214 protein-coding genes, 3 pseudogenes and 1 riboswitch (2 of these 218 running past the window's edge) are annotated in these 225,987 nt (G+C 61.8%); of the genes and pseudogenes, 98 read left to right on the top strand and 119 right to left on the bottom strand.

What is annotated here, in order from left to right:
- The 3 genes in view from ku (B5E41_RS08085) to ligD (B5E41_RS08075) are tightly spaced (at most 12 nt apart) and all read left to right on the top strand, a layout consistent with a single transcriptional unit that may run on beyond the window.
- Nucleotides 1-359, top strand: the 3' portion of a protein-coding gene (ku, locus tag B5E41_RS08085) for a non-homologous end joining protein Ku (protein ID WP_088392543.1). Its footprint begins 541 nt before the window's first position; 359 of the gene's 900 nt are visible here — the last part of the coding sequence; its start codon lies beyond the left edge, outside the window; its stop codon occupies nt 357-359.
- Nucleotides 360-371: 12 nt separating this feature from the next.
- Nucleotides 372-1,190, top strand: coding sequence for a non-homologous end joining protein Ku (gene ku / locus B5E41_RS08080; RefSeq protein ID WP_088392541.1), 819 nt, complete (start codon nt 372-374; stop codon nt 1,188-1,190).
- A gap of 3 nt (nt 1,191-1,193) precedes the next feature.
- Nucleotides 1,194-2,258, top strand: a complete 1,065-nt coding sequence (gene ligD, locus B5E41_RS08075) for a non-homologous end-joining DNA ligase (RefSeq protein ID WP_088392539.1) — start codon at nt 1,194-1,196, stop codon at nt 2,256-2,258.
- Nucleotides 2,259-2,293: 35 nt separating this feature from the next.
- Here the strand turns inward: ligD (B5E41_RS08075) and ligD (B5E41_RS08070) are convergent, their stop codons facing one another.
- A complete protein-coding gene (gene ligD, locus B5E41_RS08070; RefSeq protein ID WP_088392537.1) occupies nt 2,294-4,942 on the bottom strand; it encodes a DNA ligase D in 2,649 nt (882 codons plus the stop codon).
- Nucleotides 4,943-5,114: 172 nt separating this feature from the next.
- Complete coding sequence (locus B5E41_RS08065; protein ID WP_088392535.1) at nt 5,115-5,429, bottom strand: DUF982 domain-containing protein; 315 nt, start codon at nt 5,427-5,429, stop codon at nt 5,115-5,117.
- Between the two features lie 305 nt (nt 5,430-5,734).
- Here B5E41_RS08065 and pepT point away from each other — a divergent pair, with 305 nt between their 5' ends.
- Nucleotides 5,735-6,967, top strand: coding sequence for a peptidase T (pepT, locus tag B5E41_RS08060; RefSeq protein ID WP_088392533.1), 1,233 nt, complete (start codon nt 5,735-5,737; stop codon nt 6,965-6,967).
- A 29-nt stretch (nt 6,968-6,996) separates the two neighbouring features.
- On the opposite strand, the gene B5E41_RS08055 is transcribed toward pepT, so the two are convergent.
- The 5 genes from B5E41_RS08055 to B5E41_RS08035 form a co-directional block, all read right to left on the bottom strand.
- A complete protein-coding gene (locus B5E41_RS08055; RefSeq protein ID WP_088392531.1) occupies nt 6,997-7,815 on the bottom strand; it encodes a cell wall hydrolase in 819 nt (272 codons plus the stop codon).
- Between the two features lie 230 nt (nt 7,816-8,045).
- Nucleotides 8,046-9,086 (bottom strand): sulfate/molybdate ABC transporter ATP-binding protein, encoded by a 1,041-nt coding sequence (locus B5E41_RS08050; protein WP_088392529.1) that lies wholly within the window; start codon nt 9,084-9,086, stop codon nt 8,046-8,048.
- A 10-nt stretch (nt 9,087-9,096) separates the two neighbouring features.
- Complete coding sequence (cysW, locus tag B5E41_RS08045; protein ID WP_088392527.1) at nt 9,097-9,969, bottom strand: sulfate ABC transporter permease subunit CysW; 873 nt, start codon at nt 9,967-9,969, stop codon at nt 9,097-9,099.
- Nucleotides 9,959-10,816: a sulfate ABC transporter permease subunit CysT gene (gene cysT / locus B5E41_RS08040; protein ID WP_064808447.1), complete on the bottom strand. Its 858-nt coding sequence runs from the start codon at nt 10,814-10,816 to the stop codon at nt 9,959-9,961. The genes cysW and cysT overlap by 11 nt, the downstream gene beginning before the upstream one ends.
- Before the next feature lie 8 nt (nt 10,817-10,824).
- On the bottom strand, nt 10,825-11,850 hold the full coding sequence (locus B5E41_RS08035) for a sulfate ABC transporter substrate-binding protein (RefSeq protein WP_064808449.1): 1,026 nt from the start codon (nt 11,848-11,850) through the stop codon (nt 10,825-10,827).
- 360 nt (nt 11,851-12,210) lie between these two features.
- Between B5E41_RS08035 and B5E41_RS08030 the strand changes: the two genes are divergently transcribed.
- Nucleotides 12,211-13,227, top strand: a complete 1,017-nt coding sequence (locus B5E41_RS08030; RefSeq protein WP_064808453.1) for a porin — start codon at nt 12,211-12,213, stop codon at nt 13,225-13,227.
- 45 nt (nt 13,228-13,272) lie between these two features.
- Here B5E41_RS08030 and B5E41_RS08025 read toward each other — a convergent pair whose 3' ends face one another.
- The 8 genes from B5E41_RS08025 to B5E41_RS07985 form a co-directional block, all read right to left on the bottom strand.
- The gene (locus B5E41_RS08025; protein ID WP_064808455.1) at nt 13,273-13,728 is read right to left on the bottom strand and encodes a PTS sugar transporter subunit IIA; all 456 of its coding nucleotides are present in this window, start codon (nt 13,726-13,728) and stop codon (nt 13,273-13,275) included.
- A 41-nt stretch (nt 13,729-13,769) separates the two neighbouring features.
- Nucleotides 13,770-14,462, bottom strand: coding sequence for a response regulator transcription factor (locus tag B5E41_RS08020; protein WP_064808457.1), 693 nt, complete (start codon nt 14,460-14,462; stop codon nt 13,770-13,772).
- Nucleotides 14,459-17,170 carry a sensor histidine kinase gene (locus B5E41_RS08015; RefSeq protein WP_088392525.1) on the bottom strand — a complete coding sequence of 904 codons (2,712 nt, stop codon included), beginning with the start codon at nt 17,168-17,170 and terminating at the stop codon, nt 14,459-14,461. The genes B5E41_RS08020 and B5E41_RS08015 overlap by 4 nt, the downstream gene beginning before the upstream one ends.
- A 197-nt stretch (nt 17,171-17,367) precedes the next feature.
- Nucleotides 17,368-17,937: a potassium-transporting ATPase subunit KdpC gene (gene kdpC, locus B5E41_RS08010; protein ID WP_088392523.1), complete on the bottom strand. Its 570-nt coding sequence runs from the start codon at nt 17,935-17,937 to the stop codon at nt 17,368-17,370.
- Between the two features lie 21 nt (nt 17,938-17,958).
- Nucleotides 17,959-20,019, bottom strand: a complete 2,061-nt coding sequence (kdpB, locus tag B5E41_RS08005; protein WP_088392521.1) for a potassium-transporting ATPase subunit KdpB — start codon at nt 20,017-20,019, stop codon at nt 17,959-17,961.
- Nucleotides 20,020-20,084: 65 nt separating this feature from the next.
- Nucleotides 20,085-21,788, bottom strand: a complete 1,704-nt coding sequence (gene kdpA, locus B5E41_RS08000; protein ID WP_088392519.1) for a potassium-transporting ATPase subunit KdpA — start codon at nt 21,786-21,788, stop codon at nt 20,085-20,087.
- Between the two features lie 69 nt (nt 21,789-21,857).
- On the bottom strand, nt 21,858-21,947 hold the full coding sequence (locus tag B5E41_RS07995) for a K(+)-transporting ATPase subunit F (RefSeq protein ID WP_003547774.1): 90 nt from the start codon (nt 21,945-21,947) through the stop codon (nt 21,858-21,860).
- A gap of 327 nt (nt 21,948-22,274) precedes the next feature.
- The gene (locus B5E41_RS07985) at nt 22,275-22,637 is read right to left on the bottom strand and encodes a copper resistance CopC family protein (protein ID WP_064808466.1); all 363 of its coding nucleotides are present in this window, start codon (nt 22,635-22,637) and stop codon (nt 22,275-22,277) included.
- 495 nt (nt 22,638-23,132) lie between these two features.
- Between B5E41_RS07985 and B5E41_RS07975 the strand changes: the two genes are divergently transcribed.
- Nucleotides 23,133-24,176: an NAD(P)-dependent alcohol dehydrogenase gene (locus B5E41_RS07975; protein WP_088392515.1), complete on the top strand. Its 1,044-nt coding sequence runs from the start codon at nt 23,133-23,135 to the stop codon at nt 24,174-24,176.
- Nucleotides 24,177-24,190: 14 nt separating this feature from the next.
- Here the strand turns inward: B5E41_RS07975 and B5E41_RS07970 are convergent, their stop codons facing one another.
- From B5E41_RS07970 to B5E41_RS07955, 4 genes are all read right to left on the bottom strand, one after another.
- Nucleotides 24,191-24,757, bottom strand: coding sequence for a DedA family protein (locus B5E41_RS07970; protein ID WP_088392513.1), 567 nt, complete (start codon nt 24,755-24,757; stop codon nt 24,191-24,193).
- 35 nt (nt 24,758-24,792) lie between these two features.
- Entirely contained in the window at nt 24,793-26,154 is a 1,362-nt protein-coding gene (locus B5E41_RS07965) for an FAD-containing oxidoreductase (RefSeq protein WP_088392511.1), read from the bottom strand.
- A complete protein-coding gene (locus B5E41_RS07960) occupies nt 26,151-26,612 on the bottom strand; it encodes a DUF4126 family protein (protein ID WP_088392509.1) in 462 nt (153 codons plus the stop codon). The genes B5E41_RS07965 and B5E41_RS07960 overlap by 4 nt, the downstream gene beginning before the upstream one ends.
- Before the next feature lie 89 nt (nt 26,613-26,701).
- Entirely contained in the window at nt 26,702-27,889 is a 1,188-nt protein-coding gene (locus B5E41_RS07955; protein ID WP_088392507.1) for an acyl-CoA dehydrogenase, read from the bottom strand.
- 168 nt (nt 27,890-28,057) lie between these two features.
- Here B5E41_RS07955 and B5E41_RS07950 point away from each other — a divergent pair, with 168 nt between their 5' ends.
- The gene (locus B5E41_RS07950) at nt 28,058-28,396 is read left to right on the top strand and encodes a cupin domain-containing protein (RefSeq protein ID WP_088392686.1); all 339 of its coding nucleotides are present in this window, start codon (nt 28,058-28,060) and stop codon (nt 28,394-28,396) included.
- On the opposite strand, the gene B5E41_RS07945 is transcribed toward B5E41_RS07950, so the two are convergent.
- Nucleotides 28,397-29,350 (bottom strand): LysR family transcriptional regulator, encoded by a 954-nt coding sequence (locus B5E41_RS07945; protein ID WP_088392684.1) that lies wholly within the window; start codon nt 29,348-29,350, stop codon nt 28,397-28,399.
- Between the two features lie 224 nt (nt 29,351-29,574).
- Between B5E41_RS07945 and B5E41_RS07940 the strand changes: the two genes are divergently transcribed.
- The 8 genes from B5E41_RS07940 to mmsB all read left to right on the top strand — a co-directional run bounded on the left by B5E41_RS07940 (nt 29,575) and on the right by mmsB (nt 37,289).
- Nucleotides 29,575-29,814 carry a hypothetical protein gene (locus B5E41_RS07940; protein ID WP_088392505.1) on the top strand — a complete coding sequence of 80 codons (240 nt, stop codon included), beginning with the start codon at nt 29,575-29,577 and terminating at the stop codon, nt 29,812-29,814.
- A gap of 333 nt (nt 29,815-30,147) precedes the next feature.
- Nucleotides 30,148-31,353: an ABC transporter substrate-binding protein gene (locus B5E41_RS07935; protein WP_088392503.1), complete on the top strand. Its 1,206-nt coding sequence runs from the start codon at nt 30,148-30,150 to the stop codon at nt 31,351-31,353.
- Between the two features lie 5 nt (nt 31,354-31,358).
- Nucleotides 31,359-32,141, top strand: a complete 783-nt coding sequence (locus tag B5E41_RS07930) for an ABC transporter ATP-binding protein (RefSeq protein WP_088392501.1) — start codon at nt 31,359-31,361, stop codon at nt 32,139-32,141.
- Entirely contained in the window at nt 32,141-32,842 is a 702-nt protein-coding gene (locus B5E41_RS07925) for an ABC transporter ATP-binding protein (RefSeq protein ID WP_088392499.1), read from the top strand. The genes B5E41_RS07930 and B5E41_RS07925 overlap by 1 nt, the downstream gene beginning before the upstream one ends.
- Before the next feature lie 4 nt (nt 32,843-32,846).
- Nucleotides 32,847-33,734, top strand: coding sequence for a branched-chain amino acid ABC transporter permease (locus B5E41_RS07920; RefSeq protein WP_088392497.1), 888 nt, complete (start codon nt 32,847-32,849; stop codon nt 33,732-33,734).
- Between the two features lies 1 nt (nt 33,735).
- A complete protein-coding gene (locus B5E41_RS07915) occupies nt 33,736-34,725 on the top strand; it encodes a branched-chain amino acid ABC transporter permease (RefSeq protein ID WP_088392495.1) in 990 nt (329 codons plus the stop codon).
- 77 nt (nt 34,726-34,802) lie between these two features.
- Nucleotides 34,803-36,398, top strand: coding sequence for a GMC family oxidoreductase (locus tag B5E41_RS07910; protein ID WP_088392493.1), 1,596 nt, complete (start codon nt 34,803-34,805; stop codon nt 36,396-36,398).
- A 9-nt stretch (nt 36,399-36,407) separates the two neighbouring features.
- Complete coding sequence (gene mmsB, locus B5E41_RS07905) at nt 36,408-37,289, top strand: 3-hydroxyisobutyrate dehydrogenase (protein ID WP_088392491.1); 882 nt, start codon at nt 36,408-36,410, stop codon at nt 37,287-37,289.
- A 6-nt stretch (nt 37,290-37,295) separates the two neighbouring features.
- On the opposite strand, the gene B5E41_RS07900 is transcribed toward mmsB, so the two are convergent.
- The 9 genes from B5E41_RS07900 to B5E41_RS07860 all read right to left on the bottom strand — a co-directional run bounded on the left by B5E41_RS07900 (nt 37,296) and on the right by B5E41_RS07860 (nt 46,405).
- Nucleotides 37,296-38,075 carry an ABC transporter ATP-binding protein gene (locus tag B5E41_RS07900; RefSeq protein WP_088392489.1) on the bottom strand — a complete coding sequence of 260 codons (780 nt, stop codon included), beginning with the start codon at nt 38,073-38,075 and terminating at the stop codon, nt 37,296-37,298.
- Nucleotides 38,076-38,310: 235 nt separating this feature from the next.
- Nucleotides 38,311-39,063 carry a fumarylacetoacetate hydrolase family protein gene (locus tag B5E41_RS07895; protein ID WP_088392487.1) on the bottom strand — a complete coding sequence of 251 codons (753 nt, stop codon included), beginning with the start codon at nt 39,061-39,063 and terminating at the stop codon, nt 38,311-38,313.
- An 84-nt stretch (nt 39,064-39,147) separates the two neighbouring features.
- Nucleotides 39,148-40,527 (bottom strand): FGGY-family carbohydrate kinase, encoded by a 1,380-nt coding sequence (locus B5E41_RS07890; RefSeq protein ID WP_088392485.1) that lies wholly within the window; start codon nt 40,525-40,527, stop codon nt 39,148-39,150.
- Nucleotides 40,524-40,844, bottom strand: coding sequence for an L-rhamnose mutarotase (gene rhaM, locus B5E41_RS07885; protein WP_088392483.1), 321 nt, complete (start codon nt 40,842-40,844; stop codon nt 40,524-40,526). Before rhaM ends, B5E41_RS07890 begins: the two co-directional genes overlap by 4 nt.
- Nucleotides 40,841-41,851, bottom strand: a complete 1,011-nt coding sequence (locus tag B5E41_RS07880; protein ID WP_088392481.1) for an ABC transporter permease — start codon at nt 41,849-41,851, stop codon at nt 40,841-40,843. Before B5E41_RS07880 ends, rhaM begins: the two co-directional genes overlap by 4 nt.
- Entirely contained in the window at nt 41,848-42,849 is a 1,002-nt protein-coding gene (locus tag B5E41_RS07875; RefSeq protein ID WP_088392479.1) for an ABC transporter permease, read from the bottom strand. The genes B5E41_RS07880 and B5E41_RS07875 overlap by 4 nt, the downstream gene beginning before the upstream one ends.
- A 9-nt stretch (nt 42,850-42,858) precedes the next feature.
- The gene (locus B5E41_RS07870) at nt 42,859-44,391 is read right to left on the bottom strand and encodes a sugar ABC transporter ATP-binding protein (protein ID WP_088392476.1); all 1,533 of its coding nucleotides are present in this window, start codon (nt 44,389-44,391) and stop codon (nt 42,859-42,861) included.
- Between the two features lie 158 nt (nt 44,392-44,549).
- On the bottom strand, nt 44,550-45,545 hold the full coding sequence (gene rhaS / locus B5E41_RS07865; protein ID WP_088392474.1) for a rhamnose ABC transporter substrate-binding protein: 996 nt from the start codon (nt 45,543-45,545) through the stop codon (nt 44,550-44,552).
- 47 nt (nt 45,546-45,592) lie between these two features.
- Entirely contained in the window at nt 45,593-46,405 is an 813-nt protein-coding gene (locus tag B5E41_RS07860) for a DeoR/GlpR family DNA-binding transcription regulator (protein ID WP_085861619.1), read from the bottom strand.
- A 198-nt stretch (nt 46,406-46,603) separates the two neighbouring features.
- Between B5E41_RS07860 and B5E41_RS07855 the strand changes: the two genes are divergently transcribed.
- Together B5E41_RS07855 and rhaI are read left to right on the top strand one after the other, a co-directional pair.
- Nucleotides 46,604-48,700 carry a bifunctional rhamnulose-1-phosphate aldolase/short-chain dehydrogenase gene (locus tag B5E41_RS07855; RefSeq protein WP_088392472.1) on the top strand — a complete coding sequence of 699 codons (2,097 nt, stop codon included), beginning with the start codon at nt 46,604-46,606 and terminating at the stop codon, nt 48,698-48,700.
- 133 nt (nt 48,701-48,833) lie between these two features.
- Nucleotides 48,834-50,126: an L-rhamnose catabolism isomerase gene (gene rhaI / locus B5E41_RS07850; protein ID WP_088392470.1), complete on the top strand. Its 1,293-nt coding sequence runs from the start codon at nt 48,834-48,836 to the stop codon at nt 50,124-50,126.
- A 67-nt stretch (nt 50,127-50,193) separates the two neighbouring features.
- On the opposite strand, the gene B5E41_RS07845 is transcribed toward rhaI, so the two are convergent.
- Entirely contained in the window at nt 50,194-50,652 is a 459-nt protein-coding gene (locus tag B5E41_RS07845) for a carboxymuconolactone decarboxylase family protein (protein WP_064808516.1), read from the bottom strand.
- Nucleotides 50,653-50,760: 108 nt separating this feature from the next.
- On the opposite strand from B5E41_RS07845, the gene B5E41_RS07840 reads away from it, so the two are divergent.
- Nucleotides 50,761-51,630, top strand: coding sequence for a sigma-70 family RNA polymerase sigma factor (locus tag B5E41_RS07840; RefSeq protein WP_088392468.1), 870 nt, complete (start codon nt 50,761-50,763; stop codon nt 51,628-51,630).
- Nucleotides 51,631-51,800: 170 nt separating this feature from the next.
- A complete protein-coding gene (locus B5E41_RS07835) occupies nt 51,801-53,009 on the top strand; it encodes an amidohydrolase/deacetylase family metallohydrolase (protein WP_088392466.1) in 1,209 nt (402 codons plus the stop codon).
- Between the two features lie 23 nt (nt 53,010-53,032).
- Here B5E41_RS07835 and B5E41_RS07830 read toward each other — a convergent pair whose 3' ends face one another.
- The 3 genes and pseudogenes from B5E41_RS07830 to B5E41_RS07820 form a co-directional block, all read right to left on the bottom strand.
- A complete protein-coding gene (locus B5E41_RS07830) occupies nt 53,033-53,479 on the bottom strand; it encodes a type II toxin-antitoxin system VapC family toxin (RefSeq protein WP_088392464.1) in 447 nt (148 codons plus the stop codon).
- Nucleotides 53,476-53,731 (bottom strand): annotated as a pseudogene (locus B5E41_RS07825) (FitA-like ribbon-helix-helix domain-containing protein). The gene B5E41_RS07830 and the pseudogene B5E41_RS07825 overlap by 4 nt, the downstream one beginning before the upstream one ends.
- A gap of 87 nt (nt 53,732-53,818) precedes the next feature.
- On the bottom strand, nt 53,819-54,658 hold the full coding sequence (locus B5E41_RS07820) for an IclR family transcriptional regulator (RefSeq protein WP_088392462.1): 840 nt from the start codon (nt 54,656-54,658) through the stop codon (nt 53,819-53,821).
- 151 nt (nt 54,659-54,809) lie between these two features.
- On the opposite strand from B5E41_RS07820, the gene B5E41_RS07815 reads away from it, so the two are divergent.
- On the top strand, nt 54,810-55,667 hold the full coding sequence (locus B5E41_RS07815) for an SDR family oxidoreductase (RefSeq protein ID WP_088392460.1): 858 nt from the start codon (nt 54,810-54,812) through the stop codon (nt 55,665-55,667).
- Nucleotides 55,668-55,763: 96 nt separating this feature from the next.
- Here B5E41_RS07815 and B5E41_RS07810 read toward each other — a convergent pair whose 3' ends face one another.
- Complete coding sequence (locus B5E41_RS07810) at nt 55,764-59,372, bottom strand: hydantoinase B/oxoprolinase family protein (protein WP_088392458.1); 3,609 nt, start codon at nt 59,370-59,372, stop codon at nt 55,764-55,766.
- An 85-nt stretch (nt 59,373-59,457) separates the two neighbouring features.
- Between B5E41_RS07810 and B5E41_RS07805 the strand changes: the two genes are divergently transcribed.
- Nucleotides 59,458-59,985, top strand: a complete 528-nt coding sequence (locus tag B5E41_RS07805) for a winged helix DNA-binding protein (protein WP_088392456.1) — start codon at nt 59,458-59,460, stop codon at nt 59,983-59,985.
- Nucleotides 59,986-60,036: 51 nt separating this feature from the next.
- On the opposite strand, the gene B5E41_RS07800 is transcribed toward B5E41_RS07805, so the two are convergent.
- On the bottom strand, nt 60,037-60,252 hold the full coding sequence (locus tag B5E41_RS07800) for a hypothetical protein (RefSeq protein WP_088392454.1): 216 nt from the start codon (nt 60,250-60,252) through the stop codon (nt 60,037-60,039).
- A 126-nt stretch (nt 60,253-60,378) separates the two neighbouring features.
- On the opposite strand from B5E41_RS07800, the gene B5E41_RS07795 reads away from it, so the two are divergent.
- Nucleotides 60,379-61,002, top strand: a complete 624-nt coding sequence (locus B5E41_RS07795; RefSeq protein WP_088392452.1) for a TetR/AcrR family transcriptional regulator — start codon at nt 60,379-60,381, stop codon at nt 61,000-61,002.
- Between the two features lie 63 nt (nt 61,003-61,065).
- Nucleotides 61,066-61,266: a hypothetical protein gene (locus tag B5E41_RS07790; protein ID WP_088392450.1), complete on the top strand. Its 201-nt coding sequence runs from the start codon at nt 61,066-61,068 to the stop codon at nt 61,264-61,266.
- Between the two features lie 36 nt (nt 61,267-61,302).
- Here the strand turns inward: B5E41_RS07790 and B5E41_RS07785 are convergent, their stop codons facing one another.
- On the bottom strand, nt 61,303-61,833 hold the full coding sequence (locus tag B5E41_RS07785) for a prepilin peptidase (protein WP_088392448.1): 531 nt from the start codon (nt 61,831-61,833) through the stop codon (nt 61,303-61,305).
- A gap of 261 nt (nt 61,834-62,094) precedes the next feature.
- Between B5E41_RS07785 and B5E41_RS07780 the strand changes: the two genes are divergently transcribed.
- The 14 genes from B5E41_RS07780 (at nt 62,095) to B5E41_RS07715 (ending at nt 74,970) form a co-directional block, all read left to right on the top strand.
- The gene (locus B5E41_RS07780; RefSeq protein WP_088392446.1) at nt 62,095-62,289 is read left to right on the top strand and encodes a Flp family type IVb pilin; all 195 of its coding nucleotides are present in this window, start codon (nt 62,095-62,097) and stop codon (nt 62,287-62,289) included.
- 97 nt (nt 62,290-62,386) lie between these two features.
- Nucleotides 62,387-63,301 carry a Flp pilus assembly protein CpaB gene (gene cpaB, locus B5E41_RS07775; RefSeq protein WP_088392444.1) on the top strand — a complete coding sequence of 305 codons (915 nt, stop codon included), beginning with the start codon at nt 62,387-62,389 and terminating at the stop codon, nt 63,299-63,301.
- A gap of 55 nt (nt 63,302-63,356) precedes the next feature.
- Nucleotides 63,357-64,847 carry a type II and III secretion system protein family protein gene (locus B5E41_RS07770; protein WP_088392442.1) on the top strand — a complete coding sequence of 497 codons (1,491 nt, stop codon included), beginning with the start codon at nt 63,357-63,359 and terminating at the stop codon, nt 64,845-64,847.
- Nucleotides 64,831-65,136, top strand: a complete 306-nt coding sequence (locus B5E41_RS07765) for a hypothetical protein (RefSeq protein ID WP_088392440.1) — start codon at nt 64,831-64,833, stop codon at nt 65,134-65,136. The genes B5E41_RS07770 and B5E41_RS07765 overlap by 17 nt, the downstream gene beginning before the upstream one ends.
- 89 nt (nt 65,137-65,225) lie before the next feature.
- The gene (locus B5E41_RS07760) at nt 65,226-66,827 is read left to right on the top strand and encodes a TadE/TadG family type IV pilus assembly protein (RefSeq protein ID WP_088392438.1); all 1,602 of its coding nucleotides are present in this window, start codon (nt 65,226-65,228) and stop codon (nt 66,825-66,827) included.
- Nucleotides 66,824-67,303, top strand: a complete 480-nt coding sequence (locus B5E41_RS07755; RefSeq protein WP_085781105.1) for a TadE/TadG family type IV pilus assembly protein — start codon at nt 66,824-66,826, stop codon at nt 67,301-67,303. The genes B5E41_RS07760 and B5E41_RS07755 overlap by 4 nt, the downstream gene beginning before the upstream one ends.
- Entirely contained in the window at nt 67,297-67,923 is a 627-nt protein-coding gene (locus B5E41_RS07750) for a TadE/TadG family type IV pilus assembly protein (protein WP_088392436.1), read from the top strand. The genes B5E41_RS07755 and B5E41_RS07750 overlap by 7 nt, the downstream gene beginning before the upstream one ends.
- 29 nt (nt 67,924-67,952) lie before the next feature.
- The gene (locus tag B5E41_RS07745; protein ID WP_088392434.1) at nt 67,953-69,095 is read left to right on the top strand and encodes a response regulator/pilus assembly protein; all 1,143 of its coding nucleotides are present in this window, start codon (nt 67,953-67,955) and stop codon (nt 69,093-69,095) included.
- Entirely contained in the window at nt 69,092-69,655 is a 564-nt protein-coding gene (locus B5E41_RS07740) for a L,D-transpeptidase (RefSeq protein WP_088392432.1), read from the top strand. Before B5E41_RS07745 ends, B5E41_RS07740 begins: the two co-directional genes overlap by 4 nt.
- Before the next feature lie 16 nt (nt 69,656-69,671).
- Entirely contained in the window at nt 69,672-71,120 is a 1,449-nt protein-coding gene (locus B5E41_RS07735; protein ID WP_088392430.1) for a TadA family conjugal transfer-associated ATPase, read from the top strand.
- Nucleotides 71,117-72,070 carry a type II secretion system F family protein gene (locus B5E41_RS07730; RefSeq protein WP_088392428.1) on the top strand — a complete coding sequence of 318 codons (954 nt, stop codon included), beginning with the start codon at nt 71,117-71,119 and terminating at the stop codon, nt 72,068-72,070. The genes B5E41_RS07735 and B5E41_RS07730 overlap by 4 nt, the downstream gene beginning before the upstream one ends.
- 7 nt (nt 72,071-72,077) lie before the next feature.
- On the top strand, nt 72,078-73,019 hold the full coding sequence (locus tag B5E41_RS07725; protein WP_088392426.1) for a type II secretion system F family protein: 942 nt from the start codon (nt 72,078-72,080) through the stop codon (nt 73,017-73,019).
- Nucleotides 73,020-73,034: 15 nt separating this feature from the next.
- Nucleotides 73,035-74,333, top strand: coding sequence for an ATP-binding protein (locus tag B5E41_RS07720; protein ID WP_088392424.1), 1,299 nt, complete (start codon nt 73,035-73,037; stop codon nt 74,331-74,333).
- Nucleotides 74,334-74,400: 67 nt separating this feature from the next.
- A complete protein-coding gene (locus tag B5E41_RS07715; protein WP_088392422.1) occupies nt 74,401-74,970 on the top strand; it encodes a hypothetical protein in 570 nt (189 codons plus the stop codon).
- Nucleotides 74,971-75,088: 118 nt separating this feature from the next.
- Here B5E41_RS07715 and B5E41_RS07710 read toward each other — a convergent pair whose 3' ends face one another.
- The gene (locus B5E41_RS07710) at nt 75,089-75,607 is read right to left on the bottom strand and encodes a tetratricopeptide repeat protein (RefSeq protein WP_088392420.1); all 519 of its coding nucleotides are present in this window, start codon (nt 75,605-75,607) and stop codon (nt 75,089-75,091) included.
- Between the two features lie 257 nt (nt 75,608-75,864).
- Here B5E41_RS07710 and B5E41_RS07705 point away from each other — a divergent pair, with 257 nt between their 5' ends.
- Nucleotides 75,865-76,371: a hypothetical protein gene (locus B5E41_RS07705; RefSeq protein ID WP_088392418.1), complete on the top strand. Its 507-nt coding sequence runs from the start codon at nt 75,865-75,867 to the stop codon at nt 76,369-76,371.
- Nucleotides 76,372-76,407: 36 nt separating this feature from the next.
- Here B5E41_RS07705 and B5E41_RS07700 read toward each other — a convergent pair whose 3' ends face one another.
- On the bottom strand, nt 76,408-76,845 hold the full coding sequence (locus tag B5E41_RS07700; RefSeq protein WP_088392416.1) for a DUF1810 domain-containing protein: 438 nt from the start codon (nt 76,843-76,845) through the stop codon (nt 76,408-76,410).
- Between the two features lie 114 nt (nt 76,846-76,959).
- Complete coding sequence (locus B5E41_RS07695; RefSeq protein ID WP_176439355.1) at nt 76,960-77,235, bottom strand: hypothetical protein; 276 nt, start codon at nt 77,233-77,235, stop codon at nt 76,960-76,962.
- A 268-nt stretch (nt 77,236-77,503) separates the two neighbouring features.
- On the opposite strand from B5E41_RS07695, the gene B5E41_RS07690 reads away from it, so the two are divergent.
- Together B5E41_RS07690 and B5E41_RS07685 are read left to right on the top strand one after the other, a co-directional pair.
- A complete protein-coding gene (locus tag B5E41_RS07690; RefSeq protein WP_088392412.1) occupies nt 77,504-78,874 on the top strand; it encodes an amidase in 1,371 nt (456 codons plus the stop codon).
- Nucleotides 78,875-78,940: 66 nt separating this feature from the next.
- Nucleotides 78,941-79,801: a sugar phosphate isomerase/epimerase family protein gene (locus tag B5E41_RS07685; protein WP_088392410.1), complete on the top strand. Its 861-nt coding sequence runs from the start codon at nt 78,941-78,943 to the stop codon at nt 79,799-79,801.
- Nucleotides 79,802-79,805: 4 nt separating this feature from the next.
- On the opposite strand, the gene betC is transcribed toward B5E41_RS07685, so the two are convergent.
- Complete coding sequence (betC, locus tag B5E41_RS07680) at nt 79,806-81,320, bottom strand: choline-sulfatase (protein WP_088392408.1); 1,515 nt, start codon at nt 81,318-81,320, stop codon at nt 79,806-79,808.
- A gap of 95 nt (nt 81,321-81,415) precedes the next feature.
- On the opposite strand from betC, the gene B5E41_RS07675 reads away from it, so the two are divergent.
- The 3 genes from B5E41_RS07675 to B5E41_RS07665 all read left to right on the top strand — a co-directional run bounded on the left by B5E41_RS07675 (nt 81,416) and on the right by B5E41_RS07665 (nt 83,465).
- Nucleotides 81,416-82,324, top strand: a complete 909-nt coding sequence (locus B5E41_RS07675; protein ID WP_176439351.1) for a choline sulfate utilization transcriptional regulator — start codon at nt 81,416-81,418, stop codon at nt 82,322-82,324.
- A gap of 88 nt (nt 82,325-82,412) precedes the next feature.
- Entirely contained in the window at nt 82,413-82,613 is a 201-nt protein-coding gene (locus tag B5E41_RS07670; protein WP_088392404.1) for a hypothetical protein, read from the top strand.
- A gap of 57 nt (nt 82,614-82,670) precedes the next feature.
- On the top strand, nt 82,671-83,465 hold the full coding sequence (locus B5E41_RS07665) for an HpcH/HpaI aldolase family protein (RefSeq protein WP_088392403.1): 795 nt from the start codon (nt 82,671-82,673) through the stop codon (nt 83,463-83,465).
- Between the two features lie 6 nt (nt 83,466-83,471).
- Here B5E41_RS07665 and B5E41_RS07660 read toward each other — a convergent pair whose 3' ends face one another.
- The 12 genes from B5E41_RS07660 to B5E41_RS07605 all read right to left on the bottom strand — a co-directional run bounded on the left by B5E41_RS07660 (nt 83,472) and on the right by B5E41_RS07605 (nt 94,339).
- Nucleotides 83,472-84,149: a spermidine synthase gene (locus B5E41_RS07660; protein ID WP_088392401.1), complete on the bottom strand. Its 678-nt coding sequence runs from the start codon at nt 84,147-84,149 to the stop codon at nt 83,472-83,474.
- Nucleotides 84,150-84,220: 71 nt separating this feature from the next.
- Nucleotides 84,221-85,120 carry an ABC transporter ATP-binding protein gene (locus B5E41_RS07655; RefSeq protein WP_088392399.1) on the bottom strand — a complete coding sequence of 300 codons (900 nt, stop codon included), beginning with the start codon at nt 85,118-85,120 and terminating at the stop codon, nt 84,221-84,223.
- Nucleotides 85,117-85,920 (bottom strand): ABC transporter ATP-binding protein, encoded by an 804-nt coding sequence (locus tag B5E41_RS07650; RefSeq protein WP_088392397.1) that lies wholly within the window; start codon nt 85,918-85,920, stop codon nt 85,117-85,119. Before B5E41_RS07650 ends, B5E41_RS07655 begins: the two co-directional genes overlap by 4 nt.
- On the bottom strand, nt 85,917-86,795 hold the full coding sequence (locus B5E41_RS07645; protein ID WP_088392395.1) for an ABC transporter permease: 879 nt from the start codon (nt 86,793-86,795) through the stop codon (nt 85,917-85,919). The genes B5E41_RS07650 and B5E41_RS07645 overlap by 4 nt, the downstream gene beginning before the upstream one ends.
- A gap of 1 nt (nt 86,796) precedes the next feature.
- Nucleotides 86,797-87,774 carry an ABC transporter permease gene (locus B5E41_RS07640; RefSeq protein WP_088392682.1) on the bottom strand — a complete coding sequence of 326 codons (978 nt, stop codon included), beginning with the start codon at nt 87,772-87,774 and terminating at the stop codon, nt 86,797-86,799.
- Nucleotides 87,775-87,830: 56 nt separating this feature from the next.
- Nucleotides 87,831-89,477, bottom strand: a complete 1,647-nt coding sequence (locus B5E41_RS07635) for an ABC transporter substrate-binding protein (RefSeq protein WP_088392393.1) — start codon at nt 89,475-89,477, stop codon at nt 87,831-87,833.
- A 43-nt stretch (nt 89,478-89,520) separates the two neighbouring features.
- Nucleotides 89,521-90,537: a glycoside hydrolase family 3 N-terminal domain-containing protein gene (locus tag B5E41_RS07630; RefSeq protein ID WP_088392391.1), complete on the bottom strand. Its 1,017-nt coding sequence runs from the start codon at nt 90,535-90,537 to the stop codon at nt 89,521-89,523.
- 24 nt (nt 90,538-90,561) lie between these two features.
- Entirely contained in the window at nt 90,562-91,041 is a 480-nt protein-coding gene (locus B5E41_RS07625; RefSeq protein WP_088392389.1) for a GNAT family N-acetyltransferase, read from the bottom strand.
- A gap of 214 nt (nt 91,042-91,255) precedes the next feature.
- Entirely contained in the window at nt 91,256-92,089 is an 834-nt protein-coding gene (thiD, locus tag B5E41_RS07620; protein WP_088392387.1) for a bifunctional hydroxymethylpyrimidine kinase/phosphomethylpyrimidine kinase, read from the bottom strand.
- Complete coding sequence (thiE, locus tag B5E41_RS07615; protein WP_088392385.1) at nt 92,086-92,721, bottom strand: thiamine phosphate synthase; 636 nt, start codon at nt 92,719-92,721, stop codon at nt 92,086-92,088. The genes thiD and thiE overlap by 4 nt, the downstream gene beginning before the upstream one ends.
- Nucleotides 92,718-93,521 (bottom strand): hydroxyethylthiazole kinase, encoded by an 804-nt coding sequence (thiM, locus tag B5E41_RS07610; protein ID WP_088392383.1) that lies wholly within the window; start codon nt 93,519-93,521, stop codon nt 92,718-92,720. The genes thiE and thiM overlap by 4 nt, the downstream gene beginning before the upstream one ends.
- Nucleotides 93,522-93,562: 41 nt before the next feature.
- A riboswitch (TPP riboswitch) is annotated at nt 93,563-93,659 on the bottom strand.
- Between the two features lie 95 nt (nt 93,660-93,754).
- Nucleotides 93,755-94,339 carry a DUF1349 domain-containing protein gene (locus tag B5E41_RS07605; protein WP_088392381.1) on the bottom strand — a complete coding sequence of 195 codons (585 nt, stop codon included), beginning with the start codon at nt 94,337-94,339 and terminating at the stop codon, nt 93,755-93,757.
- A gap of 229 nt (nt 94,340-94,568) precedes the next feature.
- On the opposite strand from B5E41_RS07605, the gene B5E41_RS07600 reads away from it, so the two are divergent.
- From B5E41_RS07600 to B5E41_RS07570, 7 genes are all read left to right on the top strand, one after another.
- Nucleotides 94,569-96,095, top strand: a complete 1,527-nt coding sequence (locus B5E41_RS07600; protein WP_088392379.1) for an ABC transporter substrate-binding protein — start codon at nt 94,569-94,571, stop codon at nt 96,093-96,095.
- An 84-nt stretch (nt 96,096-96,179) separates the two neighbouring features.
- Nucleotides 96,180-97,121, top strand: coding sequence for an ABC transporter permease (locus tag B5E41_RS07595; RefSeq protein WP_176439350.1), 942 nt, complete (start codon nt 96,180-96,182; stop codon nt 97,119-97,121).
- Nucleotides 97,121-97,990, top strand: coding sequence for an ABC transporter permease (locus B5E41_RS07590; protein WP_088392377.1), 870 nt, complete (start codon nt 97,121-97,123; stop codon nt 97,988-97,990). Before B5E41_RS07595 ends, B5E41_RS07590 begins: the two co-directional genes overlap by 1 nt.
- A gap of 53 nt (nt 97,991-98,043) precedes the next feature.
- Nucleotides 98,044-98,556 carry a RidA family protein gene (locus B5E41_RS07585; RefSeq protein ID WP_088392375.1) on the top strand — a complete coding sequence of 171 codons (513 nt, stop codon included), beginning with the start codon at nt 98,044-98,046 and terminating at the stop codon, nt 98,554-98,556.
- Between the two features lie 133 nt (nt 98,557-98,689).
- On the top strand, nt 98,690-99,886 hold the full coding sequence (locus B5E41_RS07580) for an aminotransferase class V-fold PLP-dependent enzyme (RefSeq protein ID WP_088392373.1): 1,197 nt from the start codon (nt 98,690-98,692) through the stop codon (nt 99,884-99,886).
- Between the two features lie 34 nt (nt 99,887-99,920).
- Nucleotides 99,921-101,777, top strand: a complete 1,857-nt coding sequence (locus B5E41_RS07575; RefSeq protein WP_088392371.1) for an ABC transporter ATP-binding protein — start codon at nt 99,921-99,923, stop codon at nt 101,775-101,777.
- A gap of 55 nt (nt 101,778-101,832) precedes the next feature.
- A complete protein-coding gene (locus tag B5E41_RS07570; RefSeq protein WP_088392369.1) occupies nt 101,833-102,654 on the top strand; it encodes a bifunctional allantoicase/(S)-ureidoglycine aminohydrolase in 822 nt (273 codons plus the stop codon).
- 44 nt (nt 102,655-102,698) lie between these two features.
- Here B5E41_RS07570 and B5E41_RS07565 read toward each other — a convergent pair whose 3' ends face one another.
- Both B5E41_RS07565 and B5E41_RS32555 read right to left on the bottom strand, forming a co-directional pair.
- Nucleotides 102,699-103,007: a hypothetical protein gene (locus tag B5E41_RS07565; protein ID WP_088392367.1), complete on the bottom strand. Its 309-nt coding sequence runs from the start codon at nt 103,005-103,007 to the stop codon at nt 102,699-102,701.
- Between the two features lie 519 nt (nt 103,008-103,526).
- Nucleotides 103,527-103,649, bottom strand: coding sequence for a hypothetical protein (locus tag B5E41_RS32555; RefSeq protein ID WP_280950611.1), 123 nt, complete (start codon nt 103,647-103,649; stop codon nt 103,527-103,529).
- Nucleotides 103,650-103,931: 282 nt separating this feature from the next.
- On the opposite strand from B5E41_RS32555, the gene B5E41_RS07550 reads away from it, so the two are divergent.
- The 6 genes from B5E41_RS07550 to aspA all read left to right on the top strand — a co-directional run bounded on the left by B5E41_RS07550 (nt 103,932) and on the right by aspA (nt 110,218).
- A complete protein-coding gene (locus B5E41_RS07550) occupies nt 103,932-104,147 on the top strand; it encodes a hypothetical protein (RefSeq protein WP_088392361.1) in 216 nt (71 codons plus the stop codon).
- 231 nt (nt 104,148-104,378) lie between these two features.
- Nucleotides 104,379-105,098 (top strand): FadR/GntR family transcriptional regulator, encoded by a 720-nt coding sequence (locus B5E41_RS07545; RefSeq protein WP_088392359.1) that lies wholly within the window; start codon nt 104,379-104,381, stop codon nt 105,096-105,098.
- A 52-nt stretch (nt 105,099-105,150) separates the two neighbouring features.
- Nucleotides 105,151-105,849: a FadR/GntR family transcriptional regulator gene (locus tag B5E41_RS07540; protein WP_088392357.1), complete on the top strand. Its 699-nt coding sequence runs from the start codon at nt 105,151-105,153 to the stop codon at nt 105,847-105,849.
- A gap of 196 nt (nt 105,850-106,045) precedes the next feature.
- Nucleotides 106,046-107,518 (top strand): amino acid permease, encoded by a 1,473-nt coding sequence (locus tag B5E41_RS07535; RefSeq protein ID WP_176439349.1) that lies wholly within the window; start codon nt 106,046-106,048, stop codon nt 107,516-107,518.
- 69 nt (nt 107,519-107,587) lie between these two features.
- Nucleotides 107,588-108,691: an asparaginase gene (locus tag B5E41_RS07530; protein ID WP_088392353.1), complete on the top strand. Its 1,104-nt coding sequence runs from the start codon at nt 107,588-107,590 to the stop codon at nt 108,689-108,691.
- A 99-nt stretch (nt 108,692-108,790) separates the two neighbouring features.
- Entirely contained in the window at nt 108,791-110,218 is a 1,428-nt protein-coding gene (gene aspA / locus B5E41_RS07525) for an aspartate ammonia-lyase (RefSeq protein WP_088392351.1), read from the top strand.
- Between the two features lie 46 nt (nt 110,219-110,264).
- Here the strand turns inward: aspA and B5E41_RS07520 are convergent, their stop codons facing one another.
- Nucleotides 110,265-111,194: a TauD/TfdA dioxygenase family protein gene (locus B5E41_RS07520; RefSeq protein ID WP_088392349.1), complete on the bottom strand. Its 930-nt coding sequence runs from the start codon at nt 111,192-111,194 to the stop codon at nt 110,265-110,267.
- A 295-nt stretch (nt 111,195-111,489) separates the two neighbouring features.
- Between B5E41_RS07520 and B5E41_RS07515 the strand changes: the two genes are divergently transcribed.
- The gene (locus B5E41_RS07515; protein WP_088392347.1) at nt 111,490-111,897 is read left to right on the top strand and encodes a carboxymuconolactone decarboxylase family protein; all 408 of its coding nucleotides are present in this window, start codon (nt 111,490-111,492) and stop codon (nt 111,895-111,897) included.
- Between the two features lie 72 nt (nt 111,898-111,969).
- On the opposite strand, the gene B5E41_RS07510 is transcribed toward B5E41_RS07515, so the two are convergent.
- The 6 genes from B5E41_RS07510 to B5E41_RS07485 all read right to left on the bottom strand — a co-directional run bounded on the left by B5E41_RS07510 (nt 111,970) and on the right by B5E41_RS07485 (nt 119,344).
- Nucleotides 111,970-113,631 carry a glycoside hydrolase family protein gene (locus B5E41_RS07510; RefSeq protein WP_088392345.1) on the bottom strand — a complete coding sequence of 554 codons (1,662 nt, stop codon included), beginning with the start codon at nt 113,629-113,631 and terminating at the stop codon, nt 111,970-111,972.
- A 111-nt stretch (nt 113,632-113,742) separates the two neighbouring features.
- Nucleotides 113,743-115,104 (bottom strand): NosD domain-containing protein, encoded by a 1,362-nt coding sequence (locus B5E41_RS07505; protein WP_088392343.1) that lies wholly within the window; start codon nt 115,102-115,104, stop codon nt 113,743-113,745.
- 53 nt (nt 115,105-115,157) lie between these two features.
- Complete coding sequence (locus tag B5E41_RS07500) at nt 115,158-116,300, bottom strand: ABC transporter ATP-binding protein (protein WP_088392341.1); 1,143 nt, start codon at nt 116,298-116,300, stop codon at nt 115,158-115,160.
- A 13-nt stretch (nt 116,301-116,313) separates the two neighbouring features.
- Nucleotides 116,314-117,150, bottom strand: a complete 837-nt coding sequence (locus tag B5E41_RS07495) for a carbohydrate ABC transporter permease (protein WP_088392339.1) — start codon at nt 117,148-117,150, stop codon at nt 116,314-116,316.
- Entirely contained in the window at nt 117,143-118,024 is an 882-nt protein-coding gene (locus tag B5E41_RS07490) for a carbohydrate ABC transporter permease (RefSeq protein ID WP_003594698.1), read from the bottom strand. Before B5E41_RS07490 ends, B5E41_RS07495 begins: the two co-directional genes overlap by 8 nt.
- A gap of 60 nt (nt 118,025-118,084) precedes the next feature.
- The gene (locus tag B5E41_RS07485) at nt 118,085-119,344 is read right to left on the bottom strand and encodes an ABC transporter substrate-binding protein (RefSeq protein ID WP_088392337.1); all 1,260 of its coding nucleotides are present in this window, start codon (nt 119,342-119,344) and stop codon (nt 118,085-118,087) included.
- Between the two features lie 171 nt (nt 119,345-119,515).
- On the opposite strand from B5E41_RS07485, the gene B5E41_RS07480 reads away from it, so the two are divergent.
- Entirely contained in the window at nt 119,516-120,541 is a 1,026-nt protein-coding gene (locus B5E41_RS07480; protein ID WP_088392335.1) for a LacI family DNA-binding transcriptional regulator, read from the top strand.
- A gap of 205 nt (nt 120,542-120,746) precedes the next feature.
- Here B5E41_RS07480 and B5E41_RS07475 read toward each other — a convergent pair whose 3' ends face one another.
- Nucleotides 120,747-121,889, bottom strand: a complete 1,143-nt coding sequence (locus B5E41_RS07475; RefSeq protein ID WP_088392333.1) for a helix-turn-helix transcriptional regulator — start codon at nt 121,887-121,889, stop codon at nt 120,747-120,749.
- Between the two features lie 565 nt (nt 121,890-122,454).
- On the opposite strand from B5E41_RS07475, the gene B5E41_RS07470 reads away from it, so the two are divergent.
- The 3 genes from B5E41_RS07470 to B5E41_RS07460 all read left to right on the top strand — a co-directional run bounded on the left by B5E41_RS07470 (nt 122,455) and on the right by B5E41_RS07460 (nt 126,287).
- Nucleotides 122,455-122,655: a hypothetical protein gene (locus B5E41_RS07470; RefSeq protein ID WP_064808671.1), complete on the top strand. Its 201-nt coding sequence runs from the start codon at nt 122,455-122,457 to the stop codon at nt 122,653-122,655.
- Between the two features lie 423 nt (nt 122,656-123,078).
- Nucleotides 123,079-124,311 (top strand): HlyD family secretion protein, encoded by a 1,233-nt coding sequence (locus B5E41_RS07465; RefSeq protein WP_088392331.1) that lies wholly within the window; start codon nt 123,079-123,081, stop codon nt 124,309-124,311.
- Nucleotides 124,293-126,287, top strand: a complete 1,995-nt coding sequence (locus tag B5E41_RS07460) for a glycosyltransferase (RefSeq protein ID WP_088392329.1) — start codon at nt 124,293-124,295, stop codon at nt 126,285-126,287. Before B5E41_RS07465 ends, B5E41_RS07460 begins: the two co-directional genes overlap by 19 nt.
- 375 nt (nt 126,288-126,662) lie before the next feature.
- Here the strand turns inward: B5E41_RS07460 and B5E41_RS07455 are convergent, their stop codons facing one another.
- On the bottom strand, nt 126,663-126,887 hold the full coding sequence (locus B5E41_RS07455) for a hypothetical protein (RefSeq protein ID WP_010058730.1): 225 nt from the start codon (nt 126,885-126,887) through the stop codon (nt 126,663-126,665).
- Nucleotides 126,888-127,137: 250 nt separating this feature from the next.
- Nucleotides 127,138-127,395: pseudogene (locus B5E41_RS32095) on the bottom strand (pirin family protein); the annotation flags it as partial.
- 154 nt (nt 127,396-127,549) lie between these two features.
- Between B5E41_RS32095 and B5E41_RS07445 the strand changes: the two are divergent.
- Nucleotides 127,550-128,035, top strand: a complete 486-nt coding sequence (locus B5E41_RS07445; protein WP_088392678.1) for a DMT family transporter — start codon at nt 127,550-127,552, stop codon at nt 128,033-128,035.
- A complete protein-coding gene (locus B5E41_RS07440; RefSeq protein WP_088392326.1) occupies nt 128,032-128,472 on the top strand; it encodes a DMT family transporter in 441 nt (146 codons plus the stop codon). The genes B5E41_RS07445 and B5E41_RS07440 overlap by 4 nt, the downstream gene beginning before the upstream one ends.
- A 42-nt stretch (nt 128,473-128,514) precedes the next feature.
- On the opposite strand, the gene yghX is transcribed toward B5E41_RS07440, so the two are convergent.
- Complete coding sequence (gene yghX, locus B5E41_RS07435) at nt 128,515-129,402, bottom strand: YghX family hydrolase (protein WP_088392324.1); 888 nt, start codon at nt 129,400-129,402, stop codon at nt 128,515-128,517.
- 328 nt (nt 129,403-129,730) lie between these two features.
- On the opposite strand from yghX, the gene B5E41_RS07430 reads away from it, so the two are divergent.
- From B5E41_RS07430 to B5E41_RS07410, 5 genes are all read left to right on the top strand, one after another.
- Nucleotides 129,731-130,888: a Gfo/Idh/MocA family protein gene (locus B5E41_RS07430; protein WP_088392322.1), complete on the top strand. Its 1,158-nt coding sequence runs from the start codon at nt 129,731-129,733 to the stop codon at nt 130,886-130,888.
- A 13-nt stretch (nt 130,889-130,901) separates the two neighbouring features.
- Complete coding sequence (locus tag B5E41_RS07425; protein ID WP_037144700.1) at nt 130,902-131,786, top strand: carbohydrate ABC transporter permease; 885 nt, start codon at nt 130,902-130,904, stop codon at nt 131,784-131,786.
- On the top strand, nt 131,783-132,640 hold the full coding sequence (locus B5E41_RS07420) for a carbohydrate ABC transporter permease (RefSeq protein WP_004672438.1): 858 nt from the start codon (nt 131,783-131,785) through the stop codon (nt 132,638-132,640). The genes B5E41_RS07425 and B5E41_RS07420 overlap by 4 nt, the downstream gene beginning before the upstream one ends.
- A gap of 74 nt (nt 132,641-132,714) precedes the next feature.
- Nucleotides 132,715-133,920 carry an ABC transporter substrate-binding protein gene (locus B5E41_RS07415; RefSeq protein WP_088392320.1) on the top strand — a complete coding sequence of 402 codons (1,206 nt, stop codon included), beginning with the start codon at nt 132,715-132,717 and terminating at the stop codon, nt 133,918-133,920.
- A gap of 93 nt (nt 133,921-134,013) precedes the next feature.
- The gene (locus tag B5E41_RS07410) at nt 134,014-135,147 is read left to right on the top strand and encodes an ABC transporter ATP-binding protein (RefSeq protein ID WP_088392318.1); all 1,134 of its coding nucleotides are present in this window, start codon (nt 134,014-134,016) and stop codon (nt 135,145-135,147) included.
- Between the two features lie 1,112 nt (nt 135,148-136,259).
- Here B5E41_RS07410 and B5E41_RS07405 read toward each other — a convergent pair.
- Genes B5E41_RS07405 through B5E41_RS07395 form a run of 3 tightly spaced genes read right to left on the bottom strand, consistent with a single transcriptional unit; the run spans nt 136,260 to nt 139,349 of the window.
- Nucleotides 136,260-137,360 carry a D-TA family PLP-dependent enzyme gene (locus tag B5E41_RS07405; RefSeq protein WP_088392316.1) on the bottom strand — a complete coding sequence of 367 codons (1,101 nt, stop codon included), beginning with the start codon at nt 137,358-137,360 and terminating at the stop codon, nt 136,260-136,262.
- Nucleotides 137,361-138,836 (bottom strand): M81 family metallopeptidase, encoded by a 1,476-nt coding sequence (locus tag B5E41_RS07400; RefSeq protein WP_088392314.1) that lies wholly within the window; start codon nt 138,834-138,836, stop codon nt 137,361-137,363.
- A 30-nt stretch (nt 138,837-138,866) separates the two neighbouring features.
- Nucleotides 138,867-139,349 (bottom strand): hypothetical protein, encoded by a 483-nt coding sequence (locus tag B5E41_RS07395; protein ID WP_088392312.1) that lies wholly within the window; start codon nt 139,347-139,349, stop codon nt 138,867-138,869.
- 111 nt (nt 139,350-139,460) lie between these two features.
- Here B5E41_RS07395 and B5E41_RS07390 point away from each other — a divergent pair, with 111 nt between their 5' ends.
- From B5E41_RS07390 to B5E41_RS07370, 5 genes are all read left to right on the top strand, one after another.
- On the top strand, nt 139,461-139,850 hold the full coding sequence (locus B5E41_RS07390; RefSeq protein WP_064829382.1) for a RidA family protein: 390 nt from the start codon (nt 139,461-139,463) through the stop codon (nt 139,848-139,850).
- A 21-nt stretch (nt 139,851-139,871) separates the two neighbouring features.
- A complete protein-coding gene (locus B5E41_RS07385) occupies nt 139,872-140,735 on the top strand; it encodes a MurR/RpiR family transcriptional regulator (protein ID WP_016736730.1) in 864 nt (287 codons plus the stop codon).
- Nucleotides 140,736-140,760: 25 nt separating this feature from the next.
- Nucleotides 140,761-141,537, top strand: a complete 777-nt coding sequence (locus B5E41_RS07380) for an SDR family oxidoreductase (RefSeq protein ID WP_088392310.1) — start codon at nt 140,761-140,763, stop codon at nt 141,535-141,537.
- 100 nt (nt 141,538-141,637) lie between these two features.
- The gene (locus B5E41_RS07375; RefSeq protein ID WP_088392308.1) at nt 141,638-142,861 is read left to right on the top strand and encodes an MFS transporter; all 1,224 of its coding nucleotides are present in this window, start codon (nt 141,638-141,640) and stop codon (nt 142,859-142,861) included.
- Nucleotides 142,862-142,936: 75 nt separating this feature from the next.
- On the top strand, nt 142,937-144,139 hold the full coding sequence (locus B5E41_RS07370; RefSeq protein ID WP_088392306.1) for an ROK family transcriptional regulator: 1,203 nt from the start codon (nt 142,937-142,939) through the stop codon (nt 144,137-144,139).
- Nucleotides 144,140-144,160: 21 nt separating this feature from the next.
- Here B5E41_RS07370 and B5E41_RS07365 read toward each other — a convergent pair whose 3' ends face one another.
- The gene (locus B5E41_RS07365) at nt 144,161-144,721 is read right to left on the bottom strand and encodes a hypothetical protein (protein WP_088392304.1); all 561 of its coding nucleotides are present in this window, start codon (nt 144,719-144,721) and stop codon (nt 144,161-144,163) included.
- Between the two features lie 27 nt (nt 144,722-144,748).
- On the bottom strand, nt 144,749-145,663 hold the full coding sequence (locus tag B5E41_RS07360) for a DMT family transporter (protein WP_088392302.1): 915 nt from the start codon (nt 145,661-145,663) through the stop codon (nt 144,749-144,751).
- A 154-nt stretch (nt 145,664-145,817) separates the two neighbouring features.
- On the opposite strand from B5E41_RS07360, the gene B5E41_RS07355 reads away from it, so the two are divergent.
- Complete coding sequence (locus B5E41_RS07355; protein WP_483431145.1) at nt 145,818-146,678, top strand: helix-turn-helix domain-containing protein; 861 nt, start codon at nt 145,818-145,820, stop codon at nt 146,676-146,678.
- Between the two features lie 112 nt (nt 146,679-146,790).
- On the opposite strand, the gene B5E41_RS07350 is transcribed toward B5E41_RS07355, so the two are convergent.
- Nucleotides 146,791-148,812: a beta-N-acetylhexosaminidase gene (locus B5E41_RS07350; protein WP_088392300.1), complete on the bottom strand. Its 2,022-nt coding sequence runs from the start codon at nt 148,810-148,812 to the stop codon at nt 146,791-146,793.
- A 380-nt stretch (nt 148,813-149,192) separates the two neighbouring features.
- On the opposite strand from B5E41_RS07350, the pseudogene B5E41_RS07345 reads away from it, so the two are divergent.
- Both B5E41_RS07345 and B5E41_RS07340 read left to right on the top strand, forming a co-directional pair.
- A pseudogene (locus B5E41_RS07345) lies at nt 149,193-150,099 on the top strand (flagellin N-terminal helical domain-containing protein).
- A gap of 266 nt (nt 150,100-150,365) precedes the next feature.
- Nucleotides 150,366-151,904, top strand: coding sequence for a DHA2 family efflux MFS transporter permease subunit (locus B5E41_RS07340; protein WP_088392674.1), 1,539 nt, complete (start codon nt 150,366-150,368; stop codon nt 151,902-151,904).
- 14 nt (nt 151,905-151,918) lie between these two features.
- Here B5E41_RS07340 and B5E41_RS07335 read toward each other — a convergent pair whose 3' ends face one another.
- Complete coding sequence (locus tag B5E41_RS07335) at nt 151,919-152,329, bottom strand: hypothetical protein (RefSeq protein ID WP_088392298.1); 411 nt, start codon at nt 152,327-152,329, stop codon at nt 151,919-151,921.
- A gap of 186 nt (nt 152,330-152,515) precedes the next feature.
- On the opposite strand from B5E41_RS07335, the gene B5E41_RS07330 reads away from it, so the two are divergent.
- Together B5E41_RS07330 and B5E41_RS07325 are read left to right on the top strand one after the other, a co-directional pair.
- Nucleotides 152,516-153,004 (top strand): cupin, encoded by a 489-nt coding sequence (locus B5E41_RS07330; RefSeq protein ID WP_088392296.1) that lies wholly within the window; start codon nt 152,516-152,518, stop codon nt 153,002-153,004.
- Nucleotides 153,005-153,175: 171 nt separating this feature from the next.
- A complete protein-coding gene (locus tag B5E41_RS07325; protein WP_088392294.1) occupies nt 153,176-156,457 on the top strand; it encodes a GH36-type glycosyl hydrolase domain-containing protein in 3,282 nt (1,093 codons plus the stop codon).
- A 4-nt stretch (nt 156,458-156,461) separates the two neighbouring features.
- On the opposite strand, the gene B5E41_RS07320 is transcribed toward B5E41_RS07325, so the two are convergent.
- From B5E41_RS07320 to B5E41_RS07300, 6 genes are all read right to left on the bottom strand, one after another.
- Complete coding sequence (locus B5E41_RS07320) at nt 156,462-157,205, bottom strand: FadR/GntR family transcriptional regulator (protein ID WP_088392292.1); 744 nt, start codon at nt 157,203-157,205, stop codon at nt 156,462-156,464.
- A gap of 125 nt (nt 157,206-157,330) precedes the next feature.
- On the bottom strand, nt 157,331-158,095 hold the full coding sequence (kduD, locus tag B5E41_RS07315; RefSeq protein WP_280950609.1) for a 2-dehydro-3-deoxy-D-gluconate 5-dehydrogenase KduD: 765 nt from the start codon (nt 158,093-158,095) through the stop codon (nt 157,331-157,333).
- Nucleotides 158,092-158,928 carry a 5-dehydro-4-deoxy-D-glucuronate isomerase gene (gene kduI / locus B5E41_RS07310; RefSeq protein ID WP_088392290.1) on the bottom strand — a complete coding sequence of 279 codons (837 nt, stop codon included), beginning with the start codon at nt 158,926-158,928 and terminating at the stop codon, nt 158,092-158,094. The genes kduD and kduI overlap by 4 nt, the downstream gene beginning before the upstream one ends.
- Before the next feature lie 60 nt (nt 158,929-158,988).
- A complete protein-coding gene (locus B5E41_RS31205; protein ID WP_141098749.1) occupies nt 158,989-159,306 on the bottom strand; it encodes a hypothetical protein in 318 nt (105 codons plus the stop codon).
- Between the two features lie 162 nt (nt 159,307-159,468).
- Entirely contained in the window at nt 159,469-159,615 is a 147-nt protein-coding gene (locus tag B5E41_RS07305; protein ID WP_088392288.1) for a DUF1127 domain-containing protein, read from the bottom strand.
- A gap of 163 nt (nt 159,616-159,778) precedes the next feature.
- Nucleotides 159,779-160,759: a 3'-5' exonuclease gene (locus tag B5E41_RS07300; protein WP_088392286.1), complete on the bottom strand. Its 981-nt coding sequence runs from the start codon at nt 160,757-160,759 to the stop codon at nt 159,779-159,781.
- Nucleotides 160,760-160,877: 118 nt separating this feature from the next.
- Here B5E41_RS07300 and B5E41_RS07295 point away from each other — a divergent pair, with 118 nt between their 5' ends.
- Complete coding sequence (locus B5E41_RS07295) at nt 160,878-162,146, top strand: flavin monoamine oxidase family protein (RefSeq protein ID WP_088392284.1); 1,269 nt, start codon at nt 160,878-160,880, stop codon at nt 162,144-162,146.
- A 224-nt stretch (nt 162,147-162,370) separates the two neighbouring features.
- Nucleotides 162,371-163,402, top strand: coding sequence for an aldo/keto reductase (locus B5E41_RS07290; protein ID WP_088392282.1), 1,032 nt, complete (start codon nt 162,371-162,373; stop codon nt 163,400-163,402).
- A 255-nt stretch (nt 163,403-163,657) separates the two neighbouring features.
- On the opposite strand, the gene minE is transcribed toward B5E41_RS07290, so the two are convergent.
- The 10 genes from minE to B5E41_RS07240 all read right to left on the bottom strand — a co-directional run bounded on the left by minE (nt 163,658) and on the right by B5E41_RS07240 (nt 172,969).
- A complete protein-coding gene (gene minE / locus B5E41_RS07285; RefSeq protein ID WP_064808730.1) occupies nt 163,658-163,918 on the bottom strand; it encodes a cell division topological specificity factor MinE in 261 nt (86 codons plus the stop codon).
- On the bottom strand, nt 163,915-164,730 hold the full coding sequence (gene minD, locus B5E41_RS07280) for a septum site-determining protein MinD (protein WP_088392280.1): 816 nt from the start codon (nt 164,728-164,730) through the stop codon (nt 163,915-163,917). The genes minE and minD overlap by 4 nt, the downstream gene beginning before the upstream one ends.
- Before the next feature lie 79 nt (nt 164,731-164,809).
- Nucleotides 164,810-165,532 carry a septum site-determining protein MinC gene (gene minC, locus B5E41_RS07275; protein WP_088392670.1) on the bottom strand — a complete coding sequence of 241 codons (723 nt, stop codon included), beginning with the start codon at nt 165,530-165,532 and terminating at the stop codon, nt 164,810-164,812.
- A 255-nt stretch (nt 165,533-165,787) separates the two neighbouring features.
- Complete coding sequence (gene purU / locus B5E41_RS07270) at nt 165,788-166,672, bottom strand: formyltetrahydrofolate deformylase (RefSeq protein WP_088392278.1); 885 nt, start codon at nt 166,670-166,672, stop codon at nt 165,788-165,790.
- A gap of 101 nt (nt 166,673-166,773) precedes the next feature.
- Nucleotides 166,774-168,081, bottom strand: coding sequence for a type III glutamate--ammonia ligase (glnT, locus tag B5E41_RS07265; RefSeq protein WP_088392276.1), 1,308 nt, complete (start codon nt 168,079-168,081; stop codon nt 166,774-166,776).
- A 79-nt stretch (nt 168,082-168,160) separates the two neighbouring features.
- The gene (locus B5E41_RS07260; protein WP_088392274.1) at nt 168,161-169,489 is read right to left on the bottom strand and encodes an FMN-binding glutamate synthase family protein; all 1,329 of its coding nucleotides are present in this window, start codon (nt 169,487-169,489) and stop codon (nt 168,161-168,163) included.
- Nucleotides 169,490-169,504: 15 nt separating this feature from the next.
- Nucleotides 169,505-170,191 carry a GltB/FmdC/FwdC-like GXGXG domain-containing protein gene (locus B5E41_RS07255; RefSeq protein ID WP_088392272.1) on the bottom strand — a complete coding sequence of 229 codons (687 nt, stop codon included), beginning with the start codon at nt 170,189-170,191 and terminating at the stop codon, nt 169,505-169,507.
- Nucleotides 170,192-170,259: 68 nt separating this feature from the next.
- A complete protein-coding gene (locus B5E41_RS07250) occupies nt 170,260-171,165 on the bottom strand; it encodes a class II glutamine amidotransferase (protein ID WP_088392270.1) in 906 nt (301 codons plus the stop codon).
- Between the two features lie 90 nt (nt 171,166-171,255).
- Complete coding sequence (locus B5E41_RS07245) at nt 171,256-171,939, bottom strand: helix-turn-helix domain-containing protein (RefSeq protein ID WP_088392268.1); 684 nt, start codon at nt 171,937-171,939, stop codon at nt 171,256-171,258.
- 70 nt (nt 171,940-172,009) lie between these two features.
- Nucleotides 172,010-172,969: a GlxA family transcriptional regulator gene (locus B5E41_RS07240; protein ID WP_088392266.1), complete on the bottom strand. Its 960-nt coding sequence runs from the start codon at nt 172,967-172,969 to the stop codon at nt 172,010-172,012.
- Nucleotides 172,970-173,056: 87 nt separating this feature from the next.
- On the opposite strand from B5E41_RS07240, the gene B5E41_RS07235 reads away from it, so the two are divergent.
- The 4 genes from B5E41_RS07235 to B5E41_RS07220 are packed head-to-tail and all read left to right on the top strand — an operon-like array spanning nt 173,057 to nt 178,110.
- Nucleotides 173,057-174,307 carry a sarcosine oxidase subunit beta family protein gene (locus B5E41_RS07235; protein ID WP_088392264.1) on the top strand — a complete coding sequence of 417 codons (1,251 nt, stop codon included), beginning with the start codon at nt 173,057-173,059 and terminating at the stop codon, nt 174,305-174,307.
- Nucleotides 174,308-174,318: 11 nt separating this feature from the next.
- Nucleotides 174,319-174,600, top strand: a complete 282-nt coding sequence (locus B5E41_RS07230; RefSeq protein ID WP_088392262.1) for a sarcosine oxidase subunit delta — start codon at nt 174,319-174,321, stop codon at nt 174,598-174,600.
- Complete coding sequence (locus tag B5E41_RS07225) at nt 174,597-177,554, top strand: sarcosine oxidase subunit alpha family protein (protein WP_088392260.1); 2,958 nt, start codon at nt 174,597-174,599, stop codon at nt 177,552-177,554. The genes B5E41_RS07230 and B5E41_RS07225 overlap by 4 nt, the downstream gene beginning before the upstream one ends.
- Nucleotides 177,547-178,110, top strand: coding sequence for a sarcosine oxidase subunit gamma family protein (locus B5E41_RS07220; RefSeq protein ID WP_088392258.1), 564 nt, complete (start codon nt 177,547-177,549; stop codon nt 178,108-178,110). Before B5E41_RS07225 ends, B5E41_RS07220 begins: the two co-directional genes overlap by 8 nt.
- Before the next feature lie 62 nt (nt 178,111-178,172).
- Here B5E41_RS07220 and rtcR read toward each other — a convergent pair whose 3' ends face one another.
- Nucleotides 178,173-179,780 (bottom strand): RNA repair transcriptional activator RtcR, encoded by a 1,608-nt coding sequence (gene rtcR / locus B5E41_RS07215; protein ID WP_088392256.1) that lies wholly within the window; start codon nt 179,778-179,780, stop codon nt 178,173-178,175.
- 210 nt (nt 179,781-179,990) lie between these two features.
- On the opposite strand from rtcR, the gene B5E41_RS07210 reads away from it, so the two are divergent.
- Together B5E41_RS07210 and B5E41_RS07205 are read left to right on the top strand one after the other, a co-directional pair.
- Entirely contained in the window at nt 179,991-181,547 is a 1,557-nt protein-coding gene (locus B5E41_RS07210; protein ID WP_088392254.1) for an RNA-binding protein, read from the top strand.
- 556 nt (nt 181,548-182,103) lie between these two features.
- Nucleotides 182,104-183,510, top strand: coding sequence for an RtcB family protein (locus tag B5E41_RS07205; RefSeq protein ID WP_088392668.1), 1,407 nt, complete (start codon nt 182,104-182,106; stop codon nt 183,508-183,510).
- Between the two features lie 114 nt (nt 183,511-183,624).
- On the opposite strand, the gene B5E41_RS07200 is transcribed toward B5E41_RS07205, so the two are convergent.
- Together B5E41_RS07200 and B5E41_RS07195 are read right to left on the bottom strand one after the other, a co-directional pair.
- Nucleotides 183,625-184,488, bottom strand: coding sequence for a class I SAM-dependent methyltransferase (locus tag B5E41_RS07200; protein WP_088392252.1), 864 nt, complete (start codon nt 184,486-184,488; stop codon nt 183,625-183,627).
- A 33-nt stretch (nt 184,489-184,521) separates the two neighbouring features.
- The gene (locus B5E41_RS07195; protein WP_088392250.1) at nt 184,522-185,175 is read right to left on the bottom strand and encodes a TetR/AcrR family transcriptional regulator; all 654 of its coding nucleotides are present in this window, start codon (nt 185,173-185,175) and stop codon (nt 184,522-184,524) included.
- A gap of 197 nt (nt 185,176-185,372) precedes the next feature.
- Here B5E41_RS07195 and B5E41_RS07190 point away from each other — a divergent pair, with 197 nt between their 5' ends.
- Nucleotides 185,373-186,266: an NAD(P)/FAD-dependent oxidoreductase gene (locus tag B5E41_RS07190; RefSeq protein ID WP_088392248.1), complete on the top strand. Its 894-nt coding sequence runs from the start codon at nt 185,373-185,375 to the stop codon at nt 186,264-186,266.
- Nucleotides 186,267-186,327: 61 nt separating this feature from the next.
- Here the strand turns inward: B5E41_RS07190 and B5E41_RS07185 are convergent, their stop codons facing one another.
- Both B5E41_RS07185 and B5E41_RS07180 read right to left on the bottom strand, forming a co-directional pair.
- A complete protein-coding gene (locus B5E41_RS07185; protein WP_088392246.1) occupies nt 186,328-187,605 on the bottom strand; it encodes an L-fuconate dehydratase in 1,278 nt (425 codons plus the stop codon).
- A 78-nt stretch (nt 187,606-187,683) separates the two neighbouring features.
- Complete coding sequence (locus B5E41_RS07180; protein WP_011428284.1) at nt 187,684-188,418, bottom strand: SDR family oxidoreductase; 735 nt, start codon at nt 188,416-188,418, stop codon at nt 187,684-187,686.
- Nucleotides 188,419-188,714: 296 nt separating this feature from the next.
- On the opposite strand from B5E41_RS07180, the gene B5E41_RS07175 reads away from it, so the two are divergent.
- The 3 genes from B5E41_RS07175 (at nt 188,715) to B5E41_RS07165 (ending at nt 191,099) form a co-directional block, all read left to right on the top strand.
- Nucleotides 188,715-189,500, top strand: a complete 786-nt coding sequence (locus B5E41_RS07175) for an IclR family transcriptional regulator (RefSeq protein WP_088392244.1) — start codon at nt 188,715-188,717, stop codon at nt 189,498-189,500.
- Nucleotides 189,501-189,588: 88 nt separating this feature from the next.
- Nucleotides 189,589-190,425, top strand: a complete 837-nt coding sequence (locus B5E41_RS07170) for an amidohydrolase family protein (protein WP_088392242.1) — start codon at nt 189,589-189,591, stop codon at nt 190,423-190,425.
- A 269-nt stretch (nt 190,426-190,694) separates the two neighbouring features.
- Nucleotides 190,695-191,099 carry a helix-turn-helix domain-containing protein gene (locus B5E41_RS07165; protein ID WP_064808765.1) on the top strand — a complete coding sequence of 135 codons (405 nt, stop codon included), beginning with the start codon at nt 190,695-190,697 and terminating at the stop codon, nt 191,097-191,099.
- Between the two features lie 41 nt (nt 191,100-191,140).
- Here the strand turns inward: B5E41_RS07165 and B5E41_RS07160 are convergent, their stop codons facing one another.
- From B5E41_RS07160 to B5E41_RS07105, 13 genes are all read right to left on the bottom strand, one after another.
- Nucleotides 191,141-191,407 (bottom strand): hypothetical protein, encoded by a 267-nt coding sequence (locus B5E41_RS07160; protein ID WP_004668299.1) that lies wholly within the window; start codon nt 191,405-191,407, stop codon nt 191,141-191,143.
- A gap of 65 nt (nt 191,408-191,472) precedes the next feature.
- Nucleotides 191,473-192,216, bottom strand: a complete 744-nt coding sequence (locus B5E41_RS07155; protein ID WP_088392240.1) for a TfuA-like protein — start codon at nt 192,214-192,216, stop codon at nt 191,473-191,475.
- Nucleotides 192,213-193,475: a YcaO-like family protein gene (locus B5E41_RS07150; protein ID WP_088392238.1), complete on the bottom strand. Its 1,263-nt coding sequence runs from the start codon at nt 193,473-193,475 to the stop codon at nt 192,213-192,215. The genes B5E41_RS07155 and B5E41_RS07150 overlap by 4 nt, the downstream gene beginning before the upstream one ends.
- 15 nt (nt 193,476-193,490) lie before the next feature.
- Nucleotides 193,491-193,634, bottom strand: a complete 144-nt coding sequence (locus B5E41_RS31625; RefSeq protein WP_164517828.1) for a hypothetical protein — start codon at nt 193,632-193,634, stop codon at nt 193,491-193,493.
- 106 nt (nt 193,635-193,740) lie between these two features.
- Nucleotides 193,741-195,696, bottom strand: coding sequence for an AfsR/SARP family transcriptional regulator (locus B5E41_RS07145; RefSeq protein ID WP_088392236.1), 1,956 nt, complete (start codon nt 195,694-195,696; stop codon nt 193,741-193,743).
- Nucleotides 195,697-195,966: 270 nt separating this feature from the next.
- The gene (gene nadC / locus B5E41_RS07140; RefSeq protein ID WP_176439354.1) at nt 195,967-196,857 is read right to left on the bottom strand and encodes a carboxylating nicotinate-nucleotide diphosphorylase; all 891 of its coding nucleotides are present in this window, start codon (nt 196,855-196,857) and stop codon (nt 195,967-195,969) included.
- Nucleotides 196,835-198,376: an L-aspartate oxidase gene (locus tag B5E41_RS07135; RefSeq protein ID WP_088392232.1), complete on the bottom strand. Its 1,542-nt coding sequence runs from the start codon at nt 198,374-198,376 to the stop codon at nt 196,835-196,837. Before B5E41_RS07135 ends, nadC begins: the two co-directional genes overlap by 23 nt.
- Nucleotides 198,373-199,344 carry a quinolinate synthase NadA gene (gene nadA, locus B5E41_RS07130; protein WP_088392230.1) on the bottom strand — a complete coding sequence of 324 codons (972 nt, stop codon included), beginning with the start codon at nt 199,342-199,344 and terminating at the stop codon, nt 198,373-198,375. Before nadA ends, B5E41_RS07135 begins: the two co-directional genes overlap by 4 nt.
- Nucleotides 199,345-199,413: 69 nt before the next feature.
- Nucleotides 199,414-200,352, bottom strand: a complete 939-nt coding sequence (locus B5E41_RS07125) for an NUDIX hydrolase (RefSeq protein WP_176439348.1) — start codon at nt 200,350-200,352, stop codon at nt 199,414-199,416.
- 78 nt (nt 200,353-200,430) lie between these two features.
- Nucleotides 200,431-201,246, bottom strand: a complete 816-nt coding sequence (locus B5E41_RS07120) for a 3-methyl-2-oxobutanoate hydroxymethyltransferase (RefSeq protein WP_176439347.1) — start codon at nt 201,244-201,246, stop codon at nt 200,431-200,433.
- Nucleotides 201,247-201,270: 24 nt separating this feature from the next.
- On the bottom strand, nt 201,271-202,497 hold the full coding sequence (locus B5E41_RS07115; protein WP_088392228.1) for an NAD(P)/FAD-dependent oxidoreductase: 1,227 nt from the start codon (nt 202,495-202,497) through the stop codon (nt 201,271-201,273).
- 10 nt (nt 202,498-202,507) lie between these two features.
- Nucleotides 202,508-202,822 (bottom strand): MocE family 2Fe-2S type ferredoxin, encoded by a 315-nt coding sequence (locus B5E41_RS07110; RefSeq protein WP_088392226.1) that lies wholly within the window; start codon nt 202,820-202,822, stop codon nt 202,508-202,510.
- Between the two features lie 22 nt (nt 202,823-202,844).
- On the bottom strand, nt 202,845-203,933 hold the full coding sequence (locus B5E41_RS07105) for a fatty acid desaturase family protein (protein WP_088392224.1): 1,089 nt from the start codon (nt 203,931-203,933) through the stop codon (nt 202,845-202,847).
- A gap of 129 nt (nt 203,934-204,062) precedes the next feature.
- Between B5E41_RS07105 and B5E41_RS07100 the strand changes: the two genes are divergently transcribed.
- Both B5E41_RS07100 and B5E41_RS07095 read left to right on the top strand, forming a co-directional pair.
- Entirely contained in the window at nt 204,063-205,091 is a 1,029-nt protein-coding gene (locus B5E41_RS07100; RefSeq protein ID WP_011428300.1) for a LacI family DNA-binding transcriptional regulator, read from the top strand.
- A gap of 162 nt (nt 205,092-205,253) precedes the next feature.
- Nucleotides 205,254-206,066, top strand: a complete 813-nt coding sequence (locus B5E41_RS07095) for a TIM barrel protein (RefSeq protein ID WP_088392222.1) — start codon at nt 205,254-205,256, stop codon at nt 206,064-206,066.
- 58 nt (nt 206,067-206,124) lie between these two features.
- Here the strand turns inward: B5E41_RS07095 and cobM are convergent, their stop codons facing one another.
- Nucleotides 206,125-206,883 carry a precorrin-4 C(11)-methyltransferase gene (gene cobM, locus B5E41_RS07090; protein WP_088392220.1) on the bottom strand — a complete coding sequence of 253 codons (759 nt, stop codon included), beginning with the start codon at nt 206,881-206,883 and terminating at the stop codon, nt 206,125-206,127.
- A gap of 4 nt (nt 206,884-206,887) precedes the next feature.
- The gene (cbiE, locus tag B5E41_RS07085; RefSeq protein ID WP_088392218.1) at nt 206,888-208,120 is read right to left on the bottom strand and encodes a precorrin-6y C5,15-methyltransferase (decarboxylating) subunit CbiE; all 1,233 of its coding nucleotides are present in this window, start codon (nt 208,118-208,120) and stop codon (nt 206,888-206,890) included.
- Between cbiE and B5E41_RS07080 the strand changes: the two genes are divergently transcribed.
- On the top strand, nt 208,119-208,889 hold the full coding sequence (locus tag B5E41_RS07080) for a cobalt-precorrin-6A reductase (RefSeq protein WP_088392216.1): 771 nt from the start codon (nt 208,119-208,121) through the stop codon (nt 208,887-208,889). The two genes, cbiE and B5E41_RS07080, sit on opposite strands and share 2 nt — an antisense overlap.
- Here B5E41_RS07080 and B5E41_RS07075 read toward each other — a convergent pair.
- The 5 genes from B5E41_RS07075 to cobF form a co-directional block, all read right to left on the bottom strand.
- Complete coding sequence (locus B5E41_RS07075; protein WP_088392214.1) at nt 208,853-209,617, bottom strand: precorrin-3B C(17)-methyltransferase; 765 nt, start codon at nt 209,615-209,617, stop codon at nt 208,853-208,855. The two genes, B5E41_RS07080 and B5E41_RS07075, sit on opposite strands and share 37 nt — an antisense overlap.
- Nucleotides 209,614-210,345, bottom strand: a complete 732-nt coding sequence (locus B5E41_RS07070; protein WP_088392212.1) for a precorrin-2 C(20)-methyltransferase — start codon at nt 210,343-210,345, stop codon at nt 209,614-209,616. Before B5E41_RS07070 ends, B5E41_RS07075 begins: the two co-directional genes overlap by 4 nt.
- A complete protein-coding gene (locus tag B5E41_RS07065; protein WP_088392210.1) occupies nt 210,342-210,974 on the bottom strand; it encodes a precorrin-8X methylmutase in 633 nt (210 codons plus the stop codon). Before B5E41_RS07065 ends, B5E41_RS07070 begins: the two co-directional genes overlap by 4 nt.
- A gap of 11 nt (nt 210,975-210,985) precedes the next feature.
- Nucleotides 210,986-212,356, bottom strand: coding sequence for a precorrin-3B synthase (cobG, locus tag B5E41_RS07060; RefSeq protein WP_088392208.1), 1,371 nt, complete (start codon nt 212,354-212,356; stop codon nt 210,986-210,988).
- Between the two features lie 63 nt (nt 212,357-212,419).
- A complete protein-coding gene (gene cobF / locus B5E41_RS07055) occupies nt 212,420-213,184 on the bottom strand; it encodes a precorrin-6A synthase (deacetylating) (RefSeq protein ID WP_088392206.1) in 765 nt (254 codons plus the stop codon).
- Between the two features lie 203 nt (nt 213,185-213,387).
- Between cobF and repA the strand changes: the two genes are divergently transcribed.
- The 4 genes from repA (at nt 213,388) to B5E41_RS07035 (ending at nt 218,244) form a co-directional block, all read left to right on the top strand.
- Complete coding sequence (repA, locus tag B5E41_RS07050) at nt 213,388-214,584, top strand: plasmid partitioning protein RepA (protein ID WP_064808802.1); 1,197 nt, start codon at nt 213,388-213,390, stop codon at nt 214,582-214,584.
- Nucleotides 214,581-215,576, top strand: a complete 996-nt coding sequence (gene repB, locus B5E41_RS07045) for a plasmid partitioning protein RepB (protein WP_088392204.1) — start codon at nt 214,581-214,583, stop codon at nt 215,574-215,576. Before repA ends, repB begins: the two co-directional genes overlap by 4 nt.
- A gap of 154 nt (nt 215,577-215,730) precedes the next feature.
- Entirely contained in the window at nt 215,731-216,945 is a 1,215-nt protein-coding gene (repC, locus tag B5E41_RS07040) for a plasmid replication protein RepC (protein ID WP_088392202.1), read from the top strand.
- Between the two features lie 168 nt (nt 216,946-217,113).
- The gene (locus B5E41_RS07035; RefSeq protein WP_088392200.1) at nt 217,114-218,244 is read left to right on the top strand and encodes an RHE_PE00001 family protein; all 1,131 of its coding nucleotides are present in this window, start codon (nt 217,114-217,116) and stop codon (nt 218,242-218,244) included.
- Nucleotides 218,245-218,367: 123 nt separating this feature from the next.
- Here B5E41_RS07035 and B5E41_RS07030 read toward each other — a convergent pair whose 3' ends face one another.
- Genes B5E41_RS07030 through B5E41_RS07020 form a run of 3 tightly spaced genes read right to left on the bottom strand, consistent with a single transcriptional unit; the run spans nt 218,368 to nt 220,392 of the window.
- Nucleotides 218,368-219,078: a Bax inhibitor-1/YccA family protein gene (locus tag B5E41_RS07030; RefSeq protein WP_064808016.1), complete on the bottom strand. Its 711-nt coding sequence runs from the start codon at nt 219,076-219,078 to the stop codon at nt 218,368-218,370.
- A gap of 20 nt (nt 219,079-219,098) precedes the next feature.
- Nucleotides 219,099-219,866, bottom strand: a complete 768-nt coding sequence (locus tag B5E41_RS07025; protein WP_085861415.1) for an anti-sigma factor family protein — start codon at nt 219,864-219,866, stop codon at nt 219,099-219,101.
- Complete coding sequence (locus tag B5E41_RS07020) at nt 219,853-220,392, bottom strand: sigma-70 family RNA polymerase sigma factor (protein WP_088392198.1); 540 nt, start codon at nt 220,390-220,392, stop codon at nt 219,853-219,855. Before B5E41_RS07020 ends, B5E41_RS07025 begins: the two co-directional genes overlap by 14 nt.
- Nucleotides 220,393-220,579: 187 nt before the next feature.
- Here B5E41_RS07020 and B5E41_RS07015 point away from each other — a divergent pair, with 187 nt between their 5' ends.
- The gene (locus tag B5E41_RS07015) at nt 220,580-220,864 is read left to right on the top strand and encodes a hypothetical protein (protein ID WP_088392196.1); all 285 of its coding nucleotides are present in this window, start codon (nt 220,580-220,582) and stop codon (nt 220,862-220,864) included.
- Between the two features lie 22 nt (nt 220,865-220,886).
- On the opposite strand, the gene cueR is transcribed toward B5E41_RS07015, so the two are convergent.
- The 3 genes from cueR to treY form a co-directional block, all read right to left on the bottom strand.
- Nucleotides 220,887-221,276 (bottom strand): Cu(I)-responsive transcriptional regulator, encoded by a 390-nt coding sequence (cueR, locus tag B5E41_RS07010; RefSeq protein ID WP_064808024.1) that lies wholly within the window; start codon nt 221,274-221,276, stop codon nt 220,887-220,889.
- 9 nt (nt 221,277-221,285) lie between these two features.
- Nucleotides 221,286-223,808, bottom strand: a complete 2,523-nt coding sequence (locus B5E41_RS07005) for a heavy metal translocating P-type ATPase (protein ID WP_088392194.1) — start codon at nt 223,806-223,808, stop codon at nt 221,286-221,288.
- A 134-nt stretch (nt 223,809-223,942) separates the two neighbouring features.
- Nucleotides 223,943-225,987: the 3' portion of a malto-oligosyltrehalose synthase gene (treY, locus tag B5E41_RS07000; RefSeq protein ID WP_088392192.1), read on the bottom strand. It continues 562 nt past the right edge of the window; only the last 2,045 of its 2,607 coding nucleotides appear in the window; its start codon lies off the right edge, out of view; it ends in the stop codon at nt 223,943-223,945.

The raw sequence follows: 225,987 nt of genomic DNA, 5'->3' as shown, positions 1-225,987 counted from the left end.
AGGAGATGCCGGATCTCAAGATCGAAGGCGAGATGCTGGAGCTCGCCAAGCACATCATCAACACCAAGAAGGGTGACTTCGACCCGAAGCAGTTCGACGACCGTTATGAAGCCGCCGTCGCCGAACTGGTGAAGGCCAAGATCGAAGGCCGCACCCTTCCGAAGAAAAAGGCGCCGCCGGCTTCGAAACCGAGCGACCTGCTACAGGCCCTGCGCGAAAGCGCCGGCATGGCGGCGCCGGCAAAGGCGAAGCGCACCGCTGCAAATGCCAATGCCGGCAAGAACAGGCAGAAGGCCGCGCGCGCGTCGACGCCGAAATCGCGCAGCTCAGGCGGCGCTCACCAGCGCCGCGCCGGGTGATCGGAGGCTTCCATGGCGATCCGGCCTTACTGGAAAGGTTACCTCAAACTGTCGCTCGTCACCTGTCCGGTGCAGATGATGCCGGCCACCTCCGAAAATGAGAAGGTGCGCTTTCACACACTCAATCGCGCCACCCAAAACCGCGTCGTCAGCCACTATGTCGACGCCGTCACCGGCAAGGACGTGAAAGATGAAGACGAAGTGAAAGCCTATCAGCGCGGTGAGGACGAGTATGTCTTGCTCGAAGACGAGGAATTGGAGAACGTTGCGCTTGAAAGCACCAAGACGATCGATATCGAAGTCTTTACGCCGCGCAACAGTGTCGAATGGATCTGGCTCGACACGCCCTACTATCTCTCACCCGACGATCCGGTCGGCCAGGAAGCATTCTCGGTGATTCGCGACGCGATGGCGGCTGAGGACATGGTCGGCATCTCGCGGCTGGTGATCGCGCGCCGCGAGCGCGCCGTGATGCTGGAGCCTCGCGGCAAGGGCATCGTCCTTTGGACCCTGCGCTACGGCGACGAGGTGCGCGACGCTGAAAACTATTTCGATAGGGTGGACGATCAGCCGGCGGACAGCCAGATGATGCCGCTGGTGCAGCAGCTCATCAAGAAGCAGACGCAGCACTGGAATCCGAAGATGGCCTCCGACCCGGTGCAGGATAGGCTGCTCGACCTCATCGAGGCTAAGAAGAAACAGATGAAAAAGCCTGCTAAAGCGAAACCCAAGGGCAGGGAGAAGGCAGAGCCGGCTCCCAGCAACGTCATCAATATCATGGAGGCGCTGCGCAAATCCGTCGATGCCGAGAACCGATCCGGCAGGCATTGAGTGATGACCAGATCACGCGGCCCCTCCGCCCCCCTCCTTCGCGACTCCAATTCTTCGATACAATCGCGACCTGTCCGTCGGCGTGATCCGGACCAGCCAAACCTGCCGTTCGATGCAATGCCGTCCAGAGTGGAGCCATGCCTGGCGCTGCTGAAGCAGACGGTGCCGCAAGGGCCGGATTGGCTTTATGAGGTGAAGTGGGACGGCTACCGATCGGCGCTCCACATCGAGCCAAAGGGCATTCGCATTCTCACTCGTGGCGGCCACGACTGGACCCATCGATTTCCGAGGATCGCCGCGGGGGCAAGAGAACTCGGTGTGTCGAGCTGCATTCTCGACGGAGAAGCCGTTGTCCTCGATGAAGAGGGTCGGTCGGACTTCGGAGCGTTGCAGCGCTCGCTCGGCGGCAGGGGCGGCAAGCGGATCTCGACCGAATCCATATTTTACGCTTTCGATCTGTTGTATCTCGACGGTCACGACCTGACGCGCACGGAACTGTCGGTGCGCCGTCATTTACTGGAAGATCTGATCCCCGAGACCGACGGTGGCGCCATTCGGTTCTCGCAGGAACTGGATTTGAGTGGCGAGGAACTGCTCGAACACGCATGCCGTCTTGGCCTCGAAGGCATCATTGCCAAGCGCAGGGACAGCCCTTACCGGAGTGGCCGTCTGGGGGACTGGCAGAAGATCAAATGTGTTCAGAGCGACAGCTTCATGATCGTCGGTTACGAGGAATCGGCCAGCACCCGCGGTGGGCTCGGCAGCCTGTTGCTTGCTGGTCGAAAGGGTCACGACTGGATCTATGTCGGGTCCGTCGGCACGGGGTTCAATCGAACCGAGGCGGAATATTTGCGCAAGACGTTGAACCGCCTCCAAACGAAAAAACCCATCGTGCCGCTGAAAGGGAAGCGGCTTGTCTTTTCCCAGCCGACCCTCATCGCTGAAATCGAGTTTCGCGGCTGGACGCGTGAGGGCAGCCTACGCCACCCCTCATATAAGGGGCTCCGCGAGATCCAGGATAATGCTGCCGTCTTCGATATGGCTGATGGCCCGGCTGCGATCAGATGAAGTCGTTCAGGGCCGCGAGCTGCGCGCGCTCTTGGTCACGCGGCATGCTTGCCGGCGCGGCCGAGCCTCTTGATCGCCTGCTCCAAGGGACGCTGCCCCTCACAATAATCCTTCCAGGCGGACGACTTCGATAGCAAGGCAGGCACGGTTCGGATCGTGAACCTTTTAGGGTCGAGGTCTGATTTCACCTGCGTCCACGTCAGAGGCATTGATACCGTCGCACCGGGGCGGGCTCGAGGAGAAAGCGGCGCTACGGCCGTCGCCATGCGATCATTGCGCAGGTAATCGAGGAAAATGCGACCGCCCCTCAGGCTCTTCGTCATCTTGATAAGGTAGAGATCGGGGTTGTTCCGGGCCATCTGCTGGCAGACGTCATGCGCGAAGGCCTTTGCCTCGGGCCATGACAGCGGCTTGCGCTTATTGACTGCAAGCGGGGTCACGACATGCAGGCCCTTGCCGCCCGTCGTCTTGCAAAAGCTGACCAGTCCGAGGTCTTCCAGCCGATCGCGCATTTCGCGGGCAGCGGCAACGACCGTGGCAAAGGGAACGTCAGGCCCGGGATCGAGGTCGAATACCAGACGACCAGGAACTTCCGGTTGACCGGGTTCGCAGTTCCACGGATGGAGTTCGACCGCTGCGATCTGGGCGACCGCAGCAAGGCCTTCGATGCGATCGATCTGCAGGTATGGCTTTTTGTCCCCGAATACCTTGACCAGGTCGAGCAGGTTCGATTGTCCCGGCATCGCATGGCGCTGAAAGAACTGCTCGCCGCCAATTCCATCCGGGGCGCGGATGATAGAGCAGGGCCTGCCCTTGATGTGGTCGATCATCCAGTCGCCGACTGCCTCGTAATAGCCCGCCAATTCTTCCTTCGTGACCGATTCGCTGCCGTTGGCATCCGGCCATAGTGGTTTGTCCGGGTTTGAGATGAGCACTCCCATGACATCAGCCTTCGCACCCTTACGGCGCGCCGGTGTTTGCCTGGCCTTCGGACCCGGCTCCGCGATGTCCGCTTTGGAGGGTCTTACCGGTGGCTCCGCCTCGACTTCCCGAGCCGGCTTATCTTCGCGCAATCCTTTGAAGGCCGCTTGGCGGACGAGACCGTCCGCGGTCCACCCCTCGAATTCGATTTCGGCGACAAGCTCGGGCTTCACCCAGACGACCTCGGCCTGCTTCTTCGGAGCGCCGATACCCGTGAAGGGCGATCTCGCCGTCTCCAGCGCCTTCAGTTTCGGAAGCAACGTTTCGACTTTCTTGGCGCCGTAGCCGGTTCCGACACGGCCGACATAGACAAGATGATCGCCGCGAAAAACACCGGCGAGAAGGGAACGAAACCTGCCGTTGGTCTTGGCGTAGGCGCCGATCACCACCTCGTGCCCCGCCCGGCATTTCGACTTCGCCCAGCTTTCCGTTCGTCCGGATTGATAGGGCGCATCTGTCTGTTTTGAGATGATGCCTTCCAGCGACAGCTTGCAGGCCGATCTGAGGACGGCGTCACCACCGGTCTCGAAATGTTCGACGTAGCGGATCCGAGGATCGTTGCCGGTCTCGGTGAGGAGCTCCTGCAATCGCCTCTTTCGCTCGATCAGGGGCTTCGAGCGGAGATCCTCGCCGCCGTCATAGAGCAGATCGAAGGCGAAGTAGACGAGGCTGGCGGTCTTGCCCTCCGATAGTGCCGCCTGCAGTGCCGCGAAGTTAGGCGCACCTTGCTCGTCGAGAGCGCAAATCTCGCCATCGAGGATACAATCCGGAAGCGCAGACGCCGCCTCGGCGATTTCGGGGTACTTGGCCGTCCAGTCGAGGCCTTTCCTGGTCTTCAAGGTGACTTCGCCATCGAGCACGCGCATCTGAATGCGATATCCATCGAACTTGATCTCATGGATCCAACCGTCCCCACCAGGGGGTCGCTCGACCTTCTCGCAGAGTTGCGGCGCGATGAAATCCGGAAGATCAACCGCCGTCGCAGTACCGGCGCGCTTTCCCGCACTCGCCTCCGACTGCCGCTCCTCGGCGGCCAATCCGTGATTGCTGTCCCAGACGGCGTCCGCCTGGACCTTGCCGCCCTCCACCATGAAGGGTTTCGGCTTGCGCCCCTTGCCGGCTGCGATCATTTCCATGCTGCGGCCTGAGGCCACCGAGGTGACGTTTTCTTCGAGGATCGAGGCACCGTTCTCGTCCACGGAGAACTCGTCATGATGCTTGATCAACAGCCAGTTGGTACGCTTGCTGCGCTCGCGATCGTTGCGCATGCGCACCAGCACGAAGCTCCCGTGCAGGCGCTCGCCCTCCAGCGTGAACTTGAAATCACCCTTGGAAAGCGCCTGCTCCGGGCTCTTCCTGCCCTCCGGCTCCCAATAGCCGCGATCCCACAGCATGACCGTGCCGCCGCCATACTGGCCTTTCGGAATAGTGCCTTCGAAGTCGCCATAATCGAGGGGATGGTCCTCGACCTCGACCGCCAGCCGCTTGTCGTGCGGATCGAGCGATGGCCCTTTGGTGACGGCCCAGCTCTTGAACACGCCATCGAGCTCGAGCCGCAGGTCGTAGTGCAGGCGTGTCGCATCGTGCTTCTGGATGACAAAGCGACGGCGGTTGCTCTGTTTGAGGGACCGCTCGCCGCTGGGCTCAGCGGTCTTCTGAAAATCGCGTTTTGATCGGTAGCTTGATAGCTTGTCGCTGGCCATGGCTTTTCCCGGACATTCGGTCCTCAAACGAACTAGCGGTGATCGTTGTTCCAGCCGCAGAAGGCGAAGGAGATCGAGGTGCCTCGGGTTTCGAGCTGGCGCGGCTCCTCCCGGGGCCGCGCGACAGATATCTCGAGTCCGGATCCCGACGTGACCTCCGCACGCTTAGCCCTTAGCGGAGTGCAGCGACGCGCGTGGGCCGCACCGGGGGGCGGGTGGCCTGTACCTGCCAGGGAGCCACGACTGCCGGCATGCCGGCTTCGACGCACGCGGCCAGGAAAGCCTCCCGCGCGATCAACGGGGCAATAACCCGGTTTAGAGCGCCGCGACAGGTCTTGACCGCGCGCTGGTGGCGCTCCCCGTGGCCTAATGGCCATTCGTTTTCCAGGAAATCCAAGGCATCATAGACGCCGGTAAAAGTTCGTTCCAGGCCACACTGCAGCCGGACCGTCACTGGACGAGTCCAGAGCACATCGTTCAGCGGCATTTTCTTCCTCCTTTCGATGCCAGCTTAATCCCCATGAATATTGGAAATGGCCTCCGGCTGTTCAAGATCGCCGCGATATTCCGTTAATGGCGGTGTGTCGGATGCTGCCTACGGGACAAAATCCGCCTGCCGCTGTCGGATGCGAGAGAAAGATTGCAACAGCTCCGCGGCTGGACGCTCGGGGAGCCAGGTCATCCGGCTCCTCAGTGAAAAGCCGTCATAGCACCATCGCCGAGCGGAAAAATCTTTTGCCGCTTCGCCCGGGAGGGCTATATCCTCGGGTGATCTCACCGGACAGGATTGAAATGACCGACACCGTTCTCGACCGCTTTCTCCGTTATGTCGTTATCGACACCCAATCCGATCCCTCGTCATCGACGCAGCCGACCACCGGGAAGCAGAAGGATCTCGGGCGGCTGCTCGTCGATGAGTTGCTGCAGATTGGGCTCTCCGACGCCCATCTCGATGAACACGGCTATGTCTACGCGACCATCCCTGGCAATAGCGAAAAGGCGGTGCCGGTCATCTGCTTCTGCTCGCATATGGATACGGCGCCCGATTTCAGCGGCACTGGTGTCAAGCCGCAGGTCATCCGAAATTACCCCGGTGGAGATATTCAGCTGACCGGTGATCCGAGCCGGGTCATCCGTGTGAGCGAGCACCCGGAGCTCAAAAACCAGATCGGAAACGACATCGTCACGACCGACGGGACGACATTGCTCGGCGCCGACGACAAGGCCGGGCTGGCGGAAATCATGACCGCGGCCCAGATCCTCGTCGACAATCCGGATATCCGGCACGGGATGATCAAGATCCTGTTCACGCCCGACGAGGAGGTCGGCCGCGGCGTCAACAAGGTTGATTTGAAGAAACTTGGCGCCGACTTCGCCTATACGATGGACGGCGAGACGGCGGGTCACATCGAGGACGAAACCTTCTCGGCAGACGGCGTCGAGATCGGCATAACAGGCGTCGCGATCCATCCGGGCTTCGCCAAGGACCGCATGGAGAACGCCGTCAAGATCGCCGGCGCCATCATCGACCGGCTGCCGAAGGACGTGGCGCCGGAAACGACGGAAGGCAAGCAGGGCTTCATCCATCCTGTCGGCGTCACCGGCTCGATGGAAAAGGCGTCGCTGAGCTTCATCGTTCGCGACTTTACCGACGAGGGCCTCGTGCAAAAGGAGGCGATGCTCGAAACTATCGTCAAGCAGGTGATGTCAGCCTATCCCGGCTCGAGCTACCATTTCCAGGTGACGGAACAATATCGCAACATGAAGACGGTGCTCGACCGCCATCCCGAGATTGTCGAGAACGCGCTTGAAGCCGTGCGCCGTGCCGGCATGACGCCGGTTCGCGGCAGCATTCGCGGCGGCACGGACGGATCGCGGCTCTCCTTCATGGGGCTGCCGTGCCCGAACATTTTTGCCGGCGGCCATGCCTTCCACTCGCCGCTCGAATGGGTGAGCCGCCAGGATATGGAAAAAGCGGTCGCAACCATTGTGGAGCTTGCGAAGATCTGGGAGGAGCGCGCCTAAGGCATTCTTCTCTTTAATTAAATACAGGTTTATCCGCCATTTACCGGGATCTCGCCGCGCAGCATCACGCTGTCATAGGCGGGACGGGGCGTCGGGATCGCGATCCGCATTGCCGGCTCGGGCGCAGGCGCGGTTTCTGGTTGGGTTACCGGGGCCGTTATCTGCATCGGCGCCGTGCTCGCCGTCGGCATCGGATCGGGCGCCGGCAGAGGAACGGGAACGGCCGAGGGTATCAGCGCCTCGAATTGCGGCGGCAGCATGCTTTCGCCGGGCACATAATTCATCGCCACCTCATAGGACGGCAGCGGCGGCGGCGTTTCGAGCATGCCGTTGGAATCGCGCTTCTCGTAGAAGGCATTGCCGCCGGCGACCGTTACATAGTGCATGTTGTCATAAGGGAATTTCAGACCGTCGGTGTGGAAGAACATCGCGTCCTTCACGGCCGGATGGCGCGCACCCTTCAGCAGGATCGCATCGGCCGCGGTGGCGAGTTCTGGTTCGGCCTGCGGCTTGACTTCCCGCGTCATGACCCCAGGCGCAAACTGCTTCTCCTGGGCGACAACACCGCAGATCGACGGTGGGTAGGCGCCCGACGTCAGCCTGTTCATGACGACGGTGCCGACGGCCAGATAACCATCCTCGTCGGAATGCTGCGATTCGAAATACATCGCGCGCTTCAGGCAGTCGCGATCCTTGGCGGTATAATTGAAAGTGACTTTCGCCGCTTGAGCCTGTTTTGTTTTTCCCGGCGTCGCCGCCGGCTTTGGTGTTGTGGTGCAGCCTGCGGCCGCCAGTCCTACGAATAAAATCCCGATCAGGGATTTTCCAAAGGAAATCTCCGCCCTCAACGCCAGGTGCCTCCTATGGGATTAGTCCAGCCCTTTATGATTAACGCGGAAAAACTTTTACTCGTCATATGACTGAAACACAAACAACCAGAGATCACAAACACCAGAATCGACTCTCGCCAAAAGCGATTCAGGCGGCGAGTGTCAGACAAGCTGCTGCATAAATCTGAAAATTTAACGAATTGTGCAGCAGCGCGAGCTGTGGCAACCCTCTTTTGCGCCCGTGATCGTCAGCTGCGAAACAGCTTCCAGCGAGTCGGCTTGAAAGCCACCCGATTGCGATCGAGCCTGTCGGCCTCGCTCGGGGGCAGTTCGATTTCGATATGCGGGCGATCATTGCCGATATCGAGTTCGATATGGCGGGTGCCGGCGACGCGGCGGCTGGAGACCGGCTGGCCGGCAATGCAGTTTTCCGCCGATTCGCAGAGCCTGACGTCATGCGGGCGGAAGTAGAGCTGCGCCGGTCCATCAGGCTCACCCTCGGCATTGAGGCCGAGCGAGCGGCCCTCGAAGCGGATGTCGCCGTCTGAAATATCGACCTGCAGGCAATTCGACTGGCCGATGAAGCCGAAGACGAAGGGTGAGTTGGGATAGTCGTAAACCTCATCCGGCGTGCCGACCTGCTCGATCGCGCCCTGGCTCATGACGACGACGCGGTCGGCAAGCTCCAGCGCCTCGTCCTGGTCGTGGGTGACGAAGACGGTGGTGTGGCCGGTGCGGTCATGGATCTCGCGCAGCCATTTGCGCAGATCCTTGCGCACCTGGGCGTCGAGCGCGCCGAAGGGTTCGTCGAGCAGCAGCACGTTCGGCTCAACCGCCATGGCGCGGGCGAGCGCCACGCGCTGGCGCTGGCCGCCGGAAAGTTGGGCGGGATAGCGTTTTTCAAGGCCGGAAAGCTGCACGAGGTCGAGCAGTTCCAGCGCCCGCCGGCGGATATCGGCTTTCGCAGGACGCCGCGCGCCCTTTCTGACCCTCAGGCCGAATGAGACGTTGTCGAGCACCGTCATGTAGCGGAAGAGCGCATAGTGCTGGAAGACGAAGCCGATATTGCGCTGCTGCACCGATTTCTTCGAGGCATCTTCGTCGCCGAAGAAAATCTGCCCCTCCGTCGGGCTTTCGAGGCCGGCGATCAGCCGCAGTAATGTCGTCTTGCCGGAACCCGAAGGGCCGAGCAGTGCGATCAGTTCGCCGGAGCGGATATCGAGCGAGACGTCGTGCAGCGCCGGAAAACGCTCGAATTCCTTGCGAATGTTTTGAACGCGTACTTCCATTTCAAATCCTTCAGTGCCGCCGGCTGGCGGATATTTCGGCGCTGTAGCGCATTTCCAGCAGCGTCTTCAAAACTAGGGTCACGAGCGCCAGCAGCGCCAAAAGTGTGGCGACGGCGAAAGCGCCGGTGAAATTATATTCGTTGTAGAGAATTTCCACCTGCAGCGGCATGGTATTCGTCTGGCCGCGAATGTGGCCGGAGACAACCGACACGGCGCCGAATTCGCCCATGGCGCGGGCGTTGCAGAGCAGCACGCCGTAGAGCAGACCCCACTTGATGTTCGGCAGCGTCACGTACCAGAAGGTTTGCCAGCCGCTGGCGCCGAGCGAAAGGGCTGCCTCCTCGTCGGCCGTTCCCTGTTCCTGCATCAGCGGAATCAGTTCGCGGGCGACGAAGGGAAAGGTGACGAACATAGTCGCCAGGACAAGCCCCGGAACGGCGAACAGGATCTTGATGTCGTTGGCGCTGAGCCAATGGCCGAGCCAGGTATTGGCGCCGAACAGAAGCACGAAGACCAGGCCCGATATGACCGGCGAAACGGAAAAGGGCAGGTCGATCAGCGTCGTCAGAAATGCCTTGCCCTTGAACTCGAACTTGGCGATCGCCCAGGCAGCGGCAACCCCGAAGGCGAGATTGAGCGGCACGCTGATGCCGGCGACGATCAGCGTCAGCCGGATCGCCGAGAAGGTTTCGACATCCTGCAGCGCTTCGAGAAAGGGGCTGGCGCCCTTGCGGAAGGCCTCGACAAACACGGCGGCGAGCGGCAGCAGCAGGATCAGCAGCAGGAAGACGAGCGAAAGGATGATCAGGCTGTAGCGGGCGATCCGGTGTTCTGTTGTCACCGAGCGCAATTTGCCGGGTTGAGTGGTCGTATCAAGCGCCATAGCCGTACCTCCGCCTGCTCCAGCTCTGGATGAGGTTGATGACGAGCAGCATGCCGAAGGAGAGAATCAGCATGATTGCGGCAATGCCGGTCGCCGCAGCGTAGTTATATTCCTCGAGCTTGATGACGATCAGCAGCGGTGCGATCTCTGATTTGAACGGCAGGTTGCCGGCGATGAAGATGACCGAACCATATTCACCGACGCCGCGGGCAAAGGCGAGCGCGAAGCCGGTGAGCACGGCAGGCGCCAGCCCCGGCAGCAGCACGCGGAAAATCGTCTGCAAGCGGTTGGCGCCGAGCGTTGCCGCAGCCTCTTCCACTTCCTTGTCGATTTCCTCCATGACCGGCTGCACGGTGCGCACCACGAAGGGCAGGCCGACAAAGATCAGCGCTATGACAATGCCGGCCGGCGTGAAGGCGATCTTGATCCCGAGCGGGGTCAGGAATTGGCCGACCCAGCCGTTCGGCGCATAAAGTGTCGTCAATGCGATGCCGGCAACCGCGGTCGGCAGCGCGAAAGGCAGATCGACCATTGCATCGATGACGCGCTTGCCGGGGAAGCGATAACGCACCAGCACCCAGGCGAGAATGATGCCGAAAACAGCGTTGACGATCGCGGCGATGAAGGCGGTGCCGAAGCTGATGCGCAGTGCATTCAGCGTACGCGGATCGAGCGCGATCGACCAGAATTTCTCCCAGCCGAGCGCGCTCGACCGGACGGCAAGGCCGGAGAGCGGAATGAGGATCAGAAGGGTGAGCCAGGTCAAGGTAAGGCCGAGCGCCATTCCGAAACCCGGAATGACGCTCGGCCGCCTGAACCGCCACCGCGTGGGGCTATGTGCACTCATGAAATCTATTATTGGGCCGGCTTGTAGATTTGGTCAAATACGCCGCCGTCGCCGAAGAATTTCGGCTGCGCTTGCTTCCAGCCGCCGAAGTCTTCGATCGTGGCAAGAGTCAGCTTCGGGAAGCGGGCGACGTCGGCCGGATCGGCGGCTTCGGGCTTGATCGGCCGGTAGTAGTGCTTGGCGGCGATCTTCTGGCCCTCGTCTGAATAAAGGTAGTTGAGATAGGCTTCGGCGACCTTGCGTGTCCCCTTCTTGTCGACGTTGCCGTCGACAACGGCGACCGGCGGGTCGGCGCGGATGGAGAACGACGGCGTCACGATCTCGAACTGGTCGGGCCCGAGTTCTTCGAGCGAGAGATAGGCTTCGTTCTCCCAGGCAAGGAGCACGTCGCCGAGGCCGCGCTGGACGAAAGTCGTGGTCGCGCCACGGGCGCCGGTATCGAGCACCGGAACATGCTGCAGCAGTTTCGTCACGTAATCCTGTGCCTTGGCGTCGTCGCCGCCATTGGCCTGTTTGGCCCAAGCCCAGGCCGCCAGGAAGTTCCAGCGGGCGCCGCCCGAGGTCTTCGGGTTCGGCGTGATGACCTGCACGTCATCCTTGATCAGATCGCCCCAATCCTTGATGCCCTTCGGGTTGCCTTTGCGCACGAGGAAGACGATCGTCGAGGTGTAGGGCGTCGAATTGTTCGGGAGCTTGCTCTTCCAATCTGCCGGAATCTTCCCTGTCGCCTTGGCAATGGCGTCGATATCACCTTCGAGGGCAAGCGTCACGACGTCGGCGTCGAGACCGTCGATGACCGAGCGCGCCTGGGCGCCGGAGCCGCCGTGCGAAGCTTTGATCGTGACGGTTTCACCCGTATCCTTCTGCCACTTGGCGGCAAAGGCGGCATTGAAATCCTTGTACAATTCGCGGGTCGGATCATAGGAAACATTGAGAAGCGCCTGATCCGCGAAAACAGGAGCGACGCTTCCGATCGCAAAGCTGCCTGCCATGACCGCGGCTGCGAGGAGCCGGGTGAACCTTTGTGTCTGCATTGGGAGCCTCCTGATGACGGTCTTAACTCTATCAAGTCAGTCGTATAATGAAACGAAATGTCTTTCAGTTTCGCCGCATCTATTAGAATGTCATTCCATTTGAGGGGTGATTTTGAAATGGACCTGCCGAAGTTGGCCGCGGCCAATCGTGGGTTCGCCCCCGTCCTGCCCCAGAACCGTGTTTTTTCTGCCACAGTTCCTCCGCAAGCGACCTTGGTAAAGCTGATTTTTGCCCGGATTTTGCCGCGATGACACTTGCGGATTCCTATATGGCGGCGGTGCGGTCGTATTTGCCGGCCGCTACGTGGGGGCATCCCTTGAAATGCGCCTCGCAATCCAAACCTGTTAGGGCCATTCAAAATGAATATCAGAACTATCCTTTTTGCCTCCGTTGCCGCCCTTGTCGCGGCATCCGGAGCACGCGCAGCCGACGCCATCGTGGCGGCGGAACCCGAGCCCGTGGAATATGTTCGCGTTTGCGACGCCTACGGTACCGGCTATTTTTATATTCCGGGAACGGAAACATGCCTTTCGATCGGCGGCTACATCCGTACCGAAGTGCGCTTCGGTGACAACATTGCCGGCGATTCCGACGTAAACTTCTGGACTCGCGGTCAGGTGACCTTCCAGGCCAAGAACGACACCGAGTACGGCACGCTGACCGGCGTCATGACGCTGCGTTACAATGCCGACAACGCCTCCGATCAGGAAGCGCTGCTGGATGAAGGCTATATCGACATCGCCGGTTTCCGCGTCGGTAAGCTCTATAGCTGGTGGGACGACGACATGAGCGGCGAGACCGATACGCTCGCCAGCAACGAGACGACCCACAACTCGATCCGTTATCAGTACGAGAATGGCGCTTTCGCCGCCGGCCTCTCGGTCGATGAGCTGGAAGAAGACTACGCCACCAAGCCGGGCGAAGGCCCGAACAACTTCGGTGTCGCAGGCCAGGTTTCCTACAAGGCCGGCGCCATCAGCGCTTACCTGCTTGCCGGTTATGACACCGACACCAGCGAAGTCGCCGTCCGCGGCATCGTCTATGCCGACATCGGTCCGGGCACGCTCGGCATCGCCGGCATCTGGGCAAGCGGCGCCAACTACTACTACGAAGAGTCCGAATGGACGATCGCAGCAGAATACGCCTTGAAGATCAACGACAAGTGGACGGTCACCCCGGGGTTCCAGTACTTCGAAAACATCGCCCTAGAGGCTGACGGCAATGGCTTCACCGGCGGCAGCGCCTACACGACCGGTGTGACGATCGACTACCGGATCGTCGACGACCTCAGAACGAAGCTCAGCGTGCAGTACCACGATGAGGACGAAGGCGACGACGAAGTCTTCGGCTTCCTGCGCTTCCAGCGCGACTTCTAAGTTGGTCTGATTGCAGACAAGCGGGCGCGGCCTTCGGGCCGCGCTTTATGCCCGGGAATCAGCGATGAAATCGGAATAGAATTCGTCCGCTGTCCTTGCCTTGCGCATAGCGGCAAGCACGCCATCCGATTGCAGCCGCCGGGCGATGGCCGACAGCACGTTCAGATATTCGCCGCGATTGTTCTCCCCGAAGATGAGCACAAAGGCGATGTCGGTCGGGACATCGTCGATCGCTTCGAAATCCAGCGGCTGCGCGAAGCGGATGAGAAGGCCGCGCGGACTGGTCATGCCGTCGATCGCGGCATGCGGAATGGCAATGCCATTGCCGATCCCGGTGGAACCGAGCTTCTCACGCGCTTCGAGCGCCTTCAGAATGGTCTGGCTGTCGACGGAAAAGGCCTTGGCTGCCTTGTCCGCTATGATATGCAGCGCGCGCCATTTTGTCGGTGCCGACACGCCGATGAAGGTGTGTTCCGGCCGTATGATGTTGGGAAGATACATGTCATTCTCGATACAGTTCAGGCGGCGGGTGAGAGAGCAGGTCAGTCCGGCTCCCTGAGACGATAGCCGACTCCGGTCTCGGTGGTGATATAGTGCGGCTGGTCGGGGCTCTGCTCGATCTTCTGTCTGAGCTGCCTGATGTAGACGCGCAGATATTGCACATCGGCCGCCGGCCCCCATACCTGCTTCAAAAGGAACTGATGTGTCAGCACCTTGCCGGCATGCTGGGCGAGCACGCGCAGGATGTCATATTCCTTCGGCGACAATTTTATTTCCTCGCTGTCGACCTTGACGATGCGCTTGACGAGGTCGACCGACAGCCCGCCGGTCTGGAAGATCGCCTTTTCGCCCTGCTGCTGCAGGCGATGGCGCAGCGCCACGCGGATGCGGGCGCCAAGTTCGTTGATGCCGAAGGGCTTGGTGACGTAATCGTCGGCGCCGCTTTCCAGCGCCTTGACGATGCCGGCCTCGTCGGTGCGGCTGGAGAGGATGACGACGGGTATGGACAGGCCTTCGTCGCGCCACTCCTGAAGCAAGTCATGGCCCGGCGTGTCGGGCAGGCCGAGATCGAGCACGATGAGATCGGGCTTGTCGTCGGCGACCAACCGGCGGGCGCTGACGGCATTCGGCGCCTCCTGCACCTCGTAGCCCTGCGCGGTCAGGCCGACGCGAAGCAGCTTGCGGATCGGGGGCTCGTCGTCGACGACGAGGATCTTGACGGCTGAACCGGTCATCTGAGTTCATCCAGTTTCGGTATGTCGTTGGGCTTCGGCAGGTGAATGGCGAAGACGGCGCCCCGGCGGCCCTTTCGGTTGGTGGCGGTGATCGTGCCGCCCATCGCCTCGATGAAACCGCGGCAGATGGAAAGGCCGAGGCCGGTGCCGGCGCGCACCTGATCGCCCTTGCGGACACGATAGAAGGTGTCGAAGACGCGGGTGAGATCGGCGGGTGGAATGCCCGGACCTTCGTCCGAGACCTGCAGGACGACGTTATCGGCATCGGCCCAGCCCTCGATATGGACCACCGATCCCTCGGGCGCATATTTCGCGGCATTGTCGAGAAGGTTGAAGATAACCTGCTCGAACAGGACAGGATCGACGCGCACCATCGGCAGGTCGGCGGGAATGCTCGTCTCGGTCTTGTGGCGCTCGAGGATCTTTGCGGCGCGACGCAGCGCGCTGCCGACGATATCGCCGGCATAATGCAACGCAAAATTCGGCTCCTCCATCGCACCGGATTCGATCTTGGTCATGTCGAGGAGGTTGGCGATGAAGCGGTTGAGGCGCTCGGATTCGTCAACGACGGTCGTGAGCAGGTCGCTGCGGTCCTCCTCCGGCATGGAGGCGAAATAGTCCCGCAGCGTGCCGGCGGCGCCGAGGATGGCCGCCAGCGGTGTTTTCAGGTCATGCGAAATCGAGGTGAGCAGGGCCGACCGCAACCGGTCGGCTTCGGCCGCGAGCCTTGCCCGGTCGACATCGGCGACGAGCTGGACGCGTTCGATCGCAAGGGCCGCCTGATCGGCCAGCGCGTCGAGCAGGCGCTGCTGCTCCGGCGTCAGCAGCGGCCCGTCGCGGCGGTCGCCGTCGAGGCCGATGACGCCGACGGCGGTGCGTCCGGTTCTGAGCGGCACATAGAGCCGCTTGGCGCCGGGCAGGGTATCGGCGCCGCGGCCGGCGGCGTGATTGTGCTCCCAGGCCCAGCGGGCGGCGGCGATATCGGCATCGTCGAGTGTGTCGTCGGGCGGATAACCGGCCTTGACGGCGATGGTACCCTCTTCCGGCAAGAGCAGCACGACACGGACCTTCAGCATCGAGGCGAGCTGGAAGGCGGTCGCCCAGAGCACGTCGTCGAGCGTGCCGGTGCCGGCGAGCTTCTTGGAGAAAAGATAGAGATCTTCCGTCGTGCGGGCCCGCTGCCTGGCGGCCGCCGCCTGGCGCTGCACCGTCGCGGTCAGATTGCTGGCGATGATGGCGACGCCCAGGAAGAAGAAGAAGGCAAGCACGCTTTCCGGATCGCTGATCGTCAGCGTGTAGCGCGGCGGCAGGAAGAAGAAGTTGAAGGACAGCGCGCCGAGAATACAGCTGTAGAGCGCCGGCCGTAATCCATGCAGGACGGCGGAGGTCAGCACCGCCATCAGGAAGACGAGGGCGAGGTTGCGCACGTCGAGCACCTGATCGAGCACGATGCTGACGCCAAGCGCGATGGCGACATAGACGGTTGCCAGCAGATAGGCTCTGAAATCGAATTGGGGGACCGTGGCTGCCGCCCGGACGCCGCGCGCGGTGGTGCCGTCCTTCTCATTGCCTGAAATGACATGGACGCTGATCTCGCCGGTCTTGCGGATCAGTTCGTCAGTGATCGAACGGCTCCACCAGTCACGCCACGTGGCCGCTTTGGGGGCGCCGATGACGATGTGGGTGACATTGTTGGCGGTGGCGTGACGGACGAGCTCTTCGGCGACCTCGCGGCCAGGTATGGTGATCGCCTCGCCGCCGAGCTGTTCGGCAAGACGCAGCGTTGCGGCAACAGTGTCGCGCTCGGCTTCGGTCAGATTGACCGAACGGTTGGTCTCGACATAGACGGCGGCCCAGGGCGCGCGCAGGCGCGAGGCCATACGGGCTGCATATCGCACCAGCGAGGCGGAGCGCGGATGATGGTCGATCGAGACGAGGACACGTTCGCCCGCCGCCCAGGGGCCGGAGATCGCATGCGCCTGCATATGGGTGAGCAGCTGATCGTCGACGCGCTGCGCGGTTTTGCGCAGCGCAAGTTCTCTCAGCGCCGTCAGGTTGCCCGGGGTGAAATAGTTGGTCAGCGCCCGCTCGGCGGTGCGGGGCACATAGACCTTGCCGTCATGCAGGCGCTTGATCAGATCGTCCGGCGTCAGATCGATGATCTCGACGTCGTCGGCAAGGTCGATGATCGAATCCGGCACCGTCTCGCGCACGCGGATGCGGGTGATCTGCGAGACGACGTCGTTCAGGCTCTCGACATGCTGGATGTTGAGCGTCGTATAGACGTCGATGCCGCGATCGAGCAATTCCTTGACGTCGAGGTAGCGCTTCGGGTGCCGGCTGCCCTCGGCATTGGTATGGGCGAGTTCATCGACCAGCACGAGATCCGGCCTGCGGGCGAGGATGCCGTCGAGGTCCATTTCCTCGAGCGGACGGCCCTTATAGTCGATCTTGACGCGAGGAACGATCTCGAAACCGGCGAGCAGCGCCTCGGTCTCCTTGCGGCCGTGAGTCTCGACAACGCCGATGACGACGTCGAGGCCGTCGGCGATCTTGGCACGGCCGGAGACCAGCATTTCGTAAGTCTTGCCGACACCTGGGGCGGCGCCCAGAAAGATCTTCAGACGGCCGCGCATCTCCGCCCGGGCTTTTTCGAGCAGCGCATCGGGCGAGGGCCTGCCGGCCTGGTCGCGGTTGTCGTCTGGCATGCGTGTGGTCTTTCTGCGAATGGCTGTACTTGAGATCGGCCAGACCAACCCCTCATCCTGCTGCCGCCACCGTAAACGGCGCGAAGGGGACATGCCGCGACGTCTCCGTTCCCCGCCGAGCTCTCACCTGGCACGTCCCCTCTCCCCGTCAGAACGGGGAGAGGGTTAGGGTAAGGGGCTGCCGTTGGCGCCAACCTTCACTTAGTCATAGAAGCATCAAGGCTCTGGTTCAACGCCAGAACATTGACGGTGGGTTCGCCGAGAATGCCGAGCTCGCGGTCGTGGACGGCGCCGGCGACCAGCGCCTTGACCTTGGCTTCATCCATGCCACGCGCCTTGGCGACGCGGGCGACCTGGAAGTAGGCGGCATCGGGCGAAATATCGGGATCGAGGCCGCTACCGGACGCGGTGACGAGGTCGGCCGGCACCTCGGCGTTCGGGTTTGCCGCCTTGGCTGTTTCGTAGTCGCCCTTCACGCGGTCGATCAGTTTCTGGCTGGTCGGGCCGAGGTTCGAGCCGCCGGAGGCGGCGGCATTGTAGCCATCGCCGGCGGCCGACGGACGGCCGTGGAAATACTTGTCGCCGGTGAAGGCCTGGCCGATCAGCCTCGAGCCGATCACCTGACCGTTCTTCACGATCAGGCTGCCATTCGCCTGGGTTGGGAAGAGCGCCTGGGCGGCACCCGTCATCGCGAGCGGATAAAGCAGGCCCGTGATGGCCGTGGTGGCAATGATCATAACGACGGCCGGGCGGAATTCTCTAAACATTGTTCGTAGCTCCTGGAGATGTCAGGCGAGACCGAGGGCCGCGACGGCCATGTCGATCGCCTTGATGCCGATGAAGGGAACGACGATGCCGCCGAGGCCGTAGATCAGCAGGTTGCGCGACAGAAGCGCACCGGCGCCGATCGGCCGGTAACGGACACCCTTCAGCGACAGCGGGATCAGCGCGATGATAATGAGCGCGTTGAAGATGATTGCCGAGAGGATGGCACTCTGCGGCGTCGACAGCCCCATGATGTTGAGGATGCCGAGCTGCGGGTAGAAGGTCAGGAACATCGCCGGGATGATGGCAAAGTACTTGGCGATGTCGTTGGCGATCGAGAAGGTCGTCAGCGCGCCGCGTGTCATCAGGAGCTGCTTGCCGATCTCGACGATCTCGATGAGCTTCGTTGGATCGCTGTCGAGATCGACCATGTTGCCGGCCTCACGGGCGGCGACCGTGCCGGTGTTCATGGCGACGCCGACATCGGCCTGGGCGAGTGCGGGCGCGTCATTGGTGCCGTCGCCGCACATGGCGACGAGCTTGCCCTTGGCCTGTTCCTCGCGCATCAGCGCCAGCTTCATCTCCGGCGTCGCCTGGGCGAGGAAGTCGTCGACACCGGCTTCTGCGGCGATGGCCGCCGCCGTCAGCGGGTTGTCGCCCGTGATCATCACCGTGCGGATGCCCATGCGGCGCAGTTCCGTGAAGCGTTCGCGGATACCGCCCTTGACGATGTCCTTCAGCTGGACGATGCCGAGCAACCTGCTATCGCGGGCGACGGCGAGCGGCGTTCCGCCCGATTTGGCGACCTCATCTGATATCGACTGCAACTCGCGCATAACCTCGTTGCCGTTTTTCGGGGGGGCGTCGCCGTTGACATAGGCGAGCACGGTATCGACCGCACCTTTGCGGATCGAGGCACCTTCGAGATCGACGCCGCTCATGCGGGTCTGGGCGGTGAAAGGCACGAAGCTGGCCTTGAGGCTCGCCATGTCGCGGCCGCGGATCGCATATTTCTCCTTGGCGAGCACGACGATCGAACGGCCTTCCGGCGTTTCGTCGGCAAGCGAGGCGAGCTGGGCGGCATCGGCGAGCTCCTGCTCGGAAACGCCGCGCACCGGGTGGAAGGCCGTCGCCTGGCGGTTGCCGAGGGTGATCGTGCCTGTCTTGTCGAGCAGCAGCGTGTCGACGTCGCCGGCCGCTTCGACGGCGCGGCCGGACATGGCAAGCACGTTGAAGCGGACGAGGCGGTCCATGCCGGCAATGCCGATCGCCGACAAGAGCGCGCCGATCGTCGTCGGGATCAGGGTGACGAAGAGGGCGACGAGCACGATGATCGGGATCGAGCCGCCGGCATAGATGGCAAAGCTCGGGATCGTCGCAGTGGCGAGCACGAAGATCAGCGTCATGCCGGCGAGCAGGATGTTGAGCGCAATCTCGTTCGGCGTCTTCTGGCGCTCAGCGCCTTCGACCAGCGAGATCATCCGGTCGAGGAAGGTGGAGCCGGCCGCCGCGGTGATGCGCACGCGGATCCAGTCGGAGAGCACCTGGGTGCCGCCTGTCACCGCCGAGCGGTCGCCGCCGGATTCGCGGATGACAGGAGCGGATTCGCCTGTGATCGCCGCTTCGTTGACGGAGGCGACACCTTCGATGACTTCGCCGTCCGAGGGGATGATGTCGCCGGCTTCGACCAGCACGATATCGCCGACTTTGAGGCTGGTGCCCGGCACCACGCGGTAGTCGCTGCTATTGTTGGCGGTCAGCAGCTTGGCCTGGGTTTCGGTGCGCGCCTTGCGCAGCGAATCCGCCTGCGCCTTGCCGCGGCCTTCGGCGACGGCCTCGGCGAAATTGGCAAAGAGCACGGTGAACCAGAGCCAGAGATTGATCTGGAACGAGAAGCCGAGATTGCCGTTGCCGACCACGAGGTCGCGCAGGAAGAGCACGGTGGTCAGCACCGAGACCGTGGCCACGACGAACATGACGGGATTTCTGGCCAGCGCGCGCGGGTCGAGCTTTTTCAAGGCGGCGCCGATGGCCGGAACGAGAATGCGAGAATCGATGATGCTCGCGGATTTTGCCTGGCTCATAAGAGACTCCAGCTTTGAAACGAGGATGGCGAACGAAACCTATGACGCATGATCACGGCATCGCCTCAGAAAGTCTGGCCGGCGAGGCCGACGAGCTGTTCGACGACGGGGCCGAGCGCCAGCGCCGGGAAGAAGGTCAGGCCGCCGACGATCAGGATCGTGCCGACGAGCAGGCCGACGAAGAGCGGGCCGTCGGTCGGGAAGGTGCCAGCCGAGGCCGGAACCCTCTTCTTGGCGATCAGCGAGCCGGCGATAGCCAGCGCCGGGATGATGACCAGGAAGCGGCCGGCGAGCATGCCGATGCCGAGCGTGACGTTGTACCAGGGCGTATTCCCGGTCAGGCCGCCGAAGGCCGAGCCGTTATTGGCCGCAGCCGAGGTATAGGCATAGAGGATCTCGGAGAAGCCGTGCGGACCGGCGGTGCCGATCGAGGCGACGGCGGATGGCAGCACGGTGGCGATCGCGGTGAAGGCGAGCATGGCGAGCGGCAGGCAGAGGATGGCGAGAACGGCCATCTTCATTTCCTTCGCCTCAATCTTCTTGCCGAGATATTCCGGCGTGCGGCCGACCATCAGGCCGGCGACGAAGACGGCGACGATGATGAACAGCAGGATGCCGTAGAAGCCGGCACCCACACCGCCGACAATGATTTCGCCGAGCTGCATGTTGATCAGCGGAATAAGGCCGCCAAGCGCGGTGAAGCTGCCATGCATGGCGTTGACGGCGCCGCAGGAGGCGGCGGTGGTGATGACGGCGAAGAGCGAGGACAGGGCGACGCCGAAGCGGACTTCTTTCCCCTCCATATTGCCGCCGGTGAGGCCGAAGGCATGCATCAGCGGATTGCCGGCCGCTTCCGCCCAATAGGTGATGCCGACGCCGACGACGAACAGCGCGCCCATCGCGGCCAGAATTGCCCAGCCCTGGCGCTGATTGCCGACCATGCGGCCGAAGACGTTGGTGAGACCCGCACCGATCGCAAAGATCGAGACCATCTGGAGGAGATTGGAGATCGCATCGGGATTTTCGAACGGATGGGCGGAATTGGTGTTGAAGAAACCGCCGCCATTGGTGCCGAGCATCTTGATGGCGAGCTGCGAGGCGACCGGGCCGACCGCAATCGTCTGCCTGGCGCCTTCGAGCGTCGTCGCATCGACATAGGGGCCGAGCGTCTGCGGCACGCCGAGATAAACGAAGACGAGCGTCAGCACGATGCAGATCGGCAGCAGGATGTAGAGCGTGCCGCGGATCATATCGACCCAGAAATTGCCGATCGCCTTGCCGGACGCCCGTGCGAAGGCACGGATGAAGGCGACTGCGATGGCCATGCCGGTTGCGGCGGAAAGGAAATTCTGCACCGTCAGGCCGGCCATCTGCGTGAGATAGGACATGGTGCTTTCGCCGCCGTAGTTCTGCCAGTTGGTGTTTGTGGGAAAACTGACGGCGGTGTTGAAGGCAAGCTCCGGCGGAACGGCGGCCATGCCGGCCGGATTGTAGGGCAGAAAGCCCTGCAGGCGCATCAGCGCGTAGAGGAGGAGGACACCGAGAAGGTTGAACATCAGCATCGCGAAGGCATAGGAGGTCCAATGCTGCTCCTCGCCTTCGCCGGTGCCGGCCATGCGGTAAAGTCCGCGTTCGATAGGAACGAGGACGGGCGAGAGGAATGTTCGCTCGCCGTTATAAACGCGCGTCATGTAGCCGCCGAGCGGTTTGACGAGCAAAAGGACGATCCCGCAATAGAGCAGGATCTGAAGCCATCCGTTGAAGGTCATGGAGCTAAAACTTTCAATACCCGGCTGGTTCCCGGTCGCGCAGGCGCGGCTTCGGAAGCGTCGGTTTTTTCAGAAGCGTTCTGGGCGCAAGAGAGCATAGGTGAGGTAAACGGTGAGAAACACGGTTACTGCGCCGCTCAGGACATAGTCGAGGGTCATCGTCGTTTCTCCTTAGAGCCTGTCGCAGGCTCCGACATAGGCAAAGCACAGCGCGAAGAATAGGATCGCGGTGCCGAGCAGAATGGTATCCATCATGATCGTGACTCCTGTTGGTCTTGTTGGAGTCAGACAAGACAAAGGGCCGCCGCCGTTGGCGACTGCCTTTCATGCTTTCTGGCGTGGAGATGATCCTTGGATCTCTCGGGCACCAATATGGAGCCGGAGCGCATAAAGGTTCGAGACGGCCGAAACGGCATCAATATAAAAATCTTATAAATGCTTTCAGGCGGCTACAGCGGAAACGAGAACCTGGCGCGATCTTGAAATTCAAGGATCGACCCGGAACTGGTAGCGGCCTTCGGCGCTGCGGCCGTCCATCGAGAGGACGTGCCAGTCGAGGGTATAGAGGCCGGGCGCCATTGCGGGATCGAGCGGGATCTTGAATATGGATCCTTCGGGGCCGGAGAGGAACGGCTTGCCCAGGGGAAGCGCCCTGCCTTTAGCATCGAGCAAGATGGCGGTCGAGCGGGCAAGATCGACGGGACCGCTGAAGGTAAGCTCGACATTGGCCGGTACGAGCTCTTCTTCCTGCTGCTGCGGGGGCAGCGACGCTTGTTCCAGGGCAGCAGTCGCCTGGTTGGCAGCGAAGAGGAGGGATGCGAACAGGCAGAATGACACGACCGGCTTCATAATGGCCTTCCTGTATTGCCGAGCCACTGGCGCCGGGAGCCATCACGCTTCCGCCGCGCCATGCGGGCTGCAGCTATTAACGCTGCCGGGGGCGATTTCGATCCCAAGTCCGCAGAATGACGCGCATTGGCTGCCCCGGGTTGTCCCTCTGAAGGGCGGTGTTCCAATCGGCCACCAATCCGCGCCAGAACTTTCGGAGCCGTCTGAAGATCCTCGAGGAAAGCCAGTTCCCGCGGATATTGTCATTATCATGCTTCATCTCTTTTTCCGCCTCCCACTGTGTCGTGGCCGATGATGAAGACTGTACTCTCCGGTGCTCTCTTCCGGAATCATACGGAGGTTTATCAGCAGTTATCTTTCGGGCTACGCATATGAGCATTTCGTCACGTGATGAGCAAAAGCTTACGTCGACGGTTGAATTGAAGCGCCTTGCGGTCTTATAGTCGGGTCCACGGCACCCTCTGAATTGCCGGGCCAAAGGGAAGGAAACCGAGAATGACCAAAGTCCGTGCGCTGGTGCTGGAGCGCCAGCATGAGCTTGCGTTGCGCGATATCGATCTGCCGCTGGAGACAGGGCCGGGGCAGGTGAAGATCAGGATTCATACCGTCGGCGTCTGCGGTTCGGACGTTCATTATTACACCCACGGCAAGATCGGCCCCTTCGTCGTCAACGCGCCGATGGTGCTCGGCCACGAGGCGGCCGGCACGGTGATCGAGGTGGGGGCCGGTGTCACACATCTGAAAGTCGGCGACCGCGTCTGCATGGAGCCGGGCATCCCCGATCCGAACTCCAAGGCGAGCCGGCTCGGTATGTACAATATCGATCCTGCCGTCAGCTTCTGGGCGACGCCGCCGATCCATGGCGTGCTGACGCCCGAAGTGGTGCATCCGGCCAATTATACTTTCAAGCTGCCCGACAATGTCAGTTTCGCCGAAGGAGCGATGGTCGAGCCCTTCGCGGTCGGCATGCAGGCGGCCGCCAAGGCGAAGATCACGCCCGGCGATACCGCTATCGTGCTCGGCGCCGGGCCGATCGGCACGATGGTGGCGATTGCCGCCCTTGCCGGCGGCTGCGCCCGCGCGATCGTTGCCGATCTCGCCCAGCCGAAGCTCGACATCGCCGCGCAATATCAGGGCGTCATCCCGGTCAATATCCGCGAGAAGAACCTGATCGAAGAGGTCGGCCGGCTGACCGATGGCTGGGGTGCGGATGTGGTCTTCGAATGCTCCGGGTCGTCGAAGGCCTGGGAGACGATCATGGCGCTGCCGCGCCCGGGCGGCGTCATCGTTGCGGTCGGGCTGCCTGTGAACCCGATCGGCTTCGACGTCTCGACGGCATCCACCAAGGAAATCCGCATCGAAACCGTGTTCCGCTATGCCCACCAGTATGAGCGTTCGATTGCCCTCTTGGCATCAGGCCGTGTCGACCTGAAGCCGCTGATATCGGAGACGTTCACGTTCGCCGATTCGATCAAGGCGTTCGACCGCGCCGTCGAGGCCCGGCCGAGCGACGTGAAGCTGCAGATCGTGATGGAATAGGCGCCGCAGCGCTTTTACGGATGCCTGCCGCTTGGTTTCATCCGAAAGAGTAGAGCAGCGGCTGCGACGCCTGCGGCGGCTGCAACTGCGATCAACAGATGGCGGTGAAGGGGAAGGTGGCCCAACGTCTGCTGGATGCCGTGGCCGAACAGATAACCGAGCGCGGTGAAAAGCTGCCCCCACACCAGCGCGGCTACCGCATTCAGGACGGCGAATTTGCCGACCGCTATCCGCGTCGTGCCGATGACGATCGGGCTGATCGTCCGCAAGCCGACGAGAAAACGGAACGCCAGGATGAAGCGGGTTTGATATTTCTCCAGCAGCCGGGTCGCGCGGGCAAGCGCGGGTCTTTCCATCAGCCGTCGGACGGGCGCCCATTGCCCGGCATAGCGGCCGGCGAAGAACCAGAACTGATCGCCGGCGAAGGAGCCTGCGACGGCCGCGAGCGACGCTGACCAATAGGAGAGCAGTTCGCGATGGGCAATCACGCCGCCGAGGAAGGCGGCCGTCTCGCCTTCGAAGGCTGCACCGAGGAAAATCGCCAGCAGGCCGTAGTTTTCGATCAGCGCTTCGATAGACATGCCCGCCTCCAGCTCTTCCCGAGGTCAGGTCACGGCTAAACTGGCTTCAAATCCCCAAGCAGCGTCGGAATCAGCTCCGACACCGTCGGATGGATCGGCACCGACCATTTCAGCGCGGGATAGGTGGTTCCCGCATTCATCGCATCGATCAGGCCATGGATCACCTCGTCGCCTTCGATGCCGAGGATCGCCGCGCCGAGAATCTCCTTGGTCTCGGCATCGGCGATCACCTTCATGAAGCCCTTGGTCTCGCCGCGTTCAGTGGCCCGGCCGACGCGGCTCATCGGCCGGGTCGAGACCATGATCCTGCGGCCGGAGGCACGCGCCTGCTTCTCCGTCATGCCGACGCGGCCGAGCGGCGGGTCGATGTAGAGCGCATAGGCCGGGATGCGGCTCGAGACCTTGCGGTCGTCGCCGTCGAGCAGGTTGGCGGCGGCGATCTCGAAATCATTGTAGGAGGTATGGGTGAAGGCGCCGCGGCCATTGCAGTCGCCGAGCGCAAAGATGCCCTCGACATTGGTGGCAAGCTTGTCGTCGACGGTGATATAGCCGCGCTTGTCGGTTGCCACGCCAGCGGCCTCGAGGCCGAGGTCGTCGGTATTCGGTTTGCGGCCGGTGGCGATCAGCACATGGCTCGCATCGATCTTCGCCGCGCCGACGGTAACGCCAATTCCGCTGCCATTTCGCGCGAAAGCGATGTTGCCGGCGTCGGTGTGGACTGTGATGCCTTCGGCCCGCAGTATATCGGCGATCGCGTCCGATATATCCTCGTCCTCGCGTGATGCGAGCTTCGGGCCGTGCTCGATGACGCTGACTTCGGCGCCGAAGCGGCGATACATCTGCGCGAATTCCAGCCCGATATAGCTGCCGCCGATCACCGCCAGGTGCCGCGGCAGGGCGTCGAGATGAATGATGGAGGTGCTGGTGAGGTAAGCGATATCGTCGATGCCCGGCAGTTCGGGGATGACGGGCCGCGCCCCGACATTGAGAAAAATGCGCGGCGCCGTCAGCGTCTCGCCATTGACGCTGATGGTTTTCGCATCCTCGAAACGGGCATGACCGTAGATCACGCTCATGCCGTCCATGCTGTCAAACCAGCCGATCAGGCCGTTGCGGGCGTTCATCGTCACCGTTTCCGCCCGGGCTCTCACCACCTTCATGTCGATGGCGATTTCGCCGGGGATATTGACCCCGTAGGCGGCGCCGCTTCTTGCGACATGGGCGGCGCGGGCGCTGGCGACCAGAGTCTTGGTCGGCATGCAGCCGGCATTGACGCAGGTGCCGCCGAGGAACTTGCGCTCGACGAGCGCCACCTTCATGCCGTTTTCGACCATGCGGGCGGCGAGGAACGGGCCGGCCTGGCCGGCGCCGATTACGATGGCGTCGAAGCTCTTCATGACACGGCTCCCACGATCAATAGGGCGCCGACAACGGCAACGGCATCCTCGACGAGGGCGGCCGGCAGATCCTTGCCGAAGGCGGCGGCAAGCCTGGCGCGCAGCGCGGCGCCGCCATAGGTGCCGACGACGGCGCCGATCACGCCGGCGATCAGGCCGCCGAAAAGCAGGCTGCTGGCTGCGCCGATCGTGGCGCCGGCAAGTGCTCCCGTGACGATGCGGGCGGCGAACTGCACCGGCACCTTGCGCGACGGCGTCGACGGCAGCTGGTCGGTGACGAGTTCAACGACGGCGAGAAGGGTGAAGATCCACGGCGTCCATCGGTAGCCCATGAAGGCAAGCGGCGTCTGCGACGCATCGAACCAGCCGAGCGCCGCACCCCAGGCGACGGCAGCCGGCGCCGTCATGGCGCGGAGGCCCGAGATGACACCGATCAGCAATGCAAGAAGCAGAAACATGCGCGATCCCCATCATTGCCGGCTTTGCCGCAAGAGGAAAGGTTGCACATTGTCGGGCGCGTGGCAATTCGCCTTGCCCGCCGGGGGATCTAGTTCGCAAAGGCGGCGATGCCGGTGATCGCCCGGCCGATGATCAGCGCATGGATGTCGTGCGTGCCCTCATAGGTGTTGACCACTTCGAGGTTGACGAGGTGGCGGGCGATGCCGAATTCGTCGGAGATGCCGTTGCCGCCGAGCATGTCGCGGGCCGCGCGCGCGATCTCCAGCGCCTTGCCGCAGCTGTTGCGCTTGAGGATCGAGGTCAGCTCCACCGGCGGATGACCCTCCTCCTTCATGCGGCCGAGCCGCAGGCAACCCTGCAGCCCGAGCGAGATCTCCGCCGCCATGTCGGCAAGCTTCTTTTGAATCAGCTGGTTGGCGGCGAGCGGCCGGCCGAACTGCTTGCGCTCCAGCGTATATTGCCGGGCTCTCGCATAACAATCTTCAGCAGCACCAAGTGCGCCCCAGGCAATGCCGAAGCGGGCCGAGTTGAGACAGGTGAACGGCCCTTTGAGTCCGGTGACGCCGGGCAGCAGGTTTTCCTCGGGCACGAAGACCGCGTCCATCACCACTTCGCCTGTTATCGAGGCGCGCAGGCCCACCTTGCCATGAATGGCGGGCGCCGAAAGCCCCTTCCACCCCTTTTCGAGAATGAAGCCGCGGATGAGCCCATCCTCGGTTTTTGCCCAGACGACGAAGACATCGGCGATCGGTGCATTCGAGATCCAGGTCTTCGAGCCGGTGAGGCTGTAGCCACCGTCGACCTTCTTGGCGCGCGTCGCCATCGAGCCGGGGTCGGAGCCATGATCGGGCTCGGTCAGGCCGAAGCAGCCGATCCATTCGCCGGTCACCAGCTTCGGCAGGTATTTCAGCTTCTGCGCCTCGGAGCCGAAGGTTTCGATCGGCACCATGACCAGCGAGGACTGCACGCTCATCATTGAGCGGTAACCGCTGTCGATCCGTTCGACCTCGCGAGCGATCAGGCCGTAGGCGACATAACCGAGGCCGGCGCCGCCATAATCGGGCGAAATCGTCGGGCCGAGCAGGCCGAGTTCGCCCATTTCGCGGAAGATGGATGGGTCGGTCTTTTCATGGCGGAAGGCATCGAGAACGCGGGGCGCGAGCTTTTGCTGCGCATAGGCATGGGCGGTATCCTGCACCATGCGCTCCTCGTTGGTCAGCTGCTCCACCAGGCGGAATGGGTCGGACCAGTCGAAAACTTCGCGGGTATGCTGCATGGCAGCGTCTCCTCATTCAGGCTTGCCTCGCTCAAGGTCGCATAGACCCGCCAGCCGAGCGCGTCAACAACAAGGCGGCCCCATCGAAAAGACAGGGGCGGCCATCTTTTCAAACGGTACGCCATGATCCACTTTGCCCGCGTTCGATTCTGGAATGAGGAGGCGGAAATGTCGTCAAGCGATCTGTTCATATCGGCCGAAGGCGCCGAATGGGTCAATCCGGAACCCGGCGTCACCAGGCGCATCATGACCTATCTGCCCGAGATGATGATGGTAGAGGTGGCGTTTGAAAGCGGCGCCGTGGGCGCTGCCCATTCGCATCCGCACATCCAGGCAAGCTACGTCGCCGAAGGTAGATTCGAGGTAACGATCGATGGCCGCACCGAAGTGTTGCGGCAGGGCGGCAGCTTCATCGTGCCGCCCAATCTCGTCCATGGCGTCAAGGCACTGGAAAAGGGCCGGCTGATCGATAGCTTCACGCCGCACCGGGCCGAGTTTCTCAAGTAATCAGCTTTCGGCTTCCGACCGGCGCGGGGAACTGGCGGCGATGATATAGGGCGGCACGAAGCGCGCGTCTTCACCGCGCACGGCCTCGCGCAGGAAGTCGATGACGGCGCGCACGCGCGGCGCCTGTTTCAGGTCGCGATGGCAGGTGATCCAGTAGTGGCGCTTGAGGTCGATCTCCTCGGGCAGCACACGCACAAGCTCGGGATAACGGCTGGCGAAGAAATAGGGCAGGATGCAGAGACCGAGGCCGTTTCGGGTGGCGGTCAGCTGCGCGAAGATGCTGGAGCTCTGGAACTGCGGCTTGATGCGCGGATGCACATCACTAAGATAATCCAGCCCCGGCGCGAAGATCATTTCCTCGATATAGCTGACGAACGGATGCTCGAGCAGGTCTTCGCGGCAGGTGATGGCAGGCGCCTTTGCCAGGTAGTCGCGCGAGCCGTAGATCTGCAGGTGATAGTCGGTCAGCTTCTCGGCGAAATAGGGCCCGCCCTTCGGCTCGTCGAGCACAACGGAAATGTCGGCCTCCTTGCGCGACAGCGACATGATCTGCTGGATCGTCACCAGTTCGAGCGAGAGATGCGGATGCTGGGCGGCAAACCGCGGCAGCACGGGGGCGAAGAAGAAATTGGCAAAGCCTTCCGGCGCGCTGAGGCGCACCAGGCCGCGCTGCGCCATCGAGCCATCGGCGAGATCGGCGCGCAGCCGCTCGGTCTCCTGCTCCATCTTCTCGGCCGTCTCGACGAAGCGCGTGCCCATTGCGGTCAGCACATAACCGCGCGGATTGCGCTCGAACAGCTTGACCTTGAGGGTGAATTCCAGCCGGTCGATGCGCCGCGAAACGGTGGCGTGGCTGGAACGCAGCTGCCGGGCCGCCGTCGACAGCTGCCCGGTGCGGGCGACGGCGAGAAAAAACTGCAGATCGTCCCAGGTGAACTGCGGCGGATTGTTCATCGCCATTTCCTCCGTTCAACAAGCGCTAACGCATAGCACGATCTTCAGATGTTTAAACAATCTGTTGTTTTGATTTGCATTTTACGTCGCGAAGAACGGAGAACTCACCGCAAGGAGAAGCCGAGACCACGCTTGTTGGAAACCGGTTGATGCCCCGGAGACGGTGCTTTCAGTTGCTATTGGCGAATGCTACACGGCCACGTTTGCATTCTGAGGAAATATTGATGAAAAAATTGGTTCGCCTACTGCTGACGATCGTGCTTGCATTCGTCGTCGTCGTCGGTTTTCGCTGGTATCGGTACATCACCAACACCGACAGCCCCTATGACGAAGTCGGCATCACGCTCAACTCGTCGATGCCTGGCCCGCTGAATGCCTGGGGCTGTGCCAAACTGAAAGAGACCTTCGGCAGCGCCTTGCCTCCCTATGGCTGCGCCGCCGACAACGGGGCGCAATGGAAGTAACGGCAGGCGCAAACGCGTTAAATCTGCCGGCGACGAAGGACCGAGAGATAATTGGTCCTTCGTCTAACGCCGCTATCCCTGCACAACCGTCGGAACTGCCCTAAGTCTAGTGCTTAGCGCTTACGTCCTGCGCATCCCGAGGTTTGGCTTGACATTGTACGACTGTCTTTCTGTGCAAAAATGAACAGATACTGTTTGGAATTAGTTGTACTCCACCCGTTGCCTCAGGGAGAAATTTCCATGATCGTAAGACGAGAGCCTGTCGTTCTGAGGAGTGCGACCGGCCAAATTTGAACAGACCGGTAATCTGGCTCATCTCTGGGAGGAGAGAATATGCGAAAGAATCTCATCGCGTCCGTTGCATTTTTGCTCGCCAGCAGCACCGCTGTGCTCGCGCAAAGCGCGACCGACGGCAAGGTCAAGATCGGCATTCTGAACGACCAGTCGGGCGTCTATGCCGACTTTGGCGGCAAGTCTTCCGTCGAAGCCGCCAAGATGGCGGTCGAGGATTTCGGCGGCAAGGTGCTCGATGTGCCGGTCGAGATTGTCGATGCAGATCACCAGAACAAGCCGGACATCGCCTCCAACATCGCCCGCCAGTGGTATGACACCGAGCAGGTGGATGCGATCATGGAGCTGACGACCTCGTCGGTGGCGCTCGCCGTGCAGGCGATTGCCAAGGAAAAGAAGAAGATCGACATCGTCACCGGTGCGGCGACGACGGATCTGACCGGCAAGGCGTGTTCGCCCTACGGTTTCCATTGGGCCTACGACACGCATGCGCTCGCCGTCGGCACCGGCGGCGCGCTCGTCAAGCAGGGCGGCGACAGCTGGTTCTTCCTGACCGCCGACTATGCCTTCGGCTATTCGCTGGAGCAGCAGACCAGCGAATACGTCAAGGCGAGCGGCGGCACGGTGGTTGGCGCCGTCCGTCATCCGCTGTCGACCCAGGACTTCTCCTCCTTCCTGCTGCAGGCGCAATCGTCCGGCGCCAAGGTGATCGGCCTTGCCAATGCCGGCCTCGATACCTCGAACGCCATCAAGCAGGCGGCCGAATTCGGCATCACCCAGGGCGGCCAGCATCTGGCGGCGCTGCTCTTCACGCTCGCCGAAGTGCACGGTCTCGGCCTCGAGGCGGCACAAGGCCTGACGCTGACCGAGGGCTATTATTGGAATCGCGACGACGAAAGCCGCGCTTTCGCCAAGAAGTTCTTCGCCCGCACCGGCAAGATGCCGAACATGATTCACACCGGCACCTATTCGGCGGTGACGCAATATCTGAAGGCGGTGCAGAAGGCCGGCACCGACGAGACGGAGGCTGTCGCCAAAGAGCTGCATGAAATGCCCGTCGACGACGTCTTCGGCCGCGGCGGCACCGTCGGCGCCAACGGCCGCATGATCCACGACATGTACCTGCTGCAGGTCAAGAAGCCGGCCGAAAGCAAGGAGCCGTGGGATTACTTCAACGTTCTCGCCACCATTCCCGGCAAGGACGCCTATATCGATCCCGCCAAGAGCGGCTGCGATCTGGTGAAGTGAGCGCAATGGCGGTTTCCGCGATTGAAACTCAGGAAAAGCCGCGGGTGGTGCTCTCCGCCCGCGGTCTTCGCCGCGATTTCGGCGGCTTTACGGCCGTCAAGGATGTCGATCTCGACGTCCATGACGCGAGCGTCCATGCGCTGATCGGCCCGAACGGCGCCGGCAAGACCACGGTCTTCAACCTGCTGACTAAGTTCCTGCAGCCGACGGCGGGCAGCATCACGCTGATGGGCACCGATATAACCTACACGCCGCCCGACAAGGTGGCGCGCATGGGGCTGGTGCGCTCCTTCCAGATCTCGGCGGTTTTCCCGCATCTCACCGTTCTCGACAATGTGCGCGTGGCGCTACAGCGGCCGAACAATCTTTCCACCCAGTTCTGGCGGCCGCTTTCGGCGCTCGATCGGTTGAACGAACGGGCCGAGCAGTTGCTCGCCAGCGTCGGCCTTTCCAAGGAGCGCGATCATATCGCCGCCGATCTTTCCTATGGCCGCAAGCGGGTGCTGGAGATAGCCACGACGCTGGCGCTCGATCCGAAGGTGCTGCTGCTCGACGAGCCGATGGCCGGCATGGGACATGAGGATGTCGGCGTCGTCTCGGCGATCATCCGCGACGTCGCCCGCGACCGGGCGGTGCTGATGGTCGAGCACAATCTCTCCGTCGTCGCCAATATCTGCCAGCACGTCACCGTTTTGCAGCGCGGCGAGATCCTTGCCGAGGGGGACTATGCCACCGTCAGCCAGGACGAGCGTGTGCGCGTTGCCTATATGGGCACGGAGGAGCACTGATGGCCGCTCTGCTCGAGGTTCAGGGCCTCAACGCCTGGTACGGCGAAAGCCACATCCTGCACGGCGTCGACATGCATGTCGGCGAAGGCGAGACGATCACCATTCTCGGCCGCAACGGCGTCGGCAAGACGACGACGCTGCGCACCATCACCGGCATCGTGCGCGCCCGCAGGGGCAGGATCAGCTTTGCCGGCAGCGACATGATGCATGTGCCGCTGCACAAGACGGCGCACCGCGGCATCGGTTTCGTGCCGGAGGAGCGCGGGATCTTTTCGACGCTCACCGTCTCGGAGAACCTGCTGCTGCCGCCTGTCGTGGCGAAGGGCGGCATGACGCTCGACGAGATCTACGAGCTCTTTCCCAATCTCTATGAGCGCCGCGGCAGCCCGGGCACCAAACTATCAGGCGGCGAGCAGCAGATGCTGGCCATCGCCCGGATTCTCCGCACCGGCGTGCGGCTGCTCATTCTCGACGAACCGACAGAGGGGCTTGCTCCCGTCATCGTCCAGCGCATCGGCGAGGTACTGAAAAAACTCAAGGAGCGCGGCATGACGATCCTGCTCGTCGAGCAGAATTTCCGTTTCGCCAGCCGTATTGCCGATCGCTTCTATCTGATGGATCATGGGCAGATGGTGTCGGAATTCCCGGTAAGCGAACTGCCGCAGCGCATGGATACGCTGCACAAGGTTCTGGGAGTATGACCAGATGACGATGATCTTCGGTGTTAGCTTGCAGGGTCTATTGAGCCAGTTGCTGGTCGGTCTGATCAACGGCTCATTTTACGCGCTGCTCAGCCTCGGCCTCGCCATCATCTTTGGCCTTCTGCGGGTGATCAACTTCGCTCACGGCGCACAATACATGCTCGGCGCTTTCGTTGCCTATCTGCTGCTGACCTATGCCGGCATCGGCTACTGGCCGTCGCTGATCCTGGCGCCCGTCATCGTCGGGTTTGCCGGGGCGATCATCGAGCGGCTGTTCCTGCGCCGGCTCTACGATCTCGACCCGCTCTATGGTCTGCTCTTCACCTTCGGGCTGGCGCTCGCGGTCGAAGGCACCTTCCGCTATCTCTACGGCTCATCCGGCCAGCCCTATGCGACGCCGGCGGCCCTTGCCGGCGGCGCCAACCTCGGCTTCATGTTCCTGCCGATCTATCGTGGCTGGGTGGTGGTCGTTTCGCTTGTTGTTTGCCTCGGCACCTGGCTGCTGATCGAGAAGACCAAGCTCGGCGCCTATCTCAGGGCCGCCACGGAGAACGCCGTGCTGGTGCAAGTTTTCGGCGTCAACGTGCCGGTACTGCTGACCTTTACCTACGCGCTCGGCGCCGGCCTTGCCGCCTTTGCCGGCGTGCTGGCGGCGCCAATCTATCAGGTCTCGCCGCTGATGGGTTCGAACATGATCATCGTCGTCTTTGCCGTGGTCGTGGTTGGCGGCATGGGATCGATCATGGGTGCGATCATCACCGGTTATGTGCTCGGCATCGCCGAGGGCCTGACCAAGGTCTTCTATCCCGAGGCTTCCAACATCGTGATCTTTGTCATCATGGCGATCGTGCTTCTCATCAGGCCCGCGGGCCTCTTCGGCCGGGATGCTTGACATGGCTGACATCACCGACACCATCCGCACGGAAAAGAGCCGGACCGCCCTTTCGGTCCAAGCCGGCTTCCTGCTTGCAGGGTTGCTGCTCCTGCTGCTCGCGCCGTTCTTCTTCTATCCGATCTTCCTGATGAAGCTGCTGTGCTTCGCGCTATTTGCCTGCGCCTTCAACCTGCTACTCGGCTATACCGGCCTACTGTCCTTCGGTCACGCCACCTTCTTCGGCGGCGCGGCCTATTTCACCGCCTATACGGTGAAATCATGGGGCCTGCCACCGGAACTCGGCATCCTGATCGGCGTGGCGGGTGCGGCCTTTCTCGGCCTGGTCATGGGTTACTTCGCGATCCGCCGTCAGGGCATCTATTTCGCGATGATCACGCTGGCGCTGTCGCAGATGTTCTTCTTCTTCTGCCTGCAGGCGAAGTTTACCGAAGGCGAGGACGGCATCCAATCGGTGCCGCGCGGCCACCTCTTCGGCTTCATCGATTTGAACAGCTCGACCAACATGTATTATTTCGTGCTGGCGGTCTTCCTGATCGGCGTGCTGATCATCTGGCGTTTCATCAATTCGCCCTTCGGCATGATCCTGAAATCGATCCGCGAAAACGAGCAACGGGCGATCTCGCTCGGTTATTCCGTGGCGCGCTACAAGCTCGGTGCCTTCGTTATGTCGGCGGCGCTGGCCGGTCTGGCGGGCGCGGTGAAATCGATCGTTTTCCAGTTCGCAACGCTCACCGACGTCGCCTGGCAGATGTCGGGCGAGGTGATCCTGATGACGCTGCTCGGCGGCATCGGCACGCTGATCGGTCCGCTCTTCGGCGCGGGGCTGGTGGTGGCGCTGGAAAACTACCTCGCCACCTCGGAATTTCCGGTGACGATCATCACCGGCATCGTCTTCATGGTCTGCGTGCTGATCTTCCGCCGCGGCATCATTGGCGAGTTCTACGCTTCGCGGCTCGGGCGGAAGCTGGGCTTCGTCTATCGCCGCTAATGGGCGGCCGTCTCCCTCTTTCCGCAGCGCGGGTAGAGGCGGGTGGCCATGCATCTGGATTTTCGTGCAGGGCGCACATGGATCGTTACGACTACATCATCATCGGGGCAGGCAGCGCCGGCTGCGTACTCGCCAATCGTCTATCCGCCGACGGCAGGAGCCGGGTGCTGCTGCTCGAAGCCGGCGGCAGCGACAATTACCATTGGATTCATATTCCGGTCGGTTATCTCTATTGCATCAACAATCCACGCACCGACTGGTGCTTCACCACGGCGCCGGAAGCGGGGCTGAACGGCCGGGCGCTGAGTTATCCCCGCGGCAAGGTGCTCGGCGGCTGCTCATCGATCAACGGCATGATCTATATGCGCGGCCAGGCGCGAGACTACGACCTCTGGCGGCAGATGGGCTGCAGCGGCTGGGGCTGGGATGACATCCTGCCCTTCTTCCGCAAGTCCGAGGATTTCTATCGCGGCGCCGACGACATGCACGGGGCCGGCGGCGAATGGCGCATTGAGAAGGCGCGGGTGCGCTGGGCCGTGCTGGACGCCTTCCAGCAGGCGGCGAGGGAAGCCGGCATTCCGGAGACGGCGGATTTCAACCGCGGCAACAACGAAGGTTCCGGCTATTTCGACGTCAACCAGCGCTCTGGCATTCGCTGGAACACCTCAAAGGCCTTCCTGCGACCGGCGATGCGGCGCTCCAACCTGACGGTGCTGACCAAGGCGCAGGTCCGGCGGCTGCTGGTGGAGGAGGGAGTGGTTGCCGGCGTCGAATTCCAGCACCGGGGCGCTGTGAAGCGCGCCTATGCGGCTAAAGAAACGGTGCTTTCGGCCGGTTCGATCGGTTCGCCGCATATCCTCGAATTGTCGGGCATCGGCAGGGGCGAGGTTCTCCGGCAGGCGGGCATCGATGTCGTCAGCGAGGTGAAGGGCGTCGGCGAGAACCTGCAGGACCATCTGCAATTGCGTCTGGCTTACAAGGTAACCGGCGTTCCGACGCTGAACGAGAAGGCGACGAAGTTGATCGGCAAGGCGGCGATCGGGCTCGAATATCTCGTCCGCCGTTCCGGGCCGATGGCGATGGCACCGAGCCAGCTCGGCATCTTCACCCGCTCAGGGCCTGACCGGGAAACGCCTGATCTGCAATATCACGTGCAGCCGGTCTCGCTGGAGAAGTTCGGCGATCCGGTTCATCCTTTTCCGGCAATCACCGCCAGCGTCTGCAATCTCAGGCCCGAAAGTCGCGGTTCGGTGCATCTGTCGAGCCCGGATTTTGCCGCCCAGCCGACCATCAGCCCGAAATATCTCTCGACGCCGCGCGATCGTGACATAGCTGTCCGTTCCATACGGTTGACGCGGAGGATCGTCGCGCAGCCTTCGTTCGCGAGGTTTCGGCCGGAGGAATTCAAGCCGGGGCCGAGCTATCAGACGGAGGCCGATCTGGAGCGGGCGGCGGGCGATATCGGCACGACGATCTTTCACCCTGTCGGCACCTGCCGCATGGGCGCCGACAGGGACAGCGTCGTCGATCCCCGGCTGAAACTCCGGGCGCTCGGCAAGCTTAGGATCGCCGACGCTTCGGTGATGCCGTCGATCACCTCGGGCAACACCAATTCGCCGACGATCATGATCGCCGAAAAGGCGGCGGCGATGATCCTCGAAGATAATCGATAGGAGAAGACCATGGCAATGATCGCATTCATCGGCCTCGGCAACATGGGCGGGCCGATGGCGGCCAATCTCGTCAAAGCGGGTCACGAGGTTCTCGGCTTCGATCTTGCGGCCTCGGTGCTGAAGGCGGCCGAGGCGAGCGGCGTCAAGCCGGCCAGTCATGCCAGCCAGGCGGTCAAGGACGCCGAGATCGTCATCACGATGCTGCCGCAGGGCCGGCACGTGCTGACGGCCTGGACCGATATCCTGCAGACCGCCGCGCAGGGAACGCTTGTCATCGATTGCTCGACAATCGATGTTGAGAGCAGCCGCAAGGCGCATGAGATGGCCAAGGCCGCAGGCTGCCTGTCGCTCGACGCGCCCGTCTCCGGCGGCACGGGCGGCGCGAGCGCAGGCACGCTGACCTTCATGGCCGGCGGCTCCCCGGAAGCCTTTGCCCGAGCCAAGCCGATTCTCGAGGCCATGGGCAAGAAGATCGTTCATTGCGGCGAAGCGGGCGCCGGCCAGGCGGCGAAGATCTGCAACAATATGATCCTCGGCATCTCGATGGTCGGCGTCTGCGAGGCCTTCGTGCTCGCCGAAAAACTCGGCCTTTCGCATCAGGCGCTGTTCGACGTCGCCTCGACCTCGTCCGGCCAGTGCTGGTCGATCAATACCTATTGCCCGGTGCCTGGGCCGGTCCCGACCTCGCCCGCCAATAACGGCTACAAACCCGGTTTCGCCGCCGCCCTGATGCTGAAGGACCTGAGGCTCTCGCAGGAGGCGGCGCTGGCAAGCGGCGCCTCAACGCCGATGGGGGCGGAGGCTGCGCAGCTTTATGCGCTCTTTGAAAAGCAGGGCAATGGCGGGAGGGATTTTTCCGCCATCATCGAGATGTTCCGGGAAAAGGCGTAGGCGACACTATAAGAGATAGCTGACCGGCTCGTTTCGCACCGGATGGGGAAAGACGCCCATGCCGACGCCGAAAATTGACTGCAGCTTGTCGGCCTGCATGATCTCGGCGGGCGTGCCCTCGGCGGTGATTCGGCCGCGATTGAGCGCAATGATCGCGTCGCAATAGCGTGCGGCGAGGTTGATGTCGTGCAGGACGATGATGACGGTCAGCCCGCGTTCGTGGCTGAGCTCCTTGACCAGCGAGAGCACGCTCGCCTGGTGGGCGAGGTCGAGTGCCGATGTCGGCTCGTCGAGCAGCAGGCAGCGGGCGTTCTGGGCGAGCATCATGGCGATCCAGGCGCGCTGGCGTTCACCGCCGGACATGTTGGCGGCGAGACGATCGGCAAAGTCCTCGAGCTCGGTGCGGACGATCGCCTCCTCGACAATCCTGCGATCCGTCGCGGTGAAGCGGCCGAGCGTGCCGTGCCAGGGAAAACGGCCGAGCGCCACAAGTTCGCGCACGCTCATCCCATCGGTCGCTGGCGTAAATTGCGGCATATAGGCGACGTGCCGGGCAAATTCCCTGGCACCCCAGTCCGCCGCCGGTTTGCCGTCGAAGGCAATGGTGCCGGATTTCGGCGCGAGCTGACGGGCGATGATCTTCAGAAGCGTGCTCTTGCCGGAGCCGTTCGGCCCCACCAGACCGTAGATGCGGCCCTGCTCAAGCGTCAGATCGATGCCATGCAGGACGGTTGTTTGTCCGATGGCATGCTCGATTGCCGACAGGGCAAGGAAAGGTGAAGGCATGATCTGCTCCGGGTTCGGTGTCGCACGGGGAGGCGAGCCCTCCCTTCCCTGCAAAACTAAACCGGAATTGTCAACTTACGCTTTGCATTCAGACAGGTTGAAATCGGCCGGTGGGGACCGGCTTCTCTCAACCTAAAGCGTGTCGAGATCTTTCAGATTCGCTTATCACGCTTTAGGTCTTTGTTTTTCCGCATGTCTTTATCGCAAAACCGCTGATACTTTTCGACATCATGCTCTAGGACAGCGAGAAATTCAGCCTGGCGTCCCCGAACAGGATGTCGGTCTCGCCCGGTTCGGTCAGCACCACAGCGCCACTCAACGTGCCTGTCGTGATAAGCGCACCTGTCTTCAGCGACGTATCGGGGCGCAAGCCGTCATTGGCGTAATCGACAAGCCAGGTGAGAACGTCGCCCTTCGGATGCTGGGCCGGGCCGTCATAGATCGTGCGGCCGGCATGGGTGACCTTGAGCGGCATGCCGCCGGCGGTATCGACGACGCTTTTGTCGAGCTTCGGGCCGAGCACATAGCCGCTATTGCCGAGGCGGTCTGAGGTAAACAGCAGAAAGGAGATGCTGCCGCTTTCCCTCACGGCGCTGACCAGCAGCTCGGCCCCGAGATGGACGGCGGAGATCGCTTCGACCACTTCGGCGCGGCTGTAGGGAGCGCCGGTGCGGATCGGCAGATCCTGGCCGAGGCGCACGGCGATCTCGGTCTCGAATTTCATGCCCGGAACCCAGGGAATGTTCGCGCCCGAGGCGGCTTCGGCATAGGGATGCAGGGGACCCGTGACCGCCTGACCCTCCGGCGAGACCGTCACCTTCCAGGCGTTGCTGGAAATATTCTCCGCGGCAGCGAGGAAATTCTGCGCCTCCATCGCCTGATGCAGATCGGCCGGCAGGGTGAAATTCCCGGTTTCTTCCTGTCTTCCGGCCTGGCGCAGGCGGTGCAGTCCGGCTGCAAGGGCACGTGGATCGAATGCCTCTGTCATGTTGTCTCCTCGACTTGGTTTTGAGGGCACACTAACCGCAGGGCAGGGGCGAGCAAGCCCGTTCTTCAACCGTGGTGGAAATGCTTATTCCATCACCGCGTACCAGCGATCGCGATAAGCGGCGAGCCCCGCAATCTCGGCCGGTGGAACATGCGTTTCGGCGCCCGATACCGGCCGGATGCCGGTGAGAAGGGCGGCCCCCTGGCTGGTGCCGGTCGAGCCGGGAAGGGCCACGACCTCGCGGTCGGCAAGGGCGGCAAGCAGCTTCAGATAGGTCTTGTTGAGCGCAAAGGGCCCTTCGACGATGATGGGTCCTTTGGCGCCGATCAGTCCGAGGCAGGCGTCGGTCATCAAAGCGAGATAGAGGCAGGCGGCGGCGTGACGTTCCTCGCGGCTCGCCTCGTCGGCGTCGATCCAGCGGCTCGCTTTTCCGGGAAAAGGGCCGGAACCGGGGGCGATGTTGGGCAGCAGCATCATGCCCTTGTCGACGACCGCGCCGATCGCCGCCTGGGCCGCCTTTTCGTCGACAGGGCCGATTTCGGCCGACAGGATCTCGAATTCCCGCCCACCCATGAAACGCGAGGAGGGGACGGCCCGGCCGTAGGCATCGACATTGGCGAGCGCATCGCGTTTGGCATCGAGATGGTCGAGATCGCCGCCGACACCGAAATTGATGACCCAGGTGCCGGTGGAGACCACGGCGAAGGGGGCCGTCCGGTTGACCAGATGCGGCAGCAGCGAGGCGTTGGAATCGTGAATGCCGCAATAGACCGGCACGCGCGCGGCAAGGCCGAGCTCTGCGGCGACTTCAGGCAGAACAGGGCCGAGCGCATCGAAGGCGGAGCGGACCGGCGCCATCAGGCCGCGAATGCCGAGCCTGTCGATCAGCGAAGAATAGTTGCCGGTCTTCGGGTTCCAGAGGTCGGTATGGCAGCCGAGCGAGGTCAGCTCGTTGGCGGCGACACCCGTCAGCCGCGCCGTCCAATATTGCGCATAGGTGAGAATGGTCGCGACCTTGCCGAATTCCGCGGGAAAGGCGCTCTTCTGATAGTGCAGCTGCGCGCCGACATTGAGGCCCATCGCAAGGCGCGGCGAAAAGGTTTCGTCGAAGGAGGGGCGCAAGGCCGTATAGGCATCGCGTATTTCTTGCGGATATTCGTGTTCGTAGTCGATCACCGGCATCGCGAGCGCGCCGTCCCGATCGAGCAGTGCGGCTGCGGCGCCGTGGGTGGTGATCGAAATGGCGTCGAAACTAGGCGCCTGCGCAAGGCGTTTCAGCGCATCGAGCGCGAAGGACCAGAGAGCCTCAATGTCGTAATGCGGGTAGGGGCCGGTTTTGACCGTAACGTTCGGCCGTTTCAGGACGGCGATCTCGGCGCCTGTCCCGGCGTCGAGCACCACCACCTTGGCATTGGTCTTGCCGATGTCGAGAACGGCGATGCGGCGATAGGAAGGAGAGGTCATGGCATATGAAAGAGGGTGACGAGGTCGCTTTGAACGGGCGAATTATCCGGGTTCGTCGCCATGATGTCGGCCATATGCGCCCACCATTTCTTCATGACGGGATGCTCCGGCAGGCTTGCCATCGTATGGTCCTTCGGCCGCGTCAGCACGCCGAACAGTGTGTTGGTGTCGCGGTCGAGATGGATGGAATAGTCGCTGGCGCCCGACTGGCGCAGGAGATCGACCAGTTCCGGCCAGATCTCGTCATGGCGCTTGCGATATTCGGCTTCCATGCCGGGATTGAGCTGCATCTTGAAGGCGTGTTTTTCTGATGTCATCGGGAGCTCATGATCTTGATGCGGCGGGCGATGATCGGGATGGCGATGGTGATGATGAGGAGAAGGCCGATGAAGATCGACATGACGATGCCGGGCACGTTCAACAGGCCGAGGCCGAAGGTGACGAGGCCCATAACAAACGCGGCGATGACGACGCCGCCGATCGTGCCGGAGCCGCCGAGGATCGAGATACCGCCGAGCACGACCATGGTGACGACTTCGAGTTCCCAGCCCTGAGCGATCGAGGGCCGGGTCGAGCCGAGGCGCGAGGTCAGGCAGACGGCGGCAATGCCGCTCATGATGCCGGTCAAGAGGAAGAGAATGAATTTGACGCGTTCGACCGGAATGCCGGAGAAGCGGGCGGCGAAATCATTGTTGCCGATCGCATAGACCTGACGGCCGAAATTCGTCGCATGCAGCAGGATGGCGAAAAGGATCGCCAGCACGATGAACAGCACGAATTCGAAGGAGAACACCCAGACGACATAACCCTGGCCAAAATAGGCGAAATCGGCTGGATATTTGCCGTAAGCCTGGTCGCCGAGCACGATATAGGAAATGCCGCGGAACAGGCTCATCGTGCCGATGGTGACGACGATCGACGGCAGCTTCAGCACCGAGACCAGCACGCCGTTGAAGATGCCGCAGGTTAGGCCGGTGCCGATGCCGATCAGCACAAGGCCGGGCGTGCCGATGCCGGCTTGAGCTGCGGCTCCCATCGCCGTCGAGGCGAGCGCGATGATGGCGGCGACCGAGAGGTCGATCTCGCCTGAGATGACGAGTAGCGCCATGGCGAAGGCGATCATCGCCTTTTCGGTGAAGTTGAAGGTGGCGTCCGAGAGGTTCCAGGCATCGAGGAAGTAGGGCGACGCCAGCGAGTTGAAAATGAAGATCAGGACGGCGACGCCAAAGAGCAGCACTTCCCAGCTTGCGATGATGCGGCGGAAAGGTGTGCCGAGGCGGTCGGGGATCACCCGCTTTTCGGACGGCGTGGAAACGGCGCTCATGCTGCGGCCTCCGTTCTGGTGTCGGCTGCGGCGCGGTCGCGCAGGATGATGCGGCCGCGGTTACGCTCGCGCCGGGCGTTGAAGGCAACGGCGAGAATGATGACGGTTCCGGAGATCGCCATCTGCGTGAAGGGGGAGATGCCGATGACCGGCAGGGCGTTCTTGATAACGCCGAGGAAGAGCGCCCCGAGGACGGTGCCGGCGACCGAGCCGACGCCGCCGGCAATGGAGATGCCGCCGATGACGCAGGCTGCAACGCTATCGAGTTCGAAGCCGTTGGCGATATCGACATAGGCGACGGCGTAACGCGATACCCAGAGATAGCTGGAAAGGCCGGCGAGCGCGCCCGACAGTACGAAGGCGAGGAATTTCGTCCGGCCGGTATCGATGCCGGCATAGACGGCCGCCGTCGGATTGCCGCCGGTCGCATAGGCGGAACGGCCGAACTGGCTGTAGCGCAGCAGCACATACATCAGCGCGACGATGATGATCGCGACCCAGCTCAACACCGGCAGGCCGAGGATCAGCGTGCGGGGAACGGCGAGGAAGGTCGGCGTCATCTGGTGTGCGTTTACCCAGGCGCCGCCCGAGAGCACGAAGGCCATGCCGCGATAGATGGTGAGGGTGCCGAGGGTGACGACGATCGGCGGGATTTCGAGGCGCCAGACGAGGAAGCCGTTGATGGTGCCGAGGGCTGCGCCGATCGCGACGGCGGCAAGGATCAGCACGATCAACGGCAGGCCGGGAAAGGCGGCGTTCATCATCGCGATTGCCATGCCGGTAAAGGCGAGGTTGGCGGCAACCGAAAGATCGATCGATTTCGTCAGAATAACAGTCATCTGGGCAAGCGCCAGGATGATGAGGATCGCGGTGTCGTTGAAGATACCGGCGAGATTATCCGGTGTGGCGAAATCGGCGGCCCGCGTCGAGAAGACGACGATCATCACGACGATGATGGCAAAGAGCAGGGTTTCGCGTTTTTTGATCAGTTTGGCCATGCCGTCACCTCATGCATTTCCGGTTGCCGCGCGCACCAGCGCTTCCGGCGAAAGCTGATCGCGCTCGAAGAACCCGGCCGACAGACCTTCCTTCATGACCAGCACACGGTCCGACATGCCGATGATCTCGGGCAGTTCGGAAGAGATCATGATGATGGAAAGGCCCTCAGCGGCAAGCTCGCTGATGAAGCCGTGGACGGCAGCCTTCGAACCGATGTCAATGCCCTTGGTCGGCTCATCGAGGATGATGACCTTGGGCATGGTGGCGAGCCACTTGCCGATGACGACCTTCTGCTGGTTGCCGCCCGACAGGGTGCCGACCGGCACGGAGAGGGCGGCAGCGCGCAGATCCAGCCGCTCGGCATATTTGCGGGCGAGCGCGAATTCCTCCGCCGCCTGCAAGAAACCCTTGCGCGAGGTGCGCGTCAGCGACGGCAGCGTCATGTTCTGGTAGATCGGCATCGGCAGCGCCAGTCCGTGGCGGCCGCGCTCTTCCGGCACATAGACGATGCCGGCCTTGATCGCATCATGCGGCGAGTTGATCGAAATTTCCTGACCTTCGAGCGTCAGCCTGCCGGAGAGCGGCCGGGTGATGCCGAAGAGCGACTGTGCGAGTTCCGACCGCCCGGCGCCGATCAGGCCGTAAATGCCGAGAATCTCACCCTTGCGCAGGGTCAGCGAAATATCGCGGAATTCGGTGCGGTGGCTGTATTTTTCGACGTCGAGCACCGGTCCTCCGATGGCGACGTCGATCTTCGGAAAGACGTTTTCGACGTCGCGGCCGACCATCATGCGGACGATTTCGTCCTGCGGCGTTTCCTTGAGCCGGCCCCGGCCGACGGCGCGGCCGTCGCGGAAGACGACGAAATCGTCGGCGATCTCGTAAAGCTCGTCGAACTTGTGGCTGATGAACAGGATCGCCTTGCCTTGTTCCTTCAGGCCCTTGATGATGCGGAAGAGATCGTCGATCTCTTTGCGGGAGAGGGCGGCTGTCGGCTCGTCCATGATGACGATGCGGGCTTCGATCGACAAAGCGCGGGCGATCGCCACCAAGTGGCGCTGCGCGATGGAGAGGTCCTTCAGCCGGATTGTCGGATCGATATTGCTTTCGAGCGCCGTCAGCAGCGTCTTCGAGCGGCTGTTCATCACCTGCCAGTCGATGGTGCGGAAGCGCGTGCGCGCCGCATGGCCGAGGAAGATGTTTTCGGCAACCGTCAGTTCGTCGAACAGCACGGTTTCCTGATGGATAGCGGTGACGCCGGCATCGATCGCGGCCTGGGCGCTAGCGAAGGTCACTGTCCGGCCGTCGACCAGGATCTCGCCTTCGTTCGGCCTGTAGATGCCGGTCAGGATCTTGACGAGCGTCGACTTACCGGCGCCGTTTTCGCCGATCAGCGCGGTGACCGTGCCGGGGTGGAGCGCGATGCTGACATTGTCGAGCGCTTTCACGCCCGGAAAGATCTGGGAGATGCCGCGCATTTCCAGAATGGCCGGTGTATCGGGCATGGGGCTGACATCGTGCTTTTGCGTTGCGGCGTGCATTATTCGTTTCACCTTGAAAACCCCTCCCCAATCCCTCCCCACAAGGGGGCGGGGCTTGACCCACCGCGATGCCGAGGCTCGCGATGGGCGGGGCGTTGCTTCAGATTATCTCCCCCTTGTGGGGGAGATGGCCGCCAGGCCAGAGGGGGTCTTAACGATTAGAAGACCTTGGAGAACTGGTCGATGTTCGAAGCATTGTAGACGAAGGGATCGGCCATGGCGGCTTCGCCGTTGTCGCCGACCTTGATCTTGCCCATGCGGCCGGCATTGATCTCGCTGCCCGGCTTGCCGTCGGTCTCGCCCTTGACGAGGCGATAGGCGATCTGGGTGGCGGAGTAGCCGAGGTCGATCGGATTCCAGATGGCGAATTCCTTCGTGGCGCCCGACTTGATCGCGCCGGCCATTTCGGACGGCAGGCCGAGACCGGTGACGTAGACCTTGCCGACGAGACCCTTGTCTTCGACGACCTTGGAAGCGGCGAGAACGCCGACCGTCGTCGGAGCGACGATGACCTTGACGTTCGGGTTCGACTTCAAGAGGCCTTCGGCTTCACGATAGGACTTGTCCGAGAGGTCGTCGCCATAAACCGTGGTGACGAGGTTGAGGCCGGGGAAATCCTTGAGCTGCTTCTTCATCTGGTCGATCCAGATGTTCTGGTTGGTCGAGGTGGTCGTTGCCGACAGGATGGCGAAGTCACCCTTGCCGCCTTCCAGATGATCCTTGGCGAGCGTCAGGCACATCTTGCCGATCAGCTCGTTGGAGGAGGGGTTGAGCTGCAGGATGCGGCCTTCCTTGGCAACGCCGGAATCCCAGGAGATCACCTTGATGCCGCGCTGGGTGGCCTTCTTCAGCGCCGGAACGAGCGCGTCGGGATCGTTGGCCGAAACGGCGATGGCATCGACGCCTTGAGCGATCAGCGAGTTGATCACTTCGATCTGGCCTTCGGCCGTCGTCGACGTCGGGCCGGTGTAGATCACTTCCACGCCGCCGAGTTCCTTGGCGGCTTCCTGGGCGCCCTTGTTGGCGGCGTCGAAGAAACCATTGCCGAGCGACTTCACGACGAGGCCGATCTTGATGTCCTTGGCGCTGGCAGTGCCGGCCATCATGGCGATGGCGAGCGCTGCGCCGAGCGCCAGTGTCTTTGCGAATTTCATGTCACTTTCCTCCCATTAAGATTAGACTTCCACACCTCGGCGGCGCCTCACGCGACCGACGAGGAATCCTCCTTCGCAAGCTGCGCCACCGGGCTGGCGACGACGAGCCGGATGCCGGCATTCTCGACCATGCGAGCTGCCTCTTCCGAAATCCCGTCATCGGTGATGATCGCAGAAACACGGTCGAGCGCGCAAAGAATGAGGCTCGACCGGCGATTGAACTTGCTTGAATCGACCATGACGACGAGTTCGTCGGCCTGGTGCATCAGCTTCTGCTCGCTCTGGATGATGAGGGCGTCCGCCTCCATGATGCCGAGCGGACCGACGCCCTGCGCGCCGATGAACATGCGCCGCGCATAAAAATTGCGGATCGCATCATTGTCGAAAGGCGACAGGATGAGGCTCTGTTCGCGATAGATCGCGCCGCCCGGCACCGTCACCGTATTCTTGGAATGCTTCACCAGATGTTCGGCGATGGCAAAAGAGTTGGTCATCACCTGCATGCGGTGGCCAGCCATGTAATGCACCATCTGGAACGTCGTCGTGCCGCCATTGATGATGATGGCGTCGCCCGCCTCGCAGAGATCGACCGCCGCGCGTGCAATTGCGCGCTTTTTATCGATGTTGACTGATTCTGAAACCCGGAAGGGCCGGCCGGCAAGATTGCCGAGCTGCGGCGGATGCACTGCTTCGGCGCCGCCGCGAACACGGCGGATCTTGCCCTGCACATGAAGGGCCGCGATATCGCGCCGGATCGTCGCTTCAGAAGCTTCCGTCAACTCGGAAATGTCCTGGATTGTCACGACAGACTTTTCCTGAACGGCGCTTAAGATGATGCGATGGCGTTCGCGTTCGTGCATTGGGCTCCTCCTCTTGTCATATTTATTTCGCATCCGTTAAAGACTGTCAATCACAAACGATCATAAATTTTCATATTGCGCTGCACAATAATCGAATTTGATCGTTTTCGATTGACAAGCATACTTTTGATGCGCGATACCGTGAGCGAAAGGGCGCTGGGATTGCGGCGCCTTGCAAGCTTATTATGGGAGGATGACATGGCGGCGAACGTCCGGCTTCTGGAAAACCGGTGGGATGATGGTTACGCGGCAGGCCTCGACGAGCCCGGCAAGCTGCTCTACCGCTCCAATCTGCTCGGCGCCGACAAGCGCATCACCAATTACGGCGGCGGCAATACCTCGGCGAAGGTGATGGAAACCGATCCGCTTGATGGCAGCAAGGTCAAGGTCCTTTGGGTCAAGGGCTCGGGCGGCGATGTCGGCACCATCAAGCTCGACGGCTTCGCGACGCTTTACCAGGACAAGCTGGAATCGCTGAAGGGCATCTACAGGGGTGTCGAGGACGAAGACCGCATGGTCGGCTTCCTGCCGCACTGCACCTTCAACCTGAATGGTCGCGCTGCTTCGATCGACACGCCGCTGCACGGCTTCGTGCCGTTTACCCATGTCGATCACATGCATCCCGACGCGATCATCGCCATTGCCGCGTCGAAGAACTCCAGGGAATTGACCAAACAGATCTTCGGTGAGGAGATCGGTTGGCTGCCCTGGCGCCGTCCGGGCTTCCAGCTCGGCCTCGATCTCGAAGCCTTCGTCAAGGCGAACCCGAACGCCAAGGGCGTCGTGCTCGAAAGCCATGGTCTCTTCACCTGGGCAAACGACGCCAAGGCCTGCTATGAACTGACGCTCGACATCATCAACAAGGCCATCATCTGGTTTGCCGAAAAGACTGAAGGCGAGACGATTTTCGGCGGTGCGCTGACGCAGAGCCTGCCCGTCACCGAGCGCCGCGCCATCGCCGCCCGCCTGATGCCCGAAATTCGCGGCCGCATCGGCAAGCAGGAGCGCAAGCTCGGCCATTTCGACGATCGGGACGCGGTTCTGGAATTCGTCAACTCGAAGAACCTGCGCCCGCTCGGCGCGCTCGGCACCAGCTGCCCGGACCACTTCCTGCGCACCAAGATCCGGCCGCTGATTGTCGATTTCGACCCCGCCAAGCCCGATGTCGATGCGATCGTCGCCGGTCTCGACAAGGCGCTGGAAGATTACCGCGCCGATTACGCCCGCTATTATAACGACTGCAAGCATGACAATTCGCCCGCCATGCGCGATGCCAATCCTGTCATCTTCCTCGTTCCCGGCGTCGGAATGTTGTCCTTTGCCCGCGACAAGGCGACGGCCCGCATCGCCAGCGAATTCTACGTCAACGCCATCAACGTCATGCGCGGGGCCTCGACGGTTTCGGAATATCAGGGCCTGCCTGAGCAGGAAGCCTTCGATATCGAATACTGGCTGCTCGAAGAGGCCAAGCTGCAACGCATGCCGAAGCCGAAGAGCCTTGCCGGCAAGGTCGCCTTCGTCACCGGCGGCGCCGGCGGCATCGGCCGCGCGACGGCCGCGCGCCTCGTCGACGAGGGCGCCTGTGTGGTGCTTGCCGATATCGATCAGGCAGCACTCGAAAGCACGGAGGCCGAATTCGTCAAGAAACACGGCGCTGACGCCGTGCGCAGCGTTCGGCTCGACGTCACCAAGGAAGATGCGGTGATCGCCTCCTTCGCCGAAGCTTCGGTCGAATTCGGCGGCGTCGATATCCTCGTCTCGAATGCCGGCATTGCCTCCTCCGCGCCGATTGAAGCCACCGAGCTTTCGACCTGGAACCGCAATATCGATATCCTCGCGACCGGCTATTTCCTCGTCTCGCGGGAGGCCTTCCGCCTGTTCCGCCGCCAGGCGCTCGGCGGCAACATCGTCTTCGTCGCCTCGAAGAACGGTCTTGCCGCTTCGCCGAACGCGTCTGCCTATTGCACGGCGAAGGCCGCCGAAATTCATCTCGCCCGCTGCCTGGCGCTGGAAGGCGCCGATGCCGGCATCCGCGTCAACACGGTCAACCCGGATGCGGTGCTGCGCGGTTCGAAGATCTGGAGCGGCGAATGGCGCGAGCAGCGCGCCGCGTCCTCGAAGATCGAGGTCGATGATCTCGAGGAACATTACCGCAAGCGCTCGATGCTGAAACTCAACGTGTTTCCGGAGGACATCGCCGAGGCGATCTATTTCCTGGCATCTGACCTTTCGGCAAAATCGACCGGCAACATTATCAACGTCGATGCCGGCAACGTGCAGAGCTTTACGCGGTGATTTTTGACGGGCGGATGCGTCTGCCCCTCACCCTAACCCTCTCCCGGTTTGGACGCGGGGAGGTGCCGGCAGGCGGATGAGGGGCGGCCCAACGGCAGTTCCAATGTAGAAATTGCAGAACCGGGAGGAAAGAATGGCCGAGTTCAGGATCGCACAGGATCTCATCGCGAGCGAAAACGACAAGCGGGCAGCCGCGCTGAAAGCCGATTACGAGGCGCTGGGCGCCACACTTGCGCGCCGCGGCGTCGATATCGAAGCCATCACGCGCAAGGTCGCGGAATTCTTCGTGGCTGTTCCCTCCTGGGGTGTCGGTACCGGCGGCACGCGCTTTGCCCGCTTCCCGGGCAGCGGCGAACCGCGCGGCATTTTCGACAAGCTCGACGATTGCGCCGTCATCAATCAGCTGACGCAGGCGACGCCGAACGTCTCGCTGCATATTCCCTGGGACAAGGCGGATGCGAAGGAATTGAAGGCCAAGGGCGATGCGCTCGGCCTCGGTTTCGATGCGATGAATTCGAACACCTTTTCCGATGCCCCGGGGCAGGCTCATTCCTACAAATACGGCTCGCTCAGCCACACCGACGCAGCAACCCGCGCCCAGGCGGTCGAGCACAATCTCGAATGCATAGAGATCGGCAAGGCGATCGGCTCCAAGGCTTTGACAGTCTGGATCGGCGACGGTTCGAACTTCCCCGGCCAGAGCAATTTCACGAGGGCCTTCGAGCGTTATCTCGCCTCGATGGCCGATATCTACAAGGCGCTGCCCGACGATTGGAAGCTGTTCACCGAACACAAGATGTACGAGCCGGCCTTCTATTCGACGATCGTGCAGGATTGGGGCACCAACTACCTGATCGCCCAGACGCTCGGTTCGAAGGCCCATTGCCTCGTCGATCTCGGTCACCATGCGCCGAACACCAATATCGAGATGATCGTCGCCCGACTGATCCAGTTCGGCAAGCTCGGCGGATTCCACTTCAACGATTCGAAATATGGTGACGACGATCTCGATGCCGGCGCGATCGATCCCTACCGGCTGTTCCTGGTTTTCAACGAGCTGGTCGATGCCGAGCAGCGTGGCGTCAACGACTTCAACCCGGCCCATATGATCGACCAGTCGCACAATGTCACGGATCCGATCGAGAGCCTGATCAACAGCGCCAACGAAATCCGCCGCGCTTATGCGCAGGCGCTGATCGTCGACCGCAAGGCGCTCGAGGGCTATCAGAACGACAATGACGCGCTGATGGCGTCGGAAACGCTGAAGCGCGCCTATCGCGCCGATGTCGAGCCGATCCTCGCCGAAGCCCGGCGCAGGGCCGGCGGCGCGATCGATCCGATCGCCGCCTACCGCGCCAGCGGCTACCGCAACAAGGTGGCGGCCGAGCGTCCGGCTTCCGTTGCCGGCGGCGGCGGTATCATCTGAGCTGCCGGGCTGAATAAAAGTGTGGGTCGCCGGCAGCGCGGGGTGAAACGCTGCCGGCAATCGGCGCTCAGGGTTTCCAGGCGCCGGCGATCTGACGGGTGGCGATGTTCAGCCGGTTCCAGACATTGATATTGGCGATGGCGATGACAAGCGCCGCAAGGCTCCGGCCGTCATAATGCCGGGTTGCCTCGTCCCAGATATCGTCGGGCACTGGGTCGGCGCGGTCGCTGGTGCGGGTCACGGCCTCGGTCAAGGCGAGGGCGGCGCGTTCAGCCTCGCTGTAATACGGGGCGTCGCGCCAGCCGGCGACGGCAAAGAGCCGCTCGTCCGTTTCGCCGTGCTTGCGGGCAATGCGCCAATGACCATCGATGCAGACGCTGCAGCCGTTGATCTGGCTGGCGCGCAGATTGACGAGCTCGAGCAGCTTTGGCGAAAGGCCTGTTTCGGTCGGCACCTTGCTGAGTGCATTGAGCGCCTGCATGGCTTCTGGAAGCACGAGGGCGGGATTTCCCATTCTCTCCTGCATGATATGTCTCCTTGATGCGTTTAGGGTGCGACGATCCGCCGGCGCTGTCACACCGGCCCGGTTTCATTCGTCATTGATGTGACGGAACGCAGCGAAGGAATGTGACGGATGAACGAGAATAAGTGGCTGGCCGATCAATTCGAGGTGAACCGGGCGCATCTGAAGGCGGCCGCCTATCGTATGCTCGGCTCGCGCAGCGAGGCCGAAGACGCCGTTCAAGAGGCCTGGCTGCGGCTCACCCGCGCGGATAGGACTGACGTCGGCAATCTCGGCGGCTGGCTGACGACGGTGGTGGCGCGCATCTGCCTCGATATGCTGCGTGCCCGCAAGACCCGGCGCGAGGAGCCGCTGGAGACATCGGTCCATGCAGCGATCGCCGATCCGGCCAAGGATCCGGAACGCGACGCCGCCTTCGCCGATTCGGTGGACGTGGCGCTGCTCGTCGTGTTGCAGACGCTGGCGCCTGCCGAACGGGTTGCCTTCGTGCTGCACGACATGTTCGATCTTCCTTTCGACGAAATTGCGCCGATTATCGGCCGGTCGTCCGCCGCCGCCCGTCAGCTCGCGAGCCGTGCCCGCCGCCGGGTGCAGGGCGTGGACGAGACGCCGGATGTCGATCTCGGCCGCAAGCGAACGATTGCGGAGGCCTTTCTGACGGCTTCGCGCAACGGCGATCTGCAGGCGCTGATTGCCGTCCTCGCCCCCGATGTCGTGTTTCGGCTGGATGCGACGGCGGCGCGTTTCGGCGCCTTCGGCGAAAGGCGCGGCGCATCCGAAGTGGCAGAATTGTTCAAGGGCCGGGCGCAGGCGGCAGAAATCGCCATCGTCGATGGCGAGCTTGGCTTCGTCGTGCGCATTGCGGATCGGATCCGGGTCGTGGTGGCGTTTACTATCGCCGACGACAGGATTGCGGCGATCGACGCGATCGCCGATCCCGACCATCTCGAACGGCTTGACTACTCAATCCTGCGGGACTGAAATCGCTGGAGAAATTTGCCGCTCCTTGGCAGCGAGCGCGGTTGAGAACGAGCGCGCTGCCGCCGTTGCCGTGCGGCCGGCTGCGCTTCATTTCTCTTGACAGGAGTCCCTTCGGCTTTATTCTATTATAAAGATCTATATAACATAACTATGGAATTTGAAGTATGACCATGTCGGGCGACCAGGCGAAGAAGCCGCTTCTCCTTACCAATGTCAGGCCGATGGCTTTCGGTGCGGGTGCATCCGAGGGGGTGACCGACATTCTCGTCAATGCCGATGGCCGCATCGCCGGGATCGGTCCGTCGCTTTCGGCCTCTGAGGATGTGACACGCATCGACGGCAAGGGTGCCTTCGTTTCGCCGGGCTGGATCGATCTGCATGTACACATCTGGCATGGCGGCACCGACATCTCCATCCGCCCCTCCGAATGCGGTCTCGAGCGCGGCGTCACCACCCTAGTCGACGCCGGTTCGGCCGGCGAGGCGAATTTCCATGGCTTCCGCGAGTATATCATCGAGCCCTCACGTGAGCGCATCAAGGCCTTCCTGAACCTCGGCTCGATCGGCCTCGTCGCCTGCAACCGTGTTGCCGAACTCAGGGATATCAGGGATATCGATCTCGACCGCATTCTCGAAGTCTACGCCGCAAACAGCGAGCACATCGTCGGCATCAAGGTGCGCGCCAGCCATGTCATCACCGGCTCCTGGGGCGTCACTCCCGTCAAGCTCGGCAAGAAGATCGCCAAGATCCTGAAAGTGCCGATGATGGTCCATGTCGGCGAACCGCCAGCGCTTTACGACGAAGTGCTCGAAATCCTCGGCCCCGGCGACGTCGTCACCCATTGCTTCAACGGCAAGGCCGGTTCGAGCATCATGGAGGACGAGGATCTCTTCAATCTCGCCGAGCGCTGCGCCTCCGAAGGCATCCGCCTCGACATCGGCCATGGCGGCGCCTCCTTCTCCTTCAAGGTTGCCGAAGCGGCGATCGCGCGCGGGCTTCTGCCGTTCTCGATCTCGACCGACCTGCACGGCCATTCGATGAACTTTCCGGTCTGGGACCTGGCGACGACGATGTCGAAGCTGCTGAGCGTCGGCATGCCCTTCGACAAGGTCGTGGAAGCCGTCACCCATGCACCGGCCTCGGTCATCAAACTGCCGATGGAAGACCGGCTTTCCGTCGGCGCGTCAGCCGAATTCACCATTTTCGACCTGGTCGATTCCGAGCTCGAAGCGACAGATTCCAATGGCGATGTCTCGGTCCTGAACAGAGTGTTCGAGCCGCGCTACGCGGTGATGGGCGCCGAGGCCGTCACCGCGAGCCGGTACGTGCCGCGGGCGCGCAGGCTCGTGCGTCACAGCCACGGTTATTCCTACAGGTAGATCCGCTGCGAGGCGGGATTCGATCATGAATCCTCCTGAGAGGCCTCAGATGATCGATGGTTCCAGGGATTTATGACAATCAGTCCTGCCGCTTCAAACGGGCTCACGTCGCGCGTTGCGATCATAAAGCCCTTCGAAGCGGCAATGGCGGCGATATATCCATCGGGAGTTGGGAAGCCTTTGCCGTCCTCTCGTGCTCTGACGGCAAAGTCGGCATAATGCCGGGCCGCTCCGACGTCAAACGGCAATATCCGATCGCCAAACAGGTCGAGCGCGCCGCCGAGCGTTTCGCTCAGAGCCGCTTTGCGCCGACCGTCCGGCAACGTACCGATGCCAAACAGCAGTTCCGCCAAGGTCACACTCGATAGATACAAGGTTTCAGCGACCTGCTCGTTCAGCCACGAACGCACCGCCGGATTGGGAGCCGGTTTCATCGCCTCGGAAAGGACATTCGTATCCAGGACGATCATTCAAACTTCAACGGCTCCGCCGGCGCGCTGTCGCGTACCCGATCGAACACTGCGAAATCATCATCGGTCAGCCCCTGCTGCCGACTGAGCGCCGCCAAGGCATCCCCCATGCGAATGCGTTGCTCCGGCTTCACCGCACTTTCCAGGATTTCACGAACTTCCGCCTCGGTGCTGCGGCCGTGCAATGGCCGCCCGCACGCGCAATGCCCGATGCACTTCATCGGGCACATTTCGAACCGTCAGAACGGCCATATTCAAACCCTCGCAGTTGCTGTCAATGACAGCAGTATAGCCATCATGCAGTCATGCCGCGAGCTGCTCGGATGGTTGAGACGCGCTTCAGCGGTTGCGCCAACCCATCAGTTTTTCGATCCGCTCCGCCGAATTGCGCACATGCGCCGTATAATGGTTCTCGTCGGAAAAGGCCTTCTGCTCCGGCAGCACGATCGAAATGGTGGCGACGCACTGGCCATCGCGATCGCAGATTGGCGAGGCGATGCAGGCGACCGCATAATCGGATTCACCGGCCTGGATCGACAGGCGCGACTCGAAGGCTTTGCCGGCCGCTTCCGATAGCGTGCGCGGATCGATCTCGGCGCGGCCGGTCGGTGACGAGCGGGCGCAGCGCTTGAAAAGCTCGATGCGTTCCTCTTCGGGCAGATGGCCGACGAGCAGGCGGCCCGACGCCGTCCAGTTGAGCGGCACCCGGGTGCCGACGCGAGACGCCACCTGGAAGTGGCTCGGGCCGTCGGCCATGGCAAGCACCAGCATGTAATCGCCGTCACGGCCGCAGACCTGCACGGTTTCGCCGGCCTGGCGACAGAGATCGTGCATTTCATGGGTGGCGATGCTCATGAAATCCAGTGATCGCGCATAGGCGAGACCATAATGATAAAGCCGCGCACCGAGCCAGATCGAGCCGTCCGCCTGGCGCGTCAGCATATTCTTTTCGACGAGGTCGTCGACGATGACGTAGACGGTCGATAGCGGCGCCTTCACCGCCTTGGCGATGGCATAGACGCCGGCCGGCGATCCTGTCTCATAGAGATGATCAATCACCTGAAGAGCGCGGTCGATGCCACTGACGCGGGCGCGGCGCGCGCCCTTGCCGCCGGCTTCGGCGGCCAGGCTCTCATCTTCGGAGTAAACTGCGGGTGATGTCTTTCCGTCCAATTCCATGCACCTCGTGAACACTGCAACCATATTACATTACTATGGTACAGCGGTCGCTGTGGCAAATCGCAAGATCTTACAGGTGATCACGGGAGACGAATCTCGTGGGAACAAACCAGCCGCAGCCTGAGTTTGTCCCTCAACTCAGGAGGCTATAATGGCGAATTTTCCGACACCCCCCTTTCCATCCCAGAAGCAACCTATGCCGGGTTTCACGGCCCAGATGGACCCGGTTCCCGACCATGGCGAAAAAACCTATCGCGGATCCGAGCGGCTCAAAGGCAAGCGGGCGATCATTACCGGCGGCGATAGCGGCATCGGCCGGGCTGTGGCGATCGCCTATGCCCGGGAGGGCGCTGATATTTTGATTTCATATCTTGACGAGGATGAGGATGCCGACGAGACGAAGCGGCTCGTCGAACAGGCCGGGCGCAATGCCGTGCTCGTCAGCGGCGATATTCAGGACCCGGCCCATTGCCGGCAGATCGTCGAGACGGCGGTTAAGGAGCTTGGCGGTATCGACATTCTCGTCAACAATGCCGCGCACCAGGCAAGCTTCAAGAGCATTGACGAGATCAGCGATGAGGAGTGGGAACTGACCTTCAAGGTCAATATCCATGCGATGTTCTACCTGACCAAGGCTGCCGTCGCCCACATGAAGCCCGGCAGTTCCATCATCAATACGGCCTCGATCAATTCCGACAGTCCGAACCCGACGCTGCTGGCCTATGCCACGACCAAGGGCGCAATCCAGAATTTCACCGCCGGCTTGGCCCAGCTTCTGGCCGAGAAGGGCATTCGCGCCAATGCCGTGGCACCGGGACCGATCTGGACGCCGCTCATTCCCTCGACGCTGCCCGAAGACAGCGTCAGCAATTTCGGCAAGCAGGTGCCGATGAAACGGCCGGGCCAGCCGGCCGAACTGGCCACCGCCTATGTCATGCTGGCCGATCCCTTGTCGAGCTATGTCTCCGGCACGACAATCGCGGTTACAGGCGGCAAACCGATCCTTTGACGCATGTTGCCCGGAATTGGCGGTTTCGGATCAAGGCATGCATGAAAACACGGAGCTGAAGCGCCTAATCACGATCTGGTAGGATGCGCGCTTCAGTCACGGCTTGCCGTAGCCGCCGCCGGTCGGCGTCGTGACGATCACGGCGTCGCCGGCGGCGAGTATTGCCTGGTCGCAGCCTTCCAGCCTTTCGACCCTGCCGTCGCCGCGACGAATCTCGGTTTTTCCCAATTGCCCGTCTTCCCCGCCAAACAGGCCGAAAGGCCGGATCGTTCGGTGCGAGGAGAGAATGCTGCAATCCATCGTTTCCAGAAAGCGGATGGTGCGCTCGGTGCCGCCGCCGGAATTGTATTGTCCCTTGCCGCCGGAACCGCGGCGGATGTGGAAATCCTCGAGCACGACGGGAAAGCGGAATTCCAGCACCTCGGGGTCGGTCAGCCGTGAGTTGGTCATATGCGTGTGCACGCCGTCGGCGCCACTGAAGCCGGTGCCGTCGTTGAGCAGGCCGGCGGGGCCGCCGGAGCAGATCGTCTCGTAATATTGGTAGGTGGCGTTGCCGAAGGTCAGGTTGTTCATCGAGCCCTGGGCGGCCGCGAGCGTCCCGAGCGCCCCGAATAGCGCATTCGTCACATGCTGGCTGGTCTCGACATTGCCGGCGACGACGGCGGCCGGATAGGCCGGACGCAGCATCGAACCATCGGGCACGATGATCCGGATCGGCCGAAGGCAGCCGGCATTCATCGGGATCGGCTGCTCGACCATGACGCGGAAGACATAGAGCACGGCGGCCCGAGTCACCGGTTCCGGTGCATTGAAATTGGTCGGCTGTTGCGCGCTCGTGCCGGTGAAATCGACCGTCGCCTCGCGCGCCTTCCTATCGACGGTGATCTTCACCTTGATGACGGCGCCCTGATCGGTGGGATAGGTGAATTCGCTGTCGCTGAGGCGGGCGATCACCCGGCGAACGCTCTCCTCGGCATTGTCCTGGACGTGGCCCATATAGGCTTCGACAACGTCGAGCCCGAAATGGGCGACCATCTTGCGCAACTCCTGCACGCCCTTTTCGTTGGCGGCGATCTGCGCCTTCACGTCGGCGAGATTCTGGGCCGGGTTGCGGGCGGGATAGCGATGGTCCCGCAGCATTGCGGCAAATTCGGCTTCCCGGAAGCGGCCTTTGTCGACCAGCAGGAAATTGTCGATCAGCACGCCTTCTTCATCGACCTTGGTCGCCCGCGGCGTCATCGAACCGGGGGCCTTGCCACCGATATCGGCATGATGGCCGCGTGAGGCGACGTAAAACAGGATGGTCTCGCTGGCGTCGTCGAACACCGGCGTGACGACGGTGATGTCGGGCAGATGCGTGCCGCCGTTATAAGGCGCATTGAGCGCGAAGACGTCGCCCGGTCGGATGCGGCCTTTGTTGAGGCGGATGATCGTTTCAACGGAGCGATCCATCGATCCCAGATGCACCGGCATATGCGGCGCATTGGCGACGAGTGCGCCGGTGCGGTCGAAAACGGCGCAGGAGAAATCGAGCCGCTCCTTGATATTGACCGAGTGAGCAGTGTTCTGCAGTGTCACGCCCATCTGCTCGGCGATCGCCATGAACAGATTGTTGAAGACTTCGAGCATGACAGGGTCGGCGCTGGTGCCGATCGCCGCATTGCGGGAAAGCGCGATCTCGCGGGTGAGAACGATATGGTCGTGACCGGTGAGGCGCGCCTGCCAGCCGGCCTCGACGACGATCGTCTGATGCGCTTCGATGATGAGGGCAGCCCCCTTGACGACTGCACCAGGCTTCAACGCATCACGCCTGAAAATACCGGCCTCGTGCCAGATTCCGCCGGAATAGAAGCGGGTCGTGCGCAGCGCTTGCGGTGCGAAGCTCCCCGCCTGCACGTCCATCTCCTCGACATCGGCGCCGCCGCCGATGCCTTCGACTTCGATGGAGTCGACAACGACAGGCCGGTCTTCGAAGATGAAACCGAACTGCTTCTTGTGGGCGGCGGCAAAGGCTTGCGTCATCTCCTCCTGTGGCCCGAAAGCGACCGGCAGGGCCGTGTCGGTGCCCTTATATTGCAGATGCAGCCGGGTGATGACGTCCATGTCGCCGGCCTCGACGCCCTGCAGCATCAGTTCCCCGCGCACCTCTTTCTCCAGCTCGGCCCGGATGCCGCCGATCGTCGGCAGGGCGGCTCCGAGTTCCGTCAGCACCGCGCGCTGGCGTGTGGCGCGGATATCGGCGAGCCCCATGCCATAGGCCGAAAGAATGCCGGAGAAGGGGTGGATCAGCACCGTTTTCATGCCGAGGCTGTCGGCGACCAGGCAGGCATGCTGGCCGCCGGCGCCCCCGAAGCAGGTTAGCGCGTAATTCGAAACGTCATAACCGCGCTGGACAGAGATCTTCTTGATGGCATTGGCCATATTCTCGACAGCGATGGCGAGGAAGCCGTCGGCGACCTCTTCCGCCGTCCGGCCGCCGCCGATATCCTGCGCCATTTCGGCAAAGGCGGCGCGCACCGCCTCGGCGTCGAGCGGCTGGTCCTGCTCCGGCCCGAAGATTGTGGGGAAGAATTCCGGCAGCAGTTTGCCGGTCATGATGTTGGCGTCGGTGACGGCCAACGGCCCGCCGCGGCGATAGGATTTCGGGCCGGGCGTGGCACCCGCCGATTCCGGCCCGACGCGGAAGCGTGAGCCGTCATAGCTCAGGATGGAGCCGCCGCCGGCGGCGACGGTGTGGATCTTCATCATCGGCGCGCGCATGCGCACACCGGCGACCTCGGTCTCGAAAGCGCGTTCCAGTTCTCCGTCATAATGCGAAACGTCCGTCGAGGTGCCGCCCATGTCGAAGCCGATCATCCTGTCGAAACCGGCGATGCGCGAGACCTCGACCGCGCCGACCACCCCGCCTGCGGGGCCGGAGAGGATCGCATCCTTTCCCTGGAAGAGATGCGCGTCGGTCAGTCCGCCCGAGGACTGCATGAACATCAGCTTCGGGCCCTTTCCTTCGACGGCGCCGAGCTCGACGGCGACCTGATCGACATAGCGCCGGAGAACCGGAGACAGATAGGCGTCGACGACAGCGGTGTCGCCGCGGCCGACGAGCTTGATCAGCGGTGAGACGACGTGCGAAGGCGAGATCTGCGTGAAGCCGATGGCGCGCGCGATGGCGGCGGCCTGCTGTTCGTGCTCGGGATAGCGGTAGGCATGCATGAAAACGATGGCGACGGCGCGCAGTCCCTGCGCATAGGCGGCTTGCAGCGCGTGCCGCAGATCATTTTCGCCGAGGGGGCGTTCCACCGTGCCGTCCGCCAGTACGCGCTCGTCGGCTTCGATCACATCGGCGTAGAGCAGTTCCGGTTTGATAATTTTCTTGGCGAAGATATCGGCGCGCGCCTGGTAGCCGATCTCCAGTGCATCGCGGAAGCCTTTTGTCGTCACCAGCAGGGTCGGGTCGCCCTTGCGTTCCAGAAGCGCGTTGGTGGCGACCGTCGTTCCCATCTTTACGGCGCCGATGAGCTCGGAAGGGATGGGCTGGCCGGGCTTGAGGCCGAGCAATTCGCGGATGCCATGCACCGCCGGGTCACGATAGGCTTCCGGATTTTCCGAAAGCAGCTTGTGGGCGACGAGTGAACCGTCGGGGCGTCGGGCGACGATATCGGTGAAAGTGCCGCCGCGATCGATCCAGAAATCCCACTGCCCGCTCATCGTCCGACCTCCTGTTGAACTGAAAATTTATTGACGATTTATCGATAAAATGTCAACGTTGAGCTGTTGATCATGGAGGGATGGAATGGTAGGTGAGCGCGGGCAGCCGGAAATCGGGCCGATCGTCTCCTCCTCGCATCTCGCCGATGGCGCGCTTCCCGTTCTTTCGGAACTGGAATTCGGTCTCATCCTCGCCGGCAATGCTTTTGACCGCTGGATGGTGCGCTGCATGACGGCGGCGGGTGAACCCGGCTGCGCGGCGATCGACGTGCTGGTGCTGCATTCGGTGGCGCACCGGCAGCGGCCGAAGCGGCTCGGCGATCTCTGCAGCGTGCTCGGCGTCGAGGACACGCATCTGGTGATTTATGCGATCAAGAAGCTGGAAAAGCGCGGTCTCGTGAAAAGCGCGCGGGCAGGCAAGGAAAAACTGATCGCTGCCACCAACAAGGGTTTTGAAATCTGCTTGAAATACCGGGCGGTGCGGGAGGCGCTGCTGGTGGAATCGATGAAGGGACTCGGGCTCGACGCCGCGGCGACATCGGCGGTGGCGGCGACACTCAGGGCGCTTTCCGGCCATTACGATCAAGCAGCAAGGGCCGCCGCCTCTTTATGACGACAGCCCTTGTCGGGGGCAGGGAGAGATCCCCCGGTGTTCAGGCGGCTTTCAGCCGAAGCAGGGCATGGCCGGCAGATTGGCGCGGCTCGCAAGCGCTCCGATCATCTTGCCCACCGGCGTCGGGCGCGGTTGACGTTTCCCGGCGGCCGTTTCCAGGAGTTGCTTGAAGTCTTCAAGCTTCACGCCGTCGGCGCGCAACACCATGGCGATCAGGGGGTCGCGAAGCGCTTCGGATATTGTCAGGTCGTCTCTGGTCTGTCTCATGGCTTGTCCTCCTTTCGTGGGCGGTCGCCCGTGTTCCACATCCGCCGCCAACCCTCTGCGTTGACTTTCGCGGCCTGTGGTGTTACCGGTAAGTAACAATGCTGTTGTTACCGATCGGTCACATTGATGTCAAGGACTTCGTCCGCAAAAAAATCAGAAACTTCGAATGAAATCTCCACAACCGTTTCAGAAGATCGCATCCCGCCGCGGGAGCGCATCGTCTCGACGGCCGTGGAGCTTTTCCGTGAGCGCGGCATCCGCGGCATCGGCGTCGATGCCATCGCCGATGCTGCTCTGACCAACAAGATGACGCTCTACCGCCATTTCGGCTCGAAGGACGAACTCGTCTGCGAGACGCTGCGGCGTGCCTCCGAAAAGGCCGATGCCATCTGGCGCGATCTGGAGGCCGCTCATCCCGGCAATCCTCGCGCCCAGCTCGACGCCTGGGTGGAGATGCGGGCGCAGTGTCTGAACGGCGAGCCCGCCGGCTGCGATCTCGCCAACGCCGCCATCGAGCTCAAAGGGGAGGGTCATCCCGCCCATGAAATGATCGAGAGGCACAAGGCCGCACAGCGCGATCGCCTGGCCGCGCTCTGTTCGGCAGCCGGTGCGCGCGAACCTCAGCTTCTTGCCGATACGCTGACGCTGCTCCTCGAAGGCGCGCGCGTCAGTCGTCAGGCAATGGGCGCCGCCGGCTGTTGCGGCCATTTCGCCAAGGCCTGCCGAGCAGCGATCGCTTCATTCACCTGATAGACCGGAACCTTACCGCCTCCACACCGTTTTTCCATGACCGGACGATGTGGAGACCGGGAGATGAACCACGTCTATCTCAAGCGGCTCTATGCCAGGCGCGCCGAGCTCGAAGCCAAGCTCGAGCTCCACGAGGCACGCTATTGTTTTGGCGAGGAGGAGGTCGATGACGGCACCGACAGCGACCTGCGTCAGCAATTGAGCGAGCTCTCCGAGGAGATCGCCGCGCTCGAGAACAGGTCGGCCAGGGCCTTTTCGGCTTAGGTTGCAGCTTCTGTCCGTGCGTCTGCACGATTCAGCTCACTGCAGTTGCTGTCGGATCATGGGCAAAGCCAGGGTGAGGAGCGTCGCGAAAACCATGATGACGCCATAGGGTATCTTCCTGCTCGCCCGGATCTCCTCGATCCGCATGAAGAAGGCGAGGTGTGCGACACGCAGCGGAACCGGCAGCCGCAGGACCAGAAGCGTCACGACGCCGAGGACCAGGAGCAAAAACGAAAACGGCAGCATTCCGTGCCATCCGACAAAAAGGCCGATCGGCAGGAAAAGCTTGGCGTCTCCTGCGCCAAACAGCCGGAACGCCCAGAGCGCTACCCCAAGGATGAACATCAGCAGGCCAGCTCCGAGGTCGCCGCCAATTCCGCTTGAAGCAAACAGTGCTGCGCCGACGTCCTCGGAGCCAAGCATCACGGCCGCCGCGCGCAATGCATAAAGTGTCACGAGCGCAAGCACGACCGCGTTGGGGATCTTCCATGTGCGGAAATCGGTCCAGGCGGCATAAAGAAAAAGTAATACCGAAAGCGAATTAACAATAACTATCATTCCAAGCATAGGATTCAACCTTTTTGGTTATGACAATCTACCACGTAGGTCCGTTTTTTACTCAGCGTCGGCATATTTTTCCGGATTTTTATGACCAGTCCTCGGGTTTTGGTCTTAACCATAAGTATAGTTCTCAATTCGAGCGGGTATAAAACAATTGACTAAATTAGAATTAACAGACTATTAATATTTCCAGTCGAAGGGGCGGTCTCAACGACAAAGCGTGCCGGGGGAATTACGGCGCACAACTTACCTGGGAGGTAATTCTCGATGAAAGCATTTGTAAATAGCGTACGCGCTTTCGCGCGGGAAGAAGATGGCGTCGCACTCACGGAATACCTCATTCTGCTTGCCCTGCTGGTTGGCGGCGTGATCGGAGCGGTGACACTGGCCGGCACCAATCTCGCTACCGTGTGGAACGGCTGGGCAACTTGGTTTACGGCCAACCTGACGGCTCCAGCCTGAAGCTGGCATTCGCAGAAGCGAGGGGTTTGTTAACCCCTCTCTTCTAAATTAGCATCAATGAATGGATGCGCTCCGTCCAGTGTAGCGAGTAACCGCGATGCGTTCTTCAACAATTTTAAGCCTCGTTATTGCATTTGTACTCGCCGCCGCCGCAGTTTTCGGCATGCGCGCGTATCTCTCCGATCAGAAGGCCAAGCTGCTGGCGATGAGCGGCGTAAAGGCGGAGGAAAGGACACTTGTTGTCGCCGCCACTCCGATGCGCTTCGGTGACCGGATCCGATCCGAAAACCTCAGGGCCATTCCGTGGCCCTCTAATGAAACACCCGCAGGCTCATTCGTCAGCATCGAGATGGTCGTCGGCAATGATGCCCAGCCGCGCTATGCCATGGCGGCAATCGACCCTGGCGAGCCGGTTCTATCCTCGAAAATCACCGGTACCGGCGAACGCGCCACACTGTCGGCGGCGCTGGATCAGGGCATGAAGGCCGTTTCCATTCGCGTCAACGATGTGCTCGGCGTTGCCGGCTTCGTTCGGCCTTCCGATCGCGTCGACGTGCTTCTGACGCGGGTCGTGCGCGGGCAGGCGGGCAACGATCAGACCTTCGTCGACGTGCTGCTGCAAGGCGTCAAGGTCCTTGCGGTGGACCAGACGGCAGACGAGCGCAAGGACGAGCCATCCGTCGTGAAAACGGTGACCTTTGAGGTCACGACCGATGAGGCCCAGCGCCTGACCCTCGGCTCCAGTGTCGGCACGCTCTCGCTGGCGCTTCGCAATGTTGCCTCTTCCTCAGTCGAGCAGACCCGGCCGATCACCGTCGCCGACCTCGGTGGCGGGGCGATGGCGACAGAACTGGGCAAGGATTTGGAAAAGCAGTTGCCAGAACCGGCAAAACAAGTGCAGATTGTGGAACAAAAGGTTGAGCCGGTGTTGCCGGTTGAGCCGAAGTGGGTGACAGTGGGAGTCTGGAACACGACGAAGCGCGAGGAGCACCGAGTCGGCCTGGTCCAGTGATGTTGATGCGGAATGCCGCAGGTGCGGCGAGCCGGATGAGGGGGCTAAAGCAGGCATGGCGAACGGCAAGAGAAGAATCGCAAGGACGAAAAGCCTTGCGGCACTAGCGGCAGTGTTTTCGGCCTGTGTGTGTTTGGGCCCCGGATTTGCCGGTCGCGCCAACGCACAGGAGAAGTCCATCACTTTAGGCGAATCAGTCCAGCATGTGACCTTGCCTCCGAACGAGACGCTGACGCTCAATACAGGCCAGCCCTTCGGCGATCTTGTCATCGGCAGCGCCGATATGATCGACGTGGTGCCGCTTTCCGACAAGTCGCTGTTCATCCGCGGCAAAAAGCCAGGCGCCACCAATATTTCGGTCTATGGCGACGACAAGTCGCTGCTTGGGGTCATCGACATCCGCGTTGCGAGCGATTTCAGCGAAGTCGCTTCCGCCATTCGCTCTGCCGCGCCCTCGGCTCGGGTCAGGGTCATCAACTCCAACGATCGCATTCGCCTGACAGGCTTCGTCCGTGACGGCATCGAACTGCAGCGGGTGATGGAAATCGCCCAATCCTATTCCGACCAGCCGGTGCTGAACCAGTTGCGCGTCAGTGACAGCCAGCAGGTGATGCTAGAGGTCCGTGTCATCGAAGCCTCGCGCCAGACGGGTCGTGACCTCGGGATCGGTTGGTCCGGGCAGGGCAGCAACAACCGCATCGGCAAGGCTACGACCAGCCAGGGGATCACCGTGGACGACAGCGGCAATCTGGCCCGCACCCTCCTTGACCCCAAGGGGGCGGCAACGGGGGCGCTGCCCTTCGGTCAGTTGATTGCCAAGGTGCTGGAAATCTCCGGCGGCCATATCGACGTGGTCATCAACGCCCTCGAGCAGAAGGGATTGGTGCGCCGCCTGGCTCAGCCGAACCTCATCGCCATGAGCGGCTCGACCGCGAGCTTCCATGCCGGCGGTGAAGTGCCGATCCTGAAGACGACGAACAACGGCACGACTGTCGCCACCGAGACGGACTATCGCCCATTCGGTGTGCGGCTGACCTTCAAGCCGGTGGTTCTTGATGATGGTCTCATCAACCTGGAGATCGAGCCTGAGGTTTCCGAGATTGATCCGTCGATCAACGTCAACGGCAATCCCGGATTCATCTCGCGCGCTGCCAGCACCACGGTCGCGCTCCGCGACGGCCAGAGCTTTGCCTTGGCGGGCCTGCTGCAGTCGATCAATGCCAAAGACATCCAGCAATTGCCGGGACTCGGGCAGATACCAGTGCTCGGCGCTCTGTTCCGTTCGACGAGTTTCCAGAAGAAGGAATCCGACCTCGTCATCGTCGTCACGCCACACATTGTGCGCCCGGCCCGCCCGGGTGAGGACCTCTATAGTCCGCTCGATCAGACGCGTTCGTCCAACGACGTCGAGCTCTTCGCGCTCGGTGTCCTGGAAGTCGACAAGGACATGCTCCGACGCTTTCGAAATGGCGTAGGTGTGACCGGGCCTTATGGCCACCGTCTCGACTTGAACCAGGGAGTCCAAGCCGTTGCTACAAAACGCTAAGCGCGTCCTTCTCGTCCTTGCAGCCGCCGGCCTCGCTTCCGGCTGCGCCGACTATATGAACCATCGCGACACGATCACCTTCGGGGTCGGGAACGCCGTAGAAGCGAACAAGGCCATCCATATCCAAGACCCGTTCCCGCCGGAAGCCCAGCGAACTCAAATCGCAAGCGACGGGAAGGTGATCCGGAGGGTGGTCACTCAATATCAGAACGGCGGGCTGGGCGTTGTTCAGCCGTCGCCGGCCATGGGGGCGAATGGGGCCTCCAACGGGGCGACCGCCAGCCAGTAGCTGGCGAAAGGCATGAACGGCGGCAGCGCCGGAGGGAAATGCACGAAAAGGGGTCGTCACGGCGATAGCGCCGTGACGGGGGGACGCCAATGCTCAGCAGGGTTGTCATACGCTTCTGGAACGATCATCGCGGCTATGTCATCGCATTGACGCTGATCGCCATGCCAATGCTTCTCGGCTTTTCGCTGCTGATTATTGATGTCGGACGCAGCAGCAACCTGCATACCGATCTCCAGAACGCGGTCGATGCGATGGCGCTGGCCGGGGCCCGCGAACTCGATGGCCGCGACGACGCTATTACGAGGGCGCAGACGGCGATCGAGAAAATCGCCAACAGCGCCGCTTTCTCCGGCGGTGGGACCGGCATGTCCCTTGGCTCGAGTATCAGCGTGACCTATGACGCCGGCAACGATGCCGGAAGCACTGTTACCGTGCTTTTCCTGAAGAGCATCCCGGCCAACGACGATACGCCCATCCCGGCTTCGATGGAAACGACAGAGCCCAGCGAAGCCTCCTATGCCTGGGTCATCGCCAAGCCTCAGGCAATGCAGACGATTTTTCCGATTCCCGTTGGCTTCAACCGCGATACGATCAACATCGCTGCCGACGCCGTGGCCGTCTACCACGCCAGCGCCTGCGACGTGACGCCGATCTTTATCTGCAATCCGTTCGAGCCTGCTGGCAACACCAGTGAAAGCGCCGACGCAGATGCCGCAGCCGCCTTGCACACCAATTTTGCGGCCGGCAATCTCTACGGGCGACAGATCGAGCTTCACAGCACAGCATCCTCCAATCCCGGGCCCGGCAATTTCGGCTTTCTGCGAACCCCCTTGGGCAATGGTGCGTCTGTGTTGGCGGAGGCTCTTGCCACCGGCAACCCCGGCGCCTGCTACACACAGGACAATCTCGATACCGAGACCGGCGCAATGGCGGGGCCTATCGAGGACGGGGTGAATACGCGCTTCGGCTTTTATGCCTCCTCGTTCAATAGCGCGAAGGGAGATTATCGTTACCGTCCTGCGCGAAACGTACGCTCCGCTCGGACAACCACCAAGGGAAAGCCGGGCTGCGATACCTATGCTCCGGTCATGGTCGGAGACGTTGTCGGCGATGCGACCAAGGCTTTGCCGCTCGGCTACGGAGCGGCCATGAGCTCGCTTGCCGGCGGCAAGATCAGCAGCGGCAACAATTGGAACTACACGACCTATTGGAATGTCGCGCAGGGCACGGCTGCGCCCTCGGTGAGCACGGTCCTCAGCAACTACTCCAGCTATCCCCCGCAGGCGACCGGAACACCGAGCCAGCCCTCCGCCTACGACGTTTATCGTTACGAGCTTGCTAACCCGTCTCTGATCAACCATGCCTCGGCGAATGGCGAAACCGGCAAACCGACAACCGGCGGCCAGTGCTATACCGGCCCGGACCTTTCGAACTATACCGCGGCTGAATATGGTGATCGCCGCGAAATCTTCTCAGCCATCGTCAATTGTGGCTATGAAGCCTCAGTCGGGCATCTGAATGGTCATAAGGCCACCCGCGCCGTGGCCTTCGCGCGCATGTTCCTGACCAAGCCGGCGATAAAGGATTCCAGCGAACGATACCTGTCCCTGGAGATGATCGACATCACCGGCAAGGGTGGTCGCGGTACGGCAGACGAATTCCTGCGGGAAGAAGCGGAGTTGGTCAGATGATGGCGCTCCGCAAGTTTATCTTGCATCAGCTTTGCCTCGGCTTCTGGCGGCGGGAGGAGGGCGCAGTGCTTGCCGAGGCGCTGCTCGCGATCCCCTTTGTGACGCTCTTTGCCGCTGCCATACTGGAGTTTGGCAGCATTTTCTGGCAGCGGATGCAGATCGACGCAGGTCTGCGGGATGCTGGGCGGTACCTCTCGCGATGCCGACCGCTGTCGGGAACTTATGTGCCGACATGCAATCAGGCAACGGCAAAGACGATCGCTTTTTACGGAACGCAGACACCTGCGGCAAACGCTCAACCGCGCGTCCCCGGCTGGAACGACCCTGCCGACATTACCATCAGTGCGCCCGATGCCGATGGGAACATTACCATTTCCACTGCGCATCTCTACCAGAGCTCGCCGGTATTCGGCTTTCTTGGAATCGACGCTATCACCCTCAGTTCCTTCCATGAAGAGAGATATATCGGATGGTGATCTTTCGGCAGATCAAGACATTCTGGCAGGATAGCAGTGGTGTCAGCCTTGTCGAAGCGTTGCTGACCTTTCCGATCGTCATGCTGGTATTCGCCGCCTTCATCGAGTTCGGCTATGCCATGTCGCAGTGGAATCAGACGGTCAAGGCGCTGCAATATGGTGCCCGACTGGCGGCAGTATCAGATCCGCTGACAACCAATTTCAATGCCGTTTTCCCGACCGACGCTGCCGATCCGCTCAACAACGGCAAAGCCACTCCGAACGATGCCACGATATCGTCGACCTGCGGACCGGCTCTTGCCAATTGCAGCATGGCGGCATTGAACCGCATCGTCCTGGGAAGCGATGGCGTTTGCAACGTAGGAACCGATCCGTATCCCGGCATTTGTGACCTTAACTGGCGCATCAAGCGGGAGAATCTGGTTGTCACCTATCAGCGATCGGGACTTGGCTATTGGGGCCGCCCTGACGGGCCCGTGGTGACGATGCGGCTGGAGGTGCGTGACATCACCTTCGATCTGCCGATCCTCGGCGGGCTGTTGGGATTGAACGACGTCACCATCCCGGCCCATCCGGTGACGATCACGACGGAAGACCTGAAGACCTGCTCGACCTGCTGATTCCTTAATTATAGCGTAGGAAAGCGAAAATGACAGCGCACATGAACATTGCCGCATCCGCTAAGATCCTGGTTCTCTCCGACGACGCGGCTGCAGCGAGCTTCATGCTCGATACGTTCGGGTCGCTTTCGCGTTATGATGTCCGCCATTTCTCGCTGAAGGCGCTCGGAGAAAAGGGCCGGCTCGATCCGACGCAGTTCGACCTGATCGTTCTCGATGTCGACAATGGGGAATTGCTGCAGCAACCGGAGCTCTTCGCGTTTCGTACCAGCTACCGGGACATTCCGCTCGTCGTCGTTTCCGAAGACCTGCCGGACGACATGATGCGGCTGCTCTTCCGCCTGAACGGCAATGACTGGCTGAAGAAGCCGCTGGAGCGCCGCGCCCTGATCGACATGATTTCGACCCATGCGCCAGGCACCGGGGCAAGCGACAGCCGGGTGCATGCCGTGGTCTCAGCCGTCGGTGGCGCGGGCGCCAGCATGATCGCTTCGTCGCTTGCGCATTCACTGGCTCAGCCGACCAAGAACTCGACGCCGCGGGTAGACCTGTTCGATACTGATTTTTGCTCCGGGGCGCTTGGCTACTATCTCAATCTTGTGAACGACTATGACTTGAAACCGGTCATCGCCAATCCTTCCCGGGTCGATCTTGAATTCATCGATCTCGTCCGAAAGCGGCATCCGGGCGGCTTTTCACTGCTTTCCTTCAAACAGCCGTCAGTCCTTCTGTCGCCGAAGGGCGGTGAACTCGTGCTGCGTATGCTCGACGTGGCCGCCTTCGAGAGCGACCACACGGTCGTCGACGTCCCCTATTATGACACGCCATGGAAATACGAGGTGCTCACTTCGGTCAACAGCATCTACATCGTCACCGAAATGACGATCCCCGCGCTTTCCCAAGCCAAGGATTTATTCACCAATCTGGCGCGGTTGCGAGGCAGCTCGGATCAGATATTCATCGTCATCAACAAATACCGCGCCAAGCTTTTCGGCCTCGGCCTGCGCCGACAACAAACGGAGAAGATATTCAAGGACATCCCGACGCATGTCATTGCGGATGACTGGGATACATTGAGCGAAGCGGTCAACCGCGGCGTGCTGCCAGTTCAGGTGAATTCCCGGGCGCGATTCTGCGGCGCGGTCAGTAAACTTGGAGCATTGGTGCGATGAAGGCGATTGACAGTGGCCGCGTAAGGTCCTGCGTCGGCCTTGTGGTTCTGGCCATTCTGGCCGTTGCTGGGGATGCTGCGGCAGGCGGACTTGTGCCTCGAAGCCTTGGGCCGACGACAAGCACCGTGGTGACGGTCGAAAGAGGCTACGCCGCTGGAACGATCGTCATCGTCAGCGCGAACCGTACGCTGGATCTCGTGATCTCCGATGGACGCGCGATCCGTTACAAGATCGGCGTCGGACGTGACGGATTTCGCTGGAGCGGGACCGTCAAGGTTGGACGCAAGGCAGAGTGGCCTGACTGGCGCCCGCCTGCCGAGATGAAGGCGCGCGCGGCCGGACTTCCTGACCTGGTGCCTGCCGGTCCGCTCAATCCCTTGGGTGCTCGCGGGATCTATCTCTTCAAGGGCGGGACCGACACGCTCTACCGCATTCACGGAACGAACGAGCAGTCGACGGTCGGCGATTTCGCCTCATCGGGCTGTTTTCGCATGAGCAATGCCGACGTCATCGATCTCTATGAGAGGGTGAAAGTCGGTTCCACGGTCATTGTAAAATAGTTCAGGGGTGGGAAGCATGGCGAACGGCATCATGGGGCGTTTCTACAAGCATCAGCAGGAGCCTGAAGGCCGCCAACATCCGGAGGCGGCCGACCTGTCTCTCGTCGCAGCTCAGAACATGCCTGCCCGACCGGTCTCTGACAGCGCCACGGCGAGTGGCGAAGAGGCGTCGCTCGGGCCGGACATGGTTTCCGAGCGGGTCAATCTGCACCGTTACCTGCTCGATCGTATCAACCTCGGGATCCTCGACACGCTCGACAACGAGGAGATTGCGACCGAGATCCGGCCGTTGGTTAAGGACTATATCCGGAGTAACAACTTTCCGCTGAATGCCAAGGAAATCAACGATCTGATCCGCGATATCACCGACGAGATGCTCGGGCTGGGACCGATCGAGCCGCTGCTGGCCGACGAGACGATCGCAGATATTCTCATCAACGGCTACAGCAGCGTCTATGTCGAGCGGAGCGGCAAGCTTGAAAGCACCGCCGTGCGTTTCAAGGACGAGGACCATCTCCTTCGGGTGATCAACAAGATCGTCTCGGCCGTCGGCCGCCGCGTCGACGAATCGACGCCGATGGTCGACGCCCGCCTCAAGGATGGCTCACGTGTCAACGTCGCCATCAGGCCGATCTCGGTCGATGGACCGCTCGTTTCCATCCGCAAATTCACCCGCAAGCCGCTGACATTGGAGCGCCTCGTGCAATATGGCGCCATGGCCGATGCGATGCGCATCCTTCTCAGCGCCGCCGTCAAGGGCAAAGTGTCGATGGTGATTTCAGGCGGCACCGGTTCCGGCAAGACCACCTTGCTCAACGCTCTCTCCTCGCAGATTTCTCCCAAGGAGCGCCTGATCACCATCGAGGATGCGGCCGAACTCCAACTGCAGCAACCCCATGTCGGGCGTTTGGAAACCCGACCGCCGACGCTCGACGGACGCAACGAGATCCGTCAACGCGAACTTTTGAAAAATGCTCTTCGCATGCGTCCCGACCGCATCATCGTCGGCGAAGTCCGTGGCGACGAGGCGTTCGACATGCTGCAGGCGATGAATACTGGTCACGAGGGGTCGATGACGACTATTCACGCCAACACGCCCCGCGACGCCGTCGGCCGACTCGAACAGATGGTCGGCATGGCCGGGATGCCGATGTCGCAGTTGAGCATTCGCTCGCAGATCTCGTCGGCCATCACCATCATCGTGCAGGTCCAGCGCTTGAGCGACGGCAGCCGCAAAGTTGTCTCGATTTCCGAGATCACCGGCATGGAGGGCGAAGTCGTGCAGATGCAGGAGATTATGAAGTTCAAGAAAATCGGCACTGAAGAAGGCGGGCGGATCCATGGCGAATTCCGCGCCACCGGCATCCGGCCGCGATTCGTCGAGGAATTTGCGGAACTCGGGATCGAGATTCCCGTGGCAATCTTTGATCCCGGTAAACCGCTCCAAACGGGACCTGTTCAATGACCCTGACTCTCGTTTACGCTGCCGTTTTCACCGCGGCCCTTGTCGCTGTTGAAGCGATTATGCGCGGCTACTTCAAGACATCCGAACGCCACCGCGCCGTGAACCATCGGTTGAGCTTGCTCGAGGTCAGCGATGATCATCGCAAGACCTATAGCGATATGCTCAAGGAGCGCGGTGTCGCCGGCGGTTGGCGGCAAACCCCCATCATGCAGCGGCTGCTGCGGTTCTACGCCCAGTCGGGAATCAAGTTCGATGCCAGGCGATTTGCTCTCTTCGCGATCGCTGGCGCACTTTTGACGTGGCTGGCAGTTCAGTTCCTCGTGCCGAGCACTCTGTTTAGAATACCCGTCTTTCTTCTGATCTGCCTGCTCATCCCCGCATTGGTCGTCTGGCGCGCCCGGGCGAGCCGCATGAAGAAATTCGAGCTGAAGCTTCCTGAAGCGCTCGATGTCGCCAATCGCAGCCTGGCCGCAGGCCACCCGCTGCCGGCGGCGATTTCTTTGGTGGCACGCGAGATGCCTGATCCGATCGGCACCGAGTTCGGCCTCCTCTCGGATGAACTCACCTACGGCGTGACGCTGGACGATGCCCTTGTGAACTTAGCCGATCGGGTCGGCGTCGAGGACCTGAATCTGCTTGCGATATCGTTGAGCGTACAGGCGGGAACCGGCGGCAATCTCGTGGAAATCTTGCAGAACCTTTCGAAAACGCTGCGAGACCGGTCGATGCTCAAGGCAAAGGTGAGGGCGATTTCGTCTGAAGGACGCATAACGGCGATCTTCATGTCGATCTATCCGTTTTTGCTCTACGCGATGATCAAGGCGTTGTCGCCGACCTACTTCGACCCCGTCTGGGACAGCGGCCACGGAACCGCCGTTGTGAGCATTCTGCTGGCCGTCATGGCGATCGGGAATGTCATTCTCTACAAGATGGTCAACTTCGAGTACTGAGGCGGTCATGTCGAGCGAGTATGGAATCTACCTCATCGTCTTCTTTGCAGTGCTGATATTTTCGGCGGCAGCCTCGGAATTGTTTTTTCGACAGCGCGAGGTCTCGGTTCGGGTGTCGAAGAGCTCGGCGGTGGGCGACGACTTCCATGTTGGCGATACGACGATTGCCGATCTCGGCGAGGCGGAAAACCGCCTGATCCGCCGCTATTTCGAAATTACGCGACGTGACACGAATCTGAACTCCACCCAGAACCGACTGATTCGGGCGGGCTATTTTGCTGCCGGCGCGGTGACCACCTTCCAGGTGGTCCGCGCGGTGATTTGTATCTGCATGCTGGTCGGGGCGGTCTGGGCCCTAAACCGGATCGCGCCGAACATGCCGCAGATAGGCGCCCTGATCATTGCCATGTTTGCTGCGGGCGCGACCTTTATTCTCGTCAACATTTATATCGACCGGCGTGGCACCGCCAAGGAGAGGGAATACCGCCGTCTCTTTCCCGATTTCATGGATATGCTGATCGTCTGCCTCGATGCAGGGATGAGCATCGAAGCGGCCGCGAACCGTGTTGCCCGGGAATTCGTGGACAAGCAGCAGGACTTCGGCCTCCATCTCTCGATCATGATGCTGGAAGTTCGGGGCGGCCGGCGACTGCGTGAGGCGCTCGCTAACCTGGCCACCCGCCTGAGAATCGACGAGGCCCGGGCCCTGTCCGTTCTGTTCCGCCAATCGGAGGAGCTCGGGACCAGCGTCACGCAGACGCTGCGGGTCTACAGCAAGGAAATGCGCGACCTGCGTATTGTGCGCGCCGAGGAAAAGGCGAACGCCTTGCCGGTCAAGATGCTGCTGCCGCTGGGCGCGTTCCTTTTTCCGGTAAGCCTCGTCATTGTGCTTGTGCCCGTTGTTATGCGTGTCATCAGTCTTCTTGTCGGCATGAAACCCGGCGGTTAAGCCAAGCGAGGTCGTATGCAGTATTCGCTCGAACACAATCGTGACGCCATTTCCCTCGATCCGCGTATGCCGATCGCACCGGGAAGTATAGAGCAAGCGGGATTGGATCAGTCGTTCCTGCTTCGGCTGGCCGCAAAATGTGCGGCCGAGCAGGATACGACCACGGCCTCTCATCTCGCTGACCGCATGAGATTGCCGAAAGTGATCGTCAATATCCTGATCAAGGAACTGGTGAAACTCGCCTATCTCGAGGCCCGCGGCCTGGCGGGTGAGGATGTGCGATCCGATGTCCGCTATGCACTGTCGATGAAGGGGTTCGAATATGCCCACGCGGCGTCGCGTCAAAGCCAATATGTCGGGCCGGCGCCGGTGTCGCTGGATGCGTTCTGCCGGCAAATCTCTTTGCAGTCCATCCATCACGAGCGGGTGACCCCCGAGCGGCTAACCGAGAGCCTTGAGGGGCTGGTGCTCTCGCACACCCTGGTCGAAAAGCTTGGTCCGGCCCTGAACTCCGGTCGCTCCATCCTGCTTTACGGACCGCCCGGCAACGGAAAGACGAGCATCGCCGAGCGGACGTCGCAACTGTTTCGCCAAACCATCTGGGTGCCCTATGCCATCGAGGTCGGCGGCCATGTCATCAGTTTCTATGACGAGGCAGTGCACCACCCTGTCTCCGAGGCTGACACGGATTTCCATCCGAAAGCGGATCGACGATGGATCGAATGCCGCCGTCCGGTGATCAAGACGGGCGGAGAATTGACCCTCGATCAACTCGATCTCACCTTCAATGCCGGGCCAAATGTCTATGAAGCGCCCATACACTTGAAAGCGTCCGGCGGCGTCTTCATCATCGATGACTTCGGGCGTCAGCAGGTGGCGCCGCAGGCGCTCATCAATCGCTGGATTGTGCCGCTCGAGCGCGGATACGACTTCCTGACGCTGCACACCGGCAAGAAGTTCAAGGTTCCCTTTGACGAGTTGGTCGTCTTTTCGACGAATATCGCACCGAAGGACCTCTCCGACGAGGCGGGCTTGCGGCGCCTCAAATACAAGATCTATGTGAACACGCCTTCGCGTGACGAATACATCAGAATTTTCAAATCCTATGCCAGCGGTGCCGGATTGGCCGTCCGTGATCCAGACCTGCACCTGTTCTACGATCGCAAGTACAACGGCGATGTGCTAGCGTCTTGCTATCATCCGAAATATCTTTTGGATTTTGTCGGTTCTTACTGCGAGTTCAATGGCATAGAGAGAATCGCGTCGCTCGATATGCTGGACCGCGCCTGGGAAGGTGTATTCACGTCGGAATGATCGCGGACCTTGCGCCGAGCGCGGCGTCCTGATTCAATCCAGTTAACGACTTACGGGGAGTAAACGAATGACCAGCATCCCGAGCATCGACGGCGAAGCAGGCGGCGCGAGACCAAGCAACATGCGAGTGATTGAGCCGAGAGCCTCAAGAAACCCACTCATCGTCGGTCTGCTCCTTATACTCTTGCCCGTGAATGCTGGCGTACTCATCTATACTGCCAAAAACTCAGCGGATGTGCGCGAGAGCCGCGAGAGCATCGCAGCGCTCAAAAGGTCCATTGAGGGCCTGAGAGGACAAATGGAAAAGCAGTCGGACAAGATCGCGAGCAACGCCAAGGCCGACGAACTCGCACTTATCCGTCAAGAGATGGATAGCCTGCAAAAGTCCATTTTGTCGATGAACGAGGGGATGCGCAACGACATAAGCAGTGCGCGCATGGGCTCAGCTTTGGTCCTGAGCGCGCCCGGCAAGGAGCCGGCGCAGTTTTTCGCACCTCGCACCGCGCCAGCGGAAACTCAAATGCTGGATAGCACTCTTGCGTCCATTGAAGCGGGCGGCATTCCAGTCAATAACCTGCCGCGTTACGAACGAACGCTCTCACCGCAAGGCCAGCTCATCCTTCGAAAGGCACGGTAAACACCGACTTCGCCGAAATCTCCAAGGCAATCGGTGGACGCGGCCAGGGACGACGTGCCTCGCTCATATCCAGGGCGCTCTCATCTCGACACAGATTGCCGATCGCCGAGAGGCGCTATCAGCGCTGAGCATACTTCACGCTGTTCTTCATCAATTCGAGATTACGGGCCGTGACTTCGTTTCCGGGATCGAGCTCATAGGCTTTCAGGAAGTACCGCCTGGCAGTACGCAAGTCACCGCGTAACAGGTGAGAATATCCGACATTGTTGTAATAGACCGGGGTGTTGCCGATCATTCGGGAGAGCTGCTGGTAGGCGCGGTCCGACGTGTCGAAGCGGGCAACCATGTCGGCCGAGGCCGCGAGGCCGAGCCAGGCGGCTGGATCTTGCGGAAACACATCAACCGCTCGCTTGTAGATGGCGTAGGATTTTCCGTAGTTCTTTTCCTGGAACTGCAATTTCCCGTTGGTTATCAACTCGTCGTTCTTATAGAAGGCAACGGCTGAGTCATCCTCGAGGGTCTTTGCACTATCGCCATAAGCAGCGAGGCCATCGCTGGATGACTGGCAACCAGCTAAAATCGCTCCAGCCGCTATCAAAAACGCGATGCATTTGGTCCCAGCTCTGATCTGCAACATTGGCAATTTGATCCCCCATCAGACATTCTTACCAAAGATCCGGATGCGCTCACCGGAAATCATCGTAAAAAAAAGCTAACAACTCAAGAATTTGAGCAATTAGTCACAAAAAAGCGACAGAGGCGGTCTACGCCCGAACGCGTCAGCATGATAAATGCCAACCATTCAAAGTTGGTATCATGCGTTCGGTGATTCTCAGAGTAGAAAATTAATCTACGTCGCCTACCCTGCTCTCAGGTCAAAGGATCGGACGCCCTATGCGGATCGCTATTTTCACACTGATGCGACTTGGGCCATCACTTGCTTACGCGATAGCATCGACGTTCATCCTCAGCATGCTGCTCTTGGAAAGCTACCCCTCGAGCGCCTCCGTCTGGTGGCTGCATATGACAATTCTTCCTGTCATGCGCGAGCCGATTTATCTGCTTTTGTCGGTACCCGGCATTGGAATTTGGAGTGCCACGGTCCTGTTGATGCTCGCATCAATTTTTGGGATTCGAGTGGCCCTGCAGCCGCAAAGACACTACCGGTCGGGGTTCATCCATGCCCATATCGCGCTGATCGCAACCGGTCTGACCATGGGACGGGCAGCAGTCGCGCAAGCCGACCTATCCGCCTTTGCGATGCCACAGCTTCAGCGAGGCGACTGGTCGTTCCTGCCGCTATCCTACTCGCCGCTAGGGACTGTCCTTTTTATATCCGTGTTTTTGGCTTGCGTTTGCTGCCATGTAACAATCATCAAGCGTACAATGTCGTTCCGGTAGAAAAACTTAGCGGCGCATGTCCTTCATCAACTTCGCTTAGTCCCTGGCGCTGAGGATCTCGATCGTCCGCTCGTCGAACTTTCCCTGATAAAAACGTTCGATCGCCCGGTGAAAGGGCGAGCCGTGATCGCTGATCGCCGCAAACAAGGTCATCGATGAGCGCAGCTTGAGATCATCAGGCGAGCCGAGGATGTCATGGGCCGATCGGCCGTCGATCGATAAAATCGCCTCGACGCAGCGCAGCAGCCGGCTTGAGAGAGTGGGATCAGCGAGATAGGCGGCGGCTTCCCCGGCCGAGCGTATGGCATATTTTTCCGCCATTGCAGAGGTGCCGAGACCAGCGATCTGCGGGAAGATGAACCACATCCAGTGGGAGGTTTTCCGTCCGGCCTTCAGCTCGGAAAGCGCCTGCTCGTAGACGCCGTTTTGGGCATTGACGAAACGTTCGAGATTGTAATCGATCTTGCCGGCCATGGTTCTTTCCCCTTTTTGCTGTCAATGCAGCCTTGAGCCACAGGGCTCCATGCCTGGCGAAGAAACTTCTCCCCTGGGCGAACAACAATGTCGCCCGGGGTCGTCGGCTTGCTGTCAGCAGACCCGTTCAGCATAGGGGCTGCTGTCACGGCAATGGCCGTAAGGCTGATGATGCGGCGTATCGCCAGGGGTGGCCGCAATGGCCGATGTCGTCACCGGATCCGTCTCGCGGGACGAATATGCGGCAAAACCGACAAAGCTCAAGACAACCAACGCTGCGACCACGACGATGCGCTCGAAACCGGAAAGTTTCTGGGCGCTGACATGTTCCACATAGTCGCGCTCGCCCGGACCAGTAGTTTCGTCCTCTTTCACGTGGAGGGTCACCATATCCTGGCGACGGCTTAAAGGTTCACAATCTGTCATTTTAATTACTCCTGCAACACATGCGGCCGGTCGAAGAGTAACACTCACCCTCGCGTCGAACCGGCTCGGCATGCGTGCATGCATGTGTGTCTTCAATCGCGGCAATTGAAGGGGCAATATCCAAACTCAGTGTTCAAAAATTCGTACCAATAAATGCAAAAGATCGTGAGGCTCTGGCCCGCTCGAATGATCCGGGTTAGTCCTTGGCGGCATCTCTCATCAGGACCGTCCCATGAGCAAATTCTTCGGTGCGATGTCTGTCGCCCAACTTTCCGTCCTCATCCAAGGCGGCGCTGCCGATCCGGTCGATGTGGCCGAGACGGTATTCGAATCCATCGCGGATTTTGCCGACAAGGCGGTCTTCACGACACTGCTCGAAGGTCGGGCGATGGCGGAGGCGCACGCCTCCTCCAAACGTTTGCGGGAAGGGCGCTCGCTCGGTTTGCTGGATGGCATTCCGATCGCCTGGAAGGATCTTTTCGACATTGAGGGTCTGCCAACGACGGCAGGGTCCGTTGTCCTGGCCGCCGATCCGCCCGCCACTCGCGATGCGGCGGTCGTCGGTCTCCTCAGGCAGGCGGGCATGGTCGCCATAGGGCGCACCAATATGAGCGAATTTGCCTTTTCCGGCCTTGGCATCAATCCGCATTACGGCACGCCGGTCAATCCGCGCGGTACCCATCTCCCGCGCATCCCCGGCGGCTCCTCTTCCGGCGCCGGTGTTGCCGTCGCAGCCGGGCTGGTGCCGGTCGCGATGGGCACCGATACCGGCGGGTCGGTGCGCATTCCCGCCGCCTTCAACGGGATCGTCGGCTACAAGGCGACATCAGGCCGTCATGCGATGGACGGCGTCTATCCGCTGGCAAAGAGCCTGGATTCGCTGGGGCCGCTCTGCCGCAGCGTCAGGGATGCGGTGTGGATCGATGCGGCGATGCGCGGTCTGACCGCGCCCGATGTCGTCGAGCGTCCGCTGCGGGGGCTGGAATTGCTCGTGCCCGAAAATGTCGTTTTCGATGCCGTGGAACCGGGCGTGACTGCCGCGTTCGAGGCAGCTTTGGAACGCCTTCAAAGCGCCGGCGCCTCTGTTACCCGCACCGTCATTCCAGCCTTCAGCGAAATCTTCGATCTGATGACGAGGTATGGTCCACTGGTGACGGCGGAGGCTTTCGCCCTTCACCAGGAGCGATTGGCGGGACCGGACGCAGACCGTATGGACCATCGCGTCGTCATGCGCACCCGCTTGGGAAGCAGGACGACGGCACCCGATTACATCGCGATCCTCGAAGCCCGCAAGCGCCTCATCGGGGAAGTCAACCGCCTCGTGGGGGACCGCCTCCTGGCCTTTCCCACCGTCGCGCATGTCGCTCCGCCGATCGCGCCGCTGGAAGAGAATGATGAACTCTTCTTCGCCACGAATAACAAGACGCTGCGCAATACCGCACTCGGCAATTTCCTCGACTGGTGCGGCGTCTCGATTCCCTGCGGTACGGGTGAATTCGGCATGCCGGTCGGTCTGCTGCTTTCGGCGACCGCCCGTCGCGACGAGGCGCTGCTGGGGGCGGCACTTGCCGCCGAGGCGGCGGTCCGCGGCGATTTCGTCTGAAATTCGCAATTGAACCGCCCGGTGTTTATTGCCATTGATGGACGAGGAGATCCTGGAGGAAATCACGTGCAAGTTTGGCAGAACGGACGCTTCGCGGTTTCGACCTGGTCGCTGCATCGGCTGCTCGGCGCCGTTCATGGCTATAGCCCCGACCCCGCCAAGAGTGCGGCGCCGAAAGAGCCCTACGGGGCCGGCGGTGCAGCGCTGATCGACATGCCGGCGGCGCTCGCAGTGCGTGGGATCCACCGGCTGGAGGTCTGTTCCTTCCATCTGCCGAGCCTTGATGCCGCTTATCTAACTGAACTCAGCGACGCGATGGCGGTCTCGAACGTGCTGTTCCAGACGCTGCTCGTCGAGGACGGCGATCCAAGCCATCCCGAAACGGCCGAACGAGATGTCAGATGGATGGCAGAGTGGATCGATATCGCGGCGGCGCTCGGGGCGCAAAGAATGCGCGTCATCGCCGGCAAGCAGAAGCCGACGGAGGAAAACCTTGCCCGTGCCGCCCGCCATCTTGGCTGGCTGGCCGAAAAGGCGGAAGGCAGCGGCGTGCGTGTTGTCGTCGAGAACTGGTTCGACCTGCTGCCGTCACCGGTCGAGATGAACTGGCTGCTGGACCGGCTGGACGGCAAGGTCGGGCTCAACGGCGATCTTGGCAACTGGGCGGCGCCGGAAAAATATCCGGGCCTTGCCGATATCATGCGCCGGGCGGAAATCTGCCACGCCAAGGCGGACTATAACGCTGTGGGTCTCGATGCCGAGGATTACCGCAAATGCCTGAAGATGTGCGAGACGGCCGGTTACGCCGGTCCTTTCATGCTGATTTACGACTCGCCGTTCTTCCCCGACGAATGGGATGGCATTCTGCTGCAAAAGGCGTTCATCGAGGCTTTCCTGCGTGAGGCGCCGGCGCGCAGGTCGGCTTAAAAGCCTATTCCTGGCGCGGGAACCTCTGGCTTTCCTCCAGCACGTTCAGATCCATGTGGTTGCGCATGTAGCGCTCAGAGGCTTTCTGCAGCGGTTGATAATCCCAGGGATAATAGGCGCCGTTGCGCAGCGCGGCGTAGACCACCCAGCGGCGCGCCTGGCTTTCACGCACGGCTGCGTCGAAATCGCCAAGATTCCAGCGCCGGCTGGCCTGTTCGACCAGCCGCGCCAAAGTGTCGGCATGCGCCGGGTCGACCGCCAAATTCTCGAGTTCTTGCGGATCGGCCTCGAGGTCGAACAGCATCGGCGGGTCCTTCTCGCAGAGCGAGAGCTTGTAGCGCCCGTCCCTGAGGCAGACGAGCGGCGCCTCGGACCCTTCCGCGGCATATTCCATCGGCACGGGACCACGGCTGCCGCTGCCCTCGGCAAGCGCTGCGAGATCCCAGCCTTCGGTCCATGGCCTCAACGAGGCGATATCGATCCCGATGAGGCCGGCGAGCGTCGGTGTCACGTCAAGGGTGGAGACGGGCTGGTCGATGCGCTTCGGCTTCCAGCCCGGCGCCGCGATCATCAGCGGAACGCGGGCCGAACCTTCGAAGAAGTTCATCTTGAACCAGAGGCCGCGATCGCCGAGCATGTCGCCATGGTCGGAGACGAAGAGGATGATCGTGTTATCGGCCATGCGGCTGCGTTCCAGCACATCGAGAATCTCGCCGATCTTCTCGTCGACATAGGAGATGTTGGCGAAATAGCCGCGTCTTGCCCGCTTGACCTCTTCGCGGCTGATGTCGAAAGCATCGTGGTCGCAGGCTTTCATCAGACGCTGCGAATGCGGATCCTGCTGTTCATAGGCGATCGGCGCAACCGCCGGGTCGAGGGCAGGGCAGTCCTGATAGAGATCCCAGAATTTGCGGCGCGCGACATAGGGGTCGTGCGGATGGGTGAAGCTGACGGTCAGGCACCAGGGGCGCTCGTCATGGCCACGCGAGAGGTCGTAGAGTTTCCGTGTGGCGTGATAGGCGACCTCGTCGTCATATTCCATCTGGTTGGTGATTTCGGCCACGCCGGCGCCGGTGACCGAGCCGAGATTGTGGTACCACCAGTCGATGCGCTCGCCGGGCTTGGTGTAGTCGGGCGTCCAGCCGAAATCGGCGGGGTAAATGTCTGTCGTCAGGCGCTCTTCGAAACCGTGCAGCTGATCGGGGCCGACGAAATGCATCTTGCCTGACAATGCGGTCTGGTAACCGGCGGCGCGCAGATGATGGGCATAGGTTGGAATGTCGGAGGCGAATTCGGCCGCATTGTCGTAGACGCGCGTCCGGCTCGGCAATTGTCCGGACATGAAGGAGGCCCGCGCCGGCGCGCAGAGCGGGCTTGCCGTATAGGTATTGGCGAAACGCACCGAGCGCTTGGCCAGCGATTTCAGATTCGGCGCGTGCAGAAAGTCGGCAGGGCCATCGGGAAAGAAGGTCCCGTTCAGCTGGTCCACCATCAGGATGAGGATATTCGGGCGCGCCATGTGAATTGCCTTTTGCTATTTGAAGATTTTATTGAAGCGCCTAATATCGCGCCTGTAAAGGCAGCTTTTTTCGATGTCTGCCAAAAAGGATTTTTATGTCAGAACGCACGCCTGAGCTCGGATGGATGCGCCTCTTCGTCGAGGTAGCGCGGCTCGGGAGCTTTTCCGCGGCGGCAGCGCTTCTCGGGTTGAGCCAGCCTGCCGTCAGCTACCAGATCCGACGGCTGGAAGAGCAGTTCGGTGTCGGCCTGCTGCGTCGCCAACATCGGGGCGTCGAATTGACTGCGGAGGGGGAGCGGCTTCTTGAGGTGACCGCAAAAGCGGTCGGCGACATCGACGCGCTCGCCCGCAGTTTCCGCGCCGAAACACAAAGGCCGGTCGTCCGGCTCAGGACGGATTACGCTTTCTCGGCACTTTGGCTGATCCCGCGCATGGATGGCTTTCGTCTTCTGCACCCGGAAACGGATATGCAGATCGTCGCGACGCAGCGGCTTGCAGCCGGATTTCGCGATGAAGCCGATGTCGCGGTGGTTTTCGGTACGCGCGAGGAATTCGGCGCCGTCGGTACACTTCTGTTGCCGGAGAGGGTCGTGCCCGTCTGCACGCGCGGTTTCCTCGATCGCAACGGCCCCTTCGCCGATCCGAGACAGCTTGCCAAGGTGCGGCTCATTCATCTCGACGCGGCGCTGCCATCGCCCTGGTTCGACTGGCGCACATATTTTGCCGAATTCTCCGTCCCGCGCGACAACAATGCCGGCCGCGGCGATATCAGTTTCAATACATACTCCCTGGTCGTCCAGGCCGCTCTCAGTGAGCAGGGCGTGGCGATCGGCTGGATGGGACTCGTCGATACGCTTCTTTCCGCGCACATGCTGGTGCAAGCCGGCCCGCCGCTGGAGGCGCCCGACCGCGGTTACTGGCTGGTGCCACCGCGCTCCCCGAACGTCCACAGCGAGAGGCTCAGCGCCTGGCTGTCGGATGAGGTGACGAGAAATGGTGAGTAGCGGTTGCATTTCTCCTCGGGAGAAGCCTTGTCATCGGCGATGGTGATCGACATTGTGGGGTCGAATCCAAGAAGAAGGTGACTGAAACATGCGAACGATCGGATCTGTCATCGGACTGCTTATGGTTCTGTTCGGGCTGATCTGGATCGGGCAGGGAAGCGGCTATTTTCCCTATCCGGCGTCCAGTTTCATGATCGCCCAAAAGATCTGGATGCTCTGGGGCGCCATATTGGCGGCGGCGGGCATCGTCGTGATCGTCATCATCTCGCGGCGGCGTCGCAGAGGATAAATTGCTGCCGCCGCTTGGCGGCAATCCGGCCGTTGACGGCGAAATGAGGAGAATGGCATGAGCGCAGCTGAAATCGATAGCTTTGCGGACCGGATCAGGAAGCATAAGGGCGGCATGATCTCCGCCTGGATCGGCATCCCCGACGCCATGCTCGTCAACCATCTGGCGCAAGAAGCTTTCGATGCCGTCGTGCTGGATATGCAGCACGGCATGTGGGACATGCAGTCGGCGGCAAACGGCGTCGCTCAGACGCGTCTTGCCGGCAAGCCGGCCATCGCGCGCATTCCCGTCGGCGATTTCGCCTCCGCTTCGCGGCTGCTCGATGCCGGCGCCTCGGGGATCATCGCACCGATGATCAATTCGGCCGAGGACGCGCGCGCGCTGGTCAGGACCACAAAATATCCGCCCCTCGGCGAGCGCAGCTGGGGACCGTCATTGGCGCTGAACCATACCGGTTTGTCGGCTGACGTCTATCTCAAAAACGCCAACGAACTCACCCTCGCCATCGCCATGGTCGAAACCCGCGCCGCTCTCGACGCGATCGACGGCATTCTCGGCGTGACCGGCATCGACGGCATCTTCGTCGGCCCCGCCGACCTTTCGATTGCGCTGTCGAACGGCGACCAGGTGGCGCCGAACGCCGCCGAGATCGACAGCGCCATGCAGCATGCCGTCGCGCGCTGCCGCGCCCACGGAAAGTTCGCCTGTGCCTATGCCGGTGACGGCGAGCGGGCCGGCGAGCTGCTGAAATTCGGCTTCGATCTGGTCATCGCCGGTGCGGAGACCGTGCAACTGCGCGCCGGCGCCCGCCGGGCCATCAACGCCGCCCGCAGGATCGCCTCGGGAAGCTAACCACCTTCAGCGAACCGATCTGACTGCAAGCCAGATGACGTGGCGGGCGCCGCGTTTGCGGTTGGCGCGGGTATTGACGACGTCGACGGAAAAACCGCTGTCCTTGAGACGGCGTGTGAAATCGGAATCGGGGCCGGACGACCAGACGGCGAGCACGCCGCCGGGACGAAGCGCGTCACGAGCAGCGCGAAGGCCGTTAAAATCGTAGAGGCGGTCATTGGATTTGCGGGTCAGCCCGTCCGGGCCGTTATCGACATCGAGCAGGATTGCATCATAGGTGCTCTTGCCGGCGCGGATCGCCTCACCGACATCGCCTTGGTGGATGCCGACGCGCGGATCGTCGAGACAGCCCTTGAACACCTCTGCCATCGGTCCGCGCGCCCAGGCGACGACGGCGGGCACGAGTTCGGCGACGGTGACGCCGGCATCATCAGGCAGGACGGCAAGGGCGCCGCGTAGCGTAAAGCCCATGCCGAGGCCGCCGACAAGGATTCTCGGCTTTGGATGGGCGTTGATCCTCTCCCAGGAGAGGGTCGCCAGCGCTTCCTCCGAGCCGCTGAGGCGGCTGTTCATCAACTCGTTGGCGCCGAGCATGATCGAGAATTCGTTGCCGCGCTGCTTCAGCCTGAGTTCACCGTCTTCGCCGGGAATGGTCGCGGAATCGAGCTGGATCCAGGGCAGCATGACGGTTTCGCCTCACATGAAAGGAACCGTCCCCTAGCATAGGGCGAAGAGTGAGGCCAGCAAGCATGGCCTCAGATCATTCGGATGAAATGAGCCGGTTCCACTTCGACGATCTCGTCCTGCGGTGCGGCGGAACGGCGGCGGATATCATCGACCTCGTCGGGCATCAAGCGTGCCTTCGGATCGTCGAAGCGGACGTCGGGGTCGGGGACGGCCGAGAGCAGCAGCCTTGTGTAAGGATGCAAAGGGTTGTCGATTACTCGGGCGGTGCTGCCCCATTCGACAATCTGGCCGGCATACATCACGGCAATGTCCTCGGCGACGTAACGGGCGGTGGCGATGTCATGCGTGATGTAGAGCAGCCCAAGATTCATCTCCTGCTTCATCTCGTTCAACAGGTTCAAGACGCCAAGCCGTACCGAGACGTCGAGCATCGAGGTCGGTTCGTCCGCCACGATCACCTCCGGTCTAACGGCGAGCGCGCGGGCGATGTTGACGCGCTGGCGCTGGCCGCCGGAGAGTTCGTGCGGATATCTCGGTGCGACGAGATCCGGATCGAGCCTGACGCGCTGCAGCAGTTCGCGGACGGTTGCGCCGATTGCTGTGCCTTTGATCTCCGGTCGATGCAGCCTCAGCGGTCGCCGGAGATGGTGGGCGATGGTATGGACCGGGTTCAGCGAAGCGAAGGGATCCTGGAAGATCATCTGCACCGATCGGCGATAGCGGGCGATCTCGCCGGATTTCGCCGCCTCGACGGGGCGGCCCTTGTAGAGGATCTGCCCCGATGTCGGCTGATACTCGCGCATCGCCATCCGGGCGCAGGTGGTCTTGCCGCTGCCGGATTCGCCGACGAGCGCCAGCGCCCGGCCGGCACGCAGCGAGAAGGAGATGGCGCGGGCGGCATGGACGGCCGATGTGCCGTGGCCGAAAGTCTTCGTCACCTTGTCGAGGGCGAGGATGGGTTCACTCATAGCAGCACGCCTCCATGAAGCGAGGGGAAGGAGGCCCAGAGCTTTTTCGTGTAGTCATGCTGCGGCGTCTTGTAGATCGCGCCGGCATCGTTCTGCTCGACGAGCCTGCCCCCGAGCATGATGCCGATGCGATCGCAGAACTGCACCATCAGCCCGAGATCGTGAGTGATGAACAGAACGGAGAAGCCGAAGCTGCGACGCAGCTCGTCAATGCGCTGGAGGATTTCGCGCTGGACGACAACGTCGAGGGCCGTCGTCGGCTCGTCCATGACGACCAGTTTCGGATCGAGCGCCATGCAGATGGCAATGACGATGCGCTGGCGCATGCCGCCGGAAAACTGGTGCGGATAGTCGCGCATGCGGTCCGGTGAAATGTCGACGAGCCTCAGCATCTCGGCGGTGCGCTCGCGGGCTTGCGCGCGGCTCATGTTCTTATGGGTTCGCAGCACGTCGTAAAACTGGGTTTCGACGCGCAGCACCGGATTCAGCGAATTCATGGCGCTCTGGAAGACCATGGCGACTTCGCGCCAGCGGAAGGCGGCGAGCGCCTGCCGGTCGAGGCCGAGCACATCGCGGCCATCGACCAGAATGCGGCTCTCCTTGCGGATCAGCGCCGGCGGCCTGTGAAGGCGGCTGATGGCGAAGGCGACGGTGCTCTTGCCGCAGCCGGATTCGCCGGCAAGACCGAAGACCTCTCCGGGTGCGACATCGAAGTTGACATCGTCGACGGCGCGGAAATCCTTCTCCTCGCCGATATAATCGATGGTGAGGTTCCTCACCGAGAGTAGCGGCTGCGTCACAGGCGGCCCTCCCCGGAGCGAACGAGCAGCGACCAGCGCTTCAGGTGATTGCCAGTGCGCAGCCGCGGATTGGCGATCTCGTCGACGGCGAAATTCAACAGCGACATGCCGATGCCGAGGAAGGCGAGCGCGAAGCACGGGGTGAGAATATCCCACCAGGCGCCGACCGAAAGCGCCGAAGCCTTCTGAGCATTGTAGAGCATCGTGCCCCAGGAGATTGCCTTGGGATCCCCGAGCCCGAGAAATTCCAGCGTCGCCTCGGTAATGATCGCGAAGATGACGCTGCCGATGAAATTGATGCCGACGATGGAGATCACGTTGGGGAAGATCTCGAAGGTCATGATTCGCCATTGCGGCTCGGCCATCATCTCGGCCGATTTGACGAAATCCTTCTGCTTGACCGAGAGCGTCTCGGCGCGGGTAACACGCTCGCCCCAGGCCCAGGAGGTGGCGCCGAGGATGAGGGCGATGACGAGCGGGCTTGCCTGGCCGATGAAGGCGGCGAGCACCAGCAGCAGCGGCAGGTTGGGAACGACCAGCACCATGTTGGTGAAGAAGCTGATGACCTCATCCGTCTTGCCACCGCGATAGCCGGCGACGATGCCGAGCGCGGTGCCGACGAAGGTGATCAGCAGCCCGGCACCGAAGCCGACGGCAAGCGAGGTGCGGGCGCCGTAGAGCAGCCGCGCGAAGACATCCTGGCCGATGCGGGTGGTGCCGAGAATGTGGTCGAGCGACGGCGGCTGGTGCGGCCGCCCAGTGCGGGCGGTGGGATCGTATTGCGTCAGCAGCGGCGCTGCGATCGCGACCATGATGATGAATGCGATGATCAGAAGGCCAACCAGCGCCTTGCGGTTCCGAAGCAGGGTCTTCATCTCACGCTCCCTTCAGCCGCGGGTCGAGCATGACATAGCTGACGTCGACGATGAAATTGGCGATCAGCATGGTCGCGGTCATGATCAGCAGCTGGCCCTGGATGACCGGGTAATCGCGGGCGAGGATCGCCTGGTAGAGAATATTGCCGAGGCCGGGATAATTATAGACGACCTCCGTCACCAACGAGCCGCCGAGGATGGTGCCGATGGCGATGGCGAGGCTGGAGACGGTCGGCAACAGGGCGTTGCGCGCCGCATACCAGAGCATCACATGACGGTCGGACAGGCCCTTGGCGCGGGCCATGACGATATAATCCTCGCCGACCAGGTTGATCATGTTGTTGCGCATGGTGACGGTGAAGCCGCCGATCAGCACGGTGCAGAGTGTCACCATCGGCAGGATGCCGTGATAGGCGACGCTGCCGAGATACTGCAGGCTGAAGGCCGGATCGAGCGAGGGATCGGCGGCATAGCCGTTCGGGAACCAGCCGAGCGTGAAACCGAAGATGAAGAGCACGATCAGCGAGGTGACAACGGCCGGCACCGAGGTCGCAAAAATCGCGCCGACGGAGACGACGACATCGAACCTGCTGCCGCGCCGCCAGGCGGCGACGATGCCGAGGAAGGTGCCGAGCGCGAAGCTGACGGTCGTCGCCGTTCCCATCAGGCCGACGGTCCAGACGAGGGCATGGCCGAGCACCGAGGTGACCGGCAACGGAAAATATTTGATCGAGCGGCCGAGATCGCCGGTGAAGATGCTGCCGAGATAGGTGAGATATTGCTGCCACAGCGGACCGTCGACGAAGCCGAAGGTGAGCTTCAGCGCCTGCAGGCTTTCCGGCGGCAATTCGGCGCCGGCGCTCGAGAACATGATCTGCACGGGATCGCCCGGCATCAGCCGGGGCAGGAAGAAATTGATCGTCGCTGCCGCGATGAAGGCCGCCATATAGAAGACGAGACGGCGAAGCAGAAAAGCCATGGAAACTCCGTCGTGGCGGGAGCGGCGTTCGACACCGCCCCCGAAAACCATGATGATTACTTGACCGGTTCCAGGGCCAGGAGGTTCAAGAGGCGCGCCGAATTGGTGCGCGAGATCGACGGATTGACGAAGGGATTTTCCTTGGTCGACCAGCCGGTGAAACGCTTGGTGTTGTACTGGTACCAGTTCGGATTGTTGAACACCGGAATGACAGGCATGTTTTCGGCGACGATGCGCTGCGCCTTGTTCATCGCGTCCTTCTGCTGGGCGAGGTCGGCGGTATGGGTGAATTCGACGACGAGCTTCTCGACATCGGGATTGAACCAGCGCTGCGCGGTGAAGCGGGTCTTGCCCTTCTCCGAGGCACTGAAGGCGCGCTTGTAGGGATAATAGGGCGAGGCCGAGGCCGGCAGGCTGTTGATCGCCGCATCGAAGCTGCCGTTGATGAGGTTGCCTGTCCAGACGGCTTCCTCCGGCGTTTCGATCTTGGCGTCGATGCCGACCGCCTGCATGCCTTCGACGGCGATGTTGACGGTGTCGACCCAGTCCGTCCAGGAGTTCGGGACGATGATCGAGAAGGCGATCTTGCTGCCGTCGGGATTGTCGCGGAAGCCATCGCCGTCCTTGTCCTTGTAGCCGGCCTCGTCGAGCAGCGCCTTGGCGGCATCGGCGTCATAGGTTGCGAACTTGCCGAAGTCGGCCTTGACGGATGGGTCCGCCCAGCTTTTGTAAAGCTCGCCCATCAGGCCGGGATCTTCGTTCAGCGTCGGATAGCCGTAGCCGGCGACGTCGATCATCGTCTTGCGGTCGAGCGCCATCGACACGGCGCGGCGGAATTTAACGTCGTTGAAGGCCTTTTTGTTGTTTTCGTTCGCCGTTTCCAGATTGAACAGGAAGGCGACCATGCTGCTCGGCGAATACCAGTAGTGGAAATGCGCCGGGTCCTTGGAGACATAGACATTGTCGATATCGGGAATGAAGGAGACGCCCCAGTCGAGCGTGCCGTCGGCCGTTGCCGTCAGGATCTGGTTGTTGTCGGCAAGCTGCGGGAAACGGATGCAATCGACCTTCAGGTGGGCGTTGTCCCAATAGTTCGGGTTGCGGCACTGATCGTAGGTCTGGCCGGTGAAACGCGGAACCTCGGTCAACGGGCCGCTGCCGACCGGGTTCTCGTTGGCGAAGGTGACCGGATCGGCGACGTCCTTCCAGACATGTTCGGGAACGATCGGCAGCTGCGAGATCTGCTCGGCGGCAAGCGAGCTCGGATTGGCGAGCGTGAAGCGCACGGTCTGGGCGTCGACGGCGTTGACGTCGGTAACGAAGGTCCAGATGCTGACGAAGTCGAGCGCCGGGAATTTCTTCAGGTAGGCATAGGTGAAGGTGACGTCGGCTGAGGTCAGCGGCTTGCCGTCCGACCATTTCAGGTCGGGGCGCAGCTTGAACTCGATGCTCTTCAGGTCGTCGGACAGCTTGAAGCTTTCGGCCAGGCGATAGACCGGCTTGTTGCTGTCGAAGCGATTGAAAATAACAAGCGGTTCATAGATGAAATCGAGCGTCGACTGGCGCGCCGAGGTCTGGTTGAACGGGTTGAAGTTGCGAACCCAGGTCGTCGCCGGTTCGATATTGGCCGTCAGGATCGTTTGCGCCATGGCAGAGCTCGAAAGCAGCGTCAGCGTGGCGACGGCAAGAAGATATTTTTTCATGTTTTATTCCCCTTCTTTTATACGGTGAGAGATGGCGCGCCGGTTAGGAGGCCAGCGCGCTTGCAAATATGTCTTCGACCTCGGCATGGGCGGCCCGATAGTCGATCTTGAGATTGCCGAGACGGGCCTTGCCGGCGGCGATCCGCTGCAGTGCGGCGTCGGTCAACGGGCGCGCCGCCTTGGCGGCTGCTTCGCTTTCCCTGATGTCGCCATGGCTATGGAGCGCGATGTCGAAGCCGGCGTCGAGCACATGTTTGACGCGTTCCGGCAGGGACCCGGAAAGCGATTCCATGAAGATGCAGTCGGAGATCAGCACGCCCTCGTAACCCAAGTCTTTGCGGATGAGGTCGTGCATGATCGGGGAGACGGAGGCCGGCGATTCCCTGTCGTAGGCCGAATAGACGACGTGGGCGACCATCGCCGTGTCCTTCAGCGCGACGAAGGGTTTGAAATCGGTAGCGATGAGCGTCTCGCGGCTGGCATCGACGACCGGACGCTCTTTGTGGGAGTCGAGCGTCGCGCGGCCATGCCCAGGGATATGCTTCATCACAGGCATATTGCCGGTCTCCAGCAGGCCGTCGACCACCTCGCGGCCGAGGGCGGCAATGACATCGGGATCGGATCCGAAGGATCGGGCGCCGATAACCGCGCTCGTTGTCTCGAAGACGAGGTCGAGAACGGGCGAGCAGCCGCTGGAAAGGCCGAGTTCCGTCATCATCGCGCCCATTGCCTGGGAGGAAAGGCGCAATGCTTTTTTGCCGAGCTCGAAATCGCGGCGCGCCAGTTCGGCGAACTGGCCGAAGCTGCGGAAGAGCGGCCAGGGGCCCGCATCGAGGTGCTGGACGCGCCCGCCCTCCTGGTCGGTGAAGACCGGGGCGTCGTCGCGGCCGACGGCTTCACGGAAGCGTGCGATCAGCCGCTTGGTCTGCTCCGGCTCGCGCTGATTGCGCCGGCCGACGAAGAGGCCGAGCGGATTGGTCTCGCGAAACATCGCGAATTCATCATCCGAAAGAACCGGATTGGGAAGGCCAACAAAAAGGGCGAGCGGGGTCGAGGACAAGTCTAGTGCTCCGGGATCGGATGGTCATTTCGGCATGCTTCTCAGCATGCCTTCGTAAATGCCCTTGTCGGGGGCGGGTATAGTGATGGCGCCTGCGGTTCGGGTGTAGAAATCGACGGGGCCGGCATCGCCGATGAAGGCATAGGCATGGCCGAGGGCCTTCATCGTCTGAAGGCAGGCGGAAAACAGCGCGAGCCCGATGCCCTTGCCACGCGCTTGCGGGTCAACGCCGGTCGGGCCGAAGAAGCCGCGTGCCGTCGTGTCGTAGCAGGCAAAGCCTTGAAGCGTTCCGTGTTCGATGGCGATCAGGCAGGCGACGGGCTGACGGGAGAAGGCGACCGAGACCTCGCTTGCCCAGTTCTCGCTGAAGTGTTTGCGAACCCAGCTGACGACGAGATGTAGTTCCGGGGGGAGGGCCGGGCGGATGGCGACGCCCACGTTATCGGCTCTCTGTTTCAGCGCGGCAAGCTTCGCGGAATACAGGCTCACAAGCAGGTCTGGCACCCGACATTCCTCCTGTCATTCCGTAGTTACGGAATATATATCCCTCTTATGTCATAGACTTGGCCATCTCGCCGGGCTTGTCAACAGGGATTTTCAATCGTCGTCGGTGATGCAGCCGCTTTGGCTGCCCTCTCAATGCAGGGTGGCTGCACAGGCGAAAACGGCCCGGGGAGACCCGGGCCGTTCGAGGCGAGATGTTCGTCAATCTGCGCGCTTATGCTCCGTTTTTCCAAAGCGCATGAAAATGCTGCACCGGACCGTGGCCTGAGCCGACGGTAAGGTGTCCGGCGGCGGCGACCGCGGCGGCAAGATAATCCTTGGTGATCGAAACGGCGTGCCGCGCCGGGGCGCCCTTGGCAAGCTCGGCCGCCAGCGCGCTCGACAACGTGCAGCCGGTGCCGTGCGTGTTCTTGGTCGGCACCCGCTGGCCTTCGAACCAGTGCAGCCCGTCGGCGGCGGCCAGCACGTCGGGGCTTTCGTCGCTGTCGAGATGGCCGCCCTTGACCAGCACCGCGGCCGGGCCGAGCGCGCGCAGCTGTTCGGCGTGCGCCGCCATCTCCGCCCGGCTCGTCGCGACCGGCTGGTGCAGCAGCGCGGCCGCCTCCGGCAGGTTCGGCGTCAGCAGCGTGGCAAGTGGCAGCAGCCGGAGGGTTAGCACGTCGACCGCTTCGGGTGCGAGCAGGGCGGCCCCGCCTTTGGCGATCATGACGGGATCGAGGACGACGGGAATGCCGCGTCCGTTGGCGGTTGCTGCGGCCAGAGCTTTAGAAAGTGCGGCGGCGACGGCCTCGGCGATGGCGGCATTGGCGATCATGCCGATCTTGACGGCATCGACCCGCACATCGGCAAAGACCGCATCGATCTGGTCGGCGACGAATGCAGGCGGCACCAGATGCACGCCGGTGACCCCTTGCGTGTTCTGCGCCGTCAGCGCGGTCAGCACCGCCATGCCGTAGACGCCGCGGGCGGAGAAGGCCTTGAGATCGGCCTGGATGCCGGCGCCGCCCGATGGATCTGAGCCGGCGATGGAAAGAACGTTGCGGATCATGCGCGAGCCTTTCGGATTTCTGCGGCAATGCGGCGTGTTGCGGCTTGCGGATCCGGCGTACCGCAGACGGCGGAGACGACCGCAAGCCCGCTCGCGCCTGCGGCCAAAACGTTGACCACATGCTCCGCCTTCAGCCCGCCGATGGCGACCGACGGCACCGGCGAGACCTGCACCAGCCTGGCAAGACCGTCAAAGCCGATCGGCTGCTTGTGGTCGGCCTTGGTCGGCGTCGCAAAAACCGGGCCGACGCCGGTATAATCGACGAGATCGCGATCGACGGCAGCCGCGAGCGCCTCGGTCTCGACCGAGAGGCCGAGGATCATGTCGGGGCCGATCATCCCCCGAGCCGTGCGCGCATCCATGTCCTCCTGGCCGATATGCAAGCCATCGGCGCTGATGGCGATCGCCGCCTCGACGTCATCATTGACGATGAGGCGGGCGCCGGTGCCACCGAGCGCCTGTTTCAAGGCGCGGCCGGTCTCGATCATGCGTGCTGTCCCTGCCTGTTTGTCGCGCAGCTGCACCATCGTCGCGCCGCCGGCAACGGCAAGCCGGGCGGTCTCGACCATGCCGATCCGGGCGCAGAGATCCGGATCGAGGACGAGATAGAGCGAAAGGTCGAAAGCCTTCATGCGATCGATACCCTGGCTCTCGCATCCAGCGCTTCGCCGTCGAGCGCGGCCAGCGCATCGAGGAAGCGCCAGGCGAAGGAACCGGGGCCGGCCGCGCCGAGTGCGGCATCTTCGCCGGCGACGGCAAAGGTTACGAGCGCTGCGACGGTCGCGCCGAACAGATCCTCGGGCGCGGTGGCGGCGAAGGCGCCGACCAGGCAGGTGAGCGAGCAGCCGAGCGCGGTGACCTGCGGCATCAGCACCGATCCGCCCTTGATGCGGACCGCCCTCGCGCCATCGGTCACGAAATCGACGGCGCCGGTGACGGCGACGATTGCCTGCTGCCGCTCCGCGAGCCGACGGGCCGAATCCTCCGCCTGCTCGACCGGATCGCGGCTGTCGACGCCCTGGCCGCGGCTCTCCCCGCCGGCAAGCGCGATGATCTCGGAGGCATTGCCGCGGATGATCGTGGGCTTGAGCGCCAGCAGGTCGGCAACCGCTTGGCGGCGAAAGGCTGTCGCATAATGCGCCACCGGATCGAGCACCCAGGGTTTGCCTGATGAGGCAGCCGCCTTCGCCGCCGCCTGCATGCCGTCGAGCCATTGCGTCGACAACGTGCCGATATTGACGGTCAGCGCGCTCGCGATGCCAGCGAATTCGCCGGCTTCCTCAGCCGCATGCACCATGGCGGGCGAAGCGCCGGATGCAAGAAGCACATTGGCCGCGATGTTCATCGCGACATAATTGGTGATGCAGTGGACGAGCGGCGGCTTTTCGCGCATCGCCTCCAGCATGGCTCCCGAGGTGTTCTTGCTCTGCATGGCGCCCCTTTCAGGCGGGGCAGGCACGGGGCAGCGTCAACGGCGATCCCCGAGCGACTCCCTCCGCCGGCATTATCCGGTTCAGGTTCGAAGGGTCCTTCTCAGCCCGTCTGTCGACGAACGCCCCTGTCTCTCATCACGCCCTTTTTCGCAGAGAAGGGCGCGGCTGTCATCCCGAAAATGACATTCCGCGTTCCCTCCGACAAAACTGGTTGAACGCATCACAGCGCTCCTCAACTCAAATCATGCAGATCCGTCGCAATCGCCGGCCCGATCGAAAACTCCGAAAACCGCACCGTCAATCCGCTCCTCTCCGGCGTACAGGCGGTCGGGCCGACCTCGTATCGGTCGGCAACCGGGAAGGGCGCTAGCCGTAGCAGTGGCCAGCGGTTGCCGTCGCGGGAGGGCTGGATACGAAGGGCGCCGCCTGCGACGGTGACGCGGATGTGGAAGTCGTCGAGTTGCCTGAAGGGTTGCGAGACCGACCAGTCGGATTGGCCGTTGGTGACGACGGTGCTGAGGAAGGCTTCGCCGTCGGTGAATTCGATGCCGGTTTTGACCCAGCGGTTTTCGTCGAGGCGCACCATCAGGCCGGCCTGGTCGTAGAGGGTGCGGAATTCGCCCTGCACGCGGATCTGCGCGGTGAAGCTGTCGGCGGTGGGGAAGGCGAGGAAGTGGCCGCTGTTGCGGGTGAAGCCGTAATAGGTTTGCCGCCAGAAGTCGGTTTTTTCGCCAGTTGTCAGCGTCAGACCGGTTGCATCGGCCTGCCAGCTTTCCGGTTCGTTTAGCCATGTTCCTTCGTTGAATTCGATGCGCATTCCATCCTCGCTTTGTTGAACCCATGGCGCTGCCGATTCTTCGCGCCCGCATCATGCGCGAGCTTCACGCAGGCTGCCAGCCGCATTCCCGGTTCGACGCTGTTTCCGCCGTTCCGACCTTCGTCTCACGATATAATCCGCGGCCTCCGCTTGACACGATCACTTCATCTCTTATTCTGTTACAAAAAGATGAATTCCATAATTGCGGAACTTAACCGGGAGCCCTCACATGAAAACGCTTGTCGCATTCCTGCTCGGCACTGCGCTCGTCGCCCTGCCTTCGACCCTGCTTGCTGCGGAAAAAGGTGACGTCATCAATGTCGCGACGATCGGCGAGCCGCCGACGCTCGATCCGATGTCGTCGACGGCCGATCTCGTCGGCATCGTCACCCAGCATATTTTCGAGACGCTCTACACCTTCGACAAGAGCTGGAATGTCACGCCGCTTCTAGCCGAAAGCCTGCCCGAGATCAGCGCCGACGGCAAAACCTATACGATCAAGCTGAGGGCCGGCATCAAGTTCCACGACAATAGCGACATGACCTCGGAGGACGTCGTCGCCTCGCTGAACCGCTGGATGAAGATCGCCTCGCGCGGCAAGCAGGTGGCCGGCTTCATCGACAAGATCACTGCTGCCGATCCGGCGACCGTGACCATCACGCTGAAGCAGCCCTATGCGCCGCTGACCTCGCTGCTCGCCTTCAACAATTCGGCGGCGATCATCATCCCCTCGGAAAAGCAGGACGAGCCGATGAAGGAGTTCATCGGCACCGGCCCCTATATGCTGAAGGAGCGCAAGGCCGACCAATATATCCAGCTCGTTCGCTTCGACGGCTATAAGTCACGCGAGGGCCAGAGCGATGGTTATGGCGGCGCCCGCCGTCAGTATCTCGACGAGATCCGCTTCGTGCCGGTGCCGGATCCGAATACCCGCGTCGAGGCCGCCGTTTCCGGCCAGTATGATTATGTCGATTCGATCCCGGTCGAATCCTACGACAAGTTGAAGGGCTCGACGGCCTCGCAGCCGGTCATGCTGAAGCCCTTCGGCTACCCTGTTTTCGTCTTCAACACGAAGGAAGGTGTTGCCGGAAATGTCGAGGTTCGCAAGGCGATCCGCCAGGCGCTCAGCATGGAAGACATGCTGGCCGCCGCCTTCGGCAGCACGGATTTCTATACACTTGACGGCGCCATCTACCCGAAAAGCTTCTCCTGGTCGACCGATGCCGGTGTCGAAGGCGCCTATAATGTCGCCGATCCGGAAGGGGCGGCGGCGGCCGCCAAGAAGGCCGGTTATAATGGCGAGCCGATCCGCATCCTGACCAGCCGTCAGTACGAGTTTCATTACAAGATGGCGCAGGTCGCCGCCGAATATCTGAAACTTGCCGGCTTCACCGTCGATATGCAGGTGGTGGACTGGGCGACGCTGACGCAGCGCCGCACCGATCCGAAGCTCTGGGATATCTACATCACCCACAGTCCGTTCCTGCCGGAGCCGGCGCTGATCGGCTCGCTGTCGACAAGCTCGCCCGGCTGGTGGGACACGCCGGCCCGCAAGGCCGCCGTCGATGCCTTCACCTCGGAAGTCGATCCGAAGAAGCGCGTGGCGCTCTGGGCTGATGTCCAAAAGGCTGTTTATGCCGACGCGCCCTTCATGAAGATCGGTGATTTCAACGCCGTCTCGGCAAAGTCGGTCAAGCTCGAAGGCGTCGATCCGGCTCCCTGGCCGTATTTCTGGAACGCTTCGATCAAGAAGTAAGTATCGCTGCCGGCGCCGGTCCTTCGTGGCTGGTGCCGGTCTTCTTTTCTGCCGCATCCGCAAGGGCTCGAAGGCCAGGCATTCATGATCCGATACATCCTCCAGCGCTTCTTCGGCATGATCGTCGTGATGTTTCTCGTCGTCACGATCGTCTTCGTCATCGTGCGCGTAACGCCGGGTGATCCGGCCGCCGTCATGCTCGGGCCGGATGCGACGCCGCAGGATATTGCCGATCTGAGAAGCAGGCTCGGCCTCGATCAGTCGCTCGGCCTGCAATATGTCTATTATATCGGCCAGCTGCTGAGGGGTGATCTCGACCAGTCGATCTTCCTCAACATGCCCGTGACGTCAGCGCTCATCGACCGCGCCGAGCCGACCTTCTTCCTGACGCTGTTTTCGCTTGCCATCGCCAGCGTCATCGCGCTGCCGATCGGCATCTACGCCGCCTATCGGCGCGGCTCCTTCGTCGACCAGGCGGCAACGACGCTCGCCATGTTCGCCGCCAGCATTCCGAGCTTCTGGCTCGGTCTCATCCTGATGCAGTTCTTCGCCGTCAGGCTCAATCTCTTCCCGGTTTCGGGCTATGGCGGCCCCGGCTCGACCTTCGCGGACCGCATGTATCATCTGACGCTGCCCGCCTTTGCCCTCGGCATCGTCTCCTCGGCGCTGATCCTGCGCTTCACCCGCGCCTCGATGCTCGACGTGCTCGGCGATGATTATATCCGCACGGCCCGCGCCAAGGGGCTGGTCGAGCGCAAGGTCATCCTCAAGCACGCGCTGAAGAACGCGCTGATCCCAATCCTGACGGTTCTCGGCCTGACAGCGGCGGTGCTGATCTCTGGCGCCGTCGTTACCGAAACCGTCTTCGGCCTGCCCGGGGTCGGCAATCTCGTCGTCTCGGCGGTGCTGCGGCGCGATTACCCCGTCATCCAGGGCGCGCTGCTCGTCATCGCCGCCCTCTATGTGCTGATCAATTTTGCGATCGACATGCTTTATCTGCTGGTCGATCCGAGGGTGCGCTACTGATGGCCGATATCGCAATCAAACCGGTCGAAAGCGAGGGCAGCAAGTTCGTCCGACGCCTGCTGAAACGCAAGACCGTCGCCTTTGGCCTCGTCATCCTTGCGATCTTCATTCTGCTGGCGCTCTTCGCCCCGCTGGTCGCTCCCTATTCGCCCTCGAAGCTTTCCATCGTCAATCGGCTGAAACCGCCGAGCGGTACCTTCTTCTTCGGCACCGACGAGTTCGGCCGTGACGTCTTCTCGCGCACCATTTACGCCGGCCGCCTGTCGCTGCTCGTCGGGGCCGCGGTCGTGGCCTTGTCGGCCGCCATCGGCGTTACGCTCGGCCTGCTTGCCGGCTTTTTCCAGAAGCTCGATACGCCCATCGCCCGGCTGATAGATGCGATGATGGCCTTTCCGGATATTCTGCTCGCCATCGCCCTCGTCGCCGCCCTCGGTCCATCCTTGACGACTGTCATCATCGCGCTGTCGATCGTCTATTCGCCGCGGCTTGCCCGCATCGTCCGCGCCTCGACGCTGGTCATTCGCGAGCTGCCCTATGTCGAGGCGGCGAGAGCGCTCGGCATTTCCACCTTTCACATCATGACGCGGCATGTGCTGCGCAATCTGCTGTCGCCGATCCTGGTGCAGGCCACCTTCCTCTTTGCCAGCGCCATGCTTGCCGAAGCCGGCCTCTCCTTCCTCGGTCTCGGCGTCGACCCGCAAGTTCCGACCTGGGGCACGATGATTGCCGCCGGCCGGCAATATATCGGCCAGGCCGACTGGATGACGCTGTTTCCCGGCGTGGCGATCGTGCTCTCGGTGCTGTCGCTGCAGATGGTCGGCGATGGCCTGAGGGACATGCTCGACCCGAGACTTCGCAAGGACCTTTAATCCACCGGCCTAAGTCGGCTAATCCAAATCCAAATTCGCCATCCAAAATTCGCATGACAGGAGTTTGCGTGAATCAGTTTCCAAACGCCGCCGGCAAGGTCGAGAACTCGCCTTACCAACGGTTAGCCGCCCTCGGCATCAAACTGCCACCGCCGCCGCCGCCGATCGCCAATTTCGTGACGCATGTGGTGGAAGGCAATATGCTCTACCTCTCCGGCCAGGGTCCGCGCGAGGCTGACGGCTTCCTGCATGCTGGCAAGGTCGGCGCAAACATCGGTGTCGAGGAGGCCTATCGGCATGCGCGGCTGACCGGCATCAACCTGCTTGCCGTCATGCATGATGCGCTCGGCGATCTCTCGCGCGTCAGGCGGGTGGTCAAGCTGCTCGGCATGGTCAATGCCGTGCCGGAGTTCGAGGATCATCCCAGCGTCATCAACGGCTGCTCGGATCTGTTGATCGCCGTCTTCGGAGCGGCCGGCGAACATGCCCGCTCGGCTGTCGGCTTCGGCTCGCTGCCCGGCAACATCACCGTCGAGATCGAGGCGATCGTCGCCTTGCATGGCTGACGATGTTTTCATCTTTGGAGTGGTCTTCGGATGAGCTTTTTCTATTTTAACCCGCGGCCATTCTCCGGCGGCTCGACACTGCCGGATGACCGCGCCATGTTTCGCCCTTCGCCCCAGACTTCCGGAGATCTTCATGACCGATGATATCAGACCTTCGCTCGGCCTTCGCCCGGTCATCAATGTCTCCGGCACGATGACCAGCCTTGGCGCCTCGATCGTCGTTCCCGAGGCGATTGCCGCGATGGCGTCGATCCTGCCGCACTTCGTCGAGATCAACGATCTGCAGCGCAAGGCGAGCAGCGTCATCGCCCGGCTGACCGGTGGCGAGGCGGGCTTCGTCACCGCCTCCTGCTCGGCCGGCATTTCGCTCGCCGTCGCCGGAGCCATCACCGGCGATAACCTGCTTGCGATCGAAAAACTGCCGGATGCTGTGTCCGAGAAGAACGAAGTGCTGGTGCAGATGGGCCATGTCGTGAGCTACGGTGCGCCCGTCGACCAGGCGATCCGACTTGCCGGCGGCAAGGTCGTGCTTGTGGGACAGGCGACTTCGACTCATCGCTTCCATATGGAAAACGCCATCACCGACAAGACCGCGGCTGCCGTCTATGTCGTCTCCCATCATGTCGTCGATTACGGTCTGCTGAACCTCAAGGAATTCGTCGAGATCGCCCATGCCAGGGGCGTGCCCGTCATCGTCGACGCGGCCTCGGAATACGACCTCAGGATTTTCCTGGAGCAGGGGGCCGATATCGCGCTTTACTCCGGCCACAAATTTCTCGGCGGCCCGACCTCGGGCATCGTTGCCGGCAGCAAGGAGCTGGTGCGCCATGCCTTCCTGCAGAATATGGGCATCGGCCGCGGCATGAAGGTCGGCAAGGAAAGCATTTTCGGGGTCATGGCGGCGCTGGAAGCCTGGGAAAGCCGCGACCATGCCGGCATCCGCGAACGCGAGACCGGCTATCTCAATCTCTGGAAGAACACCCTCGACGGCCGTCCCGGTGTCACTGCGCTGATCGAGCCCGACCCGACCAACAACCCGCTCGACCGGCTGCGCCTGATCGTCGATGCGGAGGAGGCCCACATCACCGCCTGGGATCTGGCCGATGCGCTGGCGAGGGGCAATCCGCCGATCATCGTGCGCGACCACGAAGTGGAGCATCGCTATTTCTATCTCGATCCGTGCAACCTGCATCCGGGCCAGGAGGTGATCGTCGCAAACCGTCTCGCTGGGGAGCTCGACAAGGCGCGCGCCTCCAACGAGATCATCGCAACCCCGATCGAAAACCGCAGCAGGCACCGCTTCGACGGATTGCTGCGCTGGCCGGATTGATCCGCCGTTCTCATCCGCCGCAAGAGGAGCCGACATGGCCAACGCCCAAGCCCAGCCGATCGAGACATCGAACCCCGTTCTTTCCGTCGACGGGCTGACCACGTCCTTCCTGGTCGACGGCGCCTGGAAACCGGTCGTGCGCGACGTCTCCTTTGCCGTCGCGCCCGGAGAGACCGTGGCGATCGTCGGCGAATCCGGCTCGGGCAAGAGCGTCACGTCGCTGTCGATCATGCGGCTGTTGCAGGTGGAGACGAGCCGCATCGAAGGCCGCGTCATGCTCGGCGGCCGCGATCTGCTCGCCCTGCCGGAGCATGCCATGCGGCAGGTGCGCGGCAATGAGGTGGCGATGATCTTCCAGGAGCCGATGACCTCGCTCAATCCGCTCTTCACCATCGGTGATCAGATCTCCGAAGCGCTGCTCTGCCATTCCGATATGAGCCGGGCCGAGGCCAGGGCCGAAACGATCAGGCTCCTGGAGAAGGTCCGCATCCCCTCGGCCGCTTCGCGCTTCGACGAATATCCGCATCGCTTTTCCGGCGGCATGCGCCAGCGGGTGATGATTGCCATGGCGCTCGCCAGCCGGCCGAAACTGCTGATCGCCGACGAGCCGACGACGGCACTCGACGTGACGATCCAGGGGCAGATCCTCGATCTCATCAAGATGCTGCAGGAGGAGGAGGGAACCTCGGTTCTCTTCATCACCCACGACATGGGCGTCGTCGCCGAGATCGCCGATAGGACGGTTGTGATGTATCGCGGCGAACATGTCGAAAGCGGCGCCACCGCCGATATCTTCCACCGCGGCAGACATCCCTACACAAGGGCGCTGCTGTCGGCCGTGCCGGTGCTCGGCTCGATGCAGGGCCGGCAGAGGCCGCTGCGTTTTCCCGTGGTCAACACGGCGACGGGCGAATCGGACGTCCCCGCCGAGGCAGTTGATACGGTGGCAGTGACGCCCGTCCTGCAGGTGAAGAACCTCACCAAGCGCTTCGACATCCATTCCGGCCTGTTCGGCCGGCTAGCGAGCCGCGTGCACGCGGTCGAAAACGTCTCTTTCGATCTCCATGCCGGCGAGACGTTGTCGCTCGTCGGTGAATCCGGCTGCGGCAAATCGACGACAGGGCGGGCGATCATGCGCCTGATCGAGCCGCAGGCCGGTTCGGTGCTCGTCGAGGGCAGGGAGGTGCTCGGCCTCGACAGGAAGGAGCTGCGCGAAATGCGCAAATCCGTGCAGATGATTTTCCAGGATCCCTTCGCCAGCCTCAACCCGCGCATGACGGTGGGTGCGGCGATCGCCGAGCCCTATCTCGAACACAGGATGGGCAATGCGAAACAGGCAAAGGATGTCGTCGCCGATCTCTTGGGGAAGGTTGGCCTCTCCCCGGATATGGCGGCGCGCTACCCGCATGAATTTTCCGGCGGCCAGCGCCAGCGCATCTGCATCGCCCGGGCGCTCGCCCTGCAGCCGAAGGTCATCGTTGCCGATGAAAGCGTGTCGGCGCTCGATGTTTCGATCAAGGCGCAGGTCATCAATCTGATGCTCGACCTGCAGCAGAGTCTCAACCTCGCCTTCCTGTTCATCTCCCATGACATGGCGGTGGTCGAGCGTGTCAGCCACCGCGTGGCGGTGATGTATCTCGGCGAGATCGTCGAGATCGGGCCGCGCGCCGCCGTCTTCGAAAATCCGCAGCACCCTTATACGAAGAAACTCATCGCCGCCGTGCCGGTGCCTGATCCCGACCGCCGCCACGAAAAGCGCATGGTGGCGAACGACGAGATCAAGAGCCCTATGCGCCCGATCGACTATGCCCCTCCGAAAGCCTCCTATCGCGAGGTCGGGCCGGGCCATCTGGTGATGGCCGATCGCTCCTCCGGGCTGGGAGTTGCCTAACGGGCCAGCGGCGCATAAAGCAGATGCAGAGACAAATGCTTGGAAAGCCGCATCAATGGACAAGACAGAGTATTTTTCAAAGCTCGGCGGTTTGCCGCCGCAGACCCAGCTGCTTTCCGGCCGGGCGGTTTTCACCACGGCTTACGCGGTCATCCCGCGCGGCGTCATGAGCGATATCGTCACCAGCCTCCTGCCGCATTGGGAGGGAACGCGGGCATGGGTTCTCTCCCGTCCGCTTTCCGGCTTCTCCGAAACCTTCTCGCAATATGTCATGGAAGTTCAGCCGGGCGGCGGAAGCGATCGGCCGGAACCCGATAAGCGGGCCGAAGCGGTGCTGTTTGTCGTCGAAGGCGGCATGACGGTCGAGCTCGAAGGCATCAGCCATGCGCTGCGCGCCGGCTCCTTTGTTTACATTCCGGCGGGTTCGGCCTGGCGCCTCAGAAACGATGGTTCGGCTCCTGCCATCTTCCACTGGGTCCGAAAGGCGTTTCAGGAAGTCGAGGGACTGGAGCCGCCGCCGGCGATCGTCACGCATGAGGACGACCATCCGATCCGCGCCATGCCCGACACCGACGGCCGCTGGGGCACGACCCGCTTCATCGATCCGGCCGATGTGCGCTATGACATGCACGTCAATATCGTGACGCTGGAGCCGGGTGCGGTGATCCCTTTCATGGAAACCCATGTCATGGAGCATGGTCTCTATGTGCTGGAGGGCAAGGCGGTCTATCGCCTGAACCAGGATTGGGTCGAGGTCGAGGCCGGCGACTTCATGTGGCTGCGCGCCTTCTGCCCGCAGGCCTGCTACGCCGGCGGCCCCGGCCGCTTCCGCTACCTGCTCTACAAGGATGTCAACCGGCACATGAAGCTCTGGTAGCGTCGGTGCGGTTCGCGCAGAGAAGCAGCTTAACAAGTGTCTGTTCAGGCGCCGGTAGGCGACTTGACCATAACGGCTGAACGAATCCCCTGTATCCGTTTGCGATTTATTTCGAACTCCGCGGATGATTTCGAGGGCAGTGGTGTTTTTCCAAAGTGCCGGCTGAGTTCGATCGAAAGGGCGGCGGGTGAGGTCATTCCATCGCGATAAAGCTTGAACAGCAGTCTGACGGCGATGTTGTAATATTTCGGATTTGCGAGGCTACTTGTGGCATCGTATCCTGCGTCGTCGAGGACACCTTGCAGCACAGCCAAGTCAGACGTCCGCACAGAAATATTGGGTTTGGAAGACATGCTGTCCTCCTTCAATTTGGGGCGAAGGCAACAATCGACCTCCACGCAGTAGCGCCCGGAGAAACAGCTACTGAAGACCCATCGTGCGCCTAATCAACGTGGCTGGCAAACTAAATATTCGGGAATGAGCAGGAGGCGGTCAGGCTTGTGCGTTCGAATGTGACAACCGCGCTCTCGACTGCGTCCTGGCGAACAAGATTGATGCGGGCTCTCACGCTCCAGGCGTGTCTGTTCAATCTCTCTTGATCGCAGAGGGGTCCACGGCACGCGTTGCACCTCCTTCGTTTTCCCAAGATGCCAAAGCCTTAGGATCGGCGCCTAGCTTCCGCCGTCTCGAAGAGGGGTAGGCGGGCGCTGCGATCGTCGCCTCCTTGATGCGCCGTATCATCATCACTTCTTCGTGATGGTTGCCACTTTCCGAAGCAACGAGATCTGAGGTCGCGTAGTCCGCCCGCTTCAGGATGGATCGCAGCCGCCAATGCTCGCCGGATCTCGCAGCAGTTCCCGCTGTGATGATTACTACCATAACCATCCTCTCAAAATGAATCCAATGATGACGGCGAAGCTCACCACGACGGAAGCCCTGAATAGGAAGTCGCCGTAAGCCGCGATATGGGAAGAGCGCTTGATGGTGGAAGACATCTTGTCCTCCTTAGATTGGGGCGAAGGGCGCCACCCCTTGATCGGCAGCGCCCGTTTCATTGGCTGCCGATATGTGAACATGCGCCTTGATTGCGCTTTATCCAAGGCAACGGGACGAAATGCTATGCGCGGTGCCCACATAATTCCGTCTCCGAGCCAGTCGGTCGCCGGGGAGAGGCGTGGGCTCTTTCTTACGTTCAGCGACAACCGCCTGGCGGCCGCGACAGTACCGGGCGGCCCGAAATCAATCCCACAATCGCCGTCTGTGTGATATAGTCTCTCATGACCTATTCTCCGAAGGACCTGGAACTTGCGCGCCGGCAAGTGATTGTCGACCGGCAGATGATTTGCGCGCAGCAGAGCCTGATCGAGGGAATGCTGACGCGAGGCGAGCCCGCCGGGCTGGCGCACGAAAGGCTGGTCACGCTGACAGAGGATTTGCGCAACCATTGCTTCCATCAGGATCTGATTGAGGCATCGATCCGGTTGGACCGCTGAGCCAGCCGGCGCACGCGGGGAGCGTTGATCTCTCGGCAGTGACGAATGCGACGCAGGCGCCGTCTCGATGAACACCATAGCCTTCTACGCGGGCGGCCCGGCCCGTCTTGCTATCTGCTCTGCACAGACGTTTAACGCAGCTTCGCGTACCAGGCCGACGTGCCCGACAGCCCGTTTCCCCCACCTGTCCGGTTGCTTGACAGCTCTCGCGATTGCCCGCATCGTCCTTCGATGCGGGATATGGAATCATGGCTGTCGGAGAAGAAAGAAATCAGCCGGAGAAACGCTGCTGAAGCGGTCTTCGAAGACATTCGCACGGCCATTGTCGAGCGGAAACTTGCTCTCGGGATCCGTCTTCCCTCTGAGGTGCAACTCGCCCAACGTTACGGCATCAGCCGGGCTATCGTGCGTGAAGCGCTCCGCTCGCTGCAGACGCTGGGGTTCACGCAGACCAGGACTGGCCGGGGCACTTTCGTCGTTTCGGAGAGCCCCGCGCGACAACTCGGCGGGGGGGCATATTCCGCCCGCGATCTGATGGAAGCGCGCCCATGCATCGAGATACCGGCTGCCGGTTGGGCGGCATTGCGTCGCTCGAACGAACAGCTGGCCTCGCTGGCATCCTTGTGTGATCGCATGGATGATGAGGAAGATGTTCAGAAATGGGTGGCGATGGACGCGGAATTTCACGGAGAAATCGCAGAGGCCTCGGGCAATGCGATCTTCAGAAAAGTCGTCGGCGATGTTCGCGGCGCTCTTTCGACGCAATCGGAACTGGTGGAGCACGTTCGCGGACGGCGCAAGGCCTCCAACGCCGAGCATCGCCGAATTTTGAAGGCCATCGTCGCAGGCAGCCAGCGGGATGCGCGCGCCGCCATGGCGGAGCACCTGCTCGAGGTCAAGCGCTCCATCATCGGCATTGCCGGTGAAGAGAGCGCGCCGCCGACGATATGATTTCCAATTTCGCGCCCGAATATCCGGGTCGCTGCCGATCGAATGCAAAGCGATGAACGATCTAGAAAGCTGGCTTTCCGACTCCGCGATCCTCAGTCGAAAAAGCGCCTCGGAACTGGTGTTCGAGGAGTTGCGCAATCTCATTCTGTCCGGCCGCTTTGCCGCCGGTTCCAAGCTGCCGTCGGAAGCCAAACTTGCGGCAAAATACGGTGTCAGCCGTCCGATCGTGCGGGAAGCTCTGCGCTCGCTGCAGATTTTGGGGCTGACGGAGACGCGGACGGGGAGCGGGACCTATGTGCTCGCCGCAGGCGACGGAGATATCCGCTACGGCAATTATTCGGCGCGTGATCTGATGGAGGCGCGCCCCTTCGTCGAGGTCTCCGCTGCCGGCTGGGCGGCACTGCGCCGGAGCGATGATGAGCTGTCCCGGCTGCTGGCGCTTTGCGACCGGATGGAGGGGGAAGAAGATACCGAGGCCTGGGTGCGGCTGGATTCGGATTTTCACGGGCTGATCGCCGAGGCGTCGAAGAATGCCGTCTTCCGAGACATCGTCGATGACGTCCGCGAGGCGATGGCGCAGCAATCCGGGCTGCTCACCGCCTTGGGGCCGAGGCGCGAGGAATCGAATGAAGAGCATCGCGCCATCGTCGAAGCCATCCGCAAAGGGGCGGAGGCCGAGGCCCAGGCGGCTATGGAAATTCATCTGAAGAAGGTCGAGGCGGCGGTCAGCCGCATCATCGGCTCGATGTAATCCAGCCGCCAAAGACTGCCTTTCCACAGGGCGCCAGTTACGCATACACAAAATAGCAGAGTGAAAATCCTTGACTGCAGGGTCGTTTTCCATTAATCGCCAATCCTGTCAGACCGCATAGCAGATTAACATGTTTTAGGGCATCTGCGCGGAGGGGCGGCCGGGAGGTTGCCGAACCCATGGATAGGGAGGAGAAATGACTGTGATGGAATCCAACAGAAGCGAGGCCGAAGGTCAGGTTTTTGCCGAGGAGGACCTCGGTTACAAAAAGGCGCTGAAGCCGCGGCAGATCCAGATGATCGCCATTGGCGGCGCCATCGGCACGGGGCTGTTTCTCGGCGCCGGCGGCCGGCTTGCCGCTGCCGGTCCGGCACTTGTGTTGGTCTATGCCTTGTGCGGCTTTTTCGCTTTCCTCGTTCTGAGAGCCCTCGGCGAACTGATCGTCCATCGCCCGACCTCGGGCTCGTTCGTCTCCTATGCCCGGGAATTTTACGGCGAAAAGCTCGCCTTCGCAGTCGGCTGGATGTATTGGCTGACCTGGGCGATGACGGCGGTCGCCGACGTCACCGCGGTCGCCCTCTACATGAATTTCTTCAAGGCTTATGTCCCGTGGATCGCCATGATCGACCAGTGGGTGTTCGCCTTCGCGGCGCTGGTCCTCGTCCTCTCGATGAACCTCCTGTCGGTGAAGGTCTTCGGCGAACTGGAATTCTGGTTCAGCCTCGTCAAGGTTCTCGCCCTCCTCATCTTCCTGGTCGTCGGCGTCTACTTTGTCGTCACCGGCACGCCAATCGACGGCCATGTTCCGGGCGTGAACACGATCACCGATTTCGGCGGGATGTTCCCGAACAGCGTCCTGCCGGCCCTGGTGGTGATACAGGGCGTGGTTTTCGCCTATGCCTCGATCGAGCTGATCGGCACCGCCGCCGGTGAAACCGAAAATGCGCGCAAGGTCATGCCCCGCGCGATCCGCACGGTCGTCCTGCGCCTGGTCGTCTTCTATGTCGGCTCGGTCCTGCTGCTGTCGCTGCTGCTGCCCTACACCGCCTATAAGGGCGGCGAGAGCCCGTTCGTCACCTTCTTCGGTAAGATCGGCATCCAGGGCGCCGATGTCGTCATGAACCTCGTCGTGCTGACCGCCGTCCTATCGTCGCTCAACGCGGGCCTCTATTCGACGGGCCGCATCCTGCATTCCATGGCCGTTTCCGGCTCGGCGCCGGCGGCGCTGGCGAAGATGAACCGGTCGGGCGTGCCATATGGCGGCATTGCGGTGACGGCTGTCGTGACCGCGTTCGGCGTCGTGCTGAACGCCGTCGTTCCGGCGGAAGCCTTCGAGATCGGCCTGAATGTCGCCGCCCTCGGCATCATCGCGGCATGGGGCGTTATCGTCCTGTGCCAGCTCAAGCTGTGGCAGCTGTCGCGGCAGGGCAAGCTGGCGCGACCTGAATTCCGGATGTTCGGCGCGCCTTATACCGGTCTGCTGACGTTGGGCTTCCTTGCCGTCGTCGTGATCCTGATGGCTCTCGATTATCCGGTCGGCACCTATACGGTCGCCTCCCTGCTGCTGATCATTCCGGCGCTGGTGGTCGGCTGGCTACTGATGCGTGAGCGCATCCACATGATAGCCGCCGAACAGGGCGATGAGCGCGGCGGTTTCGATCTGGCCTGACACTGCCCGGTAACCCGAGCTTGCTCCGGCGGCTTATGCCGCCGGAGCGCGGCATGAATGGAGAGAGAAATGACCCCGAGTGAGGATTTCGTCGTCACCGATCGTGGCGGGATCGTCGAGAACAGCCATCGCGTCCACGCGGCCGTCGTCGATGCGAAGGGCAGGCTGCTCTACGCGCTGGGAAATCCGACGCGTATGACGCTCGCCCGGTCTGCGGCCAAGCCGGCGCAGGCGCTCGCCATACTGGAGACGGAGGGTGTCGCGGGTTACGGCTTCGATGATGCGGATATTGCGCTGATGTGCGCGTCTCACAGCAGCGAAGATCGGCATATCGCGCGAACGCGGGCCATGCTGTCGAAGATCAAGGCCGAGGAGGCTGATCTTCGCTGCAACGGTCATCCTTCCCTGTCCGAAATGGTGAACCGCTCCTGGATCAAGCAGGACTTTGTCCCGACTGCGGTTTGCAGCAATTGTTCGGGCAAGCACGTCGGCATGCTTGCTGGCGCCCGGGCGATCGGAGCCGGCACGGATGGCTACCACCTGCCGGATCATCCGATGCAATGGAGGGTCAAGCGCACCGTCGCCGAACTCTGCGATTTGGATATCGGGGACGTCGAATGGGGGATCGACGGATGCAATCTCCCGACCCCCGCTTTTCCCCTGGATCGCCTGGCCCGCATCTATGCCAAGCTTGCCTCGGCAGCAGATGCGAGCAATGCGGGTGAGGGGCAGTCGGCACGTGGCGCGGCGCTCGCCCACATCTTCCAGGCAATGGCCCGTCATCCTGCAATGGTCGCGGGCGAGGGGCGTTACTGCACGGTGCTGATGCGCGCATTCGACGGCGCCCTCATCGGCAAGCTCGGGGCCGATGCCAGCTATGCGATCGGCGTGCGGGCCTCGGACGCAACCCGGCGATTGGGAACGGACGGTGCGCTCGGCATCTCCGTCAAGATCGAGGACGGCAATCTTGAAATCCTTTACGCCGTCGTAACGGAGCTCCTCGAGCGGCTCGGTATCGGGTCGCCTGAGATCCGACGCCAGCTCGCGCTGTTCCAGCATCCCCAGCGCGTGAACACCATGGGTGTTACGACAGGCGGGGTGTCTTTTCCGTTCGAGCTGCGCGGATTGAAGCCGGACGGGGACGAGCCTCGTCCTGCCGCCGTGGCACCGTGACGCCTGCGGACGCGGTTATTCTGCCGCGTCTCCAGCCATTCTCTTCTTCAGCCTGCCGTCACAATACATCCGATAGCGCCCCACTCGAAAGTTCCTGCCATGACGACATCCGATATGACGACTATCCGCGTTGAGCACGACCTGATCGGCGACCGCGACGTGCCGGCTTCGGCCTATTACGGCGTGCATACGCTGCGCGCGGTCGAGAATTTTCCGATTACCGGTCAGACCCTGAAGGAATCGGCGGATCTGATCGCATCCCTGGCGGCGATCAAGCAGGCGGCGGCTCAGGCCAATGCTAGCCTCGGCCTTCTGGATCAGGAGCGGGCCGACGCGATCATCGCGGCTTGCATCGAGATCCGCGACGGGGCGCTGCACGACCATTTCGTCGTCGATCTGATCCAGGGCGGGGCGGGAACCTCGACCAACATGAACGCCAACGAGGTGATTGCCAACAGGGCGCTGGAAATCCTGGGCCATCGCCGCGGCGAGTACCAGCACCTGCATCCGAACGAGCACGTCAATCTCTCGCAATCCACCAACGACGTCTATCCGACGGCGCTGAAGCTTGCCGCATGGATCGGCGTTCATCGTCTCGTCGACGCCATGGCGATCCTGCGCCGGGCGTTCGAGGCCAAGGCGGTCGAGTTCGCCGACGTCCTCAAGATGGGCCGCACCCAGTTGCAGGACGCCGTGCCGATGACGCTCGGCCAGGAGTTCGGAACCTATGCGCTGATGCTGGCGGAGGACGAGGCGCGCCTCTTGGAAGCGGTGTCGTTGATCCGCGAGATCAATCTCGGCGCCACCGCAATCGGCACCGGCATCACCGCCCATCCTCGCTATGCGGCGCTGGTGCGCGAGCGCCTGTCCGAAATCGTCGGAGTCGATCTGGTGACCTCACCTGATCTGGTGGAGGCGACGCAGGATTGCGGCTCCTTCGTGCAGCTTTCGGGCGTTCTCAAGCGCGTGGCGGTCAAGCTCTCCAAAACCTGCAACGATCTGCGGCTGCTGTCGTCGGGGCCGCGCGCCGGCTTCAACGAGATCAATCTGCCGGCGCGCCAGGCCGGATCCTCGATCATGCCGGGCAAGGTCAATCCTGTTATCCCCGAGGTCGTCAACCAGGTCGCCTTCGAAGTGATCGGCAACGACGTGACGATCACCATGGCTGCCGAGGCCGGCCAGCTTCAGCTGAACGCCTTCGAGCCGGTGATCTTCTACAGCCTCTATCGGAGTCTCAGCCACCTGACCAATGCCTGCCTGACGCTCGAGGCGAATTGCATTCGAGGCATTACCGCCAACCGCGAAAGGCTGCGGCAGACAGTCGAACAATCGATCGGCATCGTCACGGCGCTCAACCCCTATATCGGCTACCGCAACGCCACCGAGGTTGCGCTCGAAGCGCATCATTCGGGACGGGGGGTCTACGAAATCCTCCTTGAACGCGGCCTGATGCAGAAGGAGCATCTCGATGCGGTGCTGCGCCCGGAAACACTGACCCGGCCGAGCGAGAAGCTTTCCTTCTCGTAAGGCATATGGCGCATTTTGCTTCCGGGCGGCACTCATTCGTGCGCGATCACGCCGCCTTTGCTTGCGGCTTGGCGGCCTTGACATGGGTTATGCTGCGGCGGCCGTCGATGCTGACGGGAACATCGCCGTCAACCGTGGCGCGGCGCACGACCCGGTGCTGGTCGCCATAGTCGTTGACGGCATAGTGTTGGGTGGCGCGATTATCCCAGATCGCGACATCTCCGGCCCGCCAGCGCCAGCGCACGGTATTTTCCGGGGCGGTGACGTAGGACTGGAACACCTCGCAGAGTTTTACGGAGTCGCTCTTCGACAGGCCGACAAGGCGCTGAACGAAGTTGCCGAGCAGCAGCGATCTTTCGCCGGTTTCCGGATGGACGCGCACGACCGGATGCTCGGTCTCGTAGATCGTTGAGGTGAAAACCTCCTCGAAATGCCTCTTCTCTTCGGCTGTGGCGCGAGGACGCACGGCCGCATAGTCATAGGCATTGCTGTGAATGGCCCACAGATTGTCCGCCAGTAATTTGAGCGGCGCCGGCAGGCTTTCATAGGCGGCATGGGTGTTCGACCAGATCGTGTCACCGCCGGTCGCCGGGATGACGACGCCGCGCAGGACTGAGAATTTCGGATAGGCATCGACGAAGGTGACGTCGGTGTGCCATTGGTCCGCTCTGCCGCCGCCGCGGCTGGAGTCGAGATTGAGGATCGAAGCCGTGCCGGAGACCGGTCCCTGGGTCGGATGCGGCACGAGATCACCAAGGCGGCGTGCGAAAGCTTCCTGTTCGGAATCGTCGAGATGTCCCTGATCGCGGAAGAAGATGACCTTGTGTTTCAGGAGAAGCTGGTTGATGGCTGCAACCGTTGCATCCGAAAGCTCTCCGCCAAGGCGGACACCTCTTATTTCGGCTCCGACGCGGCCGGTCAGCGGGACGACATCGGAATCGGGAATGATCTGATTGACGAGAACCGGATTACTCATGGAAATCTCCTGTTGATAGGTGAAGAAGTCGGCAGGTCATATGCGCCCAAGGACCATCCATTGGGCGTTCGCAATCTCAGCGCTGAAGTCGACAGGGCCATGGGACAGTATAATCTACAAAAACTGTAGACAATAATTTCTAATTTTGCCCGGCTTCGTGAAACAGTCGCTTCGATTCTTTGGCCTAGCGGGCAGGCTGGCGGTCGCGGTCGTTTCTCCATATCTTCCGCCGTAGCGGGGGATCGCCGCGCAACTTGCATGAGCCCATAGACCGGCGCCCGGAAAGGAACTTTCGATGGCAACAGTGAAACTTCTGTCGGATCAAGAGGCTGCGGCCATTCCAGCCGTGCAAGCCGTGTTTGATGATATCAGAGCGACACGCGAGACCGATTTCATCAACAACTTCTGGCGTGCTCTCGCAAACGATCCCGCAAATCTCAAGCGGGTATGGGAGACGCTCAAATCTGTCATGACGGTCGAAGGCGCCATCGATCCGTTGACGCGGGAGATGATCTACATCGCCGTGTCGACGGCCAATGCCTGCCAGTACTGCATTCAATCCCACACCGCAGCCGCCCGGGCGCGCGGCATGACCGATGCCCAACATGGCGAACTCCTGACGATCATCGGCCTTGCTGCGCAGACAAATCATCTCGCTCTCGCCATGCAGGTTCCCACAGATCCGGAATTCGAGGTGGGGTAGGAAACGACGCGCGTAACTTCGCGGCTACGGCATCGACATACACTGCCTTAGAGCGCCTTCAGCACGATGCGATTACTCCCCGCTGAAAGCGCTCACATGTGCCTTTGACAGAATAACAAGCTTGTCCGGTCTGACGTTGACATAGTTGCGTCGCGTGCCGCAGACGGCTCCTCCGTCAGCAAAAATCTCTAGGATGCCCTTGTCGTGGATGACTCTCAGATCCGTCGCATCGGCAATCACCGCGGCGTAACGAATCGATCCGTCGTCTTGCGGGAGCTGCACGGAGATACTTTGATCTTCCACCACGATGGAAAATGACAATTGTCCAGCTTCGGTCGCGGTCATCCTTGTTCCGTCGAGCATCCCGTTCAACCGGATATCGATCGACGCCTCGTCCAGAACATAACTGCCGGGCTCTGCGGAAGACAGAGGCGCATGAGTAAGGGCCTCCTCCACTTCGTCAGCGGGTCTCATACATATCCTGTTGCGCGCATCCAGCGATAGCTGGCGGGGTAAGGACAACTCGCCGGAATACGGCGATCCGGCAGGCTTGCGGAACTCCCAATTGAAGAGCCACGCAAAGGCAATCTGCCTGCCACCTGTCGCGAAGCTCTGCATCGCATAAAAGTCGCTGCCGAAATCGAGGAGTTGCAGGGCATCGGAGTGCGGAATGAAACGATCATCGACGAAATCTCCGACAAGCCCATAGAGCAGGTTGTGTCGCCCGCTGTCAGGATCAAGGTGTCCCACAAATCCCATGATCAGCACCCATTTGCCGTCGATGGGAAAAAAGTCGGGGCATTCGACTGCTCTGGCGCCCTGCTCGCGGAAGAAGGGTGGGGCGCGGTACAGCGGTCCCAGGTATTTCCACTCGAGCAGATCCTCCGAAGCATAGAGCAAGACTGCCGGGTCGCCGTGAATAGAAGCGCCGAGCACCATGCGATAAGCCCCGGAGGCTTCATCCCACCACACCTTTGGATCGCGGAAATCGTGCTCAACTCCTTGGGGGCGCTGCTCAAGCACGGTCAAGATGCTTTCCGCCTTGATCATCCGCCGGTCCGGCCGGGCAATCTTCTGTATTTCTCGGTAGCCTTTGAAAAGGTCATAGGCAGGCAGGCGTTCCGTATAGAAGAACATCAGGCTGCCATCCCTGTCCTGAAATGCATTGCCGGAGAATGCGCCTCCGGTTGCACCGAGACGCCAGAGGTTCTGCTCCGGATGGAGAAAAACCGGCATGTGTGTCCAGGTGATCAGGTCAGGGCTGGTAGCATGGCCCCAGTGCATTGGCCCCCAGTCGCCGCCGCATGGATGGAATTGATAAAACAGGTGCCAGCAATCGCCGATCCTGCAGAGACCCACGGGATCGTTCATCCAGTTGCGACAAGGAGAAAAATGAATCCTAGGCCGCTGAGGATCGCTTCGCTGCCATGTGTCAATTTCCTTTCCTGCGCGAATTAGAATTTCATCCGTGCTGAATTCCCATAGCTTTATGCCGGCCTCCGCAACAATTGCCGGATCGTAGGAGTAAGCCCAAAGGAATGCTTCCGACCGATCCCATTCAACGACGACGCTGCCGGCTTCGCGGTGGTGGTAGGAATAGTACGATGGATGAGCTTCGAAAGCGGGCACATGCCAGAGGGTCTCGTCATGTTGTGAAATGGTGACGGCCCCAGGGCCAGCCGCCCAGAATTCCAAACGCTCGCCCGAAGCAAAAGAGACAGTCGCTTTAGCCATTTGGAGACGCAATCTGTGAAGAACGGCCGGTCCGAAGACTGGCCCAAGTTATTCTCGGGAAGAGGACCTGCGGTCCCACGACCGGCGGGAGGGGCCTGGCGGCTGCGGGTTCTATTGCCCAGGAACCGGAGTGCCTCTGAATGCATTTACCGTTCTGTCCATCACAACTTGTTCGTCATTCCCGGAGTCCAAGACTGTATTTCGTACGGATTCCTTCTGCACCAGCACTGTCGTTACGCCTAGCGATGTCGAATTCCCGGTTGAAAGCAACGCGCTCACCTGTGTTGAAAAGCAGGCGCTGTTTGGCGCATCGCTCTTGTCCTTTTGAGATATTTCGGTTGCCGCCACAATGTGGTTGCTGGATATGTAGTTGCCGATACCGGAAACTACATTAATTATGACGGGCTTTACTGCGGGAGGCCGAATATATCGGGTGTCTATTATCTCCGATATATGGTTCGCGATCAGCGAATTGTTGCTGCCGTCAATTTGCAAAAGTCCGAACAGATCATCCAGGCCATTGTCGTACTTCTGCATCGGCGTCCATGGCTCGCGATCTCGCAGAAAGTGATTTGAGGAGACCAGATTCTCGCAGCAGTTGGCTGCAAAAACCAACATCCCTGGATAAAAGGAATGGAACCTGTTTCCTGTGACGGAGGAACGCACCACTCCGGAGAAATGGATACTGCTCGCTCCTCGGGGAAATACGTTGTTTGAGGATACAAGAATGCCGGCGTAATTCTCGGCGTAAATTGAGTGTCCCCTATATCCGGCGCCGACAAAATTATTTGCTATTCTTGAAGCCTGCCCCATACCCTTCAGTTCAATACAGTTGCCGCACTCTGCGATGAAATTGTTGTCTATCGCGAGCGCATCTGCATCATGAACAGTAACTCCATGCTCCAGGTAGATAAGGCCCATCCCGGTTATTCGGAATGAGTCATTGGCGCTGCCTACATAGATTCCCGTTTTGCCGTTCCTGTATGTGTTTTCTGCGTCGTCTTGCCCCGAACCATCATCGATGAAGTGCAAGCCATCGATGCAAAAGTCAGCAAACTCCACAGAGCTTATCCGAGGATTTCCGCTGCGCTTGACATAAAACGCGGCACCGGCAGCCTCACCGTCTGCGGCCTCTGGAGACGTGTCCACAAGGATTCGACTTCCGCCCGGCCACACCTCGTGCCAGTGGGCCAACTCGCCTGCGGGTGTGTTGAAGCGGATACTCGACGACGTAAAACCATGCCCAGAGCCAACGATTTTCAGATAGCTCACGTCTATAACGACTTGAGTGACAAGACGATAATTGCCCGGCGGTATATAGATAACCGATCCAGGTTTTCCGCCGTCATTGGCATCGGCCACCGCTTGCCTGTTCTTAATATCCGCAATGATGTTGTTGATGACGGCGCCAATATCCTCACGAGGGTTGCCTGGTGGATACTTGGTGACGTCGTAACAATTTTCGCTGAGCATTGTCATGTCTCCTCGGACAGCGAGGGTTAATCTTGTTTCTTTTGGCTGGGCCATCACCAGATGCTGGTGCGGGTGCCCGGGTCAAAGAAGTGAAGTTCTTCGGCATCGACAGCGATGCGCGCGATGTCACCTGCTCGCACTGTGCTCTTTGGGGAAAAACGGGCGACCGCAGCTTTTTCGTCGCCAATGTCGGCGATGGCGTCCGGGTCGCCAGCATCCACCCAAGGTGCATCGATATTCAGATGCACCATGGATTCAGAACCCAGCGCCTCAACAAGAGTGACCGGGGCCGAGATCTCGGCCGAAGAAGGCCGGATTGCCGCGTCGTTCATGTGCTCCGGCCGGATGCCGAGGAGGATTTGACGGTGAGACGCACCGTTGAGCGAGGGACGGCATTCAAAAACCCGGTCGGGAATTTCGAAACTGTTGCTGCCCAGGGTCACCGTCCTTCCATTCAGAACGGCCTCGTACAAGTTCATCGATGGCGATCCGATAAAGGCAGCAACAAAGACGTTGTCAGGGCGACTGTACAGGTTTTGCGGTGTGTCGACTTGCTGCAGCACACCGCCTTTCATGACAGCGACACGGTCACCCATCGTCATTGCCTCGACCTGATCGTGAGTGACGTAGATCGTGGTGACGTTGAGTTTTCTCTGGAGGCTGGCAATCTCGGCGCGCATCTGCACACGCAGTTTTGCATCGAGATTGGACAGCGGTTCATCCATCAGGAAGGCCGACGGCTGGCGGACGATCGCCCGACCCATGGCGACGCGCTGACGCTGGCCGCCCGAGAGCAGCGCCGGCTTGCGGTCGAGCAGGGCCGTCAGTTCGAGGATGCGCGCGGCCTCGTCCACGCGGCGGGCAATGTCGGATTTCGGCAACCCCGCCATCAGCAAGGGAAAGGCGATGTTTTCGCGCACGGTCTTGTGTGGGTACAGCGCGTAGGATTGAAAGACCATGGCGATGTCGCGATCCTTGGGATCGACATGGTTGACGACCCTGTCCCCGATCCTCAGTTCGCCGCTCGAAATGCTCTCAAGGCCGGCGATCATCCGAAGCGCCGTCGATTTCCCACAACCTGATGGACCGACAAACACCATGAACTCACCATCCCTGATGTTGAAACTCAGGTCATGCAGCGCATGAAAGCTGTTGCCGTAGATCTTGTTGACGTTGCGTAGTTCTATACCGGCCATATCGCCGCCTCCCTCATCCTTTTACAGCGCCGAAAGTCAGGCCGCCGACGATCTGCTTTTGAAGTGCGAGCGTTACGATGATGACGGGCAGCGAATAGAGCACCGCCGCCGCCGTCATCGCTCCCCAGGCTAGGCCATAGACTGAGTTGTATTCAGCAATGACGATCGGTGCCGTTTTGGTCGCCTCTGACGTCAGCAGCAGTGCGTAGAGGAACTCGTTCCAGCTCGTGATGAAGGTAAAGAGCGCGGTGACGGCGATTCCGCCCGTCATGATCGGAAGGATAACCTTCAGAAAGGCCTGGAAACGGGTGCAGCCGTCCATGCGCGCCGCCTCTTCCAGATCCTTCGGAACGCCTTCGAAGAAGGCTGCCATGAGAAGAAGCGCAAGAGGTACCGCGGCTGATGTGTGGGCGAGCACCAGACCGGGAACGGTATCCAGCAGACCGAGCGACTTCAGAAGCTGGAACAATGGTACGCCGAGCGACACCGAGGGCACCATGCGCGTGACCAGCGCGAAAAGCAGGAACAGGGTGGTGATCCGGCGCCGGTAGTGGGTCGCGACATAAGCGGCGGGAACCGCCACAGCGAGGGAAAGGATGGTTGTCAGCACCGCCACCGTCAGCGAGCTTGCGAAGGCCCGCGGCAGGGTCGATGATTGCAGGACATCGCGAAAATTCTCGAATGAGATCACCGCGGGAAAGAAGCTCGGGGGAATCTGCTGGACATCCGCTGCCGGCTTGATCGACGTCATGAGCAGATAGACGTAAGGCAGCGCATAGGACAGGACGAGGACGAGCGCGGCGGCATTGACCACGATGCCGTTGAGATTGAGGCGGCGCGCACTAAGCATGGACCGGCCTCCAAATCTTCCAATAGGCAGCGGCGGCCAGAAGCATCATGACGATCAGAAACAGCGTGCCGGAGGCCGAGGCCTCGCCAAGATCGCCGAAGCGCACCATGCGCTGATAGATGTTCATCGAAAACACTTCAGAAGCGTGGTTGGGGCCACCTTGCGTCTGGATCCAGATGAGGTCGAAGGTCTTTGCGGCATCCACCCCACGCACGATGACGACAACGGCGATCACCGGGCGCATCAGCGGCAGCGTGACATGCCAGAAGCGCTTGAATGCGTTCGCGCCGTCGATCCGCGCCGCCTCCAGCAGGTCTTTGGGAATGTTTGTCAATCCGGCATAGGAAACGAGGGCGACAAAGGATGTCGTCAGCCAAATATCGGCAAACGACACGGAATAGATGACGATATCTTCGTCGGACAACCAGGCAATCGCATCGGGATCGCTGATGACGCCCAAATGGACGAGCCCATAATTCAAGATGCCGATGTTCCCGACCAGGAGAAAGCGCCACAAGAGGCCAGCGACAATGGGCGGCACCATCAATGGCAGCGTGAAGATCGTGCGGTGCCAGCGCGACTGACCGGGGAGCGCCGAAAACAGCAGAGCGGCGCAGAAGCCGAAGGTAAATTCGAAGAACAGCGCAAAGATCGAATACTGGATTGTTCTGAACGCGCTTTCCGCGACACGCTTCGAGGTTAGCGCGTCGATATAGTTCTTGAGCCCGATCCATTCTCGTATGTGGGGAGTAATGGTGTCGACCTTAAAAAAGGAGTCGAACACCAGAAGCCCTACCGGGTATGCGACCAGCAAGCCAAGGATGGCGAGGGCTGGCGCAAGCATGCACAGCACGAATCGGTCTTCACCCGACATGGCGCTCTCCGAAAGCTGATGATGCGAGGAGGACCACCCGTCCTCCTCGCCGCCGAGGGACTAGTCGAGGATGTCTTCGATCGTTTCCTTGGCGTCCGTCAGGACCTTGCCGACATCCGCTTTGCACGTCAGGGCCTGCTGCACGGCAGGAAGAACCGCTTCGTCGACAATTTCCTGATATTTTTCGGTCATCGGACGGCCTTGCGTCGCAGGAGCACTCAACGTCTCAAGCAGCGGCGTGAAATGCTCATAGCCGGGCTTGCCGGCATAGCTGTTATAGGCCGAGTTCGTCGCAGCCAATCCAAGCGGCGCTTCAATACCGAGGGCATTGTTGGCGATCGCGAAGGCTATGAACTTCTTGGCCGCGTCCTTGTGTTGGGAGGTCGACGGAACGACATTGTACCAAGGACCCGGAATTGCCGCGATTCCGGCATCACCGGCCAGCATCGGGACGACGCCGACCTTTCCGCTGACTTTGGAATCAGCGGGCGTCATCTTGTAGGCGTGCGCCCAGAATTTCATCATCGCCGTCTTGCCTTGATAGAACAGGTTCTGAGCCTCGCCCCAGCCGATCTCGTTCACGTTTTCGGGCACGGAATGATCGGTGCAGTGTGGCGCGATGTAGAATTCGAGCGCCTTCCTATGCGCTTCGTTGTCGATGATCACCTTCCCATCCTTGTCGAGGACCACTCCTGGCGAGCCCGCCTGAAGCACATGCGCCATCCATTCTTCGGAGAAGCTGCCGATGGTGTCGGTGCCCCAAAAGTCGGTCTTGCCGTCACCATCTGTGTCTCGGGTGAAGAATGTTGCGATGTCGCGCCATTGCTGCCAAGTCTTCGGCGGGGCGAGGGGATAACCATATTTTGCCTGGAACGCTTTCTGTTCCTCCGGCTTGTCGAAGAGGTCCTTGCGAAAAAAAACAATTTCGGCATTGGCCCAGGCAGGCATGCCGATCAGTTTGTCACCGATCTTCGCGTCGGCAAGTAAGGCAGGCGGCAGGTCCTTGCGAACCGCATCGGTGAAGAGCGGCGCGAGGTCTTCGACATGGCTTGCGAATTTCGCGTTCCACACGACGTCGATCGTTACCACATCGAAGGCCGATGAACCGGAAGCGATTTCGGCGGAAAACTTGTCGAAGACGCCCTGATAGGGGACGACGGTGAAGTTTACCTTGATGCCGGTCTCGGCGGTGAACTTCTCTGCGGCTGCCTTCTGCAGCATTTCGCCGCCGCCTTCCACGAGGACATTGATGGTTTCGGCCTCGGCGGAGGCCGCAATGCAAACGAGCGCGAGCGCGCTGGCGCCAAGCAGTTTCTTCATGAATTCCTCCCTGTTCCGCCGGAAGCACTTGCCTCAGGCTGTTCCATTACTGGGACCATAGGCGCGCTATGACGACGTTGTCAATCGCGATTGTCGACGTTGTCAGAAAAATATGTCGACGTTGTCATGGGTGTGGTTTACAACAGACCCGCATCAGGAGAATTGGTGGACATGGTGAGCATCGTCAGCGTCGCAAAAGCGGCCGGGGTTTCGAATAAAACAGTCTCTCGCGTCATCAATGGCGAGCCCTACGTGACTGAGGAAACCCGGGAGAGGGTGGAAAAAGCCATTCGCGATCTCGGCTATATCCCAAATATGGCGGCCCGCCTCATACGATCCAGCCGTTCCAACACCTTTGGGATTATCACCGATTATGTTTCCACGACGCCTTATTCGGTCGATATTGTCCGCGGAATTCAGGATTGGGCCAATGCGAATGGGAAAACCATCCTGATCGCCAACACCGGTGGTTCTTCCGAGCGAGAGGTGGAAATCTGGAAAATGTTCCAGTCCCATCGCATTGATGGAGTCTTGTATGTCACCATGTACCGCCGCATCGTGGACCCGGTGACCGGCGATGTCAGCATTCCGACAGTGATGATAAATTGTCGGCCGCAAACAAGGGAGCTCCTGCCGTCTATCGAGCCCGATGATTACCAAGGGGCGCGAGATCTCACCCGTTACCTCCTTGAACGGGGGCATCGCAGAATCGGTTACATCCGGCTCAATCCGATCCTATTGGGAGCCGAACTGCGCCTGGATGCGTTTCGCCGAACGACAAGCGAATTCGGTCTCACAGAGAACGACCTCTCTATCAGCCTTGGGATGGATGGGCCTGTTGGGGCAGAAAACAATTACGTCTTTGCGGCAGCGACCGAAATGCTCAAACAAGACGACCGTCCGACCGCGATCATGAGCGGCAACGACGAAATGGCAATTCAAATCTACATTGCCGCCATGGCACTGGGATTGCGGATTCCAGAAGACGTCAGCATCGTCGGCTTTGACGATTTTCGAACAGTCACTATGGCGCTGAAGCCGGAGCTGACCACAGCGGCGTTACCATATTACGATCTCGGCCGAGAGGGTGCGAAGTGGCTGAACGACTTAATAGCGGGCGAGAAGATTTATCCGGTCAGTCGGGTTGTCTCTTGCAAGCTGGTTGAACGTAGCTCTGTCGCCTTTAACCCTCATTAGGCGTCGAGAATCTCTCCTGCCTGCCTCGAATGATTACGTCTGGTTTGAGCGTTGCCACAGCTGAACGGTGGTGGTGGAGTGGATGGAGAAACGGGTGAATCCGGCGTAACATGTGTTATGGAACTTGGAGGCGCAAGGCAAACGCTGCTCCATAATCGTTTTGAAAATACACAGCAATATCAATTACTTTTAGCGCGTTCCCAAATCAACGTGCGAGGGTTAGCCAATCGCCGATCGTTGCCCCAGAACGTCGCGTGGGCCGTGTTGCGGGAATGGCCGGGCGCTCAGTTGCTACGGTCTTTCGCACTTCACGCGGGCTGAGCCCGAATTCATGGCTGAAGGCGCGCGTGAAATTGGCCGCAACGTCGAAGCCGGCGGCCTCGGCGATCTCCGAGATCGGCCTATTGTCGGTCGGGTTGGTCAGATCCGCGTAGGCCTGCAGCAATCGACGTTTGCGAATGTAATTGAAGACGCCTCCGCTCGTTTCGAACAATTGGTAGAGCCGCGTCCGCGAGATCCCCAGCGCACGGCACATGACCTCAGGCGTCAAGCTGTCTGAATGAAGATTGAGGTGAATATAGCGGTGGGCCCGCTCCATCAGCCCCATATTGGTCTGTTCCTGACCGCGATCCGAACTTGTGGACGATGCAGCGCATGCAACGACCATATCGCCGATCGTCTGGATGATCCGCGGCACCTCCTCCACCGTCAGATTGCTCAGGTTCGATTCCAGGCCATTGATATAGCTGACGAGCAATTCAGCCAGACTGCCGGAGAGGACGATGTTGTTGGCGTTCTGCAGGAGAGGCGCGTCACGGCTCAACAGTTCATAGGGCAGGAAGACGAGCACGGCGACGGAATCGGTCATCCGCCCGCGGTACGGATAACCAAGAGACCTGAAAAATATCTCACCCGGGCCGGTCTCGGTGACATGCCGATTGGCCTCGGTCCAGGCCCGGCCGCTGCGCAGTATGCCGACGTTCCAGTGATCGATCGGGCTCGATCGCAGTATGGCCTGATCGCGGATATAGCTGCAGGACTGCGTTCGCTGCTGGACGATGAGAATATCGCCAAGCTGCCAGGCCGTCTGTTCCGCGAGAAAACCGCCGTCCTCTGATTTTCCGTCCGGCAGATGAACATCGACAAGCGGCGCCATGTGTGATCGCCAGGACTGGAACTGTTCGTTCGGTGGCAGGTCGTGCGTCGAAAATCGCAAGGGCACCAGCGCCGGAGCAACATCCACCCGATGTTCTTTCTGCGGGGACGGCTCGCGCGGCCAGCGCCGCCGCTCCAGGTGGGCCGGCCATTCCTGTCCCGCAGCGGGCTTATCTCCAGACTCCGTAGCCATCCACTCCTCCAGCGCGTGCATAAGCTACTTATCATATTCCCTGGCGAGCAGAAATGGACGGACCGATAATTTCCAGGATGCGGCGATAACGACAATTGCGCCATGTTCCTATATCTAAATAGGCAATGGTTATTCCGAAGGACGTTCGGAAATTCCAAAAATACTTAACTGCCGGTGCTATGTAGTGTCGAAGTGCCGTCAACGTAATAAGACACTTATTCACAACAAAAGATGCAAGCAGAGGAGGATAGTCGTGAACTATCGGGGCACCATTCGTGCGCGCTTTGTGCGAGCACCGACGAACGCCAGGAATTCTTCGCCGCACAACTCTCAGGCGCCAGGAAAAAGCCCTATCGCCGGTCATGCGGATTTCCGTTACTCGCATTCTAGCGAGACGCCCCTGAGGCCGGACATCGGCAGATAAAGGGGCGAAGGGGTTGCGCGCAGCCGAAGAGCTGTCTGTGTCCATGCGTATTGAGCCAAGGCTTGTACGCAACCCCTCCCACTTCAATCCATTGGCGAATTTTTGCAACGCTGCCCTTGCGAAGGCAGAACGGAGGCTAAGATGACCACAGCATGTGAAGAGAAACAAATCGAATTGAAGCCGATCTCGAACTGCAGACGAGAGGTCGAAGTTGCGATGGTGGAAATGCTCGTCAGTTTGCAGAAACGCGGATGGTCAGCTGCGGAATTGGCGTTGGAGCTCGCAGATGCCTCCGAAGATCTCGTCATGCTGATCGCCACCAAACGGCTTCGACCCCATTAATGCCTGTCGCCCTGGAAGTGTGCGACGGTCCCTTGATAACGACGTGCAAAAGACAAACAACTAATGCGCATCGCATGAATCAAATTGCATGCGATGCGCATTAGAAAAATGGCGTGGAACTGTGCTGTTTCTGTCTCTGGCAGCACGTGAGGCGGCGCAGTTTCCCAGCACCCCATTACCACCCATCCAGTCAGTCGCCGCGCCGGTGAGGGCGGCTTGCCCCTTTTCCCGGGGCCGCGCCGATACGGTGTCAGGCCAGTTTCGGCGGCATTTTCTACAGAGCCGAACTGTTTCTGTCGCGGCGTTGCGACCATCACTTGCCTACAGATTATAATGCGCTAAATTATGCAAGAATGAGTTGCATCCGTTTGTCCCGGCTCGATAGGGACCGATGGCTGCAAAGCGATATCTTCGGATGGCAACATGATCTGGAACCATCGCATCACGCGCATCGTTGTCGGCCTGTTGCTCCTGACGCTCGTGGCGGTCGTCTCTTTGCCGACGATTACCGGCTTTACCAGCCTTGATGGTACGGTCAACGCGCGGTTTGCCGTCGTTAATGCCCCGATCGACGGCACGATTGCCAAAGAACCGCTCAAGGCCGGCAGCGCGGTCAAAGCGGGACAAGCCCTCGCGGAAATCAGAAATACGCGTGTCAATCGCGCAATCCTCGCTTCGCTCGAGGCAGATCGCAACACGGCGCTCGACCGCGTCGCCGCCCTTAAAAAGGAACGAGAGGAACTCTCCGCACTTCGCGAGGAATTGTCTGCCAGATTGGAAGTCTACAAGCAGACCACCATTGCCAATCTCGAACGCGAAGTCGAAATCCTCAGGAAAAAAGTCGAAGTGTCGCAAGCTCAGGATCTGGTCGCGCAGGTCGACCTGAGCAGGCGGGTGCAGCTCGAGTCTAAAGGCATTCTGACGCAGAAGCTGGTCGAGGCTGCGCGTGCCGCCGGAGCTGCGACCGGCGGCGAGGTCGAAATCAGCAACCTGACTGTCGATCAATTGGAGCAGAGGCTCAATGCGGTCCGTCAAGGTATCTTTGTCTTCGGCGATGGGCAAAATGACGTGCCCTATTCGCGCCAGCGCGAGGACGAGGTCGTCGTTCGCATCAACGACTTGAACTCGCGCATAGCGGAAAACGAGACACGCGCCACCGAAGTTCAAAAGCAGCTGGTCAAAGAGGCAGACCGCGTCAGCAGCCTTGAATCCGCAACCGCAATAGCGCCATTCGACGGTGTTGTCTGGACCAGGAGTATCGTCAACGGTTCGAACGTCGTGCTGAACGACGAGCTGATGCGCCTCCTCGACTGTCGAGAGCTGTTCGTGGATATCCTTGTTCCCGAGGTCAATTACGATGAGATCTACCCGGGACTTGTGGCGCAGGTGCGCTTGTTCGGCCGTAGCGATGTCTTCAAGGGCACGGTCATTTCCGTCAGAGGCAATTCGGCTACGGTCGAGGCCGATTCCTTTGCCGCCAGTTTGCCGCCGTCGACACAACGCAATGCCCGCATTCGGGTTCGCCTCGATCCATCCTTCATGAACAACGACTTTGCGAACTCCTGCCAGGTGGGACGCACAGTGCAGGTCCGGTTTTCCAAACACGGCATCAACCTATCCAACTGGGTCAAAAGCCTGTGGTTCAGTATCTTGTAGCGCTAGTTCCGACCTTTGTCGTTTTGGCGTTCTTTTTCCTGGGGCCGTTCAATTGGTCGCGCCATCACAGCTGGACACGGGCGGTGACATGCGCGTTCGTCGGAGCACTCGCACTGCGTTATATGTTCTGGCGCTTGACGGAGACCGTGCTTCCCTATCCCAGCGACGGTCCGAGTTTCTACTGGGTCTGGATCCTCTTTGCCGTCGAGGTTCTGGCCTGCTTCGAAGTCATCCTTTTTCTGATATTGATGAGCCGCTATGTCGACCGGAGCGCAGAGGCGGATAGGCTGGGTCGTGTTTTCTTCGCGCGCGATAAGCGCGAACTGCCGACCGTCGATGTTTTCATTCCCACCTATAACGAGCCGCTCGACGTGCTCGAGCGAACCATCATCGGCGCCCGCTCGCTGGATTATCCTGCCGACAAATTGAAGGTGTATGTGCTTGACGATCAACGCCGCGACTGGCTGAAGGCCTATTGCGAAGAAAAGAACGTCATCCACGTCACGCGCGCCGACAACAGCCATGCCAAAGCGGGCAATATGAACAATGGGCTGAAGGTTAGCTCGGGCGATTTTATTGCGATCTTCGACGCCGATTTTGTTCCTTATCGGCATTTTCTTCGCCGGACGCTGCCCTTCTTTTCCGATGACAGCATCGGCATCGTCCAGACGCCTCAACATTTCTTCAATGTCGATCCGGTGCAATCAAACCTAGGGCTGGAAAACATCTGGCCGGACGAGCAGCGCTTGTTCTTCGACGAGATCGCGCCCAGCCGCGACGCCTGGGACGTCAGTTTCTGCTGCGGCTCATGCTCAATCGCCCGCCGCAAGGCCGTCGACGCAATCGGCGGGTTTCCGACGGAGTCGATCACGGAGGACCTGCTGACCACTCTGTCGATGCTCAACAAAGGCTACAAGACGCGCTATCTGAACGAGCGGCTGTCGATGGGACTGGCCGCCGAAAACCTGACCGGTTATTTTGTGCAGCGCGAACGGTGGTGCCAGGGCGGTATTCAAACCCTCTACCTGTATAATGGCCCACTGCGCGGCCCGGGCTTGACGCTCTTTCAGAGGATCATGTTCCTGCCGGCATCATGGCTGGTGCAGTATCTGGTCCGCTTCATGATCTTGCTCGTCCCTATCGTCTATCTTTGGTTCGGCCTGCTCCCGCTTTATTTCACCGACATAGCCGATTATGTCTCGCATCAGGTGCCGCTGCTGGCGGCGTATTTCCTGCTTATGCTGTGGATCACGCCGACGCGTTATCTGCCTGTTGTTTCCAGCGCCGTCGGGACCTTTGCGACATTCCGCATGCTGCCGACAGTGGTCTCCAGCCTGGTGAGACCGTTTGGCAAGCCGTTTAGGGTGACGCCGAAGGGCAGTGGCAACGAGGCGAACCAGTTCGACCGCTACAGCTTCGCTTGGATCGCAGGCATGATCTCGATCACCGTCTTCGGTCTGCTGCTCAACGTCGTGCCGGAAACGTCGCATGTGCAAGGCCAGTTTTCGCCGGTCGCAGCTTGGTGGTCAGGGATCAATATCGTCGTCCTGCTCATCGCGTCGCTCATCTGCTTCGAGAAACCCCGGCGCCTGTTTCATGCGTTCAAGCTCGATGAGCCCGCTGTCGTCGACGATGTCCCCGGTCAGATCGTCAGTCTGGCACTGGACAAGGCGGTCGTTGCCGTCCACAACATGGCCAGATTTCAATCCAAATCGGTGATGCTGAAAATCGCCGGCTTCGACCCGATCAAAGCGGAGCTCGGACAGGTCACCCAACGACGAAGCAGCATCAGTCGCAGCGGCGATAAGCAGGCCTATTACCTGCACCTCTATTTCGAGCTCAGCGGCTCTGCTCGCGACAGCATGATTGTCAAACTCTACACCGGCCAATATTCGCGGGACATTCGCGACATCGACAAGGTTGCCGTCTCTCTCAATCTGTTGCTGCGGTCATTCGGACGAACGCGCACGTTGTAGTCCGGCTCATGAGAGCCTGCGTGGCGTCTTCGCGCATGCATCAGCCGCCGGCTGAGAATGTGTCTGTTTTCCGGCCCCGTTCGGCCGCAGCCATTCGCCAAGCTGCCATTCTCGAAAGTTCCCTCATCGCCCGCAACGTCCGCACAGGGAACATTCTGCGGGGCTATCGCGACATTTCGGGCGTGCCCGGCCTTGAAGGGATAAGAACGGGCGCCCGCGATACTTGCCTGGGATAATTGATTATTGAAGGATCGCTCCGAAGGCCGGTGCCGCGGTCACGGCGCAAAGCACTCGTGCATCCCACCTGTGTGTGGGAACTCAGAAGCAGAGACAGGTAGATCTACCGCCATGACGGAGCCGCCACTCCTGACGAACTTACTGGCCAGACTGTTCGTCCAGAGTGGAAAGCGCGTCCTGCAGCCTGAGCGCAGCCAGTGCCTTCGTTGCCTCATCAGGGGACCATCCGGCCTCCAGCGCTGCTGACAGGACCAGGGATTCCGTTTGCAGTTCGAGCTTCTCATACAGCGGCTCAATAGCCTCGCGTGCGGTGACAACGTGCTGGTCGGGCGGCGTGATGGGTGTCGCAGCAACCGTGGGCATAATGCTCCTCCTTTTGAACGCTAAGGTTCGAAACCCAATTGCAGGCATGCTTGTTCCGCTCACATCGCATTTTTAGCCGGATCATGGCTGACGGAAACTGTTGCGAAACTCTGGACGGTCGCAACTTCGTCCGCCCGCGGCGCCTCTGGGTCGCAGCGAAAATCTTCGCTCGATGTGAACGAAACTACAGGCTACCGCACAATTGGCGAAAGCGGAAGCGACTTGCGGTAATCATTGAACAAGGCCGCAGCTATGAAGAACGCGGCCATATCTGGCGAAATCTCCGCCATTTCAGAAGTGCGCGAATGACGATGACCGCCGGTATCTTCCGGTGGTCGCCGACCGTCCATTCCCTGGCAATCGGTGCGTTCGGGTCGAGCAGAAAGGCGACCAGGATGCTTGCGCTCTTCGCCTCTGCTTCGAGCCTGTCATCGGATTGATGCAGGCCCTGCTCCCCTTCGGTAAAGGTCTGTCCGTCGGCGACGACGGCGCCGCTGAAGACGTAGAAGATGCGTGAGAACGCCTGCTGCCATCAATCGAACCCGTGCGCCGCGGGGGCCAACTGGCAGGTGATGGCAATCGTCTTGCTGACGATGCCGATGAATGGCCTTAGTGGCAATCTGAAAACATCCGCCGCAATCGATTCGCTGACGGGATCTGCAATGACCATCGACGCCGCAAGACATCCGCATCCGATCTATTTTGCCGGGGCTTTCGCCACGGGCGGGCTCCTGACCTTCATGGTGCATCTGAACGGCGAGCTGGCACGCTATGGGAGCCCGCTGTTTTCGTCCTGGACCGCGCACGGCACCGGCATGGTCGCAGCCATCATTCTTCTCCTGCTGGTCCACCGGCGGCGCAGGTCAAAGCCGGAACAGGGCTTGCGGGCGCCTCTCTGGTCCTATCTCGGCGGGCTCTCTGGCGCGGCAACTGTCATGCTGACCTCGACGACGGTCAACTCGCCGCTCGGGCTCTCCGGCACCCTGGCTCTCGGGCTGGCAGGCCAGGTCGTCTTCAGCCTCGCGGCCGACAGCTGGGGGCTGTTCGGCCTGCAAAAGCGCCATCCCGATACCTGCGATATGGTTGCGCTCGGCCTGGTCGTTGCGGGGGCGGCGCTGATCATCCTGTTCGGGCGAGGTGCGGCGTGACGCTCTTTGTTCTGCTCGCTTGCCTGGGCGGCGTGCTCGTCGGCCTCAGCCGTCAGCTCAATGGGCGGCTGAGCGTCTCGACGACGCCGCTGATCGCATCCTTCTGGAATCACGCCATCGGCTTTGCCGCCCTCACCTGCCTCGGTCTCTTCGTCGGCGGCCTGCTTCCCGCGGGTGCTGCCGAGGCGCCCTGGTATGCCTATCTCGGCGGTCCGCTCGGCGTTGTCTTCGTGGCGGCCGGCAGCTGGGCGATTGCGCGGATCGGCGCGGTCAACTCGGCTCTGCTGATTATCGGCGGGCAGATGGTGACGGGAGTGGCGTTTGATTATGTCAGCGGCATGCCGGCCACCTTCTGGGCGAACGCCGGCGGAATTGCCCTGATCATCGGTGGGATGATGGTCAGCCGGGGACGGCGCAAGGGCGAACGTTCGCAATAGGTCGGCGGGGATGCCTCCCCGCAACGTCCGGTCGCTGCATTCTCAGGCAAGGTGTTTGGTAAACCAGTCGACCGTCCGCTGCCAGGCGAGCTTGGCGGCCTCCTCGTCGTAACGCGGCGTCGTATCATTGTGGAAGCCGTGATTGACGTCGGGATAGATATAGGCCTCGTAGGTCTTGCCGGCCGATTTCAGCGCCGCTTCATAGGCTGGCCAGCCTTCGTTGACGCCCTTGTCCAGCCCGGCATAGTGGAGAAGCAATGGCGCCTTGATCTTCGGCACGTCTTCGGCGCGCGGCTGCCGGCCATAAAACGGCACGGCGGCGGCAAGTTCGGGATAGGCGACCGCCGCGGCGTTGGCGACACCGCCGCCATAGCAGAAGCCGACAATGCCGACCTTGCCGGTGGTGAGATCGCTCTTCATCAAATATTCGACCGCCGCGAAGAAGTCGTTCATCAGTTTTTCCGGATCGACCTTCTGCTGCAGCTCGCGCCCCTTTTCGTCATTGCCGGGGTAGCCGCCGACCGAAGTGAGGCCGTCGGGCGCCAGCGCAATGAAACCGGCCTTCGCCACGCGCCGCGCCACATCCTCGATATAGGGATTGAGTCCCCTGTTCTCATGCACGACCACCACGGCGGCGACCTTGCCGGTGGCGTTTTTGGGGCGGACGAGATAGCCGCGGACGTCGCCGTTTCCTTTCGGCGAGGGATAGGTGATGTAGTCGGCGGATATGTCAGGATCGGTTGCCTCGACCTGGGTCGCCAGCGCATAATTCGGGCTCAGCGACGCCAGAATGGCGGCCGCGGTGACGCCCCCGACGGCGAATTTGGCCGCGCGATCGAGAAACTCGCGCTTGGTGATCCTTCCATGCGCGTAATAATCGTAGAGTTCGAGCAGCTCCTGTGGGAAATCCTTGGCGGTCATGCGGGTCATGATGGCTCCTCCTGGCCTCGGGTTCTCGCTGCATCCTACACAGGGAAACGCGCCGCTCTTTTCAATATTTCGCGAGTTTCGCGTGAGCCTGCCGGCGCAAAAGCGATCTGCAGCCACGCGTTTGCCTGCGAGATTCCAGCGTCCACGGGGCGCGCTTTCGATCGGGCAAGTCCGCATCCTGCCGGTTGCAGCGCTCATTCGCCAGCCGACGATCGGATTATGAAAATTAATTTCATGCTCGCGTCTTGCGGCCCGTTTTCTATTGACGCCTTCCGATTTTTGTCCCAACTTAAAGAAAATAAATTACTTAATCGGGAACTGGATCGGCATGAAAGTGGGCATCATCGGGCTCGGATTCCGGCTCGGCTATCTCGGCTACGTCTTCAAAGCGATCGATAGCAGCTTCGACATCGTCGGCTACGTGGATCCCGATCCCGCCGGCCTTCCCGGCTTGACGGAAAAGGGCATTTCGGCCGGCAAGGCCTATGGCTCGCCGGAAGAGCTGCTTGCCTCCGAAAAACTCGATCTCTTGATGATCGGCTCTCCCAATCACATGCATCTCGGCCATATCAGGCTCGGGCTGCAGGCCGGCCTCAAGGTCTTCTGCGAAAAGCCGATCGTCACGACGATCGCCGAAAGCATCGAGCTTGCCCATCTGATGACGAAGTTCGGCCATGAGCGGCTGATGGTCGGCCTCGTGCTGCGCTATTCCCCGCTTTACAAGGACCTGCGCGCCATCCAGGCCGAGGGCAAGCTCGGCCAGATCGTCTCGATCGAGGCATCCGAACATATCGAGCCCTATCACGGCGCCTTCTTCATGCGCGACTGGCGCCGCTACGAGCGTTATTCCGGCAGCTTCATGCTGGAAAAATGCTGCCACGACCTCGACCTTTATAATGGCGTCGTCGGCGCAAGGCCGGAGCGGGTAGCCAGTTTCGGCGGCCGCAAGAGCTTCATCCCGGCCAATGACCCAGCCCGCGAGGGCATCAACGACCTCGAGCTTTTCCACCGCAAGCCGAGCGGCTGGATGGGCTCCGACAAGGTCTTCGACAGCGATGCCGACATCATCGATTACCAGGTGGCGATCGTCGAATATGAAAACGGCGTCGGCATGAACTTCCACACCAATCTCAACGTGCCCGACCAGTTCCGCCGTTTCGCCATCATGGGCTCGCGCGGCATGGCCGAAGGCGATTTCGTCCGCGGCTATCTCGACGTGCACGAGCAGCTGACCGGCAAGAAGGTGGTGGAAAACAAATATGCCGCCACCGAGCTCTCGCAACATTACGGCGCCGATGAACAGATGGCGAGCGACCTGTTGGAAAGCGTGCGCACCGGGCTCGAATTGCCCGTTTCCACGCTGAACGCGCTCGAAGCCGGCATTCTGGCTTTGGCGATGGACGAAGCGAGGATGAAGAAAACCGTCGTCGACCTGCGTCCGATCTGGGACCGCTTCGACGAGGCCCTTCACGCAAGAGCGGCTTGAGGACGGCGGCAAGATGAGTGTCCAAAGAAGCGCCTTCATCTTTGCCTGGATCCTCCTTCTTCCGGCCGTTCTCTACGTTCTCGCCATCGTCGCCTATCCCCTCGTCGATACCTTCATTCTCTCCTTCACCGACGCGTCGCTGAAGAAGACGACCAATTGGGTCGGCTGGATCAATTACGAGAAGATCTTCAACGCCACCTTCGCCGAGGTGATCCTGCGCACCTTCATCTGGACCTTCTTCTCGGTCGCGCTGAAAATGGTGATCGGCACCTTCGGCGCCTGCATGCTGAATGCCGCGGTGCCCGGCCGCTCGCTGTTCCGGCTCTTGACCATGCCGCCCTGGATCGTGCCGATGGCAATCGGCATCTTCATGTGGGGCTGGATGTATAACGGCCAATTCGGGATGATCTCGGGCCTGCTGCAGCGCTTCGGTCTCGTCGACGGCCCGGTCGCCTTCCTCGCCTATGGCAATACCGCCTTCTGGGCGACGATCGTCACCGATGTCTGGATCGGCGTGCCGCTGGTGACGATCTATTTCCTGGCGGCGATCCAGTCGATCCCGAAGGACCTCTACGAGGCCGCCTGGACCGACGGCGCCGGTCGCTGGTACCGCTTCCGACGCATCACGCTGCCGCTGATGGTTCCCGCGATCATCACCATGTCGATGCTGTCTCTGATCGCCACCTTCAACTCGTTCGACATCATCTGGATCCTGACGCAGGGCGGCCCGAGCGGCGAGACGACGACGATGATCATCGATACCTACCAGACGGCGATCGGCTCGAAGAAATACGGTGAAGGCGCTGCCCGCGCCGTCTTGATCTGCATCTTCCTGTCGCTCTTCTGCTTCGCCTATTTCCGCGTCACCCGCCGCCTCAACCCGGAGAAGCGCGCATGAGCAGTGCTGCCATGATCGACCGTTACCGCTGGTGGGAGATCATCCTGATCTATTGCGGCATCGCGGTGTTCCTGTTCTTTGTGCTGGCGCCCTTCGTCGAGGGCTTCCTGGTGTCGCTGAAGCCGCTCGCCCAGCTTTTCTCCTCGCCCTACCGCTTCTGGCCGGAGAACGGCTCCTTCGAAGCCTACCGGACGATGTGGATCAGCGTGCCGGGCTTCGGGCGCTATATCTTCAACTCCTTCTTCATCTCGATCATCGTCACGCTGATCGTGCTCTGCCTCGTCATTCCGGCGGCCTATGCCTTCGCCAAGTTCGAATTCAAGGGCATGGGGATCCTGCTCGGCGCCTTCCTGACGGTGAACATGTTCTCCGGCGCCGTGCTGTTGATCCCGCTCTTCCGGCTGATGCGCAGCATGGGTGTGCTCAACACCTATCTCGCCATGATCGTGCCGGGTGTCGCCTTCCTCATTCCGTCGGCGATCTGGCTGCTGCGCACCTATATGATCCGCATTCCCCAGGAGCTCAACGAAGCCGCCTTCATGGATGGCGCCAGCCACTTCTACACGCTTCGCCGCGTCATCCTGCCCATTGCGATGCCGGGAATCATCGTCGTCGCCATCACCACCTTCATCGGCGCTTACGCCCAGCAATTCATCTTCGCGCTGACCTTCAACTCGAAGAGTGAATACATGCCCTTGCCGGTGGGGCTCTTTGCTTACTTCGGCAAGCAGGAGGTCATCTGGAACGAACTGATGGCGGCTTCCTTCGTCGGCATCGCGCCGGCGATGGTCGTCATCTTCTTCCTTCAGCGTTACCTCGTCGGCGGTCTGACCGCCGGTGCGGTGAAACAATAAGATTATAAAAACGAGTGAACAGCTAACAACCAAACGGGAGTCACGACGTGAGCATTACAATCAAGACAGGCCTTATGGCGCTCGCCTTGCTCGGTTCGACGGCATTGACCGCAGTCACTGCCCATGCCGCCGACAAGGAAATCAGCTGGATCTATTGCGGCGACACGATCGACCCGGTCCACACCAAATACATCAAGCAGTGGGAAGAAAAGAACGCCGGCTGGAAGGTCACGCCTGAAGTCGTCGGCTGGGCGCAGTGCCAGGACAAGGCGACGACGCTTGCCGCCGCCGGCACGCCTGTGGCCATGGCCTATGTCGGCTCGCGCACCCTGAAGGAGTTCGCCCAGAACGATCTCATCGTCAAGGTGCCGATGACGGATGAGGAAAAGAAGGCTTACTATCCCCACATCGTCGACACGGTGACCTTCGAGGGCACGCAGTGGGGCGTTCCGATCGCCTTCTCCACCAAGGCGCTCTATTGGAACAAGGACCTCTTCAAGCAGGCCGGCCTCGATCCCGAGAAGCCGCCGAAGACCTGGGCCGAAGAAATCGAGATGGCAAAGACCATCAAGGAAAAGACCGGCATTCCGGGCTTCGGTCTCTCGGCCAAGACCTTCGACAACACCATGCATCAGTTCATGCATTGGGTTTACACCAACAATGGCAGCGTGATCGATGCCGATGGCAAGGTCACCCTCGACAGCCCGCAGAATCTCGCCGCGCTGAAGGCCTACAAGGATATCGTTCCCTACTCCGAAGAAGGCCCGACGGCCTATGAGCAGAACGAAGTCCGCGCCATCTTCCTCGATGGCAAGGTCGCCATGATCCAGGCCGGTTCGGGTGCGGCCTCCCGCCTGAAGGAGACGAAGATCAGCTGGGGCATCACGACGCTGCCGCTCGGCCCCGATGCCAAGGGCCCCGGCACGCTGCTGATCACCGACAGCCTGGCGATCTTCAAGGGTTCCGGCGTCGAGGACAAGGCGACCGAATTCGCCAAGTTCATCACCTCGCCGGATGTTCAGGCGGAATATGAGCTGCAGGGCGGCGCCGGCCTCACCCCGCTGCGTCCCTCGAAGAAGGTCGACGACTTCGTCGCCAAGGACCCCTCCTGGAAGCCGCTCATCGAGGGCATCAGCTATGGTGGTCCCGAGCCGCTCTTCACCGACTATAAGGGTTTCCAGAACTCGATGATCGAAATGATCCAGTCGGTTGTCACAGGCAAGGCCGAGCCGGAAGCCGCGCTCAAGAAGGCTGCCGGCGAAATCGAAGCCTTCAAATAAGCCCTTCTGAGGCTCTCCCTGGGGTCGCGGCATAAGCCGCGGCCCCTCCCCTATAGCGAATGTGCGACGAAGACCGCCGGCGGAGACAGATTTTTGGGACAGCTCCTTCTCAACAAAGTTCAGAAATTCTACGGCGACTACGAAGTTCTGAAGGGCGTGCAGCTCGAGGTGAAGAATGGCGAGTTCGTCGTCTTCGTCGGGCCGTCCGGCTGCGGCAAGTCCACGCTGTTGCGGATGATCGCCGGCCTCGACGCAACGACGGCGGGCGATATCGTCATCAACGGCGTCAGGGTCAACGATCTGCCGCCGGTCAAGCGCGGCATCGCCATGGTGTTCCAGTCCTACGCGCTCTATCCGCATATGACGGTATTCGAGAACATCGCCTTTCCGCTGCGCGTCGAGAAGATGGAAGAGGCAAAGCTCAAGGCCAAGGTGGAAAACGCTGCCCGCATCCTGCATCTCGACCAGCGGCTGCAGCAGAAGCCCGGCATGCTTTCCGGCGGCCAGCGCCAGCGCGTCGCGATCGGTCGCGCCATTGTGCGCGAACCGAAGATCTTCCTGTTCGACGAGCCGCTGTCAAACCTCGACGCGGCGCTGCGCGCCGACATGCGCATCGAGCTTGCCAAGCTGCACCGGCAGCTGAAGGCGACGATGATCTATGTGACGCACGACCAGGTCGAGGCCATGACGATGGCCGACCGCATCGTCGTGCTCGACGCCGGCAATATTTCCCAGACCGGCGCGCCGCTGGAGCTTTACCACAAGCCCGCCAACAAATTCGTCGCCGGCTTCATCGGCAACCCGAAAATGAATTTTCTCCCCGTCACCTGCAAGGGCGTCAGCGCCGCCGGCGTCGAAGTCGATTATCTCGGCCAGTCCGCCGTCCTGCCGGTGACGCCACGCGACAGTATGGCCGGCAAGACCCTGACGCTCGGCATCCGCCCTGAGCATATTCAGCTGAACGGCGGCGACATCGTCTTTACCGTCACCCCGACGGTCATCGAGCGCCTCGGCGCCAATACGGTCGCCTATGCCTCGCTCAACGCCGAGGCCGAGAACTTCTGCGCCATGTTACCCGGCAGCGTCGGCATCCGCCCCGACGCGCCTGTTGCCACCGGCATCAATGCCGCCGACTGCCATCTCTTCGACGAGACGGGTATTGCATTTGAACGGCGCGTGGAGCTGACCGAGATCGATATGAACGTGATCAACCCGACGGCGGCCTAAAGCGACTGGCTCCGCGTCGGCAGTTCGTCCTGTCAGGGGGCGGGTCCGGCGGTGATATCACACGCTCTATTGCGGCTGACCGGCGGCAGGAATTCAGGGGGTCTTTTCACTCTAGAACGTCGTTGGACAATCGCCTGCAGATGGCAGAGTCCGGCCCATTTCGGCATTGGTTGTCACCGGACGATATGGCTGCATTGCGCCCCCAAATCGGTCGTTCATGCGGTTCCCGAACCGTCCTGAAAGCCGTTGTTCGCACGCGCCGACGCGAACGACAGGAAGGGCGGGGAGCCGCCGGTCGGTGTGCCGCCCTGGTTGTGAAGGACAGCGCAGGGAGCAGGCTTTGCTCCTGAAACAGACGGTAGCACCTCAACCAACGTCACCGGCCGAGGCTGACGCCAATCCTGGCCGACAGCAGGCGCTCAGAAACTTCGTCCATACGGAATAACCCGATCGCCCTCACCGCCGCTGACAGGGCCAGTGAGGCAAAGTGCCTCCGGCCCGGTGGCCGATTTTCGTGGGGTGTTGCTACTGTATGAATATCCATTGGGCCTTGACTTCAGCTAGAACTAGTGTGGACTATTACATAGTATTGCTGTGTCCTGAGTCCCCGTCATAAGGTACGCGCAGGCTTATTTTCGTAAATCAAGAAAGGGGAGCATTCATGGCACTTAAACCAGGACCAAAGCCGATAGCGAAATCCACAGGGAAACCGGATCAGCGTCGCCGTGATAACAAAAGCACACCAGGGAATACACCGTCCCTCAAACCTAGCAAGTCCACCAAATAAGGTACCTCAAAGAGGGCTCTCGCTGATTTGCACTTCTACCGCAGTATTCGATTGAACCTGCGCGAAATGCGGCGTGGACTGCGTGCCTGTCGAATGTTGGATGTCAGCTTTCTCGAATTCCCCGCCGATACCGGTCAGTCCGATAACGGCTCCAAAACGGACACTCGCCCGTAGAGCCCATGTACGCCATTGGCGTAACGAAGTTACCCGCCGCGCGCACATCTTGCGATAGTCACGACTACATCCTGCTGGGCCGACATCGCGCGCATCCATCGGCAACTGCGGCCTTCGGCGATCAGAACCATTTAGCCCTCAACCCCACCCCCTACCAAACGAGGCCGCGGGCCGCGACATCCTCAACGCGGGTTACCACGCCACCCCGATGGAAGACCATCGTGTCGAACAGGTTGGAGACCACGCAGGTGTGGTTGGGGATGATGAAGAGCTTTTCACCGATCTGCGGCCGCGGGCCGGTGCAGGTTGCGAGATCGATCACGCCGTGTTCTTCCGAAAGGCTGGTGATCCGCGCCTGGGGATAGCCGACGATCAGGCCGTAATCGCTGAAGCCTTGGAGATCCGAGGTCAGCGCCTTCGAGCCGGCATCGATGACGGCGCGGTCGGCGGTCGGGCGGGAGACGACGGTGGCCAGCACATGCATGGCGCAATCGTCCTCGCTGCAATGGCCCATGCGCACCATCTGGCGGTCGTTGTAGATATAGGTGCCGGCGCGGTGTTCGGTGGCGGATTTGACGAGATGCGCCTCGAACAGGCTCGGCGTTCCGCCATTGCTGACGATCGGGCAGGTTATGCCGTCGGATTGCAGGCGTTGCAGCGTCTCGGCGATGAAGGCCTCGACGGCGGCTGCTGCTTGCGGTTTGGGATAGGTGACGATGCCGCCGAAGGTGAGGCCGTCGGCGGCGGCGATGCGCCTGGCGAGCGAGGCCGCCTCATCCGGCGTCTGCACGCCGCAGCGGCCGCCGCCGGTGTCGCATTCGACAAGCACGGTCAGCGGCTTGTGGCCGGAGAAATGCGCGGCCAGCCCGTCGACCGTCTGTTCGCTGTCGGCGACGACCTTGAGATCGGAAATGCGCTCGTTCAGCCTGGCCAGGCGCTCGAGCTTCTGCTGTCCGAGAATGTTGAAGGTGATGAGGATGTCGTTGAAGCCGGCTTCGGCGAAGACTTCCGCTTCGGTGACCTTCTGGCAGTTGATGCCCTTGGCGCCGGCGGCGACCTGGGCGACGGCGAGCGCCGGGATCTTGTGGGTCTTGATATGCGGACGGAAGTTCAGCCCGTGCTCATCCATATAGGATTGAACGCGGGCGATGTTGGCGGCCAGCCGGTCTTCGTCGATGACAGGGCGCGGCGTCGAGAGATCGGCGATCCGGTCTCCTGCCTTGGCGACGACGGCAAAGCTGCGATCAGGCATTCAGGCGGCTCCGCGTTCTCTTCCGTGTGGATCGGCGACGATCGGCCATATCGTCTTCGGCGCCCGCCGGTACGGCGTCGTCGCCGGATTATTGGGATAGGGCGTTCCGGCGGAGCAGTAAAGGATTTCCGCGGCGATCTTCGAAAAGGAGGCGAAGAAATGATTGGTGGATTTGATCACCAGGATCTTCTGCTTGGTGGGATCGATGCCCATCACCGAAAACAGGCTCGGATCGAAGCTCTGGGCGCGCGTCGAATTGAGGATGATGTCGATGCCGTCGAGCACGATATGGGCGGCATCGCCGAAGGGGGCGAGGCTTTCGCCGAACTGCATCTCGGCATTCCTCACCAGCCTGACGACCTTGACCGTGCCGTCGATCGGACTGCCGGTGCCGGGCGCCGATTTGGCGCCGAAGCGCAACGGGATCTCCGCCCCCTCGCCTGCCGCAAAACAGATCTGCACCGCCATCGGATCCCAGATGGTGCCGATCGCGGCACTGGTGACGCCGCGGGCCATCAGCTCGGCGAGGATGACGGTCGCGTCACCCGCCGTGCCGCCGCCCGGATTGTCCCAGACATCGGCAATCACGACGGGCCATGCGGTCGCGGCCATGGCGCGCGCGACGGCTTGCCTCTCGTCGATCTGCGGCACCATGAAGGTGCCGCGCTTGGAAAAGAGTTCGAGGCCGAGATCACGCGCCAAGGCGGCGCCCTTCTCCGGCTTGTCGTCGGTGACGACCAGCAGCTTCGTTCCCATTTCGGGGACGTCGCCGACCATGAAACCATGGATCACCGAGATCGACAGGATTTCGGGGTCATCCTTCTCGATCCGCATGATCTTGTCGACGAAGGAGCGCATCGGGTCGCGCGAAGTCGGGAAGACGTCGATCATCCGGCAATCGAACACCGACATCAGGGGCTTGACCCGGCCTTCAAGCGTATCGACGGCGATGCGCCAGAGATCCTCGGCGCGGTCGACGAAATCGGTATGCGGAAATTCCTTGAAATAGATGGCGAAATCAAGCGCGGCGACGCGTTTTGCGGTGAGATGGCTGTGCGGGTCGAGTTCGGCGCAGATGAGGACATCGGGGCCGACGATCTCGCGCATGCGGGAGAGAAGATCGCCTTCCGTGTCTTCATAGTCGGCTGCCACCATGGCGCCGTGCAGGCCCATAACGACGGCATCCACAGGTATGGCCGCGCGCAACTGATCGAGGATTTCGTCGCGCAGCTCCTCATAGGTCGTCCGGTTGACGAGGCCCGCCGGGTCGGCCCAGGCGGCGGTGCCCTCGATCAGCTCCCAGCCCTTTTCTCTGGCGACGCGCCGGCCGACTGTGATCGGCGCGGTGCAGAGCGTCGGTGTATCAGGGTGCTGGCCGGGCGGGGCATAAAGCGAGGCTTCGAATGCGCGACGATCGACGCAGATCGGGGAGAAGGTGTTGGTCTCGGTCGCCAGTGCTGCCGTGAATATGCGCAAGAAAGTGGCCTTCGTGTTGCAGGCCCCGCGTCACCCCATCGGGTTCGGCAGGTAGCCGGTGAAACCTGAGATCTTCCAGCGTCCCTGGTGTCTCCGGCAATAATAGAGCGTCTGCCATTGCAGGACATCGCGGGTGCCGTCGGCCTTGGTGATGCCGCCGTCGAATTTCTTGCGGACCAGCGCTGTCTCGCCTTCGATCTCGATATCTTCGAGCGTCGTCGTGGTGAAGATCGCCGTGCGCGGATCTTCCGCGAAGCTCTGCCCGGCGAAATCTCGCGCCTGCCGCAGCCACTCCTCGCGATAGGCGGCGAGCGAGGGAAAGGCGAGCCGCCACTTGTCGGGGTTCACCTCCTTGCGGCCGTCGATGCCGATGAAGCCCTCTTCGACGAAGTCACCTTCCACCATCGACCAGTCGGCGGCGAGAAAAGCGTCGATATCGCGCGAAACGAGCATTTCCCAGATCGCCTGCCGGGCGCTGTCCGAGGGGAAAGGGTTCTGAAAAGGATCGCGCATGTGTGCCTCGGATTGAAATTCTTTTCATAAATCGCGTTTTTCACTGGTCAAATTCTGCTTTCTATGGTCATTTGTCAACGTATCAAGAAAATAATTTGCAAGGACTTCAGCATGCCCATCAAGCGCTATGGCACGGTTCAAACGGGCGCCGGCGGCAAGACGCTGCCATTCGCGCGTGCGGTCGAAGCCGATGGCTGGCTCTATGTTTCCGGCCAGGTTGCGATGGAAGACGGCGAAATCATCGACGGCAACATCATCGCCCAGACCCATAAGACGATCGCCAATGTGCTGGAGATTCTCGAGGAGGCCGGCTACGGCGTCGAGCATGTCGTGCGCGTCGGCGTCTGGCTCGACGATCCACGTGACTTCTGGACCTTCAACAAGATCTACCAGGAGTATTTCGGCGACCATCCGCCGGCGCGGGCCTGTGTGCAATCGTCGATGATGGTCGATTGCAAGGTTGAGATCGATTGCGTGGCCTATAAGAAGAAGGACGCATAGGAAAAATCGGTGGGAGTCGGTTTGGATATCTTTTCGACATTGCAGGAAGATAAGAGCCGGCTTTCTCCTTCGGAGAACCGCATCGCGGAGATCATCGTCAACGATTTCGAGTTCGCGGTGAATGCCTCGATCATCGAGCTGGCCGAGCGGGCCGAGGTTTCGCCGCCGACCGTCACCCGCTTTTGCCGCCGGCTCGGCTGCGAGAGCTTTTCCGATTTCAAGGTGCAGCTCGCCCGCACCGCCCATATCGGCGTGCGCTATCTGAAGCCGGAATCGAAAAGCACCGAACCGGCCGATGTCGCCCAGGATATCATCACCAAGGCGCAGAACGCGCTGTTTCTGCTGCATCGCTCGCTCGATCTTGCGGCGATCGAAGCGGCCGTTGCCCATATCGCCAAGGCCGAGATGATCTATGCCTTCGGCTCGGGCGGCAATTCGTCGATGATCGCCGATGAGCTACAGAACCGCCTCTTCCGTCTCGGGCTTCGCATCACCGCTAGTTCCGATCACAGCATGCAGCTGATGATGGCCGCCGCGGCCCGGCCTGGCGACGTGCTGATCGGCTCGTCCTTCTCCGGGCGCAATCTGGAGCTGGTGCGCGCCTTCGAGCTTGCCCGCCAGGCCAAGGTGAAGACGATCGCGCTGACCCAGACGGACAGCCCGGTTGCCAAGGCCGCCGAAATCGTCGTGCCGATCGACCTTCCCGAAGGCAACAATATCTATCGCCCGACGTCGACGCGCATCGCCTATATCGCGACGGTCGATATTCTCTCGAGCCTGGTCGCCTATGCCGTTCAGCCGAAGGCGACGACCACGCTTCGGCGTATCAAGCAGCAGCTCGTCATCCACCGCGACGGCGACGACCGGCAATTGCTTGGAGACTGAAATCCATGAGCGGGAGTCTGGGAAAATGACCCAATCGGCAGCCATCGTCACGGGTGCGGCGGGCGATATAGGTGCTGCGATCGCCGCTCGTCTTGCCGAAGAACACGACGTCGTGCTGCTCGCCGATATCGATGCTGCGGCTGCGGCCGCCGTCGCTTCCAGGCTCGGGCCGGCCGGCCGTTTCGTCGCCATCGGCTGCGATGTGACCAGCGAGACGAGCATATCGGAACTGGCAAAACGCGCGGCTGATATCGGCGTGGTGCGAACCCTCGTCAACAATGCCGGTGCGGCGCGGGCGACCAGCCTGCACGACACGACGCCGGAGATCTGGCGGGCCGACAATGCGCTCAATCTCGAAGCGGCCTTCCTATGCTTCCGCGCCTTCGAGCCGATGCTCAAGGCGTCGAGGGGTTCTGTCGTCAATATCGCCTCGGTCAACGGCATGCATGTCTTCGGGCATCCGGCCTACAGTGCCGCCAAGGCCGGTCTGCTGCATTTCACCCGGCTGGTGGCGGTGGAATACGGCAAGTTCGGCATCCGCTCCAATGCCGTTGCCCCCGGCACGGTGAAGACGCAGGCCTGGGAGGCGCGCGCCGCCGCCAATCCCAACGTGTTCGAGGAGGCGCGCCGCTGGTATCCGCTGCAGCGCGTCGTCGATCCCCGCGATGTCGCCAATGCCGTAGGCTTCCTTGCCGGCCCGCTCGCCGCCGCCATTACAGGCGTCTGCCTGCCTGTCGATTGCGGGCTGACGGCAGGCCAGGCCGAACTGGCGCGAACTTTCTCCCAATCAGAGCATTATTGATCAGCCGCTGCGATCTTCGAGCGCACAGACAGCATGACAGACGTTCAGGACTGCCCGCCGCGGCCGCGCCCGCGAATCTTCCCATTCGATTGATGATCCGATGAGCCGCTTCTTTCCCGACGTCTTCCGCAATCCGGCGATCCGCGCCAGCATGATCGCCATTTTCACCTTCGGCATGGCGGGGGCGATGACCGCGCCCTATCGGTCGATCGTCGGCATTCGCGAGCTGGGGCTGAGCGACGGGCTCTATTCCTTCCTCGCCTTTGCCTCGGCGGCGGTCAACGTGGTGATCAGCGTCCTGCTCGGCAATCTTGCCGACCGGCTCGGCGAATACCGTTCGGCGATGATCGGGGCCTGTCTGTTCGGCATCGTCGGCTACGGCATGGTCTACGCCTTTCCGAGCCCGGCGACCTTCATCGTCAGCGCGCTGCTGCCGCTGCCGATCTACGGGGCGCTGAACTCGCTGCTGTTTGCCAATGCGCGCGCGGCGATGCACGGCATGAGCCGCAGCGACATGGTGACGGCCAATTCAGGCGTGCGGGCGATGATCTCGCTTTCCTGGGTGCTGATCCCCGGCATAACGGGTCTTGTCCTCTCGGGAGCGTCGAGCATGCTGCCGGCCTATCTCTTCGCCAGCCTCTCCTGTGTGCTCTGCCAGGGCATCATCCTCTTTGCTCTTCCGAAGCGCGCCGGAGCGATGATGGCGGAAGTTCGCCGCCTCACCTATTTCGAAGCGCTCCGCCAGGTGGTGTCGCCGCAGATTTCGGCGCATATCGCAGGCGTGGCGCTGATCACCAGCACGCTGCATCTGAATGATGCGCTTCTGCCGTTGATCGCCACGGGCGCGGCGCATGGCCGGCTCAGCGATGTCGGCATTCTCGTCGGCATCGTCGCAGCGCTGGAGATCATCTTCATCATCGTCTGGTCGCGGATCGCCCGGCAGACCGGCCAGATGACGGCGCTGGCCGCCGGCACCATCATCTACGCGCTGTTTCTCGGCCTGCTCGGCTTTGCCTCCGCTCCATGGCATCTCTATGCGCTGACCCTGCTTGCCGGCATCGGTGCTGCGGCGATCATCAGCATCCCGATCACCTACCTGCAGGATCTCATTGCCGATCGGCCGGGGCTCGGCAGCGCGCTGATCTCCGTCAATGTCTTTGCGAGTGCGGGCATCGGTGCGCTGGTCTTCGCCGCCGGCACCTGGGCGAGCAATTATTCCGGAACCGCTATTCTGAGCGCCGTCACCGGCCTGTCGGGGATCGCCCTCCTCGGCCTGCTGCAGCGGCGCAATGCCGTTGTGCCCGCCGACGCCGAGGTTCGATAGGCGGCACGAGGAATGTGGCTTTCATCGCCAGCCGTCTTGTGACAAGGGTGGTGAGGCTTATCCTTTGAAGGCGACATGAAGGCGATCTCCGGCACGAATCTCGAGCAGGCCAAGTCTCACAATCGACGCGTGGTGATCGAGTTGATCCGCACGCACGGTTCCCTGTCGCGGGCGTCGATCGCCCGCATGACGGCGCTGACGCCCCAGACGGTGTCGAATATCGTCGAGGAGCTGGAGAGGTCGCATCTGCTCGTCGCCGCCGAGGCGCAGAAGCTGGCGCGCGGCCAGCCGATCATTCCCTATTCCATCAATCCGGCCGGCGCCTATTCGATCGGCCTCGAGCTTGGCCGCCAGCGGGCGAGCGGCGTGCTGACCGATCTCTCCGGCGCCGTCTGCGCGCGCATCGAGCGCCAGGTCGAACACCCCGATCCGCAGCAGGCGATGCCGGTCCTCCAGTCGATCGTCGAGCATCTCAAACAGGCCTTCGCCTTCGACCAGCAGCGGCTACTCGGCGTGGGCATCGCCCTGCCCGGCCGTTATGCGGAGGGCGGCACCACCTCTCTCAGCCCCCAGAGCCTGCCCGGCTGGCAGGGATTCCCCGTCGGCCACGAGCTGGAACAGCGGCTCAATGCGCCGGTGCTGGTCGAGAACGATGCGACGGCGGCGGCGATCGGCGAGCGCCTTCACGGCGTCGCCCGCGGCCTCGCCAGCTTCGTCTACCTGTTTCTGGCCGGCGGCGGCGGCATCGGCGCCGGCATGTTCCTCGACGGCCACCTCTACAAGGGCAGCCGCAACAATGCCGGCGAAATCGGCCATATCATCGTCGAGCCGCATGGCAGGCTCTGCAGCTGCGGCAAACGCGGCTGCCTCGATCGTTATGTCTCGCCGTCGGTCGCTTACGAATTCATGGGCATCGCCGATGCAGGGGAGCTATCGTCCGACGCGCTCGACGCGCTGATCGAAAGGGGCAGCGACGGTCTGGAGACCTGGCTCCATCAGGCCGTCCAGCCGCTGCGGCAGACCGTCGATTTCCTCGAGCTCGCTTTCGATCCTCAGACCATCGTGCTCGGCGGCAGCCTGCCGACCTCGCTGATGCGCCGGCTTGCCGAGCGGCTCGAGCCGCTGCACGATCCGATCGACCCCGGCCGGCAGCGGACGGTGCCGCGCGTCATGATCGGCATGACCGGCAAGGATACCGCCATCCTCGGCGCCGCCGCCCTGCCGATCTTTTCCGAAACCAATCCACGCTTCGACGTGCTGCAGAAGCCGGTCGGCTAAACGGTCAAGGGGTATTGTGGTCTAGTGAAAGTATTTCCGAAGGAAAATCATGTAAATTATCATCGGGGAAGAGGCGAAGGTGGTTATTATAAGACGTTTACGCCTGAGTGATAGATACTCTGCGGCAATCTCGGGCGGGCAATCGGGGTGGCCATAGGCGATTCCCGTGAAAATAGTTCCGGCGTGGTAAGTTATATTCCCTATCCGGGCAGCGCGTGCCGCGAGCATTTCGTTACGCACATAAAAGTATGCGATCAGCACGCAGATGATGACAACATCAATTCCCAGCGTGACGCGGATCGCAAAGTTGATTTCGCCGTGCGTCATTCCTTGCCCTAGCCCTTGGAAAAATCGCCCACATATACTCGCAGCATCTCGCGATTTTTTCCTCGCGCAAGTGGAATGAGCGTTCTCCTCTGCTTCCCCTTCTACGACATTGAAGGTGGTTAACGGATCGTACGACCCAAGTGTCCTCCGAGCTCCTTTGAAGCTTTCCGTGGCTTGGGCGATGGCCTCGTCCAGTCGGTTTCGGAAAGCCCTGAGATCCGCTGGAATACGACGGTCGAAGACGTCGCGATCCATCTGAAAGACCGCGACGCTGCCCGTCCTTCAGCTGCGTGCCGGCAAGCTCGCATCTGGTTGCGGCGACCGCCGCGCGAGAGGTCGTGCAAAGATGATCACGTTCCCGAGCAGCGTCAGCGCCAGGCCGATCAGGCCGAGGCCGGTCCAGTGGTAGCCCTCGAAGACCGTCGACAGCGACAGGGCGACGATCGGGAACAGCACGGTGGCGTAGGCCGCGCGTGAGGAGCCGATGCGCGACACCAGCATGAGGTAGGTGGTGAAACCGATCACCGATCCGATGGCAGAGAGATAGAGCAGCGCGGCAAGATAGGTGATGCCGGGTGGTGCCACGATCGGCGTCCGCGTCACGGCAATCAGCACGAGGAGGATGATCGCGCCATAGGTCATGCCCCAGGCATTGGCGGTCAGCGGCGAGATCCCGGCCGCGCTGTTGCGGCGCGATGCCATGTTGCCGAGCGAGAAGAACAGCGTGCCGAGCGCTGCGAGCCCAATCCCTTTCAGCGTGCCCATATCGAAATCGACGACCACCTCCTCTCCGAACAGCAGCAGAAGGCCGGTTGCGCCGAGCGCCGCTGCGAAGAGCGTGCGGCCGGTAATGCGGTCGCCGAAGAACAGGCGCGCATTGACGGCATTGTAGATCGTCGCGAGCGAGAAGATCACCGAGATCAGCCCTGAAGGAATCGAGGCGGCGGCATTGTAGAAACAGATGAAATTGAGGCTGAACAGGCAGAGCGCTTGCGCCAGGATGAAAGGTTGATCGCGCAAGGCAGGAAGCTTGAGCCGGCGCATGGCAGCCAGGATGGCGACGAAGATCACCGCTGCGAGCGCAAATCTGTAAAAGACTGAGACCAGCACCGGCACGGGACCGACCTGCATCGCAATGGCGATCCAGGTCGTCCCCCAGATGAGGACGGTCGCGATGAAAAGAACGGCATTTGCCATGGAGGTATCCTCGTTTTCTCCATGAATAGGCAAACCGTGAGCGGGTCTCTTGCAGATTCTTGCTACGAAATCGTTGTGCCCGGACTTCTCTCTCGCCATCTCAGCGGTCGCCCCCTATTATTCTGAACGCGTGCCCAGCTGTGAGATAGAATGAGTGAACGATAGCCGCCTCTCGGTTTTCAGGTTTTTGTCCGCCTCGCCCACTGCGCGGATGTCACAGTCGATCGATCTGGGTTTCGGGCGATCGGCTGCCTTCTGGAGCAATGCGCATGACAGGATGAGCTATCAGCGGCCGAACGGTCATACATTCAGTCTTTATCTGAGCGGCGGCGCCGGAACGCGTCGCCTGGATGGCCCCGACGCGCGCGGCCGTCCTGGTGTGCTGTGCATCATGCCGCAGGGGTACTCGTCCGAATGGGAAATCACCGACTTCTTCGAATTCGTCCATCTGTATGTTCCCGACGATCAGATGCGGCGGATGTTTGCCGAGACGTTTGACCGCGATGCGCGGCTCATGGCTCTTCCCGAAGTAACCTTCGACGATGCCCCCGCTTTGGCGCTGAGGCTTCGGCAGATGACGGAAGCGATGTTGGCGGGCGGTCATCTGCTGGCCGAAGACGCGATGACGCAGGCGATCCACGATCTCTTCGTCGATCCACGTTATGGAGGCATGCGTGCCTGCACGATCAGCGGCGGGCTCGCGCCGCATGTGCGGCGCCGAACCCTGGATTATATCGAGGCCCATCTTGGCGAGACGATCCGCCTGCAGGATCTGGCTGATATCGGGCAGCTCAGCGCCTTTCATTTTCAGCGGATGTTCCGGGCAAGCTTTGGCGTGTCGCCGCACGGCTGGGTGGCGCACCGTCGTGTCGAGCGCGCCAAATCGATGTTATCAGACATGGAGCCGATCGCGCAGATCGCTTCGGCCTGCGGCTTCAGCAGCCAGAGCCACATGACGCGGGCCTTCAAGCTGGGCACCGGTCTCACGCCCTCTGCCTACCGGCAGCGACAGTAACGCCGGTGCTAAAGCGTGTCGCGATCTTTCAGATTCGCTTGTCACGCTTTAGGTCTTTGCTTTTACGCATGTCTTTATCGCAAAGCCGCTGCACACTTTTGCGAGACATGCCTCACGACTCCTGCAGCCCGTAAAGCAGCGGCATCAGCCCTGCGAGCGCCTTGAAGCGGTCCCAGGACTTGGCGGATGGCTTCGTCCAGCCGGTTTCGGCAAGCCCGGAGATGCGCGGAAAAACCAGGCGGTCGAAGACGGCGCGGTCCGTCATCGGTTCCGACCAGATGCAGGCCTGGATGCCGAGCAGCTTCTGCTTCTGGCTCGCCGTCCAGCCACCGACCGGATCGAACTTATAGAGCTTTTCCGCATCCGAATTCCCCGCCCAGCTGGCGCCCGGCTCGTCCCAATCGGGCCTCAACGCCATGTCGAGGTAATAGACCTGGCCGGGGCAGACGACCATCTGATAGCCGCGTTCGGCGAGCTCGGCCGAGACCTCGACATTGCGCCAGCTGCAGAGATAGCTCTTCTCCCTGTCGATGACATCGCCATGCGCCGCCTCTTCCCAGCCGCCGGTGATGCAGCCCTTGCTTGCCAGAAAACGCTGCACGCGCTCCAGGAACTCCGCCTGCAGGATCGCCGCGCCGGAGCCGTGGATGTCGTCGGCGCCATGCGTGTTGGTGACGACGTTCAGCCGCTTGGCATGGGCATCGGCAACCGCGTCGCCGGCGACATGACGCAGGCGCGCGAGCGCGTCCGGCGAGCCCGACCATGCGCCGAGCGGCACCTCGTCGGCGCCGAGATGGATAACCTTGAACGGAAAGAGCTCGATCAGTTCGGAAAGAATGGTCTCGACGATCTCGTAGGTCTGCTCGCGGGCCGGGTTGATGCAATTGTCGGGAAAGCCCTGGACCGAGTAGTAGCTGCCCTTCTCGGCCGGATCGCGCAGCTCCGGTATCGCCTGCTGCATGGCGTAGCAATGGCCGGGCATATCGATCTCGGGCACGATCTCGATGCCGAAGCTCTTCGCATGGGCGACGATCTCGCGGATGACGGATTTGGTGTAGTAGCCGCCGGTTCGGGTCGGGCTTGACCCGAGCAGCGGCGGCACGGCAAGGCCGTGGCCGCGCCAGGCGCCGATCTCGGTCAGGGCGGGATAGGTGTCGATCTCGACGCGCCAGGCCTCGTCGTCGGAAAGGTGCCAGTGGAAGCGGTTGAGCTTGTTCCAGGCAAGCACCGCCAGCAGCTTCTTGACTTCGGCCGCGCCATAGAACTGGCGGGCGACATCGAGATGCAGGCCGCGCCAGCCCATTGTCGGCTCGTCGACGATCTCGCCGGATGCGGGAAACTGGAAAACGCCGGGATGCAGCCTGGCGCCGCGCCAGATCTGGCCGAGTGTGACGAGGCCGTAGAGGAAGCCGCTGCGGCTGCTTGCCTCGACCGTCAGGTTTTCGTCGTCGAAGCTCAGCCGATAGGCTTCGGGGCCGAAGCCGGCAACATCCTTCAGGATGACCGGTACTGCGCCTTCCGCCTCGGTGCGCACGATGCCTTCGACGGCAAAGAGATGGTCGACCAGCGCCGCGAAGCCTTTCGCCGCCGCCTCCCCTTCGCCGCTCTGCGCCTGCGGCACAAAACCGGCCGGCAGCGGCCGGCGCGAGGCGACCGCGACGTGGTTCGGCCAGGGGATGACCGAAATCTGGACGGGCGCGTTGGCGGGAACAGGATAGATCTCGGCGCCGCGCTTCAGGGCCGCGTTGCTGACCGAAGAGCGCGTCGGCTCGACGCCGAGCACGATAGTGCTGCCATCGGCAAGCGCGAGATAGGCGCTCGTCGCACCGTCCGTCCAGTGGCGGAACTGCCAGCTCAGCGCATAGACGGAGATTGTCCAGGTCTCGCCGGCGCCGAGAACGAAACCGGCCGGCGGCTGGAATTCGGTGAAATTGGAAAGCCGCTGCGAGACCGTCGCGCCTTCGACGCGCCCGGCCGGATCGACGCGGCCGGGGCCGCTGACGCAGAGGGAAAAATTCGAAAGCGGTTCGCTGCCGAGGTTCTTGAGGCGCAGGACATAGGAGAATTCCTTGCCGTCGGCGGGCGGATTCCAAAGGGTTTCAAGCCGCAGGGCGTTCGGTCGCGGTGTCGACATTGGTCACTCTTCCTTTGAGGAAAACGAGGCTTTGGAGGTTCCGGCGCGGCCACCGGGTTCGGAGTGGCGCTTGAAGTCAATCAAATTGATTTAATAGTGATAGACAGTTTCCCGCCGGGCCGTCAATCGCCATTGGCAATTTCTGCTGCCCGGCATCAGGACAAATTCTGCCGATGACATCGCGGGGTGTCGCAATTTGGGAAAAAATCGCGGCTCAGCCATTCGCGTTAACGATTAAGGTACCTTTAAGTACCATAATTGCTTCAACAGTGGCGAATTGACCAGCCCGAAGAGGGGTCGATAAGCATGAGGCTGCTCGCCACGGCCCGGATGTCCCCCGGGATGCAATCCATCCAACTTCCGAATCAGGCGACATTTCCATGACCAGCATCAATACGAACAATTCCGCGATGGCAGCCCTTCAGACGCTGCGCACCGTCAATTCCAATCTCGAATCGACACAGAACCGTGTTTCTACCGGCTATCGGGTCGACACCGCATCCGACAATGCCGCCTATTGGTCGATCGCGACGACGATGCGGTCCGACAACAAGGCGCTGTCAGCCGTGTCCGACGCCCTCGGCCTCGGCGCCGCAAAGGTCGATACGGCCTATACGGCAATGGACAGTGCGATCGACGTCGTCGACGAGATCAAAGCCAAGCTCGTGGCCGCGACCGAAGACGGTGTCGACAAGTCCAAGGTCCAGGAAGAAATCAGCCAGCTGCAGGAGCAGCTGATGAGCATCGCCCAGTCGGCTTCCTTCTCCGGCGAAAACTGGGTCGCCGGCGCTGATGGCACCGTGAGCGTCGTATCGTCCTTCGTCCGCGACGGCTCCGGCGCCGTTTCGGTGAAAAACGGATTATGCCCTCGATACCGGCTCGATGGGCAACGTCCTGTTCGGCATGAGCGGCGGCTCGATCGAAACCTCCACCGGCATTCTCGGCACCTCGTCCGGCGCGACCGGCTCGGTTTATTCGATGGATATTACCGACTTCACGCTCGGCCAGATCCAATCGGCGCTGACAAACGTCGAATCGGCGCTGTCGGCGATGACGTCGGCAGGTGCGCAGCTGGGTTCGATCTCGACCCGCATCGATCTGCAGGAAGACTTCGTCGGTGCCCTTTCCGACTCGATCGACTCCGGTGTCGGCCGGCTGGTCGACGCCGATATGGAGGAGGAATCGAGCAAGCTTTCCGCGCTGCAGACGCAGCAGCAGCTGGCGATCCAGTCGCTGTCGATCGCGAATTCGTCGTCCCAGAACATCCTGTCGCTCTTCCGCGGCTAATCGGACTGGCCGACGCAAAGGGAGCCGGGCGCATAGAACGTCCGGCCCAAATTCGCCGATCGAACACCGAGCCTGGCCTTCCCGGTCAGGCTCGGTCGCGTTTCGGGCATAGGCGACCAACGCCCGGCTGGTGGCGATCTCCTCGGTCTGTGCGCGCTGGATCAGCTCTTCGCCGCAGCGCGCCGGTTGACATGCCGATCGTTTCGATCGCAAACATGAAAGCCCTAGATTTCTCACAGATGCAGCCGCGCTGGCGGGATCCTCGCATGTCGGAACGACTTGAAGCTGCTCCTGATGGAAGGCCCGCCATCGTCTGGCTCGGCTTCCTCGCCATGTGCGTCGGCATGTTCATGGCGATCCTCGATGTTCAGGTGGTGGCGACATCGCTGCCGACCATCCAGTCGGCGCTCGATATCGGTCCGGATCAGATGAGCTGGATACAGACGGCCTATCTGATCGCCGAAGTGGTCGCCATCCCGCTGACCGGCCTGCTGACGCGGCTTTTGACGATGCGATGGCTGTTTGTCGTCGCCATCGGCCTGTTCGTGACGGCGTCTGCCGGCTGTGCGGCCAGCGGCAGCTTCGGCGTGCTGGTCGCCTGGCGGGTGCTTCAGGGCTTTTCCGGCGGAACGCTGATCCCCTCGGTGTTTTCAGCCGTGTTCATTCTGTTTCCGAACGAGCGGCAAGCGCTCGCGACGACGATTGCCGGCGTGCTTGCGGTGCTTGCGCCGACCGTCGGCCCGATCGTCGGCGGATGGCTGACAGAAACCTATTCCTGGCACTGGCTGTTCCTGATCAACATCCTTCCGGGGCTTGCCTCGGCCATCCTGGCGGCCCGCTTCCTTCCCAAGCAGGCGACCGATCCCTCCGAACTCAGGCATCTCGATGGCCTGTCGCTCCTCTTGATGGCGGCCGCGCTGACGGCGCTGGAACTCAGCCTCAAAGAGGCGCCGACCAGCGGCTGGACCTCGGCCTATGTGCTGGGCCTGCTGGCCGTCTGCCTTGTCTCGGGCGGCGCGTTCATAACGCGAACGCTGCGCCGTCGCCGGCCGATCGTCGATCTCGGCAATTTCGGCGATCGGAATTTTCTCGTCGGCTCGGTTCTGAGCTTCATCCTCGGCATCGGCCTTTTCGGCTCGGTCTATCTCATGCCGGTCTTTCTCGCTTTCATCAGGGGCCACGACGCCCTTGAGATCGGCGTGACCATGCTGGTCACCGGCATCGCACAGCTGATCACCGCGCCGGTCGCCGTCGCGCTGGAGAAGCGCATGGATGCGCGGCTGCTGTCGGCCGCCGGTTTCGCCCTGTTCGCAGTCGGCGTCGGTATGAGCGCGTTTCAGGATCCGCGCTCGGATTACGACGCGATGTTCTGGCCGCAGGTGGTGCGCGGCGTCGCCATCATGTTCTGCCTGCTGCCGCCGACCAGGCTGGCGCTCGGCACGCTTCCGGCCGATCGCGTTCCCGATGCGAGCGGGCTTTTCAATCTGATGCGCAATCTCGGCGGCGCCATCGGCATCGCGCTGATCGACACCATCATCTACACACGCTCGGAGCCGCTGGGACAAGACCTCTGGGCACGTCTTGCGGCCGGCGACATCGAGGCGGCCACGTTTGTCGGCGCGCCTGCCGAGATCATATCGAGACATAGCGGCAGCTTCGATGCCGATGCCATGGCGACGCTCGATCCGCTAGTCCAGACCGCGGCCAGCGTTCAGGCGATCAACGAAGCCTGGATGGTCGTCGCCGTCCTGACCGGGTGCGCCCTGCTCTCGGTCCCTTTCGCCAGGCGGCCGGCGCCGGCATGAGACCTGGCGAAATATCAATCGGATACAGAAACGTCGATCCAGCGACCGGTTCCTTGGTCACCGTAGATATCAACGACAATCCATACATTGCCACGCAGGATCATATTGGCGGCCTCTCGCGTGATCGTTCCGTTCCGAAGCATCTGCTCCAGAGCCTGGCGATTTGCCGGATCGGCAAAGAATGAGTCCGATTGGTCGTCATGATCGCGCACATGGTACTGATGGAAATTCGCCCGGTCTTGTCGGATGATCTGCCACGGCCGGGTAAGTCTGGCCCCATTTGAATTGTAAAGATCAGCGTCGCCGATATAGGCGCGATAGCTCTCGATCAGGCGGTTGCTGTGGGTGGCCTGAACTCTCGCTTGAGCGTGCGCTGTTCCCGCCACGATGACTGAGCTGAATAGAATCGATAATAATTTTCGCATGTTGCCCTCTTTCAAAAAGAGGGGTCTTACCTAGCGTCAAGCCAATTCGCCAAGCAAAAAGTGTCTCTTTGGCATAACGAGGCTTCAGCGTGTGAGGGAACCGCTGGAGGCCGCCAAAGTTTAGGTTTTTGAAGCCATCGACGGAGATGAGTTCAATGGCAGACGCATCGACCGTGGGAATCCAGCATGAACACCGAAACGATTATTTTCGATGAGAGCGACTGGGTTCCGAACAACCCGCGCCTTCCCGTATTGCTTTACCGGGACGTCTTTGCCGAAGGCGGACCTCGTGATTTCAAAAGTCGCTTCGCAACAAACGGTTGGACCGGCATCTGGACGAACGGTGTATTCGATTATCAGCACTACCATTCCGGTGCTCATGAAGTGCTCGGTATCGCACATGGCAGCGCCACACTGCTGATCGGCGGTCCCGGCGGTAGAGCGCTCGAAGTCACGGCGGGAGACTGTCTGGTGCTTCCAGCCGGAACCGGGCACCAAAACCTCGGCTGCACGTCGGAGTTCGAGGTCATCGGGGCTTATCCCAAGGGGCAGCATGCCGACATTCAGACTTCGGCTGCTTCAAGTGAAATGCTGGCGAAAATCTCGTCAGTGCCCCTGCCCGATGCCGATCCCGTTCAGGGATCATCGGGATTTCTCATCGAGAAGTGGCGGTAGCCGTCTGCGCACCGTGATATCTTTCGCTTCCTGTTCCACTTCAGGCCGGTGTGGGTAGCACTCTCATGTGAGTTCATCAGTCGCGGCACCTTGTCCCATCACCGGTAAGATTTCTCTCAATCTTTTTGCGCCATCCTTTGATTCCCTCTGATGTCAAGCGACGAGATCTCAATGGCCCTGAACCTCAAGCGTAGTTTGCAAATGCCACGACGCGAAGAGCTGGGTCTCCTTGCGATCAGCAACGGTTCCGGCCTGTCGATATCGGCTTTGGCGAACGGCACGTTGTTTGCCATCGAATATGCCGACGACAAGGGAGCGGTACAGATCAATCAGATCCAGGGCTCGCCGCTCTACGGCGGCATCAGCCGCCTTTACCTGCGCATCGGCGGCGGCAAGCCTGATGTCGTCGAGATCGTCGGCCCTCGCGCCGACGGCCGCTTCGGGCACGATGCGACGAGCTTTTCCTGGAGCGGCAAGGCCGGCGATATCAGCTACACCGTCCGCCTCGAGCTTCATGCGACCGAAACCGCCTGGTTCTGGCGCGTCTCGCTCAAGCATCCGAGGAAGGGAACGCTGCCGGTGGATCTAGTGCTGATCCAGGACGTCGGTCTCGGCGATCGCGGTTTCCTGATGAACAGCGAAGCCTATGCTTCGCAATATATCGATCACCATATCGCCGATCACGAGACATACGGCCCTGTTGTCATGAACCGGCAAAATCTCAAGCAGCCGGGAGCCCGCAATCCCTGGCTCGTCCAGGGTTGCTTCGATGGCGCGGTCGCCTATGCCACGGACGCGATCCAGCTGGTGCAGGCGAAGCACCGCCAGGACGACCTTCTGGTCGGTCCCTTCGGAACGAGTCTGCCGAGCGAACGGCGGCAGCAGGAGACGGCCTGTCCGGCCGTTCAGTCGAAATCCTTCTCCGTACCGGCAAGCGGTGCGACTGCGAGTTTCTTTGCGCTGTTCGCTGCCGATCATCCCGAGGCGTCAAGCGATGCCGACCTTTTGCGGCTCGAGGATATCGAGGTGCCGGAGAGTGCAGCCGCCGATCCCGAGACGGCTGCGGCCGTTCGCAGCCTGCTTCAGGATGCGCCCCTGCTGGAGGTCGAGGCGCTGGATATGAAGGGTGTCCGAAAGCTCTATCCGGAGCGGAGCCTCGAAGAGCGCGCGCACGGAAAGCTTCTTTCATTTTTCGTGCCGGACGGCGTTCTCAACCGCCACGTCGTTCTGCGCGACAAGGAACTCATCGTCGCGCGGCGCCATGGCGCCATCGTGCGAAGCGGTCAAAACATGCTGCTCGACGATTCCACCCTTGCTGCCAGCTGCTGGATGCAGGGGATTTTCGCCGCGCAGCTGACGATCGGCAATACATCCTTCCACAAGCTCTTTTCGGTGTCCCGCGATCCCTACAATCTGACGCGCGCCAGCGGACTGCGCATCATGGCCGATCTCGGCGCGGGCTGGCAGCTTCTGGCGGTGCCATCGGCTTTTGAGATGGGACTGAACGACTGCCGCTGGATCTACGAGTGCCCGGAGCGCAGGATCATCATCACGGCGGTCGCTTCCGGCGAGGATGCGGCAATGCAGTGGAGCGTGTCGGTGGAGGGCAGGCCGTGCCGCTTCCTGGTGTTTGGCAATGTCGTGCTCGGGGAGCGCGAATATGACGCCGGCGGGCAGATCGAATTCGATTCCGGCCGCAAACGCATCTCTTTCCGGCCGGACCCGGCCTGGCTCTGGGGCGAACGTTATCCCGATGCCGTCTACTGGCTGGTGAGTTCGACGCCCGAGGCCATCGACGAGATCGGCGGCGACGAGCTGCTGTATGCCGATGGCGTTGCGCGCAACGGCGCGTTCATCGCGCTCAAGTCCCGGCCGACGCGGGCGCTCTCCTTTGCCGTCGTCGGCTCGATGACCGATGCCGAAGAAGCTGAACGGCTGGCGAGCCGTTACGAGAGCGGCCTCACCGATGAGGCCATGCTTGCGCCGGCATCGGCATTCTGGCGTAACGTCGTGCGCGGCATGAGCATCGACAGTGCTTCGCCCGATCTCGCTGCTCAGGCGGCCCTTCTGCCCTGGCTCGCGCATGACGCCATCGTCCATCTGAGCGTGCCGCACGGCCTGGAACAATATACGGGTGCGGCCTGGGGTACGCGCGATGCCTGCCAGGGGCCGATCGAATTCTTGCTCGCTTATGAGCACGACCGCGAGGCCAGGGAGGTCGTGAAGACCGTCTTCGGTGAGCAATATCTGGAAGGAGGCGACTGGCCGCAATGGTTCATGCTGGAGCCCTATGCCAACATCCGGGCGGGCGACAGTCACGGCGACGTCATCGTCTGGCCGCTGAAGGCCCTCTGCGACTACATCGAGGCGACCGGTGATCTTGGCATTCTCGACGAGAAGGTCTCCTGGCGCGACGAAAAGACCATGCAACGGGCGCCCGAGACCGATGCCATCGCGACCCATGTCGAGAAGCTGCTCGATACTGTCCGCACACAGTTCATCCCGGGAACGCATCTGATCCGCTATGGCGAGGGCGACTGGAACGATTCGCTGCAGCCGGCCGATCCGCATCTGCGCGACTGGATGGTCAGCAGCTGGACGGTCGCCCTGCTCTATGAGCAGATCGTCCGTTATTCCGCCATCCTGCGCCGCCGCGGCCACGGCGGCAAGGCGAAGGCCTTGCGGAAGATCGCAACCGCGATGCGCCGGGATTTCAACCGTCATCTCGTGCGCGACGGCGTCGTTGCCGGCTATGGCATCTTCGATCCCGCCCATGACGGCGTCGAATTGCTGCTTCATCCGAGCGACAAACGCACCGGTCTTTCCTTCTCGCTGATCTCGATGACGCAGGCCATGCTCGGCAAGCTGTTCACGCCGGCGCAAAGGCGGCATCACATGCGACTGATCGAAGAGCATCTGCTCTTCCCCGATGGCGTGCGGCTGATGGAAAAGCCGGCGACCTACTCCGGTGGGCCCGAAACGCTGTTTCGCCGCGCCGAATCCTCGTCCTTCTTCGGCCGCGAGATCGGGCTGATGTATGTACATGCGCATCTGCGCTATTGCGAAACGCTGGCGCTGGAGGCTTCGGCGGAGGAGCTGTGGAAGGCGATCGCCGTCGTCAATCCGATCGCCGTCACGACGGCCTTGCCGCATGCTTCACTGCGCCAGCGCAATACCTATTTCAGCAGCAGCGACGCGGCTTTCCATGACCGTTATCAGGCGGCGGAGCATTGGGCGCGCGCCAAGACCGGAAAGATCGCCGTCGATGGTGGATGGCGCATCTATTCGAGCGGACCTGGCCTCTACACCAGGAGTTTCGTCGAAAATATCCTGGGCTTCAAACGACGCTTCGGCCGGCGCAGGCGCAAACCGCTCCTGCCTGCGGCGCATGCCGCCGTCAATCTGCAAACGGATCACGCCGCCTGGCGGCGGCTGAGGAAGCCGAAGGTGTAACCGTTCACGAAGTGCTGGCGTCGCGCAGTTCTTCAAATCGCGCCGTGCTTTTCGACAGGTGAGTTCGGATGGCACGCCGCGCGGCCGCTTCGTTGCCGTCGCGGATCGCCGTGAATATGGCGTGGTGTTCCCTGCGCATGCGGGCGGCATGGCGCTTGCGCTCCGCAGCCGTCATCTTGTCCAAGCGCGCCCATTGCCGCGGCACCATGAGGTTGCCGAAGGTGTCGAAGAGGCGGCCGTAGTAGGAATTCTGCGTCGCGACCAGGATCGACCTATGGAAGGCGTAATCCTCCTCTGCGCCGTATCCACCTTCTTCGAACGCCCTGTCGAGAGCATCGAGCCGGTCCTGCATGCGGTCGATATCTTCCGGCGTGCGCCGCAGCGCGGCCAGACCGGCCGCCTCATATTCGACCCCCATGCGCAGTTCCAGCACCCGCAGAACCTCATCGATCGACTGCAGATCATTGGGAATGATGGAGAAGGATCTCGGTGTCGGATCGTCCGAGACGAAAGCCCCGAGGCCCTGGTGCGTGGTAATCAGTCCTTTGGCGCGCAGGGTGGCGAGCGCCTCGCGCACGATCGTGCGGCTGACGCCGGTCGCCGCCATGATTGCCTGTTCGGTGGGCAGGCGCTGGCCCGGCTTCAGGTCGCCGGACTCGATCTGCGCCGTCAGCGTATCGGCAAGGCCGCTGCGCAGGTTCGAGGGCTGGCGAATGGTGCTGAAGAGCGCGTTGTCCTTGTCCGTCATCCCTTGTCAAATCCTGCCTATCGGGGCGGCTGCGCCGGCCGCTATGCTTTTGCTAGCGCATGCCGGCCGGAAAGGCAAAAACGACGCGAGCCGAGACTCTGTGCTTCGTCAGTCGGCGAAAGCGATCACCGCGCCAGCCAACCGCCGTCGACCGGCAGCACCGTCCCGTGCACGTAATCGGATGCGGGCGATGCCAGGAACACGGCGGCACCGCCAAGTTCGGACGGCGTTCCCCAGCGCCCTGCCGGAATACGGGCCAGGATGGCGGCGTTGCGGTCGGCATCCTCGCGCAGTGCCGTCGTGTTGTTGGTGACGAAATAACCCGGCGCGATGGCGTTGACGTTGACGCCCTTGCCGGCCCATTCGCAGGCAAGCAGCTTCGTCAATCCGGCCAGACCGCTTTTAGAGGCGGTATAGGACGGGATGCGGATGCCGCCCTGGAAGGAGAGCAGGGAGGCGATGTTGATGATCTTGCCCCTGCCCTTCTCGACCATGTGGCGGCCGGCGGCCTGCGACAGGAAGAAGGCCGTCTTCAGATTGACGTCGATCACTGCGTCCCAATCTTCCTCGGTGAAGTCGAGCGCATCGGCACGGCGGATGATGCCGGCATTGTTGACGAGAATGTCGAGGCCGCCGAAGGTGTGGATCGTCTCAGCGACGATCCCCTTGACCGGCTCGATGGTGCCGAGATCGGCCTTGATGACATGGAAGCGGCTTCCCGCCTGCTGCACCAGCGCCTCGGTTTCCTCCATCGAAGAGCGCCCGACCGCGACGATCGATGCACCGGCCTCGGCCAGGGCGGCGGCGATGGCCTGGCCGATGCCGGTATTGGCGCCGGTGACGACGGCTGTCCTGCCGGAGAGGTCGAAGGGATTTGCCACGGTGCTCACCTCAGATCCGCAATGGCGATATGATCCATGTCGGTGAAGCTCTTGTTGTCGCCGGCCATCGCCCAGATGAAGCTGTAATTCTTGGTGCCAGCGCCCGAATGGATCGACCAGGGGGGAGAAATGACCGCCTGTTCGTTGGCGACGAGCATATGTCGGGTCTGCTGCGGCTCGCCCATGAAATGGAAGACGCGCTGTTCGGCTTCGAGGTCGAAATAGAGATAGGCTTCCATGCGCCGGTCATGCGTATGGGCCGGCATGGTGTTCCAGACGCTGCCCGGCTCGATCATGGTGAAGCCCAAAGTAAGCTGGCAGGACTGGCAGACCTCCGGGTGGATGAACTGGTAGATCGACCGCTTGTTGGCCGTCGCGGCTTCGCCCGGCGTCAGGTGACGGGCCTTTTCGCGGGTGAGCAGCACGGTCGGGTGCGTTTGATGGGCAGGCGTCGAGACCAGGTAGAACTTGGCCGGATTGGCGGCATCGGCGCTTTCAAACCGGATGTCCTTGGCGCCTTTGCCCGCGTAGAGGCAATCATATTTGGCAAGGTCGTAGCTCGTGCCGTCGACGATGATGCGGCCCGCACCGCCGATGTTCAGGGCGCCGAGTTCACGCTCGGCGAGGAAGGTTTCCTGGCCGATCGCCGTCGGCGCCGTCAGCGTCAGCGCAGAGCCAAGCGGCGTGGCGCCGCCGATGACCATCCGGTCGTAATGGGAATATGTCAGCCGGATCTCGCCGCCTGCGAAAACGGTCTCGACCAGAAAGTGACGCCGCAGCGTTTCGGTGTCGTATTCGCGCACGGCCTCGGGATGGGAGGCGTGCCTCACGTCGATCTGCATGTCAGTTTTCCTTCAGCTTCGTTGTCTTCACGCATCGTCGCTATTGCGCAAGCCCGTCCATCAGGCGTCTTCCGCGGCGGCGGTATCCGTCTGGTTACATAGTTGTACGACAAGTTTGGTGTCAACAGGTTTGTCCGGGACTCGGCTGAGCAGACGTGAAGCGATCGCAAGCGCCGCTTTCGGCGCGGTCGGACATTCCTCGGTCAAAACGAAAAAGCCTGCCGCGGGAGGAGGTGCGGCAGGCTTTCGATAAAAACCGAACGACAGCTGGGAGGAGGAGTGCTGCCGTTCCCGCAAGCGACCCTGGGAGGAGGATGGGGCGCCTGCATGTTCGAAGGGATGCGGGAGGAGGTGCATCGCTTCGATGGAAATAATCATACTTATTTCGTGCTCAGATGATAGGCATTTCTTTGCAGGGCAGCTATGCGTTATGCGAAAAGCGGGCAGCTCGCCCTCTGACGGGTAAGCGCAAAAGCAAAGCGCCCGCTCGGGAGGAAGCAGGCGCTGGGCAAGTCTCGAAAATGGTGGTCTGTCTGGCCTTTAGCGGGCGATGGCCGCACGCGCAATGTTGCGGATGTCGCCGCGGCCGATGCCGAGGTCGTCCAGCTCGCGCGTGGACATACGGCCCAGTTCAGCGACCGTCTGACGGTACTTGCGCCAATTGTTGAAAGAGCGTGCTACGTTCATGATGATCCCCTTTCCGTGGGCTTTCGAAGCCTAGCTGCCAGTCCTTGGCGCTTCGTTTGCTTCGATGCGCTTGATATAATACGGGACCCCCGGTTGTTGCAGCGCCAATGCATCACTGCACCTATGCGATATCTGCATGGGTTCTCACGGGCAGCGGCCGGCGTCAGGCTTTGAAGCGATCGAAGGCCGTCAGCCGGACGATCGGCGGATCGGCCTCCTTCCACCGGTAGATTTCCGAACGCAGATAGGAAAGCTCGTCCCCGAGATCGTCTTCGCCCACTTCGATCCACCAGGATTTCAGGCGGCCATCGCTTCCATCAGACCAGCGGTAGCCCCTTGCCTTCAGGTGATCCTTCATCTCGAACGGGCTGTGTTCGGCAAAGATGCGGATGCGGCAGCGTTGGCTGGCGCGGTAAAGCTCGGCGAAGGGGTTTTCACCGTCGCCTTGCTGTCGATCGAGGATCTCCAGGAGCGCGTGGCAGTCGTCCACCGCGCGGTGGCCTTCGTGGAAATAGCCGGCCTGGCCGACGAGATAACCAAGCTTCGTGCCCTCGAAGCCGCGGGCGCTCCAGTCGATCTCCGAAACCGAGCACGCCCAGGCCTTGCCGGCGAAGATGGGCGAGAAGGCCTCGCAGAACGGCCGGTCGAAACCGGCATTGTGGGCAATGATGAGGTCCGCCGGTTCGACCAGGGCACTCAGCGACGGCATGTCGATGAGCTGTCCTTCGACCATGGCGTCGGTAATCCCGGTCAGCCTGGTGATGTCGGGTGGGATCGGCCTGGAGGGCTGCTGCAGGCCGCCATAGATGCCGACCACATCGCCGACCGCGCCGTCATCGTTGAAGGTGAAGGCGACCGCGCCGATTTCGATGATCTCGTCGCTCCGGTGGCTGAGGCCCGTCGTCTCCGTGTCGAGGATGACGCCGAGCCGCGAGAAACCCGGCTGTCTCGCTGCCGCGACCGGCCGGGCAGTGAGTTTTCTCAGGATGCGGTAGTTGCCGCTCTCCTCCAGCGCCCGCGCCATCTCTTCATCGGAGGGGGTCGCCGGCGGTGACGGCCGCCGGCGCGCCGGGCCGCGTGCTTCGGCCATTGCGGGCGATGCCTTGGCAAACATGTCGAGTTGCGAATCTCTGTGCACGCTCATCGACTTTGTATGTCACGGAGGCGCGAGCGAATCCATCGCCCGCGGCGCGCTATGCCCAGCCCCTTGCCTTTCATGGACAGGAAAGTTTAGCTGAGTGTCAGCGGCGGAAGGAGAAACCATGCCTCATGACGACATCAAGGACGCCGACGAAGACGTCGTCGTCATCGGCGCCGGCGCTGCCGGTATTGCCGCAGCCCGCCGCCTGCTGGCAATCCGTCCCGGTCTTTCCGTCCTCCTGCTCGAAGCCGGCGACCGTCTCGGTGGGAGGGCCTGGACGGTCGGGCTGCCTGGAGCCGGCGATCTCGGTTTCGATCTCGGTTGCGGCTGGCTGCACGGGGCGCGGACCAATGCCTGGACGGCGATTGCCGGTGAGGTCGGACTGACGGTCGACCGCTCGCCGGCGCCCTGGAACGGCGGGCGGCGGCTTCAGCGGGACGATGCGGAGATCGAGCGCGCGCAGCAGGCGATCGGCGCTTATTTCGAACGCCTCGAAAGCCATGAAGGCAACGATAGCGACCTGGCAGCAAAGCTCCAGCCCGGCGGTCGCTGGAACGGCCAGATCCGGGCGATCGGCACTTACATCACCGGCGCCGAATTGGAGCGCTCGTCGATCGTCGACTACAACAGATATGATCCCGGCGCCGGTCCCGACTGGCGTGTCCGGCAGGGCTACGGAACATTGATCGCGCTATATGGCGCGCCGGTTCGGTCAAGGCTCGGCGTCGAAGCAAGGCGCGTCGATCACCGCCATGCCGGCCGTATCAGCATTGAGACAAGCCAGGGAATGATCACCGCCCGGACTGTGCTCGTCACCGTTTCGACGAATGTGCTTGCCGCCGGCAGGATCGCCTTCGACCCTCCCCTGCCCGACAAGATCGGAGCGGCAGCTCGTTTGCCGCTGGGGCTTGCCGATAAGCTCTTTCTCAGCGTCGCCGATCCGGAGGCGCTGCCGGCGGATACGCATATGCTCGGCTCGACCAGTCGCGGTGCGACCGGCACGTATCAGCTGCGGCCGTTCGGCGCTCCCGTCGTCGAGGCCTATTTTGCCGGTGATCTCGCGCATGATCTGGAGATGGCGGGCACAGAGGCTGCCTTTTCGTTCGCCGCGGATGAGCTGGCGGCACAATTCGGCACCGACATCCGCAAGCAGTTGTCGGTGGCGGCAATCTCGACCTGGGCCGCGACGCCTCACATCGGCGGTTCCTATTCCTATGCGGAACCCGGCGCCTCCGATCTGCGCGGCGTCCTCGCCGAACCGCATGACGAGCGGATTTTCTTTGCCGGCGAAGCCTGTTCGCGCTCGCGTTATTCGACGGCGCATGGCGCCTACGAGACCGGTGTTGCCACCGCCGACCGGATCGCCGGCTCGTTGCCGAGAAATCGATAGCGGCCGCCAGTGCGACGCCAGCCGGGAATATTTTTTCCCACTTGTAGCACGGACGGGATTGGTTATTCTGACCTCGCCCCCGCGCTACCCCAGCCCGGGGCGCTGTACCTCATCCAGCGGCAGAGGCCGCTTCAAGCACGACATTGTCATTGATTGCAGGAGCCCCGGCTTCTACCCTGACGACTTTGCGCGTCGGCCGCGGGTATCCGCATGAGGAGGAAGACATGGATTATCGCAAGCTCGGTCCGAGCGGGACCGTCGTCACCGCCTATTGCCTCGGCACCATGACCTTTGGCGCGGAGGCCGACGAAGCGGCGTCGCACAAGCTGCTCGACGATTATTTCGCCTGGGGCGGCAATTTCATCGACACCGCCGACGTCTACAGCGCGGGGAAATCGGAAGAGATCATCGGACGGTGGCTGAAGGCACGACCGACCGAGGCCCGCCAGGCGATCGTCGCCACAAAGGGGCGGTTTCCGATGGGCAACGGCCCCAACGATATCGGCCTGTCGCGCCGGCATCTTGGCCAGGCGCTCGATGATTCGCTCCGCCGCCTCGGCCTCGAACAGATCGACCTCTATCAGATGCATGCCTGGGACGCGCTGACGCCGATCGAGGAGACGCTGCGCTTCCTCGACGACGCGGTTTCATCAGGCAAGATCGGCTATTACGGCTTCTCCAACTATGTCGGCTGGCATATCGCCAAGGCGTCCGAGATCGCCAAGGCGCGCGGTTATACGCGTCCGGTGACGCTGCAGCCGCAATACAGCCTTCTCGCGCGCGACATCGAGCTCGAAATCGTCGCCGCCTGCCAGGATGCCGGCATGGGCCTGCTGCCCTGGTCGCCGCTCGGCGGCGGCTGGCTGACAGGCAAGTACAAGCGCGACGAGATGCCGACCGGCGCCACCCGCCTCGGCGAGAACCCCAATCGCGGCAGCGAATCCTATGCGCCGCGCAATGCGCAGGAACGCACCTGGGCGATCATCGCGACCGTCGAGGAGATCGCCAAAGCCCGCGGCGTCAGCATGGCGCAGGTGGCGCTCGCCTGGACGGCGGCGCAGCCGGCGGTAACTTCCGTCATTCTCGGCGCCCGCACGTCCGAACAGCTGGCCGACAATCTCGGTGCCATGAAGCTCGCGCTCTCCGGCGAGGAGATGGCCAAGCTCAATGAGGTCAGCGCGCCGCAGCCGCTCGATTATCCCTATGGCAAAGGCGGGATTGCGCAGCGCCACCGCAAGATTGAGGGCGGCCGCTGAGCCTTCCGGCCGGGCAGGCCGACGCAAGAAGCCGCCATGGTTTCCATGGCGGCTCAGACTGCTAACAAGGTCGGCCGATCCCTTCATTTCCTCGGGCTTGTCCCGAGCATCTGCCCCCGGTCGATAGGGCAGCAGATCCTCGGCACAAGGCCGAGGATGACGTCGGGAAGAGCAAGGTTGCCGTCAAACTGAGCCGCCGTGTTCCGTGGCGGCTTTCGCATTTTCAAAGGCAACGAGAGAAGCGTGTCGTTACCCTCAGGCCGCCTGCACGGCAGCGTTCAGCGGGATTTCGACATCGATCTCCAGGGTCGAGACAAACTCGTTACGATCGATCGTCACCTGCACCTTGTCGTGGTCGAGCTCGACATGTTTGGCGATAACCGCAAGGATTTCCTCGCGCAGCAGGGAGACCAGGTCCGATCCTGCCGAGGAGCGCTCGTGGGCGAGGAGCACCTGGAGGCGTTCGCGGGCGGCCGGCGCTGTGCGCTGCCTGTTGAAGAGACGGAAAATGCTCATGCCGCTCTCCTTCCGAAGATCTTGCCGAAGATATTCCGCTTTTCCTCGGGGATCGCGATCGGCAGGGTTTCGCCGGCGAGCCGGCGGGCGGCATCGAAATAGGCCATGGCGGCCGGGCTGCGGCTTTCGGCGAGCGTGACCGGCGCACCGACGTTGGAGGCGCGCAGCACATCCATGCTTTCGGGTACGATGCCGAGCAGCGGGATGGAGAGGATTTCCAGCACGTCGTCGACCTTGAGCATGTCGCCGCGCTCGGCGCGGTTGGCGTCGTAGCGGGTGAGCAACAGGTGCTTTTCCATCCGCTCGCCGCGTTCGGCCTTGGCGGTCTTGGCATCGAGCAGGCCGATGATGCGATCGGAATCGCGCACAGACGAAACTTCCGGATTGGTGACGACGACGGCGACGTCGGCATGGCGCATGGCGAGCGTGGCGCCGCGTTCGATGCCGGCGGGGCTGTCGCAGATGATCCAGTCGAAATAGCGCTTCAGGTCGTTGATGACGCGCTCGACGCCCTCGGCTGTCAGATTGTCCTTGTCGCGCGTCTGCGACGCCGGCAGCAGGAACAGCGTTTCCAGCCGCTTGTCGCGGATCAGCGCCTGGGTCAGCTTAGCGTCGCCCTGAATGACGTTGATCAGGTCGTAGACGACCCGGCGCTCGGCGCCCATCACGAGGTCGAGATTGCGCAGGCCGACGTCGAAATCGACGACGACGACTTTTTCATTGCGTTGCGCCAGCGCCGCTCCCAATGCGGCGGTCGAGGTCGTCTTTCCGACCCCGCCCTTGCCTGACGTGACGACGATCACTTTCCCCATTTCTCTCTCCTTTGCCGTGCCGCAGTAATTCAAAGTGCTAAGCGTCCTTCACGCGTCTCTTAAAGACGCTGCGCTGTCGTCAGATCAGTTTTTCCGCCATGATCGCATCCTCTTCGAGCCAGAGCTGAACAGCCTGTCCGCGGAGATTGGGGGCCATGTCTTCCGCCATTTTGTAGATGCCGTCGATTGCCACCAGCTCGGCTTCGAGCTTGCGGCAGAAGATGCGCGCCGATGCGTTTCCGATGGATCCGGCCATGGCGCGGCCGCGCAACGCGCCGTAGATGTGGACCGACCCACCGGCGATGACTTCGGCGCCCGAAGCGACCGAGCCGATGATTGTGACGTCGCCTTCCGGAAAGATCACCGATTGCCCCGAGCGAACTGGCTCCCGGATGACGATGGATTGCGTCGTTGCCAGGCGGGGCTCGGCCACTGCCGGTTTGCCGGCTGATCCGGCAGGCTCATTCGGCTGAACCTCGATACTGGAGGCGGAGCGGCCGCCCTTGAGGGCCGGAGGCATGCCCGCGCCGAGAATGGAAGGCCGTGCCCCCTCGATGCCCATGATACTGACATTGCGCTTGGCGAGTTCGGCGATGAGCTCCTTGAGCTGCGGCCGGTCGATCTGCAGGTCTGTCACATCAAGCACGACGGGTCGGCCCAGGAAGAAGCCGGCCGAACGCGCGGCCAGATCGTCGAGCCTTGCCAACCAATCATCGAAAGGAAGGTCCGGGGACAACATGACGGCCAGGAAGGAGCGGCCCTTGATGCGGATAGAGCGAGCGTCTGTTAGCACTTTGGTCATCTGTGTGAAGAAATCGTTGACCATGTCTACCGCTGACATGGTTAACAAATGGTTAACGCAGACGGGAAATTCCCTAACGGGAGGCCGATCAATTCAGCTGATGATGAGGCGCAAGTATCGGAAAATAAATATGATTTGAGTAATGTGAATACTGATCACGTATGGTCGGAACGAAGATCTGTCGCCACGACCGCGGCGACGGAATCGGTTAAGATTCAACTGATTTCTGGCGCCTGTGATCGACCCTCGGCCGACTCACCCCATGCGTTCGGAGGCGTAGCTTCCGGGGCTGGCCGGGAAGACGACGGTGCGGTTGCCGTTGATGAAGGTGCGGTGGTGGATATGGGCGTGGATGGCCCGCGCCAGCACCTGGCTTTCGACATCGCGGCCGATCGAGACATAGTCGTCGGGCGACTGCGCATGGGTGATGCGGGCCGTGTCCTGCTCGATGATCGGGCCTTCGTCGAGATCGGCGGTGACGTAATGGGCGGTCGCGCCGATCAGCTTGACGCCGCGCTGATAGGCCTGCTTGTAGGGGTTGGCGCCCTTGAAGCTCGGCAGGAAGGAGTGGTGGATGTTGATGATCCTGCCCGACATCTGCTTGCAGAGCTGGTCGGAGAGGACCTGCATGTAGCGGGCAAGCACGATCAGTTCGGTGCCGGTCTGCTCGACGAGGTCGACGAGCTGGGCTTCGGCCTGCGGCTTGTTCTCCTTCGTCACCTTGATGTGGTGGAAGGGGATGTCGTGATTGACCACGACCTTCTGGTAGTCGAAATGGTTGGAGACGACGCCGACGATGTCGATCGGCAGCGCGCCGATCTTCCAGCGGTAGAGCAGGTCGTTGAGGCAATGACCGAAGCGCGACACCATCAGCAGCACCTTCATGCGGCTTTCGCTGTCGTGGAATTCATACTCCATCTCGAAGGGCGCGGCGACGGCAGCAAAATCGGCGCTGATCGCGGAACCCGACAGGCCCTCTTCGGAAATGAAGCTGACGCGCATGAAGAACCTGCCGGTATCGAGGTCGTCGAACTGCGAGCTGTCGATGATGTTGCAGCCTTTCTCGGCCAGATAGCTCGAAATCGCCGCAACGATGCCGCGCGTCGATTTGCAGGATACCGTGAGTACGACGTTTTTCATGGCTGTCTCTTTCTTGGCCGGATCAGGTGCCTGCGGATGCGATCACGCCGAAGCTTGTCAGCCCGGCGTGTCGGCGCTCATCGAAGATTTCGGTCGGCGACTCAGATGTCGAGCGTGCTCACCCGCTCCCACTCGGTAAAATGCGAGCAGTAGGCATTCCATTCCCGATGTTTGAGCTTGAGGTAGGCGGCGGAAAATTCCGATCCGATCGCCGCCTTCAGGCCCTCGTCGGCATCATAGGCGCGCAGCGCGTCGAGCAGGTTGAGCGGCAGGCGCGGCGCGTCCTTCACCAGATGCCCCTCGGCATACATGTCGATATCGTGATGCGGACCGGGATCTGCGCGGCTGCGGATGCCGTCGAGGCCGGCGGCGATGATGATCGCCTGCAGGAGATACGGGTTGACCGCCCCGTCCGGCAGGCGCAGCTCGAAACGTCCCGGCCCCGGCACGCGCACCATATGGGTGCGGTTGTTGCCGGTCCAGGTGACGGTGTTCGGCGACCAGGTGGCGCCGGAGGTCGTGCGCGGCGCATTGATGCGCTTGTAGGAATTGACCGTCGGATTGGTGACGGCGGCCAGTGCCGAGGCATGTTTCATGATGCCGCCGAGGAAGGTCTTGCCCTGCGCAGAGAGCCCGAAGGCCATTTCCTTGTCGGCGAAGGCATTGACCTTGCCGTCGAGGTCCCAAACCGAAATATGGGCATGGCAGCCGTTTCCGGTCAGACCCTTGAAGGGTTTCGGCATGAAGGTGGCGCGAAGCCCGTGCTTTTCGGCGACCGACTTGACCATGAATTTGAAGAAGGAGTGTTTGTCCGCCGTCTTCAGAACATCATCATATTCCCAGTTCATCTCGAACTGGCCGTTGGCATCCTCGTGGTCGTTCTGATAGGGCTTCCAGCCGAGCTCGAGCATATAGTCGCAAATCTCGGCGATGACGTCGTAGCGGCGCATCACCGCCTGCTGATCGTAGCAAGGCTTTTCGGCGGTATCGAACTGATCCGAGATGACAGAACCATCGGCAGAGATCAGAAAGAATTCCGGTTCGACGCCAGTTTTTACCCTGAGCCCCTCGTTCGCAGCCTCAGCGACCAGCCTTTTCAGGAGCACACGCGGTGCCTGTTCGACAGGCCGATCGTCCATGACGCAGTCGGCCGCGACCCATGCGACGTCTTTCTTCCAGGGCAGTTGGATGACGGAGGAGGCATCGGGAACGGCGAACAGGTCGGGATGGGCGGGTGTCAGATCGAGCCAGGTTGCGAAGCCGGCAAAGCCTGCGCCATCCTTCTGCATATCGGCGATGGCTTCAGCCGGGACCAGCTTGGCGCGTTGGCCGCCGAACAGGTCCGTATAGCTGATCATGAAATATTTGATGCCTTTTTCGGCGGCGTATTGCGAGAGGTCCAGTGTCACGTTTGTCCCCTTATGTTGATCTTCGACACTTGATGATGAAGCCGGCCGCGTCCTCCCAAACGCGCCCGCCCGGGTGTTCTCAAAAACAGGTCTTGCCCGGGATCCAGTTGGTGCCGGCGAGCGGCACCTGCGCCATGGCCGACGCCTCGATCGTCAGTGCGACGAGGTCTTCCGGCTCGAGATTGTGCAGGTGGTTCTTGCCGCAGGCGCGCGCGATCGTCTGCGCTTCGAGCGTCATGACCTTGAGGTAGTTGGCAAGACGGCGGCCGGCCGCAATCGGGTCGAGGCGCTTTGCGAGCTCCGGGTCCTGGGTGGTGATGCCGGCCGGATCCTTGCCTTCATGCCAGTCGTCATAGGCGCCGGCTGTGGTGCCGAGTTTTTGATATTCCTCTTCCCAGTGCGGATCGTTGTCTCCGATGGCGACGAGTGCCGCCGTGCCGATCGCGACCGCATCGGCGCCGAGCGCCAGCGCCTTGGCGACGTCCGCGCCCGAGCGGATGCCGCCCGAAACGATGAGCTGCACCTTGCGATGCATGCCGAGATCCTGCAGCGCCTGAACCGCCGGACGGATGCAGGCGAGCGTCGGCATGCCGACATTCTCGATGAAGACATCCTGCGTCGCCGCCGTGCCGCCCTGCATGCCGTCGAGCACGACGACGTCGGCGCCCGCCTTCACCGCAAGGGACGTGTCGTAATAGGGCCGCGCGCCGCCGACCTTGACGTAGATCGGCTTTTCCCAATCGGTGATCTCGCGCAGCTCCATGATCTTGATTTCCAGGTCATCGGGGCCGGTCCAATCCGGATGGCGGCAGGCCGAGCGCTGATCGATGCCCTTCGGCAGGTTGCGCATATTGGCGACGCGGTCGGAGATTTTCTGGCCGAGCAGCATGCCGCCGCCGCCGGGCTTGGCGCCCTGGCCGACCACGACTTCGATTGCATCGGCGCGACGCAGATCCCTGGGGTTCATGCCGTAGCGCGAGGGCAGATATTGGTAGACCAGCGTCTGCGAATGGCCGCGTTCCTCATCCGTCATGCCGCCGTCGCCAGTCGTGGTCGAGGTGCCTGCGATCGTCGCGCCACGGCCGAGCGCTTCCTTGGCGTTGCCGGACAGCGCGCCGAAGCTCATGCCGGCAATGGTGATCGGCGTCTTGAGCGTGATCGGCTTCTTGGCGAAGCGCGAGCCGAGCACGACCGTGGTGTCGCACTTCTCGCGATATCCTTCGAGCGGGTAGCGCGAGATGGAAGCGCCGAGGAACAGGAGATCGTCGAAATGCGGAACCTTGCGCTTGGTGCCAGCGCCGCGAATGTCATAGATGCCCGTGGCGGCCGCGCGGCGGATTTCGGCAAGCGTATAGTCGTCGAAGGTCGCGGACTTGCGGGGCGGAGTATAAGGGTTGTGATAGCTCATGGGGTGTCCCTCGCCTCAATACGCGTCGGCATTGTCGATGTTGAAATTGTAGAGCTTGCGGGCGGAGCCGTAGCGCTTGAACTCTTCGGGCCTGACGTCCGTGACCCCTGCCTTGTCGAGCAGCTCGGCAAGCTTCTCCAGATGCTCGGGCCGCATCTCTTTCTCGATGCAGTCGGAGCCAAGGCTCTTGACCTCGCCGCGGACGAAAAGCTTGGCTTCGTAAAGCGAATCCCCCAGCGCATCGCCGGCGTCGCCGAGCACGACGAGATGGCCGGACTGGCCCATGAAGGCCGACATGTGGCCGATGCTGCCGTGAACGACGATGTCGATGCCCTTCATCGAAATGCCGCAGCGCGAGGCCGCATTGCCCTTGATGACGAGCAGGCCGCCTCGACCGGTGGCGCCGGCATATTGGCTGGCGTCGCCCTCGATGACGACGGTGCCGGACATCATGTTTTCGGCAACGCCCGGACCGGCCGAGCCGTGGACCGTCACATTGCCGCCGTCATTCATGCCGGCGCAGTAATAGCCGACCGAGCCTCTGACGGCGACCGTGACGGGGCTGTCGATGCCGACGGCCACGGAATGGCTGCCACGCGGATTGATGACTTCGAATTCAGTGTCGTTGGCGCCTTGGGAAAGGGCGTGCAGCGCGCTGTTCAATTCGCGAAGAGGGGTGTGGGAAAGATCGAATGTCGGCATTGAATCCTCGTTGGAATCCTCGGTTGTCTGGGAGGTGGTTTCAGCCGCCTCCTGCTGTCAGGCGCCCCTCAGGCGGCCTTGTCGTGATCCCAGAAATAAACAGTCGCCGGCTCCGGCTCCCAGACGCGGGCATTTTCGATGCCGGGAAGGTTGACCAGCGCGCGGTACTCCGAACCGAAGGCGACATATTGCTCGGTCTCGGCCATGACGGCGGGCTTGCAGGCGATCGGATCGCGCACCACTCCGAAGCCGGATTTGGTGCCGACGACGAAGGTGAAGAAGCCGTCGAGATCGTCGAGCGCGCCGGTCAGCGCCTGGCCGAGATCCTTGCCCTTGGCCATCTCGGCCGTCAGATAGGCGGCGGCGACTTCGGAATCGTTCTGCGTCTCGAAGCTCATGCCTTCTCGGATGAGTTCACGGCGCAGATTGTTGTGATTGGACAGCGAGCCGTTGTGCACCAGGCACTGATCGGCGCCGGTCGAGAACGGATGGGCGCCGAGCGTGGTGACCGCGGATTCCGTCGCCATGCGGGTATGGCCGATGCCGTGGGTGCCGCTCATCGCACGCACGCCGAAGCGCGCCACGACATCCTTGGGAAGACCGATTTCCTTGTAGATTTCGACGCTTTCGCCCGACCCCATCAGGCGGACCGCCGGGCGGATCTCTGCAAGCGCCTTGCGCACGGCGCCAAGCTTCGGGGCCGCGAGCTCGATGACCGCATGCGTGCTCTTGACCGAGACCTCGGCTTTGATGCCGGCCTTCTCGAGGTCGCCGGCGAGGCCTTCGAAGTCCGCGCCCGGATTGGCGGACTGAATGGTGATTTTCGCTTTGCCCTCGGCAGAACCGCCATAGATCGCGATGCCGGCCGAATCCGGGCCGCGATCCGTCATGGTGATCAGCATATCCGAGAGCAAGTTTCCCAGCTGCGGTTCAAGGCTCTTGTCCTTGAGGAACAATCCAACAATGCCGCACATAGCGTGTGCCTCCGTTCATGTTGCGAAAGGAGTAACAGCTCTGTTTGCACTCTTCAACTGGGAGGAATAAATTTTTCTTTTAAGGCAATATTAGCCTCTAGTGACTTGTTGGGGATAGCTGATGATCGAGAGGTAGCGGCTCGGCAGTTTCACCAGCTGCTCCGGCCCATGCGGCGCATCGGCGTCGAAGAACAGGCTGTCGCCCGGCTGCATCTGGAAAAGCTGGTCGCCATGGCGGTAAACGACCTCGCCTTCGAGCATGTAGAGGAACTCCATGCCTTCGTGCTGAAAGGTCGGGAAGACGTCGGAATCGGCCGTCAGCGTGATGAGATAGGGCTCGACGATGACGCCGCTCGAATTGTTGTCGATATGGCCGAGCAGGTTATATTGGTGGCCGGCGCGGGTGCCGCGCCGTTCGAGCTCGACGCCCTCTCCCGCCTTGACGAAGACGGCGTTGCGCGGCTCTTCATAGCGCCTGAAGAAAGCCGTCAGCGGCACGCCGAGCGCCCGCGACAGCGATTGCAGCGTCGTCAGCGACGGCGAAATGTTGCCGTTCTCGATCTTCGACAGCATGCCGAGCGAAATGCCGGTCGCGGCCGCGAGGTCGGTGACCGTAATGCCGAGTTTCTTGCGATAGGCCCGCACCTCATGGCCGATCGCCATTTCAAGGTTGTTTTCCTTCGGCTCCCGAACGGCGTGCGGGTCCTGGGAAAAGGGCGCGCGTCCGCCATGCGCCTGTTCCGGTTGATCTGCCACTTCGCGCTTCGATTTCATGGCTCGCCTTTGGTTTCGCTCAGAGGCAACCCTATCGCCATAGTGAAATTTCCTCAACCGTGAGGAAAGCCTATCCCCGCCGCGCCTCGCGCGGCGCCACACCATAGACGGCGCGGAAGAGCCGGGAAAAATGGCTGAGACTGGAAAAGCCGGTGGCGACCGCGATCTCCGAGACGGAAAGTGGGCTCTGCTTCAGCAGGCGGTGAGCATGCTGCAGCCTGATCCTGTGGTATTGATCGAGGAAGGTGGTGCCGAGATGGGCTGCAAAGAGCCGGTCGAGATGGCGGGCGGAAACACCGGCGATGCGCGCCATGGCGGCGCGATCGAGCGGCATCTCGATCGTCTCCTCCATCCGTTCGAGCACACTGAGCAGCCCCGGATGATGGACGCCGTAGCGTTCGGCGAGCGACGCGCGCTGGGGTGCGGCGGGCTCGTTGACCTCGGTGTGGAGATACCAGTCGCTGACACGGCGGGCGAAATCCGGCCCCATGCGCTCGGCGATCAGCACATGCATCATGTCGAGCGGCGCGATGCCGCCGCCGCAGGTGATGCGGTTGCCGTCGATCACGAAACGCGCCTGGCGCGGCGTGAGATCGGGGAAGGCCTCGAGAAGGGCGGCCGCATGTTCCCAATGAATGGTGAAGTCGCGGCCGGCGAGCAGTCCGGCGGCGGCCAGCAGATAGGGGCCGCCCGAAATGCCGCCGATCTTGACGCCTTCGCGCGACAACTGTCTGAGACAGGCAAGCACGCCGGGATAACGCCAGTCGCGCGGCGAACCACCGGCGCAGACCAAGGCGGTGCCGAGATGCGAGCCCCGGCCGGGAAGGGGTTCGGCGGTTACGCTGACGCCGGAGGAGGAGAGAACAGGTGCGCCGTCCGGCGAGAAGACCGACAGGCGATAGACCTCGCGACCGGCCAGAAGGTTCGCGGCCCGCAGCGGCTCCGTCGCGGAGGCATAGGACATCAGCGCGAATCCCGGGATCAGGATGAACCCGATCTCCTGGACATTTCTGGCATCGGATGAGGACATGTCTCTTTTCTAATCATTCATGTCCCTATTGCGCAAGTTGATCCCGGTCTTTCTGGCATCATGCAGCCGTTCTTTTCGGATTGACCCATGCGCTATTCCGCTCTTTCCATTTTCCTCAACGCCCTTCGCGGCAACAAAGGCTGGGCGCCTGCCTGGCGCGACCCCGCGCCGAAGCCGCATTATGACGTCGTCATCGTCGGCGGCGGCGGGCATGGCCTTGCCACCGCCTATTATCTCGCCAAGGAGTTCGGCATCACCAACGTCGCCGTGCTCGAAAAGGGCTATCTCGGCTCCGGCAATATCGGCCGGAACACGACGATCATCCGCTCGAACTACCTGCTGCCGGGCAACAACCCTTTCTACGAGCTGTCGATGAAGCTCTGGGAAGGGCTGGAGCAGGACTTCAACTTCAACGCCATGGTCTCGCAGCGCGGCGTGCTCAACCTCTTCCATTCCGATGCGCAGCGTGATGCCTATACGCGCCGCGGCAACGCCATGCGGCTGCACGGCGTCGATGCCGAGCTGCTCGACCGGCAGGCGGTGCGTAAAAAACTGCCTTTCCTCGATTTCGACAATGCGCGTTTCCCTGTGATGGGCGGCCTGTTCCATCCGCGCGGCGGCACGGTGCGCCACGATGCGGTCGCCTGGGGTTATGCCCGCGGCGCAGACAGTCGCGGCGTCGACATCATCACCCAGTGCGAAGTCACCGGCATCCGCCGCGAAAACGGTCAAGTCACCGGCGTCGAGACCAGCAGAGGCTTCATCGGCTGCGGCAAGCTGGCGCTGGCGGCGGCCGGCAATTCCACCGTCGTCGCCGATATGGCCGGCCTTCGCCTGCCGATCGAAAGCCATGTGCTGCAGGCCTTCGTCTCCGAAGGGCTGAAGCCCTTTATCGACAACGTGGTCACCTTCGGCGCCGGGCATTTCTACGTCTCCCAGTCCGACAAGGGCGGCCTCGTCTTCGGCGGCGATATCGACGGCTATAATTCCTATGCGCAGCGCGGCAATCTGGCGACCGTCGAGCATGTCGCCGAAGCGGGCGTGGCGATGATCCCGTCGCTGTCGCGCGTGCGCTACCTGCGCTCCTGGGGCGGCGTCATGGACATGAGCATGGACGGCTCGCCGATCATCGACCGCACCCATATCGACAATCTCTATCTCAACGCCGGCTGGTGTTACGGCGGCTTCAAGGCCACGCCCGCCTCCGGCTTCTGCTACGCCCATCTGATCGCCCGCAACACGCCGCATCAGACGGCCCGCGCCTTCCGGCTCGACCGTTTCGCCTGCGGCTACCCGATCGATGAAAAGGGCGTCGGCGCCCAGCCCAATCTGCACTGAGGACACTCAACATGGCGAGCCTGATTTCTTGTCCCCATTGCGGCGCCCGGCCAAAGGAGGAGTTCTCGATCCGCGGCGATGCCGGCCTTATCAGGCCAGCGCCGGACGCCGGTGCGGATGCCTGGTTCGACTATGTCTATCTGCCCGGCAATCCGCGCGGCCGCCACAGCGAATACTGGCACCATTCCGCCGGATGCCGCCGCTGGCTGATCGTCGAGCGCGATACCGTTACCCATAAGGTCCATGACGTCAGAGATGCCGCCCTTTCAAAGCTCGGCGGAGAACCGGCATGACGAGCTTCCGTCTTTCCTCGGGCGGCCGCATCGACCGCGCCAAGACCCTCGGCTTCACCTTCGACGGCAAGGCGCTCGCAGGCCATCCAGGCGATACGCTCGCCTCCGCGCTGCTTGCCAATGGCGTCCAGCTCGTCGGCCGCAGTTTCAAATATCACCGCCCGCGCGGCATCCTGACGGCGGGAGCCGCCGAACCGAACGCGCTGGTGACGACAGGCAGCGGCGGGCGCACCGAACCGAATACGCGCGCGACGATGATCGAGCTTTACGAGGGGCTGGCGGCCAGGAGCCAGAACCGCTGGCCGTCGCTCGGCTTCGATGTCGGCGCGGTCAACGGCCTGCTCTCGCCCTTCCTCAGCGCCGGTTTCTACTACAAGACCTTCATGTGGCCGGCAGCCCTCTGGGAAAAGCTCTACGAGCCGGTGATCCGCAAGGCGGCGGGCCTCGGCAGAGCCTCCTACGAGGCCGATCCCGACACCTATGAGAAATGCTGGGCGCATTGCGATTTGCTGGTGATCGGCGCGGGCCCTGCCGGTCTTGCCGCAGCACTGACCGCCGGCCGCGCCGGCGCCCGCGTCATTCTCGCCGACGAAGGCTTCGAGCTTGGCGGCAGCCTGCTTTCCGAGAGCGGCCTCGTCGAGCACAGGCCGGCGGACGCTCTTCTCGTCGAGATGCTGGCCGAACTCGAGGGGCTGGAAAACGTGCGCTGCCTGCCGCGCATGACCGTCTTCGGCTGGTACGACGACAATGTTTTCGGCGCCATCGAGCGCGTGCAGAAGCATGTGGCGCTGCCCGATCCGGACCGCCCGGTCGAACGCTTGTGGCGCATCGTCGCCCGCCAGGCGATCCTGGCGACAGGCGCCGAGGAGCGGCCGCTGGTCTTCGGCGGCAACGATATTCCCGGCGTGATGATGGCAGGCGCCATGCGCAGCTATCTCAACCGGCAGGCGGTGTCGCCGGGCAAAAGCACTGTCATCTTCACCACCAACGATGCCGGTTACCGCATCGCCGCCGATATCGAGGCCGCCGGCCTCGCTGTCGCGGCGATCGTCGACAGCCGCGCGTATGGCGGCAGGAGCTGGCAGGGCCGCGCCGAAGTGCTGAGGGGCGCCCGGGTGATCGATGCACTCGGCGGCAAGCGCCTCAACGGCGTCAGCGTCGAAACCGCAAGCGGCACCCGCCGCATCGAAGCCGATGCACTTGCCATGTCGGGCGGCTGGAGCCCGATCATCCATCTTGCCTGCCATCGCGGCGGCAAGCCGCAGTGGTCGGACGAGGCCGCGGCGTTTCTGGCGCCGGCCGCGCAAGAGGGGCTTGCCGTTGCCGGTTCGGCTGCAGGCCTCCAGGAAATCACGGCCTGTCTGGGCGATGGCGCCGCAAAGGCGGCCGTCACCCTGAAGGCGATCGGCTTTGCAGCGGCGGAGCCGGCCTTTGCCGCTGCCTCGGAGATCGCGGCACCGACAAAACCGCTCTGGTCCGTCAAGGGCTCGAAAGGCAAGGCTTTTGTCGACTATCAAAACGACGTGCATCTTAGGGATCTCGGCCTCGCCGTGCGTGAAGGCTACGGCCATGTCGAGCTTGCCAAGCGCTATACGACATCAGGCATGGCGACCGACCAGGGCAAGCTTTCCAACATCAACGCCATCGGCATTCTGGCCGAGGCGCGTGGCGTGTCGCCGGCCGAAGTGGGAACGACGACCTTCCGGCCCTTTTATACACCGGTCTCTTTCGGCGCTCTAACGGGGGCGTCGCGCGGTAAGGATTTCCAGCCGGCGCGCAAATCGCCACTGCATGGCTGGGCGAAAAAGAACGGCGCGGTCTTCGTCGAAACCGGCCTCTGGTATCGTTCCTCCTGGTTTCCGCGCACAGGTGAGGCGACATGGCGCGACAGCGTCGATCGCGAAGTGCTGAACATCCGTAGGAATGCCGGCCTCTGCGACGTCTCGACCCTCGGCAAGATCGAAATCTTCGGCCGCGATGCCGCGACCTTCCTCGACCGGATCTATTGCAACGGCTTCGCCAAGCTGGCCGTCGGCAAGGCGCGTTACGGCGTCATGCTGCGCGAGGACGGTTTCATCTATGACGACGGCACCACCAGCCGCTTCAGCGACGAGCATTTCTTCATGACGACGACGACGGCGCTTGCCGCCGGCGTGCTCACCCATCTCGAATTCTGCGCCCAGACGCTCTGGCCGGAGCTCGACGTCTGCTTCGCCTCCTCCACCGATCAATGGGCGCAGATGGCCGTTGCCGGGCCGAAGTCGCGCGCGATCCTCTCGGAAATCGTCGACGAGGATCTTTCCGATGCGGCCTTCTCCTTCATGAGCGCCCGCAAAGTTTCGCTGCTCGGCGGCCGTCTCGAAGGCCGGCTCTTCCGCATCTCTTTTTCCGGCGAACTCGCCTACGAGCTGGCCGTGCCGGCCGGCTACGGCGAGAGCGTAGCCGACGCGATCATGGCGGCCGGCGAAAAACATGAGATCTGCGCCTACGGCGCCGAAGCGCTCGGCGTGCTGCGCATCGAAAAGGGCCATGTCACCCATGCCGAGATCAACGGCACGGTCACCCCGGGCGATCTCGGCTTCGGCCGCATGGTGTCATCGACCAAGCCGGATTTCATCGGCAAGGCGATGCTCGCCCGTGAGGGCCTGCAGGACCCCGAGCGCCCGCGCCTCGTCGGTGTCAGGCCGCTCAACCCGGCAAGCGGCTTCCGCACCGGATCGCATATTCTTGCCGAAGGCGCTGCGGCGACGCTCGAAAACGATCAGGGCTACGTCACCTCAAGCGCCTTTTCGCCGACGCTCGGCCATAAGATCGGTCTGGCGCTCGTCCGGCGTGGGCCGGAGCGTATCGGTGAGAAGGTGACGGTCTGGAACGGTCTGCACAACGAATACACCGATGCGGTGCTCTGCCATCCCGTCTTCATCGACCCCGAAAACGAGAAGCTCCATGCCTGATCTTCCCCAGCACAGACCGGTTCTCTCCGACGCCAGATATAACGGCATGTCAGGGTCCGGCCTCGGGTTGGAAGCCCTACCGGAAGGCCATCTGCTGCACGTGCTCGGCGCGATCGAGCCGCCGGCACTGGCCGCCGAACTGGCCAAAGCCGGCCTTGCGAACAGTTCGATCCGCAAGGCCGGCTTCCGCCAATGGTTTGTCGCCGGCAACGCGCCGCTTTCTTCAGTCAGTCTCGACGCCCTTGCCGCAGCGCTGGCCGGAAAAGCCGTCGTCATGGACCAGAGCCACGGGCGCGTGCGCATCGGCGTTTCCGGCCGCTCCTCGCGGCTGCTGTTGTCAAAAGGCACCGTCGTCGATCTCGATCCTACCGTCTTCCCGGAAGGCGAGTCTGCGATGACCATGCTCGGTCATATCTCCGTGCAGATCGTCCGCACCGGCGATGACAGCTTCGAACTTACGGTTCTGCGTAGCTTCGCCGAAAGCCTCTGGGACGAACTCACCCATATGGCGGCGAGCGCCGAAAAAGATAGCGTGTCAAGGCTATCCCTCCCGTAGCCGCCAAGGGTTTGTCCCCTCAGCGAAAGCGACTATCGGCGTTCACGTCCGGCACATAGCTCTTATCCTGATTTCTTGACGTCCTCGAATCTGAGGCCGAAGCGCGCGAGATATTTACTCAGGCGATCGGCGTCGTTGCTGCTCTTTTTCTCCAGTCGCGACATCGCAAACAGGGCTCTGCCCGCAGCACTTGCCGTGGCGTGTTGACGGCAGGTGTGAAGAACGGTGGCAAGCTGGGCCGTGTCGAAGTGATCGAGGCGAGCCGCCGTCTCTGCACCCAGCACTTCTTCAATGATCAGATCCACCCTGCCGTCGTCACTTGAGCTGCGCCAAAACGCATTCAATCGTCGGACTTCGTCATCAACGACGTCGGTCGTGATGCGCCCATGCGGCGCGAGGGTCGCCATACGCGTCACCGACGCCGAGAGATCGCGAAAGTTGGCGCTCCAGACGGCTTGTGAGCCGGTTGCGAAAGTCAGGTAGCGGTCGCGTGCTTCCTTGTTGAAAGTCACATTTTCGCCTTCTCGTTCCAGATAGCGCCTGAGCTCGAAGTCGAGATTAGGTTCTATGTCCTCCTTGCGCTCGCGCAGGGCCGGCAGCCGGAAAGTCCAGAGGTTCAGGCGGGCATAGAGATCTTCGCGGAACCTGCCTTTGCGGACATCTTCGCCAAGATCGCGATTGGTGCCGGCAATCAGCTGAAAGTCCGCGGACGCCTCCCGATCAGCGCCCACGGGCAGGAACTTCTTTTCCTCGATGGCGCGCAGGCACATGGCCTGTTCGTCGAGGCCGAGTTCGCCAATCTCGTCGAGGAACAGCACGCCTTTGTCGGCGGACTTGAGCAAGCCGGCACGCTCGCCGGCCGCGCCGGTAAATGCGCCCTTCACATGGCCGAACAGGGTGGACATGGCCTGATCGCCGCGCAGGGTCGCGCAGTTGACCTCGATGAACGGACCACTGACCTTGCGCTGGCTCTTCTTCAATTCGTAGATCCTGCGGGCGAGTTGCGATTTGCCGGCACCGGTCGGCCCGGTCAGCAGAACGGGCGCGGTCGAGCGGATCACCACCCTTTCGATCTCGTCGATCATTCTGTTGAAGGCGGCGTTGCGGGTCGAAATTCCGGATTTCAGGAAAGAAGCAGCGTCTTCCCGCTCGGAAGCGAAGCGCTTGGCGATCTCGTCATAGCGGGACAGATCGAGGTCGATGATCCGGTGCGTGCCGGCGAAATCCTGCTCCGGGTCGCGGTCGCGCGGCGGCGAGAGCTGCAACAACTGGCCGGGAATGATGCGGGCTTCGGTCAGCAAGAACCAGCAGATCTGTGCGACATGGGTGCCGGTGGTGATGTTGACGAGATAGTCTTCCGTTTCGGGGTCGAAGTTGTAGTTGCGTGCAAAGTCCCTGAGGTTGGTATAGACCTCCGAAAAATCCCAGGGGTCCCGGAAGTTGATGATGTTGGTCCGCACCTCCGTTGCCGGCGCCACGGTTTCGATGTCGGCAACGATACGGTGACAGAGAGCTTGCGAGTGGTTTTCGAGGATCAGCTCCAGCCGGTCGATGAACAGGCCCGGTTGCTGGCAGAGCGCGACATTGGGGCGCCAGCGGCTCCAGCGATTTTCCCATTTCCCTGCGTCCAGGGTGGTCCCCAATATGCTGATGGCGACGCGGCGCTTCATGACTTATCCAAAATTATAAAGAAAGATAATCGGCGATAATATAATCGGGATCGGATCTTCGCAATTCATGATTGCGCTCGGCTGAGGCATAAAAATTTCTCTTTTGAAAACAGATGGATGAACGAACGTTTCGCGTATCTCCCGCTCCCTTCTTCAAACTGGCACGCGTCTTGAAATGTATCTGGCACGAACCAAACAACAGGTGCTGTCATGGTCAACAAGGCGATCTTCAAAACCTACCTCGGAAAACTGCTTCCGGGAACGGACACAAAAAATCATGAAGCAGCCCCGGCCTACCAGCTGACGCCGCGCGAGGCGCTGGCGCAATATGCCGTGACCGGCACGTTCAACGGCACCTTCTATGCTGATGGAGCTGAGCAGCTGGACGCGGTAAAGACGCTTGCCCTTCAGGTCGAGCCGGAATTTCTCGCCAAGCTGGCTGTTTATGCCGCTGAAAAGGGTCACATGAAGGACATGCCGGTGACGCTGCTCGCCATGCTCTCCGGCCTTCAGAGCGATGCCTTCGTCCGTGCATTCCCGCGGGTGGTGAAGAGCGGCAAGATGCTGCGCGGTTTCGTCCAGGTCATGCGCTCCGGCGCCACGGGTCGAAAGTCGCTCGGCACACGCCCGAAGAAGCTGGTGCAGGCGTGGCTCGAACGAGCCAGCACCGAGCAGATCCTGCGTGCGATGGTCGGAAACGATCCTTCGCTTGCCGACGTCATCCGCATGGTGCATCCGAAGCCGGCCACAGGGGAGCGCAAGGCGCTTTATGCCTGGGCGATCGGCAAGCCGCACGACTACGCGGCGCTGCCGGAACTCGTCAAGGCATTGGAAGCGTTCCGGCGTGACCAGACGGGGCCGGTGCCTGATGTGCCGCTCCAGATGCTGACCTCGCTGCCGCTGACGCGAGAGCATTGGGTCGAGATCGCCCGCAAGGGCGGCTGGCAGATGGTGCGGCAGAACCTCAACACCTTTGCACGCAACGGCGTGTTCAAGGTCGAGGGTTTTGCCGAGGCGCTGGCGGCGCGGCTTGCCGATCCGGAGGAAATCCGCAAGGCAAAGGTCTTCCCCTATCAGTTGATGATGGCGTGGAAGATGGTCGATGGCCAGGCTCCGGATGTCGTGCGGGATGCGCTTCAGGACGCAATGGATATCGCCATCGCCAATGTGCCATCGCTGATGGGCAATGTGGTGCTCTGCCCCGATGTGTCGGGATCCATGAGCTCGCCCGTGACCGGCTATCGGAAGGGCGCGACCTCCTCGGTCCGTTGCATCGACGTCGCCGGTCTGATGGCCGCGGCGTTCCTGCAGCGCAACCCGAAGGCGCGCGTGCTGCCGTTCGAGAATGACGTGGTGCGCGTCAGCCTCAACAAGCGGGATTCGGTGATGACCAATGCCGGTAAGCTGGCGAAAATCGGTGGCGGCGGAACCAACTGCTCCGCACCGCTGAGGATGCTGGCAAACGAGAAGGCCAAGGTCGATCTCGTGGTGTTCATCTCGGACAATCAGTCCTGGGTGGATGCGCGCGGCAGCGGTCAGCCGACGGCGGTGATGACGGAATGGGCCAGGATCAAGCGGGTCAACCCGGCTGCAAAGCTGGTCTGCCTCGACATCCAGCCCCACGCCACGACGCAGGCGCCGACGCGGGACGACGTGCTCAACATCGGTGGCTTCTCGGACGCCGTCTACGGGGTGATCACTGCCTTCGCGGCCAATAGCAAGGGAGCGGATGGCTGGGTGAAAGCCATCGAGGCAATCGAGCTCTGACGGGCTCACAGGAAGCAATATCCTCGCGCTGCCGTGAACGGCGCGGGGACCCGTGACGAATGCCGGATGAAACTACAGATCGTTAATCTCCTGGTCGCGGGTTCGAATCCCGTCGGGTCCTCCAGTTCATGGACCCGTAGCTCAGCGGATAGAGCAGGACGTTTCACCACACCTTGTCGTCACGGACATATGGAATGACATGGCGAATGCATGGGGAACTACATCTGTGTCGCGAGTTCGAACCTCGCCAGGGCCTGGTCCTGTAGCTCAGTTGGTAGAGCAAGCTGTTTCCCGGACACTTGTCGCCATGACGAAGATTGCAGTGGCGAATGCCGGACGGAACTACAGCCTCCAAAGTTGGATGGTCTGGCAGGTTCGATTCCTCCTGGGCATACGCTCTCTGGCACGAGCGGGGCCATCCGGTTTCGTCCACCCTCGTCGCCGCTGCAAACTCCTGCCATGAAGGAATGGACTACCCCCGGCGAATGCCGGCGGGTGAAGAGAAGCAAACTGAACAAGAAGGACTGCAGACGCAGAAAAGACAATGATAGCGGTGATGAGCGGACAGGATTTGATCGATGCCGGCATGAGCCAAGGGAAGTGGTTTCGCCCGGCTCTCGATGCGGCCAACGCGGTTTTGAGCCAGGGTGGCTCGGTGACCGATGCGCTGGAGGCGGCAAGGGCCTTCCAGCCCGGGCCGACGCTTGCCTTGAAGGCCGATAACGATATCGAGATCTATTCCAACATCCGCGCCGAGAATGCCTTCGAGCAGGACAATGTCGAGAAGGTGAATGCGACGATGCGGGCGCTGGTGCGCACACCGGTCGTCCGGGCCGCGGCGATCATGCCGGACGCCTGCCCGGCGGGTCCGGTCGGAACGATCCCGGTCGGCGGCGTAGTGGCGTCCGAAGCGATCCATCCGGGCATGCATTCGGCCGATATCTGCTGCTCCATGGCGATTTCGATCTTTCCCGGCGTGGATCCGAAGACGCTCCTGGACGCCGTGCACGCGGTGACGCATTTCGGTCCGGGCGGCCGTCCGCGCGGCGCGCAGCTCAAGCCTTCCGAGGCGACGCTTTCAGCCTTCCAGCAGAATCCCTATCTGCGCGACGGGGCGCTGAGCGCCGGCATCGAGCATTTCGCGACCCAGGGGGACGGCAATCATTTCGCCTATGTCGGGGCGATGAAGTCGACCGGGGAAACCGCGCTTGTGACCCATCACGGATCGCGAGCACCGGGGGCGCGGCTCTACGACAAGGGCATGAAGGTCGCCAACCAGTTTCGGGAGCGCATTTCGCCCGAGACGCATCGGGAAAATGCCTGGATTCCGGCGGATACCGAGGAAGGTGAGCTTTACTGGTCGGCGCTGCAGACGATCCGCCAGTGGACGAAAGAGAACCACTATGTCCTTCACGACATGGCGGCGGAAAAGCTCTCGGCCAAAGTCGCGGACCGCTTCTGGAACGAGCATAATTTCGTCTTCCGGAAATCGGACGGACTGTTCTACCACGGAAAGGGTGCCACCCCTGCCTTCGACAACTGGGCGCATGACGCGACCGATCTGACCATCATTCCGCTCAATATGGCGGAACCCATCCTGATCGTTCGCGGCTCGAACGCTGCTCATGGCCTCGGCTTCTCGCCGCATGGCGCCGGCCGCAACTTTTCGCGCAGCGCGCATATGAGGCAGCTGTCCGCCGAGTATGGGGCGGATTCGCGAGGTCTGAGCCCGAACAACATCGCGGCTATCCTGGAGAAGGAAACAAGCGGTCTCGACACGCGGTTCTTCTCCGGTTTCGCCGATGTGTCGGAACTGCCGAGTGCCTACAAGAGCGCTGCGAACGTGCGGGCGCAGATCGAGCACTACGGCCTCGCCGAAGTGGTCGACGAGGTGATCCCCCACGGGAGCATCATGGCCGGCGACTGGCAGCAGAATGCGCCCTGGCGTAAAAAGCGCCGGTGAACACAGAGGGAAGGCAACCAGGCTTGCCTTCCCTCAAATGCATGCTCAGACATAGGGCGGTTGTCGCCTTTGATTTTGTTCAAAGCGGGGGCGTCTCCCCTCTGTTAATCTCTGTCAGCTTGCCGGATTACGCGCCGTGACGATCCACGCCGCGCCGTCGATCATTATCGACCGCTCGCCGGGGCGGTCCGCGAAGGCGGCACGCACCGCGGCCGAGGCGCGGGCGCGGATGTCGTCTGGCTGATCAGCGAGCGCGCGCGACAGCGGGCCGACCTCGAGTGTCATCTCCACCGCGTCGTCGATTGCCGCGTCCCGCGTCCTCCCCTCGCCGAACGCGATGGAGGCATCGAATGGCGCGATAGCGATATCGGTGAAGCCAGCCGCCGTCAGGATACGCGCCACCCGCCCCCGGTCGCCAAACGAGAATGGGCCGGGCGCTTCGGGATCGGGCGGCGCGGTCGGCGGGAGGATGCCCTTGATCGCGCCCATCGGCAAGCGCACCCAATCGTTCTCGGCCATGCCGCGCCAGCAGACGAAAGCGACCCGCCCGCCCGGCTTGAGTGTACGGCGCATATGGGCGAACGCCCCTGTCGGATCGTCGAAGAACATCACCCCGAAGCGCGAGAACAGGATATCGAACGTGCCCTCGGGCAGCTTGGCGCGGCTGGCGTCGGCCACCTGGAACAGGACCGGCGTGTCCTGCGGCGCTCGCTCGCGCGCTCTGCCGATCAGCGGTTCGGAAATGTCCACGCCCAGCACTTGGCCCCCCGCGCCGACGCGGGCGGCCAGATCCAGACTCGACGCCCCCGCGCCGCAGCCGACGTCCAGCACGCTTTCGCCGATGGCGGGCGCGGCGGCTTCGACCGCGGCCTGGCCGAACACCGCCAGCATGGCATCGAGCCGGGCCTGGTTGGCGACCCAGCGCTCCCCGCTTTGGCCATTCCAGTCGGCTACCTGATAAACATTTTTCTCTGCCATGCCATATCCTGTTCTGATCCGTTCTTAACTAGGTTATCCGCCCGCCTGGCCGCTGCCACCGTGCGCGGCGATGAACATGGCGACGGCCGACCGGCAATAGGATTCGATTTCCTTGTCGTCCTCTGCTCTTGCCGGATCGAAGCGCGCAATAATCAGGAGATCGGATCCTTTGAAAAGCGCGCCAAACAAGCGGGCGGACTGGAGAGGATCAGGCACGTTCAGAACCGCCTTCGCGTGCAACTGGCGCAACACGGCCTCGATTTGGGCGACGACATGGGCTGGGCCGGCTTCGTAATGGAGCTTGCTCAACGACGTTTGATTCGTCTTGTCGGCCATGACCATCGCTTCGACACTGCGGACGTCCGGGCTCAACAGCGTGCGAAGGAGGGACGATCCCACCGCCATGAGCTGCTCTTCGGCGGAACCGTCGACGCCTTCAAAAAGGGCTTGTGGTGCAAACTGGTGGCAGCGGGCGGCGACGGCCGCGCTGAACAGCGCCTCCTTGTTCTCGAAGTGCCGATAGATGCTGAGCTTGGATATCTTCGCTCGCTGGGTGACCTTGTCCAATGTCGTCGCTTGAAAACCCAATTCCACAAAGAGTTCGTATGCTGCGTCGACTATCGTTTGGCCAAGCGCCTCGTTGGCTGGCCGGCCGCGCCGGCCTCGACTATCTTCGGTCACGAGCATTAAGATCCTTGACAGTATCGTTATTCATGCTTTACGATACCATACAGTATCGGAAATGTGCAAGCCAAAGAGTGGATTTATCCTGTCCTCAAAATCGAGTTTCTCCAAGCCGCTTGGCCATATCGATGCGTATCGGTGGACGGGACGCGGCAAGGCTCAGCCAATCACACTCCCTCAACAGCACGGAGCTTATCACCATGGATGACGTCATCATCATCGGCGGCAGCTTTGCCGGTCTCGCCGGCGCCCTGCAGCTCGGCCGTGCCCGCCGCAGGGCCACCGTTCTCGATACCGGCTTGCCGCGCAATCGCTTCGCCGGCCACTCGCATGGCCTGCTCGGCCACGATCACAAGCCGCCGCTGGACATCCTGGCCGAGGCGCGGCAGCAGCTGGCACGTTATCCCACGGTCAGGCTGATCAATGCCCGGGCCGACAGCATCTCCGGCGCCATCGACAACTTCTCCGTCCTCACTGGCGATGGCGAAAGCCTTAAGGCGCGCCGCGTGATCCTGAGCTATGGGATCGCGGACCAGATGCCTGATGTTCCGGGCTTTGCCGAAAGCTGGGGCACTTCCATCGTGCCCTGCCCCTATTGCGATGGCTTTGAAGTCGCTGGCCAGCATTGGGGCCTCGTCTGGTCCAGCCGGCAGTCGCACAATCAGGCCAGGCTTTTCCACGATTGGACCGACAGGTTGACGCTGTTCGCCGATGGTCACGATATTCCGCCCGACATCCGGGCCGATCTGGCACGTCGCAACATACCTGTCGTCGAGGGCCGGATCACCAGGATCGCCCATCACGGGAGCCATAACGCCACCGTCAAACTCGACACCGGCCCCGATGTCGCGGTCGACATCCTGTTCGCCCATCCGCGCAACAAGCCGTCCGCCAGCCTGCATGAAGCACTGGGCCTCGCCACAGTCGATACGCCCAGCGGCATCGCCCTCAAGGTCGATGAGCGCCGCGAGACCAGCATGCCCGGCATCTTCGCCGCCGGCGATCTCGCCAATCCCGGAATGCCCTCGGTCACCACGGCATCATGGCAAGGCGCGATGGCGGGTATCTTCGCCCAGCAGTCGATGCTGGTTTGAGAACAGCGAATCCCTTCTCCGGGTTCTGGCGGGGGACGAGCGCGCCGCTGGCGCTGGTTCCTCAGCCTCGAAATGTATAGCTGCTGATCGAAGCCGGTTTCATCTCGATTGAGAAGCCCGGCAGAACCGGCGGCATATAGGCGGCGTCCTCAATCCGGCAGGGGTCGAGGAAATGTTCGTGGAGATGGTCAACATATTCGATGACGCGGCCATCCTTGGTGCCGGAGACGGCGACATAGTCGATCATCGACAGATGCTGCACATATTCGCAGAGACCGACTCCGCCGGCATGCGGCCAGACCGGCAGGCCGAACTTGGCGGCGATCAAAAGCACGGAAAGAACCTCGTTCAGCCCGCCCATCCGGCAGGAATCGATCTGGACGATGTCGATCGCGCCTTCGGCGATGAATTGCTTGAACATGATGCGGTTCTGGCACATCTCGCCGGTCGCGACCTTCACCGGGCCGATTGCCTGGCGGATCTTGCGGTGGCCGGCGACATCGTCGGGGCTTGTGGGTTCCTCGATGAAGAAGGGCTTGGCGAAAGCAAGCGCCTTGACCCAATCGATCGCCTGACTGACGTCCCAGACCTGGTTGGCGTCGATCATCAGGTAGCGATCGGGACCGATCACTTCGCGGGCTATCCTCAGACGGCGGATATCGTCGTCGAGATCACGGCCGACCTTCATCTTGATATGGTTGAAGCCGGCATCGATCGCTTCCTGGCAGAGCCGGCGCAATTTCTCGTCTTCATAACCCAGCCAGCCGGCCGACGTCGTGTAGCAGGCGTAGCCCTCCTTTTCGAGAATGGCGATCCGTTCCGCCTTGCCGGCTTCCGCCTTCTTGAGGATAGCGACCGCTTCATCGCGCGTCAGCACGTCGGTGAGGTAGCGGTAGTCGACGATATCGGCGATCTCTTCCGGCGACATCTCGGCGATCAGCCGCCAGGCCGGCTTGCCGGCCTGTTTGGCAAGCAGATCCCAGACAGCGTTGACGACGGCACCGGTCGCCAGGTGAATGGCACCCTTTTCCGGGCCGATCCAGCGCAACTGGCTGTCGCTGGTCAGGTGCCGCCAGAATTTGCCGGGATGGGCGAGAACTTCGGCGAGGTCGGTGCCGATGACAAGATGGCGCATCGCTTCGATCGCCATGCAGCAAATGTCGTTGCCGCGGCCGATGGTGAAGGTCAGGCCATGGCCGGCAAGGCCTGGAACATCCGTGTCGAGAATGACATAGGCGGCCGAATAGTCGGGATCGGGGTTCATCGCATCGGATCCGTCCAGGCTTTGCGAGGTGGGAAAGCGGAGATCGAAGACGCGAAGGTCGGTGATGCGGGTCATGGTGTTCCTCCCGATTTATGGGGCCAATTGCGATAGGCGGACCGGCCGGCGGTCTGCCGACCGCGTCACGAGCCGACGTCAGATCGTCCAGCCGCCGTCGATGGCGATCGCCTGGCCAGATGTGTAGGTAGCGCCGGCGAGATAGACGGCGAGATCAGCGATCTCTTCCGGCGTGCCGAGCCGGCCCATCGGCTGGCGGGCGATGAAGGCGGCGCGGGCCGCATCATAATCGCCCTGGGCGCGCATGCGGTCCTGCAAGGACGGACTTTCCACCGTGCCGGGGCAGATGGCATTGCAGCGGATGCCTTGAGCAACATAATCGGCGGCGACCGATTTGGTAAGACCGATGACCGCCGCCTTGGTGACACCATAGGCGAAGCGATTCGGCACGCCCTTGATGCTGGAGGCGACGGAGGCCATGTTGATGATCGACCCGTCCTTGCGTTCGAGCATGCCGGGCAGCACCGCCCGGATGGTGCGGATCATTGCCTTGACGTTGAGGTCGAAAGCGAATTCGAGATCGGAATCCGGCATTTCCAGGATCGAGCCGGCATGGACGAAGCCGGCGCAGTTGAACAGCACGTCCACAGCGCCGATTTCGGCGACGAGCGCCGTGACCGCATCCCCATCGAGCACGTTGAGCTTATGGGTGGAGACGCCGGTTTCCGCGGCAAGGGTCGCCAGCGCATCGGTGTTGATGTCGGTTGCATGGACCTTGGCGCCGGCCGCGGCAAAGGCTGCCGCCGTCGCCCGGCCGATGCCCTGGCCGGCCGCGGTAATGAGAACGGTCTTGCCGGAGAGTCTGTTTGTCATGTCACGGGCCTCTTCTGGATTGTCTACAATGAGACGATGCATGCGGTTATCTTGCCGAAGGCCGAGCAGTGATGGAATAGCACGTCCATCAGAGCCTGCCATTTTCTCTCTTTGCGCGTTTCGTCCGGTCTGGAGCAAGGCACGAAGCCTCGCCTCGTTTCTGCTGATCGGCTATCTTCAATTATGATTTGTCTGTTTATAGACAAACAGACGATTGGCCAAGGGTCACGCGTGAAGTTTTCCTTTTCCGGCCGTGGTTCTGCGTATATGCAGAACAATATTCACAGGAGGAAGGAATGGAGACCGACGAGTCAGACCGCTACCGCGCTCCTGCCCTTGACAAGGGTCTCGATATCCTGGAGCTGCTTGCCGGCGTCGACAGCGGCCTCACCCAGGCGGAGATCGCCAAGCGGCTCGACCGCAGCCCCAATGAATTCTATCGCATGCTCGACCGGCTGGTGCGTCGCGGTTACGTCACCCGGCTGGACGGCGATCGTTATTCGCTGACGCTGAAGCTCTTCGGTCTTGCGCAATTGCATGCGCCTGTGCGCCGGCTTGCCTCCTACGCCACGCCGCTGATGCGCGATCTCGCCCAGCGCACCCGCCAGGCCAATCATCTCGCCGTCTTCGACCGTGGCGCCGCCGTTGTCATCGCCCAGCAGGAGGCGCCGGACTATTGGGGCTTCTCGATCCGCATCGGCGCTCATATCAGCCTGTTCGACACCGGCTCGGGGCATGTACTGCTCGCCTTCCGCAGCGACGAGGAGCGGGAAATGATGATATCGGAACATGCGCGCAACCGCGCCGATATCGACCTTGGCGCGGAATTCTACGATCGTCTCGACCAGATCCGCGAGCGCGGCTACGAGATGATGGCGAGCGTCCAGACATCGGGCGTCTACAATCTGTCGGCGCCGGTTCTCGGGCCGGATCGGCGTTGCATCGCCGCCCTCACCTGCCCCTTCATCGCCCTTGTCAACGCCCCGTCCGCCCCCGACATCACCCAGACGATCACGCTGGTGCAGAAGACCGCCGCTCAGCTTTCGCTGCTGGCCGGGGCGGATGTCGTCAATTCCGGCTGAACAGGTGGCAGGAGCTCGGAGTTTCTATTTGAATAATCCATTCACTGGAAATAGGTTGCGGCAGAGGTCATTTCTGGAGGAGGAACGCGTGCTCATCGACACCCATTTGCACATCATCGACCGCTCGGCGCTTTCTTATCCCTGGCTTTCCGGCGTGCCGGCTCTCGATCATGACTTTCTTTATGAGACCTATGCGGCCGAGGCGCGGCGCTGCGGCATTACCACGGCGCTGCATATGGAGGTCGATGTCGATCCGGCCGTGATGCAGGCTGAGACCGACCACATTGCCTCTCTCGCCAATGAGCGAGGCAGCCTGATTGCCGGGGCGATCGTCTCCTGCCGCCCGGAAGAGGAGGGTTTTGCAGCCTATCTCGAACGGCAGAAGGCCGATCCCTTCGTCAAGGGCTTCCGCCGCGTGCTGCATGTCGTGCCTGACACCATCTCGGAAGGTGTCCTGTTTCGAGACAATATCCGGCGCATCGGTGGCAGCGGCCTGACCTTCGACCTCTGCACATTGCCGCACCAGGCCGGTCGCGTCACCGCTCTCGTCGATCTCGCGCCCGACGTGCAGTTCGTCCTCGATCATTGCGGCGTGCCGGATATCCGCTCCGATGCCTTCGAGCCATGGAAGGCCGGCATTTCGGAGATCGCCCGCCGGCCGAACGTAATCTGCAAGATTTCCGGCGTTGTCGCCTATGCGGATGCGCAGACATGGACAGCACAGACGCTGACGCCCTATATCGAACATGTGATCGCAAGTTTCGGCTGGGATCGTGTCGTCTGGGGCAGCGACTGGCCGGTCTGCACGCTCGGCGGCGGCCTTTCCACCTGGGTTGCAGCGACCCATGCCGTCATCTCCGGCAGCAGCGAGACGGAGCGGTCCAAGCTGCTCTTCGCCAATGCCCAGCGCCTCTGGTCACTGTAACTTTTTGTTTACGCTGCCCCGATCCTTTGGCAGCGAAACCCGCCGCGAAAGTTTGCGCACCATGTCCGGCACCCTGAAATCGGATGATGTACCCCCCAAAAGTGCTACTTTGGCATGTTTTTTGCTGCTGCTAATATGAAGCGATGCAATGTTTCGGTTTGGGACGACTTACAGCCAAACAATTGCTAGCTTTGTGTGTCTCAGTTACAAGTTGTCAGACACGGATATGGCGAATAACCTCATGTCCGTGTCCTCAGGAGGGAAAACAAATGAAAGAAGAACCGCACGCAGTGGACGTTCATGTCGGAAAGACGATCCGCATACAGCGTCTGCTGCGCAAAGTTTCGCAGACGGAATTGGGCGATCGTGTCGGCGTAACGTTTCAGCAGATCCAGAAATACGAAAAAGGCTCCAACCGCGTTTCCGCCAGCATGCTGGTTGAAATCGCCGGCGCGCTGAATGTCGACGTCAGGACGTTCTTCGACGACCTGTCGACCCCTGAAACGGCTAACGACAACCCCGCACCCAGCGAGGAATTCGTTATTTCGCGCGAGGGTGTCCTTTTGAATGCGGCGTTCTTCTCGATCAAAAACGAAGCTCTTCGCAAGAAGATCCTGAAGCTTGTTCAGGCAATTGCCCATACCGAACAGGTCGACGGTGAAGCGGCCGAATAGGCCGGGTCTCCTTCACACGATCCTAACGGACGGCATGAAGGTCAATGGCGATCGATCAGGATCAGATTCTCGCTAGCGTCCTTCATTGCGATCTTGGCCTTGCTGCCGAGCAGTTTCTCGAGGTTGACGTCAAGTTCCCTGTCCGGATCTATGCCGTCCCAATCGATTACGACCTGCAGCAGCGCCATGTTCGTCAGGTGCATCAGATTACGCAGCTGAAGTTTTTCAGCCTCCTCCTTGGCTGCCGACAGCAGCCGGAAGATCCTTGCGTATTCACTGCCTGTACCTTCGTTATGTTGTTCAAACATTGTTCTCGCCCCCTTGGCCGTGAAGCCTCAGATTCCATCAGTACTGCATCATTTCGCCGAGACCGTTATTCTAGCGTTACAGGAGTCACATCGCGTGTGACTTCGGCGTGCAAAAGCTCCCAATGCGAGGTTGCGGCAAAGCGCCAGTCACGGTTGACGGGCGCGAATTCGTCGCGGTGCAGCCACTCCAGCACCAGCCGTGCATCGTCGCGTTTGCGTTCGACTCGATTCTTGCGGAGAGCGGCGAGAAGGTGATCGCGGCGCGGCTTTCGAAAATGGCACTCGTCGACCACACGCGCATAGGTGCGCTCGGAGAAATGCAGGAAACGGCCGGAGAGCAGCAGTTTCTTGCGCTCACCCGTCGAAATCTCCCCGCAGGCATAAAGCGCATTAATCGTGGGTTCGAAATCGACCCAGGGTACGGAAAGCGGCAACCAGCCAAGCGCCTGCGGCGCATGTACCAGCGCGACGGCCTCGTCGTCGAGGAGCCTCCCGGACTCGTAATCTTCGAAGATCGAGCCGAGGCCGACCATCCCGAACGGAGCGCATTCCGCAGCCCGCAATGCGCCCATGCTGGCGCCGCCGGCTACGGCGACATCATGTTCGAGCGCGTAAAGAATTTCCTTGTGCCAGACCGAAGGCAGCTCGCCGAAATAGCCGTCGACGAGGCCGATCGCGGTGGCGCCATCCTCCACCGCCTTCAGGATGTCGCCGCGGGCGGCGGGCGGGCGGAAATCGATGCACGGAGAGATATTTCTCGCTGCGGCAAGGCCGCTGCCAAGGCTCGGACCGACGAACAGAACCTTCATGATTGGGCTCCTCTCATGGTGTTAACGGCGCGCAGGCCGAGCTGGATGTACTGACCTGATATATCGACCTCCAGGCCCGGCACGATCACCCTGACGACCGAGACCGGCAAAGCCGGATGGGCAAAGGGCACGGCGACGATCTGCTCGATCCCGCTCGCCACCAGCCGGTCGGCTATGTTGCGGATGGTCTCCTGGATCGTCGCGGCACGGCGATGGCGGCTCTGAAAGGCGCGCATCCGGCCGTCGCTCTCGCAGAGTTCGACCAACTGCTGCATCGCCGCACTCTTGTCGAGACGCTGATAGATGCGCGGCGAGAAATCGTCGCGGCTGCCGGCGATCGCCGTCAGCCGGCTCTGGGCCGCCTCGGTGATGGCACGCAGCGCGGCACGCACGGGATCGGGATGGCAGCCGCAGCCGCCGCAGACATGCGACCAGCGCGCGTCGACGCGGTCGGAAAGATTGCCCGGCATGATGACGGCCAGAAAAGCCGGAACGCCGATATCCGTGGTCATGTCAAGCAGCAGCAGCCGCATGCCGGCGCGCGAAATCCGGTCGGTCATGACATCGATGACCGCATCGCCGAAGGAGGCGGGATCGATGCGGCTCTCCTTGAGGCGCTGCGGCGATTTCAGCTGGGTCAGGGCCCAGGCGTCGCGCTCGACCAGCTCGCAAAGCCCATGCAGGACCGCTTCGGACGGCGTATTGCCGGAGGCAAGCCCATCACTCGACTGCTCGAAACCCGAGGGCCGCTCGCCGCGATGGTCGAGGCCGACGAGCCACCAGGGGACGAAGACGCTGCTGCCGGACAGAACGTCGAGGCCGGAGCACCAGGGGATGGGGTCGCCGCCGATTTCATCGGGCGCGCATCGTGCGACATTGTCGAGATCGATCATGGCGGCGCGTTCCGCGCGCATGCTCTCCACCGTCGCCTGCGTCAGGTCGGCGGGCAGAATTTCCGCGATCCGCGTCTCGATCGCTTCCATGGCGGCCGAGGCCATGGCGGCATCATTGTCGATGCCTTTGCCTTGGAAGACCGAAAGCGTGTGGCTGTTCGGCCTCGTCGCGAAGGCGACGGGGATGTTCAGCACGTCGAGAGCCGTCAGCAGGCCGACGCGCGTAATACCGAATTCGCGCAGATGCGGCCTGATGGCTGCAAGTGTCTGCGCCGGCGTGACTGCTCGGTCGTGATAGTCGCTGACGCCTGCCGATGATCGTTCGAGGTCACCGGCAAGCGTTTCGAGGTCGGCGAAGGCGGACATACCGATCTCGTCCCTTTAACGAAACCTCAGGGCATGCGTCAGGCTCTCGAGCCCATTGGCGGAGACGTTGAGTTCGTCCTGCTTCAGGGCTGCTTTGGCGGCTGCGGAAAAGCGCAGGGACTGTGTCTGCGCGGCGGGAGTTTCAGCATTCGTCTTCATGTTTCATCTCCGATTGATTAAACGGCGCGTTTCTGCCGTTAACCATTCGAAGGAAACATTGCCTGCGTCATTTAAGCGTTACAGGCTTCGTTAAAAGGCGATGCAATCACGGAAGACCGGCAAGCTGCAGGCCTCTTATCAGCGGTTCCGTAAAGGCGGGGTCGCGATCGGGAACGAAGTGACGGATATCGTCGCTGCGGAAATCAGGGAAGTTTTCAAGGACGACCCGGGCGTAATTCTCAGCCTTGCCCTGATCGCCCGCCATGGCATGAGAGGCTGCCAGCAGGCGCGCCGTTGCCTGCTTGGTCTTCACCGGTTCCAGCGCTTCAATCGCCTTTTTATATTCTTCGCGCATGAAATGGATGCCGCCGAGGTTCCAGTAATAATAGTCCGGCGGCAGCGGATTGAGCTTGAAAGCCGCGTTGCTCAGCTCCAGCGCCCGATCGAAATCGCCGTCGTGAGAAAGCGCATCGGCGTAATCGGCAAGGATGTCGGCGTCGTTCGGATTGAGATCCTGAGCCTGCTGGAAATAGTCCAGGCTTTCGTCGAAACGGCGGCGATACAGCGCCACGAAGCCGAGTTCGCGGTAAGCCCGGCCGCTGTTCGGGTCGGATTGCTGCGCCAGCCGGGCCGCACCGTTCGCCTCATCGAGCAGTTCGGTGTCCTGCATGCCGCGGATCAGCCATTCCATGCCGAGCGCACGCGATACGCCGGCATGGGCGGCCGAGAAATTCTCGTAACGATTAAGCGAGGATCTGAACCATTTTCGCGCCTGGCGCAGATGCTGCAGGTCGGTATGGGCGATCAGCCGCTTGCCCTCCAGATAGAGACGGTAAGCGGATGGTGGCGCCTCGCCGATCGGCATCGCCAGCTCGTGGCGTTCGACCGTATCGGCAAGCGAGGAGACGATGCGCCGTGTCAGATGCGCGAAGGATTCGCTGATCTTCTGCATGACCAGCGGCAGTTCCAGAGCCCAGATCACCTCCGATGTCGTCGTCCGCGTCAGACGGCAGGTCGCATAGACATCCTCGTCGCGGCCTTGGATGGTGACGTAAACCGCATAGTCGAAGCTAATGTCGAGCGCACGGGGCACCACGCGGGCCGGATCGACCGAACGGCTGAGGATTTCGAGGCTCGTATGGGCTGCGATCACCTTGAAGCCGCGCTGCTGGCTGAGGCCGATGGTGACGTCCTCAAGCAAGGCTCTGCCGACGCGCTCCATCAGCGCATCGGTGAAAATGCTTTCCGGCGGCAGGATGATGATCCGCGGCTGACCGAGCAGATCGGCGAAGCCGCCGGGCACTGCCGACGGACGTTCGGCCGCTGCGGGCTGAGCTGCCGGGATCAGGCCGAGTTCGCGGGCAAGCGCGGTGGTGCTTACCTCCGGCTCGGTGTCGAACTCCTCCTTCAACTGGCTCTTGCACTTCAGATAGGACTGTCGGGCGGCGGCCGGATCGTTCATCCTGACATAAGTGCGCATCAGCGACCGATAGGCCGTCTCGCTGGCAGGGTCGAGCTCCAGCAGGCGACGGGCAAAGGCCACCTGCTCCTCATCCGATCTGTCTTCAGCGGTTTCCACCAGCCGCGCCAGATGGGCGGCGCGCAATTCATCGATGCGCTGGCGCTCGAAAGTCAGCCAGTCTTCGGCGCCCTGCGTCGGCGACTTGGCGCCTTCAAGCAATTCGCCATTCAGAATGTCGCCGTCTTCGGCCGCGAGCGGCCCTTTCTGCTTCAGTATATGGACGTCGACCTCCCAGCCGTCGGCAAGGCCGATATGGGTTCGGGTCGCTTTCAGCAGCGGCGGAAGGTCGGCGGGAATGCTTTGCTCGATGCGCGCCAGCAGCTGGCGCAGACTGCCTGCGCGTTTCTCCGGGGCTTCCGATTGCCAGAGCTGCCGCCTGACGGTTTCCCGGTCGAGTTCGAGATTGGTTTCGGCGGCGAGCATGGCGAAGAGAAAATAAGACTTCTCCGGCAAGGGGAGTTCCCTCCCCGCTGCCAGCAATCGCGGTCTTCCGAGCAGGCAAAGCCTGTTCGTCGACATCTGTCCGGATGTCCGTTGCATCCCGCTTCTCACCCCTGAAGACCAGACGCGCATACGCACCTGTCACTCAGGAACATGTTAGAGCGATAATAGGCCCGCGCATAGCGCAAAAAGAAGTTTTTACACCGAATATTTGCATTTTCTCACATAAGCGGCCGGAAATGCTTGCCAACACTTTGCCCCCCGACGTGATTTGGATCCGTTATTCCAGCCGTTGCGGCCTCTACAGCCGCAACCACAGCAAGCGATCCTGATCGATCACAGCATCGGCGCGATCTATTTGGCGCTGGTTTATGCCGCGCCGGCGGGCTCGACGAAATCGAGGCCGATATCCAGCACGGGCGCGCTGTGCGTCAGCCAACCGACCGAAATAAGGTCGACGCCGGAAGCGGCGATTGCAGCGGCCGTTGCCGGCGTCACCCGGCCCGATGCCTCGGTGATTGCCCGCCCGGCAACGATGGCGACCGCCTCGCGCAGCTGGTCCGGCGTCATATTGTCGAGCAGAACGGCATCGATACCGACGGCCATCGCCTCCTGCAGCTGATCGAGCCTGTCCACTTCGACCTCGATCTTGACCAGATGACCGACGCCGGCCCGCGCCCGGCGGATCGCCTCGGCAACGCCACCTGATATGGCCACGTGGTTGTCCTTGATCAGCACCGCGTCATAAAGCGCGAAACGGTGGTTCATGCCGCCGCCGGCCCGCACTGCATATTTTTCCAGCGCCCGCAGCCCCGGCGTCGTCTTGCGCGTGCAGGCGACCGAGGCCTTGGTGCCGCTGATGGCGGCGGCAATCCCGGCGGTGACGGTGGCGATGCCGGAGAGATGGCCGAGGAAATTCAGCGCGGTGCGCTCACCGGTCAAGAGTCCGCGCGAAGGGCCCTCGATGGTGGCGATGACGTCACCGGATTTGACCGCATCGCCGTCCTCGATGTGGCGGCGCATGACGATTTGAGGATCGACGAGCGTGAAGGCGAGGTCGGCCGCATCGAGGCCGGCGATCACGCCGGGCTGGCGGGCGGCCATCACCACCGTGGAGCGGTGATCCGAGGGGATGACCGATGCCGAGGTGATGTCGCCGGCAAGGCCGAGATCTTCGAGCAGGGCTGCCCGCACCAAGGGTTCGATAATCAGACGCGGAAGGGGAGTAAGGCTCATCTTAGGCACTCCTGGCAAGGGCATAGGACGGTGTTGCACGGGCGATCTCCAACGCCTGGGACAGACGCATCCGACGACGCTTGATATCAGCGAGCTTCAGCGGAAAATCGGTGCGGGCATGGGCGCCGCGCGATTCCATCCGCAGACCGGCAAAGACGGCGATCAGAAGCGCGACGATGGCCGGATCGGCGGCCGGGCCGTCACTTTCGGCAAGCGGCAGCAGGGCGGCAATCGCGTCCTGCACCGCGCCCCCATTGCGCAGCACGCCGAGATGGCGCGAGACGATCGGCCGGACCAGCGATGCGTCGGCCGGCGCTGGCAGCCTTTCGGACTGGAAGGGACTGCCGGTTCGTGCCGGCATGCCCGCTATGTCGCGCGCCGCCCGCATGCCCATCACCGCCGCTTCCAGCAGCGAATTGCTGGCCAGCCGGTTTGCGCCGTGCAGGCCGGTCGAGGCCGCCTCCCCGGCAACCCAGAGGGCGGGAACGGAGCTGCGGCCGTTGGCATCGGTTGCGACGCCGCCCATATGGTAGTGAACGGCCGGGCGCACCGGAATGAGGTCTTTCGCCGGATCGATTCCGGCTTCGCCGCAAAGGGCTGCGATCACAGGGAAGCGTGTAGCGAACCGGCTGCCGAGCGCGTCGCGGGCATCGAGGAAGACCCTGCCGCCGCGGGCGATCTCGGCACTGATGGCGCGCGCCACCACATCGCGCGGCGCAAGCTCGGCGCCCGGGATGCGGGCCATGAACCGTTCACCGCTTTCATTGACGAGCAGAGCCCCCTCGCCGCGCACCGCCTCGCTGACCAGCGCCAAGGGCCTGCGGCGAGAATCGAGCGCCGTCGGATGGAACTGGACGAATTCCATGTCGGCAAGGTCGGCACCCGCCCGTGCCGCGAGCGCAATCCCCTGGCCGAAATTGCCGATCGGATTGGTGGTCGCATCATAAAGGCCGCCGATACCGCCAGTGGCCAGCACCACCTTGCCGGTCGGCAGGATGGCAGTCCCATCCGCGGTCGCGCAGAGCAGGCCGGCGACCCCTTCTCCGTCCATCAGAATCCGCCGCGCTTCGAAGCCTTCGAGCACTGAAATGGCAGGCGACTGCGCCACGGCCCGTACCAATGCGGCGATGATTGCCGCACCCGAACCATCGCCTTCGGCATGGACGATGCGGCGGCGGTTATGGGCCGCCTCCAATCCGAGCGAGAATTCTCCCGTCGCATTGCGGTCGAAGCGCACGCCGGCCTGCTCCAGCGCGGCAATTGCTGCCGGTGCCTCGGCAATGATGCCGGCCGCGACGCTCCGGTCGCAGAGCCCGTCGCCGGCTGCAAGCGTATCGGCCAGATGAAGTGCGGCGCTGTCGTCGGCGCCGATGCTGGCGGCAATGCCGCCCTGCGCCCAAGCGCTCGAGGTTTCGGCGCCGAGGGCGGCGCGGGTGACAATGACAGAAGGTTCCGGCGCCAGCGTCAGCGCCGCCATCAGCCCGGCAAGGCCGCTGCCGACGATGACGGTGCGGCCGGTCAACTGCTCGAGGATCTCGGTCATATCGCAAGCATCCTCTCGACGGCGCGGCTCGCGGCCACGGCGATGGCCGGGTCGACCGTCACCTCGTGGCGGTTTTCCTCGAGTGCGGCGCGGATATTGGCAAGCGTAATCCGCTTCATATGCGGGCAGAGATTGCAGGGGCGGATGAATTCGACGTCGGGATGGTGGACTGCGACGTTGTCGCTCATCGAGCATTCGGTCAGTAGCACGACGCGCGCCGGCTTCTGCCTGCCGACATAATCGGACATCACAGCGGTGGAGCCGGCGAAATCGGCCTCCGCCACCACGTCCGGCGGGCATTCCGGATGGGCGAGCACCGTCACGCCGGGATGGTTTTCACGCAGTTGGCGGACATCCTCAGCGGTGAAGAGTTCATGCACTTCGCAATGCCCATGCCAGGCGATGATCTCGACGTCGGTCTCACGGGCGACGTTGCGGGCGAGATATTCGTCAGGGATCATCAGCACCTTCGGCACGCCGAGCGACTCCACCACCTGTTTGGCATTGCCCGAGGTGCAGCAGATGTCGGAGGCGGCCTTCACCGCGGCCGAGGTATTGACATAGGTGATGACGGGGACGCCGGGATGGGCCTGGCGCAGCAGCGCAATATCCTCCGGCGTGATCGAATCCGCCAGCGAGCAACCGGCGCCGAGATCGGGGATCAGCACGGTTTTTTCGGGGTTCAGAAGCTTGGCGGTCTCGGCCATGAAATGCACGCCGGCCAGCACGATGACATCGGCATCGACCTCGACAGCCTTGCGGGCGAGCGCCAGGCTGTCGCCGACGATATCGGCCACACCGTGAAAAATCTCAGGCGTCTGATAGTTGTGAGCGAGAATGACCGCATTACGGCGGCGCTTGAGCTCGAGAATGGCGTCCACGTCGTCCGCGAACGACATCCATTCGGCTTTGGGGATGACGCGGCTGACGCGGTTGTAGAGCGAGGATGCGGAAACTGCGTGATTCATGACCGGCTCCCAATTATGCTCGTTTTGAGCATATCATGGGCAAAGACATATTCTCGCTATGAGCATATGTCAATTGCGGGAGAGCGGTAATTTCGTTCCTGCGAGCGCCCGTTCTTCGAGCACGGTGTGGCGGAAGCGGAAGAGCTTGGCCGGCCGGCCGCCGGTTTCGCTTTCGGTTCCGCCGGTTTCCTCGACCAGTTCCTGCTGTTCGATCAGGCGGCGGAAATTCTGCTTGTGCAGCGTCAGTCCGGCCAGGGCCTCGATTGTGCGCTGCAGCCGCAGAAGCGTAAAACTCTCCGGCATCAGTTCGAAGACGACGGGGCGGTACTTGATCTTGGCGCGCAGCCGAGCAATCCCGGTCGCAAGAATGCGGCGATGATCGGCAAACATCGCCCGGCCGAGATTGGCTTCCGCCCCGCATCCGGATTCGGCCACGAGACCGGCTTCATAAAGCAGTTCGTAGCGTTGCAGGGCCAGATCCTCATTCCAGCCGCCGCCGTCGAGGCCGAAGGTGAAATCGGCGCGGCGATGGCGATGGTCCCGCCGGGCCGGATCGACATCCGCCCAGCTTTTCAGGCGTGCCACGATTTCATCCAGCACGGCCGGCCGGCCCTGCCGATGGTCTTCCCAGGGAAAATAGTCGTACCAGCCGTGCCATCCGGGTCGGCCGGCGCCCGCCTGCTCGTTGACGAGGCCGAGATAGCTGATCGAGATCGTCCGCCCGCCAAGAATCTCGTTGTTCCGGTCGCGGTCGGCGAAGGTATAGAGTTGTTCGAGATAACCAACCGGGTGCTCGGTCTGCTCCTGCACCCATTCGCGCAGGCCCGATTGCAGGGTTCGATGGCCCATTTCGAATGGGCCCGACGGCAGCGCGTTGCCGGAGCGGATGGTCATGACGCGCGGCTCATCCCCCGTCACCGCGACGAGCACTGCAATCAGTTCCGCATGCGCAAAGCCGATCGTCACAGGGGGCCGAATACTCCGTTCCGAATGAATCGAACGGATCATTCCTGCCACAGGCGGCGACGGAAGCCAATGCAACTTTCCCCTCTCCCCGCTGGGAAGAAGGGAGTCGCCGGGCAGGCGTCAGCGCTTGCCTGTCTCGTTAGTCAGCCGGTCGAGGAAAATCTTCAGTTCGGCTTCGTCGATACCGACGCAGTGACGCTTTTCCGGATAGGCGCCGGTCCTGACGTCCTCGGCGAATTCGGTGAAGGCGGCGATGCGCTCGCGCTGCAGCCGATCATGTTCGGCGGCGAAGTTGCGATAGACCTTGGCATGGCGGGGATAATGATCGCGATTGGCGCCGAGCACGTCGTCGGCGAAGAGATATTGGGCGTCGCAGCCGCTGCCCGCGCCCATCGAGATCATCAGCATCGAGGTGTTGCTGCTGATGGCGGCGGCAACGTCACCCGGCACGACTTCGATTTCGGCGGCGAAGGCGCCAGCCTCCTCGAGCGCTTTGGTCTGCCGCCAGATCTCGGCCGCACTTGCTGCCGTCTTGCCGACGGCGCGGAAACCTCCGGTCCAGGTGGCTTTCGAGGGGATCAGCCCGAGATGGCCGCAGACGGGGATGCCCTCGTCGCGCAGGCGACGGATCGTCTGCAGGCTCGCGGCGCAATAGACGGCATCACCGCCGGCCTTCAGGGCCGCAAAGGCGGCGCGCAGGTAGTCTTCGGCCGAGACGTGGTCGCCATATTCGAGACCCGGAATGGCAAAGGGCGTGGGGGCGATCTCGCGGAAGACCGGGCCGAGCAGCGACGGTGGTACCGAAACGATATCGATCCCGGCCTTTTCGGCGGCTTCGGCCTCCTCGAGCGAGGTGACGCGCAGCATGGTCAGCTGGCGCTTGCCCTTTTCCGCAAGCAGATCGGCAACGGTTGCACGCTTATGTTTTTTCATCATCAATTCCTTTGAAATATCGGGGGCTCAGGCGGCCAGAAGGGATTTCAGCTTGACGTTGCTTGATGTCAGCGCAGCAGGGTCTGGATGGGCGCCAGCCGCGATCAACATTTCCGCAAGTCTGATGTCGCGCGCCACGGCATTGCCCAGGCCGATGCCGCTTGCGGCGATCAAGCGGCCATCGGCGTCGAGGTGGAAGAGAATGAAGGCGTCCGGTCCGAGGTCGCGGCGCAGATGCAGGACCGCCCCTTCGGCGAGGCCTGATATCTGCAGCGTCATGTCGTATTGATCCGACCAGAACCACGGCACGGTTGAAACGGCTTCGTCGCAGCCGAGCATGTTGGCGGCGGCCAACGTGCCCTGCTCCTGGGCATTGCGCCAGGATTCGAGCCTTACCCGCCGGCCGCCATAGATCGGCAGCGGAAAGGAACAGCAGTCGCCGGCGGCAAAAACATCAGGCGCCGAGGTCCGGAGATAGGTGTCGACGGCAATGCCGTTTTCGATTGTAAGCCCCGCCCTTTCGGCGATGTCGACATTCGGCCGCGCGCCAATGCCGACGAGGGCGAGATCGGCTTCTATCACCTCGCCAGTCAATAGTTTGACGACGGCCTTCCCGCTTTCCGCAGTCAATGTCTCAATCGAGACACCGCAGCGGATATCGACACCTTCGGCCCGGTGGCGTTCGGTCAGCAGATGAGCGATCTCGTCCGGCACGCCGCGCTTCAGCACGCGTTCCAGTCCCTCAATGACGGTGACATCGGCCCCAAGCAGGCGCGCCGTCGCGGCAAGTTCCAGCCCGATGAAGCCGCCGCCGATAATGACGATATGCCGGCCGGGCTTCATGGCCTCGCGCAGAGCGGCCGCATCCTCATGGGTGCGAAGCGAACGGATATGCGGATTGCCTTCGGAGGCGCCCGGGAACGATCGCGCGGCCGCGCCCGTCGCCAGCAGAAGCTTGTCGTAGGAGAGTGCGGCGCCATCCGAAAGCAGGACGATCCGGGAGGCAGGATCGAAATCCCTGGCTTCAAGACCGATCAGCAGCCGGATGCCGCTTTCGGCGTATTTTTCCGCAGCCGCGATGAATTTCGGATCGCCGGCATCGGCGGCAGCGGCCTTCGAAAGCGGCGGCCGTTCATAAGGGTGAAGGGGTTCGGCGCCAACGAGCGTTATCTCGCCGGCAAAACCCTTTTCCCGCAGAGCGAAAGCGGCGCGAGCACCGCATTCGCCCGCACCGAGGATGACGAAATGAGCCACATCAGCCTCCTCAGACAGCGATGAAGACGGTGTCGCCTTCGATCTTGACCGGATAGGTCTTGAGATTGACGCAGACCGGTGCACCCTTGGCTTCGCCCGTCTTGTAGTTGAAGCGGCCGTTATGTTTCGGGCATTCGATGATTTCATCCATCACAAGCCCGTCGGCGAGATGGATATGTTCATGCGTGCAGAGTCCGTCGGTGGCGAAGAATTCGTCGTCGGGGCTGCGGTAGACCGCGAAGGTGCGCCCACCATGATCGAAGCGGATGACATCCTCTTCGTCGATCTCGTCCCTGCCGCAGACTTCGATCCAGTTTCCGCTCATCTCTAACCTCCCTTGATTGTGATTACTGCGCCGCCGGGGCGAGTTCGTTGTGGAATTCCTCGCGGTAGGGCCGCGCGGTGGCCGGCAGTTCCCGCTTCAGGAAATAATCCTCGTTGCGCAGCTGGCGCAGGAAAGCCGGGATCATCTCGCGGTAGCCCGACCAGATCGACCGGTTCGGCGCCGGCAGATCGTGCTTGATCATTGCGTGCAGCCGGGGCAGCGCGTGATAGGGCACCATCGGGAACATGTGATGTTCGACGTGGTAATTCATGTTCCAATAAATGAAACGGCTGATCGGGTTCATATAGACCGTGCGGCTGTTCAGCCGGTGATCGATGACGTTGTCGGCAAGGCCGCCATGCTGCAGGAGCCCGGTCAGCACGTGGTGCCAAGCGCCGTAGAGGCGCGGCAGGCCGATCAGCATCAGCGGCAGGATCGAGCCGGTGGCCACCGCGACGGCGACGGTCGCAAGATAGATCGCCAGCCAGATACGGGCGAAGCGGATCGCCTTCGGCTGCTCCATCTCCGGAATGAAGGTCTTTTCCGCCGCGCTGATGATGCCGAAGGCGTTGCGCAGCATGTCGAGGACAGCATGCCAGACGTCGAGGATGCCGAAGAAATTGAGGATCAACCGGAGCAGGTCCGGCGGCCGCATGACGGCGATCTCCGGATCGCGGCCGACGATGACCGTATCGGTATGATGGCGCGTATGGCTCCAGCGCCAGGTCACCGGATTGCGCATGATCATGAAGCAGGCGATCTGGTAGACGGCGTCGTTCATCCAGCGCGTTTTGAAGGCGGTGCCGTGACCGCATTCATGCCAGCGGCTGTCGGAGGCCGAGCCGTAGAGCACGCCGTAAGCGAGGAAGAAGGGCAGCGCGATCCAGGAGCCCCAGAAATAGATGCCGAGACCGGCAAAGACCGCCATGCTGCCGAGCCAGATGACTGTGTCACGGATCGCCGGCCCATCGGATCGCTGCATCAGCGCCTTCATCTCCTTGCGGGGAATGTCGGTGTGATACCATTCGGCAGCCGCCAGTCCCGTCTCCACCGCGGTGCGGCCGCTTTCCCCGAGCAGATCGTAGTCTCGTTTCTTTGTCTGGATCGCCATTATCCGCCTCCCTATGCCGTTGTCGGGAGAATAGGTTGACTTTGGACGACGCTCAATGCAGGCTTGATGTAATCTATCAAAAGCCATCATGAATGGCTCGCATCCATGAGCGAATACATCAGGGATATCATGCGCCGACCCACCATTTCCGATCTCGCCCGCGCCTCCGGCGTCAGCGTCGCCACTGTCGACCGCGTTCTCAACGCTCGTCATCGTGTGCGGGAGGAAACGGCGCGGCGGGTCTATGATGCGGCACAGGAGATCGGTTATCATGCCGTCGGCCTCATCCGGCAGCGCGTCTTCGAAGATCTGCCGCAATACAAGCTCGCCTTCCTGCTGCAGAAGCCGACGCAGGCCTTCTATCAGACGTTCGCCCGCGAAATCGAGGCGGCGGCGCGCGCCGTCACCACCGCCCGTCTGCAAATCCAGATCGAATACCCGTCTTCGACAACCCCTGCCGCAATCAACGAAAAGATCAAGTCGCTCGGCGCCCGCAATCAGGCCGTAGCCGTTGTCGGCCCCGACTACCCCGCGGTCACGACCGCGGTGGAGGAGTTGAAGGAGCGCGGCATTCCCGTCTTCTCGCTGCTCTCCGATCTCGCCACCGGCGTGCGTGACGCCTATGTCGGCGTCAACAACCGCAAGGTCGGACGCACCGCCGCCTGGATGATCGCACGAACGGCCGATAAGCCCGGCAAAGTGGCCTGTTTTGTCGGCAGCCACCGCTTCCACGGCCATGAATTGCGGGAGATCGGGTTCCGCTCCTATTTTCGGGAGAATGCGCCGGAATTCGATGTCGTCGAAACATTGATCAACCTGGAGACGGCCGAAATCACCCATGAGGCAACGCTGACGCTCCTGCAGAAACATCCCGACCTCGTCGGGCTTTATGTCTGCGGCGGCGGTATGGAGGGGGCGATTTCGGCGTTCCGTGAAGAGGATGTCGGCGGCCGGATCGTGCTTGTCGTCAATGAGCTGACGCCGGAGAGCAAGGCTGGTCTCGCCGACGATATCGTCACCATGGTGGTTGCCACTCCCCTGCCCGCTCTCTGCAAGGAGCTGTTATCGCTGATGCTCGGCGCGATAGAGCATGGTGAGGCCGCCGTTCCCGGCCAATCCTTCCTGCCATTCGATATCTATATTTCCGAGAATATCTGAGGAGTGATGGAATTCTATCATCACGCCTGAAATTCTTTCAGCAATGAGGGCGGGCGCCGGCAATGACGGATGGATTGCCCGGCAAATTCGGATAGAGATTCGCTCGCCCATTCACGAGTACCTCTCCGCTTCTGTCGCGGAGACGAGGAGGAGATATCCGTCATGACTTCGATCCGTTTTGCCCTCAACCACATGGCTGCGCCGTCGCTCGCTATCGATGATTTCTTCGCGCTGGCAAAGTCGCTCGGCATCGACTCGGTCGAGATCCGCAACGACCTTTCCGGCAACGCAATTCTCGACGGCACCAAACCCGAAGCGATCAGAGAAGCCGCCGCCCGCCACGGGCTGGCGATCATTTCGATCAACGCCCTGCAGCGTTTCAACGAATGGAATGAGACGCGTGCCAAGGAAGCGCGGGAACTGATCGATTATGCCGCCGCCTGCGGCGCCAAGGCGCTGGTCCTCGTCCCCAAGAACGACGGCACCGCCTGCGCCGACGGCGAACGCCAGGCCAATCTGCGCCAGTCCCTGGCAGCACTGAAGCCGATGCTTGATAAAGCCGGCATCATCGGCCTCGTCGAGCCGCTCGGTTTCGAGATCTGCTCGCTGCGTTCGAAGACCGAGGCGGCCGAGGCGATCAGGGAACTCGGCGCGCAATCGACCTTCAGGCTTGTCCACGACACCTTCCACCATCACCTTGCCGGCGAAGCCGCGACCTTCCCCGACCTGGCCGGCCTCGTGCACATTTCCGGCGTCAGCGATCCCTCCGTTTCCGTTGCCGATATGCGTGACTCCCATCGCGTGCTCGTGGACGGCGACGACCGGCTTGACAATGCCGGGCAGATCAAGGCGCTGCTGCAGGCAGGCTACAAGGGTCCGTTCTCCTTCGAACCCTTTGCTGCGGAAGTTCATGCGGTCAAGGACCCGGCCGCTGCGCTACGCGCCAGCATGGATTATCTGACCGCGCGGGTCTAAGACCCAAGGTACGCTTCTCTTCATGATCGGCCGCCGGCGAGCGGCCGATCATGAGACGTTATTCCCGGCCCCTGAACCGGCGCTGATAGGCCGGATCATAGAGCGAGCTCTCGCGAAAATCTTCCGCCTCGAGCGACGGTCCGACGAAGATGATCGCCGTGCGTTCGATCGGTTCGGCCGCAACCTTTGCCTCGATATCAGAGAGCGTGCCGGAGAGAATGCGCTCGTCCGCCCAGGAGGCCTTGACGACGATGACGATCGGGCAGTCCGCGCCGTAGAGTGGCGTCAACTCGTCGACCACCTGCTTCAGAGCATGGATCGCCAGATGGATGGCCAGCGTAGCGCCCGTCGCGCCGAATTTCGCCAACGTCTCTTCATTCGGCATCGGTGAAGCGCGGCCGGACACGCGGGTCAGCACCACGCTTTGAGCGATGGCCGGGATCGTCAGTTCGCGCCCGAGTGCCGCGGCCGCAGCCGCAAAGGCCGGAACACCCGGGGTCATCGTATAGGCGATGCCGTGCTTCTGCAGCCGGCGCACCTGCTCGGCGACCGCGCTCCAGACGGAGAGGTCGCCGGAGTGCAGCCGGGCGACGTCCTGGCCGGCGGCAGCGGCTCGGAGATATTCTTCCTCGATCTCATCGAGCGACATCGGGGCAGTATTGACGATGCGCGCGCCAGGCGGGCAATATTGCAGCAGTTCCGGCGAGACGATCGAGCCGGCATAGAGGCAGACCGGACAGCGGGCAATGAGATCGCGGCCACGCACTGTGATCAGATCCGCAGCGCCCGGCCCCGCGCCAATGAAATGCACCGTCATCCCGTTATCCTTTCGTCCAGCGCCATTGCGTCACCGGCATCGCCGGCCGCCAGCCGCTCATGCTGCCGAGCGGCGCAGCGCGCGATATTTCGATCCGCGTGAGGGAGCCGCCGCGTTTTGCATGTTCGGCGATCAATACCGCTTCCATCTCCAACGTCACGGCATTGGCGACGAGCCGCCCTCCCCGCTTCAGCGCGGCGATGGCCGTGTCGATGACATCAGGATCGCTGCCGCCGCCGCCGAGAAAGATCGCGTCCGGTTCCGGCAGGCCTCGCAGCGCATCGGGCGCTGAACCCTCGACGACGGCGAGATGCGGCACGCCAAAGGCGGATGCGTTGCGGGCAATCCGCGCCGCCCGCTCCGGCGATTGCTCGACAGCGATCGTCTTCAGGCAGGGATCAGCCAGCATCCATTCGATGCCGATCGATCCCGAGCCGGCGCCGACATCCCAGAGCAGTTCGCCGTGACGTGGCGCAAGCGCCGAGAGCGTCATCGCCCGGATCTCCCGTTTGGTGATCTGACCGTCATGCTCGAACAAATCATCCTCGAGACCTGCGGCAAAAGGCAGGATGCGAGCCCTCTCCCCTGCCGCAACCTCGAGCGCGCAGACGTTCAGGGGATCGATGTCAGTGAGATCGAAATCCGCCGCCACGGCGCGTTTCTGTCGTTCTCGCGCACCGCCTAACGCTTCGAGCACGGTAAGCCTCGACTGACCGAAGCCGGTTGCGACAAGCAAGGCAGCAAGCTCGCCGGGTCCCTTCTCATCAGAGGTCAGAGCAATGATGCGCCGCCCGGGGTGCAGATGCGGTCGGACCAGGTCGAGCGGGCGTCCGTGCAGCGAGATCGCCGTCACGTCCTGTTGCGGCCAGCCGAGCCGCGAGGCGGCAAGGCTGAAGGCAGACGGCGCCGGAATGACACGCATCTCTTCGGCCGATACACGGCGGCAGAGGGTTGCGCCGACGCCATAGAGAAACGGATCGCCGGAGGCGAGCACGACGACAGGTGTGCCGCGCCTTTCAAGAACGGCATCGACCGAACGCTCGAAGGGGCTCTGCCAGGCAAGCTTTTCGCCCGATATCAGCGATGCGGCAAGCGCGTGGTGCCGCGCCCCGCCGAAGACCGCGGGTGCGGCGGCTATCAGCCTCTTCGCCTCCTCACTCAGCCCTGCTGGACCATCTTCGCCGATGCCGATAATAGTCAGCCAGGGCTGGGTGCAAGTGGGAAAGACATCAGACATGGGAAGACTTCGCATCCTGATCCTCGGCGGCACCGGCGAGGCGCGCCTGCTCGCCGAAGCGCTCGCAGCGCGTGGTGATTGCGATATTCTGCTGTCGCTTGCCGGACGTACCGAGAAACCGGCCGTGCAGCCTGTTCCGGTCCGTATCGGTGGTTTCGGCGGTGCCATGGCGCTGGCCGATTTTCTGAAAGCCGGCGGCTACGGGCTGCTGATCGACGCCACGCACCCTTTCGCCGAACGAATTTCCAAAAATGCCGGCATCGCGGCCAAAGCCGCCGCTGTCGCTGCGATCGCTCTGCGCCGCCCCGAATGGCAACGAATGCCGGGTGATCGCTGGCGGGAAGCGCAGAGCATTCCGGCGGCCATCGCGGCGCTCGGCCAATCTCCCCGCCATGTCTTCCTGGCGACGGGCCGGCAGAGCGCTCACCACGCAGAAGCGGGGCCGCAACATCACTATCTCATCCGCAGCGTCGACCCCGTCGAACGGCCGCTTAGGCTTCCGAATGCCATATACATTCTCGATCGCGGCCCCTTCACGCTGGAAAGTGAATGCACTTTGCTGAGACAGCATCATATCGATGTCATCATTGCCAAGAATAGCGGCGGCTCCGCCACCTATCCGAAGATCGAGGCGGCCCGTTTGCTCGGCATCGAGGTGATGATGATAGCGCGTGCGCCGTCGCCGATCATCACATCGGTCGAAACCGTCGAGGCGGCGCTTGCGTCGATCGATCACCTCTTCCCCCCCGCCATGAAACGTGGCGTGTAGACCAGATCCGGCTTGCCGGGGCGGGCGACGATCCGCGTTTCGGCGGAGCCGATGATGATGCAGGTCGCCATATCGGCAATCGATGCGTCCGCTTGCGATAGCGGCTGCACCGCGATGTGCTCGTTTACCCGCCCGGCCGCGCGGCCGAAAATTACCGGGGTCGTTGCCGGCAGATGGTGGCGCAGCAGCTTGAAAGCCTCACCGAGTTGCCACGGCCGCGCCCGGCTGATCGGGTTATAGAGCGCGATGACGAAGCCTGCTCTTGCCGCCAATTCAAGTCTGTTTTCTATGACATTCCAAGGCTTTAAGTTATCTGATAGCGATATTGCGCAGAAGTCGTGACCAAGCGGCGCCCCGGCTCTTGCGGCCACCGCCAGCATCGCCGTGACACCGGGCAGCACGGTAAGATCGACGGCGCGCCACGCCGCCGGCCCGTTCTCCATCGCCTCGCAGACGGCAGCGGCCATGGCGAAGACACCGGGATCGCCGCCGGAGACGATGCAGACATTGGCGCCGTCCGCTGCCATGGAAAGCGCCGCCCCTGCCCTGTCGAGCTCCTCGCGATTATCCGACGCATGCCGCAGCTGATCGGAGCGGAGCTGCAGCCGGTCGAGATAAGGTCCGTAGCCGAAGAAATCCGTCGCCGCCTCGACAACCGCCAGCGCTTCCGGTGTCATCTGCTCGGGATTGCCGGGGCCGGTGCCGATGACGAAAAGCCTGCCACTCATCGGCTGCCCTCCCAGCCCGGCACCAGCACGAGCGAGAAATAGGGCGCATCGCCGTCGCTCTTGTCGGCAAGCTTTTCCATCGCCGCATTCGCCATGGTGCCGCGCTCGACATAGAGGGCGTCCGCAAGCCGGCCTGCGGCCGAAAGCGCTCGGCGGATCTTCGGCAGATTGCGGCCGACCTTCATGATCACGGCGGCCTGCGTATCGACAAGGCGCCGCGTCAGCTCGGTCTCGGCCATCGTACCGGGCAGTACGGAGAGCACGTCATCGCCCTGGACGATCGGCATGCCGGCCAGCGACCAGCAGCCCGACATGGCGCTGATGCCGGGGATCACTTCGGTGGGATAGTGCTTGGAGAGCCTGACATGCAGGTGCATATAGGAGCCGTAGAAGAGCGGGTCGCCTTCGCTGAGAACGGCGACGGTCCGCCCGGCGTCGAGATGCCTGGCGATGTCTCTTGCAGACCGGTCGTAAAACTCGGTGATCAGGCTCTGATAGCGTTCGTCGTTTTTGTCGATCTCGGTTGTGACAGGATAGTAGAGCGGCAGCAGCGTCACCGCTGGTTTCAGCAGAGGCTCGACGATCGCCTTGCCGTTGCCACCCCTGCCCTGCTTGGCGAAATATGCGATGACGTCAGCGCTTTCTATGGCACGCACGGCCTTGAGGGTCAGAAGCTCCGGATCGCCGGGCCCCGTGCCGACGCCGATGAGACGGCCTGATGTCATCATAGGCCAGGCCTCGCCAGCGCATTGATGGCGGCTGCCGTCATGGCGCTGCCACCGAGCCGGCCGCGCACGATGGCAAAGGGGACGCCATAGGAATTTTCCGCCAGCGCGTCCTTCGATTCCGCCGCGCCGACGAACCCGACGGGCATGCCCAGGATCGCCGCGGGTTTCGGCGCGCCGTCGCGCAGGAGTTCTAGAAGATGGAAGAGGGCGGTCGGCGCGTTGCCGATCGCGACAATGCTCCCGCCGAGCCGATCGAGCCAGAGATGCATGGCGGCGGCCGAGCGTGTATTGCCGATCTCGCGTGCGCGCTCCGGCGTTGCGGGATCGCGCAGTGTGCAGATCACCTCGTTCAGAGCCGGCAGCCGCGCCCGTGTGACGCCGTGCGACACCATTTCCGCATCGCAGAAGATCGGCGCGCCGGCCTTCAGCGCGTCGCGCGCGGTGCTGACGAAATCGGTGGAAAAGATGAAATGCTTCGCCGCTTCCACGAGCCCGCAGGCATGGATCATGCGAACGGCGATCTCAGCCTCGTCTTCGGTGAAAGGCGAAAGATCGGCCTCGGCGCGGATGATCGCAAAGGAACGCTCGTAGATCGCGTCGCCGCTGCGGATGTAATCGTAGTCTGGCATTCCTATTCCTGTCACGGCGCCTTCCAAACGCTGGTTGCGCCAAGCCGTGTAAGGCAGGCGGCGGCCGATTCGCCAGCGCTCCTGTTGTCTGTGATGGACCGGGCGAGCCTCTCTATAGCGAAATCGATCCGACCGCCAGCGATCCGTTCATCTGGCAGATCTGAAGCAAGCCCGTTAAGGATGAGGCCGAAACCATCTGCCGATCCGGTCAGCGTCAGCGCCGGCCCGGCATGGGCGCAGCCTTTCGAACAGCCGGAGAGATGGATCGTCATCGATCCGTCGAACAGAACAGGTGCTGCGGTAATGAGGCGGCGCGCCAGGGCTCTCGTCTCGTAGAAAGCGGAGCCGCAGGCGCCGGCGCCGGCGCAGGCAGCGACATATTCGCTTTTCTCGCCGGATTGCACGCTGAAGCCATGTTTGCTCGCAGTGATCTGGAGGGCCGGCGCGGCACCCGCCGGAAAGTCGGTGAAGAAGAAGCCGCGGCCGGGCGCAAGTCGGATGGCTGTCGCGCCCTGGGCTTTTGCCTCGTCGAACAGGGCGGTCAGATCGGATGCCGTCATCTGACCGAATTCCGGCCGCACACCAAGCACATGTCTTCCGTTCTTTAGCCAGTGCAAGCCGGAAAGCGGCATCTTTGCTCGATGTGACGGACGAAATCGGATGGCATCCATGGCGGGAAACCGCGCGCGCAGAAGGGCCGGATCGATATCCCTCGCCCGTCGGCTCTGCCTGACCGCCAGCAGCTCGAGAATCTCGCCAACGGCTGATATCGCCGCTTCTGCTGCACCCTTCGCAACTGGCGTTGCCGTCTCGCCGTCGCCGTTGATCGCAACGAGCCATTGTGCGCCGGGTTGCGCGACGATACGAATATCGGCCGGAAGCGCCGACAAACCGAACGCGCCGCCGCCGTCGATGATGAGCGAGAGTTTCGGTGCTAGCCGCGGCGAGGCGAGCCCCTCTCCGAGCGTGCTGCGCAACGCTTGTTCCAGCGCTGCCGGATCGCTTATCTCCTCGGGATCGATGCCGTGCAGCGGCGATATTTCGATGGGCGGCCCGTCCGGCACGGCGATCCCGGCGGCATCGATATCGGCGGCGAGGCGCCTAACGGTTTCGGCCCGCAGCCCGCGGATTTGCAGGTTGCCGCGCGCGGTGATTTCCACGATGCCGTTTCCATGCTCCGCAGCCGAGCGGGCAAGCGCTGAGAATTGCGATAGCGTCAAGGTGCCGCCGGCCGGACGCAGCCGCACGAGCAAACCATCGCCGGTCGGCATCGGTGCGGCAAGGGCCGGGCAGGCGCCGCGCGGGCGTGGCTTCGCCGGCGGCCGATCATCGAGATCCGCCTCGCCTGTCCTGTCGATTGCCTTGGCGGCCTCTGTGCCCATTCTCAACCCTCTGATCATCTCTTACATGATCGCGGCCGGCGCGGCAAAACACGATGGCGACGGCTATTCCTCGAAGTCGCGTCCCTTGCGCAGCAGATATATGTCCATGATCCAGCCGTGCCGCTGCCTCGCCTCGCTTCGGAGTGTCTGGATGTCGGCAGCGATGTCTGCGAGCCGTCCCGATCGGATGATCTCGTCCCCGGTGCCGAGATAGGCGCCCCAGAAGATCTCGGCGTCGACATGGTCGATCTTCGCAAAAGCCTGTTCGCCATCGAGCATGACGACCGTACTGCCGCCGCGAAGTCCATCTCGCGCCAGCCGCCGCCCGGTGGTGATCCCGACCGGCTTGCCGACGAGGTTGAGCGGGATTTTGTGGCTGGCCGCCAAAGCTTGGATGCTGGTGATGCCGGGAACGACGCTGTAATCGAAATCAATGCTGTTTGCTTGACGAACGCGTTCGATGATGCGGATCGTGCTGTCGTAAAGACTGGGATCACCCCAGACGAGAAAGGCGCCAGTGCCGCCGTCCGGCACCCCCGAGATCAATTCTCTATAGATATTCGCGATCTCACCGTGCCAGGCATCGACGCTTTGTGAGTAGCTTCTGTCTTCGGTCTGCCTTCCCGGCACCTCGAATTCCGCGATCCGGACACCTGGTCTAGTGACATAGCGCTCGCAGATCTTTCGCCTCACCTCGGCGAGCTCTTCCTTGCCGGCGCCCTTGAGCGGCAGGAAGATCACGTCGGCAGCGTTCATGGCGTTGATCGCCTGTATGGTGACGTGCTCCGGATTGCCCGTGCCGATTCCGATGATATTGATATGCTTCAAGCGGATATTTCCCCGTGAGTCCAAGCGGTCTTGCCGAAAAACCGGGCCGGCCGCAAGGGCAGGGCAGGGAGTTGGCCGCGGCCAACTCGGCCCGACACGGCGGCTTGACCCCTATTGTTGCCGTAAATCCCGAATCGTGTCACTTTCGATACGCTTTTTGACGCTATGTTGACAGAAAAGCGCATCGAAAAGGATTGGGTGTTTTGGACAACATTAGCGTATCGACGACAGACGTGCGGATCGAGCGGCATGCGAACCAGCTTTCGCGGCAACTGAAGCTCCTCCGCGACAAGCTGTTTCCGCCGCTTGCGCAGAAGACGCTGCGCACATTCTCTTCCGGCGAAGCCGCCCAGATGATCGGCGTTTCCGACGGTTATCTTCGCCAGCTTTCGCTGGACGGCAAGGGGCCGCAGCCGGAGCTCTCCTCAAATGGTCGACGTTCCTATACGCTCGGGCAGATCAATGAATTGCGCCATTACATGGCGAACCTGAAGCCGAAGGATGCGCTGAGTTACCTCCCGTGGCGTCGCCCCGGCGAAAAGCTGCAGACGGTCGCCGTCACCAATTTCAAGGGCGGTTCGGCCAAGACGACGACCACGCTTTATCTGGCGCAACATCTGGCACTGGAGGGTTACCGGGTGCTGGCGATCGATCTCGACCCGCAGGCCTCGCTGTCCTCCATGCTGGGCGTTCAGCCGGAATTCGATCTTTCCGACGGCGATACGCTGTATGGGGCCATCCGCTACGATGCGGCTCGTAAGCCGCTGAAGGAGATCGTCCGCAAGACCTATTTCGACGGACTCGATCTGGTGCCCGGCAATCTCGAACTGATGGAGTTCGAGCATGAGACGCCGCGGGCGCTCAATGATCGCCAGAAGCCGGCCGAGCTGTTTTTCCGCCGCGTCGGCGTCGCTATTGCCGAGGTCGAGGCCGATTACGATGTGGTGGTGATCGACTGCCCGCCGCAGCTCGGCTACCTCACCCTCGGTGCCGTTTGCGCCGCCACATCGCTGCTCATCACCATTCACCCCCAGATGGTTGATGTCGCCTCCATGTCGCAGTTCCTGCTGATGACCTCGGATCTTCTCTCTGTGGTTCGCAGGGCCGGCGGCGACCTGCAGCATGACTTCATCAAATATGTCGTCACCCGCCACGAACCCTTCGATGCGCCGCAGTCGCAGATCGTTGCGCTGTTGCGCAGCCTGTTCGGCGACGACGTGCTGACGGCAACCATTCTCAAATCGACGGCAATCGCCGATGCCGGGCTGACAAAGCAGACGCTTTACGAAATCGAGAAGGGGCAGGTGCGCCGCTCGACGTATGATCGGGCGCTGGAATCGGTCAACGCCGCTAATGGCGAGGTTCTTGCCGGCATTCACAAAGCCTGGGGCCGCACATGAGCAGACGTGATCGCCTGAAAGGTCTTTTCGACGATACGGCGCAGGAGTTGGCCGCGGCCAACTACGAGGAGCCTTCTTTGCGTGGATCGGCCGGTCCGGTTCGGACAATGGCGCTGACCCTTGGCCGCATGGAGGAAGAGAGCAGGGCGATGCAGGAGGCTTTGCTCTCCGGCGAGCGCATCGTGGAACTCGATCCCGATCTGATCGATTCTTCCTTCGTCCGCGATCGCCTTGCCGACCAGCCGCTCGATCGCGAGGACGAGCTGGTGCAGTCGATTGCCGACAATGGCCAGGAAGTGCCGATCCTTGTTCGGCGCCATCCCGAAGATGGCGAGCGGTACCAGATCGCCTACGGCCATCGCCGGCTGCAGGCAGTCAAGCTGCTCGGGCGCAGGGTGCAGGCGATCGTCCGCCAGCTCGACGACACCGATGTCGTCATTGCGCAGGGCATCGAGAACTCGGCGCGCCGGAACCTTTCCTATATCGAACGCGCCGTCTTCGCTCTCAATCTCGAGCTCAAGGGCTTTGAACGTCCGGTTATCATGAAGGCGCTGTCCACCGATAAGACGGAGCTATCGAAGCTGCTGTCGGTAGCCAAGGCCATTCCGGCAGAAATCATCAGGTCGGTGGGGGCCGCACCCGGTATCGGACGACGCAAGTGGATGGCGCTTGCCCAGGACTGGAATGGGACGACGGCGGCGCGGCTTGCGAAGGTCATCGCGTCAGATCGGTTCAAGGCGGAGGAGAGCGACCGCCGATTCGAGGTTTTGGTCGCCGAACTCGCCAGGAAAGAGGCCAAGCCCGAGCCCACCGAATATGACTGGAAGCCGAAGAGCGGCGGCAAGATTGCCGGCCGAATCAAAAGCGCCGGCAATTCCTTCACGATCGCGTTGAAAACAGGCGAAGCGCCGGATTTCGGCGCTTACATTTCACGCCGTCTCGATGAGCTTTACGAAGCTTATCAGGCCGGCAAGTTGCAAGCAGGAGAGTAGGCCGCAAAAGAAAAAAGCCTCCGAACGTTGCCGTCGCGGAAGCCTTTCTCATATCTGGACAATCTGAGAATCGCACTTCCTCGAATCAGTGTCAAGCTTCTTCGGCATCCTTTTGGATGGTAGATTTCTTTTGCCTTGAAAAAAGGTGAGAGACATGGAGCCTCAATATGTATCGACGCCCTTCGGGCGGCGATCGATGACGCTTGGCATGCTGGAAAGCCAGGAAAGCGCCAGCAGGATCGATGCGGACGCATCGGTCGACAAATGGAAGATCTTTCGTGCGCTCTGTGAAGCAAAGAGCCTGATCGGCGTGTCCGACCGTGCGCTTGCGGTTCTCAACGCGCTGTTGACCTTCTATCCGAAGAACGAGATTGCCGAGACCAACGGCTTCGTCGTCTTTCCTTCGAACGAGCAGCTGTCGCTGCGCACTCATGGCATGGCCGGCACCACGCTGCGGCGAAACCTGGCGATGCTGGTGGAGGCCGGCCTGATCATCCGGCGGGATAGTCCGAACGGAAAACGTTTTGCCCGCCGCAACGGCGAGGGCGGGCTTGGGGAAGCCTTCGGCTTCAGCCTGGCACCGCTCCTTGTGCGCGCTCGCGAGATAGAAGCCCAGGCGGCGCAGGTGCTGGCCGATAAGCTTGAATGGAAGCGCCTGAGAGAGCGGCTGAGCCTTTGCCGGCGTGACATCACCAAGCTCATCGAGATCGCGCTGGAAGAGGAAATCGCCGGCGAGTGGATCGAGATGCAGCAACATTTCAGTTGCCTATCGGCAAGCCTGCCGCGCCGCCCGTCGACCGCGGAGATCCAGAGCCTGCTGACCGATCTCGAAGCGTTCCGCGACGTGATCGTCAAGACGCTGGAATCGAAGGCAAAAGCAAAAAAAACAGACGCCAATGACATCCAAAACGGTCGGCACATACATAATTCAAACCCACACCTCATATCTGAACTTGAACCAAGCTTCGAAACGAAGCGGGGCGCGAAGCCGGAGGAAGAACCGCGGCCGTCGCGGGAGCCGCCGAAATCCTTCCCCCTTGCCATGGTGCTGCAGGCCTGCCCCGAGATTGCTGCCTATGGGCCGGGCGGCGGAATCGGTAGCTGGCGGGATTTGATGGCCGCCGCCGTCGTCGTCCGTTCCACCCTTGGCGTCAGCCCCAGCGCCTATCAGCAAGCCTGCAACGTCATGGGGCCGGAGAATGCTGCCACCGTGATCGCCTGCATTCTGGAACGCGGCGGCCATATCAATTCGGCCGGCGGCTATCTGCGTGATCTGACGCGGCGGGCGGAGCGCGGTGAGTTCTCGCTCGGTCCGATGCTGATGGCGTTGATGCGGGCCAATGGTCCGATGACGAGAAAAACGGGATGAACAGCCCAAAAGCTTCGCGCCAGTCGCAGCGGTTAAAGGGAGTGTGGATTGGCTATCTTCTTCGCGTCCTTCACGCGCTTTTCTTGAAACAAACCGTTAACCATGTCATAGATGGCGGAAGAAAACGGGTGTTTTGCTTCCATTTGTGAAAAACCGCAAAGCTTAACAATGCGCTACGATATCGATGGTGCGATGCTTCAGACACTGCTCCCATTCCTTGCTTCGGCGGAGGATGCGGTGGCGCGACTGGACGAGCGGGTGTTGCGCTCGCCGGTGGGTGAGGGCTTTGCCGAACGCAGCCATTTCTTCGATGCCGCGGGGGCGCTATGGGTCGCCGGCGAGCTGGTCCACGTCGAGGATCTCGTTTTGCACGACGCGCATATGGATAGCCGCGCCCCCAGCCACGAACTGACGATTGCCCATTCGGTGCTGCGGACTCGTCGGCGCATCTGGACTGGCGAACCATCGTGGGCGCTCGGCGCCTCCGGCCTTGCAACGTTGACCGCGACCATGGGGGAGGGGGAAGGTACCGCTCAGGAAGCCAAAGGCCTGACGGTTGTCGGGGCCGACGACGAGGGCGACGATGAAGATACGCCGCTTGCTGCCGAGATGGCAGAGATCGACGCGCTTCTTGCCCGCTCGCAGAAGCTCATCGACATCCATACCGGGAAAGCGCCGGCCGGCGAGACAGCCGCGATATCCCCGGCCAAGCGCAACGAGGATCCGCTCGGCCTGCTCGGCGACGAGGAGTGGGACGAGGAACAGCGGCTCGCGGAGTGGCGCGGCGTGCTGCCCTTGGCCGACCGCCTGCCGCCGGTTCTCGGCGCCGTCATCCTGTTCGAAGCCTGGGACAGGATCGAGCCGTTGCGGCGTCAGCATTGGCTCGGCGGGCTTCTGGTCGAAAGCTACCTGCGCGCCCGCGGCAAGGTTGCTTCGCATCTCTTTTCCTTTTACGGCGGACTGAAGTTGGTGCGCCACGAGCGGCGTCGGGCCCGTGACCGGGCGACGCGGCTGCAAGCTTTTCTCGAAGCGATGCAACTGGCTGCGGCGGCCGGTCTCAAGGAGATCGACCGGTTGTCGCTGGCCCGCACGCAAATGGAGCTGCGCTTTCGTGGCCGTCGCTCGAATAGCAGCCTGCCGGAGCTTGCCGATTTCATCCTGTCGCGGCCGATGGTGTCGGCAGCGATGATCGCCCGGCAGCTGCGCATCACGCCGCGCGGCGCGCTGAACCTCGTCAATGAGATCGGCATTCGTGAAATCACCGGCCGCGGCCGCTATCGCGCCTGGGGCATCATCTGAAATAAAAACACGGCCGGTTCGACGTCCGGCCGTGTTCTTTGAGAGTGAGCGCCCGGTCTGCCATCCTGTCACGGATTGCAGACCGGGCGCCCTGGCGCTTCCATTGCCCCCAGAAGCGCGGTCCTATTCCCGCTCGCCGGTGAAGTTGAGCAGAAGCTGGAAGATGTTGACGAAGTTCAGGTAGAGCGAGAGCGCACCGAAAACGGCAAGCTTCTGGTTCGATTCCTGATCGTAATTTTCCGAATATTGTTCCTTGATGTTCTGCGTGTCGTAGGCGGTCAGGCCGACGAAGACGACGATACCAATCACCGAGATGGCGAACTGCAGCGCACTCGAGCCCAGGAAGATGTTGACGATGGCGGCGATGATAATGCCGAAGAGGCCCATCATCAGGAAGGAGCCCATCTTCGAGAGGTCACGCCTGGTCGTGTAACCGTAAAGGCTGGTGGAGCCGAACATCGCCGCGGTGATGAAAAAGGTCTGGGCGATGCTCGTCTTGGTGAAGACCAGGAAGACGGAGGCAAGCGACAGGCCCATCACGGCGCAGAAGGCCCAGAAGGTGATCTGGGCGGTGCTCGCCGACATTGTTTGGATGCGGAAGGAGAAGAAGAAGACGAAGGCGAGCGGAGCCAGCATCACCACCCATTTCAGCGGCGAGCCGAAGATCGGGACATAAAGCGCCGGCGTCGAGCCGACGATGAAGGCAACGATGCCCGTTATGACCAGGCCGAGGCCCATATAATTGTAGACGCGCAGCATATGCTGACGCAGACCCTCGTCGAAGAGGGCCTGTGAGCCGGCGACGGCTCCGTATCGGGGATTGATCGGGTTCATGCTGATCTCCTCGGTTTGAACTAGTAGAGCGAACGGGCGAGCCGTTCGGCCGCCTGATCGAGATTGAGTCCGCTATCGTCGGCGATCAGCGCATAGGCGACCTCGCCGATCTGCCAATAGGCGGCTTCTGCTTTTTCGAGTGCGAGATGGCTGACCGGCCGGACCTCGAAGGCTCCCGGCCGGACGGCGAAAAGCGAAAGCCGCTTTCCATCGGCCACCGTGATCGCCATCTCGATGCTCGGGCCGAATTCGGACGGGAATATCTGGACGTCGGCGATCTTCCAGTCTTTCGGCAGTTCGGGCATGACAATCGCGGTCGCGGCGCGTATGTCCTCGGCGCTATAGCTGGTCGGGGTCTGCGAAGGCATCGAGGCGCGCAGGGCCGCGGTCTGATAGGCGCGGACGGCATCCTCGACATAAGCAGGCGCCGGAACGGAAGCCGCCACTTCGGTCGCCGAAAAGGCGCCGAAGGAATTATGCGCCACCCAGCCGGCGGTCAGCAGAATGCCGACGGCGGCGATGCGCTGCATGGACTGGAGGATACGACCATAGGAAAGGCCGCGCTCCAGCCGGCGGGCGGCATCGCGGGTCTCGGGACGGCCGAAGGCGTTTTCGCCGGCAAGCGCCAGACGCAGCTCGCCTTTCATGCTGAGGTCGGCCATCACCTTGGCGGCAATCGCGGGGTTCTCCGAGAGATAGGACTCGACCTGAATACGGCGGGCGACATCGAGCTCGCCATCCACATAGGCATCGAGATCGGCATCGATGATCGGATCAACTGCTTTCATTGCCGCTCCCTTCGATTAACTTGAGATGCGAAATGCGCGGCGTCTTTTCCTCGAATTCGCGCAGCTGCGTCCGGGCGCGGGAGATGCGAGACATCAGCGTGCCAATCGGAATACCGAGCGCATTGGCGGCTTCCTGATAGGAAAGGTCTTCGATGGCAACGAGATGCAGCGCCTCGCGCTGCTCCTCCGGCAGCTCGAAGAAGGCGTCGCGCACCTGCTGCAGGCGCACGGCATGTTCCTGGCCGGCCGGCAGCGACCGCTCGGCTTCGATAGCCGCTTCGTCGTGGCGACGCATCAGCGACCGGTTCCGGCGAAGACGATCGATATGGGCATTGTGCAGGATGGAAAGCAGCCAGGTGCGCAGATTGCCGCCGCTTCGGAAGCTCTTTCTCTTCTCGAAGGCGCGCACAAGGGCATCATGCACCAGATCCTCCGCCTCATCCGAGTTGCGCACCAGCGCGCGAGCGTAACGCCTCAGCGCTGCAAGCTGTCCGATGACATCGAAGGGGCGGTCTTTGCGTTCCATGCTTGAGTATACGCAAGCGCGGCGGATTTTATTCCCGGCGGCATAAAAAAATCATGCCCGCCGGACATCGCCTTCGACGAACCGGGGAAATACCATCCCCCGGCGCATGTGCGCCTTAAATCGGCGATTGTTTATGACAATTACATGACAGATCATCACGCCGCTGATTTGCAGGGGAAAATAAAGAATGAAGGAAAAGAAGCGGGTCTACGAAGCTCTCGTGGACGGCGCCATGGAAGGGCTGACGGGTGAGGCACTCTATGATTTCGTCAAGGCGCGATGCTCGAAAGCCACCAGCAAGAAGATCGTCAGGGCTTCGCTTCTCGCTCTGACCGATCCTCATCTCAGGGACCGCAATATTCTCGACGTGATCTACGCGCTTGCGATCAAGCATCGTCTCGATGAAGGCGTGCTTGATGACGGCGACGAGGACGAACCCGCCGAGCAGGCTCCCTTCAGGACGTTCAGCTAGTCTCTCCGGTTTTCTAAAGCGGTCAGCGACCGTCCGAGAGCTCTTCGAGAATTGGACAGTCCGGCCGGTCGTTGCCATGGCAGGCATGCACGAGATGCTCGAGAGTGCGGCGAAGTTCCGTCAGTTCGCGAATCTTGCGGTCGATCTCCCCGAGTTTTGTCTCGGCAATGTCCCTGACGTCGGCGCTCGCCCGGGCTTTGTCCTCATAAAGCGCCAGCAATTGCCGGCATTCCTCGACCGAAAAGCCAAGACCGCGCGAACGCTGCAAGAAGCGCAGCTTGTGAACATCGGCCGCAGCATAGTCGCGATAGCCGTTTCCGCCCCTTTCGGGGCGGATCAGGCCGATATCCTCGTAGTAGCGGATGGTCTTCGAAGGCAGGCCGGAGCGCTCAGATGCTTCGCCGATATTCATGGCCGTCTCCTATAATTTTGCAAAGCGCAGTCTCAGCGCATTTGATATCACCGATACAGACGAGAGGCTCATCGCCGCCGCCGCGATCATCGGCGAGAGCAGCAAGCCGAAAACGGGATAGAGGACCCCGGCGGCGACCGGCACGCCGAGCGCATTATAGCCGAAGGCGAAGCCGAGATTCTGGCGGATATTGCGCATCGTCGCCTCCGCCAGCCGCCGCGCTCTGACGATCCCGTTGAGATCGCCTTTGACCAAGGTAATGCCGGCGCTTTCCATTGCAACATCGGCGCCGGTGCCCATGGCGATGCCGACATCGGCGGTCGCAAGTGCCGGGGCGTCGTTGACCCCGTCGCCGGCCATGGCGATCACCGCGCCTTTGGAGCGCAGTTCGTCGATCAGCGCCTTCTTGCCTTCCGGCAGCACGTCGGCGCGGACCTCGTCGATGCCGAGGCTTTTCGCCACCGCACGCGCCGTGCGCTCGTTGTCGCCGGTCGCCATGATGATCTTCAGCCCGCTGTCGTGCAGCGCCTTGATGGCGGCTGACGTCGTCGGCTTGATCCGGTCGGCGACGGCGACGAGACCGGCAAGCTTGCCGTCAAGCGTCACGAACATCACCGTCTTGCCATCGCCGCGCAGGGCTTCGGTCTTCTCCGACAGCGCCGACGGATCGGCGCCGAGATCGGCGAGCAGCGCCGCATTGCCGAGCGCCACGCTTGTACCGTGCGCTATGCCCTGGACCCCCTTGCCGGTCTTCGCCTCGAAGCCGCTCACCTCCACGAAGGCGGCACTGCGCTCTTCGGCGCCGGCAACGATCGCTTCGGCCAGCGGATGCTCGGAGCCGCGCTCAAGGCTCGCGGCCAGCGACAGCAGCCGGTTCTCCTCGACGCCGCCGACGGCGAAGATGTCGGTGAGCACAGGCTTGCCTTCGGTCAGCGTGCCGGTCTTATCGACGATCAGCGTGTCGACCTTGGAAAAGCGCTCCAGCGCTTCGGCGTCCTTGATCAGCACGCCTTCACCAGCGCCGCGCCCGGTCGCGATCATAATCGACATCGGCGTCGCAAGGCCGAGCGCACAGGGGCAGGCGATGATCAGAACGGCGACGGCGGCAAGCAGCGCGTTTGCCAGGCTTGGCTCCGGCCCGATCGCGGCCCAGACGACGAAGACAAGGATGGCTATGGCGACGACGGCGGGCACGAAGACGGCCGACACCCGGTCGACGGCGCCCTGAATCGGCGCCCGCGAACGCTGCGCCTTGGCGACCATGTCGACGATGCGCGACAGCACCGTGTCTGCGCCGACTTTCTCGGCCGACATGACGAGGGAGCCGTTCTTGTTGATCGTGCCGCCGGTCAGCCCGTCGCCCGTCGCCTTCTCGACGGGCAGAGGCTCCCCCGATATCATCGATTCGTCGACGGTCGACTGGCCCTCGAGGACGGAACCATCCACCGGTACGCGCTCGCCCGGGCGCACCCGCAACCGGTCGCCGGTCTGAATTTCCTCTACCGGCACGTCCCTCTCATTGCCATCGGCGTCAATGCGCCGCGCCGTCTTCGGCGCGAGGTCGAGCAGAGCGCGGATTGCCGAGCCGGTCCGCTCGCGTGCCTTCAGTTCCAGCACCTGGCCGACGAAGACCAGGGCGACGATGACGGCGGCCGCCTCGAAATAGACAGGCACGGTGGCGCCATGGCCGCGAAAGCTCATCGGGAAAAGACCGGGCGCAAGCGTGGCGACGACGCTGTAGACATAGGCGGTGCCGACGCCGAGGCCGATCAGCGTCCACATGTTCGGGCTTCGGTTGACGACAGACGCCCAGGCGCGGCGGAAGAACGGCAGCGCGGCCCACAGCACGACCGGCGTTGCCAGCGCTAGCTCAATATAGGTCGCCAGCGGTTCGCCGATCGCTTCCCGGAGCGGCAGGCCGAGCATCGGCCCCATGCCGAGCGCCAGCAGCGGCAGCGCAAGGATGGCGCTGACCCAAAGCCGTTTGGTGAAATCTACAAGTTCCGGGTTCGGGCCTTCGTCAGCGGGAGGAACACCCATCGGTTCCAGCGCCATGCCGCATTTCGGGCAGTCGCCGGGACGGTCGCTGATGACCTCCGGATGCATCGGGCAGGTATAGAGCGTGCCCTTCGGCGCCGGCTTTGCTGCCGGGCGATTGCCGTCGCGATAGGCCGTGGGGTCGGCTTCGAATTTCGTCTTGCAGCCGGCCGAGCAGAAGTAGAATTTCTCGCCCTCGACCCTCAGGAAATGTTTGGCCGCCGAACGATCGACGGTCATGCCGCAGACAGGGTCCTTCGCTGTCAGGTAATCCTGGGGTGCGGCCGCAAATTTCGTCCGGCAGCTTTCGGCGCAGAAATGGTAAAGGCGGTCGGCATGCGCAAGGGTGGGCTTGCCGGCTTCCGGATCGACGGTCATGCCGCAGACGGGATCACGAATGACCGTGTCGGCGACCTTCCCCTGATCATGGCTGCAATGGCCATGATCATCATCGCCATGGGCGTGGCCGTGATGGTGGTCGTGTTTTATGTTCATGCTTGTCTCCTAAGCCCGCAGGGCATTGGAGAGAGTTATCGACCTTCCAGCAACTGGAAGGTCAAGCGCTAATTTCGGCGAGATCGATTTTTCGACGACCGCCACTCGCTTGCAGAGCTGACGGCGCGCGATCTTCAGATCGGGCTGATGAGCCCGACCGGCTGGGTACCGAGCAGGGCAGAGACCGAAATGCTGCCCCCTGGCTCGATCGTCTTTCCGGTCAGCAGATCTGCCTTCATGCCGTAAAGAGGGGAGGGGACGGCGATCATAGTATCCTCCCAGAATTCAGGACCGGCAAACAGCACGCCAGGGTCGAGCCAGCCGAACATCAGCCGGGGCGCGGCGATGATCGCGAAATCACCATCCTGCACACGGGCAAAAGCGAGCAGATGGTCACGCCGGCTGCCCGTCGCCTTTAACGGCAGATAGTCGCCTTTCGAAAACAGAGCCGGCTGCCGCCGACGCAATTGAAGGCTGATCCCGATGATGCGCTGCTTCAACGCCGCCGCCTGAAGCTTGGCGATCGGTCCGGCTTCGTCAAGCCAGGCTGCCAGCTGTTCGTGGTCGACAGGTCGGCGATTGTCGGGATCGACAAGACTGAAATCGAAACCTTCCGCGCCCTGGTAAATGTCGGGAATGCCGGGTGCCGTCAGCTTCAGCAGTGTCTGCGACAGGCTGTTGACGTAGCCCGCCGCAATGAAGGGCTGCAGCACGCTTTCGAAATCTTCGAGAAAGGCGTCATTGTCCGGCGACACCAGCGCCGCGGCGTAATTTGTGACGGCCTCTTCATACGCACCATCCTGTTCCGTCCAGGCAGTACGCAATTTGGCCTCGCGCACCGCCTTGACCGCGTAGTTGGTAAAGCGGGCGCGAAGCTCTTCCATCTGCCCTCTGTCGAAATCCTCCGGCCAGACGCCGGCAAGCGCCTGATACAACATCCATTCGGTATTCGGCTCCGGTGCAACGCCATCTGGCAGATCCTTCAGCCACGGCCGGTTCATGTCACGCCAACGCGCCACCGCCTGGGCAAAAACATCCGCCCCTTCGCTCAAGGCATAGAGCCTTGCGCGCGCATCCTCGCCGCGCTTGGTGTCGTGGGTCGCCGTTGCCGAAAGCCCATGCGGCTGCAGCCGCGCCCGTTCGGCCATGCGGCGATGGAAGCCGTCCAGGCCCTCGGGCGGCTTGCCCGGTTCGCTGCCGACTTCGTTTGCGGCAAGCAGCCTGTTATAGCGGTAGAACAGCGTATCCTCGGTCGCCTTCGCCATGACCGGCCCGCTCAATTGCTGGAAGCGTATTCGGAATTCATGAGCCGCATCGCCCTCGATTCTGCCTTCGAGAAGCTTCAGCACATGATCGAGCGCCCGCCGGTCGTCGAGTTCTGCCATGACTTGCGATGCGGTCGCGGCAAGGACGGCCGAATCCTGCCAGGAGAGCGGACCGCCGTCGCCATAGGTGCGGTAGACGGGAAAGGCGATCAGCAGCGCCCCGAGCGCGGTGGCGATCTCTCCTCGGTTGAGTTCGGGAAAGATGCCCGCCGCGATCGCTGCCAGCCTGGCGGTCTCCCCGGCGAAATTGCGCTCCACCATCTGTCGCCTGGCAAGCCGCCGGCCCGCCTCGGGATCACCCGTTTCGCCGGCGAGGCTGCGATAGGCGTCGTCCAATATGCGCAGTCCGCCAGCATCGATGAAGAGTTCGCTCAACGCGGCGATGAATTCATATCCGGTGGTGCCGGCAACCGGCCAGCTCTCCGGCAGCACCTCGCTTGCTCCGAGGATCTTTTCCACGACGATATAGATATCGGCTCCGACCGCTGCCCGAAGCCTGTCGAGATAAGCCTTGGGCTCGGCAAGCCCGTCGACATGATCGATGCGCAGGCCCTGCACCTTGCCCTGGCGCACCAGCTCAAGCACCAGCCGATGCAGGTCGTCGAACACCGGGGGATCTTCGACGCGGGTGCCGACCAGTCCGGTCACTTCGAAAAAGCGGCGATAGCTCAGATGCCGCGCCGCCTCCTTCCAATGGGTCAGGCGCCAATACTGTTCCTCATGCAGGCTTCTGAGAAAATCATGATCGGACGAAACGTCCTCGAGTTTTTGCCGGAGGATCGCCCGATCGCCGCCTTCGAAGAGGATATCGCGCAGCGCCCGGGCAAAATCCGCGCCCGATGTGACGGCTGCCT

The organism is Rhizobium esperanzae (assembly GCF_002204185.1).
Taxonomy (GTDB): Bacteria; Pseudomonadota; Alphaproteobacteria; order Rhizobiales; family Rhizobiaceae; genus Rhizobium; species Rhizobium esperanzae.
The sequence above is the reverse complement of the archived record's forward strand: the minus strand, read 5'-3'. Positions and strand labels throughout refer to the sequence as shown.

Bases quoted from the DNA above. Each gene is read 5' to 3' on its own strand.
- B5E41_RS07545 (WP_088392359.1), top strand. From the start codon at position 104,379: ATGCGGGATATGGAATCATGGCTGTCGGAGAAGAAAGAAATCAGCCGG.
- B5E41_RS07365 (WP_088392304.1), bottom strand. From the start codon at position 144,721: ATGGATCGCGACGTCTTCGACCGTCGTATTCCAGCGGATCTCAGGGCT.
- B5E41_RS07645 (WP_088392395.1), bottom strand. From the start codon at position 86,795: ATGAAGACCCTGCTTCGGAACCGCAAGGCGCTGGTTGGCCTTCTGATC.
- B5E41_RS07425 (WP_037144700.1), top strand. From the start codon at position 130,902: ATGAGTGTCCAAAGAAGCGCCTTCATCTTTGCCTGGATCCTCCTTCTT.
- ligD (WP_088392539.1), top strand. From the start codon at position 1,194: ATGACCAGATCACGCGGCCCCTCCGCCCCCCTCCTTCGCGACTCCAAT.
- B5E41_RS07295 (WP_088392284.1), top strand. From the start codon at position 160,878: ATGCCTCATGACGACATCAAGGACGCCGACGAAGACGTCGTCGTCATC.
- B5E41_RS07950 (WP_088392686.1), top strand. From the start codon at position 28,058: ATGTCGTCAAGCGATCTGTTCATATCGGCCGAAGGCGCCGAATGGGTC.
- repC (WP_088392202.1), top strand. From the start codon at position 215,731: ATGGAGCCTCAATATGTATCGACGCCCTTCGGGCGGCGATCGATGACG.
- B5E41_RS07200 (WP_088392252.1), bottom strand. From the start codon at position 184,488: ATGGCAGAGAAAAATGTTTATCAGGTAGCCGACTGGAATGGCCAAAGC.
- B5E41_RS07005 (WP_088392194.1), bottom strand. From the start codon at position 223,808: ATGAACATAAAACACGACCACCATCACGGCCACGCCCATGGCGATGAT.
- cpaB (WP_088392444.1), top strand. From the start codon at position 62,387: ATGCGTTCTTCAACAATTTTAAGCCTCGTTATTGCATTTGTACTCGCC.
- B5E41_RS07470 (WP_064808671.1), top strand. From the start codon at position 122,455: ATGACCACAGCATGTGAAGAGAAACAAATCGAATTGAAGCCGATCTCG.
- B5E41_RS07455 (WP_010058730.1), bottom strand. From the start codon at position 126,887: ATGCCCACGGTTGCTGCGACACCCATCACGCCGCCCGACCAGCACGTT.
- cobG (WP_088392208.1), bottom strand. From the start codon at position 212,356: ATGGGCACAGAGGCCGCCAAGGCAATCGACAGGACAGGCGAGGCGGAT.
- B5E41_RS07100 (WP_011428300.1), top strand. From the start codon at position 204,063: ATGCGCCGACCCACCATTTCCGATCTCGCCCGCGCCTCCGGCGTCAGC.
- B5E41_RS07110 (WP_088392226.1), bottom strand. From the start codon at position 202,822: ATGAGCGGAAACTGGATCGAAGTCTGCGGCAGGGACGAGATCGACGAA.
- B5E41_RS07930 (WP_088392501.1), top strand. From the start codon at position 31,359: ATGGCGGTTTCCGCGATTGAAACTCAGGAAAAGCCGCGGGTGGTGCTC.
- B5E41_RS08015 (WP_088392525.1), bottom strand. From the start codon at position 17,170: ATGCCAGACGACAACCGCGACCAGGCCGGCAGGCCCTCGCCCGATGCG.
- B5E41_RS07305 (WP_088392288.1), bottom strand. From the start codon at position 159,615: ATGAACGTAGCACGCTCTTTCAACAATTGGCGCAAGTACCGTCAGACG.
- B5E41_RS07900 (WP_088392489.1), bottom strand. From the start codon at position 38,075: ATGCCTTCACCTTTCCTTGCCCTGTCGGCAATCGAGCATGCCATCGGA.
- cueR (WP_064808024.1), bottom strand. From the start codon at position 221,276: ATGAATATCGGCGAAGCATCTGAGCGCTCCGGCCTGCCTTCGAAGACC.
- B5E41_RS07030 (WP_064808016.1), bottom strand. From the start codon at position 219,078: ATGAACCCGATCAATCCCCGATACGGAGCCGTCGCCGGCTCACAGGCC.
- B5E41_RS07465 (WP_088392331.1), top strand. From the start codon at position 123,079: ATGATCTGGAACCATCGCATCACGCGCATCGTTGTCGGCCTGTTGCTC.
- B5E41_RS07330 (WP_088392296.1), top strand. From the start codon at position 152,516: ATGAACACCGAAACGATTATTTTCGATGAGAGCGACTGGGTTCCGAAC.
- B5E41_RS07595 (WP_176439350.1), top strand. From the start codon at position 96,180: ATGATCCGATACATCCTCCAGCGCTTCTTCGGCATGATCGTCGTGATG.
- B5E41_RS07700 (WP_088392416.1), bottom strand. From the start codon at position 76,845: ATGGCCGGCAAGATCGATTACAATCTCGAACGTTTCGTCAATGCCCAA.
- B5E41_RS07880 (WP_088392481.1), bottom strand. From the start codon at position 41,851: ATGAGCGCCGTTTCCACGCCGTCCGAAAAGCGGGTGATCCCCGACCGC.
- yghX (WP_088392324.1), bottom strand. From the start codon at position 129,402: ATGACCCGCATGACCGCCAAGGATTTCCCACAGGAGCTGCTCGAACTC.
- B5E41_RS08035 (WP_064808449.1), bottom strand. From the start codon at position 11,850: ATGCAGACACAAAGGTTCACCCGGCTCCTCGCAGCCGCGGTCATGGCA.
- betC (WP_088392408.1), bottom strand. From the start codon at position 81,320: ATGGCGCGCCCGAATATCCTCATCCTGATGGTGGACCAGCTGAACGGG.
- thiM (WP_088392383.1), bottom strand. From the start codon at position 93,521: ATGCAGAGCAAGAACACCTCGGGAGCCATGCTGGAGGCGATGCGCGAA.
- B5E41_RS07080 (WP_088392216.1), top strand. From the start codon at position 208,119: ATGGGAAGACTTCGCATCCTGATCCTCGGCGGCACCGGCGAGGCGCGC.
- B5E41_RS07025 (WP_085861415.1), bottom strand. From the start codon at position 219,866: ATGAAAGCAGTTGATCCGATCATCGATGCCGATCTCGATGCCTATGTG.
- B5E41_RS07430 (WP_088392322.1), top strand. From the start codon at position 129,731: ATGAAAGTGGGCATCATCGGGCTCGGATTCCGGCTCGGCTATCTCGGC.
- B5E41_RS07375 (WP_088392308.1), top strand. From the start codon at position 141,638: ATGAGCCGCTTCTTTCCCGACGTCTTCCGCAATCCGGCGATCCGCGCC.
- ligD (WP_088392537.1), bottom strand. From the start codon at position 4,942: ATGGCCAGCGACAAGCTATCAAGCTACCGATCAAAACGCGATTTTCAG.
- B5E41_RS07710 (WP_088392420.1), bottom strand. From the start codon at position 75,607: ATGTTGCAGATCAGAGCTGGGACCAAATGCATCGCGTTTTTGATAGCG.
- B5E41_RS07420 (WP_004672438.1), top strand. From the start codon at position 131,783: ATGAGCAGTGCTGCCATGATCGACCGTTACCGCTGGTGGGAGATCATC.
- B5E41_RS07875 (WP_088392479.1), bottom strand. From the start codon at position 42,849: ATGGCCAAACTGATCAAAAAACGCGAAACCCTGCTCTTTGCCATCATC.
- kdpB (WP_088392521.1), bottom strand. From the start codon at position 20,019: ATGAGCCAGGCAAAATCCGCGAGCATCATCGATTCTCGCATTCTCGTT.
- B5E41_RS07740 (WP_088392432.1), top strand. From the start codon at position 69,092: ATGAAGGCGATTGACAGTGGCCGCGTAAGGTCCTGCGTCGGCCTTGTG.
- B5E41_RS07790 (WP_088392450.1), top strand. From the start codon at position 61,066: ATGAACCACGTCTATCTCAAGCGGCTCTATGCCAGGCGCGCCGAGCTC.
- B5E41_RS07390 (WP_064829382.1), top strand. From the start codon at position 139,461: ATGCCCATCAAGCGCTATGGCACGGTTCAAACGGGCGCCGGCGGCAAG.
- B5E41_RS07755 (WP_085781105.1), top strand. From the start codon at position 66,824: ATGATGGCGCTCCGCAAGTTTATCTTGCATCAGCTTTGCCTCGGCTTC.
- B5E41_RS07245 (WP_088392268.1), bottom strand. From the start codon at position 171,939: ATGAAATCGAAGCGCGAAGTGGCAGATCAACCGGAACAGGCGCATGGC.
- B5E41_RS07860 (WP_085861619.1), bottom strand. From the start codon at position 46,405: ATGCACGAACGCGAACGCCATCGCATCATCTTAAGCGCCGTTCAGGAA.
- B5E41_RS07225 (WP_088392260.1), top strand. From the start codon at position 174,597: ATGACGAGCTTCCGTCTTTCCTCGGGCGGCCGCATCGACCGCGCCAAG.
- B5E41_RS07445 (WP_088392678.1), top strand. From the start codon at position 127,550: ATGACCATCGACGCCGCAAGACATCCGCATCCGATCTATTTTGCCGGG.
- kdpC (WP_088392523.1), bottom strand. From the start codon at position 17,937: ATGTTTAGAGAATTCCGCCCGGCCGTCGTTATGATCATTGCCACCACG.
- B5E41_RS07920 (WP_088392497.1), top strand. From the start codon at position 32,847: ATGACGATGATCTTCGGTGTTAGCTTGCAGGGTCTATTGAGCCAGTTG.
- B5E41_RS07975 (WP_088392515.1), top strand. From the start codon at position 23,133: ATGACCAAAGTCCGTGCGCTGGTGCTGGAGCGCCAGCATGAGCTTGCG.
- B5E41_RS07395 (WP_088392312.1), bottom strand. From the start codon at position 139,349: ATGCGCGATCCTTTTCAGAACCCTTTCCCCTCGGACAGCGCCCGGCAG.
- B5E41_RS08065 (WP_088392535.1), bottom strand. From the start codon at position 5,429: ATGCCGCTGAACGATGTGCTCTGGACTCGTCCAGTGACGGTCCGGCTG.
- B5E41_RS07815 (WP_088392460.1), top strand. From the start codon at position 54,810: ATGGCGAATTTTCCGACACCCCCCTTTCCATCCCAGAAGCAACCTATG.
- B5E41_RS07565 (WP_088392367.1), bottom strand. From the start codon at position 103,007: ATGTCTTCCAAACCCAATATTTCTGTGCGGACGTCTGACTTGGCTGTG.
- B5E41_RS07105 (WP_088392224.1), bottom strand. From the start codon at position 203,933: ATGGCGATCCAGACAAAGAAACGAGACTACGATCTGCTCGGGGAAAGC.
- B5E41_RS07895 (WP_088392487.1), bottom strand. From the start codon at position 39,063: ATGACAGAGGCATTCGATCCACGTGCCCTTGCAGCCGGACTGCACCGC.
- B5E41_RS07475 (WP_088392333.1), bottom strand. From the start codon at position 121,889: ATGGCTACGGAGTCTGGAGATAAGCCCGCTGCGGGACAGGAATGGCCG.
- B5E41_RS07120 (WP_176439347.1), bottom strand. From the start codon at position 201,246: ATGATGAAAAAACATAAGCGTGCAACCGTTGCCGATCTGCTTGCGGAA.
- B5E41_RS07180 (WP_011428284.1), bottom strand. From the start codon at position 188,418: ATGACAAACAGACTCTCCGGCAAGACCGTTCTCATTACCGCGGCCGGC.
- B5E41_RS07830 (WP_088392464.1), bottom strand. From the start codon at position 53,479: ATGATCGTCCTGGATACGAATGTCCTTTCCGAGGCGATGAAACCGGCT.
- B5E41_RS07065 (WP_088392210.1), bottom strand. From the start codon at position 210,974: ATGCCAGACTACGATTACATCCGCAGCGGCGACGCGATCTACGAGCGT.
- B5E41_RS07185 (WP_088392246.1), bottom strand. From the start codon at position 187,605: ATGACCCGCATCACCGACCTTCGCGTCTTCGATCTCCGCTTTCCCACC.
- B5E41_RS08020 (WP_064808457.1), bottom strand. From the start codon at position 14,462: ATGACCGGTTCAGCCGTCAAGATCCTCGTCGTCGACGACGAGCCCCCG.
- B5E41_RS07210 (WP_088392254.1), top strand. From the start codon at position 179,991: ATGGTCAACAAGGCGATCTTCAAAACCTACCTCGGAAAACTGCTTCCG.
- B5E41_RS07690 (WP_088392412.1), top strand. From the start codon at position 77,504: ATGAGCAAATTCTTCGGTGCGATGTCTGTCGCCCAACTTTCCGTCCTC.
- B5E41_RS07015 (WP_088392196.1), top strand. From the start codon at position 220,580: ATGAAGGAAAAGAAGCGGGTCTACGAAGCTCTCGTGGACGGCGCCATG.
- B5E41_RS07490 (WP_003594698.1), bottom strand. From the start codon at position 118,024: ATGTCGGGTGAAGACCGATTCGTGCTGTGCATGCTTGCGCCAGCCCTC.
- B5E41_RS07495 (WP_088392339.1), bottom strand. From the start codon at position 117,150: ATGCTTAGTGCGCGCCGCCTCAATCTCAACGGCATCGTGGTCAATGCC.
- B5E41_RS07505 (WP_088392343.1), bottom strand. From the start codon at position 115,104: ATGCTCAGCGAAAATTGTTACGACGTCACCAAGTATCCACCAGGCAAC.
- B5E41_RS07290 (WP_088392282.1), top strand. From the start codon at position 162,371: ATGGATTATCGCAAGCTCGGTCCGAGCGGGACCGTCGTCACCGCCTAT.
- B5E41_RS07360 (WP_088392302.1), bottom strand. From the start codon at position 145,663: ATGGCAAATGCCGTTCTTTTCATCGCGACCGTCCTCATCTGGGGGACG.
- B5E41_RS07575 (WP_088392371.1), top strand. From the start codon at position 99,921: ATGGCCAACGCCCAAGCCCAGCCGATCGAGACATCGAACCCCGTTCTT.
- cbiE (WP_088392218.1), bottom strand. From the start codon at position 208,120: ATGTCTGATGTCTTTCCCACTTGCACCCAGCCCTGGCTGACTATTATC.
- kduI (WP_088392290.1), bottom strand. From the start codon at position 158,928: ATGCAGATCGACGTGAGGCACGCCTCCCATCCCGAGGCCGTGCGCGAA.
- B5E41_RS07750 (WP_088392436.1), top strand. From the start codon at position 67,297: ATGGTGATCTTTCGGCAGATCAAGACATTCTGGCAGGATAGCAGTGGT.
- aspA (WP_088392351.1), top strand. From the start codon at position 108,791: ATGACGACATCCGATATGACGACTATCCGCGTTGAGCACGACCTGATC.
- B5E41_RS07515 (WP_088392347.1), top strand. From the start codon at position 111,490: ATGGCAACAGTGAAACTTCTGTCGGATCAAGAGGCTGCGGCCATTCCA.
- B5E41_RS07325 (WP_088392294.1), top strand. From the start codon at position 153,176: ATGGCCCTGAACCTCAAGCGTAGTTTGCAAATGCCACGACGCGAAGAG.
- B5E41_RS07955 (WP_088392507.1), bottom strand. From the start codon at position 27,889: ATGCAGCATACCCGCGAAGTTTTCGACTGGTCCGACCCATTCCGCCTG.
- B5E41_RS07945 (WP_088392684.1), bottom strand. From the start codon at position 29,350: ATGAACAATCCGCCGCAGTTCACCTGGGACGATCTGCAGTTTTTTCTC.
- B5E41_RS07095 (WP_088392222.1), top strand. From the start codon at position 205,254: ATGACTTCGATCCGTTTTGCCCTCAACCACATGGCTGCGCCGTCGCTC.
- B5E41_RS07165 (WP_064808765.1), top strand. From the start codon at position 190,695: ATGAAAGAAGAACCGCACGCAGTGGACGTTCATGTCGGAAAGACGATC.
- B5E41_RS07960 (WP_088392509.1), bottom strand. From the start codon at position 26,612: ATGTTTCTGCTTCTTGCATTGCTGATCGGTGTCATCTCGGGCCTCCGC.
- B5E41_RS07235 (WP_088392264.1), top strand. From the start codon at position 173,057: ATGCGCTATTCCGCTCTTTCCATTTTCCTCAACGCCCTTCGCGGCAAC.
- B5E41_RS07890 (WP_088392485.1), bottom strand. From the start codon at position 40,527: ATGACCTCTCCTTCCTATCGCCGCATCGCCGTTCTCGACATCGGCAAG.
- B5E41_RS07670 (WP_088392404.1), top strand. From the start codon at position 82,413: ATGCGAACGATCGGATCTGTCATCGGACTGCTTATGGTTCTGTTCGGG.
- cysW (WP_088392527.1), bottom strand. From the start codon at position 9,969: ATGGCGCTTGATACGACCACTCAACCCGGCAAATTGCGCTCGGTGACA.
- B5E41_RS07810 (WP_088392458.1), bottom strand. From the start codon at position 59,372: ATGAGCGGGCAGTGGGATTTCTGGATCGATCGCGGCGGCACTTTCACC.
- B5E41_RS07795 (WP_088392452.1), top strand. From the start codon at position 60,379: ATGTCAAGGACTTCGTCCGCAAAAAAATCAGAAACTTCGAATGAAATC.
- B5E41_RS07255 (WP_088392272.1), bottom strand. From the start codon at position 170,191: ATGCCGACATTCGATCTTTCCCACACCCCTCTTCGCGAATTGAACAGC.
- B5E41_RS07540 (WP_088392357.1), top strand. From the start codon at position 105,151: ATGAACGATCTAGAAAGCTGGCTTTCCGACTCCGCGATCCTCAGTCGA.
- B5E41_RS07935 (WP_088392503.1), top strand. From the start codon at position 30,148: ATGCGAAAGAATCTCATCGCGTCCGTTGCATTTTTGCTCGCCAGCAGC.
- B5E41_RS07760 (WP_088392438.1), top strand. From the start codon at position 65,226: ATGCTCAGCAGGGTTGTCATACGCTTCTGGAACGATCATCGCGGCTAT.
- rtcR (WP_088392256.1), bottom strand. From the start codon at position 179,780: ATGAAGCGCCGCGTCGCCATCAGCATATTGGGGACCACCCTGGACGCA.
- B5E41_RS07605 (WP_088392381.1), bottom strand. From the start codon at position 94,339: ATGCGCATCGAATTCAACGAAGGAACATGGCTAAACGAACCGGAAAGC.
- nadA (WP_088392230.1), bottom strand. From the start codon at position 199,344: ATGAATCACGCAGTTTCCGCATCCTCGCTCTACAACCGCGTCAGCCGC.
- B5E41_RS07780 (WP_088392446.1), top strand. From the start codon at position 62,095: ATGAAAGCATTTGTAAATAGCGTACGCGCTTTCGCGCGGGAAGAAGAT.
- B5E41_RS07855 (WP_088392472.1), top strand. From the start codon at position 46,604: ATGGCGGCGAACGTCCGGCTTCTGGAAAACCGGTGGGATGATGGTTAC.
- B5E41_RS07300 (WP_088392286.1), bottom strand. From the start codon at position 160,759: ATGAGCGTGCACAGAGATTCGCAACTCGACATGTTTGCCAAGGCATCG.
- B5E41_RS07985 (WP_064808466.1), bottom strand. From the start codon at position 22,637: ATGAAGCCGGTCGTGTCATTCTGCCTGTTCGCATCCCTCCTCTTCGCT.
- B5E41_RS07480 (WP_088392335.1), top strand. From the start codon at position 119,516: ATGGTGAGCATCGTCAGCGTCGCAAAAGCGGCCGGGGTTTCGAATAAA.
- B5E41_RS07870 (WP_088392476.1), bottom strand. From the start codon at position 44,391: ATGCACGCCGCAACGCAAAAGCACGATGTCAGCCCCATGCCCGATACA.
- minE (WP_064808730.1), bottom strand. From the start codon at position 163,918: ATGAGCATTTTCCGTCTCTTCAACAGGCAGCGCACAGCGCCGGCCGCC.
- ku (WP_088392541.1), top strand. From the start codon at position 372: ATGGCGATCCGGCCTTACTGGAAAGGTTACCTCAAACTGTCGCTCGTC.
- B5E41_RS07260 (WP_088392274.1), bottom strand. From the start codon at position 169,489: ATGAGCTATCACAACCCTTATACTCCGCCCCGCAAGTCCGCGACCTTC.
- B5E41_RS08030 (WP_064808453.1), top strand. From the start codon at position 12,211: ATGAATATCAGAACTATCCTTTTTGCCTCCGTTGCCGCCCTTGTCGCG.
- B5E41_RS07840 (WP_088392468.1), top strand. From the start codon at position 50,761: ATGAACGAGAATAAGTGGCTGGCCGATCAATTCGAGGTGAACCGGGCG.
- B5E41_RS07715 (WP_088392422.1), top strand. From the start codon at position 74,401: ATGACCAGCATCCCGAGCATCGACGGCGAAGCAGGCGGCGCGAGACCA.
- cobM (WP_088392220.1), bottom strand. From the start codon at position 206,883: ATGACGGTGCATTTCATTGGCGCGGGGCCGGGCGCTGCGGATCTGATC.
- B5E41_RS07035 (WP_088392200.1), top strand. From the start codon at position 217,114: ATGCGCTACGATATCGATGGTGCGATGCTTCAGACACTGCTCCCATTC.
- B5E41_RS07530 (WP_088392353.1), top strand. From the start codon at position 107,588: ATGACCCCGAGTGAGGATTTCGTCGTCACCGATCGTGGCGGGATCGTC.
- B5E41_RS07635 (WP_088392393.1), bottom strand. From the start codon at position 89,477: ATGAAAAAATATCTTCTTGCCGTCGCCACGCTGACGCTGCTTTCGAGC.
- B5E41_RS07075 (WP_088392214.1), bottom strand. From the start codon at position 209,617: ATGAGTGGCAGGCTTTTCGTCATCGGCACCGGCCCCGGCAATCCCGAG.
- cysT (WP_064808447.1), bottom strand. From the start codon at position 10,816: ATGAGTGCACATAGCCCCACGCGGTGGCGGTTCAGGCGGCCGAGCGTC.
- B5E41_RS07535 (WP_176439349.1), top strand. From the start codon at position 106,046: ATGACTGTGATGGAATCCAACAGAAGCGAGGCCGAAGGTCAGGTTTTT.
- B5E41_RS07915 (WP_088392495.1), top strand. From the start codon at position 33,736: ATGGCTGACATCACCGACACCATCCGCACGGAAAAGAGCCGGACCGCC.
- B5E41_RS07190 (WP_088392248.1), top strand. From the start codon at position 185,373: ATGGATGACGTCATCATCATCGGCGGCAGCTTTGCCGGTCTCGCCGGC.
- B5E41_RS07820 (WP_088392462.1), bottom strand. From the start codon at position 54,658: ATGGAATTGGACGGAAAGACATCACCCGCAGTTTACTCCGAAGATGAG.
- B5E41_RS07370 (WP_088392306.1), top strand. From the start codon at position 142,937: ATGAAGGCGATCTCCGGCACGAATCTCGAGCAGGCCAAGTCTCACAAT.
- B5E41_RS07520 (WP_088392349.1), bottom strand. From the start codon at position 111,194: ATGAGTAATCCGGTTCTCGTCAATCAGATCATTCCCGATTCCGATGTC.
- B5E41_RS07415 (WP_088392320.1), top strand. From the start codon at position 132,715: ATGGCGCTCGCCTTGCTCGGTTCGACGGCATTGACCGCAGTCACTGCC.
- purU (WP_088392278.1), bottom strand. From the start codon at position 166,672: ATGAAAAACGTCGTACTCACGGTATCCTGCAAATCGACGCGCGGCATC.
- B5E41_RS07590 (WP_088392377.1), top strand. From the start codon at position 97,121: ATGGCCGATATCGCAATCAAACCGGTCGAAAGCGAGGGCAGCAAGTTC.
- B5E41_RS07405 (WP_088392316.1), bottom strand. From the start codon at position 137,360: ATGCCTGATCGCAGCTTTGCCGTCGTCGCCAAGGCAGGAGACCGGATC.
- B5E41_RS07705 (WP_088392418.1), top strand. From the start codon at position 75,865: ATGCGGATCGCTATTTTCACACTGATGCGACTTGGGCCATCACTTGCT.
- B5E41_RS07665 (WP_088392403.1), top strand. From the start codon at position 82,671: ATGAGCGCAGCTGAAATCGATAGCTTTGCGGACCGGATCAGGAAGCAT.
- B5E41_RS07730 (WP_088392428.1), top strand. From the start codon at position 71,117: ATGACCCTGACTCTCGTTTACGCTGCCGTTTTCACCGCGGCCCTTGTC.
- B5E41_RS07785 (WP_088392448.1), bottom strand. From the start codon at position 61,833: ATGCTTGGAATGATAGTTATTGTTAATTCGCTTTCGGTATTACTTTTT.
- B5E41_RS07070 (WP_088392212.1), bottom strand. From the start codon at position 210,345: ATGATGACATCAGGCCGTCTCATCGGCGTCGGCACGGGGCCCGGCGAT.
- B5E41_RS07970 (WP_088392513.1), bottom strand. From the start codon at position 24,757: ATGTCTATCGAAGCGCTGATCGAAAACTACGGCCTGCTGGCGATTTTC.
- B5E41_RS07485 (WP_088392337.1), bottom strand. From the start codon at position 119,344: ATGAAGAAACTGCTTGGCGCCAGCGCGCTCGCGCTCGTTTGCATTGCG.
- B5E41_RS07125 (WP_176439348.1), bottom strand. From the start codon at position 200,352: ATGATCCGTTCGATTCATTCGGAACGGAGTATTCGGCCCCCTGTGACG.
- B5E41_RS07995 (WP_003547774.1), bottom strand. From the start codon at position 21,947: ATGACCCTCGACTATGTCCTGAGCGGCGCAGTAACCGTGTTTCTCACC.
- B5E41_RS07145 (WP_088392236.1), bottom strand. From the start codon at position 195,696: ATGCAACGGACATCCGGACAGATGTCGACGAACAGGCTTTGCCTGCTC.
- B5E41_RS07675 (WP_176439351.1), top strand. From the start codon at position 81,416: ATGTCAGAACGCACGCCTGAGCTCGGATGGATGCGCCTCTTCGTCGAG.
- B5E41_RS07020 (WP_088392198.1), bottom strand. From the start codon at position 220,392: ATGGAACGCAAAGACCGCCCCTTCGATGTCATCGGACAGCTTGCAGCG.
- minC (WP_088392670.1), bottom strand. From the start codon at position 165,532: ATGACCAAAGTGCTAACAGACGCTCGCTCTATCCGCATCAAGGGCCGC.
- B5E41_RS07510 (WP_088392345.1), bottom strand. From the start codon at position 113,631: ATGGCTAAAGCGACTGTCTCTTTTGCTTCGGGCGAGCGTTTGGAATTC.
- B5E41_RS07600 (WP_088392379.1), top strand. From the start codon at position 94,569: ATGAAAACGCTTGTCGCATTCCTGCTCGGCACTGCGCTCGTCGCCCTG.
- B5E41_RS07550 (WP_088392361.1), top strand. From the start codon at position 103,932: ATGACCTATTCTCCGAAGGACCTGGAACTTGCGCGCCGGCAAGTGATT.
- B5E41_RS07240 (WP_088392266.1), bottom strand. From the start codon at position 172,969: ATGTCCTCATCCGATGCCAGAAATGTCCAGGAGATCGGGTTCATCCTG.
- B5E41_RS07320 (WP_088392292.1), bottom strand. From the start codon at position 157,205: ATGACGGACAAGGACAACGCGCTCTTCAGCACCATTCGCCAGCCCTCG.
- B5E41_RS07835 (WP_088392466.1), top strand. From the start codon at position 51,801: ATGTCGGGCGACCAGGCGAAGAAGCCGCTTCTCCTTACCAATGTCAGG.
- repB (WP_088392204.1), top strand. From the start codon at position 214,581: ATGAGCAGACGTGATCGCCTGAAAGGTCTTTTCGACGATACGGCGCAG.
- thiD (WP_088392387.1), bottom strand. From the start codon at position 92,089: ATGATCCGCAACGTTCTTTCCATCGCCGGCTCAGATCCATCGGGCGGC.
- B5E41_RS07570 (WP_088392369.1), top strand. From the start codon at position 101,833: ATGGACAAGACAGAGTATTTTTCAAAGCTCGGCGGTTTGCCGCCGCAG.
- B5E41_RS07660 (WP_088392401.1), bottom strand. From the start codon at position 84,149: ATGCTGCCCTGGATCCAGCTCGATTCCGCGACCATTCCCGGCGAAGAC.
- B5E41_RS07640 (WP_088392682.1), bottom strand. From the start codon at position 87,774: ATGGCTTTTCTGCTTCGCCGTCTCGTCTTCTATATGGCGGCCTTCATC.
- pepT (WP_088392533.1), top strand. From the start codon at position 5,735: ATGACCGACACCGTTCTCGACCGCTTTCTCCGTTATGTCGTTATCGAC.
- B5E41_RS07735 (WP_088392430.1), top strand. From the start codon at position 69,672: ATGGCGAACGGCATCATGGGGCGTTTCTACAAGCATCAGCAGGAGCCT.
- B5E41_RS07220 (WP_088392258.1), top strand. From the start codon at position 177,547: ATGCCTGATCTTCCCCAGCACAGACCGGTTCTCTCCGACGCCAGATAT.
- B5E41_RS32555 (WP_280950611.1), bottom strand. From the start codon at position 103,649: ATGTCTTCCACCATCAAGCGCTCTTCCCATATCGCGGCTTACGGCGAC.
- B5E41_RS07195 (WP_088392250.1), bottom strand. From the start codon at position 185,175: ATGCTCGTGACCGAAGATAGTCGAGGCCGGCGCGGCCGGCCAGCCAAC.
- thiE (WP_088392385.1), bottom strand. From the start codon at position 92,721: ATGAAGGCTTTCGACCTTTCGCTCTATCTCGTCCTCGATCCGGATCTC.
- B5E41_RS07925 (WP_088392499.1), top strand. From the start codon at position 32,141: ATGGCCGCTCTGCTCGAGGTTCAGGGCCTCAACGCCTGGTACGGCGAA.
- B5E41_RS07160 (WP_004668299.1), bottom strand. From the start codon at position 191,407: ATGTTTGAACAACATAACGAAGGTACAGGCAGTGAATACGCAAGGATC.
- B5E41_RS31205 (WP_141098749.1), bottom strand. From the start codon at position 159,306: ATGATTATTTCCATCGAAGCGATGCACCTCCTCCCGCATCCCTTCGAA.
- B5E41_RS07720 (WP_088392424.1), top strand. From the start codon at position 73,035: ATGCAGTATTCGCTCGAACACAATCGTGACGCCATTTCCCTCGATCCG.
- B5E41_RS31625 (WP_164517828.1), bottom strand. From the start codon at position 193,634: ATGAAGACGAATGCTGAAACTCCCGCCGCGCAGACACAGTCCCTGCGC.
- B5E41_RS07940 (WP_088392505.1), top strand. From the start codon at position 29,575: ATGAAAAAATTGGTTCGCCTACTGCTGACGATCGTGCTTGCATTCGTC.
- B5E41_RS07335 (WP_088392298.1), bottom strand. From the start codon at position 152,329: ATGCGAAAATTATTATCGATTCTATTCAGCTCAGTCATCGTGGCGGGA.
- rhaI (WP_088392470.1), top strand. From the start codon at position 48,834: ATGGCCGAGTTCAGGATCGCACAGGATCTCATCGCGAGCGAAAACGAC.
- B5E41_RS07580 (WP_088392373.1), top strand. From the start codon at position 98,690: ATGACCGATGATATCAGACCTTCGCTCGGCCTTCGCCCGGTCATCAAT.
- B5E41_RS07695 (WP_176439355.1), bottom strand. From the start codon at position 77,235: ATGGTGACCCTCCACGTGAAAGAGGACGAAACTACTGGTCCGGGCGAG.
- B5E41_RS07965 (WP_088392511.1), bottom strand. From the start codon at position 26,154: ATGAAGAGCTTCGACGCCATCGTAATCGGCGCCGGCCAGGCCGGCCCG.
- B5E41_RS07655 (WP_088392399.1), bottom strand. From the start codon at position 85,120: ATGAGTGAACCCATCCTCGCCCTCGACAAGGTGACGAAGACTTTCGGC.
- B5E41_RS07340 (WP_088392674.1), top strand. From the start codon at position 150,366: ATGTCGGAACGACTTGAAGCTGCTCCTGATGGAAGGCCCGCCATCGTC.
- B5E41_RS07250 (WP_088392270.1), bottom strand. From the start codon at position 171,165: ATGTGCGGCATTGTTGGATTGTTCCTCAAGGACAAGAGCCTTGAACCG.
- B5E41_RS07150 (WP_088392238.1), bottom strand. From the start codon at position 193,475: ATGTCCGCCTTCGCCGACCTCGAAACGCTTGCCGGTGACCTCGAACGA.
- nadC (WP_176439354.1), bottom strand. From the start codon at position 196,857: ATGCCCTTGCCAGGAGTGCCTAAGATGAGCCTTACTCCCCTTCCGCGT.
- B5E41_RS07175 (WP_088392244.1), top strand. From the start codon at position 188,715: ATGGAGACCGACGAGTCAGACCGCTACCGCGCTCCTGCCCTTGACAAG.
- B5E41_RS07155 (WP_088392240.1), bottom strand. From the start codon at position 192,216: ATGAAGGTTCTGTTCGTCGGTCCGAGCCTTGGCAGCGGCCTTGCCGCA.
- B5E41_RS07350 (WP_088392300.1), bottom strand. From the start codon at position 148,812: ATGTCGACACCGCGACCGAACGCCCTGCGGCTTGAAACCCTTTGGAAT.
- B5E41_RS07380 (WP_088392310.1), top strand. From the start codon at position 140,761: ATGACCCAATCGGCAGCCATCGTCACGGGTGCGGCGGGCGATATAGGT.
- kdpA (WP_088392519.1), bottom strand. From the start codon at position 21,788: ATGACCTTCAACGGATGGCTTCAGATCCTGCTCTATTGCGGGATCGTC.
- B5E41_RS07845 (WP_064808516.1), bottom strand. From the start codon at position 50,652: ATGCAGGAGAGAATGGGAAATCCCGCCCTCGTGCTTCCAGAAGCCATG.
- B5E41_RS07805 (WP_088392456.1), top strand. From the start codon at position 59,458: ATGGTAGGTGAGCGCGGGCAGCCGGAAATCGGGCCGATCGTCTCCTCC.
- minD (WP_088392280.1), bottom strand. From the start codon at position 164,730: ATGGGGAAAGTGATCGTCGTCACGTCAGGCAAGGGCGGGGTCGGAAAG.
- B5E41_RS07745 (WP_088392434.1), top strand. From the start codon at position 67,953: ATGACAGCGCACATGAACATTGCCGCATCCGCTAAGATCCTGGTTCTC.
- B5E41_RS07725 (WP_088392426.1), top strand. From the start codon at position 72,078: ATGTCGAGCGAGTATGGAATCTACCTCATCGTCTTCTTTGCAGTGCTG.
- mmsB (WP_088392491.1), top strand. From the start codon at position 36,408: ATGGCAATGATCGCATTCATCGGCCTCGGCAACATGGGCGGGCCGATG.
- rhaS (WP_088392474.1), bottom strand. From the start codon at position 45,545: ATGAAATTCGCAAAGACACTGGCGCTCGGCGCAGCGCTCGCCATCGCC.
- B5E41_RS07770 (WP_088392442.1), top strand. From the start codon at position 63,357: ATGGCGAACGGCAAGAGAAGAATCGCAAGGACGAAAAGCCTTGCGGCA.
- B5E41_RS07135 (WP_088392232.1), bottom strand. From the start codon at position 198,376: ATGACCGAGATCCTCGAGCAGTTGACCGGCCGCACCGTCATCGTCGGC.
- B5E41_RS08050 (WP_088392529.1), bottom strand. From the start codon at position 9,086: ATGGAAGTACGCGTTCAAAACATTCGCAAGGAATTCGAGCGTTTTCCG.
- B5E41_RS07230 (WP_088392262.1), top strand. From the start codon at position 174,319: ATGGCGAGCCTGATTTCTTGTCCCCATTGCGGCGCCCGGCCAAAGGAG.
- B5E41_RS07205 (WP_088392668.1), top strand. From the start codon at position 182,104: ATGAGCGGACAGGATTTGATCGATGCCGGCATGAGCCAAGGGAAGTGG.
- B5E41_RS07500 (WP_088392341.1), bottom strand. From the start codon at position 116,300: ATGGCCGGTATAGAACTACGCAACGTCAACAAGATCTACGGCAACAGC.
- B5E41_RS07585 (WP_088392375.1), top strand. From the start codon at position 98,044: ATGACAGGAGTTTGCGTGAATCAGTTTCCAAACGCCGCCGGCAAGGTC.
- B5E41_RS08025 (WP_064808455.1), bottom strand. From the start codon at position 13,728: ATGTATCTTCCCAACATCATACGGCCGGAACACACCTTCATCGGCGTG.
- B5E41_RS07800 (WP_088392454.1), bottom strand. From the start codon at position 60,252: ATGAGACAGACCAGAGACGACCTGACAATATCCGAAGCGCTTCGCGAC.
- rhaM (WP_088392483.1), bottom strand. From the start codon at position 40,844: ATGACATCAGAAAAACACGCCTTCAAGATGCAGCTCAATCCCGGCATG.
- B5E41_RS07910 (WP_088392493.1), top strand. From the start codon at position 34,803: ATGGATCGTTACGACTACATCATCATCGGGGCAGGCAGCGCCGGCTGC.